Origin of the sequence: Salinivibrio sp. AR647, from assembly GCF_001995415.1 — a bacterium.
GTDB lineage: Bacteria > Pseudomonadota > Gammaproteobacteria > Enterobacterales > Vibrionaceae > Salinivibrio > Salinivibrio costicola.
Genome location: NZ_MUFE01000003.1, coordinates 57672 through 288357 on the forward strand (window position 1 = coordinate 57672; position 230686 = coordinate 288357).

Below are 230686 nucleotides of genomic sequence, written 5' to 3' on the forward strand. Positions count from 1 at the left end.
AATGGACAATGCTAAATGGCTGGCGCAAGGCACCATCTACCCAGACGTGATCGAATCGGCGGCTTCGAAAACCGGTAAAGCGCATGTGATCAAATCACACCACAACGTCGGTGGCTTACCGGAAGAGATGGAAATGGGTCTGGTTGAGCCACTCAAAGAGCTGTTCAAAGACGAAGTGCGTAAAATCGGCCTTGAGCTAGGCTTACCGTACCACATGCTTTACCGCCATCCCTTCCCAGGGCCAGGCTTAGGCGTGCGCGTGCTAGGCGAGATTCAAAAAGAATATTGCGATCTGCTACGTCGCGCTGACGCGATTTTTATCGAAGAGCTGCGCAATGCTGACCTCTACGAGAAAGTCTCGCAAGCCTTCGCGGTGTTCCTGCCGGTTCGCTCGGTAGGTGTGATGGGCGATGGCCGTAAATACGATTGGATCATTGCGTTGCGTGCCGTCGAAACCATCGACTTTATGACCGCGCACTGGGCACACCTGCCATACGATTTCCTTGGCAAAGTGTCGAACCGCATCATCAACGAAGTCGACGGCATCTCCCGCGTGGTTTACGACGTCTCCGGCAAACCGCCTGCGACGATTGAGTGGGAATAAGCGTTTGAGAAAGTAAAACGCTAGTTTAACGACATAAAGCCCATGCCTAGCGTGGGCTTTTTTGTTTCTAAATGTTTCATTGCTGTCTGTAAGCATCCGTTTTTTGTGCTGCTTTTCTAACTTTAAAGGAATTTAACATTGGGTTAACTGGCTTACTTATGGCTAACTATGCTGATTTTTGCTTTACTGACGATAATTTGTCATTTTATTGTCATTAAAGCCTGCTGGATCAGGTAAGCCAAAACACAACATCGAAAATAATGGAGTTCCCAGTGAGTCAACACATTAATCCAGCAACCGATACAGGCCGACCGCGCGGCATGGATCGGTTTTTAAATATGATAGAGCGTGCGGGTAACCGGATCCCAGATCCTGCCTTATTGTTTTTCTGGGGCCTGGTGACGGTTTGGGTGCTCTCCGCTCTTTTGTCACAAATCACGTTTAATTCTGTTCACCCATTGACCGGGGACACCGTCCAAGTCAAAAACCTGCTCACCGGTGATGCGCTCGCCCACTTTTTAGCCAATATGGTTGACACTTTTACAGGTTTTGCGCCGCTTGGGATTGTATTGGTTGCGATGTTAGGGGTGGGTGTGGCTGATCAGTCAGGCTTTATCACCACCGGTTTGAAGAAAATGCTGAGTGTGACGCCGAAGCAAGCACTCACACCCATGCTAATTTTGGTGGCGATCGTGTCACACACGGCGGCGGATGCAGGCTATGTACTGGTGATCCCACTCGGCGGGATTATCTTCCACGCGGCGGGGCGTCATCCGCTAGCGGGGATTGCCGCCGCTTTTGCTGGGGTGTCGGGAGGCTTCTCGGCCAACTTTATTCCGTCTGGCATTGATCCTTTGCTGGCAGGCTTTACCGAGTCGGCCGCACACGTGTTGGATGACAGCTACCAAGTTAATCCCCTCGCTAACATCTACTTTACGGGCTTGTCGTCGATTTTAATCGTGGCGCTGGGCTGGTTTGTGACTGAGAAAATTGTCGAGCCACGCTTAAATCGCACTCCGATTGATGAGGATGCCGAAGAGGCGCCTGATCTGGGCTCATTCACCACCATTGAAGGGAAGGCCTTTAATCGTGCAGGTTTGGCGATGCTGGCCGGGATTGCCGCGCTGGTGGCGGCCTCATGGCCGGAAGCCTCGCCGCTTCGTTCACCGGCGGGCGAGCTCACCGCCTTTGATGCACCGATTATGCAATCGATCGTGCCGCTCATTTTTGTGCTGTTTATTATTCCAGGCATTGTGTACGGCAAAACCGCAGGCACCTTTAAAACCAGCCAAGATGTGATTAAATCCATGTCTGACACCATGGCGACCATGGGCGCTTATATGGTGATGGCATTTTTCTGTGCGCAATTCTTAGCCGCATTCACCCAATCAAATATTGGTACCTTGTTAGCGCTGAATGGCGCGGAGCTATTGCAGTCAATGAACCTGCCAGGTGAGATGACGATTGTGGGGATGATTTTGCTCACCGCACTCGTGAACCTGTTAATCGGTTCTGCGTCAGCGAAATGGGGTCTGATTGGACCGATTTTGGTGCCAATGCTGATGGTTGTCGGTATTTCCCCTGAATTGTCACAAGCGGCCTATCGTGTCGGGGATTCCGTTTCGAACATTATCTCGCCATTAATGGTGTTCTTCCCACTCGTTGTGGTGTATTGCCAGCGCTATGTTAAAGCAACAGGCATTGGCACCGTGGCGTCAATGATGATCCCTTATTCATTGACCATGCTGGTGGGCTGGACCTTGTTCTTGCTAGCGTACTGGGCATTCGGATTGCCACTGGGTATTCAAGCAAGCTATCAGTACCTGGTGCAATAACGATCACATAGAGCGCGTATCGTCTATCATGACGTTGCAGACACAAGCCGGCCTTCGAGCCGGCTTATTTGTGTCGTATACTAGCGATGAATGACATAGCCAATAAATCGAGGTTGGAATGAACGAGTCACAAACGTCGGATACGATTCACGACGTTTATATGCGCCAGGCGATCACACTGGCCGACAATGCTGAGCAAGAAGGTGAAGTGCCTGTCGGCGCCGTGGTGGTGTATCAAGGTGAGGTTGTGGGCACAGGGTGGAACCGAACCATTACCCAGCATGATGCCACTGCCCATGCCGAAGTGATGGCCTTACGCCAAGCCGGCCAAGTGCTGGGTAATTATCGCCTATTAGACGCGGATCTTTATGTGACACTCGAACCGTGCCCGATGTGTGCGGCGGCGATGGTGCATGGCCGTGTCAGAAAGGTGTATTTTGGCGCGCCGGATCCCAAAACCGGCGCGGCTGGCTCGGTGATGAACCTACTCAGTTATGAAGAGGTAAATCATCATGTGCAAAGCGAGGGTGGGGTATTAGAGGCTGAGTGCCGTGCGCAACTGCAAGCGTTTTTCCGCCGTCGTCGTGCTGAAAAAAAGGCTGCAAAAAAGACAGCCCGTGGTGAGGCCTCTATTGTGTCGTCTGATTCAGACCAAGCGTCTTAAAACGCCTCATCAAACGCGGCAAACTCACGAATTGCAAACGCGCGTTGGCGCCATAGTACTTTCTTGTGCATATTTTGGCGCATGCGCTTGCGACGGTTGGCCGATGAAATATTGTTTTTACGAAAGCTTTGTTTCACCAGCCGTTTTTTTGGCACCATAGGATCCTCATTGCGGTTGCTTTTCTGATTGCGATATTGGGTTTTGTTCAGAGCCCTCTGGCGTAGTATCCGGCGCTGGTTCAGCAACTTGCTCGGAGGATGGCTCGGGCGCAATGATGGTTTGCAGCCCACCGAGCGATTCGACTTGCTGACTGTCCAGCGACTCTATATGTGCTTTTTCATAGCCTAGAATACTCTGATAATAACGGCGAATATTCTCAACATAGCTTAGCGCTTCATAGCCACGTGCATAGCCGTATCGTGTTTGCGTGTAATATTGGCGCTTAGCGAGCAAGGGAAGGCGCTGTTTCACATCACTCCACGAGTTAGGATTGGCGCCTTGCGCTTCAGTGAGTCGCCGCGCATCCATCATATGACCAAAGCCAATGTTATAAGAGGCGAAAGCAAACCAAATCCGCTCGTGTGGGTTAACACTGTCGGGAATCCGGTCGAGCATACGCTGCAGGTAGAGTGAGCCGCCTTTGATGCTTTGTTCTGGATCCAGACGGTTGCGCACGCCGACGGATTTAGCGGTCGGTAACGTCAGCATCATCATCCCACGTACCCCTGTGGGAGATATGGCGCGTGGATTCCAGTGTGATTCTTGATACGACAAGGCAGCAAGCAGGCGCCAATCAAAATCGTTTGCATGCTTTTTGAAAAGGTGCTCCCACTGCGGGAGTTTGCTTTCTATGGCGCGCAAAAATGCGCGGGTATCAACGTAATCAAATTGATTCACGTGGCCAAAATACTTTTCTTCTAAAATTGCCAAGTCACCGGTTTGGTTCAGCTCACCAAAAAAATTCACCATCAGGGCATAGGCGCTGCTGTCGCCCTGTTTTTTCATAAACCAGGCGACGGGCTCATCTTCACTCAGAGCCATGGCGACGGCAATATCAGGTTGGGTGCGTTGCATTAAGGCAATATCGACGGAGTCGGCAATGGTAAAATCGATATCACCGTCTGCAACCTGTTTAAGCAGTTCATCGTCGTCGGCGTCTTGCACAACTTTCCAGCTTAAATCGGGGTGATCGTTTTTAAGCGATTGTAAGGTGAGATCGTGACTCGAACCTTCCACTACCGCCATTACCGCGTTCTCGCGGTTAAAATCGCCAACATCGCGAGGGCGCCAATGTCCCTTTTTATACACCACTTGTTGGCTGACAAAATAGTAGGCGGGGCCGGGGCGAAATTGGGCCWAGCGTTGGTCGGTAATGGTGAGTCCTGCAGCAATTAAATCGACATCACCGCGCTCTAATGCAGGAAAGAGGCCGGATAACGTATAGGTCGGCACCATTTCCAGCTTTACGCCAAGCTTGTCAGCAAAACGTGATGCAAGTTCGTAATCCAGCCCGGTCGGGCCATCGGGACCAATATAATAAGAAAGTTCGTTATTGAGTGTTCCGACTCTTAGCACGCCGCGGTCGCGGATTTTTTCCAGTACGGTGCGATCGTCGAAGTGCCAATCACACCCCGTTAATACCAGGCTAACTACCAGCACGACAAGGCTAGTCATCCATGATTTCAGAGAAAAGTCACGCTGTATCAAAGGCTGTCGCTCGCAGTTGCTGGCTAGCGTGGTAGTGCTAGCGATGATCGATAGACGCCACATTCTACGTGAATAGGTTGGATACGGATAGAGGGAAAATTTTTTGCGCAAACGGTTGCGTCAGGTGTGTTGTCGCTAAGGATTTTGCCCTATAATGGCCGCCGTCTGCTTAAAAGGCCAGCGAAAACGCATTTTTGCGTGTTCAAACCACTGCGGTCAAGAGCGTGGTGATACCCAAGTTATCGTGCCAGGATGCGTCAATTTGGGTATACCCTTTCATTTACCGCTAACGAGAGACGTACGCACATGGATATTTTGCGTGGTTCCCCCGCACTGTCTGAGTTTCGTGTCAATAAACTACTGGCCAGCTGCCAAGCGCATCAGTTACCGGTCACGGCACTGTATGCTGAGTTTATTCATTTCGCTGATTTGCATCACCCTTTGGATAGCGCGAGTCGCGAGAAGCTCGAAAAGCTGCTGACTTACGGACCCACTTTACCGCCGCACGCACCTGAAGGGACGCTGTTTCTCGTTACGCCTCGTCCCGGCACCTTGTCGCCGTGGTCATCCAAAGCAACCGATATTGCCCATAACTGTGGCTTGGACGCGGTGAAACGCTTGGAGCGCGGTACCGCGTACTATATTCAGTTATCTGCTCCTTTGACCAGTGAGCAACATGCAACCTTAATCGGGTTGTTGCACGATCGGATGATGGAAACGGTATTTAGTGAGCTTGAGGCCGCTGAGGTGCTGTTTGAACAAGCGGAACCTGCGCCGATGCACAGCGTGGACATTCTCGTGGGTGGTCGAGCCGCTTTGACTGAGGCGAACCAAGTCTTAGGATTGGCTCTGGCAGAAGACGAAATTGACTATCTGGTTGAGAACTTTACCCAGCTGGGGCGTAACCCCAACGACATCGAACTGATGATGTTTGCGCAAGCCAACTCAGAGCACTGCCGCCACAAAATCTTTAACGCCGACTGGACCATTGATGGTGAAAAGCAGCCTAAATCGCTGTTTAAGATGATCAAAAACACCTATGAGCAAACCCCAGATAACGTGCTGTCGGCGTATAAAGACAACGCGGCCGTAATGACGGGCTCAAACGTCGGACGCTTTTTCCCGACGCCAGAGAGCTACAGCTATCAGTATCACCATGAACCCGCCCATATTTTGATGAAGGTGGAAACCCACAACCACCCCACCGCGATTTCACCGTGGCCAGGGGCCGCGACCGGCTCTGGCGGTGAGATTCGTGACGAGGGTGCGACCGGTGTCGGCGGTAAACCCAAAGCAGGGTTGGTCGGTTTTTCCGTCTCTAATCTGAAAATCCCGGGCTTTATTCAGCCGTGGGAGCGAGACTATGGCAAGCCTGAGCGCATTGCCACTGCGCTCGATATTATGCTGGAAGGCCCGCTAGGCGGTGCGGCGTTTAATAACGAATTTGGCCGTCCTAACTTGCTGGGCTACTTCCGTACCTATGAGCAATCAGTGACCTCGCATGCCGGTGAGGAAGTGCGCGGCTACCACAAGCCGATCATGCTCGCAGGCGGAATGGGCAACATCCGCGACGGCCATGTGCAAAAAAGTGAGATTGACGTGGGGGCCAAACTGATTGTGTTAGGTGGCCCGGCGATGAACATCGGTCTTGGTGGCGGAGCAGCATCGTCGATGGCATCCGGCCAGTCGGCGGAAGACTTGGACTTTGCCTCGGTACAACGTGAGAATCCAGAAATGGAACGCCGTTGCCAAGAGGTGATTGATCGCTGCTGGCAGCTTGGCGAGGATAACCCAATTGCCTTTATCCACGATGTGGGCGCGGGTGGCCTTTCAAATGCGATGCCAGAGCTAGTTGATGATGGCGGCCGCGGCGGGTGTTTTAACTTACGTGATATTCCGAATGATGAGCCGGGAATGAGCCCGCTCGCCATTTGGTGTAACGAGTCACAAGAGCGTTACGTCTTGGCGGTCAAACCCGAAAACCTGGCGCTTTTCGAAGCCTTGTGCGAGCGTGAACGCGCCCCGTACGCGGTGATTGGTGATGCCACCGACGCGCGTCACCTGTCGCTTGAAGATAGCCACTTCGGTAATATCCCTATCGATATGCCGATGGATATTCTGCTGGGTAAAGCGCCCAAAATGCACCGTGACGTTACACGCCAACAAGTGACTGGGACCGCACTAAACACCCAAGGCATTGAACTGGCACAAGCCTGCGAGCGTGTTTTACGCTTGCCAGCAGTGGCCGAAAAAACCTTCTTGATCACCATCGGCGACCGCTCGGTGACCGGACTGGTCGCGCGTGACCAAATGGTTGGCCCATGGCAAGTGCCGGTGGCGAACTGTGCGGTGACTGCAGCCAGTTATGACAGTTATCACGGCGAAGCGATGGCGATGGGCGAACGTACCCCGGCCGCCTTGCTCGATTTTGCTGCCTCTGCTCGCATGGCAGTGGGTGAAGCGCTGACCAATATCGCCTGTGCCGATATTGGCAGTCTGACCAACATTAAACTGTCTGCCAACTGGATGTCCGCGGCGGGTCACCCGGGCGAAGATGCTGGTTTGTACGAAGCGGTCAAAGCCGTGGGTGAGGAGCTGTGTCCTGAGCTATCACTGACCATTCCGGTGGGTAAAGATTCGATGTCTATGAAAACCCAGTGGCAGCAAGACGGTGAAAACAAAACGGTGACGGCACCGATGTCGCTGATCATCACCGCCTTTGGCCGCGTGGAAGATGTGCGTCGTACCGTGACCCCACAATTGCGTAGCGATAAAGGTGACAGCCACCTGATTGCGATTGATCTTGGTGAAGGCGCACAGCGTCTGGGCGCAACCGCGTTGGCTCAGGTGTATCATCAATTGGGCGATAAGCCTGCCGATGTCACCAGCAGCGCCCGCCTAAAAGGCTTTTTCAATGCGATGCAAACCTTGGTGGCAGAGCAAAAACTGCTGGCGTATCRCGACCGAGCCGATGGCGGACTATTCGTTACCTTAGCTGAAATGGCCTTTGCCGGTCACACCGGTATTGACGTGGACATCGCCCGTTTAGGCGACGATGCCTTGTCGGTGTTGTTTAACGAAGAGCTGGGCGCGGTGATCCAAGTGGCAGCGTCAGATCTCGAGCGTGTTAATGCGGTGTTGGATGAACTTCAATTAACCGCATGCAGTCACCTGATTGGCGGCCTAAGTGATAGCGATGAGATTATCGTGCGTCACAGTGAGGTACCTATCTATCACGCCAGTCGCCAGCACCTGCGCAAGATTTGGGCTGAAACCACCTATCAAATGCAAGCGCGGCGCGATAATCCGGACTGCGCTCGTCAAGAGTTTGACGCCAAGCAGGCGGCCGATCCTGGGTTGCACGCCAGCCTGAACTTTGATGTGCACGAAGATATTGCTGCGCCATATATCGCGACCGGTCAACAACCGACCATGGCTATTTTGCGTGAGCAAGGCGTGAACTCGCATGTGGAAATGGCCGCCGCCTTCGATCGCGCTGGATTTAACGCTGTGGACGTTCATATGAGTGACATTCTCTCAGGACGCGTTAGTTTGGACGGTTTCCAAGGGCTGGTGGCCTGTGGCGGTTTCTCTTACGGTGACGTGTTAGGCGCTGGTGAAGGTTGGGCGAAATCCATTCTGTTTAATAGCCGTGCGCGCGACCAATTTAGTGCCTTCTTTGGCCGTGAAGACACGCTAGCACTTGGGGTGTGTAATGGCTGCCAGATGCTATCGAACCTGCATGAACTGATCCCAGGGGCTGCACACTGGCCACGATTTGTTCGCAATGAGTCCGAGCGCTTTGAAGCCCGCTTTAGCATGGTGGAAGTGCAATCAAGCCCATCCGCCTTTTTTGCCGGGATGGCAGGGTCACGGATGCCCATTGCGGTATCGCATGGTGAAGGACGGGTAGAAGTGCGCGATGCTGAGCACTTGGCGGCGATTGAGGCGTCAGGCACGATAGCGCTGCGTTACACCGATAATCACGGCCAGCCAACACAAGCGTATCCTGCCAACCCGAATGGCTCACCAAATGGCATTACCGCGCTGACTACCGAGTCGGGCCGTGTGACCATTATGATGCCGCACCCTGAGCGGGTATTCCGTACTGTCGCTAACTCTTGGCACCCAGATGATTGGGGTGAAGATAGTGCGTGGATGCGGATGTTCCGCAACGCGCGGGTTACTCTAGGGTAAGCACCGTACCAATAAAGCCGCCACACTTTGGCGGCTTTTTGGTGATATGCGAGAATCGATGGATGATTTTTTATCCTGCTGCGATACAATTTCAGCTAAACAACTGATCCATCAGGACCGGCTGCGGCCAACGAGAAGGATAACGGAATGAAAAAAATTGAAGCCATCATCAAGCCATTCAAACTCGATGACGTACGCGAAGCGCTGGCAGACGTCGGGATTACAGGGATGACCGTCTCAGAGGTAAAGGGTTTTGGTCGTCAAAAAGGCCACACTGAACTATATCGTGGTGCCGAATACATGGTGGACTTTCTGCCTAAGGTGAAATTGGAGGTAGTGGTGTCTAACGATGTTGCTGAGCAATGTGTCGATACCATTATTGAGACCGCGCAAACCGGCAAAATTGGTGATGGTAAAATCTTTGTCTTTGACGTTGAGCGTGTGGTGCGTATCCGTACCGGCGAAGAAGACGAAGAAGCGATTTAATTTCACGGGTTAGACCAATACGGCAAGCAATAAAAAGCCAAGCGTAATGCTTGGCTTTATTGTATTTACGGTGTAGATACTGTATTTACGGTGTAGATACTGTATTAACGGTGTAGATAGCGTATGCTCGGTGTAGATACTGTCTACGCGCCACGATTGGCCGGATGCGCTTGATAGCGTCCCGGTTTGTGGTTCATCGCTAACACTAAATTGAGTACAATCGCACCGGCCACAGACCACATCAGCAGGTTCAGATCGATAAGGAAGAAAGATAACGCGAGAATGGTGCAGTCGATGCCCATTTGTAGCTTTCCTGCCGAGATCCCAAACTTGTCCTGACAATAGAGCACCAGTACGTTAAAACCGCCTAAGCTGGCATTATGGCGGAAAATCATCAACATACCGACGCCCATCAATAGTCCACCAATCACCGCACAGTAGGCGGGGGCCAGCCAAGTGATTTGAAAAAAGTAGGCAATATGATCAGCCATCACCGATACGGCGCCACCGGCAAGTAAACTGCGTAATGCAAATCGCGGACTCATACGAAACCAAGCCATTACATAAAACGGGCAATTGCAAAGAAAATACAAAGTACCGAACGATAGGTCGGTAAATTGGCTGACTAATAACGCCAGGCCTGTGGTCCCCCCGGTTAAGAGTCCGGCCTGTTGCAAGAAAAATACCCCCTGGGCGACTAAAAACGCGCCCGAGGCGATAGCAATAATGTCTTCTTTAAAGCTGTGTTGATACTGGCTCACACGGCTTCTCCCTACTTAATTAGCGTGATAAAAACAAAAACGTGTTAGCAACAAAAGCCCCGCCAAAACCCAATAGGCTGGCGGTTAAAAAAAGGTTAATGGGCACTGGCGACGAGTGCCTGCGGGTGCGGGCGCGCATTCTATCGCCAATGAGGCTTGGGAAACAGTCGACAACGTAAATAACCTGCGTCTTGATTGTCATTATTATGATACTCCGCTGTAAAGTGTTTACAGTGGATAGCGTGCTGCTGCGCCGTGATACAAGCCAAAACAGCCAGGTTTTAAATAAAAAAATCATCCCCCAGGCTACCTGATTGAAGGGAATTTTTGTAGAATAGCAAACGCAGTCATGGCGGTAACGAAAACGTTTGCGTAAGTGAGTCAAACGTTTGATGTTGCCTTGGCTTAATCGCTTTGATTCGAAGGTGAAAGCGATTAAGCCAGGGCGTGATCTAAAACATCACACCGAGACTAATTGTTGCTAGGTGGCCTATCGGATCCTAGCGTTCGCTTTATGGGTGATTGCCCGCCAATGTTAAGTCAGGAGAGACCAATGCTAAAGCGTGACATGAATATCGCGGATTATGACCCAGCGCTGTTTGCGGCGATGGAAGAAGAAAGTACGCGTCAAGAAGAACACATTGAACTGATTGCGTCAGAAAACTATACCAGCCCGCGCGTGATGGAAGCGCAAGGCTCTCAACTGACCAATAAATACGCGGAAGGCTACCCTGGTAAACGGTATTACGGCGGCTGTGAATACGTGGATAAAGCCGAAGCCTTGGCGATTGAGCGTGCTTGTCAACTCTTTGGCTGTGAGTATGCCAATGTTCAGCCGCACTCTGGCTCACAGGCGAATAGCGCGGTCTACATGGCGCTGCTAAACCCTGGTGATACGGTACTGGGTATGAGCTTGGCGCATGGTGGTCACTTAACCCATGGTTCGCCAGTTAACTTTTCCGGCAAGCATTATCATGTGATCCCTTACGGTATCGATGAAGCCGGTAAAATCGATTACGAGCAAATGGAGCAGCTTGCACTCGAGCATAAGCCAAAAATGATCATTGGCGGGTTTTCTGCATACTCACAAGTGGTTGATTGGAAACGCATGCGTGAGATTGCAGATAAAGTCGGGGCTTGGTTCTTGGTGGATATGGCACACGTGGCTGGCTTAATTGCCGCTGGTGTTTATCCCGATCCACTGCCTTACGCACATGTGGTCACGACGACGACGCACAAAACCCTTGCAGGTCCGCGTGGTGGTTTGATCTTATCAAACGCCGGTGAAGACATTTATAAAAAGCTTAACTCTGCGGTGTTCCCTGGCGGCCAAGGCGGCCCATTGATGCACGTGATTGCGGGTAAAGCCGTCGCGTTTAAAGAGGCGATGGAGCCAGAGTTCAAAGCCTATCAAGCGCGCGTGATTGATAACGCACGTGCGATGGTGAAAGGGTTCCAAGCTCGCGGTTATAAAATCGTATCGGATTCCACTGACAACCACCTGTTGTTGGTGGATTTAATTGATAAAGACATTACTGGGAAAGAAGCCGATGCCGCGTTAGGTGCCGCTAACATCACAGTAAACAAAAACAGTGTACCGAACGATCCACGTAGCCCGTTTGTCACCTCCGGCATTCGTGTGGGGACGCCAGCGATTACACGTCGTGGCTTTACCGAGCAAGACGCCGAACAACTCGCGCATTGGATGTGTGATGTGCTTGATAACATCAACAATGAGCAAGTGATTGCAGAGACCAAAGAGAAGGTCCAAGCCATCTGCCGTCGTTTGCCGGTATATGCTTAATAAAGCAATACAGATTATCTAAAAAGATGGGCGCCTATGGGCGCCTTTTTTATATTTATCTGAGAACGAAGTCTAGTTGAGACACAAAACCCGTACTCCGTCTCCTTAGAGAGGCTTTTTCATCCTCGCAAATCGGTTACACTAGCAGGACAATATTGAGGAGACGACGCGCATGCACTGTCCATTCTGTGGTGCTACCGACACCAAAGTGATCGATTCTCGACTCGTGGCTGATGGCCATCAAGTTCGCCGTCGTCGCCAGTGTTTGGCGTGCGCTGAGCGATATACGACGTTTGAAACAGCGGAATTAGTCATGCCACGGGTGATCAAAACCAACGGTAATCGAGAGCCCTTTGACGAAGATAAATTGCGGGGCGGTATTCAACGTGCGTTGGAGAAGCGTCCTGTCAGTACGGATGATATCGAAAAGTCGATAAATAGCATTAAGTCGCGTTTGCGAGCGACGGGTGAGCGAGAAATAGGATCAGCCATGGTTGGCAACTTGGTCATGGAAGCACTGAAGGAGCTTGATAAGGTGGCTTATATCCGTTTTGCCTCTGTTTACCATAGCTTTGAAGATATTCGCGAATTTGGTGAAGAGATTGCACGGTTACAAAAATGACAACTAGCCACCAAGATCAAACGATGATGGCGCGCGCATTAGCGCTTGCGGCCCAAGGTCGCTTTACCACCACGCCTAACCCCAATGTCGGCTGTGTGATTGCTCACGGTGATGACATTGTGGGCGAGGGGTTTCACATTGCTCCAGGTGGTCCACACGCCGAAGTTCACGCCTTAAAAGCAGCGGGGGAGCGCGCGGTGGGCGCGACGGCTTATGTCACCTTAGAGCCTTGCTCTCATTATGGTCGCACGCCGCCGTGTTGTGATGCGTTGGTTGCCGCCAAGGTCACGCGTGTTGTCTGTGCGATGCAAGACCCTAATCCTAAAGTGGCAGGGCGCGGTCTCGCGCGGTTACAACAAGCCGGTATTGAGGTCGTAGTTGGTGTGATGGCTGAGCAGGCCAAAGCGCTGAATCCTGGTTTTATTAAACGTATGCAAACCCAGATGCCCTATGTTCAGCTCAAACTGGCGGGCAGTCTTGATGGGCGCACCGCCTTGGCAAATGGGCAAAGTAAATGGATCACGGGTGAACCAGCGCGCGCCGATGTGCAGACATTTCGCGCCCAAGCGAGCGCTATTTTATCGACCAGCGCCACGGTATTAGCCGATAACCCCAGCCTAAATATACGTCGTAGCCAGCTTGCAACTGAGATCCTCGACCATTACCCGCAATCAGTACTGCGCCAGCCGACGCGCGTGATCTTGGATAAACATAACAAAACGTCTCCTGAAGCGACCGTCTATCAGCTTGAGGGCGAGGTGATCCGAATTGTCGATATGCCAAGTAGTCAGATATGGCCGGATAACGTCCACGAATGGGTCATGCCCGACGCTTCGCTCAGCGCTATCCTTCACGCATTGGCACAACATGATATCGATAAGGTTTGGGTAGAAGCAGGCGCGAGGCTGGCGAATCAGTTATTAACTGAGTCGTTAGTGGATGAGCTGATTGTTTATCAAGCGCCGGTATTGCTGGGGGCAGATAGCCGCCCGCTGATTGCTTTAGACGGATTGCAACGTATGGATGACGCACCGCGTTTTCATTTTAATCACGTGACGCCTATCGGTGACGATGTTCGCCTAATCGCAATGCTCTCGGAGCATGCGGTCATCACGCAAGAGTATTAATACGATGTTTACTGGAATTATTGAAGCGGTGGGCCGAATTCAAAAGCTGACTCGCCGTGGCCAAGACATGACCCTCACCATAGAGAGTGGTGCCCTCGACCTCTCGGATGTCAAACTGGGCGACAGCATCGCCACCAATGGGGTGTGTTTAACCGTGGTTGCATTGACCGCAACCGGTTATAGCGCCGATGTGTCGTCAGAAACGCTGGCGCGTTCATCACTCGGGATCTTGTCTGTTGGCGATAACGTCAACCTGGAAAAGGCGATGTTGCCGACTACGCGTTTTGGCGGACACATGGTCTCTGGGCATGTGGATGGCCTAGGGGAAGTGACGTCAGTGAGTCAAACGGGACGTGCATGGGAGTACTGGATTGCATTACCGCCTGAACTTGCCAAGTATGTGGCGTTGAAAGGATCGATTACGGTGGATGGGATTAGCCTGACGGTGAACGACGTCAATGGCAGTGCGTTTAAGCTCACTATCGTACCGCATACGGCTGAACAAACGACAATTCAGCACTTTGCTTCGGGGCGTAAGGTGAACATTGAAGTCGATGTCATCGCCCGTTACCTTGAGCGATTGATGCTCGGAGACAAAGCGGCTGAACCGACACAATTAACGGGCGTGAGTCTTGAAACGCTCGCCCGTTCCGGTTTTTTGAAATAAGGAATCCAAGATGGCAATTAGTAGCGCCCAAGAAATCATTGATGATATCCGCCAAGGTAAGATGGTGGTATTGATGGATGACGAAGATCGCGAAAATGAAGGCGACTTGATCATTGCAGCAGAAGCCATTACGCCAGAAGCGATCAATTTTATGGCGACCCACGGGCGTGGTTTGATTTGTTTAACGCTGACTCAACAGCGCTGTCTGCAACTTGGATTGCCCTTGATGGTGTCAGATAACAATGCGCAGTTTTCCACCGCCTTTACGGTCTCGATTGAAGCGGCCGAAGGCGTGACCACTGGCATTTCGGCGGCCGACCGCGCGCGCACCGTGCAAGCGGCGGTGGCGTCAGATGCCAAAGCCGCCGACTTAGTACAGCCTGGGCATGTTTTTCCGCTCATGGCGCAAGAGGGCGGTGTACTGACTCGCGCAGGTCATACAGAAGCGGGCTGTGATCTGGCGCGCCTAGGCGGTTTTAACCCTTCCTCGGTGATTGTTGAGATCTTAAATGAAGACGGCACCATGGCGCGTCGTCCTGACTTAGAAGTGTTTTGTGACAAGCATGGTATTAAACTTGGCACCATTGCCGATCTGATTGAGTATCGTAATTTAAACGAAACGACCATCGAGCGAGTTGCCGCCTGTACCCTGCCGACCGAATTTGGTGAGTTTGATCTGGTAACCTACCGGGATACCATTGATAACCAAATTCATTACGCGATGCGTAAAGGCGAGATTAGCACCGATCCGACATTGGTAAGGGTTCATCTGCAAGATACGTTTACCGATTTACTTCGCTCCGATCGTACTGCTGAGCGCAGCTGGGGGCTGACTCGTGCGATGAAGCGCATCAGTGAAGAAGGCGGTGTGTTGGTTATTTTGGGGAAAGAAGAGACGCCTGATTCCATTATCAGTAAAGTCAAAGCGTTTGAAGCGCAAGATAAAGGTGAGAAACCAGCAGGTGCCAAATGGCAGGGCACGTCACGCCGAGTCGGAATTGGATCACAGATATTAGCCGATCTGGGCGTGAAACAAATGCGTTTGCTCTCTTCATCGACAAAGCGTTATCACGCCCTGTCAGGCTTTGGCCTGAACGTGGTTGAATACGTGACCGAATAAATACTGAGAGAAGCGATGAGGCTCGGGCGCTTTTCCCAAGACACTGAGCATGGTGTCAATGGTAAAAAGTATGCTAGAATCGCGCGGTTTCTCATTCCGGAAAGCAAGTCACAGGAAGGCTCATGAACGTAATCGAAGGTGCATTTGCCGCGCCCAATGCGCAGGTTGCTATTGTTATCTCTCGCTTTAATAGCTTTATTAATGAGAGTTTGCTAGATGGTGCGGTTGACGCACTGAAGCGCCAAGGCCAAGTCAACGACGATAATATTACCGTGGTCCGTTGTCCCGGTGCTTACGAGTTGCCTGTGGTGACCCAAAAGTTGGCGAAAAGCGGTCGTTATGATGCGATTGTCGCGCTAGGCTCAGTGATCCGCGGCGGCACACCGCATTTTGACTATGTTGCCGGAGAATGTAACAAAGGGTTGGCACAAGTAGCTCTGGAGTATGAAACCCCAGTTGCTTTTGGTGTGCTGACGGTAGACACCATTGAGCAAGCGATCGAACGCGCAGGTACCAAGGCTGGTAATAAAGGGGCAGAGGCTGCACTGAGCGCGCTTGAAATGGTGAATGTTCTGTCCCAGATTGAATCCTAATGGGGGTTAAAGTGAAACCAGCCGCACGGCGTAATGCTCGCCAATTTGCATTGCAAGCCATTTACACATGGCAAATCGCAAAAGGGAATGTCGCTGATATTGAAGCGCAGTTTTTGGCCGCAGATAAATACGAAGAAGAAGATGAGCACCAGAAAACAGAGCCACTTCTTCGCGATCCTGAAACAGATGTTGCGTATTTTCGTACGCTGTTCAGTGGTGTTGCGCTCAGCCATCAAGAACTTGATAGTAAGATGCGTCCGTATTTGTCTCGTCCATTACAGGATCTTGACGACATGGAGCACGCCTTATTGCGCCTTGCGATGTATGAGCTGATCAAATGCGATGATGTCCCTTATAAAGTGGTCATCAATGAAGCCATTGAGTTGGCTAAACGCTTTGGTGCGGAAGACAGCCATAAATTTGTTAATGGTGTCTTGGATAAAGCGTATCCTCGGTTACGTTAATCCCTCCTTACTAGGCCAGCCATGCTGGCCTTTTTATTGATCTAATCCGATAAATAGTTTTTATGACGCGCAACGAATTTGATTTGATTCGCGATTATTTCGCACGTCAACCGGTTAACCGTCGAGATGTCGCCTTAGGTATTGGCGATGATTGTGCGATCACTGAGGTGCCAGACGGCTGCCAACTCGTGGTCACCACAGATACGTTAGTCGAGGGCACGCATTTTCTTCCTTCCGCCAAGGCATCCGACGTTGCTCACAAAGCCTTAGCCTCTAACTTAAGTGATCTTGCCGCAATGGGTGCGATGCCAGCTTGGTGCTCGCTCGCTCTAACCTTGCCCGATTCTGATGAAGCCTGGGTGGCCGGTTTTTGTCAGGGATTTTCTGCTTTGGCTGAACACTTTCAGGTTCAGTTAATCGGGGGCGATACCACGCGAGGTCCAAGAAGCATTACCATGACGTTGCATGGCCATGTGCCTAAAGGGCAGGCACTGACGCGTTCAGGCGCCAAACCTGGCGACTGGATCTATGTCACGGGATCGCTAGGTGAAAGCCAGGCAGGGCTTGCTTATGTGCTTGGCAAACCCATCGTTGATGAGGCGCGTGCTAATCGCTTGATTAACCATCATTATCGCGCTCAACCGCGCGTAGCTGCCGGGCAGGCACTGCGGGGCATTGCTTCGGCTGCTATCGATATCTCTGATGGTTTGTATGCAGATTTAACCCATATTCTCCAAGCCAGTGATGTCGGGGCGCAAATTGAGGTCACACGGCTGCCGATTTCTGAACGTTTACTCGCAGAGGTTGATAGCGAAACAGCCGCACAAAAAATGGCCCTGACGAGTGGCGAGGAATATGAACTTTGCTTTACTGTCCCAGAAATGCATCGTGGCACACTTGATACAGCATTAAAACACAGTGGCACTAAGGTGCAGCGTATTGGCCAAATTAATGGCCACCGTGCGCTTGAGTTAGTTTCACAAGGTCAGCCACTTGATTGGACGCTGACAGGTTGGGATCATTTTAAGGAGTCAAATTGTGACGGATCCTAAATACCGTTTATCGTTGTCTAATCCTATCCACTTATTGGCGCTCGGGTTTGGCGGTGGCTTATCGCCGATAATGCCCGGCACAGTCGGTACGTTAGTTGCGATTCCGTTTTATTGGGCGCTGGTCACTTTTGGTGGGGTTGTTGGGCTTTGGATCGCCATTATTGTTGGCGGCATCGCAGGGATTGCCATCTGTGGGCGTGCGTCTAAAGACATGCAAGTCCATGATCATGGTGCGATTGTTTGGGATGAGTTTGTCGGCTTCTGGTTGACGATGGCGCTTGTCCCCACAACAGATTGGAAAACGGTATTGGCTGGTTTTATTTTATTCCGCCTGTTCGATATGGCAAAGCCTTGGCCAATTAGCTGGTTAGACAAACATGTTCATGGCGGTATCGGCATCATGGTGGATGATATTCTCGCCGGAGTGATGGCGATGCTAAGCTTGTGGCTCTTAACGACCTACATGCCTACGCTTTTTTAGCATGACTCATTCAGTATTAATCATGCAGTAAGGATGGCGCTCCCACAGGGACTCGAACCCCGATCGATCGCTTAGGAGGCGACTGCTCTATCCTGTTGAGCTATGAGAGCGTGCGGCCATTATACGTAAAAACAGGCGCGATTTAAGCGCCTGTTTTCATTTAGTTAAGCCCTTTGGTCACTATGTCGCCAATTTGAATGCTGCCGGTTAAGGTTTGAGGCTGAATCACAGCTTCAGCACTACTCTCATACACGCGAGCCACGGTCAGGGTGATACCGCTTTTGCGGCGCTGAGTGCGTACAATCCCTAAATCATCAGTGAAAGAAGCGACATGCCATAGGTTTAATTGATCACCTTGCTGTACACCATTCACACGGCCTACATTAATTTGCGCAATATTGTCTTTTAATGACACTATTTTAGGCTTACTGGCACGGCAAGCCAGTGAAGACTCGAGATCCAACAAAATATTTCGGCTCATCCGGCGCGCCATCTGCCCATAGGGTGATTGCCAAAACCGTGCCGTTTGCGTATCGACTTGGCTGTGTCGCTCAAACGGCCATTGCGCGATATCACGATAGCGGCGTTGGAAGATCACTTCCCCGCTCTCACTGTCCATCGCTTGTACATTGACCGCTAATTGTCGATTATTTTTAGCTTTGCCGAAGCCACTATCATCCGTGGTGGCAGATAAGTCGGTGATCGCACCTGTCACAACAAACTGCGCGTCTTTGTCGTCCGCCAGCATGGTAATCGCGTTTGGCATATTGGGTGATACATCAACATTGGCGATCCCGCGTCCCACAAAACTTTGTGCATGCTGTTTAACTTCACGGCTCAACAGAACTGAAAAGTCATCACCGAATTGATAGATCCCACCTAACGCTGCCTGCTGTGGCGACATAATGGGGAAACGGGTTAACACTATGCCTTTTTTATACTGGGTTTTGTGGCAAGCGTTTGCCGAGGGGTAGATATCTAGCCGCAGGTTAACCACATAATTGCCACCTTGCGTGCCTTCCTCCAGCACTTGCACCTCGCGCACCGCGTTACCGCTAAATAGATAGTCAGGTTTTACTTGTGTATAAAAACGTTTGAGCTGCTGAAGGCTCCCCACATCGGCACCCGCAAAACGAATGGCGTCAAAAGTTGCCGCTTCGAGTGCGCGCACGCGCGCCGCTTGCTGGCTTTCGAGTATAGGGGAACTGGCGGATACCTCATACCAGGCAGCGTGCGTGAACGGAGTGACAACAAAGCTAACAACCAGTGTTAACCGCGCCAAAAGGGTTTTCATAGTCAAGATCTCACTTAGTGGGTACGGAAATTGCTTTAACTTTATTAACGCGTAGGGTAACGGCCTACCAATAAGATGACGCAAAGACGCTGATGCAAGTTGTGTTCCTAAATGAGAATGAGCAATCTAAGGTAAAGGTTTGACGACATTGACCGATACACTAGATAACACACTTGTCTCACATCGATGACTGAGCGCGGAGCATGATACGATGAAAAAGTGGATAGTGGCGATAGTAGCGCTATTGGTAACGGGCTGTGCTTATACGCCTATTTATAACGGTAAAGAGCCGTATTCAGGCAGTGAGTTTTTTCTTAAGCAGCGGCCACGCCACACACTCGACTATTTTTTAAATAGCATGGCGGATGAACTTTTAGCGACGAATGCTTATTTGACGGCACGCACACCGCTGGCCGTGACTTCGTTTGTCGATCTGCAAAATATGGGCGAAACAAACTGGTTAGGGAACACTGTCACCGAAGGGTTGATTTACCAGATGCAAAGACGTGGTTTTACGGTGGTAGACTTTAAGTCAACGGGCGCTATTCGGGTCACAGAAGAAGGTGATTTCACCATCAGCCGTGATTGGAAGGAGCTCGATCCTGAGCAGCAAATCGACTATGTATTAACAGGCACCATGCTGCGTCAAGGCGGTGGGGTGCTCGTCAATGCGCGTGTTATCGGTATGGAGTCGCGTGTGGTTGTCGCCTCAGCGCAAGGGTTTTTACCCGCGGACCGGATTGGCCGTGATATCGATAGCTTGTACAAGGTGCGTAAACGTGATGGTGTGATCATTCGCGACGATCAAAACCGCATGAAACGTGAAACCGTCGTACTAAAGCCTTAGCACAGGAAAAGAGTAAGGTAGATAAATGTTTAAAAGACATGGATTACTTTTCGCCGCATTATTGATGCTCTCTGCATGTCAGCCTCTTACCAGAATGAAAGAAGAAAGCATTATTTCGGCGGTTGGCATGGCCTCGATCAGCGCCCAACAAGGTGCGACCCAAGAAGACAAAGAAACACGGGCAATGCGCGCGTCTAAAGTGGACGCCTACAAAGAGTTGAGCGAGCAAGTTTATGGATTGCAGATAAGCAGCCGTGCGAGCGTTAACGATCAAAGTTTAGGTCGTGACAGCACACAAGGCGCCGTCGATGGCATTATTCGCGGCGCCGAAGTGGTGGCGAGTTACAAAGTTGGTGATAGTTACGTCACAGAGCTCGAACTGAACCTAGATACAATGCAAAAAATGAAACGCTATGGTGAGTCACAGCAGGTGCCAACCAACAACTCTATTATCTTCTAATGGCGTTGTCTGATTTTTCAATAATATGTGCGTGAACCACGACAATAAGGCGGGCCAAGTGCTCGCTTTTTTAGTTGGCTGATTGATTGTGATTAAAAACGACCGTTGCTTAATCTGTTTTTCGCGTTGGGACGGTTGAAGCTTTAATCGATGACAAATATTTGACGCGCAGGCTTAGAGAGGGGGCGAGGGGAAGATAGACAACGCTTTTTAGGCTTTGATGTTAGTGCCGAGTGTTTTTCTCCCTGATGCATTGCCGTCTTGGTTGTAAGTCAGCTCTGATTTGCCACCGCTTTCTTGGAACAAGTTGCGCAGACGATGAATGCTTAAGCTGGCTCGTTGCAATGCAACGCCGTTGGTTTCGTTTTGCTGTTTACAGGTGGACAAACACGTTTGGATCGCGCTGATGTGCTCACGCATGGTTTCGTCATGATGGAGTGAATCACGTTCAGAGTGACGACTGATTTGCGCATCATTTCGCTGGATTTCATTGATTAACGCCTGTTTTTCTTTCGCGATGGCTTCGATATCATCCGATACACGGCTCGCGATGATACTGGCTTCTTGTTCAAGGAGCGTTTGCAGCGCTTGAACACACTCACGCTGTTGCTCGACAAGCGTCATTAAAGGCGCAGTAGGACTCATAACCACTCCGTCAGCTTAGCTTTCGTTTAGATCATTCTCAAAGCGCATCATGTTGGCAGCCAGCTTGTCAGCATCCACTCTATACGAACCGTTAGCAATCGCTTGCTTGATTTGCTCAACCTTCGCACTATCAAAGTGGGGCTCGGCGGCCATTTCTTGATTCATTTTGTCGATCTTCTGGCTTTGTTGGCTTAATGAAACAGCATCGTCTTGAGATTTCACTCCCTGCTGTTCACGGACCGCGCCGCCTTGTGTCTCTTGTGTTTTGGTCTGGTTACTGGTGTTTCGTGTGGTGGTCAGCGCTTGCTGGTTACCACGTAGTTGATCAATACTCGCCATAACATTGCCTTACTGTCAGTCGCTTTTGAGTCCGTCGCTCAGCATATCGGCACATTTTGCAGTTACTTTAGCATTGAGACGTAAAAAGTCAGAAATTAACCGTTACTTCGCCGACCGCTGAGATTGTAGCATCGACGAGACGTTTAGATTTGTTGTTCTTGACTTTTATTTGCTCACCTAGCGCTCCATCACTTAATGCCGTGCCTTTTGCAACAATATTGAGTCCGTTTCCTTGTGCAGTGATTAAAACGTCATCATTTCGACACACCGCACAGACATCACTACTGCTGATCGGTTCGCCCATGCCCACCGTCCGTTTGACTTTGGAACCAATCAAGCGGGCGGGCTGAGTATAGGTTCTACCGCGTTGAAACCGACTATTTACCATTTGAATGGCAAGATCATTTGAAGCAATAGTCATGCCACGATTAAGAGGCCGCTTCGCCACGACCGAGGGTGTCATCAGCTCAATCTTAACCGGAATGTACACTTGCCAGTTGTCTTGATCACAAGACACCATCACAGTAACCGACGTATTAAGCTGCTGTCGTCCAGGCACATCGGTATCCAAAGGAACAGGGCAGTCTGTTAGACGCATGCGAGAATCCAGATTACCTGCTGTAATATCGATTTTGCCGTTTTTGGGCACAGAAATAATGTCTGCAACATGTTTTTCTGCTGCATCTTGTACCGCTTCAATTTGACTTACTGTTGCAGCGGCTATACTTAGGCTAAAGCTTGCGAGCAAAGTGACGCTAAATAAGCGTAATATCTTGGACATAGTTCCAAACCATCGGTAGCGGACAAAGAAGAAATTTCCCTTCTTTCTCGAGAGTCATGTGATTACCCACTATGATTACCATGCTACTCTACAAAAAAAATGGGGCAATATGGAGTTTATCTTATGACAGGTGGTGTTCTTGATTCGGTCAACCAACGTACGCAGTTGGTGGGGCAGAACCGCTTAGAGTTGTTGACTTTCCGCCTGATGAGAAACCAACGCTTTGGCATTAATGTCTTTAAAGTCAAAGAGGTCTTGCAGTGTCCGCGATTGACGGCGATGGCGAATTTGCATCCTCTTGTCAAAGGCGTGGCCCATATTCGAGGTCAAACGATCTCTGTCATTGATATGAGCCTTGCAACGGGTGGGCCAGCTATTCCCGATCCTGAAAATCGATTTGTGATCATTTCAGAGTTCAACCGATCCATGCAAGGATTTTTGGTGGGTTCTGTTGAGCGCATTGTTAATATGAATTGGGAAAAAATACTGCCCCCGCCACAGGGAACGGGCCGCTCGCATTATCTGACAGCCGTCACTGAAATCGATAATGAGCTGGTTGAAGTGCTTGATGTCGAAAAAATCCTCAACGAAATCGCCCCAGTGAATGAGGAAATCAGTGAAGAAGTCTTGTCAAAACGTGAAGAGCGAGAGGAAAGCGCGCCTAGTCAAGTTTTGGTAGCGGATGATTCCAGTGTCGCGCGTCGACAAGTGAAACGTGCTGTAGAAAGTGTCGGCTATGACGTTATCCTCGTGCAAGATGGCAAAGAAGCGCTCGATAAGCTGAAAGAAATGGCTGCAGAGGGGAGTATCTATAGCCAGTTAGCCTTGGTGATATCCGATATCGAAATGCCTGAAATGGATGGGTACACGCTCACAACTGAGATTAGAAAAGATTCGAGTCTTAAAGATCTTCATGTAGTATTGCACTCATCACTAAGTGGGGTTTTTAACGAGGCGATGGTTCAGCGCGTCGGAGCCAACTCGTTTATCGCTAAGTTCGATCCAGATGAGCTGGGATCTACCGTCCTTGAAGCGGTTAAGTCGTAACGTAACCAGAGCGATTGAGTGAATTAATGACAAATGTAGCAATCAGTGATCAAGAATATCGAGACTTCTGTAGGCATCTCGAGTCCAAGTGTGGGATCGTACTCGGAGACAGTAAACAGTATCTGGTGCGTAGCCGCCTGAGCCCACTTGTGAATAAATTTGGCTTGGCGTCACTGTCGGAGCTGGTCAAGTCGGTCATCACTGGACGAAATCGTGAATTAGCTGTCGCGGCCATTGATGCGATGACGACCAACGAGACGTTATGGTTTCGTGATACCTATCCGTATGAAGTCTTGGCACATCGTTTACTTCCAGAGCTGGCGAAAGCACGTAAACCAATCAAAATTTGGTCGTCAGCCAGTTCATCGGGGCAAGAGCCTTATTCGATTGCCATGACGGTCGCAGAAACACAGCAGCGAAAACCTGGGATGCTGAGCAGTGTCAGTATTACCGCGACAGATATTTCCACGTCGATGTTAGAGGCGTGTCGGCAGGGCATCTACGACAACTTAGCGTTGGGCCGCGGTTTATCTCCAGAGCGTCGCCGCACTTTTTTTGAAGATGTGGGTGACGGCAAAATGCGGATCAAAGACAATATCAAGCGAATGGTGACTTTCCGTCCGCAAAACCTGATGGAAAGCTACAGTTTGCTGGGCAAGTTCGACATTATTTTCTGTCGTAATGTCTTGATTTACTTTTCTCCGGATATGAAAGCCAAGGTGCTTAATCAAATGGCAGGGGCGCTTAACCCCGGTGGGTATCTTATTCTCGGGGCGTCGGAGTCACTCACTGGTTTAACCGATAAGTTTGAGATGATCCGTTGTAATCCAGGCATCATCTACAAGTTAAAATAGTATTTTAAAAAGCGGCACAGTGTTTGCCGCTTTTTTGTTTAACACCTGCCTCCTCGCTGCATTATGTCGAAGTATGAGTGCTTCGAACCCGCGTCCTACCTAGTGTTCACTTTAAAAAACAGTGCTAAATCGAAACTTGGCACTTTGTTTGCTTTATTCTATTCAGTAAGAATTCGGAGGTTGTCCATGGCGATTACATTTGACAATGCATTGGGTGTGCACCAGCACACCGTTGGCGTAAGAGGAAAGCGGGCAGAGACCTTGTCTAGCAATATCGCTAATGCCAACACGCCAGGCTACAAAGCGCAAGATATTGACTTTCAACGCGCGCTCAAGGCGGCAAGCTCCGAGGCAAGTATTGGCCTAAGTCGCACCAATGAGCGGCACATCGCTGCCTCTAGCCGGGTGACCGGAGAGAAAAAGTACCGTGTCCCATCACAGCCGGATACGGGCGATGGTAATACGGTTGATGCGCAGCTAGAAAAGAATTTGTTCATGCAGAACGCACTGGAATACCAGGCCTCACTCGATTTTCTTGGCTCTAAGTTCAAGAATATGAAGAAGGCATTGAATGGGAAATAATCGATGAGTTTGTTTAATATTTTTAACGTGTCGGGATCGGCCATGAGCGCCGAATCAGTACGATTGAACACCACATCAAGCAACCTGGCCAATGCCAATTCGGTGAGTAGCTCTGCTGAAGAGACATACCGAGCACGGCATCCGATTTTCTCTGCGGAGCTTAATCGCTTTAAGCAGCAGGGCGAAAGTGTGCCGGTCAACATTGATGGTATTGTCGAGAGCCAGAAACCATTACGCGCGGAATATAACCCCAACCATCCGATGTCGAATGACGAGGGGTATATTTTTAAACCGAACGTGAATGTGATGGAAGAGATGGCGAACATGATTTCTGCGTCGCGATCTTACCAAACCAATGTTCAGGTGGCCGATGCGAGTAAACAAATGCTGATGCGTACGCTTCAGATGGGTCAGTAATGTAGGAGGCGAAGATGGCCGGAATTGACGGTACAGGTTCAAGTAACGGACTGTCCTACATTGACCAGCTAAAGGCGCAGCAAGAGAAAAAACTGCAAGAGAAGCAAGACTCGACCACGGGTAAGCAAGCACTCGAACAGGAAGACTTTCTCAAATTGCTCACCAAGCAGCTGTCACAGCAGGATCCGTCCAAACCTGTCGATAACGACAAGATGATCTCGCAGATGGCGTCGTTTGCCACGGTAGAGGGCATCGGCAAAATGAACAAGCAGTTTGATACGTTCAATGAGTCGATTACGTCCAACCAGGCATTACAAGCGTCATCGTTAGTAGGGCGTGACGTGCTAGTTCCCGGCTCCACCGGTGTGAAAGGTGAAACGGGCGGTGTCGCGGGCATGGTGAAGCTGCCTCAAGCGCTAGATAATGTCAGTGTTCGAATTGAGAACGAACAAGGACAACTATTGAGAACGTTCAGTATGGGTGCCAAACCACCAGGTGATCATCGCGTCGAATGGGATGGGATGGATGACAACGGCAATCCTATGCCGGAGGGCACTTACAAGCTCAAGGTGAGTGGCATGGTTGATGGACAGACACAAGAGTTTGATGTGTCCACCTATGCCAATGTGAACAGTGTTTTGCTGGGGAATGGTGGTGGCAATGTGATGTTAAATATTGCTGGCTTTTCCTCACCGATGAAACTGGCTGAAGTGCTAGAGGTCGGTAATGCCGACGTCGGTAATGTGACGAAAGGCTGACCGATTTATTAGGAGTGAAAAGCAATGGGTTTTAATATTGCGTTAAGTGGCCTTGGTGCGGCCCAGAAAGACATGAACACCACCAGTAACAACATTTCTAATGCCAATACCTATGGCTTTAAGGAATCTCGCGCAGAGTTTGGTGATGTGTATTCGACGTCGATCTTCTCAAACTCGAAGACTACCAACGGCACAGGTGTTCAAACATCGACCGTGGCGCAGCAATTCCACGAAGGCTCGAGTATTTATACCAATAATCCGCTCGATTTGCGGATTAGCGGCAATGGTTTCTTCGGTGTGTCAAATGACAAGCTGCAAAACAATGATTACCATTTAACCCGCAACGGTGCTTTCCACCTTGATAAAAATAACGACATTATCAATTCCGAAGGTCAGTACTTGCTCGGTTACAATGTCGATCCTGATACCCAGCAGGTCTCTTCTTATGAGCCTCAGTCTCTTAATGTACCGGATCAGTTTGGTCAGCCTCGTGCGTCACAAAATGTTGATATTGGTTTGAACTTACCAGCTGGCGGTGCGCAAAAAGATCCGACCCAGTTTAATTTTGAAGACCCTGAAACCTACAACAAGCAAACCTCTGCAACGGTTTATGATTCGCTTGGTCAGCCGTATAAGTTGTCGACGTATTATGTGAAAGGTAACGATCCGGCCAATCCCAATAGCTGGTCTGTGTATTACACCATGACGGATCCTGAAGGTGAAAAGCCGGTGAATATCCAAGGTGGCAATTCAACCAATGCCACTGGACAGGTTGGTCACACCATCGACTTTAACTCAGATGGTTCAGTGAACAATATTAATGGCGGTAATCCGATCGTGACCGATGCCTTGGGCCCAACAGGCGCTGGATTAGAGATGAACGGTGCCAACGGTGATCAGCAGCTCACGCTCAACTTTGATAACCCGACTCAGTATGCCGCGCCGTTTGAGATGCGCAAATTTTCTGATGATGGGGCGACGACAGGCTATTTGACCAAGGTCGATATTGATCCGAAAGGGACCATTATGGCGACCTACAGTAATGGTGAAAACATCGCATTAGGCCGGGTTGGCATGGTGCGTGTTGCCAACCAGCAAGGCTTAGCACAGGTGGGTAACACCCAGTGGGATATCACCCAAGACTCGGGCGATCCCATTTTTGGTGAGGCGATGCAAGGCGCATTTGGTCAAGTGAAAAGCGGGACCATTGAGCAATCTAATATCGATATGACTCAAGAGCTGGTCGATTTGATCACCGCGCAACGTAATTTCCAAGCGAACTCGCGAGCGCTGGAAGTGAGTAACCAGATGCAACAGAATATCTTGCAAATCCGTTAAGCTCGCTTTTATTGCCGCCTGCCCGTCAGGCGGCAAGTCCTCGCCTTCGTTTGCTTCTTTTATCTCCCCTTTTTTGATTTTCTCTTTCTATCTTTCTGAAAAAAACATGCATTTAATTAATGGCACGCTCCTTGCTTTGTTACCTACAGAACGATTGTGGAGGCAACCAATATGGATCGCGCGTTATACCTCGCCATGAGTGGCGCTAAGCAAGATATGCAGGCAATGCAGTTGCGCGCCAACAACCTAGCCAATGTCAGTACCACGGGATTCCGAGCTGATCTTGAGCAGTCACGCTCTATGCAAGCTTACGGTGAGGGATTACCAAGCCGAGTTTTTAATATGACTGAGCGACCTGGTTATAGCTTCGAGCAAGGCTCCACCATCACAACCGGCCGTAATCTTGATGTGGCCGTTCAAGGTGAAGGCTGGATGTCGGTATTAGACAGCCAAGGCCAAGAAGGCTACACCCGTGCCGGTCACTTGAAAGTGGATCAAACTGGGTTACTTCAGAACAGTAACGGCAATCTCATTTTGGGTGAAAATGGCGGGCCGATCTTTATTCCTTTGCCGGCGGCAAGAATTGAAGTCGGAAAAGAGGGGGGCGTCTCGGTATTGCCCCAGGGGGCGCCGCCTGATGCTATGGAAGTGGTGGATAGAATTAAACTCGTTCGCCCAGATAACCAAGACCTTTTCAAAGATAAAAATGGGGTATTTAAGCCCAAAGAGCCTGGCACCGTATTTCCAGCGGATGCAGGTGTGACGTTACAAACGGGAGCTTTAGAGGGCAGTAACGTTAACGCAGTGGGTGAAATGACGGGGCTGATTGACTTGCAACGTCACTTTGAAATGCAAGTGAAGTTAATGAAAACCACAGAAAAAATGGACGAGTCGTCTTCATCGTTATTGCGGCTTGGCTAAGGTTTATTAAGAGGAAGTAATTATGCATCCAGCATTATGGGTCAGCAAAACCGGACTTGATGCGCAGCAAACTAATATTTCGACGATTTCGAATAACCTAGCCAACGCATCAACGGTCGGTTTTAAAAAGTCACGCGCGGTATTTGAAGATCTTTTTTATCAAAACATTAATCAACCGGGCGGCCAATCATCTCAGAACACAGAGCTGCCGAGTGGTTTGATGTTGGGGGCAGGGTCAAAGGTCGTTGCCACTCAGCGTGTCCATACCAATGGTAATGTACAAACAACAGACAATGCGCTCGACATGATGATCGAAGGCGATGGCTTTTTCCAAGTGTTGCTCCCCGACGGCAACATGGGTTACCAACGCAATGGTCAGTTCACCCTCAACGATGAGGGGACTATCGTTACCTCAGGGTCGGGCTATACACTGGAGCCTGAAATCACGATACCGGATGATGCTGTACAGGTGACTGTCGGCACGGATGGCGAAGTCTCTGTCCGTTTGCGCGGTCAGCAAGAAAACCAAGTCTTGGGTCAAATCACGACGGTGGATTTTATTAACCCAGGTGGTTTGGAGCCGGTTGGTCAGAATATCTACCTACCCACAGGCGCCAGTGGTGATCCGCAAGAAGGCGTACCAGGCCTGAATGGGTTTGGCGAAGTAAAACAATCGATGCTCGAAACTTCAAACGTCAATGTGACCGAAGAACTGGTCAATATGATCGAAGCCCAACGTGTTTATGAGATGAACTCTAAAGTTATCTCATCCGTTGACCAGATGCTCAGTTACGTAAATCAACAGTTATAAGCATGGTGAAGGTATAAGGGGGCAATGATGACGGTGCAACGTGGATTAATATCGGGCCTTTTCTTTGCCACGCTCCTAGGGATGGGCGGTTGTTCATTGCCGGGGCAGCAAGATACAGGCAGTGATCTCGACCAAGCCACCTCGACCACGGATGCGGTTGAAGGCGATACAACACCGGAAGGTGAGGGCTTGATTGGTTTGTTACGTCAGCGTGAAGATCCCAAAGCTGACGATCCGTCTTGGTCTCCGATTCGCCCGCAACAGCCTCCGGAGCACTATGCAACGGCGACAGGATCTTTGTTTAATACCAGCCAACAGCGTGATTTATATAATGGCTCAAAACCCAGTGGACTTGGGGATATCGTGACGGTCATGCTTGAGGAAAACACTCAGGCTCAAAAAAGTGCGAGCTCCGATTTGGCCAAGTCAAACGACTTGAGCATGGATCCTCTGTCCTTAGGAGGGGAAGAAATCACCATTGGCGAGCGCACCTTGTCGTATGAAGTGAGCAATGATAATTCATCAACGGGTTCTTCATCGGCAGATCAAAGTAATAGTCTGCAAGGCTCTATTTCGGTACAAGTGATTAATGTGTTGGCCAATGGCAACTTAATGGTGCGCGGCGAAAAATGGTTAACGCTGAACTCAGGCGATGAATACATTCGCTTGAGCGGTACCATTCGACCCGCCGATATTGGTCCGGATAACACCATTGCTTCAACCCGTATATCCAATGCCAGAATTCAATATTCCGGTACCGGCGAGCGACAAGATACCCAAGAACAAGGCTGGTTGGCACGATTCTTTAATGTCACCTTGTAGCCCTATATTGTGACGGAGAGTTGACGTGAAAAAGTGGTTGTTATCGATAGTCTTGCTGGTTGTAGCCACACCAAGTCTTGCGGCTCGAATAAAAGACGTTGCCGAGGTTGCTGGGGTCAGGAGTAACACGTTGACGGGCTATGGTTTAGTGGTCGGTTTGCCGGGGACAGGTGAAAGCACTGATTTTACTGACCAAAGTTTTAAGTCGATGCTAAATAACTTTGGTATCGAACTTCCTACTGATACAACCCCTCAATCAGACAATATCGCCGCAGTCGCAGTGACCGCAGACCTCCCTGCGTTTGCCAAACAGGGTCAAAAACTTGACGTGACTGTGTCATCGATTGGCTCGGCGGAAAGTTTAAGAGGGGGAACCTTGCTCCAAACCTTTCTGAAAGGGCTGGATGGCAACGTCTATGCCACCGCACAAGGCAACTTAATTGTCGGTGGGTTTAGTGCCACGGGGGCCGATGGCTCACAACTGGTGGGGAATACCCCTACTGTGGGGCGAATCACGAACGGAGCCTCGGTCGAGCGCGAAGTGCCGAATCCATTTGGTCGAGGTGATCACCTTACCTTTAATCTTTTTCAATCCGACTTTACCACCGCTCAACGTATGGCGGATGCGATTAACCGCTTTCTAGGACCATCAACAGCGTCTGCGATGGATGCTACGTCGGTGCGTGTCAGAGCGCCACGTGATGTGAGCCAGCGGGTCGCGTTTTTATCTACCTTAGAAAATATTGAATTTCAACCTGGAGATGGTGCGGCTAAAATCATCGTCAATTCTCGTACGGGCACCATTGTGGTGGGACAAAATGTGCGCCTTCGTCCAGCTGCAATTACGCATGGCGGCATGACCGTCTCGATTCAAGAAGACTTTAATGTCGATCAGCCCAACCCACTCGGTGGTGGGGAAGCGGTAGTCACACCGGATACCGAGATCAATGTCGAAGAAGAAGAAGGGCGAATGTTCCACTTTAAACCAGGCGTGACCTTGGACGATTTAGTTCGCGCAGTCAATGGCGTGGGGGCAGCCCCCTCAGACTTGATGGCCATCTTGCAAGCGCTAAAGCAAGCGGGTGCCATCGATGGCCAGTTGATAGTCATATAAGGGACAGCAATGAAATCTCCTGTTGATAGTCAATTTGTACACGATATTAGCCAGCTTGATTCGTTGCGCCGTCAAGCGACTAAGAATGGCGATGGCGATAAAAGTGCCGCATTACGCTCTGCGGCAGAGCAATTTGAAGCCTTGTTCACCCAGATGCTGTTTAAATCAATGCGTGATGCCAATGAAGCGTTCGAGTCCGATCTCATCGACGATCGCACCTCTAAGTTTTATGAGCAAATGGCAGACGAACAAATGGCAAGTGAACTCAGCCGAGAGGGATCGCTGGGGCTGGCTGATATGATTGTGGAACAACTGGGCCAGGCTCTGGGCGATAGTGAACCTGACTTGGAAGATGCGGCGCGCACATCGGCGCAATCTTTGCCTTTGGATCAAAATCGAAGTCGAGAGGCGGCAGAAAAAGCGATTGCCGCGCTGGATAGCCAGTCGATTGCCCCACCGGCAGCGGGAAGTGAGGCGGGACAACGTAATGAAGGCTTTGATTCGCCTGCCGCATTTGTTGATAGATTAGCGCCTCATGCACGACGCGCGGCGCGGGCACTTGGCACCGATCCAGCAATCATTTTAGCACAAGCTGCCTTGGAAACCGGCTGGGGTAAAAAAGTGATCGCCAATGCCCGTGATAACAGCCATAACTTGTTCAATATTAAAGCGGATCCACGCTGGAGCGGAGACAAAGTCGCGACGCAAACACTCGAAGTGTATGATGGGATCCCGGTGAAAGAAACGGCGAGTTTCCGCGCGTATCCATCCTATCAAGAGAGTTTTGATGATTTTGTTTCGTTTTTACGAGAAAACCCCCGTTACGAGCAAGCCCTGTCTCAATCTGCGCAACCTGAACAGTTTATTCGCGAACTCCACCAAGCGGGCTATGCTACTGATCCTGAGTATGCCGACAAAGTTATCCGTGTGCTCGATCAAGTCCGTGGCATGATGGAATAATTGAGCGGCAGGCAAAGGCTTGCCGTTTTTTATTTTAGCTTGATTTTTTATGCCTTTAAATCAGTTAATATCTTGTTTTACATCGCTTTAAAACCCCTCTACCTTCTCTGGCCTGATTTTTGCTTTACTTTGATTATCTCGTTTTAATTGCCGGGTTACTTGGAGGCACAATGGGCTTGGACCTGCTTTCCCTTGGATCGCAAGGCGTACTGACTGCGCAGCGACAGCTGAATACAACAGGTCACAATATCTCTAACGTGAATACGGAGGGGTATAGCCGTCAATCCGTTGAGCAACAAACCAATGATCCGCAATTTTGGGGTGGCAACAATTACGGTACCGGTGTTCACGCTGCTGCGGTACGCCGTAACTATGATAAGTTCGCGGTTAATGAACTGAATGTGGCGACCTCGAACTTGTCTCACGCCGCCGCGCGCAACGATCAACTCGGTCGACTCGACGATATGATGGCGCATTCAGCCAAAAAAATTCCTGAAAACATGAATGAATTCTATGGCGCGGTTAAAGGGTTAACTGACAGCCCCAGTGATATGGGGGCGCGAAAAGTCGTGCTCGAAAAAGCGCGAATGGTCGCTGCCGGTATGAACGACGTCTATGGCGTGTTACAGCAGCAATCAATTGATACCTCGTCACAAATTGATGCCACGGTAAAGCGAATGAACGACATCGGCCAAGAGCTGGTGGATGTGCACAAAGCAATACTTAAAACCCCCGCCGAAGCTAATGATCTATTGGACCGTCATGACAAATTGATCCGAGAGCTGTCTGAGTACACCCAGGTAAGCGTGAATGCACGCGAAGATGGTCTTTTCAATGTCATCATTGGCAGTGGCCATATGCTGGTATCCGGGATGAATAGCAGTGAGTTAACTACCTTGCCGGGTGAGCCGGATCATCAAGAGCGCCGTTTAGCCCTCGTTGAAGGTAAGAGTGTGAAAGCCATTTCGAATAGCGATATTCGCGGTAAACTTGGTGCATTATTTGAGTACCGTGATGACACACTCAGCCAAGCGCGTGACGAGTTAGGCCGAATGTCGATTGGGTTTTCTCAGGCGTTGAATGATTTGCAGGGACAAGGCTTCGATCTTAATGGTGAAGTGGGCAAAAATATCTTTACCGATTTTAACAGTGATCGCATCGCCCGTTCTCGCGTGGTTCAAAACGGTGACTCCACCGCGGACCTTAAAGTTTATATCGATGATTTGCAAAAGCTTAAACCGGGTGACTATCAACTTAAGTTCGATGGCACACAATATACGCTGACCGCCCCAGACGGCAAACAAGCCGCCGTTACCCCTAGTGGTACGCCTCCCAGCTTCAATGTGGACGGAATGCGTGTTCAAATTGATGCAGGATTGGCGGCCAATGAGCGAGTACTAATTCGCCCGGCACGGTCAGCGGCAGGGCAAATGCGGGTGGCGATGGAAGATCCTGCTGATATTGCCGCACAAAGCTATATTAGTGGTAGCTCGGTGAGTAAAGGTGAGGGCGACGTCCGTGTACTGCAAAGTGGCGGACAAAAAGAATTTCAAGTTCGAATCTCACCGGATGGCAGCCAATTTGCGGTGACAGACACCAAAGGTCAAATCTTGGTTGCGCCTCAAGCTTATCCACCTGGTGGGCCGATAGACGTGAATGGGACCGTGATTGATCTTAATGATAAAGCGGTGCCTGACGATGTCTTGGCCGTAAGCTTGATCCCGGCGGATGGCGACAACAGTAACTTAATTCGCATGCAAGAGTTGCAAACGCAAAAGTTGATGGATAATGGCCGCTCCACCGTGCTTGATGTCTATGAAGGGCTGAGTACCGATTTAGGGGTGCAAAAAGCGTCGTATGAGCGTTTGCAGGATGTGAGTATGGTTGAACATGATGCGGCAGAAGGACGTGTCGCCCAAGTGTCTGGGGTTAACCTTGATGAAGAGGCGGCGAATATGATGAAGTTTCAACGCGCTTATATGGCGGCGTCACGCATCATGACTGCGGCCAATGAAACCTTTGATTCTCTGCTCAATGCAACGCGATAAGGGTCGATCAGTATGATTAGTCGTATTGCTAGTTTTCATAATTACCAATCTGTCTCCAACGACATTATGCGCCAAAATGTGAAGGTGCAAGATAATCAGGAGCAAATGGCGACCGGAAAACGTGTGATCACATCCGGCGATGATCCCGTCTCATCAATCTATATTCAGAACTTTCGCCAGCAAGATGAGCAGATTGATCAGTTTATTGATTCGATCACCTTGGCGAGAAATCGTCAAACACGTGAAGAGATCGCTATTGATGAATCAGAGCAAATCATGGATGGCGCCAAGCGTAAAGTGATGGCGATGATTAATGGTTCGTTATCGGTGGAAGACCGCACTGCGCACCGCCAAGATCTGCAAGGAATGTTTGATAACTTTATGGACTTGGTGAACACCAAGGACGAGTCAGGCAACTTCTTGTTCTCCGGCACCCAAACCAGTACCCAGCCTTTTTATCGTGATACCCAAGGCAATGTCCGTTATGCCGGCGACAGTTACTTTCGTACGGCTCAAGTAGCGCCTGCAGTAGAAGTGCCGACCTCCGATCCCGGCGATAAGATGTTTATGGAAATTGATAACCCTTTTGGCGATTACCAACCGGAATATGATCTTGAAGACGGATCACTGCTTTTACTGGCGAAAGCAGAAAATAGCAATGATGCCGATACGGCGAACTATTCGGTGTCGTTTGATGTTAATGCTAGCGGCGATACCACGTACTCTCTGATGCAAGATGGCACCGAAGTCAGTGCTGGCCTTTACGATCCGCAAACCGGCATTGAGTGGAACACGCTCAAAATGACCTTTGAAGGCGAGATGGGGCCGGGTGATACTATCAACTTAGAAAGACAAGATAGCTTCAATATCTTCGATGCGTTTAAAAATGGTGCGGCTTTATCGTATGCGGATATCGATGATGCCTCGGCAACGGCAGAGCTCCATCAAGTCACTGAGCAGTTTTCAGCCGCCTTTAAACACTTGAACAAAGCACGCTCAGAAGTGGGAACGCGGTTGACCACGCTCGATCGACAAGAAAGCATGCATAAAGATTTTAAATTAGTGTTGAATCGCTCTTTGGGTACCATGGAAGATTTAGATTATACCCAAGCCGCCATTGATATGAACGAAGATATGCTGGCACTGCAAGCGTCCCAGCAGGCCTTTGCTAAGACTAAAGATCTTTCGTTGTTTAATTATATCTAACCCAAGGTTGAAGCCTTAGATTACCGCAAGGTACCAGGGGTGAATAAAAAACGGGGCCGTCTCAGCAGCCCCGTTTTTATTGGTAGAGGGTAATTCCCCCCTTTTTACCGACCGAGATCGTCAACCATACGGCGTGCTATCGCATCAAGCAGTGGCTGTTTGTCTTTGATCATTGGCGGATAACTAAACGCATACTCTGCGTAGCCTGGCATCGACTCTGGCGTTTGTATATCGCTCTCTTTATGGCCGGCAAAAAACACATAGCAAGGTGTGCCGACGGCAACCGTCAGCCGATGCACCGCTGTCCCCGCAGTAAATACCCCCGAGAGCTGTTTGATCGCATGCGCGGTCCCCATAAAATCATTTTTAAGATCCAATCCGGGCAGTGACACGATCTCAACGCCCGTTTGTTTTTTGATTTTACTCAGCTCTTTTTCACACTCACCATATTGTAAATTGACAAATTGGGCGCTAGGACAAAGCTGGCGAACGGCTTTTATCCAGCCTGCTAATTCTTCAGCCACCAAGTAGTGAATGTTACGGGTGGCAGCCGCAAGACCACTGCGCCAGCATAGCCCAAACACAGGCCCTTTCTGATGCAATTTAGCTAACGGTGCTATCCAAGACGCATGGGGTGCGACATCAGGAACAATATAGGTTTGCTGATAAAGATGACGGTCAAAGTGGTGATAGCACAACCCTGCCAGTGATCCACCGGCCACCCAACTATCAATGTCAGCGAGAACATGCTCAGGGACGAAAATATCTTTTCCATCTTTGCGAGAAATCGGCACAATTTCTGTACTTGGAAATGCTTGACTCAGTAAGGGCTCTAGACGCGGATCGCAGCCAACGTACACTTTTCGAGCACGCTCAACCACCATTGCCACGTTATGAAAATAGGCGAGTTCATCCCCGACACCTTGCTCAGGCATAATGAGTACGGCATCGGTTTGTGGTCGCGACAAATCCCAACGGGGTAAATCACCGTGGTATTTGAGTCGACGGCCGCAATCAAGTCCTGCTTCATTCGCCGAGTAAAACTTATCCCACGCCATTTGGGTACGATAGACAAAGGCAAGGTTAAACCGCAGCGCATGATCATCGGGTTGCGCCGCTAATAACGTTTCTAGGCGATGTTGGGCTTGATCGATATTTCCCATATACCAATCGAGTTCGCCTAATTGTGCATTTAAGGTATTCGCTTGTTTATCGCTGACATGAACGAGAGCCTTCTCGTGGATCTGGTAGCAATCGGTCAATTTATCTTGCGTAAACTGATGATGCTGCTTGAGTCGCTCGAAGGTAGCACGGGCATAGGCATAGTGTAATTCTCCGCGCTCGGGGTCATCACGCAAACATTGCTTGGCCAGTTTACTCGCTTCCAACCAATTGGCTTCCTTGAGATACACCACCAACAGTTGGTGCAAAAAGGCTGGATCTTGAGTTTGCTTATGGGCTTGCAAGCAGCGTTGGCGAGCGCTTGTATACGTACCGAGCCCTGACTCTGCTCTTACCAAAAGCAGTTGCCACACTTGATGAGATTGCGCCTTGTCATTACCGCGTAATAAGAGCTGCTGGGCCTTACCGTATTCTTGTTCATCAAGCGCATGCTGAGCCAACGCCATCAATGCAGGAGGGTAGTCGGGCTCAAGCGTTAGTATCGTTTGATAAAGTTGTTCGCTTTGTGCCGTGTGGCCATCCTTCATCAAATTAGCGGCCAACGCCATGGTTTTGTTGATTTCCTCAGCCAGACCTTGATTTTTAATTTGATGCAATTCATCACGCAAAGCATGTGTACGACGGCTCTCACCTTGCAAGCCAAGTTTTGCGGTTAACTGTTCACGTAAACTAAGGATATCTTGGTTGGTGGGAGCGGCGGCAAACAAAGCGTCGACAATGTCTAAGGCCGCTTTGTTGTGGCCTTGCTGAGTGAGCAGTTGCGCTTTGTCGAACAACAGAGAACGATCATCAGGCGCGAGCGTAAGGGCATGTTCAAGATGTGTCATCGCTTGGCGATATTGCCCTTGTTCCGCATCTAATACGGCGAGAACCTGCCGCACGGGAACGGTATCTGGCGCATGGCTCAGTATCTGTTCAAAAACTTGCCGTGCATCGACTTTATTGCCGTCTTGATAGAGGCGAATACCGAGCTGGAACGCGTCATCCAGCGTCATATTCGTTTGACCGTCGTTTTCTTGCGTCATCAGTGACTTCGTCCTGTTATTTATGATTGCCTCGACTTAGTGTCAAGACGCTGGTGGGATGATGAGTGTTATCTATCTGCAAAAAATATTTGCAAAAAATATGCCTTCTAGCTCAGTCGTTACCGGAGTTGGCCGCTTATTTGCAAGCGTACATCGACAAGCGATAGACCGGTCATGCCGGCAACCGAAGGCGAGGCGTTGCCGCTATATTGCCGCTGGTACAGAAAATCGGCAGATTCCGCTGTCATTATTGCGCTCTATTATACAACAAAAATCTAGTAATATACTGATTTAGATAGATTTTAAAAAGTTGGCATATATATTGTATTTAATCAACCAAGCGGCCAGTTTTTGAACGGGCTGAGACTAAAACTGATTAACAAGCTGTTCCCGCAGCACCGCCATTACACAGTGCAACACGTCGCGGGTAGGCTGTTTCGCAAAGCAAGCGAAAGWCAAAGGAGAGCAAAATGGGTGTAACAGTTAACACCAACGTGTCTGCGATGACTGCGCAGCGTTACCTGAATAAAGCGACCGATGAGTTGAACAATTCAATGGAACGTCTGTCGTCAGGTAGCCGAATCAACAGTGCTAAAGACGACGCGGCGGGTTTGCAGATATCTAACCGATTAGTGGCCCAAACTCGAGGGCTTGATGTGGCAATGCGGAACGCCAATGATGGTATCTCGATTGCCCAGACTGCCGAAGGGGCTATGCAAGAGTCTACCAATATTTTGCAGCGTATGCGGGACCTTTCCTTGCAATCTGCTAACGGTGCTAATGGTAAATCTGAACGTGTGGCTATCCAAGAAGAGGTCGAGGCACTGAAAGATGAGCTGAACCGAATTGCAGAAACGACAGCCTTTGGTGGACGTCGATTACTGAATGGTTCGTTTGGTGAAGCCTCGTTCCAAATTGGTGCGGATGCCGGTGAAGCGATCATTATGGGACTCTCGAGCATTCGTGCAGATGATTTCCGCATGGGTGGCGTAGAATTTGTCGGCAGTCAACCCAAATCAGCTGGCTGGGAAGTGGATGGTGCAGCCTCGACATTACAGCTGCAATTTACCACGAAAGAGGGTGAAAACGTCAGCTTAAGTATCGGCGCGAAAGCAGGCGATGATGTGGAAGAGCTGGCAAGCTATATCAACGGTCAGTCAGATGAAATGCTCACCGCCTCCGTTGACGAAGAAGGACAGCTGCAAATCTTTATTGAAGAGAATAAAGTCGCAGGCGCGGTCAATTTTAGTGGTGGACTCGCCGCCTCTCTGGGAATGGTTTCGGGTAATGGTGACTTAGTGACAGCGGCAGACCTCGATGTGTCCGATGTCGGTGGTGCTCAAATGGCCGTTGGCGTTGTCGATGCGGCGATGCGTTATATCGACAGTCAGCGGGCGGATTTGGGTGCGAAGCAAAATCGACTCAGCCACACCATTAGCAACTTGTCGAATATCCAGGAAAATGTGTCGGCTTCAAACAGTCGTATTCGAGACACAGACTTTGCGCGTGAAACGACGGCAATGACCAAAGGTCAAATCCTACAGCAGGCGGGTACCTCGATGCTGGCTCAGGCCAAACAGATGCCACAAGCAGCATTGAACCTTCTGCAATAACCTCTCGTTTTTACAGGTAAAAAAAAGCGGCAAGCGGTTGCCGCTTTTTTTATGCCAATTTTTATCAAAATCCCACTAAAGATATCTCTCCTTTGGGCGTTAACCTTCATAGCGCCATACGGCATCGGTATTAATACCGACACGCACAACAAAAAAGCTAAAGCTTTCTCAACGTGCGCCGCTACATGGGTTGTGAACAATTTTACACTGGTTTTCCCTGGTCAGCTGGGCGAAGCCGGACCTAGAACCTAAGGAGAATAGTTATGGCTATTACTGTTAACACTAACGTCCCTGCGATGACAGCTCAGCGATTTTTGAATAATTCGACCGATGCGCTGAACAACTCAATGGAGCGTTTGTCATCCGGCTCTCGTATCAACAGTGCCAAAGATGATGCGGCAGGTCTTCAGATTTCTAACCGCTTGATGGCACAAAGCAGTGGCTTGGGTGTGGCTGTTCGAAATGCCAATGACGGTATCTCAATGGCGCAAACCGCTGAAGGGGCGATGGAAGAGTCAAGCAACATCTTGCAACGTATGCGTGACTTGTCACTGCAATCCGCTAACGGTGCTAACGGTGACTCTGAACGTAGCGCAATTCAAGAAGAAGTGGTCGCGCTGAAAGACGAGCTAAACCGTATCGCAGAAACCACCTCGTTCGGTGGTGCCAAGCTCCTCAACGGCACATTTGGTACGCGTTCATTCCAAGTGGGTGCTGATGCTGGTGAAGCGGTGATGATGGAGTTCAAAAACATCCGCGCTGACCACAGTGAAATGGGTGGCGCTAGCTTTACGGCTGCGAATGGTAAGTCAGCAGGGTGGACAGCTACTGCCGGTGCAACCATGGCAATCAATATCACCAATGCGGATGGCACCTCAACGTCGATCAATGTAACGGCGAAAGGCGGTGATGACATTGAAGAAATCGCGACCTACATTAATGGTCAGGCTGACGATAAACTCAGTGCATCGGTGACGGAAGACGGTGAGCTGCAAATTGTCACTGGGGCAGGTTCGGATGCAACCTTCTCAGGGGCACTGGCTACGTCGCTCTCCATGGGAACCAAAGTGGATGAAACCATCAAAGATGTGGATGTTTCGTCTATGGGTGGCGCACAAAAAGCGGTCGGTATGATCGATAATGCGATGCAATTTATCGACTCTCACCGTGCTGAATTGGGTGCGAAGCAAAACCGTTTGAGCCATACAATTGCGAACTTGGATAACGTCAATGAAAACGTATCGGCCTCGAACAGCCGAATCCGTGATGTTGATTTCGCGAAAGAAACAACGAACTTGACCAAATCGCAAATTCTGCAGCAGTCTGGTACCTCGATTTTGGCGCAAGCCAAGCAGGCGCCACAAGCGGCACTGAGCTTGCTCGGTTAACCATTCACGAGCGGCGGCCTAATCGCCGCCGCTACGTTTTTGGAGGTGAATAGCAATGGACATTTCATCCGTTTCCAATTCATCCCTGCTGCACTCAAAACCCTCTGATGGCACAAAGATTGCAAAAGATGTAAGAGTTGGAAAAACGCAGTCTGATCCGGTGAATCAGCATCAGCAAGCTGAACGCCGAGAAGCGCGAGAATCAATGCAGCAACGGCGTGTTGAACAGTCGCAGCGCATTGAAGAAAACCGTCAGCTACAACGACAACAGCTTGAAAAGCTGGTCGCCCGGCTAGATGAGTTTATGTCTGACTTTAACAAAGGGCTCGCATTCCGACTGGATGAAGACACAGGACGTAGCATTGTCACCGTGTATGAAATGAACAGTGGCGATATCATCCGTCAAATTCCAGAAAAAGAAATGTTAGAGCTTGCTAAGCAATTGTCGCAACACGCGCGAGGGCTGGTCACAGAGAAGGTGTAACGAGGTGAGAGAGTCGTTATGAGTGTAAAAGCAGCAGGCATGGGCGGTGGCATGGATATTAATGCCATGGTCACTAAAATCGTGGATGCTGAACGTGCACCCAAGCAAGAGCGGATTATCAAACGCACTAATGACGTTGAAACCGACATTAGTGCGTTTGGTCGCTTAAAAGATTCTCTCGCGACACTTAAAACCCAGATGTATGATTTTCGTCGTAACGAAGGTTTTTCGGCGAGAACCACATCGGTGAGCAACCCCGACGCGCTCGGTGCTACGGCAACACCGGACGCCATCCCTGGACGTTATCAGGTTGATGTACAGCAACTTGCGGGGGCTCATAAGCTTGTCTCGCCAGGCGTCGATCCTGATGCCTCGTTGGGTACGGGTAAACTTACGATCACCATGGGTAATCGCACCAGTGTGATCGATGTGCCGCAAGGCAAAGACAGCTTGGCTGACGTTGTGCGGGCGATTAACAACGATCCTAAAAACCCCGGGATCCAGGCGTCGCTTATCCAAGACGATAGTGGCACACGTATGGTGCTAAACGGTAATAAAACCGGGGAAACGAATCGGATCGAAGTGAATGTTGATGCTCAGATAGGCAGTGCACTCCACCAGTTAGGCTTTCAAGCTGGACAAGCTAATAATGGCATGACGCAAATGCAGGCAGCACAAGATGCCAAGATACTGATTGATGGTATCGCCTCGGTGTCCAGTACAACCAATACATTTGATAATGCTATCGAGGGTGTCTCGTTAGAAGTTGACCAAACCAGTGATAAGCCACTTTCACTGGCGGTAGAGCATGACCGAGAATCGGTACGATCAACGATTACGTCTTTTGTTGATAACTACAATGCGTTCTTCCGTGTCTCTCAAGCCGTTAGCCAATATGATCCCGAAACGCAACAAGGCGGTCCGTTGGCGGGTGAAAGTGTGATACGTACGGCGACCAGTCGGTTACGTAACTTATTTTCATCCCCGATAGAGAAAGCGCCTGAAGGGATGAAAACATTGAGTGAACTTGGGGTGACGACCACCATGGATGGCCGTTTAGAAATCGACAATAAAGTGTTAGACCGCCAGCTGCGTCAAAACTTTAACGCTTTAGAAGGTTTTTTCGGTGGCAATGATGGCTTTGCGCGTCAATTAGAGCAGGTGATCAATGGGTTCACCGGCGCGGGTGGGGCGATCAGTAACCGTGAAAGCACGCTTTCAGAGCAAAAGCTGAGATTACGTGATGATCAGCGTGAGTTAGATAGACGCATGGAAAGCTTAGAGTCACGAACCATGCAGCGCTTTTCTGCGATGGAAGAAGCAACGAGTCAAATGCGTTCTCAATTGCAAGCAATGCAAAACATCATGCCAGGTTAGCCATGACAGAGATTGCGGATTGGCTCGTCACGTTAGAGGTAATGGATGCAGACATTGCTCAGCACTTAACCTTAAGTGACATTGATCCAGAAAAGCTGGCTCAACAATTGCATGATAGAAAAACGCTGCTCGATAAGATTGCAGCGTCAACACAGGCGCCGAGTCATCCACAATGGTCCGAGGCGTTGGCAAGAACAAAAACGCTCATTGATACGCTCGAAGAGCACAAAGCAGAATCTGCCAAGCGCTTGTTACAGCAGCGCAAGGGGAAGCAGTCTGTGCAGCTGTATAAGAAATTTCAATAGGTGAGGAAGACTATGAGAGGCTCACTACAGGCCTATAAGAAGGTCTCGGTTGACAGTCAGTTAAGCGCCGCGTCGCCTCATAAGGTTATCCAGATGCTGATGGCCGGGGCTATTGAGCGTTTAATTCAAGGCAAGGCGGCGATGGCACAAGGCGATTTATCCGTCAAAGGTGAGCGCCTAGGTAAGGCATTGGATATTATTATCAATCTACGGGCTTGTTTATCTATGGATGAGGGCGGTGATATCGCGGATAATTTGGATGCCATTTATGACTTTATGATTCGACAAGTCAGTGCCGCCAACTTAGACAATACGCCAGAACCCATTGACGATGTGATTGAACTATTGCGAGAGATAAAATCAGCTTGGGACCAGATTCCCTCTGAATACCATAATATGACTCAAGCGACCAGTTAAACCGCCTACCAAAAGACGGACATGGCACTGGAGTCACAGGTTTACTGTGTCTCCGGTTGCCTTATGCGCGTTCTCTATTACAATGTCTTGATTAAAATTGAGATTGTTGTTGCTTACGAGCGGCACAATAATAATAAGTTATCAGGGCAGACGTATCTCACACATGCAAGATTTAGCAAAGATCCTTGTTATCGATGACGATGACCAGTTTCGTCACGATCTCGGCGTGATACTCGATTTTATCGGCGAGCGTTACGCGCTTCACTCGACCACAGATGTCAGTGATGCACTCTGGGAGCAAAACTGGGGCGCATGTTTTCTTGGTCACGTCCGCTCGACATCGCTGTTAGAGAAAGTGCTTGACCAACTTGCAACCTATCACCATGTTCCAGTGATTGCGATTCGACGTCATGATCGTGAACTTTCCGGGTTGCCTAATTATGTCGGCGAACTGGGCTTACCGTTAAATTACCCACAATTGTTTGACGCCTTACACCATTGCCGTGAGTTTGCTGGAAAACAAGCGTTTAGTATTCCACAACTCGCAGGTGACAATACCGCCTTTCATAATATGGTTGGCAAGAGCGATGTGATTGAACAGGTTCGTCATTTAATTGATCAGGTTGCTTCAACCGAGGCAAGTGTGTTGATTCTAGGTGAGTCTGGCACCGGTAAAGAAGTGGTTGCACGCCATATTCATCATTCATCCTCACGCGCGACCGGTCCTTTTGTGCCGGTGAACTGTGGTGCGATTCCCGGAGAGCTCCTCGAAAGTGAACTCTTTGGCCATGAAAAAGGGGCTTTTACCGGCGCAATTTCAGCACGCAAAGGACGTTTTGAACTTGCGGAGGGTGGAACGCTCTTTTTGGATGAAATCGGCGATATGCCGATGCCAATGCAAGTGAAGTTGTTACGCGTCCTTCAAGAGCGTACGTTTGAGCGAGTGGGAGGAAATAAAAGTATTCGCGCCAATGTTAGAGTGGTTGCTGCCACTCACCGCACACTGGAAACGATGATCCAAGAAGGCGAATTTCGCGAAGATCTCTATTACCGACTCAACGTATTCCCGATTGAGATGCCTGCATTGCGAGATCGTATTGACGATATTCCCTTGCTTATCCACGAACTGATGTCTCGTCTAGATGGTGAAGGAAATGGACGTATTCATATTTCACCGCGAGCGATTAATTCGCTAATGGAACATCAGTGGCCAGGGAACGTGCGTGAATTGGCCAACCTTATCGAACGCTTGGTGATTTTATATCCGGGGCAAATGGTGGATGTAAATCACCTTCCCGCGAAATATCGCTACAGTGATATTCCTGAATTTCAGCCAGAAGCGTATTCGGTAGAAGACACCGAAATGGCAGAGCGAGAGGCACTCACTGCGATGTTTTGTGAGCCAGATATTCCCGCGTTTGACGATGAGATGCCAGGCTTTTCTGACAGTCCAGGTTTTACTAGTTTGCCTCCCGAGGGCGTTAATCTTAAAGAGACCCTGGCTGAGGTAGAAGTTGATCTGATCAAGCAGGCACTTGAGGCGCAGTCAGGCGTCGTCGCCAGAGCCGCGGACATGTTGAGTATGCGGCGAACCACCTTGGTGGAAAAAATGCGTAAGTACGGACTCAACAAAGAAGAGTTAATATAAATCGGTAATGTGTCAAAAAGCGGAGTCAAAAAAATGACTTCGCTTTTTTGTCTTCAACAAGCTGATATTATTGACTATTTTTATGGCATAATCCCTGCTTAAATGAGTAAAACCTTGATTGAAATGTGTATTGCTTAAATGGAAACCCAATCGTCGCCACTTGGATCAGTGGATCAACAAGTTACTCGATATAAGCAAGTTCTGGATGTTATGCCTGCGGGGGTTATCTTGCTGGACGCCAATGGACGTGTTGCTGAAGCCAATCCAGAGGCGCATCGACTACTGGGTGAGCCATTGACTCAGCAGCGTTGGTTTGAGGTGATACAACGGGCTTTTTCCCCACGTGACGATGATGGGCACGAGGTATCACTAAAAGATGGTCGGCGAGTAAAGCTGGCCATCTCAGCGTCCGATTCGGGGCAGCTCATTTTAATTACCGATATGACCGAAACCCGTTTATTGCAATCGCGTGTCAGTGATCTACAACGCTTATCATCGTTAGGTAAAATGGTGGCATCATTAGCGCATCAGGTGCGTACGCCACTATCGAGTGCCATTTTGTATGCGTCCAACCTAGGTGCCCCAAACCTGAATAATGCGACCAGGCAGCGTTTTCAATTCAAGTTGTTAGACCGTTTGCATGATCTGGAAAAGCAAGTCAATGACATGTTGCTATTTGCCAAAGGCGGCGACAATAACGTGGTCAAGGTATTCAGTGTCGAACAGCTATTTAATGAATTTGAGCCCATGGTGGATGCGGTCGTTCAAGGACATGATGTTGATTTTGCAATTAACAGTGACGACGAAAGTGTAAAGGTGTTGGGCAACCCCAATGCGTTAGCCAGTGCCTTAAGTAATCTTGTGATTAATGCTGTCCAGGTGGCGGGCAAAGGCTGCCAAGTCGTTGTCGATTCACGGCTGCAGGGCGATAACCTTTTACTTTCGGTGGCGGATAACGGGCCAGGCATCGCGCCGGAGTTACATGCCAAAGTCCTTGAGCCTTTTTTTACCACGCGACAACAGGGGACAGGTCTTGGCCTCGCCGTTGTGCAAATGGTGTGTCATGCCCATGATGGCAAGCTCACCTTACAATCTGAGCCTGAAAAAGGGGCCTGTTTTACATTGTGTTTGCCGCTTGCCAAAGGGGCGGTGGCAGATCATGGTGAGAGCGTAGGAGAAACACAATGAGCCAAACAACCGTGCTAATCGTGGAAGATGATGAAGGGTTGCGCGAAGCGCTTGTCGATACATTGGCGCTGGCAGGGTATCACTGGCGAGAAGCGGACAGTGCCGAGCAAGCCTTAGTGACCCTGAAATCAGAGGCCATTGATATTGTCGTCTCTGACGTGCAAATGGCAGGAATGGATGGCCTTGCACTTTTGCGCTCGATTAAAACACACATGCCGAATTTACCGGTTTTGCTAATGACGGCCTATGCCAACATCGAAGATGCCGTGGCGGCGATGAAAGAGGGCGCGATCGATTACATGGCTAAACCGTTTGCCCCCGAAGTGCTGTTAAATATGGTGAGCCGCTATGCCCCTGTCAAAACCGATGACTCCGATGCGATTGCTGAAGATCCAAAAAGCGTCGCCTTACTGGCGTTGGCAGACAAAGTAGCAAATACCGATGCGAATGTGATGATCTTAGGGCCTTCAGGCTCAGGAAAAGAAGTCATGGCGCGCTATATTCACGATCATTCAGCACGTGCCAGTGCCGCTTTTGTCGCCATTAACTGTGCCGCGATTCCAGAAAACATGTTAGAAGCCACGTTATTTGGCTACGAAAAAGGGGCCTTTACTGGCGCGGTTCAGGCTTGCCCGGGCAAGTTTGAACAGGCACAAGGCGGAACCATTTTACTGGATGAAATCAGTGAGATGGAGCTTGGGTTGCAAGCGAAATTACTACGCGTGTTGCAAGAGCGTGAGGTTGAGCGTTTAGGTGGACGAAAAAGTATCCAGCTTGATTTGCGGGTGCTTGCCACCAGTAACCGCGACTTAAAAGAATACGTAGCGCAAGGCCACTTTCGAGAAGATCTTTACTATCGCTTGAATGTCTTTCCCATCACTTGGCCGGCGCTCAGTGATCGGCTCGGCGATATTATTCCACTGGCGCATTATTTACTGTCACGCCACTGCCAAAAACAAGGCTTACCTTGCCCAAGTTTGCATCCAGATGCCGAACAGAAACTGCTCGCGTACCCGTGGCCTGGTAATGTCAGAGAGCTCGATAACGTTATGCAACGCGCATTAATCTTGGCCACGCAGTCGCACATTCAAGCCTCTGATATTCTACTGGAGGGGCAAGATTGGCAAGATGCGTCTAGCTTACAAAATCAAGTAATGAATACGCGCTTTAACCACCAAGCACAAGCGCCGGCTTCTCCTCCAACGGCCACTGAGCATGTTGAGCAGCCCCCCAATGGCGTAGGATTGGGCAATGAGTTACGCGATCAGGAATTTTCTATTATTTTAGAAACGATCCGCGCTTGTGAAGGACGCCGCAAAGATGTTGCAGAACGCCTTGGGATTAGCCCGAGAACCTTACGCTACAAATTAGCCAAAATGCGTGATGCTGGCATCGATATTCCCCAATAATCGCGCGGTGTTGCGGCTTTTTGCTAAAGTGGTCTCAAAGTTGCAAACACACAGATATCTGATAGAAATCTGACTCATTTGACAAAAAATTGACACAGGAAGGATCGACGATGAAAGCCAATGCCCTGACGCAAGAAATGCAAGCCATGGCGGTAGCCGCGAAAAATGTGTCTCAGCCTGCCACGGGACAGCAAGTTAGCCAAGAGTTTGGCGATATGCTCTCCAGTGCCATTAATCATGTCAATGGACTGCAAAAAACATCCGGTGAACTCGCTACTCGGTTTGATGAAGGCGATCGTAATGTGAGCTTATCGGATGTCATGATCGCTCGGAACAAATCCAGTGTGGCCTTTGACGCAACAGTGCAAACGCGCAACAAACTGGTTGAAGCGTATAAAGAATTAATGAACATGCCTGTTTAATGTAGGAATTAATCAGTGGCTGAAGAGAATCAAAATACCGATCTCGCGGTGTCAGATGGTGCAGCAGCATTACCATCGACCGATGCAACGCTAGACGCGGAGCAAAGCGCGCAAGATCCGGATGCACTCGAACAATCGGCGTCGTCAAATTCGATATTTGGCGATCTCGACATGGTGCGTCAACTGATCTTGGTGCTCGCGGTCGCGATCTGCGTGGCCCTGATCATGATGCTTTTTTTCTGGGTACAAGAGCCAGAGATGCGGCCACTGGGTACGTACGAAACGGAAGAGCTTATTCCGGTTCTCGATCACCTGGATCAAAGCAAAGTCGATTATCAACTCGATGGAAACACCATCCGCGTTCCCTCTAGCGATTACTCGTCCATTCGTCTTGGGCTCACCCGAGCGGGCTTAAATACAGCCACGGCAGAGGGCGACGATATTTTGCTCAATGATATGGGCTTTGGTGTATCGCAAAAGCTTGAAACAGAACGCTTAAAACTGAGTCGTGAACGTCAACTGGCGGCAGCGATCGAAGAAGTGCGTCAAGTGCGAAACGCGAGAGTACTGTTGGCGCTGCCCAAACAGAGTGTTTTTGTGCGTCACAACCAAGAAGCGTCCGCAACGGTCTTTTTGACTCTTGGCGGGCGTAATACCCTAGGCCAGGAAGAAGTCGACTCGATTGTTGATATGGTGGCCTCCGCAGTGCCTTCTCTGAAACCCACGCGCGTAACCGTCACTGATCAGCATGGACGTTTGCTCAACTCAGGCAGTGAAGATCCAGCGTCGGCGGCGCGGCGAAAAGAGTACGAATTAGAACGTAAACAAGAGCGCCAGTTACGGGAAAAAATTGATTCCATTCTCATCCCTGTTTTGGGCTTAGGGAATTATACCTCTCAAGTCGATGTTGCCCTGGATTTTAGCTCGTTGGAAGAAACGCAACGGCAATATAACCCCAATACGCCAGCGACGCGCAGTGAATACACACGTGAAGATTATAACGGCTCCGACCGTGTGGCTGGTATCCCTGGGGCATTAAGCAATCAACCACCAGCGGACGCCTCTATTCCAGAGGATGTGCGAGATTTAAAAAATGGCGCAGGCGGAAATGGTTCGGTCAGTCGAGAAGCGACGCGTAATTTTGAATTAGATACGACAATTCGTCATCGGCGCGCGCAATCAGGCGTGATCGACCGCCAAACTGTTTCAGTGGCGGTGAATTTTAAGCAAAGTGTCGATCCGGACACCGGTGATGTGGTTAAAGAGCCTTTAACGGATGATGAACTGGCAAAAATCCGCCGCTTATTAATGGGCGGGGTAGGATTTAGTGAGCAGCGCGGTGATGTGCTTGAAGTGATCGCCGTACCATTTGTTGAACCTGAGCAAGCTGCCGAACAAGATGTTGCTATCTGGGATCATCCAAACTTTAATGATTGGGTACGCTGGTTGGCGGCTGCTTTAGTCATTATCGTGATTATTGTGGTGTTGGTTCGCCCAGCGATGAAAAAGCTGTTGTACCCCAATATCGACGAAGATGGCAATACTGTCGGGCCTAATGGCGAAATCTTGGGTCCGGATGGCCTACCCATTACCCCAGATGGCGATGACGTTGGTTTGATTGGTTCAGAGCTCGATGGCTCGAGTAATTTTGCCATGTCAGCGTCAGATGTTGAGCTGCCAAACTTACATAAAGACGAAGACTTGCTAAAAGCGGTCCGAGCGCTGGTCGCCAATGAGCCAGACTTGGCCGCACAAGCGGTAAAAAACTGGGTGACCGAAGATGGCAAATGAAGTCGCAAACACGGGTGAAGAGCAAGCCGGCTCAAGTTTCGATATCAGCTCTTTAAGTGGGATTGAGAAAGCCGCCATCTTACTGTTAAGTTTAAGTGAGCAAGATGCAGCAAGCATCATTCGACACCTCGAACCTAAACAAGTGCAGCGAGTCGGTTCGGCGATGACATCAATGACCGATCTTAACTCGGACAAGGTCGCGGCGGTGCATCGTGCGTTTTTGGAAGAAATCCAAAAATACACATCGATTGGGATGGGAAGCGAAGACTTCGTGCGTAACGCACTGGTGGCGGCGCTGGGTGAAGACAAAGCTAATAACTTGGTTGACCAAATCTTGCTTGGCAGTGGCTCCAAAGGCTTAGACTCACTCAAATGGATGGATCCGCGTCAAGTCGCCAGCATCATCATCAACGAGCACCCGCAGATTCAAACTATCGTGCTGTCATACTTAGATCCTGAACATTCAGCAGAAATTCTCTCCCAGTTTGTTGAGCGTGACCGGCTCGATCTGATGATGCGGATCGCCAACTTAGAAGAAGTCCAGCCAGCGGCATTACACGAACTAAACGAAATCATGGAGAAGCAGTTTGCTGGCCAAGCGGGTGCTCAAGCCGCCAAAATTGGTGGCTTAAAAGCGGCTGCCGAAATCATGAACTACATGGACAACAGTGTAGAAGGTGTCTTAATGGACTCCATTCGTGATCAGGACGAAGAGATGGCATCACAAATCCAAGACTTGATGTTTGTCTTTGACAACTTAATTGATGTGGATGACCGCGGTATACAGACCCTATTGCGCGATGTGCCGCAAGAAGTGCTGCAAAAAGCACTTAAGGGAGCGGAAGATAATTTACGCGAGAAAATCTATCGCAACATGTCTAAACGTGCGGCCGAAATGCTGCAAGATGATATCGAAGCCATGGGGCCAATTCGTGTCTCCGATGTTGAAGGGGCACAAAAAGAAATCCTTTCCGTTGCGCGTCGCCTTGCCGATGCCGGTGAGCTGATGCTCACTGGTGGCGGCGGTGATGAGTTTGTATAAGTTGCTTTTCTTTCGCGTAGAGGTTGTCGATGAGTTTAGATAAACGCCGTGGCTATATTCGTGCCAACGAAGCTGACGCCGAAACGATCGATCGTTGGACACTGCCGCCTTATGGCGATCGAGATAATCTGCCCAAAGATACTGCGCTCAATTATGATCCGAGCTGGGAGCCAGAAGCGGATACTGACGTTGAAGAAAGTGAGCCGGCCCCAGAGCCATTAACGGCCGATGCCCTAGAAGCGATTCGGCAACAAGGTTATGACGAAGGCTATGAAGAAGGCAAACAACTCGGGCATCAAGAAGGGCTAGAGGGTGGCCTAGAAGAAGGGCACGAAAAAGGGTTCGAAGAAGGCAAAAAGGCAGGGTATGAGCAGGGTGTTGAAGAGGGAAAAGCATTAATTGAGACGCGCTGTCAGCATCTTGACACCATTCTTAATCAGCTCAGTCATCCATTGGAGAAGCTTGATATAGACGTCGAACAGCAGCTTTTGGTAATGGTCCAAGCATTGACTAAGTCGCTGACCGGCGTGGAGTTAGAAACCAATCCGCAGGTCATTTTACAGACATTACGCGCATCGATAGCTGCACTCCCCGTGGCGGATCATCCCGTCACAGCCGCGTTACATCCTGATGATTATGCCGTGGTCACCGAAGCCTACGACGACGCCATGTTAGCCTCACGGGATTGGACGTTACAATCAGAGCCCGCGTTAGCGCGTGGTGATGTACATGTGAAATCGAAAGATTCTGTGGTTGATTATCAATACAGTGAACGGGTGGACGCGTTGCTCCGCGAGTTTCAAGGGAAAAACCAGTCACGGCAATCAGTGCCATCCCAGTCTTCCACGTCTGGCGCTGACGATCCCAGTGTTAATACGTCCAATACTAAAGCCGATACGCTCAAGTCGTCGGCGCAACCGTCGTCAGACGCAGCGACACAAGCGCAAGCGCAAGCAAAACCTCATGCTTCATCCTCCTCATCCAGCGATGATGACGGCGTGTCGTCATGAGTCAGCTGGCTGAGCGCTTAAAGCGGTGTCAATTAGATAACCTTGCGCCAAAACCCGTGGCATCCGGCAAATTGGTACGAATGGTCGGCTTAACCCTCGAAGCGATCGGCTGCCGGGCGCCTATCGGTTCTGTTTGTGCGGTCGAGACCTTAAATGGCACCATCGAAGCGGAAGTGGTGGGGTTTGCCGGAGAGTTGTTGTACTTGATGCCAAACGAACAAGTCTCTGGGGTACTCCCGGGCGCACGCGTGACGCCTTTATCTGAACGTAGCCAACTTTCCGTAGGCATGGAGCTGCTTGGCCGTGTTATCGACGGTATGGGAAACCCACTGGATGGCAAAGGGGATATCTACACTGATAAGCAGGCCAGTTTAGAAGGTACTCCCATCAACCCATTAGCGAGACAGCCAATTAGAGAACCCCTCGATGTGGGGATTAAAGCGATTAACGGTCTGCTTACTGTCGGTAAAGGGCAGCGAATTGGGTTGTTTGCCGGCTCTGGTGTGGGTAAATCCGTAACGCTTGGGATGATGACACGTGGCACCACCGCACAAGTTGTGGTTGTGGGGCTGATTGGCGAACGTGGCCGAGAAGTAAAAGAATTTATCGATGATATCTTAGGGGAGGAGGGCCGGGCCCGTTCCGTCGTTATCGCCGCCCCTGCTGATTCATCGCCGCTTGTGCGCTTAAAAGGCTGCCAAACGGCACTGACGATCGCTGAGTATTTTCGCGATCTTGGGTTGGATGTGCTTTTGCTGATGGACTCATTAACACGTTTTGCTCAGGCACAACGTGAGATCGCATTATCCGTGGGTGAACCTCCTGCGACCAAAGGCTACCCACCCTCGGTATTTGCCCGTTTACCCTCATTAGTCGAGCGTGCAGGAAATGGTGCTGTCGGGCAGGGCTCGATCACGGCATTTTTTACTGTATTGACCGAAGGTGATGACTTACAAGATCCAATTGCCGACGCTGCACGTGCCATTCTTGATGGTCACATCGTGTTATCTCGCGAATTGGCGGATGGCGGGCATTATCCGGCGATTGATGTCGAACGGTCGGTAAGCCGTGTGATGCCGAATATTACCAGTGACGAGCAAATCTTGATGTCGAAAGCGGTGCGGCAAGTGTTGTCCGTTTGCCGCAAAAACCAAGACTTGGTCTCAATTGGCGCGTACAAGCCAGGCAGTGATGCAGCCGTTGACCAAGCCTTTCACCTGAAGCCAAAACTGGATAATTATTTGCAACAAGGGATGAAAGAGGTGGTCCCTTTCGATATGTGCGTCAATATGTTGCGCTCAACCTTGCAAGGATAATTTATGGCTGATCATGCACTGCATTTATTGTTAGAAAAGGCCCAAGAAGATGAAAAGCAGGCGCAACTTAGCGTCAGTGAAGCCCAGCAAGCATTAGATGGCTATTATCACCAGCTCGAGCAAATTGAGCAGTATCGTCTGGAATATTGCCGACAAATGTCAGACCGGGGTCAGTCAGGGCTCTCTGCCAGCGCTTTTGGCCACCTTAATAAATTTATCGTCCAGCTTGATGAAACCTTGGCAAAGCAACGAGGTGCTGAGCATCAGTTTAAGGATCATTTAGAACAGTGCCGTCAAGCATGGCAACAAACACGCCAACACCGGCAGTCTCTCGAGTGGTTAATCGAAAAGCGAGCGCGAGAAGAAGCGGAACGTGCTCATTATCAAGAACAGCGTCAAATGGATGAAATGGCAGCAATTATTGCACGCCGACGTCCCTCTCCCTTTTCCTAAGAATAAAATGGCGCGATAATTGCTTTATCATTACCGACATGCCAGCACATTGAGGCTCGGTTTAAAGGATAACCATAAGGTAATGACGAGAAACTTATGACGCAGTCTACGCTGACGCTTTCCAATCTCTCACCTAAAACCCCTCTCGCGACCAGTGACGGTGCGACAGGCGAGGTAAAAGGTGATAAAAATACCGGCTTTTTAGCGGCGTTGCGCCAGTCCATTGATGGCAAGGGTGAGCAAGGCGACATACCGATTAAACTGACCCAAGATGGCAAGACTTTACTGGTTGATGGTCAGGCAATTGATGCCGAGGCGATGCTTGCTGATGGCATGTTTAGCGAAGCGGAAATGGCCGAAATTGCCGATATGACAGCCATGGAAGAGAGCCAAGCACTGCTGATGCGACTGAATCAAGCGGCAGCCATGCTTAATGGCAAATCTTTGCCTACTGCCGACGCTGATCCCTTATCTGCCAGTGCGGATGCGTTATCAGCACAGACGCTAAACGTGACGCAATCTGATGACGATGAAAGTGTGCAGATAGACGGTGATAACACAGAAGGGGTGATCGACAGACAAGCGTTATTGACTGAGCTGGCCAAAAACTTGCCGGAGGGTGTGTCACCCGAAAAAGTACTCGATCAGTTATCGCCGGATCAGTTGGCGGCGTTGGCAAGTCAAGTAAGAGCGACGCAATCACTTGACGCTGAGAGTGCTGCACATCGCAAAGATAACGCGCTTGAATCGGATGGAAGCGCGATAAAATGGTCAACTGCCAAAGCGCAACAAGAGACAGATAATCCAGCATCTCTAAGCAAAGAGAAGGAAACGCTGGCGAAAGAAGGCCAGCTGAAAGAGGGCGTCACAAAAGAAGGCGCGACACTATTAAAGAGTAGCGAGCTGACCGATAAACCGCGCCATGATGCAAAATCAGCAACGACCCCCAATGCCAATCCAGCGTCGTTATTATCAGGAAAAATGGGCCAGTCGGATGACCTCAGCAAAGCCGCATTAAAAGCGATGGCAGAGCAAGCGGGTCAAGCGGACAGCGCATTGACAAGTGGCAGTGCTTCTAGCGCAGCAGAGGGAGCCACACGCCCTGAAAACTTAGCGCAACAATTGGCCAGTGGTTTAGGGTTGTCGTCGGCCCAGTCCGCCACGGCACGACAAGATATGCAAGCAGCGCAGAGTGCACAGGCGCCCCTCCCGCTCGGACAAACGCCCACAGAAGCTGGTACTGCCTTGACGGAGCGTATTAACATCATGCTGTCAAAAAACCTCAAGCAGGTTGATATTCGGCTTGATCCTCCTGAGCTAGGGCGAATGCAAATTAAGTTGGGAATGAACAACGATCAAGCGACGGTTCACATTACAGTCGCCAACCAGCAAGCGCGAGACGCGGTTGAACAAGCAATGCCGCGGCTTCGTGATATGCTACAGCAACAAGGCTTACAGTTGGCTCAAGGATCCGTTCAGCAGCAAGACAGTGGCGCGCAGCAAATGGCTTCAGGACAACAAAATCATGCTGGGGCAGGGGCGTCAGGCGGCTCACCTCTTGGATTAACGACCGGTGAGGACAATGATGACGCGATGTTAGCAGGGCACGCGTTAAACGTTTCACACAATGATCGCGCTGTCGATTACTATGCTTGATAAAAACAACGCTGGATCAAAACAACGCTGGATCAAAACTGCGTTTAATCCAGAACGTTGCTAGAGCAACACGCATCAATAATGAGGAGCATGAATAGCCATGGCAAATGACAACGCAACCTCGGAACAAGGCGGGGGCAAGAAAAAGCTCATCATTATCATTGTTGCTGCTGTGGTGTTATTGGCGGCCGTAGGCGGTGGGGCTTTTTTCTTTTTATCGGGTGACGATAAAAGCCAAGACGATATTGTCTTGGAGGAAGAAAATAACACGCTTCCGGCCATTTATGTCACTCTACCTCAGCCGTTTGTCTTTAACGTGACCGGTGATGAACAACAGCGGCTGGTGCAAGTGAATGCACAATTATTGGTGCGTGGTAGCGAGAGAGAAGCGCTAGCGAAGGAAAATTTGCCGCTGGTAGAACACGCGTTACTCAATACCTTTGGTGCTGCCACAGTTGAGCAACTGCGGACCCCTCAAGGTCAGCTAGAAGTCCGACGCCAATCCGCCGAGAATGTGCGCGCGGCTTTAATTAAAGTAACGGGTGAGCCGGTGGTAGAGCGGGTTCTCTTCACTGGGTTTGTGATGCAATAGGTGATGACGTGACTGACTTACTCAGCCAAGACGAGATTGACGCGCTCCTTCACGGCGTTGACGACGTCGATGACGACGATAATGAGCCCGAGGTTGGAGAAGATGGGACGGTCTCCTTCGACTTCTCGTCACAAGATAGAATTGTGCGCGGGCGCATGCCGACGCTCGAGCTTATCAATGAGCGTTTTGCGCGTCACATGCGTATCAGCTTGTTCAATATGCTGCGGAAAACCGCCGAAGTTTCGATAAACGGCGTGCAGATGATGAAGTTTGGCGAGTACCAAAACACGTTATACGTTCCGACCAGTTTAAACATGGTACGGTTTCGTCCACTAAAAGGGACGAGCTTAATCACCATGGAGGCCCGACTGGTCTTTATTTTGGTTGAAAACTTCTTTGGTGGCGATGGCCGATTTCATGCCCGGATCGAAGGGCGCGAATTTACCCCAACCGAACGACGCGTCATACAGATGCTGCTGAAGCTGATGTTTGAGGATTATAAAGACGCGTGGGCCCCTGTTATGGAAGTGGCCTTTGAGTATCTTGATTCGGAAGTCAACCCAGCGATGGCAAACATTGTCAGTCCATCGGAAGTGATTGTGGTCAGTTCATTCCACATCGAACTGGATGGCGGGGGCGGTGACATTCATATGGTCATGCCTTATTCGATGCTGGAGCCAATCCGCGAGCTCCTCGACGCCGGGGTACAAAGTGACAAGATGGATACCGACGTGCGCTGGAGTAAAGCGCTACGTGATGAAATCTTGGACGTAAATGTGGAACTCAGTGCAAAACTACTCGATGTGACCTTATCGTTGCGCGATTTGATGGAGTTACAAAAAGGGGATGTGATCCCAGTTGATATGCCAGATGCGTGTACGGTTTTTGTGGAAGATTTGCCAACCTATCGAGCGAAAATGGGCCAGTCTAACGATAAACTGGCACTGAAAATTGTTGAAAAACTAAAACGACCTGATATGGCGAAGTCTGATATTTCGCTATTACAGGATAAACCTGAGCTACTCGATGATCTCGAGGAAGATTTACCGATTGATGATAAACAAGGTAAAACTCAGTGAATAAGACCAGTAAACAGGGGTAAGACGTCATGGATCAAAATGATGTAGATGATGATTGGGCTGCTGCCCTGGCTGAGCAGTCTGATTCGGAAGGATCAGACGACGTACAAGCGGCACCATTGGATGAGCTCACTGACGACAGTGAGAAGCAACTGGGCGCGGATGAACAACGTAAGCTCGATGCGATTCTCGATATTCCGGTGACCATTTCGATGGAAGTGGGACACACCCAGATTAATATTCGGAATCTTCTCCAGCTTAACCAAGGCTCGGTGGTTGAACTCGACCGTCTTGCAGGTGAATCGCTCGATGTTCTGGTGAACGGTACCTTGATCGCCCACGGTGAAGTGGTGGTGGTTAACGATAAATTTGGTATTCGTCTTACCGATGTCATCAGTCAAACTGAGCGAATTAAGAAGCTACGATAAGATGATCGTGAACCGACGCGTTTGGGCAATATTGTTGGTGCCGATGCCCGCTTGGGCAGCGGCGCCAGACGTAAGCATAGTGACAATGCTGTTGTCTCTCGGGCTGGTGTTGGCATTAATCTTTGGCTTAGCGTGGCTACTACGTCGGCTTAAGCTCCCTGGCTTGGCGCAGCAAAGCAATGGGATCAAAATTGTCAGTCAATTAGCTATTGGCCAAAAAGAGCGGATATTAGTTGTGGACGTACATGGAGAGCAACTTGTCATCGGTGTCACAGCTTCTCAGGTGCAGCTATTAAAAGCGCTAGATAATCCGGTGCCCACAACAGCGCCGACTTCGCCAGACTCTCACTCTCGCTTTGCAAATCAGCTTAGCCAACTATTGAATCGAAAATGACGATACGCACGCTATTGGCAGTCTGGGTTTTGGTGGTGGCCACTTTGATGACACCGTTTGCTTTCGCCGAGCAAGAAGCCACGCCCGCCCAGGAAAGCATCACAACCGAGTCACTGAATGATAGCGGTGAAGCGGTTCGCCTGGAAACGCAGCGCAATACCGGAGGCGGGATCCCTGCGGTGACCATGCGAGTCAATCCGGATGGTAGCGAAGACTACTCCGTGACCTTACAAATTTTAGCGCTGATGACCGCGTTGGGGTTTTTGCCAGCGGTCGTCATTTTAATGACGTCATTTACCCGCATTGTGGTGGTGATGGCGATCCTTCGCCAAGCGATGGGATTACAGCAAACGCCGTCCAATCAAGTCATTATTGGCATCGCCATGTTTTTGACCTTGTTCATCATGTCGCCGGTGATCGATAAAATGAATACAGAGGCGGTACAGCCGTATATCAATGAGCAGATGACAGCGCGTGAGGCCTTCACTCGGGTGCAAGTGCCACTACGAGAGTTTATGCTTAGGCAAACCCGTGTCAAAGATTTGGAAACCTTTGTCAATATGTCGGGCGCTCAAGTTGACGAGCCAGAGCAGGTGCCAATGACCGTACTGATCCCCGCATTTGTGACATCAGAACTGAAAACTGCGTTCCAAATTGGATTCATGCTGTTCTTACCGTTTTTGGTGATTGACTTGGTGGTAGCGTCGGTATTGATGGCGATGGGTATGATGATGTTGTCGCCCATGATAGTGTCATTACCGTTTAAATTAATGCTCTTCGTGTTGGTTGATGGGTGGAATTTGATCCTTTCTACCCTCGCCGCCAGTTTTGGCTAAAGGAGGCAGCAATGGCCCCGGAAGCGTTTGTTGAACTGTTCCAGGATGCGCTTTACCTGGTACTACTGTTAGTGTCTGCGATTGTCGTGCCGGGTTTGTTAGTCGGTTTGATCGTCGCTGTATTCCAAGCGGCAACCTCGATCAACGAGCAGACACTCAGTTTTCTTCCCCGTTTAATTGCGACGTTTATTGCGCTGATGTTTTTTGGTCATTGGATGACACGGATGTTGATGGAATATTTTTATCGTTTGATTGATCACATCCCAACCATTCTGTACTGACGGAAAGGCATATGGAATATCCGGCCTCGGTGATTTTATCTTGGATGGCTAACTACTTTTGGCCGTTTACACGCATCTCATCGATGATGATGGCGATGACGTTTTTTGGTGCCCGTTTCGTGCCTACCCGGATCCGTTTATACCTTTCTCTTGCGATTACCTTTGCGGTCATGCCTGCACTTCCTGCGGTGCCAGAGGACATCGAGTTAGTGTCATTTGCCGGATTTATGGTGCTCGCGCAGCAAGTCGTGATTGGCGTTGCGATGGGGCTAGTCACGCAGTTCATTACCCAAACCTTCGTCATCCTCGGCCAGATCTTGGGGATGCAATCAAGTTTGGGTTTTGCGTCAATGGTGGATCCAGCCAACGGTCAAAACACGCCACTATTGGGTCAGTTTTATCTCTTCTTGGCCGTTATGTTATTTCTTTCCACCGATGGCCACTTGAAAATGCTTAACCTAGTGGTAATGAGCTTTGAGACGCTCCCCATTGGCGAGATGATAGGGGCCGCAGATTATCGCAGCCTCGCATCATGGTTTGGGATCATGTTCGAGGTCGCATTGAGTATGTCGCTGGCGGGTGTCATTGCTTTGTTGGTGGTCAATTTGTCTTTTGGTGTGATGACCCGAGCGGCGCCACAACTTAATATTTTTTCACTTGGCTTTGCATTTGCATTGTTGATGGGGTTGTTGATCAGTTGGTACTTACTGTCCGGTATGTTGACGCACTACAACAACCATTGGCAAACCGGGCTCAATCAAATTTGCTCCCTTATCCGGCTGAATTGCGAGTTTAACTAATGGCAGAGAGTGACGGTCAGGAAAGAACAGAAGACGCCACACCCCGAAGGCAGGAGCAGGCGCGGGAAAAGGGCCAAGTACCGCGTTCAAGAGAACTAGCGTCAGTGGCTGTTCTGGTGGTGGGTGCCGTCAGTTTAATGTGGTTTGGACAAGCGTTGGGCGAAGCGTTAATGGCGCTGATGACGCGCTTGTTTTCACTTTCGCGTGCTGAAATCTTCGATAGCTCAGAGCTGATGCTGGTGGTCGTTGGTGAGCTACTGCATCTAATATTGCCCTTAGGCTTGATCCTCGTGGTGTTATTTATCTCCGGCCTCGTCGGCGCAGCAGGTTTGGGAGGTGTCAGCTTCTCTTGGGAAGCAGCGCGACCCAAATTATCAAAAATGAGCCCGATTTCTGGCTTCAAGCGTATGTTTGGTACCCAAGGGCTCGTCGAGCTATTGAAGTCAGTGTTGAAAGTCTTACTCGTCGCCGGCGTTGCGACCTATTTGGTCTATATCAACTTAGAAGAGTTTTTTGAGCTGACGATCGACACCTTTCCCAGCAATCTTTTTCACGCGTTAAATATTTTGTTGGACTTTGTGTTGTTGGTCTGTTGTTCACTGCTGGTGGTGGTGGTGATTGATGTGCCATTCCAAATTTGGCAACACAATGAGCAGCTGAAAATGACTAAACAAGAGGTCAAAGACGAGCACAAAGAGACCGAAGGTAGCCCTGAAGTTAAAGGGCGTATTCGCATGCTGCAACGGGAAATGGCGCAACGCCGGATGATGGCCGATGTGCCTCAAGCTGATGTTGTGGTCACTAACCCTGAGCACTATTCGGTGGCGTTACGCTACAACAGCGACATGGACAGTGCACCGGTTGTGATAGCTAAAGGCTCTGATTTTACCGCACTGAAGATTCGTGAAATTGCAGCAGAATATGATGTTGCTATTGTACCTGCACCACCGCTGGCACGCGCGCTGTATTTCAGTACCGAGCTAGAGCAGCAGATCCCAGACGGTTTGTTTACTGCCGTTGCTCAGGTGTTAGCGTATGTCTTCCAGCTCAAGCAATACAAAAAAGGTCGAGGCCGGCGGCCCACGCGCCCAGATGATACCTACTTACCCATCCCTACCGATTTGAAACACGATTAACCATGGTGTCATCGTACGCGTGAACGAAGTCCCGCTATCGGGTTGCTTGTCGGTGTTTTTTGGCTGGTAGACGCGCCAAAAAGCTGACACATTATCCGCTTTTTCTGGCGTAAAAATTGCTTGCCTTGCACTCTCGTTTTATTTCCGCGTGGCAACTGGCCCACGTTCACCAATCATGGACTTAAACGCCTGACATGTTAAAAGCCAAGTGGCGATTGCCATTTTCTGACAAGGTACCTTACCACCGCTTGGGTGCGATGCCGGCGATCGGCGCACCGGTACTGGTATTGGCCACCTTAGCGATGGTGGTGCTGCCTGTACCGCCGATGCTGCTCGACTTAATGTTTTCTTTCAACATTGCCTTGTCGTTGATTGTATTGCTGGTCACCATTTATACCCGCCGCCCTCTTGAATTTGCTGCCTTCCCCGCGGTGTTGTTAATTGCAACCTTGATGAGACTAGCACTTAATGTTGCCTCTACCCGGGTGGTTTTGCTTTATGGTCACGAGGGCCCCGATGCAGCCGGTCAGGTTATTGGTGCATTTGGGTCAGTCGTGATTGGTGGCAACTACGCTGTCGGTTTGGTCGTCTTCCTGATTTTGATGATCATTAACTTTATGGTTGTCACCAAAGGCGCAGGCCGGATTTCCGAGGTCACGGCGCGTTTTACCTTGGATGCGTTGCCCGGTAAGCAAATGGCCATTGATGCCGACTTGAACGCAGGGTTAATCGATCAAGAGCAAGCGCGTGCTCGGCGCCAAGAAGTGACGCAAGAGGCTGACTTCTATGGCTCGATGGATGGTGCGTCCAAATTTGTTAAAGGCGATGCGATTGCCGGGATCTTGATTCTTTTCATCAACATCGTTGGTGGGCTGTCTATCGGTATGGGCCAACATGATTTAGGATTTTCAGACGCGATAGAAGTGTATACCTTGCTCACCATTGGTGACGGTCTTGTCGCGCAAATCCCTTCATTGCTGTTATCCATTGGTGCCGCCATTATGGTGACGCGTCAAAATACCGATGAGGATATGGGACAGCAGGTGGTGTTCCAGCTGTTTGATAATCCACGTGCCCTCATGATTGCCACCGGTATTCTGACGATCATGGGCGTGGTGCCTGGTATGCCACACCTGCCTTTTCTATTTTTGGCGTTGGCTTGCGGTGGGCTGGCATATTGGAAATACCAGCAGTATCAAAAAGCACAACAAGCGCCAGAGCAGTCTGATGTCCCTGATGCAGCCCCTCCGGCACCAAAAGAACTGTCCTGGGATGATGTTCAACCGGTTGATGTCATTGGCCTCGAAGTGGGCTATCGGCTCATCGCTATGGTCGACCGAGACCAAGGCGGCGAATTGTTAGATCGAGTGAAAGGGGTGCGTAAAAAACTCTCGCAAGACTTTGGCTTTTTAATCCCGCCCGTACACATTCGCGATAACCTAGAGTTACCACCGCATAACTACCGCATTACGTTAATGGGCGTCGCGGTCGGTGAAGCAGAGGTACACCCCCAACATGAATTAGCAATTAATCCAGGCCAAGTGTTCGGACCCATTGACGGTGAACCGACTCAAGACCCGGCGTTTGGCTTAGAGGCCGTCTGGATAGAGCCGAGCCAGCGCGAGCACGCGCAAGCCTTAGGCTACACAGTGGTTGATTCAGCAACGGTACTGGCGACACACCTAAGCCAAATGCTCACCAATAATGCCGAGCGACTACTCGGCCATGAAGAAGCGCAGAACTTGATAGATATGCTGGGTAAACAAGTTCCTCGTTTGGTGGAAGGGCTTATTCCCGATCAGATCCCACTGAGCGTGTTAGTCAAAGTGCTCCAGAACTTGCTCAGTGAAGCGATTCCTATCCGTGATATCCGCACCATTGTGCAGACCATGGCGGAGTACACGGGAAAGAGTCAAGATCCCGACATCCTAACGGCAGCAGTGCGGATTGCTCTGCGTCGCTTGATTGTCCAAGAAATCAATGGCAGCGCGCCTGAGCTACCGGTTATCACCCTTGTTCCTGAACTGGAACAGATGTTGCATAAAACAATGCAGGCGTCCGGTGGGGAGTCAACAGGCATAGAACCTGGTCTTGCTGAGCGGTTACAGTCTTCACTGGCTGAAGCAACTCAGCAGCAAGAACTACAAGGTGAGCCTGCGGTATTGCTGACATCGGGTGTGTTGAGAGCCACGCTCGCAAAATTTGTCAAGAATACGATTCCGACGTTACGTGTGTTGTCTTACCAGGAAGTACCGGACGAAAAACAAATTCGTATCGTTAATGCGGTTGGCAACAATTAACCTCGTTTATGAGTAGGGCCGTGCTTTGAAAATAAAACGTTTTTTTGCAAAAGATATGAGAGCTGCGCTGAGCCAAGTGAAAGAAGAGCTGGGCGCGGATGCCGTTATCATGTCTAACAAAAAAGTGACAGGTGGCGTAGAGATTGTCGCGGCTGTGGATGCAGACACTGAGCCGATGACGGATAAGCCTGCTCCTAAGGCGCAGCAGCAGTCGGCAAACGCCTATTCACAGGCACATCGGCAATTGGCTGATGATCAAGTTCAATTGCGCCAGCGTCAGCAAAGCCACGCGCGTCAAAATGGGCAAAGCAAGCGACCGCCTCGCTTTTCTGCGATGCTTGATGAGTATCGGGAACAATCACAGCCAACTGAACCCGAAACCGAAGCTGACTCGCTCACTGCCTTGCTACAGCGTCAGCAAAAGCAATCAGGTCACGGTTCGCGCTCCCAACCTCCAACTGACGCGCGTCAGTCGGCACTGGGTCGTGGCTATGAGCCTCGTCGCCAGTTAAAGAGCAATGGTCGCTCAGGTTGGCAAGATGCATCACCAGCGCCCCGTTCATCGCCCGCTAAACCGCAGCTCGATCCGTCCCGGTTTGAAGGACGGCAATCGCAAGCCTCGGATAAAGAAATTGATGCCATGCGTCAAGAAATGGCCTCGATTCGAAGCTTACTTGAACACCAGTTATCGGGGTTGATGTGGCAAGAGGTGGAACGTCGAGAGCCATTAAGAGCGATGCTAATCAAACGCTTAGAGCGGATGGGGCTATCCTCTGAACTGGCCGATCAACTGGCGTGTTATATCCCAGAAGAAACGCCGCCGAATGAGGCGTGGCAAGCGCTGTTAGATTTGGTGGCTGATCAAGTGATTACGGTTGATGAGAACATGCTAGAAACCGGGGGCGTGATTGCCTTGCTTGGTCCTACAGGAGTGGGGAAAACGACCACCATTGCTAAGTTAGCTGCGCGCGCCGCGATGGAATTTGGCCCTGAGGATATTGCCTTAGTCACCACGGACACCTTCCGTATCGGTGCCCATGAGCAACTCGCCACGTATGGGCGAATCCTTGGCTGTCCCGTTAAAGTCGCTAAAGATGCGGATGAGCTTGCCGATATCCTCTATCAACTGCGTCATAGACGCTTGATATTGCTAGATACCGCTGGAATGGGACAGCGTGATCTTCGGTTGTCGGAGCAACTGGATACCCTGATGCAAAACAGTGGCTCACATATCCGTAGCTTGCTGGTGTTGCCTGCGACATCGCAGCGCCGTGTATTGCAAGAAACCATCGAACACTTTCGCCGTATCCCTTTATCGGGATGTGTACTGACCAAGCTAGATGAGTCGCTCAGCCTCGGTGAATTATTGTGTGTCACCATCGAAAATGCCTTGCCTGTGGCCTACTTGGCCGATGGGCAACGTGTGCCGGAAGATATCCGCCAAGCCACGGGACAATTTCTGGTGGTAAAAGCCAGTGAAATGTTGGAGTCAGGCACGGATCAGCACAATCACTTCTGGAGCAGCGATGTCCCAGAGTCGAATGGGGCGGACTTTTATGATTGAGACAACCATGCAAGATCAAGCAAGCGGCCTTCGCCGTTTAACCAATCCGTCACGTACCAAGGTTATTACCGTAACCGGGGGGAAAGGTGGCGTAGGAAAAACTAACGTTACGTTAGGGATGGCCGCGTCCATGGCTCGTCAGGGCAAAAAAGTGATGGTGCTTGACGCCGACCTTGGCCTCGCCAATGTAGACGTATTACTTGGATTGCGGGCGGGTAAAAACCTATCGCATGTTCTCCAAGGTGCCTGTGACCTCAAAGATATTATTCTGGAAGGGCCGCATGGTATGAAAATCGTCCCCGCTTCGTCTGGCCTTCAAGGCATGACAGAGCTGACACCCGCCCAACATGCTGGTTTAATTCGTGCTTTTGGTACACTCGAAGAAGAGGTTGATGTACTCTTAGTGGATACGGCGGCGGGTATTTCTGATATGGTATTGAGCTTCTCGCGCGCGGCACAAGATGTCGTCATTGTGGTCTGTGATGAGCCCACGTCGATTACTGATGCGTATGCGTTGATTAAACTATTAAGCCGAGAACACGGGGTGACGCGCTTCAAAGTTGTCGCAAATATGGTCAGAAGCTACCGTGAAGGGCGAGACTTGTTCACAAAATTAACGCGAGTCACTGAACGTTTTCTCAATGCTAATCTAGAATTAGTAGCATGTATTCCCGTGGACGAAAGGGTGAGGCAAGCCGTGAGAAAACAAAAAGTTGTCATTGACGCATTTCCTCGCTCCCCCGCATCATTAGCCATGAATGCGCTCGCAAATAAAGCGCTGACATGGCCGGTACCACGTAATCCGGGAGGCCATCTGGAGTTTTTCGTTGAGCGATTGCTGATCAAAAATGATGACGCAGGAGAGTTAGTTCGTGAATAAAGCGCTCACGTATAGCCGCGTAGGGGTAGATCGCCAAGCGGTACTTGAGCGTTATTCGAGTTTGGTTAAGCGCATCGCGCATCATTTGATGGGGCGCTTACCACCGAGCGTTCAAGTAGAAGATTTAATCCAAGCTGGCATGGTGGGTCTTCTTGAGGCGCAGCAAAATTATGACCCGTCAAAGGGCGCAAGTTTTGAAACTTATGCTGGTATTCGTATTCGCGGTGCTATGCTGGATGATATGCGCCGCGGTGATTGGGTTCCACGGTCTGTCCACAAGGCGAGTCGAACGATCAGTGATGGCATTGCATCGTTAGAGAAAACCTTAGGGCGAGACCCAACTGATGTGGAGGTGGCAGAAAAGCTCGATATGAGTTTGGATCAATACCATCAGGCGCTTAACGACGTAAGCTGTGGGCGTTTAATCGGTATGGATGATCTAGGTGTCTCTGAAGATGCATTCACAACGGAGAGTCACCGTAACGACAACACTCCCTTTCAGGGCGTTGCGGAAGATAGTTTCAAGGCCGCATTAGCGGGCGCGATCAAAAGTCTTCCTGAAAGAGAGGCACTGGTTCTATCTCTCTATTATGATGAGGAATTAAACCTTAAAGAGATAGGCGCTGTGATAGGGGTCAGCGAATCCCGGGTCTGTCAGATTCAAAGTCAGGCTACGCAACGTTTGAGAGCCAAGCTAACCGCTTGGCATAGTGAGTAACTGTTTCGACAATAAAACGAGACCTCACCGGAGGCAACCTTGGATAAAAACATGAAAATTCTCGTTGTTGATGATTTTTCAACAATGCGCCGTATCGTAAAGAATCTTCTTCGTGACTTGGGTTTCAACAATACCGTTGAAGCAGATGACGGCTTAACCGCGCTGCCAATCCTTAAAAAAGGCGGTATTGATTTTGTCGTGACCGATTGGAATATGCCGGGCATGCAAGGGATTGACCTGCTTAAAGAGATCCGCAAAGACGATGAACTTAAGCACCTTCCTATATTGATGATCACCGCCGAAGCGAAACGCGAGCAGATTGTAGAAGCCGCGCAAGCTGGCGTGAACGGTTATATTGTAAAACCTTTTACTGCCGCAACGTTGAAAGAGAAGCTCGATAAGATCTTCGAGCGCATGTAATCAGTAACGCGCACAGTTAAAAGGAACCGTCATGATCAACCTGGACCAAGCGAAACAATTGGTCGCGTATCTTGAGAGTGGAGAGCAAGATAACGCTAACACGCTTCTGACTGAGATAGCGAAAGAAGCACGTGACCCGCTGTTTAATGAAGTGGGTAAGTTGACCCGCCAATTACATGATTCTATTACTGACTTTCGCTTGGATCCCAGAGTAAGTGATTTGGCGAATGTCGATATACCTGATGCTCGCGATCGGCTTACGTATGTGATGCAGAAAACCGAATTAGCGGCAAACAAAACCATGGACGCGGTCGAGCGTACCATGCCGATTGCCAGTGATTTGCAAGACAATCTGCAAGCGGTACGGCCTAATTGGAACAGCTTGATGCGGGGCGACATTGCTTTGGATGAGTTTAAGCCATTGTGTCACAGCATTGAGGGTCTATTGACTCAGGTTGAGGGGGGGGCAACAGAACTGCATGCTCACCTTACTGAAATATTAATGGCACAAGATTTTCAGGACTTAACGGGGCAGGTAATTCGACGTGTTATTGAATTAGTGCAGGAAGTGGAACAGCAACTGGTTGAAATACTGACTGCGTTTGGCATGGATAGCGCTGCAATCGAAGCAGCATCGGCAACACAAGCAGATGATACCACCAGTAAATCAGCCCCTGAGGGTCCTGTGATTCATCCCGAAGAGCGTGATGACGTGGTTCACAACCAAGATGATGTTGACGACTTATTATCGAGTTTGGGTTTTTAGAGGTGCGCTATGAGCTTTGAGATGGATGAAGAAATCCTTCAGGACTTTTTGATTGAAGCGGGGGAAATCCTCGAACAAATGTCTGAGCAATTGGTCGATTTGGAGCGTGCCCCTGATGACGCAGACTTATTGAACAGTATCTTCCGAGGGTTCCATACCGTAAAAGGTGGGGCAGGCTTTCTTGGCCTCAATGCCTTAGTTGACACTTGCCATGGTGCCGAAAACGTTTTTGATAATTTGCGTAATCGTGGTCGTGAGTTGACGTCCGACGTGATGGACACCATTTTGCAGGCATTGGATACCGTTAATGACCAATTTTCTGCCGTGCAAAATCGTGAAGAGCCTGTTATCGCAGATCCCACACTGTTGGAAGCGCTTCACCGTTATGCCAAACCGGCAAGCGAAGACGAGGAAGTACCCGCAGAGCCAGAGCCAGAGCCAGAGCCGGAACCTGAGCCAGCACCGACTGCTGAACCAGAGCCGCAAAACGATGCGACACCGGCACAAGACGAAGGTGCGATAAGCGGTGATTCCGTCGATGAAATTACCGAAGATGAATTCGATAAATTGCTCGATCAGCTTCATGGCGAAGGCAAAGCACCGACATCTTCAAATGAATCATCGCCCGCTAAGCCAGAAGTGGTGGAAAGCACCGAAGCGGATAGCGGTGATATCACCGACGATGAATTCGAAAAGTTACTTGACGATCTGCATGGCTCTGGTAAAGGCCCAGCCGCACCGCAGCCAGGCGATGATGCAGCTAAAAACAGTGCTTCAGCACCGAGCCAACCCGCCTCATCGGGTGGTGATGATTTTATTGACGATGATGAATTCGAAAAGCTGCTAGATGATTTGCATGGTAGAGGTAAGGGGCCAGCGGCAGATGCTGAAAAAGCGAAAGCCGATGCAGATAAAGTCGACGCTAAGCCTGAGCCTAAACCGGATCCTGCGCCGGCTAAAAAAGCGAGCAAGCCAGAACCCGCCAAAGAAGCAGCACCTAAAAGTGCGGGGGCAGGAGCAAAAGCGCCTGCCGCTGTAGAGAAAGCACCTGAGAAAAAACCGCCTGCAGCACCACAGCAAGAGCAGACCGTTCGGGTGAATACCTCCACGCTCGACGGCATTATGAATATGGTCGGCGAGCTTGTGTTAGTGCGCAATCGACTCGTCAGCCTGGGTCAAAGCAGCAATGATGAGAGCATGGCCAAAGCGGTTACCAACTTGGATGTGGTCACGGCGGACCTGCAAGGCGCGGTGATGAAAACGCGGATGCAACCGATCAAAAAGGTCTTTGGTCGTTTCCCTCGTGTTGTCCGCGATCTTTCTCGCAGCTTGAAAAAAGAAATTGTCTTGGAAATGCAGGGCGAAGAGACCGATCTCGACAAAAACCTTGTCGAAGCCTTGGCGGATCCTATGGTCCACTTGGTGCGTAACTCGGTTGACCATGGCATTGAAATGCCTGATGAGCGTGAAAAAGCAGGCAAACCACGTGTGGGTACCATTACCTTAAAAGCCTCCCAGGAAGGGGATCATATCTTGCTGACCATCGCCGATGATGGTGGCGGTATGGATGCAGAAAAGCTGAAAAGCATCGCGGTTAACCGTGGGGTGATGGATGCTGAAGCCGCCGCTCGCTTGAGCAACAGTGAGGCATATAATCTTATTTTTGCCCCAGGCTTTTCGACCAAAACAGAAGTGTCCGACATTTCCGGCCGTGGGGTTGGGATGGATGTAGTTAAAACGGGCATCACTAAGCTGAATGGCTCGATCAATATCGACTCTGAGCTGGGCCGAGGCACAGTGCTGGAAATCAAGGTACCGCTCACCCTTGCGATTCTTCCAACCCTCATGGTTGGTGTGGGAGACAACCCGTTTGCTTTCCCACTGTCCAACGTGAGTGAGATCATCAGTTTAGATATGTCCCGAACTAACACGGTTGATGGTCAGCTCACGCTTATTGTTCGAGATAAAGCGATCCCGATTTTCTTCTTGCAAGATTGGTTGTGTAAACGTGCAACGGAGATTGATAAAACCAAAGGGCATGTGGTGATTGTACAAATTGCTCACCAACGTATTGCCTTTGTTGTAGATACCCTATTTGGGCAAGAGGAAGTGGTGATTAAACCGCTTGATGAATTGCTGCAAGGTACACCGGGTATGGCGGGTGCAACCATCACCAGTGATGGTCATATCGCCCTGATTCTGGATGTGCCCAACCTGTTGAAACATTACGCAGGTTAATGAGAGAAAAGGACGCCCATGGCAGTAAAAGTATTGGTGGTAGATGATTCAAGTTTCTTCCGTCGCCGCGTGAGTGAAATAATCAACGCTGATCCAAGAATGGAGGTGATTGATAGTGCGGTGAATGGCAAAGAAGCGGTTGAAAAAACCGCGCAACTTAAGCCAGACGTGATCACTATGGATGTCGAAATGCCGGTGTTAGACGGGATTTCAGCGGTGCGCCAAATCATGGCGCAAACGCCAACACCTATCTTGATGTTCTCATCGCTAACACACGATGGCGCAAAAGCGACGTTAGATGCACTCGAAGCAGGTGCACTCGATTTTCTTCCCAAAAAGTTTGAGGATATCGCGCGTAATCGAGATGAGGCAACGAACTTACTCCAGCAGCGCGTGCTTGAGATCGCGCGTAAGCGCCCGGTCATGCGTCGCGCTACACGTCCGTCACCTGCTTCCGGCTCTGAGCAAACCGTACCACCGACGGGTGGGGTGCGAGCGCCTGCACGTCCGGTGTCTAGACCCACCGCGGGTACGGCGTCTTCAGCAAAAGCGCCGGCAAAATTTGCCGCTTCGGGTAAGCGCTATCAATTAATGGCAATTGGTACCTCAACGGGGGGACCGGTTGCGCTACAAAAGGTACTGACTAAACTGCCAGCGAACTTTCCACTGCCCATTATCTTAATTCAGCATATGCCAGCGACATTTACCGCCGCATTTGCTCAGCGTTTAAATGGCCTGAGTAAGGTAACCGTGGCCGAGGCAAAAGATGGCGATATGCTCAAACCGGGTCATGCTTATCTTGCGCCTGGTGGCATGCAAATGATGGTAGATGGTCGGCCGGGTGCTGCACGTTTAAAAATTCTCGATGGCGGCGAGCGGATGAATTACAAACCCTGTGTGGATGTGACATTTGGCTCGGCGGCAAAAATCTATGGCGATAAAGTCCTATCTATGGTGCTAACAGGCATGGGAGCGGACGGTCGAGAAGGTGCACGCATGCTCAAAAATGCGGGATCGACGATCTGGGCGCAAGATGAAGACAGTTGTGTTGTTTATGGCATGCCGCAAGCGGTCGCCAAAGCGGGCATCTCATCGGAAGACTTGCCACTTGACCGGATTGCCGAGCGCATACTGGTTGAGTTGAATTTAAAATAAGGAGTGGGGCTTGATAGTCTGGAGTATCGCCAACCAAAAGGGCGGTGTTGGTAAGACAACCACCACAGTGACATTAGCAGGATTGATTAGCGAGCGTAAGAAACGTGTCCTGCTGGTGGACACCGACCCGCACGCCTCACTATCGACGTATTTGAATTTTGATTCGGAGCAGCTTCCGGCAAGTTTGTTTGATTTATTCCAATTACAGACCGTGAATAAAGACACGGTCAAACCGATTATTTTAAAGACCCAGTATGAAAACATAGATTTGATCCCCGCTCATATGTCACTGGCAACGTTGGATCGTGTCATGGGTAACCGTGGTGGCATGGGGCTGGTACTAAAGAAGGCGTTGAGCGCACTCTCGGATGACTACGACTATGTATTAATTGATTGCCCGCCCATACTAGGTGTGATGATGGTTAATGCGTTAGCGGCGAGTCATCGAATTTTAATTCCTGTACAAACTGAATTTTTGGCCATGAAAGGGCTGGAGCGAATGATGCGGACGTTACAGATCATGCAAAAATCTCGTAGCTCCAACTTTAATCTCACCATCATTCCTACCATGTACGACAAGCGAACACGCGCCTCGTTAGAAACATTGCAAGAGTTAAAGATTCGCTACAGTGATCAAGTGTGGGCGTCAGCCGTTCCTATTGATACCAAGTTTCGAGATGCGAGCCTCAAACATATGCCAGCGTCTTTCTATGCCAAAAACTGCCGCGGTGTCTTTGCTTACAAAACGCTATTAACCTATTTGGAGCGACTGGAACAGGATGAACAAGCATAACACCCTCTCCAGTGGTCAGGCGCTCGATGACTATTTTGAAGCCCTACTGGATGACTTAGGTGACAGCTCGGAAAGCGATTCCCAATCCGTCACACCCGATTTGGGCGTGACACGGGTGTCGTCTGCCTCACTGATCGAGGATAATGATCCGACACAGCCGCGCTTGCAGCCCAAGCCACAACCTAGTGCAGCACCGCTGAAGCCCGATCCGGTTGCGTATGCCGAGCCAGAGCGCGATCTGGCAGAAGTTGAGCGTTTGTTAGCTCAGCTTAGAATTGATGAAGAAGCTGAAGTCGACGCGCAAGCGGAAACCTCAACGCAAACGGAGACTGAACGCGCCCAAGACACTGCGACTGAAACAACAGAACCCTTGGTTGAAGAAGCGTCTGAGTCAGTGGTAGACACTTACACCATGGCTGATTGGGGCCTACAAGAAAAAGACGCGATTACGGTAGACGAGTCTGTGCCTGAGGTAGAGACTGCATTCGAGACCGAGACCGAGACCGAGACCGAGACCGAGACCGAGACCGAGACCGAGACCGAGACCGAGACCGAGACGGACGAAGGTGTCTCCATCGAGTCCGAAGCAACGGTATCTACGTCCGACCAAGAAGAAGTGCGTGTTGATGAGGCGTTCAGGACGGAGCAAGCACAACAGGCGGACGTTGACGTCGAGGTTGACACTCAAGCCGGTGAAGAGATTCCTCCCACACAGTGGGAAAATGCTGAAACTGAAGCGGAGTTTCAGGTATTATTTTTTGAGAGTATGGGCGTTACCTATGCCGTGCCACTTGCAGAATTAGGTGGTATTCATCAACTCGGAGACTGTAATCGTTTGATCGGGCGACCAGATTGGTATCTAGGATTGCAGACAGAGAAGCAGCAACAGCTTGATGTCGTTGATACTGCTCGTTGGGTGATGCCAGAAAAACTGGCAGATAATCAGCACAGGGACGACTATAATTATATTGTGATACTGGGGGACAGTAAGTGGGGGTTGGCGTGTGATCAACTCCTAGGCACACAAGCTCTCAGTGGAAAAGCCATTCGCTGGCGAAAACAAGCCGGAAAAAGGCCTTGGCTAGCGGGCATGGTCAAAGAGAAAATGTGTGCTTTGATCCATGTCCCAGCATTTATTGCTATGTTAAATCAGGGGATTGACGCCAAAGCGATGGCGTAATAACTAGTTACACAGCGCGTAAAGAGGAAAATTAATGTCTCAGGTAGCTGAAATTCAAAAAGAAGGCGTCAATGACGAAGTATTGCAGTGGGTTACTTTTCAGCTTGAAGAAGAGACCTACGGCATCAACGTAATGCAGGTGCGTGAGGTATTACGGTATACCGAAATTGCACCGGTCCCTGGCGCCCCTGACTATGTATTGGGTATCATTAATCTGCGTGGTAACGTCGTGACAGTGATCGACACACGCTCTCGCTTTGGTTTAGCCTCTGCCGAGGTCACAGACAATACGCGTGTGATTGTTATTGAAGCAGAAACCCAAGTCATTGGTATTATGGTCGACAGCGTGGCCGAAGTGGTATATCTGAAAACATCAGAAATTGATACCACGCCGAGCGTCGGTACAGAAGAAAGCGCCAAGTTTATTCAAGGCGTAAGTAACCGTAATGGTGAACTACTTATCTTGGTCGATCTCAACAAGCTATTGACCGATGAAGAGTGGAATGAAATGGCCATGCTGTAATGGTTGAGCTGCTGCTTACTTGGTTGCCGGTCGTGGTGACGGTGGTGTTTGCCATCGTCACTTTGTGGCGCTTGGGCGCGGAAAAGCGCGCTCGGGAGCGATTAGAGAACAAGTTGCAGGCGATGGAAACCGTGCTAAAAAGTGCGCGTCAACGCCATGACAGTCTTGCTAAGCAGTTTAATGAATTGCGTGCCGGTAGTATGGGTATGGGTAAAAAGTTGGCGGATTTATCTGCCAATGTCGACGATCTACTGGAAAAGCACGTCGAGCTGGAGATGCACGATTCAGGTAGCCGCTTATATAGCCGTGCGAGCAAAATGGTCGACCTCGGTGCCGATGTGGATGAACTGATGCAAGAATGTGATCTCCCTAAAGCCGAGGCTGAGCTTTTACTGAGTTTACGTAAGCGTCAAGCGGCCAATCAGCAACGCTAGTCTTTATACCTGCGTATTGATTGGCTTATGCTCGTGCCAGCCTGGTGGGGTTTTTCCTTCCAACACCCACGCATAAGCAATCAACTCTGCTATCACTTGGTAAAGAATCGGCGGGATTTCATCCCCCTTTTCAAGCTTTTCTAGCCACGCGAGCAGGTGAGCATCTTCGTGAATTAGGCAGCCTTGTTCATTAAGTGCTTCAATGAGTTCATGCGCGAGTTGGTTAGACGCTTTGGCTTGAACCGTCGGCGCGTTATAACCATCATATCCAAGCGCGATAGCACGTTTTTCACCTTTCTTACCTTTGCCACCTTTCTCACTTTTCATCATTATACCCTCACTGAAATGCCGGCCCCTGGTGGCACTTCGGCTGTATTCGGTGTGACGGTTTCTACTTTATCACTAACATCGACCTTCATCGTAATGGCTTGCTGAGCGAGTCGGTCATTAAGCCAATCAATCGTTTGATAAATTCGCTGCTGGAGTGCGTGTGTCGGGGCGGTTAGCGTTATTTTATTCTCGACATCTGAGACGTCGACATCCGCACGAATAAATTGGCGGCCAACGGGAAGATAAAGTCGAATTTGCCAGCTTAGGTTTGGTGCCGACTCCGATGAATCTTGAGCCCCGCATCGACGCGCGTTTACCCGAATAGGGGGTTGCTGGGGGTCGGAAAAGGGCAGCACCCATTGCCACTCTCCCGGGCGAGCCGATTCAGCGACCCGCTGTTCGGCCATTAATCGCAATACGCCCTTCATACCGTCGCCTTCAGATTGTGGTGTCAGCCATTGGCGCAGTAACGTCGCCATTAATTTATCTGCGGGGCGTTGTGACAGCCATTCGGCGATTTTATCCGGGTTCAGGTCGTGTGAGCGACTCGGTAACGTCCACAATGATAGTAACGATTGCATCAGCGTTTGTGTCGCGGCAGGCTGTTGCTGGATAGTGGCGGTCAGCGCGGGCAATAGGTGTAACTGAGCCAGCACTCCGGAGAGAGAGGCCTGGGACTGACCGGTTAGCAACGTAAATTGCGCCTGCGTCAGTGCACGACTGTCTATCTGACGAGTCATTGGTCTTGCAAGCGCTGCTGGTTTTTCCACCCATTGTTGTGGATTCGTTGGCCCAATCTTCATGGTTTCTCACAATTATTTACGCGAGTCACACTTTGCAACCCTATGGTAACTAACAGTCATTTTGACCATTGTGATACTATGCGTCCACTTTTGTAACACAAAGCAGGATGCAACATTTGTCATGTTGGAAGTGAAACAGCTGTGCTGTGTTCGTGATGATCGAGTGTTGTTTGATGCGCTGACATTCTCTCTGTCTCCGGGTGATCTTGTTCAAGTTGAGGGACCAAACGGGGCAGGCAAAACCACGCTATTACGTATTATCGCGGGTCTAGGCTTAGCGGATAGCGGAGAGGTCTGTTGGCAGCAGCAGACGATTACCCAACAGCGCGACGTGTTTTATCGTAATCTTCTCTTTTTAGGGCATACCCCCGGGGTGAAACGCGAACTAACCGCCTTTGAGAATCTCTCTCATGCGATGCAAATGCATGGCAGCTATGACAGTGATGCGATTTGGCAAGCCTTGGCTAAAGTCGGCCTGGCTGGGCGCGAAGATATTCCCGCTGGACAGCTATCAGCGGGTCAAAATCGACGCGTAGCATTGGCGCGTTTGTGGCTTACCGACCGTCGATTGTGGATTCTCGATGAGCCGTTAACTGCGATTGATAAACAGGGCGTGAATGTGCTTGAAGCTGTGTTCGAGCGGCATGTGAACCAAGGTGGCATTGTATTGTTCACCACGCATCAAGATATGTTTGTCGACCACCCTTTGCTGCGTCGTATTCGTTTGGGGGCCCAATGATCCAAGCCATGTGGTTGACCATTCGCCGAGAGCTAAAAGTGGCCTTCCGTCAGCCTGCTGACAGTCTCAATCCATTATGGTTTTTCATTATCGTGATTACCTTATTTCCATTAGGGGTAGGGCCTGGCCCGCAATTACTGCAGAAAATTGCTCCTGGTGTGATCTGGGTCGCGGCCTTGCTCTCTGCATTATTATCCTTAGAGCGGCTTTTTCGCGACGATTATCTGGACGGCTCATTAGAGCAGATGATGCTGATGCCTGTCCCTTTACCTGTGTTAGTGATCGCCAAAGTGATTGCACACTGGTTGTTAACGGGGTTGCCTTTGCTGCTTGTGAGCCCGGTACTGGCGTTGTTGCTGTCATTAGATAGCACTAGTTACCAAGCGGTGGTCTTAACCTTGTTATTGGGGACTCCAACACTGAGTTTTGTTGGCGCTATTGGCGTGGCGCTAACCGTTGGGTTACGTAAAGGCGGCGTCTTGTTGAGCCTATTGATCCTCCCTCTTTATATCCCTGTACTGATTTTTGCGACCTCAGCGATTGATATGGCCGCATTAGGGGCAGACATCAGTGGGCAACTGGCTATTCTTGGCGCCATGTTGGTGGGATCGGTCACCTTGGCGCCATTTGCTATCGCCGCCGCGTTGCGTGTGAGCGTGAATTAATTATTAATCAGGAAGTAGAGCAATTGTCATGTGGAAGTGGCTTCACCCTTACGCAAAACCTGAAGTGAGTTATCGGCTCTGTGGGACTTTGCTCCCTTGGTTTGCCGTGCTGGCTGGGCTGAGCTTAATGATCGGAAATATATGGGGGCTGGCGTTCGCGCCCGCAGATTATCAACAAGGCGATAGTTTTCGCATTATCTATATCCACGTGCCGGCCGCAATCTGGTCGATGGGTGCATATATGTCAATGGCGATAGCCGCTTTTATCGGTCGAGTCTGGCAGATTAAAATGGCCGATTGGGCTGTGGGTGCCATTGCGCCTGTCGGGGCCGTTTTTACCTTTATAGCGTTGGTGACCGGCGCAATTTGGGGTAAGCCGATGTGGGGCGCCTGGTGGGTCTGGGATGCCCGACTCACGTCTGAGTTGATTTTGCTGTTCCTTTATATCGGTGTGATGGCGCTTTACAACGCGTTCGACGATGCGCGTACCGCCTCACAAGCCGCCGGTATTTTAGCCATGGTCGGCGTGATTAATCTTCCTATTATTCACTTCTCGGTAGAGTGGTGGAACACCTTACATCAAGGCGCCACCATCACTAAGTTCGCTCGGCCGTCTATCGATCCTGGCATGCTATGGCCGCTATTGGTTTGCCTGCTGGGTTTCGCTTGTTTTTTTATCGCCCTGACCTTGATGGGGCTGCGTAATCAAATTTTGTTACGTGAGTCTCATCGACCGTGGGTCCGTGCGCTGGCGGAGGACCACTAATGCATTTTGATAGTATCAGTGCGTTTTTATCCATGGGGGGCTATGCCGCCTATGTGTGGAGTGCGTTTGGTATCACCGCGGGTGCGATGATTGCGCTGATTATCGGTTATCACCGTACTCACAACAAACGCCTGCAAGCCGTTAAACAACAAATCGCACGAGAGCAGCGAATAAAAGACGCTCAATCACTGGAGAACACCTTATGACGCCCCGACGTAAGAAACGATTGTGGATTACCCTTGCTTTGGTTCTTGGCGCCTCGACCACGATTGGGCTCGTTGTTTACGCCTTGAATCAGAATATGGACTTGTTCTATACCCCCACTGAAATCGTGCAAGGCAAACCCGATGGGACCAAGCCAACAGTCGGTCAGCGTCTTCGTATCGGCGGTATGGTGGTAGAAGGCTCGGTGAAACGCGATCAGGAGTCTTTGCAAATTCAGTTTGATGTCGCCGATGTAGGCCCTGCCGTCACTGTGACCTATGAGGGGATCTTGCCGGACTTATTTCGAGAAGGACAAGGCATTGTCGCGCAAGGGGTACTTGTTGATTCGCGTACGGTGAAAGCGAGTGAAGTACTGGCTAAGCACGATGAAGAATATATGCCGCCAGAAATCGCGGAGGCGATGGAGAAAAACCATCAGCCACTTGAATACACCGAGGAGCAAAAACAAGGTAGTCAGTTATGATTGTTGAGCTCGGGCATTATGCGTTAATCCTCGCCCTGGGGCTGGCGCTACTTTTAAGTTTTTATCCCCTCTATGGGGCGAGTAAAGGGCATGAAGGCATGATGAAAATGGCACGACCACTGTCTGTGGGAATGTTTGCCATGTTGCTGTTTTCTTTTATCGCCTTGAGTTGGGCCTTTTACACCAATGACTTTACGGTAGCTTATGTCGCCAGTAACTCCAACAGTGCACTGCCTTGGTACTATCGCCTCACTGCGGTATGGGGCGCTCACGAGGGCTCATTATTACTTTGGGTGTTGGTGCAAGCACTGTGGACGGTAGCGGTGGCTGTGTTTAGTCGCGGCATGCCGCTGTCCTCTGTCGCGCGCGTTTTAGCCGTCATGGGGATGATTTCGGTTGGCTTTTTACTCTTTATTATTCTAACGTCCAATCCCTTTGATCGCACCTTACCTTACTTTCCTGTCGACGGGCGTGATTTAAACCCATTGCTGCAAGACCCAGGACTTATTGTCCACCCACCGATTTTGTATATGGGTTATGTGGGCTTCTCGGTTGCGTTTGCTTTTGCGATTGGCTCATTGTTGGCCGGTCGCTTAGATACCGCCTGGGCGCGTTGGTCACGACCTTGGACTACGGCCGCTTGGCTATTTCTTACCCTTGGGATCGCACTTGGCTCCTGGTGGGCGTATTACGAACTGGGCTGGGGAGGCTGGTGGTTTTGGGATCCGGTCGAAAACGCGTCGTTTATGCCGTGGCTTGCTGGGACGGCATTAATGCACTCGCTGGCAGTGACCGAAAAACGGGGCACCTTTAAAGCCTGGACCGTATTATTGGCGATATCCGCATTCTCATTAAGCTTGTTAGGTACTTTCCTAGTGCGCTCAGGCGTCTTGGTCTCGGTACATTCTTTTGCGTCCGACCCGGCGCGAGGGCTATTTATTCTTGGCTTCTTGGTGGTGGTGATTGGTGGTTCATTGTTGCTCTATGCGTTGCGCGCCTCAGAAATTCGAGGGAACACCAAGGTGTCGCTCATTTCACGCGAGAACGCTTTGTTGGTTAACAATACCTTGTTGATGACCGCGTTGGTGATAGTCTTAATCGGCACCTTGCTTCCCTTGGTGCACAAACAAATTGGGTTAGGATCGGTCTCCATTGGCGAACCTTTCTTTAACTTTTTGTTTGCATGGCTAATGCTGCCTTTTGCCTTTTTCTTAGGGATTGGTCCCTTAATCCGTTGGAAGCGCGATAAGCTTTCCACCCTCGCCAAACCCATGCTCGCAAGCGGGATCGCGGCGGTCGCTTTGGGGATTGGGTCCATTGCCTTATTGGCTGATAGCTTTAAAGCGATGGCGGCCATGGGGGTCACCATGGCGCTGTGGATTACCTTCTTGCATGGCTATGAGCTGCATTTACGCGCCACGCATCGGCATCCATTCCGTGTCGGGATCAAAAAGTTAGGGCGCAGTCATTGGGCGATGGTGCTGGGACACATTGGCTTAGCCATTACCATTATCGGTGTGGCCATGGTGGAAAATTATGATATTGAACGTGACGTTAAAATGGCGCCAGGAAGCAGTGTCACGCTGCAAGGGTATACCTTTAACTTCACTGACTTGTCGGAAAAACAAGGACCGAACTATCAAGGCTATGTAGCCTCTTTTGATGTGTACCACGGCGATCGCTTTATCAATCACTTAGAAGCAGAAAAGCGTTTTTATTCGGTTCAGCGTTCGATGATGACAGAAGCAACCATCGATCGCGGGTTAACTCGAGATCTCTACATTGCCATGGGTGAAGAATTGCCGGATGGCGCTTGGGCGATGCGGCTTTATTACAAACCTTTTGTCCGTTGGATCTGGTTTGGTGCCATCGTGATGGCACTCGGCGGCGCGTTAGCGATCAGTGATAAGCGCTACCGCTTTCGTCGTAAATCGATCTCATCAACTGCGACATCGGAGGCGAAAGGATGAAGAAGTTACTGTGGTTTCTCCCGTTACTCGCCTTTGTTGCTCTCGCTGGCTTTTTTGTCGCCCAGCTCGATAAAAATGCGCAAGGAGACGATCCYACCAAGCTTGAATCGGTATTAGTGGGCAAGCCGGTGCCCGCTTTTCATCTCGAAGATTTGCAAACGCCAGGCAAGGTGTATGACCAGGCTATTTTTAATGGTGAGCCTTTACTGTTAAACGTATGGGCGACTTGGTGCCCTACCTGTTATGCCGAGCATCAGTTTCTCAATAAACTGGCGTCGCAAGGGGTCAAAATCATTGGACTCAACTACAAAGATGATCGCGGCAAAGCGGTAAAATGGCTGAATAATCTTGGCAATCCTTACCAGATCAGTCTGTACGATGGCGATGGCATGCTAGGGCTTGATTTAGGGGTATATGGCGCGCCAGAAACCTTTTTGATCGATGCCAACGGTATCATTCAATACCGGCACGTGGGGGATGTTAACGCACGTAATTGGCAAGAAACCTTAAAGCCTAAATTTGACGCATTGCAGGAGGAGGGATCGTGAAAAAAGTGATCATGATTATCCTATTGTGGGCCGGTGCGACCTTAGCATTTGCCAATGCGATTGATGTCTATCAGTTTGATTCAGCCAAACAAGAGGCGCGTTTTCGCGCCCTCACCAGTGAGTTGCGGTGTCCTAAATGTCAGAACAATAGCATTGCTGATTCCAATGCCGAATTGGCGCAAGACTTACGGCAAAAAGTCCATCAAATGCTGCAGCAAGGGCGTACTGACGATGAAATTCGCAGCTTTATGATTGCACGCTATGGCAATTTTGTGACCTATAATCCGCCATTGACTGCCTCCACCATAGTTTTATGGCTTGCGCCTGCACTGGTCATGTTCACTGGGCTTGGGTTGATGGTTGTGCGCAGTCGCCGAGCCAAGCAAACGCTGAATGAGGCGTTCAGTGACGAAGAACAACAACGGCTTGATGCGTTATTAGCTTCAGAAAAAGCGACCGACGCAGAGCCTAAAGTATCCGCTGAGCATGGATCAACCGAACAGAAAAAGGAGCCAAAATGATTGAGTTTTGGGGCGCCACCTTGGTGTTTTTTGTACTTGGCGCGGTGATGTTTCTCTGGCCCCTTTGGCAAAAAAGCGAACACGACCATCAAGCCAGCCGGGATGCACTTAACAAAGCCTTTTATTATGACCGGGTTGAAGAAATCCAGTCTGAGGGTGCCGAAGGGCTGATTGATAATGAGCAGGACCTAACGCAGGATTTGCAACAATCCTTGTTGGACGATATCCCTGAAAAAGAAAAAGCCAAGCAGGCTCGTCATTTGCGCTTAACGCCAATGCAATGGGTGCCGGGGCTTATTGTGCTTGCGATAGTGAGTTTTGGGTTATATGGCATTGAAGGGAGTGCGAATCAGGTTGCGCAGTGGCAGCAAACCGCCAAACAGTTGCCCGAGCTATCAAAGCGGTTACTCGAGGGCGAGAAGCCATTAACTCAGCAAGAGATGCAAGATCTTACCTTGGCGTTGCGGACCCGCTTGCAGCACGAGCCGCAAGACAGCACCGGTTGGTTGTTGCTCGGACGCATTGGCTTGGCCAATCGGGATGGCGAAACCGCCAAAGGGGCGATGGAAAAAGCTTATGCCTTGGCACCCTCGCAATCCGATATTCAAGTGGGGTTGGCGCAAGCCTTGCTGTTTGCAGGTGATGAGGCAGACAGTGCCCGAGCGCAGAATTTATTAAAAGCTGTGGTGAAAAAAGATCCCTTTAATCTACAGGCGATGTCGTTACTGGCCTACCAGGCGTTCGAGCAAGGCCGTTATCAAGATGCCATCGCGACTTGGAATGCGATGAAAACCTTGATTGGCAAAGACGATCCGCGTAACCAAACCCTTGATCAGTCGATTGCCCGTGCCCAGCTAGCCCTCAACAGTGCCGCAGGAGCCAAGATAGCGATCACGGTGAAACTGGGGGAGCAGGTTGAATTACCCGAGGATGGCGTGCTGATCATTTCCGCGCATGCATCGGCTGAGGCAGCGATGCCGATTGCCGCTAAGCGTCTCCCACTGTCTAAGTTTCCGGTTTCACTGGCCTTGGCTGATAGCGATAGTTTGAACCCGGTGCAGGCACTTTCCTCGCTTGATAGCGTGGTGATCAAAGCGCGTATTGACCGAGATGGCAATGTCGCGACTAAGCAAGGCGACTGGGTGGGTGTCAGTGATCCGGTGGTCTTAAGCGAAGGGGTTGAACTGGTTATCGACAAACAGCAGTAACCAAGACAAAATAGACAGATTGTTACTAAGGCTGGGCATTCCCAGCCTTTCATTTTATAGAGGAATCCCATTTGATGTGGAAACGTCTGTGTTTAATGGCGCTTATATTAGGTCTTGTCGCAGGGTGTGCGTCACGCCCACCGGGTGCCGAGCCGCACCCCGATGATCCATTAGAAGGATTTAACCGTGCGATGTGGACGGTAAATTACGATTACCTTGATCCCTATGTTGCGCGTCCGGTTTCGATCGCCTACGTCGATTATGTGCCGAGCCCAATGCGCACCGGGATTTCCAATTTTTTGGGTAACCTAGAAGAGCCAGCCAGTTTTTTAAATAGCGTGCTGATGCTAGAGGGCGAAAAAGCGGTCACCCATTTTAATCGCTTTTGGATTAACACCTTGTTTGGCTTGGGTGGCTTAATTGATATCGCCTCTGCAGCCGATATTCAGCAATACGACCAACGTGAGTTTGGCGATGCGATGGGGCACTATGATGTCGGTACGGGCGCCTATATTATGCTGCCGGGTTATGGTCCTACGTCGGTCAGAGAAGGTGCCGGTGAAGTGGTCGATGGCTTATATCCGCCACTGGCATTACTGACGTTGCCGCAGTCGGCGTTAAAGTGGATGTTTGATGGCATGGAATCACGAGCGGCCTTGGTATCGCAAGAATCACAGCTGGACAACTCGCCAGACCCTTATGCGTTTGCGCGTGAGGCTTATCTACAAAATCGTCGCTATCGTGCCAAAGGGGACGAGGCGTTAGAGCAACAACCGGCCTTGAATGATGAGTTTCTCGATGACTTTATCGATGATATCGACGCTGCACCGTAAGTTAACGTGAACTCGTTGAGGACAAGCGTGATCAAAAAACACCACGGCGACACCGTGGTGTTTTTATTTAATCACTCGCATCGACTGGCGAGCGTTTATTGGTCTAGCACTTAAAAACGATAGCTGGCCTGCACGCCGACTAACCACACATTACCGGTGGTCTCACCCTCAAAGTCACCACCGAACGCAGAACCGCCTTTATCCGACGTGATCCCGTCACGCGGCTCTTTTACCGAGGCATCTTTGGCAAAGACATAGGTAAAGGCCGCGTCTAGGGTGAGCTGTGGCGTCATCTCATAGCCAGCACCCAGGCTTAACCAGGTACGATCGGTTTCTGGGATGGTCAAGGTACGGTTTTGATCACTGACTGCCGAGGTGTCATAGGCAATGCCTGAGCGCAGTGTTAGCTGTTGATCCCACTGATACGTGGTGCCGATCGCAAAGCGGTAGTTATCTTCCCAGTTTTCGACTTTGACCATTTGTGGGTCACTAGACAGCGATGGAATATCTGCCTCTAACTTGTCAAAGCTGCTCCATTCGGTCCAGTTGATGCTGGTGTGTAACGCCCACTGCTCAGTCAGCTGATGCAGGGATGATAGCTCGGCGGTGGCGGGGAGAGTCAGATCCATACTGCCTGAATAGTGGTTGCCACTTAAATAGTCTGTTCCAGCAACTTGCTCTTTTTTAATTGCTACTAGGTTGTAATTTAGTCCTTCTGCATGCCCATCCAGCGTGAGGTTCACTTCGGAGCGATAGTTAACGCCAATGCGGTGCTTGTCATTGATGTCGTACACGGCACCGAGCTGCCACCCCCAAGCACGGTCATCGCCCTCCATGTATTTTAGAGTGCTATGTGCAGGAACTGTTCTACCAGCAAGTGGGCCTGCTTGGGGAGGGAGTTGAGAGTCTCTACTGCTTTTCGCCCCAATACTGCCTTCCCCCAGCACATAACGGATACCAGCGCCAATACGCAACTGGTCGGTGGCTTTCCAGGCAAGGTTTGGGTTGATTTCAAAAGTAGTGACTGCCGCTTCGTTACCAAACTGGGTGCCGGTAAAGTCGTTGCCTAAATCGGTTTCCATGCCAAAGTTGGTGGCCAGCGCGATGCCCGCGGTCAAGCGGTCGTCGAGTTGATGCGAAAAGTAAAAGTTAGGGATCACGGCATCATGAGCGACATCATCGGTTGATGTCGTAGTCTTTTTACCAGTTAAAGTATTTGTATTCGTGCCATCAATATCGACATTGGGATTGACGTAGATGCCACCGGCTGATACTTGCGTATCAGCAAGGTAGCTTAATAGTGCAGGGTTGCGAAATTGCGCACTGGCGTTATCGGCCATTGCGGCTTCACCGGCAAAGGCACGGCCAAGGCCGGTTGCTGAGGTTTCTGCTAACTGAAAACCCGCGCTGTGGGCGGTGGTGGAAAGCGAGCCGAGTGCGGTGGCAACGGCGAGATAAACGATCTTATTATTTTTCATCTGCTTACTTGTTCGCGGTTTAAAGGGAGGCCTAGAGTAAAAGCTCGTGCGCGCAAATCAATTTAGCGCTGCCAAAATGGATTAAAATAAAATAATAATTTGTAATTTTTTATTTTTTAGTTGAATAATCTAATAAATTGATGGGATTCGCATCAGGTGAAAGGAAACTCAGCGAACAGCTGTAACGAAAGAGAGGGGAGTTAGCGGGTTGGCTAACGTCGATGATGGGAATCGTCGCTAAAAACAGGCACCTGGTTGTCCAGGAGCCTGTCTGTTAACAGCGTAAGCTGTCGCTGATTAATCCGCAGCTTGATACTAGATTGCAGTGGGCGTGAGTTGTTGCTGTAGCTGCTCAGCCAGTGGAGCGGCCTGGCCGCTGGTCTTGCCCACCACAATGACATTGGCCGATTGTACCGGCAGGCTGACCGAGTGCATTGTGCCATCGCTTTTCTCGGCTGGCGCTTGGCTGGCCGATGGCACCACAAACACCGTATAGGTCTGCCCGCTGGCTCGCATCACCATATGCAGTGCGTGTTGGCCACCAAAGCTGCAATGATTAATATAGGTGATCTCGCCTGGCAACTTACTGAAGGCTTTTCCAAAAGGTTGCAATTTGGCGTTCACTTGCTCAACCGTCGCGGCTTCGTTGATGCCCGCAATAAATGTCTGTTCATGATAGTAGTGATCCAGTGCAGTACGATTTAGATCCGGCGTCGTAATGCCCCAATTTAACTGGCCGAGTGTCAGTCCAAACACAAACGCAATGGATGCTGCCATAGCAAGGTACCCGCGAGTTCGGCGCTGGGGTTGCTCGGTATCGTTGGTTTGTGAAAATAGAATTTTATCGGCTAAGTCCTCAGGCACATCAACGCGAAGCGCTTGGTCTATTTTGCTATCGAGATTGGCGACATCCTCGGCATAGCGTTGATGACGGGGAGAGGCCGCCTTCGATGCCTGTAGCTCGGGATCAGACGGGTCGGCCAAAAGACGGCGTCGAAATTCAAGATCGTCCATACTGTTGCCCTCCTGCCGTTGGATTATCAAGCGCTTCTTTGAGTTGTGCACGGGCCCTAAATAAGCGTGTCATCACGGTGTTTTTATTTAAATCTAACAGTTGCGCAATTTCCTCACCGCTAAAGCCGACAATCACTTGGAGCACCAATGGTTCGCGATATTCCGGGGCGAGGGCGGCAATTTGTCGATGTAACCAGCGCTGCTCCATTGAAGCTTCTTGGCTGGGACGGGTTTTATCTTCCCATTCTCCGTCTTGTATATCGATATGATCGTGCTGTTTGCGCTCAAAACGTCGTGCGTTTTCTCGGCGCAAAATAGTGATCAACCAGGCTTTCGCTGCCTTCTCGTCGTGCAAACTGTCCAAGGATCGCCAGGCACGCAGGCACGTCTCTTGAACTAAGTCTTCGGCGATATGTGGATCTTTGGCCAACCAATAGGCATACCGGTAGAGATCACGGTGCCAAGCGCGTACCAATGCCTCGTAGCGGGCTTGTCGAGTCATGCAGGATGAACCTTTTTTATCGATGCGTCCGTCTATAGACCGAGTGATTTGTCATTTAATTTCAGCTTAGGTGAAAAATCGGCACAAGTTTGATCTGTTTCAATATTGAATCCCTGCAAATCGGTAAAGTTAACCCTGTCGTTATCGGCCATGTGTCGACACTCGTGAGGTTGAGTGAACGGCGTTTCCTTTTTGAATGATATGACTTTCTGTTCGGATCTGGGTGCGGGAAAAGCACTGCACACTTCCCAGATTATCGTTTTGCTTTCCAATCTTTTTTGGGGCTCACGCTAGCGTGTAGCCCCTTTTTTTTATGCCGTAGTTTCTTTTCAATCTGCTGTTATTAAATCACTCTCGGTACAGGGTACACGGAACTGTGCGCTTGTTGGCAATCTTACCAATCAATTAAAACGGGTGTTTTAAGCTAGTAACAATTTGGTTACAATCCTGGTCAGACCTGTAGAACATCCTAAGGAGCAGTGATGACGTCTCAGCAACATCTTAAAACCGGCAATGGTGATCGTATTGCCATTGTGTCTGGGCTGCGTACGCCATTTGCGCGCCAATCAACCGCTTTCACTGATGTGCCAGCGGTTGATTTGGGCAAAATGGTGGTACAAGAACTGCTGAACCGCAGCAGTATTTCCCCAAAAGACATTGATCAAGTGGTGTTTGGGCAGGTAGTGCAAATGCCTGAAGCCCCCAACATTGCGCGAGAAATTGTATTGGGTACGGGGATGGACATTCACACCGATGCCTACAGTGTCACCCGTGCCTGTGCGACTAGCTTTCAAGCCGTTGCCAATGTGGCAGAAAGCATGATTGCAGGCAATATCCAAGTGGGAATTGCCGGGGGCGCGGATTCGTCATCGGTCTTGCCGATTGGCGTAAGCAAAAAGCTCGCCCGTACCTTGTTAGATTTAAGCAAAGCGAAAACCATGAGTCAGCGCTTAAAGCTGCTCAGTAAGCTATCGGTTAAAGATTTAGCCCCTGTACCACCGGCCGTCGCCGAATACTCAACCGGCCTCAGCATGGGGCAGACCGCTGAACAAATGGCGAAGTCACATCAAATTTCACGAGGCGATCAAGACGCACTCGCGCTTCGCTCTCATCAGCTTGCCAGTAAAGCGTGGGATGAAGGCTTGCTTAGTGATGAAGTCATGACGGCGTACCCTGAACCATACAAAGCGTGGATTGGACAAGATAATAACTTGCGTCCCCATTCCACCCTGGAAGATTATGCCAAATTACGCCCTGCATTTGACCGTAAACATGGCTCTGTGACCGCGGCAAACAGTACGCCGCTCACTGATGGTGCGGCGGCAGTATTAATGATGCCAGAAAGCCGTGCTAAAGCGCTTGGACTCGAGGTCTTAGGTTATATACGCTCCTACGCGTTTTCGGCGATTGGCGTACAAAAAGATATGTTGATGGGCCCTTCGTATGCGACCCCGATGGCGTTAGACCGCGCGGGGATCACGTTGGCGGATCTCACCTTAATTGATATGCACGAAGCGTTTGCCGCGCAAACCCTATCGAATGTGAAAATGTTTGCCTCTGATACCTTTGCCCGTGAGCACCTCAATCGTGATCGCGCCATTGGTGAAATTGATATGGACAAATTCAACGTGCTGGGGGGCTCGCTTGCTTACGGCCACCCCTTTGCCGCTACAGGCGCGCGCATGATCACTCAAACACTGCGTGAGCTGAAACGTCGTGGTGGAGGATTAGCGCTTAATACCGCGTGTGCGGCCGGTGGGCTAGGTGCTGCAATGATCTTGGAGGCAGAATAATGACAACCGATAATACGCAAGCCTTTACGCTAACGATTGCTGATAATCACATTGCTTGGCTGACCATTGATGTGCCTGGCGAGAGCATGAACACCTTGCAAGCGAGTTTTGTCGAGGGCGTTTCAGCGGTGCTGGATCAACTCGAGGGCAATAAATCGGTTACAGGACTGGTGATTCACTCTGGCAAACCGGACAATTTTGTCGCAGGCGCTGACGTGCGCATGCTAGAGGCGTGTGAAAGTGCCGAACAAGCGAGTGAGATAGCGGGACAAGGACAAGCCTTATTCTCACGCATTGAAAAACTGCCTTTTCATGTGGTGGCTGCGATTCATGGTCCTTGTTTAGGCGGTGGGTTAGAGTTAGCTCTTGCCTGTCACAGTCGGGTTGCTACTGATTGGGATAAAACGCGACTGGGCTTGCCGGAGGTGCAACTTGGTCTGCTTCCCGGATCGGGCGGTACGCAGCGTTTACCGCGCTTAATAGGCGTCCCCGATGCATTGGACATGATGCTAACCGGTAAGCAGCTTCGGGCGAAGAAAGCGAAAAAACTCGGCGTGATTGATGATTGTGTTCCGAATACGGTTCTACTTGATGTCGCCGAAGCGTTGGCGCAAAAGTCCAAGCCGAAACGGAGCCGGACATGGCAAAGCTGGATGTTAAGCGGAAATTCGGTAGGGCGTAACCTCGTCTTTGATCAAGCGGGTAAAAAAGCGCGTGCCAAAACGCGGGGTAATTATCCGGCAGCGGATGCTATCTTAGCGGTGGTCAAAAAAGGCCTGGATAAAGGACTAAAAACAGGTTTCGCGGAAGAAGCTCGACAGTTTGGCGAGCTGGTGATGACGCCTGAATCAAAGTCATTACGCAGTCTCTTCTTTGCAACGACCGCGATGAAAAAAGAAAATGGCGCGGACGCCGAGCCAGGTCAGGTTGAACGAGTCGGTGTTCTCGGTGGTGGCTTGATGGGGGCGGGCATCGCCCATGTCTCCGTTGCCAAAGCCGGTTACCCCGTGCGAGTGAAAGATGTCAGTGAAGACGGCATTTTAAACGCGCTTCGCTACAGTTACGCGTTGCTCAACAAAAAGCGGAAGCGTAAACAAATCAGCAAGGCTGAGTTGCAAGCGACCATGATGCAACTGTCTGGTGACACACAAGCCACGACCTTGTCGAATGCCGACGTGGTGGTTGAAGCGGTGTTTGAAGATTTATCGCTAAAACACCGCATGGTGCAAGAGATGGAGTCGATAACAAGCAAAGACGCTATTTTTGCCACCAATACCTCTTCATTGCCTATCCACCAAATTGCCGAAGGCAGCCAGCGGCCAGAGAAGGTTGTTGGCTTGCATTACTTCAGCCCGGTGGAAAAAATGCCTTTAGTCGAGGTAATTCCACACCAAGGGACCAGTGATAAGACGATATCTACCGCGGTCGAGCTTGCTCGCAAACAGGGGAAAACACCGATTGTGGTGGGGGATAGCGCTGGATTCTATGTGAACCGGATTCTTGCCCCGTATATGAACGAGGCGGCGCGTGTGTTATTGGCTGGCGAAACGATTGAGCATATCGATAATGCGTTGCTCGACTTTGGTTTCCCAGTCGGTCCTATTACGTTGCTTGACGAAGTGGGGATTGATATTGGGGCTAAAATTGCGCCAATTCTCACCCAGGAGCTGGGTAAGCGCTTTGAAGCGCCAGATGTCTTTGATGTGCTGTTAAATGATGACCGTAAAGGGCGTAAAACCGGTAAAGGCTTTTATCGCTACGATGCCAGTAAAAAAGGCAGTAAAGGTAAGCAGGTTGATAAAAAGATCTATAGCTTATTGAATATTAAACTCAATGCGAGTTTATCTGGTCATGAAGTGGCTCAGCGTTGTGCGCTGATGATGCTGAATGAGGCGGCACGTTGCCTCGACGAGGGCGTCATTCGCTCGGCACGAGATGGCGATATTGGTGCAATCTTTGGCATTGGCTTCCCGCCATTTTTGGGCGGACCGTTCCGCTACATGGATCATATTGGTATCGAACGTGTGGTGAGCTTGCTCCAAGCGCATCAAAATCGTTACGGTGAACGGTTTGCGCCTTGTGAACGCCTGTTGGCAATGGCGAAAGAAGGCGATGTCTTCTATCCCGATACCGAATAAGCGCGTCGCTTAAAAAAGAGCGAGCGCCAAGCAAAAAAACAGGGCCACAAAGCGCGGCCCTGTTTTTTTATATTTTAACGGTAGGTTAGTCTTCACTGCGCCGACATCGTGCGCGGAAAGCCTCAATATCGGTAATCGGGTAAGCGCCGTCTAAGGTGGCATCGTCTTGGTGGTCAATGCCACAGCTGTGCATCACTAGTCTATCGGCGGTTCTTGGTTTTAAGGTATTGACCACAAAGCGTACCATATCAGCGCGTGTGAGCTCAGCCATGGCGTCGGCCACTTGCTCGCGACGTTGATAGTGATAATCTTTGTTGCCAATACTGATCCAGTAACGTTGCGCACGCGCGCGTAAATTATTATCTGGCTCTCGCACCTGGGCGAGTAGGCTCTGTTTGCTGCTCTGCCAACGCGATTCGCTCATCTCCAAGAGCACCATAAAAAACGCATTCAAAAAATCGTCAATCGCTCCCATTAATAACTCAGGGCCTGCCAACGGCGATTGCACGTAAAAAATCAATCCAGGGTGACGATTGAGGGGTAAATTGTTCGCGCCAACCATATAACCAAGTTGTTGTTTAGTCCGTAATTCGTTAAAAAAAGCGGACGACATGAGATGGTTCGCGAGGGTATAGGTCGCCACCGCCTCCGGGTCGGTAGATGCGCTTTGATAATACACCAAGAGCGCGGACTCTGCGTGTCCAAGAGTGCGCTCATAACTCACGGTGCCAACACCGTCGAGCAAGGTCAGCGGTCGCACCGATTCTTGATAGACTTGCCCTTCTACGCGTAGCGCATCTTTCACGGTGTTGGCCAGTGCTTGCGTATGGTTAAGGTACCAATTGCCATAGACAAACATATCGACATGGAGGGTGGCGAGCATGGCCTCGACAAACTCAGGTAGATCGCGTAATGTCACCGTCTCTAATGCACTTAAAAGGGCATGATATGGTGGGTTATTGGGTTGCAATAAGCCGGTCATACTGTTGTACAGCTGACTGAGTGGTTTATTTTTCTCGGCATTTTCCCAGCTTCGTTTCAGCTGCGCTTTGATCGTTTCAAAGCGTTCGGGATTAAAACTGCGCTGAGAAAATCGTTGTAAAATCAGCTTGAGTAATAAAGGTTGCTTATCGTTAAAGCCACTGAGGGTTAAGGTCACGCCGCCTTGGTGCGCATACAAATTGTAATTCATGCCCGCAATTTCGGCCTGATACGCTTGCTCATTCAGTGCTTCTAATAACATCTCAACGCTAAGCCGGGTCATGACAATATTTTTAACCGTCGCGACCGCATGTGGGCTATCAATGGCAATATAGACATGCCCTTTCGGCACGCGGAAGTGTGGCTCTTGGCCATGCCAGAGACGAAAGCCTGGCAACGTCTCGATTAAGTGCGGGGTGTCACTTTGATCGGGCTCAACGGGGAGCGGGTGCAGTGCATCGGCAATGTAGGGGTTTGGATCCGGTAGGGCGAGCGCTGGCGATATCGAGTCTGTTTTCCATTGTGCGATTTGCTTAGCAGAAAACCGTTTGATGGAATAAGGCGTTTGATACCATTCTGCTTGCTGATCATGGCTAAAGCCTTTTGCCACCAGCATCACTCGAACGTTATCGACGCTCATATGCTGCAACATGGTTTGAATTTGAGTGTGATCGAAGCCGGCCATCATATAATCCCCATACAAGAGATCGGCCGGGGCGTAATGGTGCATATTCATCACTAACTGACTCACGGTATCAATAGGGCGAAGTGCGTCTTGATAGTGAAAAGCTAACTCTTGCACTTGCCGCTTTTCCTGATAGCGCCAAGCTTGGACACCGTTCTGTCGAATCAATGCGATCGCTTCAAAAACATGGGTGATGATATCGTCGATGTGGCTTAAGCCCAATTCGGTGAGCGCAAAGCCAAGTGTAAACTCGCGAAAGTCTCGCCCACTGATCCCACCGCCTGCTGAGAGTGTGTTGATATAGCCTTTATTTTTTAATAAAGACATCAGGCTACCCGGGCCTTCATAACCGAGCAGATGGGCAATGTAAGATAAAGGCTTGGTACGATATTGATCAGGACTTTCTGGCACGGAGAAGGCAAGGGTGAGTTTGCGCACCTCTTTAAGCGGCGCAATGGTGACCCATTGATGGCGCTCGGCCTTGGTCACTAGCGGTGCGTCAACGGTAAGCACGGGATAATCATGATTAGCAATCGCGGCAAAATATTGCTGGGCCAGCGCCTCAAGATCATCGAGCGATTGTGGTCCGGTGAGCGCAACCGTCATCAAATTCGCGCTGTAATTGGCGTGATAAAATGCGATCAAATCATCGCGCACTGATTGATCCGGACGGTCAGCCAATGTTTCTACACTACCGACGGAGAATTTGGCGAACGGATGCTGAGGATTAATGGTTTCTTTGTGAACTTGATAGATACGTCGCACATCATCATTGAGCTTCATGCGATATTCAGCGTCAACTGATTGACGTTCTTTATCCACGGCATCTGCGTCGAAACGCGGTGAAATAAAGAAAGCGCTGAAGCGATCTAAGGCGGGGGCGAACTGATTGGGACGAATATCGAAAAAGAAGGTGGTATTTTCTGTCCCCGTCCAGGCGTTGTTATGGCCACCATGTTGGCTGATAAATCGCTGAAAATCGCCAATCACTGGGTAAGACTCAGTGCCTAAAAATAGCATGTGCTCGAGAAAGTGAGCGAGCCCTTGTCGGTCTACCGGATCATGAAAGTGTCCCACATTGACCGACAAGGCCGCGGCGCTGCGATGCGCCTGTGGATCGTTGATCAGTAAAACACGCAATGCATTAGGCAGCGTGATATAACGGTAGTGTTTGTTGTCGTTTGGGCTGACGTACACAAGCAACTCACTTTTAAAGTAAATAAGTTAAGGTTAAGTATGACTACCACTGACCAGAGTCGCAAACCACTTATTTGGTCTTTGGTGTTTTACCTTGGTAGCATGCAGCAAATCTCAGTATAGAAGTGTGGGTATTAACGCGATGAAATTGATCATAATGCGTCATGGCGAAGCACAAGCTTTCGCGGCCAGTGATAGTGAACGCGGATTGACCGCGCATGGCGAGCAACAAAGCCAACAAATGGCAACCTGGCTCCAGCAGCAGCTTAACGGGCAGGCCATTGATAAAGTACTCGTCAGTCCGTATTTACGCGCGCAACAGACATGGCAAGCATGTGCGCCTCTATTGCCTGCCGCTGGCGAAGTACTCACTGAAGAGGGTATTACGCCGTATGGAAACAGCGATCAGGTCCATACGTATCTAAGCGCAATGATAGAGGTAGATAATCCCGGTGTGATTTTGTTGATCTCTCATTTGCCGCTGGTTGGCTACTTGACCAATGAATGGGTAAAAGAGGGCCAACCGCCAATGTTTGCCACCTCGGCAATAGCGATCATTGACGTTGACACAGCGACGCAACAGGCGTCACTGGCTACCCTGATGTCGCCACGTCAGCTCGGACGCTAACGCTCAGGCACTTCGATTAATACCAAAAGGGCAGCATCGCCACCAAACTCGCGTGGCGCTTGATGAAACGCCATCACGCTGGGATGCTGGGCGAGCCAGAGGGGGATTTTTTCTTTGAGGATGCCTTTACCAATACCGTGCATCACGCTGGCACAGCCGGTCCCCTCTTTGACGCACTCGGCGAGCATCGCCCCGAGCTCTCTCTTTGCCTCGGTTTGGGTCATGCCATGTAAATCTAAATAGATATCGGGCACATAGACGCCACGACGAAGCCGTTTGACTTCGTACTTTGAGACGTCTTGCCGCGCATAGTGCATGGGCCCTGACTCCGTTAAAAGTGGCTCAAACTGATCGGAGAAATAAAAGGCATGGTCGCTACTTTGCCGCTCAAACTGGCGTTGTTTACGTGGTTTGCTCATCTGGCGTTGTGGCGGGTTTATGGTATCCTGCTCCAACTTTTTTGCGCCTTTGACGGCATCACGGAATAGCGCTAACTCCTCTTCCGTCATCGATGGTTTTTTGCTCATAAAAAAACTGTCTCCGAGGTAATAGGCTCATTGTACAATCAGCCAGCTCAAAATGCTGCTTATTGTACTGACCTGGCGTCAAAGGGCGACCCCAAATTGCATGAAGCCGATGGAGGCCAATGTGGATACGATTTTTACTGAAGAAGTGGTCAGTGAGTTACATACGCTGCAAGACATGCTGCGCTGGACAGTCAGTCGTTTCAATGCGGCAGGGTTATTTTACGGCCATGGCACTGACAATGCTTGGGATGAAGCGGTTCAGCTGGTACTCCCGACCTTATATCTTCCTATTGATGTCCCGTCTGAAACCCGTTTTTCTCGCCTAACAACCAGTGAAAAGCATCGTATTGTTGAGCGCGTGATTGCGCGTATTAACGATAAAACGCCGGTCGCGTATTTGACCAATAAGGCCTATTTCTGTGGCTTAGAGTTCTTCGTCGACGAACGGGTATTGGTGCCTCGCTCTCCGATAGGTGAGCTCATCCAACAAGAGTTTGCCGGTATTTTGCCGCACGCACCGAACCGAATAATGGATCTGTGTACCGGCAGTGGCTGTATTGCGATTGCCTGTGCTTACGCCTTCCCAGATGCCGAGATAGACGCGGTTGATATTTCCACCGATGCGCTCGATGTTGCCGAAATCAATATTCAGGATCACGGCTTGGAAGAGCAAGTGATCCCAATCCGTTCCGATTTGCTTAAAGAAGTGCCACAAGACAAATACGACTTAATTGTGAGCAACCCGCCTTATGTCGATGCAGAAGACATGGACGATTTACCGGATGAGTTCCGTCATGAGCCAGAACTGGGCCTCGCCGCGGGGACGGATGGATTGAAGTTAGTGCGTCGAATGCTTGCCAATGCGCCGGATTATCTTAGCGAAGACGGTGTGTTGATCTGTGAAGTGGGCAACTCCATGGTGCATATGCAAGAGCAGTATGGTCATTTGCCCTTGCATTGGCTTGAATTCGAGCAGGGAGGCCATGGTGTCTTTATGATCACGCGTCGCGATTTAGTCGCCTGTGCCGATGAATTTGCCCTTTATCGCGATTAATGCGTGCCTTTGCTCGTGTTACTTAGCCAGCCCTTGTGCTGGCTTTTTTCTATTTAGGGGGCGAGTCTGCGGATTTTTTTGCGTCTTTGGTTGCTTTATGGTTAATTGCTAACAAAGTATGCAAAAACACAACAATGCCCATCAGGCAAACAGAGGAAGGCATGGCAGGCAATACGATTGGACAAATTTTTCGCGTCACCACCTTTGGAGAAAGTCATGGCGTGGCGTTGGGCGCTATTATTGATGGCTGCCCACCGGGGTTAGCGCTGACGGAAGCAGACATGCAACAGGATCTGGATCGTCGCCGGCCGGGCACGTCTAAGTACACCACGCAGCGCCGTGAGCCCGATGCGGTCAAAATTCTCTCTGGTGTGTTTGAGGGCCAAACCACCGGCACATCGATTGGGTTGATGATTGAAAACACGGATCAACGCTCAAAAGATTATTCCAAAATCAAAGATGTGTTTCGTCCAGGCCATGCTGATTTCACCTATCACCATAAATATGGCGTCCGTGATTATCGTGGCGGCGGTCGTTCGTCGGCGCGTGAGACAGCCATGCGCGTGGCAGCCGGTGCGGTGGCTAAAAAGTACCTTGCGCAAGAGCACGGCATTCAAGTGCGCGCTTATCTGGCGCAAATGGGCGAGGTCACCATCGATACCGTCGACTGGGCGCAAGTTGAGCAAAACCCTTTCTTTTGCCCAGATGTGAATAAACTTGAGGAATTGGATGCGTTGATCCGTCAACTGAAAAAAGACGGAGATTCAATCGGTGCCAAGCTCACCGTGGTGGCAGAAAACCTTCCTGTCGGCCTTGGCGAACCGGTGTTTGACCGTTTAGATGCCGATATTGCCCATGCATTGATGGGGATTAACGCGGTGAAAGGGGTCGAAATCGGAGATGGGTTTGACGTGGTGAATCAGCGTGGCAGTGAGCATCGTGATGAAATCCACCCAGACGGGTTTGCCTCGAACCATGCCGGTGGCATTCTTGGCGGTATCTCTTCAGGGCAGCCACTGGTCGCGCACTTGGCATTAAAGCCTACCTCTAGCATCACAGTGCCGGGTAAGAGTATTGATGTTCATGGTGACGCTGCCGATGTGGTGACGCGAGGCCGTCACGATCCTTGTGTGGGGATCCGCGCGGTGCCGATTGCCGAAGCCATGGTGGCAATCGTACTGATGGACCATTTACTCCGTCATCGTGGGCAAGTTGGCCGTTAAAAGCCGGCCCGCCAATTCACACACGCCTCATGTATCTTGTTATTTGTTGACGCTCCCCCCGTCATTCGTTGGCGGGGCATGTTTGTAACTTTCCCCTATGACTCATAACTATCACGATTTAATTCAACTGTTTAACCAAACCTTTCTCGCGACTTTTAACACCGAGCTGTTACTGGGCGGCGATGAGCCTATTTATCTGCCGGCGAATTCAAATCATCCGCATCACCGCGTGATCTTTGCGCGTGGTTTTTTTGCCTCAGCGCTACACGAAATCGCACACTGGACCATTGCCGGTGAGAAACGCCGTCAACTGGAAGATTATGGCTATTGGTATCACCCCGATGGCCGCGATGCTGACACGCAAGCCGCGTTTGAAGCGGTAGAAGTGAAGCCTCAAGCGATTGAGTGGATCCTTGCGGCAAGCTGTGGCTTTCGTTTTCAAGTCAGCTGCGACAACTTAAGTGGTGTAGAGCCCGATCGCCATGCCTTTGCGGGCAAAGTCCGTCATCAAGTCATTGATTATTTATCTGACGCGGAGGCAAGCCCGGCTTTGCCCGTGCGCGCTAAGCAGTTTTCTGATACCTTGCGAGACTTTTACGGTGTCTCTGCTCTGGGGCCCGATGACTTTACGTTGCCCAGCTAAGGTTAATAAGATGAAAGTTCAAGATTATGAAGCACGCATTTTGGCATTAATCGATGAGATGGTAGACACTGCCTCAGACGATGAATTATTTGCGAGTGGCTATTTACGCGGCCACGTCTCGCTGGCGGCTGCGGATTGTGAGTTAGAGGGCATGGATGAAGTGGCGTCATTAAAAGCGCGCGTGGACACTAGCTTGTCGAAAAATGCGAGTGAACTCTCACCGGGCGATCAACGCTTGGTCGGGGCGCTTTGGGATCTGCTTCAGCAACAAGTCGAAAAATCGGCTTAATACTGCAATACCGCGCTTCTTAATAACTGCGCTTTTCAACTCCTGTTCTGCGGTATCCAGTGATTATCAAGCCATCGCCTCGACGATGGCTTGGTTGTTTTTACCCACACTTGCTTGTTTTTACCGGTATATAACTAACCATTCGCTACACCGCTTTACCTTTTAGCAGTTTGCGGACCCACATGCGTCCCGGGTGCAGGGTATCGAGTACTGACTGTGGCAAAGGCAAGGGCTCATCACATAACTGAGCGACGAGGATTTCTGCGGCGAGAGGCGCGGAGGTAAGACCGCGAGAACCAAGCCCCAGAAGGCAATATAGCCCAGGGTAAACAGGGACGGAACCGGCTTTTTCCTTGTCTTTTTGCAGGGTTTGGTAGGCCAAAAGCAGTGCGTCGTAATCACACACATTGCCGATAAATGGCAGGTGGTCGCGACTGGCACAGCGCACACCAACGCGTCCTGTTTCGGCAACAGGCACATGATGCGCCCAATCAGTGTCAATACAGTCGGTTAAGCGCTGCTGGTTTTCAACCTGATCGGCCGATTGAAATTCAAGGTCGGCATTGTTGCGTGCATAGCTTGCGCCTAAGCAATGTTCACCAGCCTGATTCGCCGGTGTTAAATAGCCCTCAAAACATAACACCGTGTTCAGTGCGCGGAGGTCAGCATTGGTGGGTACATGGCTCACTTGGCCGCGCACGGGGTAAACCGGAATGGGTGCCGTTTGATCAAAGTTATCCGCTTGGTGCCCATTGGCGATAATCACGTTCTGGTGACACAGCTCACCGTTGGCGGTACTCAGGGTCCAACCATTGTCCGTTTGTGTTAACGCATTGATGTGACAATCAAAATGCGCGCTTAGCTGTCCGCGGGTGATAGCGGCACCAATCACGCCTGCGGTAAACTGTTGCGGACTGAGCCAGCCGCCCAGCGGGTAAAACACACCGGCATGCCCAGTTTCTACCCCCACTTTTTCTGTCACTGCGTCTTGGCTTACGCGCATGACCAGTGCCTCAGGAAATGCGGCATGAAGCATTTTTTCGAGCTTAGAGGCGCTTTTCTCGTCATAGCCTAGTTGGGTAACACCACACCAGTCATGTTCAAAGGCAATGCCTTGTTCAGCCTGTTGGCGAATAAACTGCCGAGCAAATAAAAAAGCGGGCGCAAAAAACTGACTCAAGTTGTCGTTGTTACCATTAAGGAGTGGATAAACCGCTCCTTGCTGATTTCCGGATGCGCCTGCCGCTGGCTGCGGGTCTTGGCAATAAAGCGTGACTTGCTTGCCTCGCTGAAGTAATGCGCTAATCAAGGCTGCACTGGCAATACCACCGCCAATAATGGCAATGTCATCCGCTGTTGCGGCGGATGTGCGCGCATACCAAGGTGGATGGCTGGCAGTGGCTTGGCGAGCAGGTAAAGCGCCCGCTAACATTTCTCGCTTGTGACCAAAGCCTTTTACCTTTTTCATGTCAAAGCCGGCGTCAATCAGTCCACGGCGGACAAAGCCGGCCGCGGTGAAAGTCGCGCAGGTACACTGCTCTCGCGCAAGTCTTGCCATGCCATTAAATAAATCCTGGTTCCACATTTCAGGGTTTTTGCTTGGGGCAAAACCATCTAAATACCAGGCATCAACAATCCCTTTCTGGCCTGTTGGTACTTGTGGTAACCAATCTTTAATATCCCCAAACCACAAATCGAGTGTAATCTGACCATCAGCTAATACAATACGTTGACAACCCGCTAACGGTACGGGGTAATGGGCGCGAAGTTGTTCAGCATAGTTTGCAAGCTCGGGCCAAGCTTGATGGGCACGCGCGAGATCTTCTACGGTCAAAGGGTACTTTTCAAAACTGATAAAGTGGAGGTGCGTGACGGTGCTATCAAGGTTAACATGACGGAATTGGTTAAAGGCATGCCAGGTGGCGAGAAAGTTTAGCCCGGTCCCAAATCCGGTTTCTGCAATCACAAAGCGTGACTGGGTTGCCGTATGCCAACGTTCGGGTAACTGATTTTGCCCCAGGAACACGTAGCGCGTCTCAGCTAAGCCGTCGTGATTGGAAAAGTAGACGTCGTCGAACTGATCAGCAACAGGCGTACCTGTATCATTCCAGCTGATTTTTGCATGGTCGATTGAGGGAGTGCTCACAAATGCCTCATACACAGGAAAGAGAAGATGGAAATTGTACTGATAGAAAGGAAAGCTGACCACTTATCAGCTTTAAAAACGCTATCATCCACTGCGAAATTAACGTCTAGGAAAGAATCATGAAACGAGCTGTCATTACAGGCATGGGGATTGTTTCCAGTATTGGTAACAACGTCAAAGAAGTGCTGGAGTCGCTCAAAGCGGGGAAATCTGGCATTAACTTCTCTCAGCAGTTTGCAGATATGAAGCTGCGCAGCAACGTTTGGGGGGATCTCAAACTTAACCCAGCCGACCACATTGATCGTAAAAAAATGCGCTTTATGGGGGACGCGGCTGGCTTCGCCTATTTAGCCATGGAGCAGGCGATTGAAGACTCAGGCTTAGCCCCTGAGCAAGTTTCTAATCCGAGAACGGGCCTAGTTGCCGGTTCTGGGGGCGCATCATCGGTCAACCAAGTCACGGCGGTTGATACCTTACGCGAGAAAGGTGTAAAACGCGTCGGCCCTTATATGGTGCCACGTACTATGTCATCCACGGTCTCAGCGTGCTTGGCGACCCCGTTTCAAATTAAAGGGGTCAACTACACCATGAGCTCGGCCTGTGCGACATCGGCACACTGTATTGGCCATGCGCTTGAGCTGATTCAATTGGGTAAACAAGACGTCGTGTTTGCTGGTGGCGGCGAAGAGCTTGATTGGTCACTCACCATGATGTTTGACGCCATGGGCGCACTCTCAACCAAATACAATGATGATCCACAAAAAGCGTCACGTACCTATGATGCCGATCGCGATGGTTTCGTGATTTCTGGCGGCGGCGGTATGCTGGTGGTTGAAGAGCTTGAGCATGCGCTGGCGCGTGGTGCCACCATTTATGGTGAAATTGTCGGCTATGGGGCAACGTCTGACGGCTATGATATGGTCGCGCCATCCGGCGAAGGGGCGGTGCGCTGTATGAACATGGCGATGCAAGATGTTGATGGCGAGGTGGATTATATCAACACCCATGGCACGTCAACGCCAGTGGGTGATGTCAAAGAGCTTGGTGCCATCCAAGAAGTCTTTGGTGGTAAGAGCCCTGCTATTTCCGCGACCAAGTCGATGACAGGCCATGCACTCGGTGCTGCCGGGGCGCATGAAGCCATTTACTCGACGCTAATGCTGGCGCACGGCTTTGTCGCCCCGAGTATCAATGTTGATAACTTGGATCCGGCCGCTGATGGGCTAGATATTGTGACACAACCACGTGAGCAAGCACTCACTCGTGTTATGTCAAACAGCTTCGGATTTGGCGGAACGAACGCCACCTTGGTGATTGAAAAGTATCGCGGCTAATATCGCGCCTATTTTCAGGTTCTCAATGGACCCGGCCACGGCCGGGTTTTTTATTATTGGCCCGACGTGGGGGCATGCTTTTTGGCGGATGTTTTCTTGCAGGTAGGGCGATACAATGGGCGTTATTTTTCAGCGCTCRTACGCGACGTTAAAAACAGGATGCTGACCGTGAAAATAGTTGTAGATGAAAACATGCCCTATGCCCAGGCATTGTTTAGCCAATTAGGTGAAGTCGTTGCCTTACCTGGCCGGGCGATCGGTGCGGAAGATATCCAAGATGCCGACGCTTTGTTGGTGCGCAGTGTCACGCATGTTAACCACGCGTTGATTAAAGATGCCAAGCAATTACGCTTTGTCGGCTCGGCCACCGCGGGAGAAGATCACCTTGATTTTGATGCACTGCAAGCACAAGGCGTATATGCCACGGCAGCGCCGGGCTGCAACAAAGTTGGGGTCGCGGAATATGTGATCAGTGCCTTATTGGTGTTGGCGCAACAGCAAGCATTTAAATTGACCGACCGAACCGTCGGTATTGTCGGTGTCGGTCACGTTGGGAGTTACTTAGCTGATCGTTTAGCTGCACTGGGCATTAAAACCTTGCTCTGCGATCCGCCGCGTCAGGCGCGTGAGAATCGCGCGGATATGGTGGATATTGATACGCTGATTGCACAATCGGATGTGGTGACCTTTCATACGCCTCTGACGTCGACTGGTGAGCACCCTACTCATCATTTGATGAATCACGCTCGTTTAAATGCACTCGCATCTGGAAGCATTTTGATTAATGCCGCACGCGGCCCCATTGTTGATAATCAAGCGCTTAAGACACGGCTGGCACGAGGCGATATGGATGCAGTTTTGGACGTGTACGAGCATGAGCCTGAGGTCGATCTTGCTTTGGTCGAACGGCTAACCTTTGCAACGCCACATATCGCTGGCTATGGATTGGAAGGAAAAGCGCGCGGTACCACCATGGTGTTTAATGCCTTATGCCAACATTTATCGTTACCACAGCGCGCTGACGCCGCCGATCTATTGCCGACAGCGCCCATTCCTTCTGTGCAACTAGCCGCGCCTTGGCAGCAGACTGATCTTATGGCGTTAACCCAACTTGTTTATGATATCCGTCGCGACGATAGTGATTTTCGCCGAGCGATGACACAAGCAGGGGAGAACAAACCGGCACAGCGTACAGCCTTTGACCAATTACGAAAAAATTACTGGGATCGACGTGAGTACAGTGCGATCACGGTAGCCGGACACGCTGATTTCGGGTTACAGTCGCTGGCTAAGCTGGGCTTTAGTATTGAGGAGCACGCATGACACAAGCATTTGATGTTGCGGTTTTGGGCGCAACAGGTGCGGTAGGCCGTACCATTATCGACATTTTAGAAGAGCGCGATTTTCCTATTGGCACTCTCCACCTGCTTGCCAGCGAGCGCAGTGCCGGTGAAACCATTACCTTCAAAGGCGAAAGTTTGCGTGTGCAAAACGTCGACACCTTTGATTGGACCCAAGTTCAAATTGGCTTGTTTTCGGCAGGCGCGCAAACCTCCGCACATTGGGCGCCTATTGCCGCAGAAGCAGGAGTGGTGGTGATCGATAATACCTCACAATTCCGCTATGATTTCGATGTGCCCTTGGTGGTGCCGGAAGTTAATCCAGCCGCGATTGGTGATTTTCGTAACCGCAATATTATTGCAAATCCCAATTGCTCAACGATTCAGATGCTGGTCGCATTAAAACCCATTTACGATGCCGTGGGGATCGAACGTATTAACGTCTCTACCTATCAATCGGTGTCAGGATCTGGAAAGTCGGGTGTCGACGAACTCGCAGGCCAAACGGTGAAACTGCTCAATAGCCAAGATGCCGAACCTTCGCTCTATAGCAAACAAATTGCTTTCAATTGCTTGCCTCAGATCGATCAATTTATGGATAACGGCTACACCAAAGAAGAAATGAAGATGGTGTGGGAAACGCAAAAGATTTTCGCTGATGAGATGATTGGGGTTAACCCTACTTGTGTGCGTGTGCCTGTTTTTTATGGCCATGCAGAAGCGGTGCATATCGAATGCCGTCAACCCATTGACGCAACAGAGGCGATGGCAATCCTTAGCCAGCACGAGCATATTGAAGTCTTTGAAGGCGAAGAGTATCCAACCCAAGTCAAAGAAGGGACGGGATCAGACAAGGTGCTTGTGGGACGGGTCCGTAACGACATTAGCCATCCAAATGGTTTAAACCTCTGGGTGGTTGCTGACAATGTGCGTAAGGGTGCCGCGACCAACACGGTTCAAATTGCTGAAGTCTTAGTGCGCGATTATCTTTAATCGACAGCGTGTGACGATGACAAGAGCGTGATGGTCCACGCATCACCATGTCAGTTTGATTGATACCCCATCCGTTGATGGGGTATTTTTTTAGGCATTAAATTTGCACAGATGACGATACGCGAAGTGTGGGCATGCTATCATCGAGGCAAAACTGAGGCAGAGCGCCCACAGTTTGATCGCACAACACACTTTTATATCATCAAACTACAGTTTTTCGCATGGCTTCCGATATAGTTAGATATTTAGTGAGGCCATTTCTGCCATAGGGAGTGCGGGTGTGTCCAACGCACAGCAAAGTGAACAGTCTTCTTCTCAAACGCGATTGACGATAATCTCGCACATAGTGAGGCGGCATCTTCTTGCCGTCGTGGGGTTATTGGCGATCAGTCTCGTCAGTGTGTCTACCTTACCGGTCGAGGCGGCCATTCGTATTCTGGGCCCGCAAGACGAAATGACGACTGAGTCGTCATCCGCACAACAACCGCCTACGGTGCAATCCGCGCAGCAATATGGCCCAACAGGTGCAAACGAAACCTTGTGGTCGATTGCGACGCAAATGCGTCCCAATACACAAGTCAGTGTTTACCAAACATTGGGCGCGATTTTCCGTCTCAATACCGACGCGTTTGCCAATAATAATATCCATCGCTTGCAGCCAGGTAGCACATTAGTGATGCCAACCTTGGAGCAAATCGAACGAGAAAGTACGCAAGATGTCGTAAATCGTCTTGAAATTGATGACGCACGTAAGCAAGCACAAACGACGACACCATTGAGTGATCAAGTCACCCAGCCTGACGCTCAAGCATCAGAGCAAGTCGAACCCGAGCAAGCTGAACCAGAATCGCAACAAAGCGCCTCAGAAACAGAGCAGGCACAGGACGCTGACGCGAGTGAGCCTGAGACACCACAACCTGAAGTGGTAGAAACGTTGCAATCGCAGCTACAAAACTCAGATCAAGAAATGACCCGCTTGGTTGAGAGTAATCATGTGCTCAAAGTGCGCTTATCCGAAGTTCAGTACGAACTGAATGCGCTGAAAGAAAAAATGAGCAGTGATGACGAGTTGAATCAGGAAATACGTGCTTTCCTAGAACAACAACGTCAGCAGCAGGCGAAACAAGAGACGCAGCCTCCCTCTGCGGTCGACTCTTTATTGGATAATCCACTCCTGCTCGCCATGTTCGCGATCATTCCTGGCGCGTTAATTGCCGGTGGGGTTTTCTTCTTCTTGGCGCGTCGTAAGAAACAAAACGAAGAGCATGACGAGCCCGCCTCACTCGACCATGATGAGCTAGATGATATGCCGGTTATCATGGTGCCCGATCCTGAAGATGAGCAGGAAGGGGAGAGTCACCAAGATCAATCTGACGATGAGTTAGAGATCACTGAGGATGGTCGTAGTGATGAAGACGTGGCATTTGGTGATGACACGGTATTCGGTGATGACACGGACCTTGATGATCTCAATCTTGACGATGAACTGGACGACATGTCTGGTAACGAATCGAGCGTTGCGCCAACCAGTGACGATGCCATTGGACTCGAGGACATGGAGCGTGCGTTAGATGAATTGGCGGATACACCGCCTGCCGATACCGAAACGTCGACCGGCAGCGAAAGTGAAACCGACGACGCAGCCCTCCCTGAAGAGGAAATGAGTGCAGACGAGGCGCTTGCAGCAGAGTGGGCGAAAGCGCTAGAAGAAGGTAACGACAGTGATGTAGATGACATTGATGCCTTGCTCGCCGGGGAATCGGGCACTGAATCTGCGCCGGAGGACCCCTCTGAGTCCACGCGTGAATCAGAAGCAGACGTAGAGAGTGATACTGAGGCGACATCGGATGATAATCCTGAATCAAGCGAAGAGTCGGAAGAGCAAGCACCGAATGATGCATTATTTGACTCAGCCCTTGCCGATGAGCCAGCGTTAGATCTCAGCCAAGAAATTGATTTATCAGATGATGACGACGAAGACAGCGTTTCGCTCGACAACACGACCGAGCTTCTTGATGAGCTTGTCGGTGATGATGATGACGATGATGATAGCTGGTTGAATGATCAAGATGATACGGAGACTGAGTTTGATGAAAGCAGTGATGCTTTACTGGATGAAGTATTAGACAACGATGATCCGCACCTTGAAGACTCTGACGCCTTGTTGGAGGAAGTGTTAGGTGACGACGACGAATCCGATCCACTTGCGGAGGAAGATGATCCTGCACTATGGGAAGAAGCTGAAGACAGCGATCCTAATGAAGCGGAACTCGAAAAACTGCTTTATGAATCAGAGGGTGAACCAGAGCCTGATCCCCGTAAAGCAGAACAGCCCGCAGAGCCCGAGACTGACGACGACGCACAGGATGACACGGATGAAGCGCCAGCCGATGACACTGCAGAGCCCGAGGCCGAAGCTCAGGATGATACGGATGGAATGTCAGCCGAGGATACCGCGGAACCCGAGGCCGAGGCTCAGAACGATACAGATGAAGCACCCGTCGCCGACGAGTCGCCAGCAGACCAACAGCCGGAACAACCGGAACAAACGGCTGAGCCGGATGACACCGTCGAAGCTGACGCTCCGGACGATACAGATGAAGCACCCGTCGCCGACGAGTCGCTAGCAGACCAACAACCCGAACAAACGGCTGAATCGGATGACGCCGCTGAGGTTGAAGACACACCCGACACTGCACCTGAAGAGTCAGTCGATGACACTGCAGAGCCCGAGACTGAGGACGACGCACAGGATGACGTGGACGAAGCGCCAATCGCGAATGATCAGCCAGAAGACGCTCAACCCGAAGAAACGGCTGAATCGGATGACGCCGCGGAAGTTGAAGACACACTCGACGCTGAGCCTGAAGAGCCAGCCGATGACACTGCAGAGCCCGAGACTGACGATGACGTACAGGATGACACGGACGAAGATCCAATCGCGAATGATCAGCCAGTAGACGCTCAACCCGAAGAAACGGCTGAGCCGGATGACGCCGCCGAGGTTGAAGACACATCCGGCACTGTGCCCGAAGAGCCAGTCGATGACGCTGCAGAGCCCGAGACTGAGGACGATGCACAGGATGACGTGGACGAAGAGCCAATCGCGAATGATCAGCCAGAAGACGCTCAACCCGAAGAAACGGCTGAGCCGGATGACGCCGCCAAGATTGAAGACACATCCGACACTGCATCTGAAGAGCCAGCCGATGACACTGCAGAGCCCGATACTGACGACGATGCACAGGATGACGCGGAAGAAGCGCCAGGCGATGACACCGCTGAATCCGATGCACAGGATGACGTGGACGAAGAGCCAATCGCGAATGATCAGCCAGTAGACGCTCATCCCGAAGAAACGGCTGAATCGGATGACGCCGCCAAGGTTGAAGACACACCCGACACTGCACCTGAAGAGTCAGTCGATGACACTGCGGAATCTGAGACTGAGGACGACGCACAGGATGACGTGGACGAAGAGCCAATCGCGAATGATCAGCCAGAAGATGCTCAACCCGAAGAAACGGCTGAATCGGATGACTCCGCCGAGGTTGAAGACACACCCGACGCTGAGCCTGAAGAGTCAGTCGATGACACTGCAGAGCCCGAGACTGAGGACGATGCACAGGATGACACGGACGAAGCGCCAGCCGATGACACTGCAGAGCCCGATACTGACGACGATGCACAGGATGACGCGCCAGCCGCCAACGAGCAGCCTGATCAAGGCGAAAACCTCGATGATACTAAAGAGGAAGATTTACTCGATCTAACCAATCTGCCTGAATATGACGAAGAAGCCGCACTGGCAGATGCAGAACCGGTTGACGAAGAAGAACAAGCTGCACTTGATAGCCTGCCAGAGCCAGAGCCAGAGCCAGAGCCAGAGCCAGAGCCAGAGCCAGAGCCAGAGTCAGAGCCAGACACGTTTGATTCTCTGTCGTTAGACGATTTGGGTGAGTTTGATGAAAACGATGCGCTAGGGGCGGCACTCGATGAACAACGAGAGCTCGAGTCTTATCTCAATGAGCAGCAAGACAACGCGCCAACCTCTGAGGCGCCCGAGCGCGATACACGCAATATCAGTGATCTGGATGACGATGATCACCAGGTCGGTGGTCTGAATATGGAGGCCTTGCTATCGGAATCCGATGACGATGAGCCTCTCGATCTTTCCGCTTTATCCGACGAAGAAGCAGCGGTTTGGCAAGCCGACAATGAGCCAGAGCCAGAAGCCGAAAGTGAAGATTGGAGCCAACAACCCGCCATTGATCCGGCCTCGCTTGAAACCTTTGAACTGGAACAGGCCTTGGATGATGATCTGCTCGGTGAGGGTGAAGCTGAAAGTGAGCTTATCGGCGAAGAGCAGGAAGGTGACGACTACATTAGTATCGAAGAGCTTATGCGCGATGACGGCTCGACGCCAGATATTGATCCCGACAAGGCGGAGATGAACCTTGACGTAGGGTTGGATGAATTCCCTGATGTGTTAGAAGACATTAGTGCGATTGATGTTGATGGCGACACCGCCAGCACAGAGGCATCGACCAATCTCGACTTGGCGAAAGCTTACTTGGAAATGAATGATATGGATGGCGCGATTTCCTTATTAGAAAAAGTGATGCAGTCAGGCAATAAGGCCTTGCAGCAAGAGGCTCGGCAACTGCTTGAACAACTTAGGTAACACCACAATCAGGTAGCACAGGCTACCTGATTGCTTATTAGGCCTCAGAATAGACAGTCGATGTTAAGACCTGCAACAGGCCGGCTTTATGGGTATAATGCTGCGCCTTGTTGAGCAGTAACTAAAAAGGCACAGGCATGAGATTCGCGTTAGGCATTGAATATGACGGCGCCCAGTTTTACGGTTGGCAAAGGCAACGAGAAGTCACCAGTGTCCAAGAACACTTGGAAAAGGCCTTGTCGACCGTCGCTAATCACCCTGTGGCAGTACAATGTGCGGGGCGTACCGATTCGGGAGTCCACGGCACCGGACAGGTGGTGCATTTTGATAGCGATAGCCAACGGCCATTAAAAGCCTGGACGATGGGAGTGAATGCAAACTTGCCTGATGCGATTGCCGTACGTTGGGCCACGCCTGTTCCAGACGATTTTCATGCGCGATTCAGTGCGACAGCACGCCGCTATCGCTATGTGATATACAACCACTCTTTGCGCCCAGCGATACTGGGTAAAGGTGTCAGTCACTATCATAGCGAGTTGGATGAAACCTTAATGGCGCGAGCGGGTCAGTACTTACTAGGTGAGAATGATTTCTCGTCATTTCGTGCGGCACAATGTCAATCTCACTCGCCATGGCGGAATGTGATGCATTTATCTGTCACGCGTCAGGGGCGGTTTATCGTGATCGATATAAAAGCGAATGCCTTTGTGCATCACATGGTGCGCAATATCGCGGGCAGCCTCATGGCTGTCGGTCGTAAAGAACAGCCGCCAGAGTGGATCGCATGGCTACTGGCACAGAAAGATCGCACCTTGGCGGCCGCGACGGCCAAAGCGGAAGGTTTGTATTTGGTCGAGGTGGATTATCCGGATCAATATGGCTTACCACGCCCGCCGATAGGGCCTTTGTTTTTGCCCGATCAGGTGATGGAATCCGAGAGCATACTCGGCGCAAAGCGTACGGAGACAGAATAGGTAGTACCAGTTTTTTATCCCAAGTCTGGCAGACTTGTGATTTAATTCGGTCTAATTTGTTACGAATCCAAGATGGTTGTCTAATTGTGATAGCCATGACTAAGTAAAGGTTGTCCATGAGCTGGCTAGAGAAAATATTAACCAAAAGTAATATTGGTTCATCACGCAAGGCGTCGATCCCTGAAGGGGTTTGGACCAAGTGTACGTCGTGTGATCAAGTACTTTATCACGCTGATGTCGAACGTAATTTGGAAGTTTGTCCCAAGTGTGACCACCATATGCGTATGCCAGCACGCCGTCGTCTGGATGTTTTTTTGGATCCTGAAGGACGTGAAGAGATTGCCGGTGAACTGGAGCCTAAAGACGTATTAAAATTTCGTGATTCGAAAAAGTATAAAGATCGCCTGTCAGCCGCGCAAAAGTCCAGTGGGGAAAAAGATGCACTCGTGGTCATGAAAGGCAGTGTGCTAGATGTGCCCGTGATTGCTTGTGCGTTTGAATTTAAGTTCATGGGCGGTTCGATGGGCGCAGTCGTCGGCGCTCGGTTTGTTAAAGCGGTCGAGCACGCGATCGCAAACCATTGTGGCCTGGTGTGTTTTTCGGCCAGTGGTGGGGCGCGCATGCAAGAAGCCTTGATGTCATTGATGCAAATGGCGAAAACCAGTGCGGCACTTGAGCGTTTATCGCGTCACAACTTGCCATTCATCTCGGTACTCACTGATCCAACTTACGGTGGGGTGACCGCGAGCTTTGCTATGCTCGGAGACATTAATGTCGCAGAGCCAAAAGCGATTATCGGTTTTGCTGGCCGTCGTGTCATTGAGCAAACCGTACGCGAGAATCTGCCAGACGATTTCCAAACCAGTGAGTTCTTGCTTGAACATGGTGCGATCGACATGATTGTTGATCGTCGTGAGATGCGCCAGCGTTTGGCGGGCCTATTGGCGAAGCTGGGTAACATTAAGTCGCCATTGGTCGTCGATGTTGAGCAAGATAAACCTCAACCTCCAGAAGAGCCTGAAGTGGCACCTTCCTCTCAAGAGCAATAATTGACCGTGTTCCATGGCGTTATCCTTGGTATCATTTGCCCATCATCGAGTAACTGACCAAGTCAATGTCTGAACTACAGCATCCAACAGCCACATCCTCAATGGATACGTGGCTGTCTTATCTAGAAAATATCCATACCAGTGCCATCGATCTTGGCCTTGAACGCGTCGCGGCAGTTGCGGAGCACGCCCAATTGACCAAGCCTGCGCCTAAAGTGATTACCGTTGCAGGGACCAATGGCAAGGGGACCACCTGCGCCTTATTAGAGGCAATATTACAGCACGCGGGTTACCGTACGGGGGTTTACAGCTCACCACATCTTATTCATTACAATGAGCGGGTCCGTGTCAATGGCGACGTGCTGGCCGATAGTGAGCATACTCAAGCGTTTGAGGTAATTAACCAGGCACGTGGCCAAACCAGTCTGAGCTTTTTTGAATTTGGTACCTTAGCCGCGTTACAGCTATTTAAACAGCATGCGCTTGATGTCGTGATCCTCGAAGTGGGTCTCGGTGGCCGTTTAGATGCCACCAATGTGGTGGATCATGACGTATCAGTGATCACCAGTCTCGCGCTCGATCATTGTGATTGGCTGGGCAATGACATTAATCAGATTGGCTATGAAAAAGCAGGCATATTCCGGAAAGATAAACCGGCGATATGTGGTCAGCCTGCGCCACCTGCGAGTGTTGCCGCGCATGCTGATGCGATTGGCGCGCAATTAAATCAGTTAGGCTATCAGTACCACTATGCCATGACAGGCGATACGTGGCGTTGGGCGGCCGGTGCTTTTGAACTGACAGATCTACCTATTCCGGCTATTCCGCTACAAAATGCGGCAACGGCTTTAATGGCGCTGGGCGTCGCTGACCTCGACATTGCTGATACACACATTACCGAGGGATTAGCGTCTGTCGCGGTTACCGGTCGGATGCAAGTTATTGCTGACGCCCCTTACACGATTTTTGACGTCGCCCATAATCCGCATGCTGCCGCTTACCTAGCAAAGAAACTCACTGAGCAAAAAGCGAAATTGACAGGACGCGTGCATGCTGTGGTGGCGATGTTAGCAGACAAAGATATAGAGGGTACCTTAGCCTGTTTTGATGGCATTGTGGATTGCTGGTACCCCGCTTCTTTAGCCGTACCTCGTGGCGCGTCAGCAGATAAATTGCCGGTGGTGGCATCAATGCAATTCAGCTCACCGAGTGACGCCTATCAACATGCGTTGAGTCAGGCTGAACCTGAGCGAGACTGTGTGGTCGTATTTGGGTCGTTCCATACCGTTGGGCAGGTGATGGAAACGCTTAATTAAAACGGAGTCATTGTGGCCAGTAAGTTACAAAAAAGAGTGGTCGGCACCCTAGTGTTAGTCTCTATCGGTGTGATAGTGCTACCTGATGTGCTCGATGGCAAAAAAGAGCATTACCAAGAAAGCTATCAAAGCATCCCCCTGCGGGATGACTTTGATGGCACAGTGAGCCAAATGCCGGTTGAAGAACCCGAGGTGATTGAGGTAACAGCGCCCGATACCCAGGTAAACGATACCCGTTCAGCTGACACAAATGCGCAGGCTGAGACGGAAAAAAGTGACCCAACGCCCACGGCATCCAGTACAGCGTCAGTCAACGACGGAGACAGCGCATGGATGATCCGTTTGGGGACCTTCCGTAACCAAGAGAATGCCCGTCGCTTGGTTAAGCAATTACGTGACAAAGGGTATCAAGCACATATCTTACCCAGAGACATTCAACCCGGTGACTTAGCAAAAGTGGTCGTCGGGCCACATGTTTCTAAAACCACACTCGAATCGCAACTGACTGATCTGCAATCGCTGACAGGATTGAAAGGACAGTTGCGCAAATTTGACCCACTTACCCAATAAGAAAACGTTTGCGTGAGCATTTTTTCTGTTAGAATGCGCACGTCTCGAGCAAGTGAATACGATGAATTGGATTGATTATCTTATTATTGGCGTCATTGGTTTTTCGGCGTTAGTGAGTGTGATTCGAGGCTTTGTAAAAGAAGCCTTGTCATTAGTGATTTGGTTTGGGGCGTTTTTTATTGCCAGCCAATTCTACACGCAGCTAGCGGTGTATTTGACCAATATCCAAGATGCGGTTATCCGTAATGGTAGTGCTATCGCCTTGTTGTTTATTGCCACCTTATTGGTCGGCGCAGTAGTCAATTATGTGATTGCCCAGTTAGTAGAAAAAACGGGATTGTCTGGCACGGATAGAGTGCTTGGTATGGTGTTTGGCAGTGTGCGCGGCGTGTTAATCATCGCGGCGGTGCTTTTCTTCCTCGATGCCTTTACATCGGTCGCCAACAACCAAGCGTGGGGACAATCGCAACTTATTCCTAACTTTGCGGTAGTGATCGAATGGTTCTTCCACTATCTCGAGAACAGTTCCAGTTTCTTACCTGAGATCGCAGGATCTTAGGCTGATATTCGCGTAACAAGGAATCGCTGACATGTGTGGTATTGTTGGAATCGTTGGTAACACTCCGGTCAATCAGTCCATTTACGATGCACTGACTGTGCTTCAACATCGAGGACAAGATGCAGCCGGCATTGTCACTATCGATGACAATCGTTTCCGGCTTCGAAAAGCCAATGGGTTAGTCCAGGATGTGTTCCAACTGAAGCATATGCAGCGCTTGCAAGGCCAGGTTGGAATAGGGCATGTAAGGTATCCAACAGCGGGCAGCTCTAGTGCATCAGAAGCGCAGCCTTTCTATGTCAACTCGCCGTATGGGATTACTCTCGCCCACAATGGTAACTTGACCAATGCTGAGGCGTTGCGCCAATCTTTATTTGAAAAAGATCGTCGTCACCTTAATACAACGTCTGACTCTGAAATTCTCCTCAATGTCCTTGCCCATCAACTGTCGACTGCGACTTCTCATCCTCTTACTGTTGATGATATGTTTACCGCGGTGAAAGCGGTCCATCGACAAGTCTCCGGTGCTTATGCCGTTGTGGCAATGGTGATTGGGCATGGTGTTATCGCTTTTCGTGATCCTAAAGGCATCCGCCCGCTTTGTTTAGGGAAGCGCGATACGCAAACAGGTACCGAGTATATGGTTGCGTCTGAAACCGTTGCATTGGATGCCGTGGGTTTCGATTTCGTGCGTGATGTCTCACCCGGAGAGGCGGTTTATATCACCTTAGAGGGACAACTTCATACCTATCAGTGTGCGGACTCACCGAGTCTTAACCCTTGCATCTTTGAGTTCGTTTACTTTTCTCGTCCCGACTCATTTATCGATAAAGTATCCGTTTATGGGGCCCGTATTCGTATGGGTCAAAAGCTTGGCGCTAAAATTCAGCGCGAGTGGGAAGACGTGGATATTGATGTCGTCATTCCTATCCCTGAGACATCTTGTGATATCGCGTTAGAAATTGCGCAAGTGCTAGGTAAACCCTACCGCCAAGGCTTTGTTAAAAATCGCTACGTAGGTCGTACGTTTATTATGCCGGGGCAGCAGATGCGTCGAAAATCCGTACGTCGTAAACTCAATGCCATCCGTTCAGAGTTTAAAGACAAGCGCGTACTCTTGGTCGATGATTCGATCGTGCGAGGCACAACCTCAGAGCAGATCATCGAGATGGCACGTGAAGCAGGCGCCAAAGAAGTTTATATGGCCTCCGCGGCCCCCGAAGTGCGCTTCCCCAATGTCTATGGCATTGATATGCCGAGCGCCAACGAGTTGATTGCTCATGGTCGCGAAGTGGATGAAATTGGCCAATTAATTGGTGCCGATGGCTTGGTTTATCAAGATCTGCCTGATCTCGTCGCCGCTGTTGGTGAGGCCAACCCAGCGATTGAGCGCTTCGAAACATCGGTGTTTAGTGGCGAATATGTCACCCAAGATGTGGATCAGGCGTACCTCGAGTATTTACAAAGCTTACGTAGTGATGATGCTAAAACTGTACGAGAGCAGCAACAAGAGCTTGCGAACTTAGAGATACATAACGAAGATTAAACAAATACGCCGCGAGATTATCGCGGCGTATTTGTCTTTTTAGCGAGAGAAGGTCTTAGTGTGTGAAAACAGGCCCCATGCCGACATTCCACAGAATCACGGAGGCGGCAAGGATAGCGACCAACAGGACTAAGCCGCAGGTGACGACGGAGCTTGCATAAATAAAACCGCGCTCTTCAGGGATCTCCATGAGTATCGGCACGCCGGTATACAGCAGATAAACGGAATAAGCGACACCGATCAAGCCGACAATCATGACAAACCATACCACCGGATAGAGCGTTGCAAGCCCGACCATAAAAATCGGCGTCGCCGTGTAAGCGGCCAGCTCAAGGCATTGCGTATAGTTAGGCGCAGAGCCAAATGTTCGACTCATCCACAAGGTTAGGTAGGCAAGGGCAGCAACCCCACCGAGTAACGCTAAATACATAGCACTGGCAATAAAAAGCGCGCTTTGTGGCGTCATGAAAATGGGCTCTCCCGCGCCGATTTGCCAGCCGATATTGACACTCGCGTAGTAGGCACACACAGGTGGGATCAACGCTAACAATAGCGCATGTCCGATGCTACTTGAAACGCCCTCGTGTCGTTCGCCAATTGTTTTCCATTCTTTTTTGGGATGGGTATATAACCCGACTAAGTGACCTAAAATCATAGTAACCCCGCTCGTTATTCCCTAAATATAAACAAAGGTGCAATGGTCGGCGCACGACAGCTGGGTAACGGCTAGCTCGGCTGTGCGAAGACAGATGCCCAAATCTTCTTTCCTTACCTAACGAATAGCTCTTGACATCATAATTGGCAAGTTTTGTGCGCTATAACAACCTTCCTCACGAGGCAAAGGGCGAAGTCGCTCGGAAATAAAGCTAGGAAAATATGCATTATGTGATGATTGTCATGTATTAATTGTTGAACATCTCACTTTTAATACAGAGTGGCGTACTCTGGAGTGTTGCTGATTTTTAAGTGTTTTTTATCGTACTCCTTGTTGTACGTTAAGATGCATGTGAGTTTATATTGATAAAATTGTTATTTTAAACAGCTGTTTATTGTTCGCTATCAAATTAAATATCATAAGCAGGCACGGGGTGTCTGAGTTCAGCTACGATTAGTACAGAGCGATTTAAAACAGCCGCTGCTTTGCAGTCCGGGAGGAGAGCGTCGTGTTGCACAGTAAAGATATTTTAATTGTTGAAGATGATCCCGTCTTTAGTCGAATGATTGCCTCGTTTCTTGAAAGAGAAGGTGCGACGGTCCGTGAAGTAGAAAATGGGCTAGAAGGGCTACAAGCATTGAGGCAATCCATCCCTGATTTACTGATCAGCGATCTTTCCATGCCGGTCATGACGGGGCTTGAGTTCGTTGAGGAAGTGAGCCTCGAATACCCGATGCTGCCCATGATTGTGATTTCAGGTACCGGAGGCATGGCCGACGTTGCCCAGGCGCTTCGCTTTGGAGTAAAGGATTTTTTACTCAAGCCCATTGAAGACATCAAATCGGTTAAAAAAGCCATTGAAGCGGTGATTGATGATGCCAACGATGATGTGCATGCCAGTGATGACTTTAGTCAACAGTGGTTTAAAGTGAGTGAAGATGCGGACAAAGGCGCCTCAGAAAGCGAACTAAAATGGCACCTTGATGCGCTACGTCATAATCCTGGCAGTGCGCGAGAGTTGCTGATAGGGTTGATGCCTGAGCCAGACTCACAACAAGGCGCGTGGCGTTTGTCATATCACTCGCTGCAATCGGCAGACGCCAACCCTATTGTGCTCGATTATGCTTGGCTGCTCGGCGGGAAAATGGCGTTCTATGTGGTTGACTCAGCGTCAGCTGAAGAAGATGGGACGGCAACGACTTTGATGATTCGGGCCTTTTTTAATGATTTTGTCCGCTCAAGTGATGTGAATGAACGCGGATTCCTGACGCTGGTAAAACGGATTGAAGATGCGATTCGTGCATCGGCTTATACATCACCGGTCCGTGCCATGTTTGGTGTCTTAAACATGGTTGATAGCCAACTTGATATTCTGCCAGCAGGTTTAAAAGCCACGATTGATAGTAGCGGAACCACGAAATTAGTTCGTAGTGAGCATTGGCTAGGTCGCGATGCCTTTAGCAGTGAATTCCAAACTGTGGATATGCAATCAGGCGATGCGCGTGTGTCTTTAAACGAAGTCGGCCTGAATAGCTTTAGCGTTGATATTCAAAAGATTGCCTAATATAGGCCATCAATGATTGTGGTGTCCCGTCATCTCCATATCACCAGTTCAAGCGATGCACGTCCCGCTCTGCTTGCTGGTGATGATTTACATCCGTATACTCACGTCGCTCTGGATGGGTTGTTACCTTACCTTCGATAGATATCAGGGACAGATCGGCATGAAACATTGGTATTTACTTTATTGTAAACGCACGGAACAACAACGTGCGGAACAAAACTTGAAGCGGCAAGGCGTGGACTGTTACTACCCGATAGTCACAGTCGAAAAGTTGCGTCGAGGCAAATACCGGCAAGTTGAAGAACCGCTCTTTCCGAATTACATCTTTGCTTGTTTTGATCCTGAATGGGTTCAATACACGTCTGTTCGCTCTACACGTGGCGTTGTTGATTTTGTTCGCCAAGGTGCGAAGCCAATCCACGTCGATATTCAATTAATTCAACACTTGATGATGATGGAAGACAGTGATGAGCAACGAGAATTACTGTATCAAGGCTTCAAGCCTGGTCAAAAAGTAACCGTTGAGAGTGGCCAGTTTGCCGGGGCTGAAGCGATTTTTAAAGAAAAAGACGGCGAAAAACGCTGTATCCTTTTAATCAAAATACTCAACCAACAAACAGAATTACGGATCAATAACTCAGATATAAAAGCGTCATGCTAAGCGACTTACGCGTCGTAGAACGTGCCGATAGGTCGTTGTATCAGGCCAAAAAAGATGGGCGAAATCAATGTGTGAAAGCTAATCAAATTGACTTCGCCACCTTGTGATGCTAGCCAACGTCGTGATACTGCTCGCACGCCATGAGTGTGTTTTCAATCAAGGTGGCGACTGTCATAGGGCCGACCCCGCCAGGTACAGGGGTGATATGACTGGCTCTTTCATACGCGACATCGTACTCAATATCCCCGATTAATTTACCGTCATCCATGCGGTTGATGCCCACATCAATCACGATTGCCCCGGGTTTTATCCAATCGCCAGGGATGAACTTAGGTTTACCGACCGCAACCACGAGCACATCGGCTTGTCGAACATGCGTTTCTAAATCTTGGGTAAATCGATGGCAGGTGGTGGTGGTGCAGCCGGCGAGCAACAGCTCCAACGTCATCGGGCGACCGACAATATTGGATGCTCCCACAACCACAGCATGTTTACCACGTAGCGGTACATTATAACGATCGAGAAGAGTAATAATTCCTTTCGGCGTGCACGAGCGTAGTGTCGGCATACGTTGGCACAAGCGGCCCACATTAAAAGGATGAAAACCATCTACATCTTTATCTGGGCGGATTCGTTCCAATACGGACGTGGCATCAATCCCCGCCGGCAACGGCAGTTGAACGAGAATACCATCAATGCAGTCATCGTCATTCAAAGTGTCAATCAACGAGAGTAGCTCATGCTGTGAGCAAGAGGCTGGGAGGTCATAGGAGCGTGATACAAATCCGACTTCGTCACAGACTCGGCGTTTACTCCCCACGTAAACTTGTGATGCAGGATCCGATCCGACCAAAATAACGGCTAAACCAGGTGCGCGGCGACCTGCCTCTGTGCGGGCGGCGACGCGTGCAGCGACCTCACGACGCACCGTTTGCGCGATCAGCTTTCCATCAATCAATTGTGCGGCCATAACTATCCTTTGGCTAAAGCAATATTCGTCAGTATTGTGACAAAAATCGTGGCTAAAAGCTATTGCGCAAACGTTTGCCTTGGCTTTGATAACGGAATATGCCAGATATCCTATTGAGAGAGAATATCACGTCATTGTCTAGCCCTTCGCTTCATTAGGTTGGCAAAGTGGCCCAAAAAAAGCGATAGGCGGTGACTGACAATAAAATGGCGCGGTTTTGAGCAACTAGGTCAACATTTTAGGGAAAAGCGTTGACGGGACCTGACGTCGCTTTATAATCCACGCTGCATATCGTTATTGCGCCCTTAGCTCAGTTGGATAGAGCAACGGCCTTCTAAGCCGTGGGTCACAGGTTCGAATCCTGTAGGGCGCGCCATTTTTATGCGTCTCCCCGTATTTGCCTTGTCTGAGTGCTCTGAAAATAATCAATCGCGCATAAAACAGTAAAATCTGTGATCTTACGCGGTTGAATTGTGAGATATCACCCCAATTTCGATATTGAAACGCCATCGGTTGCCCCTTGTCTCGACTCAGTTGACGGGTGCCGCTATAATAGCGCGTCTTAATTTTCAGTCTCGGATGAGATAGCTCGATACGCCAATTGCGTGTATCCGGATTCGCAGGGGCTATGACGGACTCATAGCTCGGATGATGCCACCAGTCAAACTGGTAAACATCACTCAGTACCCCTGAGTAAATTTGAGGTTAAATTTATAATGCAAGTTACCGTTGAAACCACCGAAGGCCTTAAGCGCCAAATGACCATCACAGTGCCTGCTGCCAATATCGATGATGCAGTCACTAAAGAGCTACGCAATATCGCTAAGAATCGTCGTTTTGATGGTTTCCGTAAAGGTAAAGCGCCATTGAAAATGGTGTCACGTATGTACGGTGATACCGTGCGTCAAGACGTGCTGGGCGAAGTGATGCAGCGTCACTTTATTGAAGCGATGATCCAGGAAAAAGTGAACCCAGCGGGCGCACCAACCTTTACCCCTGTAGAGAACGAAGCAGGAAAAGATCTGGTATTTAAAGCTGACTTTGAAGTGTATCCAGAGGTTGAGCTACAAGGCCTAGACGCGATCAGCGTCGAAAAGCCAAAAGCCGACGTACAAGAAAGCGACGTTGAAGAAATGCTCACCACCTTGCGCAAGCAACAAGCGAGCTGGGTAGAAGCAGAAGGCGAAGCGAAAGATAACAGCCGTGTGACGCTGGACTTCGTCGGCACCATCGACGGTGAAGAATTTGAGGGCGGCAAAGCCGAAGGCTTCCAGCTAGAAATGGGTCAGGGTCGCATGATCCCAGGCTTTGAAGACGGTCTTGTCGGCAAAAAAGCGGGCGAAGAATTCACCATCGACGTGAACTTCCCTGAAGACTACCATGCTGAAAACTTGAAAGGCAAAGCGGCTCAGTTCGCGATTAAACTGCATCAAGTAGAAGAGCAAGAGCTACCCGAGCTAACAGAAGAATTCGTTCAGCGCTTCGGCATTGCAGACGGCAGTGTTGAAGGCCTGAAAGCGGAAGTACGCAAAAACATGGATCGCGAACTCAAGCAAGCGATCAAAAACAAGGTAAAAGAACAAGTACTGGACGGTCTGGTTGAGCAAAACCAAATCGACGTACCGTCAGCCTTGATTGACCAAGAAATTGGCACATTGCGTCAGCAAGCGGCACAACGTTTTGGTGGCAACATGGATAGCGCTTCTCAGCTACCGCGTGAGCTATTTGAAGAGCAAGCGAAGCGTCGTGTTAGCGTCGGCCTGCTGCTTGGCGAAGTGATCAAGTCTGAAGAGCTTAAAGCCGATGATGAGCGCGTTAAAGCACTGATCGAAGAAATGGCGTCTGCGTATGAAGACCCATCAGAAGTTGTCGCTTACTATGAAAAGGACGAGAAGCTGATGGAAAATATGCGTAACGTTGCGCTTGAAGAGCAAGCGATCGATGCGTTATTAGCAAAAGCAACCGTTACTGAAGCTGAAGTCGGTTTCAGTGATCTAATGAACGCTTCTCAGCAAGCGTAATTCGGATTAAAAAACGTCTGTGTTTTATTGACACTGCGTAAACGTATCTGCTTACAATGGCCCTAATGACTTGTCATTCGGGCCATTTTTTCCATCTATTGGTCGCAATGGTGATGAAACCAATCGACGTTAGAGAGCCTTGTTTTTAAGTAAAAACTCTCGATGGATCATCAAGCTGCATACACCGATATAAGATTTTAGTGACCTGTTACAGCATTTTGTGCTAAACCTTGGTTAAGGCAAGAGTGATAACAAATTCGATTAGGGATATTACGTTATGAGCCATCAAGATAGAAATGCCATGCCACCCATTACGGACGCCCTTGTCCCTATGGTGGTGGAACAAACCTCGCGCGGTGAGCGCTCTTACGATATTTACTCTCGCCTACTCAAAGAACGCATTATCTTCCTGACAGGGCAAGTGGAAGACCAAATGGCGAACTTGATTGTGGCGCAGATGCTGTTCTTGGAATCTGAGAACCCAGAAAAAGACATTTATCTGTATATTAACTCACCAGGCGGCGTGGTGACTGCGGGGATGGCGATTTATGACACCATGCAGTTTATTAAACCGGACGTGAGCACCTTATGTACAGGCCAAGCCTGTTCGATGGGCTCTTTCCTGCTTGCGGGTGGCGCCAAAGGTAAGCGTTATTGTTTACCAAACTCGCGCGTGATGATTCACCAGCCGCTAGGGGGCTTCCAAGGCCAGGCGTCTGATATTGAAATTCATGCGCAGGAAATGATCAAAACGAAGCACCGTCTCAACACTATATTGGCTGAACATACTGGCCAGCCGATGGAAGTGATCGAGCGCGATACTGACCGTGATAATTTCATGGCGGCGCAAGAAGCGGTGGACTATGGCTTAGTTGACGCCGTATTGAGTCAACGAGACTAAACCCAATTCGCCGCAGAGCGTTGAAATGAGACAAACTTCGCTCATTAGCCAAGGCTTGATGGTTGTTGGGTCGGAAAAAGTGGCCGATTTGTTGTAAACTCAACATAAGGCAACGACGGGCAAGTGCCCCAAAGAGGTTAGCGAATGACAGACAAGCGAAAAGACGGTGGAAGCGGAAAGCTGCTTTACTGCTCATTCTGTGGTAAGAGCCAACACGAAGTTCGCAAGTTAATTGCTGGGCCATCGGTCTACATTTGTGACGAATGTGTTGACCTATGTAATGACATTATCCGTGAAGAGATCAAAGAAGTGATGCCGAAGCGTGAAGGCGATTCTTTGCCTGCGCCAAGCGAAATTCGCGAGCATCTGGACGATTATGTCATTGGCCAAGAGCAAGCCAAAAAAGTGCTTTCGGTTGCGGTATACAACCACTACAAACGCTTGCGAAACGGCGATAAAAGCGCCGAGGGCGTGGAGCTAGGTAAGAGTAATATCCTGCTGATTGGCCCCACAGGGAGTGGTAAAACACTGCTGGCTGAAACCCTCGCCCGCTTCTTGGATGTGCCATTTACGATGGCTGATGCAACGACATTAACCGAAGCCGGTTATGTGGGTGAAGACGTCGAAAATATCATCCAAAAGCTGCTGCAAAAGTGTGACTACGACGTCGCTAAAGCAGAGCGCGGCATCGTGTATATCGATGAAATCGACAAGGTGTCACGTAAATCGGATAATCCATCGATTACCCGTGATGTTTCTGGCGAAGGCGTACAGCAAGCCCTGCTTAAACTGGTCGAGGGAACGGTTGCATCGATCCCGCCACAAGGTGGGCGTAAACATCCACAACAAGAGTTTCTCCAGGTTGATACCTCGAAAATTCTATTTATTTGTGGTGGTGCGTTTGCAGGACTAGACAAAGTGGTGGAGCAGCGTGTTGATACCGGCTCTGGCATTGGTTTTGGCGCGCAAGTAAAAGGCGCGACTGATCGGTCAGTCGACGAGTTCTTCGGCAAAGTAGAACCAGAAGATATGGTTAAATATGGCCTGATCCCTGAGTTCATCGGCCGTTTGCCAGTGACCGCTGTGCTTAGAGAGCTTGATGAAGACGCACTCGTACAGATTTTGCGTGAGCCAAAAAATGCCATCACCAAACAATACAGTGCGCTGCTTGAGCTAGATGGTGTCGAGCTTGAGTTCCGTGATGACGCCCTACGTGCGATCGCCAAAAAAGCGATGACCCGCAAAACAGGTGCACGAGGTTTGCGTTCGATTGTGGAATCTGTGCTGCTAGATACTATGTATGATCTGCCATCCATGAAAGGGGTGACCAAGGTCGTCATTGATGACTCAGTGATCCGAGGCGAATCCGCACCTCTATTGATGTATGAGCACACTGAGAATCAAGCCGCAGGCGGTGAATAACGCTTTCACTTGTTTTATCAGCGATAAATAAAAAAGGGAGTTATCACTCCCTTTTTTATTTTCTGACGGTTGAGCCGTTGAAACCTGTCCAACAGACCCCATATACTCTTAATCAGATTGAACGGAAGAGAGAAGCATATGAACTTGGAGCGTTCCGAGCGCATTGACATTCCGGTGCTGCCACTTCGGGATGTGGTGGTTTATCCTCACATGGTGATCCCGCTCTTTGTGGGAAGGGAAAAGTCGATACGCTGCCTTGAAGCGGCGATGGACAACGATAAGCAGATTCTATTGGTGGCGCAAAAAGATGCGGCAACCGATGACCCAAGTATCTCAGATTTATATACCGTTGGTACGGTAGCAACCATCCTACAGCTTCTTAAACTTCCAGACGGAACGGTAAAAGTTCTGGTCGAAGGGATGCAGCGTGCAAGTATTGACCAGTTTAGTGAAGACGATTTCTTCACCGCGCAAGCTGATTATCTAACCACGCCAAGTTTGGATGAGCGCGAGCAAGAAGTTCTGGTACGGACGGCGATCAGCCAGTTTGAAGGCTTTATTAAGCTCAATAAAAAGATTCCGCCGGAAGTGCTGACGTCGCTAAATGGGATTGAAGAGGCGGCCCGTCTCGCTGATACCATTGCGGCCCATATGCCGCTTAAGCTTGAAGATAAGCAACAAGTTCTTGAGCTTGTTGATATTTCCGAGCGTCTAGAATATCTGATGACGATGATGGAATCTGAGATTGACTTGCTGCAAGTCGAAAAGCGGATCCGTGGTCGCGTCAAAAAACAGATGGAAAAAAGCCAGCGCGAGTATTATCTCAACGAGCAAATGAAGGCCATCCAGAAAGAACTGGGTGAGCTAGACGATGCGCCGGATGAGTTTGAAACGCTGAAGCAGAAAATCGAAGAATCAAAAATGCCGCAGGAAGCACGGGAAAAAACCGAGCAAGAACTGCAAAAGCTTAAAATGATGTCGCCGATGTCTGCCGAAGCCACAGTGGTGCGCAGTTATATTGACTGGATGATCAGCGTACCTTGGGCGAAACGCTCGAAAGTGAAGAAAGATTTAGCGCGCGCTGAAGAAGTATTGAATGCCGATCATTACGGCCTTGAGCGTGTCAAAGACCGGATTTTGGAGTATCTTGCGGTTCAAAATCGGATGAAAAAACTAAAAGGTCCGATTCTTTGTTTAGTCGGTCCTCCGGGGGTCGGTAAAACGTCTTTGGGGCAATCTATCGCTCGGGCGACGGGACGTAAATATACCCGTATGGCACTGGGCGGGGTTCGCGATGAAGCGGAAATCCGAGGTCACCGTCGTACCTACATCGGTTCGTTGCCCGGTAAATTGATCCAGAAAATGTCAAAAGTTGGCGTGCGTAACCCACTATTTTTGTTGGATGAGATCGATAAGGTCTCCTCTGACATGCGTGGCGACCCTTCCTCTGCGTTGTTAGAAGTGTTGGATCCCGAACAAAATAACGCCTTCAACGATCATTACTTAGAAGTGGACTATGACCTTTCTGATGTAATGTTTGTAGCAACATCGAACTCGATGAATATCCCTGGCCCATTGTTGGATCGGATGGAAGTGATTCGTCTATCGGGTTACACCGAAGATGAAAAATTGAATATTGCCAAGCGTCATTTAGTGGATAAACAAGTTTCACGGAATGGTTTGAAGCCGCACGAGATCACTATCGAAGACTCGGCGATTATCGGCATTATTCGTTACTACACTCGTGAAGCGGGCGTGCGTAATCTAGAGCGTGAAATTTCTAAGCTGTGCCGTAAAACGGTTAAAGAAATTTTGCTCGATAAAGACCTAACGCAAGTCACGGTAACCAATGACAATCTATCCGACTATTTGGGTGTGCGTCGCTTCGATTATGGTAAAGCCGATGAGCAAAATCGTATCGGTCAAGTTACCGGTCTCGCTTGGACCGAAGTGGGCGGTGATCTGTTAACGATTGAAACCGAGTCCATGCCTGGTAAAGGTAAACTGACACATACCGGCTCATTGGGTGATGTGATGCAAGAATCGGTGCAAGCGGCCATGACAGTGGTGCGTAGCCGAGCCGATAAGTTGGGGATTAATAGCGACTTCTATGAAAAGCGTGACATCCATGTGCACGTTCCAGAAGGTGCGACACCGAAAGACGGCCCCAGCGCGGGCATCGCGATGTGTACAGCTTTGGTCTCAAGCCTCACGGGTAACTCAGTGCGCTCCGACGTAGCGATGACTGGCGAAATCACGCTGCGCGGCGAAGTGCTTCCGATTGGTGGATTGAAAGAGAAGCTGCTAGCGGCACGGCGCGGTGGGATCAAAACGGTGGTGATTCCAAAAGAAAATGAGCGTGACTTGGAAGACATTCCAGCCAATGTGAAAGAAGAATTATCGATTCATCCAGTACGATGGATTGATGACGTGTTAACCATTGCATTAGTGAATAATCCGCTTGGGATTGAGCTGGTTGACGCTGAAAAGAGTGACATGCAGCAAAATTAAGCAACGTAAAACGCTGACAGACCGCAAAAGGCTTGTCAGCGTTTTTTTTGCTCGCTAACGTTGCTCTGGCGTACTGTCTGCATGGGGCAGGCAGTTGCTTACAACGTCTTGCGTCGACAAAGCGTCTGTTATTGAAACCGCAATGCGCATAGGATTTGCGGAGAAGTTATTTAAGGGGATGAAAAAGTGAATAAGTCGGAACTGATTGATCATATTGCAGAGAGTGCTGATATTTCTAAAGCCTCGGCGGGGCGAGCACTGGATGCGTTCGTAGACTCTGTCTCTGACACACTCAAGTCAGGTGATCAAGTCGCACTCGTCGGTTTTGGTACCTTCTCAGTGCGCGAACGTGCCGCACGTAAGGGACGTAACCCGCAAACCGGTGCTGAAATTGATATCGCCGCTGCAAAAGTACCGGGCTTTAAAGCCGGTAAAGCGTTAAAAGACGCGGTAAACGAGTAATTATCACGTGAGGTCGTGCCGAATTATTCGCGTTTGACAGGGTGTTGGAGCTGCAAAGCCACTAACAACCGCGTATAATTCGGTGCACAAGAGCGTAAAGGCGCATCAAAAGATGCGCCTTTTTAGTTGAAAAACAACCAGTCCAAACCAGTTGGAGTACCGGCCCGTTATGATGGAACGTATACGCGAAGGCACCAATAGTCTTCCGGTTAAGATCATTTTAAGCCTTATTATCTTTTCCTTTGCTTTTGCCGGTGTCGGTAGTTATCTGGCCGGTGGATCTACACCGCCTGCTGCAACCGTCGGTGATAAAGAAATTAGCCGAGCGGAACTGGATCGCGCGTATCAAAATGAGCGTGCACGTATGCAGCAACAAGCGGGCGAGCAATTCAATCAGCTTCTCGGTAACCCCGAATACGTAAAACGTTTTCGCCAAAATATTCTTGATCGTATGGTGAATGACTTGCTTTTAGAGCACGAAGCCAGTGAATTAGGATTACGCGTCAGTGACGCACAAGTGAAAGCGGCGATCCGTGCCATGCCTCAATTCCGTCAGGCGGGTCAGTTTAATAACGAGCGTTATCAAGCGGCATTGCGTCAAACCGGTATGAGTGCAGATGAATTTGCTAACTATATGCGCACGGATTTAATGCGCCAGCAGTTGGTCAATGGCTTACAAACAACTGCATTCGTATTACCTAGCGAACTGGAAAACTTATACCGTCTCGAAGCACAGAGCCGTGAAGTGCGCACTTTAACCTTGCCAGTTGAGGACTTTGCCAACCAGGTGTCGTTAACGGATGAGGAGCTGGAAGCCTATTACCAAGCGAATCGTGATGATTATATTCAGCCACGTATGGTGAAAGTTGCGTATGTGGAATTAACCGGTGAAGGGCTAGCCAGTGACATTCAAGTCACGGATGAAGACATCGCCACTTACTACCAAGACAACCAGTCTCAGTATGGCTCACAAGAGCGCCGTAAGGTTAGCCACATCTTAATTGAAGGAACAGGAGACGACGCCAAAGCTCGTGCTCAACAAGCGTTAGATCGCCTCAATCAAGGTGAAGCGTTTGCGACCTTGGTCAAGGAAGCCTCTGATGACACCTTTAGTGCCGAGCAAAACGGATCATTGGATTGGATTGAACCCGGTGCGATGGATCCTGCGTTTGAAAAAGCCGCTTACGCACTGGCGCAAAAAGGCGATATTAGTGGCTTAGTTAAATCTGATTTCGGCTATCATATCATTCGCTTAGATGATATTGACCCAGCCGATGTTACGCCATTGTCTGACGTAAAAGACGACATTCGTCTTGCTCTGCAACAAGAGCAAGCGGCGGATCGTTTCTATGCGCAGTCAACGCAACTGGCTGAAGTGGCGTTTGAAGAGGCGAATGGCCTTGAGCCAGCCGCAGAGGCGGTGAATACGAAGGTGCAGTTTACGGATTACTTTGCGCTCGATAATGCCCAAGGCTTAATGGCGCGCCCTCAAATCCAGCAAGCGCTTGATAGCTATGATGTGCGTGAAAATGGCCTTAACTCTGAGCTGATTGAGCTGTCAGGTGAGCACGCGATTGTGGTGCGTCTCGACGACGTGAAGCCTGAAAAGCAATTGAGTTTTGCCGAAGTAAAAAACCAGGTGCAGGCGACGCTCGCGGCAGAAAAAGGCCGTCAGCAGGCGCAAGAAAAAGCGGACCAATTGGTCGCGCAACTTGAGCAGACCGGTACGCTAGATCAGGGTGATTATGTGTTCAGTGATGCGCAAGTGATCAATCGTGTTTCTCAGCAGCAAGCGGTGTCGGAGCTCGCTTTCTCGTTGCCTCAGCCTAACGAAACAGGCGCAAGTTATGGGGTGACGCAGAACCGTCAGGGCGATATTGTGGTGGTTGCGCTGGATAACGTGATTAACCCTGCGATGCCAGACATTAGCCCACAAAGCCAAATGGCCGATCGCGTTGCACGTGCGATGAGCAATATGTCTTTGTCTGCCACACTCGAAGCGCTGCGTGAGCAAGTGGATGTGACTTATGCAGAGGTTGACGCACAACAATAAGCGAGTGCAGTGAGCGTTTAAACGCGAGAAAGCGCTCAGCGTGAGCGCTTAACAGGATCGCAGAGAGTTAGACGTCTCTCGCATTCGTTTGTGTGAAAATAGAAAAACGACGCTAGGATTTTGTCCTGCGTCGTTTTTCTGTTTGCGGGGACATGAAAAGGCGCAAACAGTGATTTACCGTGTCGGCGATATTGATGACATGGAGATCAAAAATGAAACACCTACTATCCAGTATTCTATTTGTGTTGGCACTAGTGACTGCGCCCACTGTGCTAAGCGCCAGTCAAGATGCGTCTCAGTCCTCTGAACAGGTTGAGACGCGCTCGGTGGATATTAACACTGCCAGTGTACAAATCCTCTCAGAGCAGCTCCGCGGTATTGGCCCTGCCAAAGCGAAAGCCATCGTCGACTATCGCCAGAAACACGGAAAGTTCGCCTCACCAGACGATTTAGTCGAAGTAAAAGGCATTGGCGCATCGACACTGGAGAAAAACCGCGACCGAATTAACGTGTCGTCATAGTGATGGAGAGTTCAGCGCAAAGGCGTCACCGTCTTTGCGCGAATAATCCTTGTGTCTGCCGGCCGGAATGCACACAATGAAATCTGGTTGTAGGAAAGTAGCAGGACGCAATGACTCACAAACAAAGTCACTTTTTTGCTCATCTTGCCCGGATGAAGCTGATTTACCGTTGGCCTTTGATGCGCAATGTTTCCGTCGAAAATATCTCTGAACACAGTTTACAAGTCGCGTTTGTCGCCCACGCCTTAGCGCTTATTCACAATAAACGTTTTGAAGGGCAGTACCAGCCAGAACGTATTGCGGTACTGGCGATGTTTCATGACTGTAGCGAAGTCATCACAGGCGATTTACCCACCCCGGTCAAATACTTTAATCCGTCGATTGCCGCTGAATATAAAAAAATCGAGAAAATGGCGGAGAAAAAGTTGATCGCCATGCTGCCGCCAGAGCTGCAGGATGAATACAGCGGGTTAATTGATTCAGACCATATTGATCCAGATGATTATTTGTTGGTGAAACAAGCGGATATTTTATGTGCTTACTTAAAGTGTTTGGAAGAAATCGCCGCCGGTAACCATGAATTTGAGCAAGCCAAGAAGCGACTTGAAGCATCACTAGAAAAGCGTCGTTCTCCAGCCACCGATTATTTTATGGCCACCTTCGTGGATAGCTTCACCTTATCGCTGGATGAGATCAGTGACGATGGATTTTGAACTACCAGATACCTGGCAAACACGCCAGATGAGCAATGAGAACAAGAAGCGCCGTCATGATAAGCGTACCGTTTATCAGCGTGACCGTGCGCGTATTTTACATTCAGCCGCATTTCGCCGCTTACAAGCCAAAACACAGGTGTTGGGGGCTGAGCATAGCGACTTTTATCGCACCCGTTTAACCCACTCGCTCGAGGTGTCACAAATTGGCACCGGCATTGTTGCGCAGCTTAAAGAAAGACAGCCTGAGTTTCGGCCACTTTTACCGTCCACTGGGCTGATGGAAAGCTTATGTCTTGCCCATGACATTGGCCACCCGCCATACGGGCACGGTGGTGAAGTGGCATTAAATTATATGATGCGAAACGACGGTGGCTTCGAAGGCAATGCCCAGACATTTCGGATCGTGACGCTGCTTGAACCTTATACCCAACATCATGGCATGAACTTGGCGCGTCGCACTTTGCTGGGCGTAATGAAATACCCCGCGTTTATCAGCGCCGCACACAATGGTTCACAGCCAACGCCTGTCAGCGATTTTCGTCATCTCAAAGCGCGTGATTGGCAACCTGCTAAAGGTATTTATGATCATGACAGTGTACGCCGAAACTGGGTGCTTGAGCCGTTCAGTGCCGCCGATCGGGCGTTATTTTTGACGTTCAGAGATAACACGCCTGCTGACCAGCATCGCAAGACGCGTTATAAGTCGTTGGATTGCTCCATTATGGAGTTAGCGGATGACATCGCTTATGGTGTCCATGATCTGGAAGATGCAATTGTAATGGGATTGGTCACCCGTGAGCAGTGGCAAGAGGCCGTGGCAAGTTATATCGCTGAATGCGGCGATCCTTGGTTAGAAGCCAATATTGGTGAACTGAGCGAACAAATGTTCGGTCCTCCGTATGAGCGCAAAGATGCGATCGGGGCCTTGGTCAACACCTTATTAACCTCCGTCGAGGTGGCCCCGACGGTTCAAGATGGTACCTACCGCTTTACGTCTCCTTTGTTAGCCTGGAACGCCTATCTAACCGAGGTGATGGCTGGCGTACTGGAGGTACTGAAGCGATTTGTCAGTGAATTTGTAGTGAAGCAGCCTGAGCTTCAGGTGGTTGAGTATAAAGGTCAGCAATTGGTGATGGAGTTGTTTGACGCCTTTGCCTCTGATCCCGAGCGCCTGTTGCCTAAAGACTATCGACAAGATTGGTTAACAGCACAAACCGCAGGGGAGTCGGGCATGCGCGTGATTGCCGATTACTTATCGTCGATGACAGACAGTTTTGCTCAGAAGCTACACAGCACCATGTTTACCGCCGCGAGCAACGGTCCTTTGTACGCTATTCGCTAGGACGGGGATGATTGGATGATGCCGGCATAAAGGCAAGCTGGCGTTCGATCATCGCCTCAAAGCTTGTGAGTAAGGGCTGATAATGTTCACGATCACCACTTAACTCACTCAGTGCAGCAAATCCGGCCTCTAGGGTCGAAAGGGCCCCTGGCTTACTACTTTTGCGGATGGTGTATTGGCTCGGTGGCATGGTGGTAATCTTGACTGTGGGTAAATCATGGAGATTCTTTGATAACTGATACAGTTTGTAAGCTTTTTTCCATGTTCCGTCGAGTAATATGATCCCCCATGGTATCTCGCGGTCGCTTTCTTTGGCTGATGCTAATGGCTTGGTCAGCGATGATAGAGCGATAGCATGCTCGCCCGGATATAACACTGCATAGCGGCGCTGGGACCGTGCGAGCTTTTCATTCAGCGCGCGGTGCTCGCTAAAATCTTCTCCTATCCAGCGCTCACAATGCTCTAATGCTAACGCGAGTAAACAAGCACTGTTTTTCGGGTGCGCGACTTCATCGGGATGCTGCAAGATAATCACCGGGATTGTATTGGTGATTGGTGTAATGGCATCGCATACGCAAATGGCTTTCGCTTTATGGCAAGATGAGCAGTATCGAGACATGATGGTCACTGTTTAATAACGGAATCAAGCAGCGTTTTACCGCTGCTTGATAATAAACGCAAGGTCGATTAAGCCGTTAGGTGGCTTGGCTATAACCGCAGAGAAAACGCTCAAAACGACTGATTGCCATTTCCAAATCATCCACCCGCGGGAGCGTGACTAACCGGAAATGGTCCGGCTGTTGCCAGTTAAAGCCGGTGCCGTGCACCATGAGGACTTTTTCTTGCAACAAAAAGTCGAGCATCAGCTTTTCGTCGTTATGGATGCTGTAGCGCTTGGTGTCGATTTTAGGAAACAAATACAATGCTCCCTTGGGTTTTTTACAACTGACACCAGGGATCTGATTGATCAGCTCATAGGCTTTGTCGCGCTGCTCCAGTAATCGACCGCCCGGCAGGATCAATTCGTTAATGCTTTGATAGCCGCCGAGCGCAGTTTGAATCGCATGCTGCATCGGTACGTTGGCACACAGGCGCATCGACGCCAGCATTTCAAGCCCATCGATATAACCGCGCGCATGCTGTTTGGGCCCGGTCACGAGCATCCAACCGGCACGAAAACCACAGACTCGATAGGCTTTAGACAAACCGTTAAAGGTCAAACAAAGCACATCGGGAGCCAGGGTAGCGATAGAATAATGCTGCGCCCCGTCATAGAGAATTTTATCGTAAATCTCGTCGGCAAAAATGATCAAATTATGCTGGCGGGCCAGCTCGACAACCTGCAACAAAAAGTCACGGCTATAGACGGCGCCGGTCGGGTTATTGGGGTTAATCAGCACCAGTCCGCGAGTCTTTGGCGTAATTTTGCGCTTGATATCGTCTAAATCTGGATACCAATCAGACTCCTCATCACACAGATAGTGGACCGGATTACCGCCTGATAACGATGCTGCGGCTGTCCAAAGTGGATAATCCGGCGAGGGCACGAGTAGCTCATCACCATTATTCAGTAACGCTTGCATGGCCATGACGATCAGTTCGGAGGCGCCATTGCCCAGGTAGACATCTTCGACATCCAGATCCATCAAGCCGCGCTTTTGGTAGTGCTGTACAACGGCTTTTCGGGCTGAATAAAGGCCTTTCGAATCACAATATCCTTGCGAGGTCGGCAAATTCCGGATCACATCGACCAGGATTTCGTCTGGGGCATCAAAACCAAACGGCGCAGGATTGCCGATATTGAGCTTTAAAATCCGGTGGCCTTCCTCTTCTAGCCGTTTGGCTTCTTTCATCACTGGGCCGCGAATGTCATAACAGACATTATCCAGCTTGGCGGACATACCGATTGGTTGCATTACCCTTCCTGTCAATCAAAGGTGAAAATGGTTATTAGGCTTTTTAAGTAACTTACACTATTTCTCACCCTCTTCGAAAGATGGTTGATCGATTTGATAAGCATTGGTTGAATCGAGTGCTGTTTCGCTTGTGTCGGCAAAAAATCAGCCAATTTTAACCGAAGACTGATCTAGCGCATATTTGTCTTATGCCCTGACAGGTTAGACTGACAAGCAAGAATAACGTGCTACATAAATAGCAGCAGGTACAGACTTGCGAATAGGACTGCCGCCTAGGCGGTTGGAGGATGTCGTGACTACCTTGATTCAAGCGGCCAATCACTTGCAAAGCCAGTTGGCGATCAGTCAAGCGCCAACACAGTTGCAAACCGATTTTACTTGGCCAGGAGATTTATCACCGATTGCGTGGCTAGACGCCCAGCCTGTCTACCCGAAAAGCTATTGGCAGTCGCGTGATGGCCGGGAAGAGGTGCTAGTACTGGGCGCTTGTCGTCAGTTTACGCAAATTCAGCAGGCGCAGGCTAGCTTATTACCCGAGCAGCGAATCTGGGGATGCGTTGCGTTTGATGATACACCAGGCAGTGGTGATTTCTTTCTTCCCGTGGTGGAGCTTATTCGTCGCGATAAGCAGTGGCAGCTTTGTGTCAATCTTATCGCTGAAACCGACAGCCAAGCTATTCTCAGCCAAATTATCTGGCAAGGCCGACCCCTCGCGCCGATGGCTGGACGGATCCGTCAAGAAGTACATACCCCAAACCATCATCAATGGTGTCACTCGGTGACGCGTGCATTGTCAAACATGGCCCACACTGAGCTGAAAAAAGTGGTGCTTGCGCGGCAAACCCGTTTAACCTTGGACGGGGCGGTGAGCGGTGGACAGCTTCTTAGCCACAGCCAACAACATAACAGCGAGAGTTTCCATTTTCTGTTCGCAACGGGACCTGAAGATGCTTTTGTCGGATCGACCCCAGAGCGACTCTATCGGCGTCGAGATTGTCGCGTGACCACAGAAGCGGTCGCGGGCACCGTACGTCGCGGCGCGAGCTTTAGTGAAGATCATCATCTCGGTGAGTGGTTGCTAAACGACAGTAAAAACGTTCATGAGAATCAGTTGGTCGTTGATGATATTTTTGCCGGCTTACGGCGTCATTCGTTAACGATTACCGTTGATCCTGAACCCCATTTGATTGTGCTCCGTCATCTTCAGCATTTGCGTCGTCGTATTAGTGCCATCGTTGGTCCTGGTGTCGATGACAGTGTGATCTTGGGCGCGCTTCAACCGACTGCTGCGGTGGCGGGACTTCCTCGTGATACGGCCCGCGCGTTTCTCGCCGAACAAGGGATCACACGCGGTCGTTACAGTGGAGCCGTGGGCTATATTTCACAACGTGAAAGCCAATTTTGTGTGGCGATCCGAAGCGCGCAATTGACCGATAATACGGTGGATTTATTTGCGGGGGCAGGAATTGTTCCCGGCTCTGATCCTGAGGCTGAGTGGCAAGAGTTAGATAACAAACTGACGACCATGCGTCAGTGTCTCCCTTATCGTCATGCCCACGAGCACGACGACGCCATTGTTGGAGTGTGTTAATGTCGCTGACACTCACGCATATATGGGCCGAAACCCTTATCGACGAGTTATCGCGCTTGGGCGTCAAACATATTTGTATTGCCCCAGGATCGCGATCGACGCCGCTCACACTGGCCGCCGTGAAACAAAGTCAGCATCCCCAGCGTCCGGTGACCTTACATTGTCACTTTGATGAACGTGGTCTTGGTTATCTTGCCTTAGGCCTAGCCAAAGCCGGACAGGCACCGGTGGCGGTGATTGTCACTTCTGGAACCGCGGTGGCGAATTGTTTGCCTGCGGTAGTCGAGAGCGGGTTAACCGGTGAGCCATTAATTATTCTGTCTGCAGATCGTCCGTTTGAATTGGTCGATTGCGGGGCGAACCAAGCGATTGTGCAGCGCGATCTGTTTTCGTCCCATGTTACTGCCCAACTGGATTTACCTACGCCAGACGCGGGGATGCCACTGAGTGCTTTATTGACCAAGGTGGATCAGGTGCTTGCCCATCAAGCGGCACGTGGTGGCAGTGTGCATATTAATTGCCCGTTTCGAGAGCCATTCTATGGCGAACGAGATGCAGCGCTTGAGGCTGAGATCCGTGCGCCGATTGCTAACTGGTATCAAAGCCAACAAAGCTATACGCGCCATCATGGACGGTTTTCTACGCCGATAGAGCGAGATAGCCTCCCGCCCAGTTTGCCATCCGAGCGCCGCGTAAAAACGGTGATTGTGGCGGGTGCGCTGCCGCACGGATTATCAGCATCGGTTAACCGCTTAGCCACAGCGCTGAATGCGGTGGTATTAGCCGACCCGCAATCGGGCATCACGAGCACGGCACCTGGCTACGATCTTTGGTTAAACCATCCCAGCTTGCAGGCGCAGTTGTCTCAGGCGCAATGGGTGATCCAGCTCGGCGGGCGTTTAGTGTCAAAACGCTTGGGACAATGGTTGGCGCAAACCTCGGCGCAATATTGGTTGGTGACGGATAACGCGCAGCCACTTGACCCTCATCATCGGGCGGTTGAACAGTGTGTTGTCGACAAGCGCCACTGGTCGTTATGGCTTGATGCACTGACTGACCAGGTGAGTGCGGCGTGCTCAACGTCTGAAGAGCTCACTGCGTCGGCGGACTCGCCCCTTGTTTGGCAACAAACATTGACGAATGAGGCGCTAGCACAGATGGAGAAAGCGACTGACAGGCTCTCTCCCTCATTGCTGTCAGAGCACCGCTTATTTCAACAATTACCCACGATGCTTCCCGAGCACATCGATATTTTTATCGGCAACAGCCTAGCGATTCGTTTGGCGGATATTTGGTCGCAACTTGGCGCCTATCCGGTGTTTGCCAATCGCGGTGCGTCAGGCATTGACGGGCTATTTGCCTGCGCTGCAGGCGTTCAGCGATGCCGACGTCAGCCGATGCTGGTGGTGCTTGGCGACACGAGCGCGCTTTACGATCTTAATAGTCTTGCGCTATGGCGCGAGACGGCTGCCCCGGCAGCCATGCTTATCCTCAATAACAATGGCGGCGGCATTTTTGATTCCTTGCCAGTCGATCCGCAGCTTTGTGACGCCTATTATCGCATGCCGCACGGTCTGCGCTTTGAGCAGGTTGCCGCGCAGTTTTCCTTGAACTATCAACAACCAACCTGCGAATCTGATCTCGCTGCTGCGCTCGTCCAAGCGTTTAATACACCAGGGACTGATGTGATTGAAGTGGTGACGCCCGCGGGTGAAGCGGGGAAAATCTTAACAGAGCAACTTGCCAATATGGCAGCGCAGGAGGGGTGATGTTGGGGTATCAGCAGGGGGGCAAGGTGGACGGTCCCAAGGTGGTTTTTTTGCACGGTTTGCTGGGGAGTCAACAAGATTGGCAAGGTGTTACCTCGCGCTTAAAAGCCTGTCACTGGCTCTGTCTTGATTTACCCGGCCATGGTGACAGTGTTGATTGTCCAAGCGTTGATTTTACCACTACTGTCGACGCGGTGCGCCAGACCTGTGACCAGGTGTGGGGGAATCAGCCAGTGTATTTAGTGGGGTATTCGCTTGGTGCACGCATCGCGATGCATTTAGCCACCGCGTATCCAGCTCGTTGGCAGGGTGTATTCCTCGAAGCGGGACACCCTGGTTTACTGCATCGCCATGAACGTCATCAACGGTTGGCCCACGATCAAGCCTGGGCTCAGCGCTTTACGCATGAGCCGCTCTCGATGGTATTAAACGATTGGTATCAGCAATCGGTGTTTCAATCCCTTGATGCGACGCAGCGCGCCAAACTGATGACAGTGCGTGGTGACAACCATGGGCCCGCGATTGCCGCTATGCTCGATGCCACATCGCTCGGTCGGCAAGCTGATCTGCGTCCCGCATTAGGTGATGCGTTGCGACAAGGGTTGTCGATTGACTACCTTTGTGGGGAGCAAGATCCTAAGTTTATCTCGTTGGCCCACTCGCTACAGCGCACAACCGGGATCCCCTTCACTTTGATAAAAGGGGCGGGACATAATTGTCATTGGGCCAATCCGTCGTCGTTTGTGCAGGTGCTATCAGATAACGATCGGTTATCAGCGTGACGATTTTTATCTTCCAATTTTCGGGGCCTTGTACCCCATCAACCAATTAAGGGGAAAGCCATGGCTGTAACGCCGGGAATGACCGAACAAGAACTGTATGCACCCATTGACTGGATGCCGACTGAGCTAATGTTTAGCGATATTTTGTATCACAAATCTGCCGATGGTATTGCGCGTATCACCATTAACCGCCCTCAGGTTCGTAATGCGTTTCGTCCGCAAACCGTTAAAGAAATGATGCAAGCGCTCGCCGATGCGCGCTATGACAGCCGAGTAGGCGTGATCATTCTGACCGGTTTAGGCGAAAAAGCATTTTGCTCTGGGGGCGATCAATCGGTACGTGGTGATTATGGCGGCTATCAAGACGACGAAGGCACTCATCACCTGAATGTGCTCGACTTTCAGCGTCAGATCCGTACCTGTCCCAAACCTGTGATTGCCGCGGTTGCCGGTTATGCTGTCGGTGGTGGTCATGTTCTGCATATGATGTGTGATCTAACCATTGCGGCCGATAACGCCCAATTTGGTCAAACAGGCCCCAAAGTAGGCAGTTTCGACGGCGGCTGGGGTGCCTCTTATATGGCGCGGATTGTGGGGCAGAAAAAAGCGCGTGAAATCTGGTTCCTTTGCCGTTTTTACAATGCGCAAGAAGCGTTGGACATGGGACTGGTCAACACAGTGGTGCCCTTGGACGAGCTCGAGCGAGAGACCGTACGCTGGTGTCGCGAGGTGCTGCAGCATAGCCCAATGGCATTGCGGTGTTTAAAAGCGGCACTCAATGCCGATTGCGATGGTCAAGCCGGGCTTCAAGAATTAGCCGGCAACGCCACCATGATGTTTTACATGACCGACGAAGGGCAAGAAGGGCGAAATGCCTTTAACGAGAAACGTCGGCCAGAGTTTGATCGTTTCCCACGCAATCCATAGAGGTCTTTATGAGACAGGCTCGGATATATCAATACACCTTGCCGGTCACTGCCGGTCTATTTTTACGTGACCAGCGTTTAACCCAGCGTGAAGGCTTGGTGGTGGAATTAAGCGAAGGCGCACAACGCGGGTGGGGCGAAATTGCCCCTTTGCCTGGGTTTAGTCAGGAAACCTTCGCCGAAGCACGGCACGCTCTGATTGCCGCGACTGCTGTTTGGTGTGATCACCGTAATATCGCCATGCCCCAATTGCCACCTTCGGTTGCATGGGGGTTAAGCATTGCCCAAGCGGAATTGGATCAACGCTTGCCGACCCCGTCCTCGTTTCAGACGGTGCCCGTGTGTACCGGGGATCCGGACGCGCTATTCGCCGCACTGGGACATGTGTCGGATGGCCCGCATTCGGGTGGCCCGCACTCGGATGATCCATCCGATGAAGCCAAAGTTAAAGTGGGTGAGTATGAAGTGGCGCGTGATCGCTTAATGGTGACCACGTTGCTCGATGCCATTCCTCACCTTAGGTTGCGTCTTGATGCCAATCGTCGTTGGCGGCCTGAACAACTTGCGGCCTTTTGGTGTGGTCTGAGTCAGGCGCATCAAGCGCGAATAAGCTGGATTGAAGAGCCCTGTTGTGATCCTTATCAGTCTCTTGCTCAAGCAGAGGCATTAGGGGTGCCATTAGCATGGGATGAAACCTTGCGAGATAGCGACGACACAGGGTTAAAAGAAAGTGATCATGTAAGGACTTGGGTGATCAAACCAACAATGATGGGTGATTTCGCGCAGGTGAATCAATCCGTTACACGCGCACACGCACTCGGTAAAATAGCCGTTATTAGCTCATCACTTGAAACCAGCTTGGGACTGACGCAATTATCGCGCGTTGCCAGCTCGCTCACCCCGAATGTTATGCCTGGGCTCGATACCTTGGGCGTGTTTGAACAACAGCTGGATCGAACCTGGCCTGGCGCCAATCAGCCTTTGATTCCTCTCGATGACCAGCCGTTAATTTGGGTCAATACCTTGTGACGTCGCCATGCTTTGCTTTTAACACCTGGCCGTGGCGTTACTGGGCGGCTGACGCGCCTGATGCCATCGCGATAGATAGCGAGACCCCCCTCACATGGCAGGCGTTGCGTGCTTTAGTCGATGCCCAGCATCGGACGTTCAATGATGCGCCAGTGGTGGTATTAAATAGCCACGATGCCCTGCAGTCTTTGGTGGTCACCTTGTTGGCTGCTTGGCAAGCCGGTAAACAAACCTTGGTGTTAAATCAGGCATTAAGTGCGGATGTACAAACGGCAGTGCTCGATAATCTAGGTCCTTTTCGATGGGCCCACACTCACCAATCGGTGCCTGACGCGCAATCGGCACGCAATATGGCGCCTTGGCATATCGACATGCCGTTAACCCTTACCTTGACGTCAGGATCGACTGGCGCGCCCAAAGCGGTGGTACACGGCGCGCGTCAGCATCTTGCCAGTGCTGCCGGTCTGATCAAGCGGCTACCGTTTACAGGCGTCCGTGCCTCTCAAGCGCCGGATCGTTGGTTGCTTTCTTTACCGCTTTATCACGTCTCTGGTCTTGCCATTGTGTGGCGTTGGTTGTTAGCCGGGGGGGAGCTTGGCATTTATCCGTGTCGAGGCGAGCAATTAGTCAATGCGTTAAAACGGGTGACCCATGCATCACTGGTCCCAACCCAGCTCTATCGTGTCTTGCCCGCATTGAAGGACGAGGCCGAACCACGGCGTTTGGCCCATGTATTATTAGGCGGTGCGGCGATCCCTACCGCTTTAACCCAAGACGCCGAAGCGATGGGCATTGCCTGCTGGTGCGGCTATGGTATGACGGAAACGGCATCAACCGTGACGTTAAAGCGTGCCGATGGTCAAGATGATGTCGGCGCGCCGCTGCCTTATCGTGATGTGCAGATACGTGACGATGGTGAGATTATCCATCGTGGTGAGACGTTAGCTTTGGGATATTGGCAAGCGGGCCAGCTACACCCCTTAGATGCCGAGCAAGGCCTTGCGTCGCGGGATCTCGGTCGTTGGCAGACCCAGCAGGCGGTGTCGGTACTACGCGTTGTCGGACGTCTAGATAATCAATTTATTTGCGGCGGCGAGAATGTTCAACCTGAAGCGATCGAAGCGCATTTACAGCGTTTGAAAGGCGTGACGCAAGCGATGGTTGTCCCGATTGTCGATCGCGAATTCGGTCATCGCCCACTAGCCATTGTGCAGAGCGCGAGCCCTTTTTCGCCCCGAGTGTTGGCCGAGCATTGTGCCTCACTGGCGCCGTATCAGCGCCCGGCACATTACCTTTGTTGGCCTGAGACGCAACAAGACGGCCAAATCAAACCGTCTCGTCACGCTTTGGCCCAATGGGCGCAAGCTTATATGAAGAGTTAAGCGTTATCTTCTTGGAGGCGAATCACTTCGTCACGCAAATAGTCAGCATTTGCTTGCTCAGGTTCAACCGCTGGCCCGGCGGCAACCGTCACCTTAGACCAAAACCGTTTTGGAAGCTTTAACATCGCTTTGCCGCCATGGCGGCTAAAGTAACTGCCCCACAATCCTTGCAATGCAAGGGGCACAACGGGGACCGGTGAGCGTTGCAATATCATGTCCATACCCCGGCGGAACTGATCAACCTCCCCATCATAAGTAAGGTGTCCTTCAGGGAAAATGAGCACGACTTCGCCATTATCCAGCGCACGTTGGATCTCATTCATCGCGGTACGAATTGTGCGGCCACGATGACTAATGGGGATCACTTTTGAGGTGCGGAAAAACCAATGGAGAACCGGGATCTTGTATAAGTCTTCAAACATCACAAAGCGTATAGGGCGATGACAGGCGCCCGCGAGTAAAGGGGCATCCATGTAACTGACATGATTACAAATCAGCAGTGCGCCCCCTTTGTCGGGAATATGGTGCAGATCTTTGTGCGTCACACGGTATAAGGTGTGCGTGATCATCCAGGTAAAAAAGCGTAGAGCAAAAATAGGCACGAGCTTACTGACGTAAAGTGCGACCACCAGATTGAGTGAAGTGAGCAACAGGAAAAATTCCGCAATCGAGAGCTCAACGACCACCAACATGGTGATCCCCAGTATGGCACTGGCCACCATAAACAAGGCATTAAAGATATTGTTCGCGGCAATCACACGCGCACGTGCGGCTTTATCGGCGCGTTGTTGCATCAAGCTATACAGGGGCACAATAAATATGCCACCAAAAACGCCGATCATCAGCAGATCAATAAACACCCAAGTTAACGCCGGGTCGGTGACAAAAGCGAGCAAATCGGCGTGAGGTGTTGGGTTGGCCGGAGTAGCAAAAAATAGATGCAGTCCAAACACCGTTAAACCGATGCTGCCCAATGGCACAATCCCAGGTTCGATACGATGGCCAGAGAGTTTGTCGCACAATAATGCGCCGACCGCGATCCCAATCGAAAATAGCGTCAATAAAAACGAGACACCTGTTTCACCACCCCCGAGCAGTGCCGTGTATTTCGGAAATTGTGTGAGATAACTTGCGCCTAAAAACCAAAACCAGCTTATGCCTAGTATCGCTTGCAGGGTTACCTTATCTTTACGCGCAAAGCGCAAGGTTTGCCGCATCAGTGATACGGGTTTGTAGCGTAAGTTGAGTCCGGGGTTACCTGCTGGCGCGGGGGGGATAGCATGAGCGGAGAGCACCCCCAGTAAAGCAAAGACGAGTACCGCAATCCCCGCAATAAGATTGGAATCAGGATGATGGGCGATAAAGCCCGCTAATAATGTCCCTAGCAGAATGGATAAAAATGTCCCCGTTTCCACCAACGCATTGCCAGAGACCAGCTCTTTATCACTCAAGGTTTGCGGTAACAGCGCATATTTCACCGGACCGAAAAAGGCCGATTGAGTGCCCATTAAAAACAAGAGAGCCAAGAGGACGATCCATGCTTGGACATACAGTGCGACGGCTGCACAAGACATAATCAGCACTTCCAGCCACTTTACTCGTCGCATAATCCACGCTTTATCGTGTTTATCGGCAAGCTCACCGGCAAACGCTGAAAACAAGAAAAAGGGAAGAATAAACAGCCCGGCAGCCGCATTGATAAATAAGGTGGCATCCATAGGGAGCTGATCTGCGGAGGCAAACGCGACCATGATCACCAATACGTTTTTATAAACGTTGTCGTTAAAGGCGCCCAGTGCCTGAGTAATAAAATAAGGCAAAAAGCGTCGCTCGCGCAAAAGTTGAAACTGTTGGCTCATGAGTGCATTGGTCCATTTTAGCAAGGCGGTCAGCGCGTTATACTAGCAATGCGAGGCGAGGGCGCAACCCATTAAAGATTGCGCCGTCATAACGGTAGCGGGGGATTAGCGATGATTACGAAAAGGTTTGCATGTTTTTAATCGAGACTTGCTCGTTCAAGGTCCAAAAGTCGTAGAGAATACCGACTAAGAAAAAGCCCCCCGTAAACAAGTAGATAATCCCCGTGATCCACTTTCCCATATACATACGGTGAATGCCTAAGACCCCTAGAAAAGTCAGCAAAAGCCAAGCAATGGTAAAGTCAGTCGAACCGCTACGAAAACGAAGGTCGGCTTCTTTATCCATGGCCGGAATTAAGAACAAATCGACAATCCAACCAATTAAAAACAGCCCTAGAGTAAAAAACCAAATAGTGCCGGTCACCGGTTTACCGTAATAAAAGCGGTGTGAACCAAGAAAACCAAAGATCCAGAGTAGGTAACCGACGACTTTGCTGTGTGTATCATTCATGGTTCGGGCCTGTATGTGTCTTTAAGTTAGATAATGGCTTGGAGTGCAGTGGCGTCAAATGGTTCCTCAACGCGCAAAAACAACGGCGAAGAGGTGATGTTTGGTAACAATTTCTTTACCCCCTTTAATTGACTTCATCGATAAAGACTCTAGCATGAGAAGCGTCTTAAACCACAGATGATGCGATCATGAAAAAATTACTCTCTGTTGCAGCTTTGATGTTTGTCTTTGTTGTCACAGCGCCTTATGCAGAAGCGAAGCGCTTTGGCGGCGGCAAGTCCTTCGGTAAAAGCTTCAAAACGGCGCCAGCGCCAAAAAATAACACCACAAACACTAACACGCTCAAGCAAAATACCACCAAAAGCGGCAAAAAAGGGCTCGCGGGTGGTCTGCTGGGTGGCTTGCTTGCTGGTGGCCTGCTCGCGGCCTTCTTTGGCGGCGCCTTTGAGGGGATCCAGTTTATGGACATCCTGATCATGGGTCTGATTGCCTACTTTGCACTGAAGTTTTTACGCGGATTGACGCAAGCGAAGGCGGGGGCCCAAGCACAAGGGCCAGCCTATGCGGGTGAGAGTAAAGGTTATTATCATCAGCAACCTAATGCCTTTCGAAACCATGCGGCTGATGGCTCAAGCGGGGCTGCGACAGGTGGTTTTGGTGCCGACACGCAAAATGATGTGCCGTTTAACTTTCCGCCACAGTTCGATATGCAAAGTTTTTTAAGTGGTGCGCGTGAGCACTATCGTATTTTGCAAGGTGCATGGAACCACAATGAATTAGAAAAGATCCAAGAATACGTCACCCCTGAGTTATACAACGACTTAGCGGCAGAACGCGCGCGCTTAGGTACTGAGCAACATACCGAAGTGATGTACGTCGATGCAGAGATTGTCCGTGCTGATCACGACAGCCGTCGCGCACAGTTAAGCTTAAAATTCACCGGCCGTTATTGTGACCGTGTGGAGGGTGTCGAAGAAGATATTACTGATATCTGGCATCTTGAGCGTGACTTGTCCCAAGCCAATGCGCCTTGGCTGATTGTGGGTATCCAAAGCTAATTCTGCAGAAAAGCGCCAATAATACAGAAAGGCTGGTACTGCGGTAAAAACAAACCAATATGATGAAAGCGCTAGCTTGTAGTGAGGTAGCGCTTTTTTATGTCGCCGCTTCCAGATATATCAAGTTGTCGAGCGCTTGTTGGTAATGATCGCCACAGACATCCGGGTCGGCGTCAAATGCGGCGCAAACGGCAGGGCGGTCGGGCGTACCGAAAAGCTGGCATAAATTGTTGTCATCGAGCTGCACACAGCGAGTGCCTGCAGGTTTACCATAAGGCATACCTGGAATGGGAGATGAAATACTAGGCGCGATGCAGCAGGCGCCACAGCCTAGACGGCACGAAAATGTCGATGCAGTGGGCATATTGTCGGCTTCCTCAATGTGCAGGGGCGGGCACTTTATCATTCGGCTGCACACTCTCCAACCCATCCCAATGCCTGCTTGCACTTTATCGCTATGATGGTTATAACAGCGGCGCAATGTCTTGCCGCTCCGCGCGGTTTTATTATAAAAAGAGAGCCAGCATCATGAGCACGCCCTTTTGGCAACAAAAAACCTTAGCGCAAATGAGCGATGAGGAGTGGGAGTCGTTATGCGACGGTTGTGGCCGTTGTTGTTTGCATAAGTTGATCGATGAAGAAACTGATGAACTCTACTATACCAACGTTGCCTGCAGTTTGTTGGATGATAAAACCTGCTCATGCAAAGACTATCCTAATCGTTTCTCGTATGAAGAGTCCTGTTTGAAGCTTACCCGCGACAAAATCGACGAGTTTTACTGGCTGCCAGAAACTTGTGCCTATCGTTTGTTGGCAGAAGATAAACCGCTACCTGATTGGCACCCGCTGATCACCGGATCWAAAGCGGCAATGCACAAAGCGGGGATTTCGGTCAAAGACAGCGTGGTGTATGAAATTGATGTGATTGACTGGGAAGATCATATTCAGCTCACCACGCGGCCAACATAGGGGTGCGAACCGTTAGCCTCCCGTTTGCCTGGCATCAAGGCTAACCCATTGTTTATTTTCGAGCGTGGGGCATAATGAGTGCCAACTCGACAGGAGGTGGAATGCAAAGGTACACGCGTCGTTCTAAAGCTGGCTGGGCCCTCGCGATAGCGTTATGGGTTCTGGCAGTGTGTGCCTTGCAAAATCAGCTTAGCCTGCAATCAGGGGCGCAAGCTGCCTGCCAAGTTGGCAACTTGGGAGAGCATGGTGATGAGGTCAATACAGTGGGCAAGAAATGTTCGCTGTCTGAGCAATTGATGCATCCTTCTGTTCTGACCCTAGATTGGCTGCCTTCTCCACTTTGGTGGTTGATTGTGTTGCTTGCCGTTATGGCAACCGTCAGCCTCGCGGTGGTATTACCCACGCATGACCCACCCACGTATCGACGGCGGCATCTTTGCTTTTGTGTGTTCCGAGAATAAAGCGCCTTTTCTTTCCATGGCGTATTTATTTTCAACAAGGAACAGATTTATGACTCGACTCAATCACTATTGGCGCAGCGTAACACTAAGTAGCGTATGGCAAGCTTTGGTTTTACTACCGCTTTGGTCTTTATGTTTACTGTTACTCAGCCCTTCTGTACTGGCAAATACGCCCGATACAGGTTGGCTGTCTAACCCTGATCACCCCCCCGTTGAGGCACGTTTAGCGCTCACTGGTCAAGTTAATTCAGAGACTCACCACCTCGATGGCTTGCTTTCCGTCCGTTTACAAGGCGATTGGAAAACCTATTGGCGCTCGCCAGGCGAGGGCGGGGTCGCCCCAGAGCTTATCATTAACGATAGCCAAAACTTGGATGATATTATCTGGCATTGGCCGGCACCTGAGCGCCATGAGTTACTTGGCTTGACCATGTTGGGCTACAAAGGGCAAGTGACTTTCCCACTGACCTTCAAGGTTGAAACCTGGCAACAGCCGGTTTCGTTGGATGCTACCTTGCGCTTGTCCTCGTGCACCAGTGTGTGCGTGATCACTGACTACCCCATCTCGCTCGACGTGACGCCCAGCGCACTGAAGGCTGATGGTGAGCGGATGTATCAGTTCAACCAAGCGATGAGTCAGGTGCCTAAGCCGCTACCCAGTGTGCAGGTTGAGTCTGCGGTCTGGGATGCTAACAAGCAGCAGCTCGCCGTCACTGTCACCGGTAACCAAGCTTGGCAACAGCCAGATATGCTGGTAGATGGCGAGGCGGTTATTGATGACACCTTTGGTGTACCCAGTCTCTACCGTGATGGCGACACCCTGACCGCGACCTTTGATGTCACCAATTGGATAGAAACCCCCAAGCTGACCGGTAAACCGATTCAAGTCACTGTTATTGATGAGCAGCTTCTGGCTGAGCATAGCACCACAGTGCATGCCGGAAGTGTCGCGTCGCAAGCCGGATTATCTGTTTGGGTGATTGGTAGCATTGCCCTCTTGGGGGGGCTGATTTTGAACGTGATGCCCTGTGTGCTCCCTGTACTTGGACTCAAACTTAACAGCATTGTCGCCAACCCGAATGCCACCCGTCGGGCGGTTCGTAGCCAGTTCCTGGCCTCTGCTGCCGGTWTTCTGGTGTCGTTTTGGGCGATAGCTGGGCTGCTGATGACATTAAAGCTAACGGGGCAAGCCGTGGGTTGGGGCGTCCAGTTTCAAAGTCCAATCTTTATCGGCGTCATGACGCTGGTCATTTGGCTATTCGCGCTGAGCTTGTTTGATGTGCTGCGTATTGATTTGCCATCAAGCTGGCAAACTTGGCTTGCGACACGCGGTGGCCACACAACAAGCGGTCACTTTGTTCAAGGGGTATTTGCCACCTTACTAGCCACACCATGCTCGGCACCTTTTTTAGGCACTGCGGTGGCATATGCACTGGGGGGATCCTTGACCGCGCTCTGGCTGATTTTTACCGCGCTGGCGGTCGGGATGGCGCTGCCGTGGTTGCTTGTGGCGGTTTTCCCTGGATTAACTCGCACGCTGCCTAAACCGGGTCCGTGGATGAATCACGTGAAACGGGTATTTGCGCTCTTGCTGGTTGCTACCACGGTGTGGCTATTCTGGCTGTGGATGCCTTATCTGGGCGTTGTTGGCGCTATCGCAGTGGGGGCACTGTTGCTTGCTACCAGTGTGTGGCTGACATATCGTACCCTTGGTAAGCTTGCCGCGATTAAAGGCGCAGCTGGACTATTGGCCGTTATGGTATTAGCGATTGTTGGCGCCTCCTTGACGGCAGAGCGTTGGGCAGCGCCGATGAACTCGGATCCGGATTGGGTGGCGTTGGATGAAGCTGTGATCGCTCAAGCGGTGGACCAGGGTAAGCTGGTGTTTGTCGATGTCACCGCGGATTGGTGTATTACCTGTCATGCCAACAAAGTGGGTGTGATATTGCAATCGCCCGTTTATGATGCCATTACCGCGCCCAATGTGGTAGTAATGCAAGGTGACTGGACCCGACCCAGTGAACGTGTGACGCAATATTTACAAAAGCACCAGCGCTATGGTGTGCCGTTTAATATTGTTTATGGTCCAGGTGCACCAAACGGCATTGCACTGCCGGTAATTTTGACCGATAAGGCCGTCATGAGCGCGCTTGAGCAGGCAAAAACACCATGACGAGCAGTAAAATGAAACGGTCGTGGCGTGAGCGGATCAAACGTGGTGCGCGTGACGTGTGCTGGCTCATCGTGTTTGTGCTGATATCTAGCACTGCCGTCGATTGGTGGCGAAGCCGTGATATCGACACCAGTCAGTTTCCTGTGGACACGGTCCGCTTGCTGGATGGCCGCCAACAGGATTTGCTCGCCATGTCGCAGCACGAACCCGTGCTTATCTATGTATGGGCGAGTTGGTGCGGTGTATGCCGTTTTGTGACTCCCTCGGTAGATTGGTTGAGTGATCATGCGCAGGTGGTCTCGATCGCGTTACGCTCGGGCTCAGCGAAAAAAGTAAATGGATACCTTGCTCATCATGGTTACGATTTTTCGGTCGTCAATGATCCAGATGGACAACTCTCACGTCGATTGTCAGTGAAAGTGACGCCGACGGTAATGGTGGTTGAGCAAGGAAAAATTACCGCGATAACAACAGGCCTTACCTCACCGGTTGGCCTATGGTTAAGAATGTTGTGATGACGACAAACGTTAAAAAAGGAAACCGAATGTCCCTATCTCGTTTTTTTGCACCTTGGCTGGTGCTTCTTATGCTGGCTTTTCCGGTGAGTGCTAATACGCTATCTGATACGGAGCAAACACAGCTGGATGAAATCGTCGATTTGCTCGAAGCGAATCCTGCGCTGATTGCGAATCTTAACCAAAGCTTGCAAAAATATGTTGAGCAGCAAAAGACATTAAAACAAAACCTCGCCGCGCGCCGAGACTGGTTTGAGTCTGAGACCCATAGCTGGATTGGCGCGGAGGATCCGACGGTCACCGTGATTAACTTTATGGACTACAACTGTCCATACTGTAAAAAGCTTGAAGACGAGCTACAGAAACTGGTTGCCGCCCACGACGATGTGAAGGTGATTAATATTGCCGTGCCGCTAAAACAACAGAATATCGAATCGCTTGATACCAACTCTGCCGTGTATGCGATGAATGTGTGGCTGGAAAAACCTGAGGCCTTTGCGCAGGTTCATGAATTATTGATGAAAAAGCGCGGTATGCATGATGCACGTTCTTTAGAGAAAATTGCGCAAAAAACCGATACCGAATCACTGCTTGCGGGCAAAGAGCGAACCGGAGAAGCGGTAGCTGACAACTACCGCGCCTTCATGGAGCTTGGGTTGCGTGGTACACCAGCGATGATTATTGGCGATCAAGTTGCACCTGGCTATCTACCCTATCCACAGCTAGAAGCCATGGTTAAGGCGGCCAAACAAGAAGGCTAAGCGTGAGTGATACTCGCTAACTATTTGAAAGCCAGTCAAAAGATGACTGGCTTTTTTTGTGTGCTGCGATTTGGAGGAAAAGCTGGCAAAATAGCGCGCCTTAACGGTAAAGGTACGGCATGAGTCAAACGAATTATCAATCACCACGCATTGTATTAGGCCCCATGGAAGGCGTACTTGATCCCTTAATGCGCAAGCTACTGACTGAGGTTAATCACTATGATCTCTGCGTGACTGAGTTTGTGCGTGTGGTGGATCAGCGTTTACCGGAAAAAGTCTTTTATCGCTTCTGCCCTGAGTTACATCAAGGTGGCTTCACCGATGCGGGGACGCCGGTTCGGGTCCAACTACTGGGGCAAGATGTTGATGCGATGGCCAGTAACGCGCAGCACGCGATTCAGTTAGGGTCGCAGGGGATCGACATTAACTTTGGTTGTCCCTCTAAAACGGTGAATGGCAACCGCGGCGGCGCAGCGTTATTAAAGACGCCTGAGCATATCTACGAGGTGGTGAAAGCGGTGCGTGAAAGCGTCGCGCCTGAACATACGGTGAGTGCAAAAGTGCGTTTAGGATTCAATGATCTGGATGACTATTTAGACATTGCCCAAGCGGTTAATGATGCGGGAGCCGACGAGCTGGTGGTCCATGGCCGTACCAAGCGCGACGGTTACAAGGCAGGGACGATTCGTTGGGATTTAATTGCGGAGATTAACCAACAGTTTGCGATCCCTGTAACGGCAAACGGTGATATTTGGGGACGGGATGACGCGCTTAAGTGCCAAGCACTTACAGGCTGTGACACATTAATGGTCTGCCGTGGCGCGCTAAATATGCCCAACTTGGGTCAACATATTCGTGACAATGTTGAGCCCATGGATTGGCCTGCGGTGTTGGCCTTGTTAGTGCGCTATAGCGCACAGGAGCGCCAAGGAGACAAGGCGGTGTATTTCCCTAACCGCATTAAGCAATGGTTTAAGTATTTGCGTCAGTATTATCCGCAGGCTGACGCGTGCTTTAAGGTTATTCGCGTCCTTAATCGCGCTGATGAGATAGCCAGAGCGCTCGATAACGCGCGTGCGCAAACAGAATTCATAAAATAGGAAACCTTATGTCAACACTTATGACACTCTCTGATGACTGGGACGGCATGCCGGCCAGTTTTGTTGAAGGGGCGCTGCTGGCTGCCAACATTTGTCCTGTGCCGATGGACCCAGATACTTGGTTGTCGGTGTTATTGACCGCCGGGGTTGAAGACGATGAAGTCGTGGCGCTTAATGACAAGGACAAGCAGGCCATACTCGCGCACCTGGAGCAGCAATATCATGCGTTGATGCGTAATGATTACACCTTGCCTGACGCGTTAATGATTGCGATGCGCGGCGAGCTCGCACAAGCCTTTTCGGAAGGGTTTCTTGCCGTATGGCCCCATATTGAGCCGCATTGGCATGATGTCACACTCAATGATGGTAGCCGCCGTATGCTTTCCGCATTAGTGACCACTATGCTGCTACTGCATGACGAGGCCGGCACCTTAGCGCAAATGAAAGAGGTAGGGATTGATGTTGAGCCTGGCCAATATGTAGAGCAATTAGATCTTATGATCCAAGAAGTCGCGAAAGCGGCCGATGAAGCACAACAAGGAACGCACGGTGCGCATCAGGTGAATCCGTTCAAATCGGTTGGTCGTAATGATGCCTGCCCGTGCGGTAGTGGCGCTAAGTTCAAAAAATGCTGCGGGCGTTAATCGGATGATATCAGCAGCGCAGACGACTGCAATTCGCGTAGTGGCCGGTGTGGCCACGCACAGTCACCACGTTTTAGTGGCGCAACGACAGCCAGATTCGCATTTTATCAGCTGGTGGGAATTTCCTGGCGGCAAAGTCGAGCAAGGCGAGACCGACCAGCAGGCACTTAAGCGTGAATGGCTTGAAGAGTTCGGCGTTGAAATCAACGTCGGCGCAGCCATCGTCGAAACCGAATACGATTATGGTGACAAGGTGATTTTACTGTGCAGCTATTGGTGCGAGATCCTGGATACGCCATTAACGTTGAAACAGCATCAGGCCGTGTACTGGAGCGACCCCCAGCGGCTTGACCCCGGGGTATTTAGCGCCGCAGATCGGCCGTTAATACGTCAGTTGTGTCATTCAGTAAGCGACCATCAACTCATGCAAAGCGCCGAGTAAATCGGCGTTTTCTTTTTTTATCCGGTTATCTTGGTGCCTAGTGCCTAGTGCTTAGCGTATAGCCGCGTGTTATTAAGAAAAAATCCGACGCGGTGGGCGACCGATAAACTGGGCGATAACCACCAGCCCCCAGATCACGAGCATGGCTGAGAAGATGCCCACCAGCCATTGTGGCATGGACCAACCTAACCATTGCCAGACCACTTTACTGCAATCGCCAGACGCTTCAAACACCTGAGGCAGCCACTGATTTAAAGGGGCCCAAGAAGGGAAGTTTACCGCCACATCACAGGTGGGGCCAAAGAGTTGGTTAGGATCGGGGAATTGATAACTGACATGCTCTAATGAAAGCTTTAGCCCCCAAGCGGCGGTGATGCCATAGGCCAGCAACCCTAGGGTGCGCCAAAAGGGCTCCTCGGGAGCAATCAGTCCGAGTAACGCTGCCGTGCCCACACCAAATAAGGCGACACGTTCATAAATACACATCACACAGGGCGCAAGTCCTTGGCCATGTTGGAAATACAGCGCGGTTGCTTCGAGGCCAACCACACAGAGAAGCAACAACAGCCAGGACGCTCGGCTGCGAGAAAATTGATTTAAGGCGCGCCACATAACTCACTCCTGATAAAAAACAAGGCTCTACACTGAGAGCCTTGCTATTCAATCGTTTGTTGAGACGAAGGTCAATGATAGAAATGCGTTAGTGCGCACTGGGTATCGCTTGTTGGGTCATATGGATGGTTTCAGATATCCAGCCTTGGTGTAGCATCCACTCGGTTGCTGGCACCAAAAAGAACTCGATACCCATCACGCCCAATAAGCCCATCACAATGGTATAGGGCAGTGCCATATAAACCATGCGCCCGTATGACAGGCGTAGCAAGGGAGCCAGCGTCGAAGTAAGCAAGAACAAAAACGCAGCTTGACCATTAGGGGTCGCAACGGACGGCAAGTTAGTCCCTGTATTGATAGCGACCGCCAACATATCAAACTGCTCGCGATCAATGACCCCATTGAGGAGCGCTGTTTTCACCTCATTGATGTAGACGGTCCCCACAAAGACATTATCAGACACCATGGACAGCAAGCCGTTTGCTACATAAAACATGGTAAGTTGCAAATGGCCTTCCAATGACAGCACCAGATCAATCACCGGTGCAAACAAGTGCTGGTCAATAATCACCGCGACTATTGAGAAAAAGACCGCCAATAGCGCAGTGAAAGGGAGTGCCTCTTCAAACGCCTTGCCGATATGGTGTTCATCGATTACCCCGGTAAACGAGGTGGCCAAGATAATAATACTGAGACCAATCAAGCCGACTGCGGCTAAGTGAAGGGCAAGGGCGGCAATCAACCAAACGGCGATCAACGCTTGAACCACGAGTTTGGCCACATCTTGTGGCGTGCGTTTGGCGCGTTGTACTTTATCGTACTCGACCAATATGTTTAGCACGTTATTCGGCAATTTTGCCCCGTATCCAAACCAGCCAAACTTTTCAACGATTATGCAGGTTAACAAACCAGCAAAGAAAACGGGCAGGGTCACCGGTGCCATGCGTAGGATAAATTCACCAAAATGCCAGCCAGCTTGATCGGCAATAATCAGGTTTTGCGGCTCACCGACCATCGTCATCACGCCCCCGAGTGCAGTTCCCACCCCGGCATGCATCAATAGACTACGTAAGAAGGCACGATAATTCTCCAGATCGTTGCGGCTAAGCTCATCACTTAAGCTGTCATCTGAGGTGTGGTCATGGGCGGCACCAAGCTCCTTCCCCGAGGCAACGCGGTGATAAATAGAGTAAAAGCCGACGGCGACACTGATCACCACCGCGATCACGGTTAAGGCATCAAGGAAGGCCGAAAGCGCTGCTGCCGCGCTGCAAAATGCTAATGAAAGGGCAATTTTAGAGCGAATGCCCAGTAGTATTTTGGTGAAAATAAAAAGCAACAACTGCTTCATGAAGTAAATGCCGGCGACCATAAAAACAAGCAGCAGCAGAACTTCTACGTTGGCTACCAGCTCGTGCTTAACTTGATCTGGGCTGGTCATCCCTATCGCGACCGCTTCAATCGCCAATAGCCCGCCAGGCTGAAGTGGGTAGCATTTTAACGCCATGGCCAGAGTAAAAATAAACTCGACCACCAGTAGCCAACCGGCCATGAAAGGGTTAATCGAGAAAACGATCGGATTAATAATTAAAAAGCCAACAATGGCCAGCTTGTACCAATCAGGGGCTTTGCCGAGAAAGTTCTTTAAAAACGCGGTGCTGAGCGTAATGGTCTTAGCCATAATGATAGTCTCATTGTTATCTATGTCTCTTAACGCGCACGGATGGGCGAGTTACGTGCTACATCGCTTAGTGTGGTGAGCCCATAAAGCTCGCACGCGAGAGGGTGACAGTTAAAAGTGACGGTACGACTATCGGTATGAGTTACCCGTTCAGAGCAACGAAGGATAGCCTTGTCAGACAGTAAGTGTGCGCCAGTTTGCCTTAGACATATTTTGTTACATCTTGTATGACGTAGTTTTGCGAGTTATGCCCAAATTTTCATTGATCTGGTACAAAAAGATAGCAGATGTCACGCGATTGGTGGCGATATCACAGAGCTGTTTCTGCAGCTCATGACTAGTGGTATGATGACTTATTAATCAGAGCAAGAAGCAAATTGGAATTTAGATTCAATGGTTATAAAGGCGGATAGCCCAGCAACATTTRCTGAAAAATATATAATTGAAAGTATTTGGAACAATCACTTCCCAAAGGGCTCTATTTTACCCGCAGAGCGTGAATTGTCTGAACTCATTGGCGTGACGCGCACCACGTTGCGGGAGGTGCTTCAACGCCTCGCCCGCGATGGTTGGTTAACCATTCAACATGGCAAACCTACTCGGGTCAATGATTACATGCGAACCTCGGGGCTCAGTATTCTTGATACGCTGGTGACCCTGGAAGGGCAGGACGTGCATGGGGTTCTCGAGGATTTACTTGCGGCGCGGACAGATATCAGCGGTGTCTATATGCGTTATGCAGCTAAAAATCGCCCGCAAGACTGCTTGGACCTAATTGATTTGGTTATTAAGCGCTGCCAACAAGTGCTTGAGTGCGAGCGCTTTGAACCGTTCTTAGATCTGATTGATGAGAAAAGCGAAGTTCTGAAAGACGTCAAAAAAATTCAGGACAAATATGGTAAGCAGGATCCTGAGCTGTGTGAGCGTATTTGTATGGGCCGTGCTTTTAATCATTTCGATTATCGCTTGTTCCAAGGCATGGCGCACTTCTCTGGCAATAAAGTCTATGTGTTGACGATTAATGGTATGCGCCAAATTTATTCACGCGTGGGGGGCTATTACTTTATGGACCGCCGTGCCTGTGAAAATGCGCTGAGCTTTTATAGTGATCTACGCGAAATGGTGGCCAATAACCAACATCCAGCCATCGGTGACCGGGTAAAACAATACGGACGTGAGTGCGGGGGCTTATGGTTTAGTAACCGTGAGACCATTGCCTCTCACATGGCTGAAGAAGAAGCATAGGTCTTGGCGTAAAGACGCATAAACCTGAGCGTAAAGGCACATAAACCTGAGCGTGCATAATAAAAGCCGCCGTGATGAAAGCATCAGGGCGGCTTTTTTAATGGCGCTGGATGTCCCCTTAGGCTGGGGGCTGTTCCTAATGGCTACCCATTAACATATCAGGATCAAACTGGGGACGCTTGGGACAACTGCTAAGAATTTTTCCACGTCCTTCGCTGGTTTCTTCTTCTAAAACCACTTCAAACCCCCAGAGTCGATGGACATGCTTTAACACTTCTTCATGAGAGTTGGCGAGCGGAATACGATTATGCGGCACATACCTCAGTGTGAGTGAACGATTACCGCGCAAATCCACATCAAAGACTTGAATGTTTGGCTCGCGATTACTCAGGTTATATTGTGCTGATAAGTCTTCACGTAGTTGACGATACCCTTGTTCATTATGAATGCTGGTGACTTCAATATAGCTTTGTCGATCGTCGTCATTGACCGCAAAAAACTTCATATCCCGCATCACCTTGGGGGACAAGAACTGACTAATAAAGCTCTCATCTTTAAAGTTTGCCATCGCAAAATGGACCGTCTCAAGCCAGTCTTTGCCGGCAATGTCAGGGAACCAGTATTTATCCTCATCGGTTGGCTCTTCGCACATGCGGCGAATGTCCTGAAACATGGCAAACCCGAGCGCGTAGGGATTAATGCCGGAATAAAACTGACTATTGTAGGGCGGCTGCGCGACCACATTTGTATGGCTATGTAAAAACTCCATAATAAAGCTATCCGTGACCAAGCCTTCATCATAAAGGTGGTTAAGAATAGTGTAATGCCAGAAGGTCGCCCAACCTTCGTTCATCACTTGCGTTTGTTTTTGCGGATAAAAATATTGGCTTACTTTACGGACGATCCGCACAATCTCACGCTGCCAAGGCTCTAGGAGTGGGGAATGTTTCTCAAAAAAGTACAGCAGGTTTTCTTGTGGCTCTGATGGAAAACGGCGCGTTTCTGCCTCCTGCTCTTTTTTCCCGCCTGGGATGGTCCGCCACAGTTCGTTAACTTGGGTTTGCAGATAATCTTCTCGTGCTTTCTGGCGTGCTTTTTCTTCGGCAAGTGAGATCTTTTGCGGACGTTTATACCTGTCGACGCCATAGTTCATCAGCGCGTGGCAGGAGTCGATCAGGTTTTCGACTTCCGCGAGGCCGTACTTTTCTTCACACTCGCTAATGTAGTGTTTGGCGAACAGCAGGTAATCAATGATCGAGCCGGCATCGGTCCAGGTTTGGAACAGATAGTTGCCTTTAAAGAAAGAGTTATGACCATAACAGGCATGCGCCATGACTAGCGCTTGCATGGTGATGGTGTTTTCTTCCATAAGGTAGGCAATACACGGGTCCGAGTTGATCACAATCTCGTACGCCAACCCCATGTACCCATGCTTATAGTTGCGCTCGGTTTCAATAAATTTTTTGCCGAATGACCAGTGGTTATAGTTGATGGGCATTCCCACACTGGAGTAAGCATCCATCATCTGCTCGGCGGCGATGATTTCGATTTGATTGGGATAGGTGTCGAGCTTGTAGTGTTCGGCAACCCGTTTAATTTCCTTGTGATACTGCTCAAGCAGGTCAAAGGTCCAATCCGGCCCATCGTGGAGTGGAGTCTTGTGTTTACCTTTGGTGACAGCCATACCATGCCTCCCTGATAAAATGCGTCTATGCCGGTATGGCGTCAGGCTTCGACCTGACGCTTAAACAATTCGCGAAATACGGGGAAAATCTCTTCCGCGGAGCGAATGTTCTGCATAGCAAAATTGTCATGGCTTTCGGCGAGTGACTGATACTCACGCCACAGTGTTTGGTGCGCACGACGTGTTATTTCAATATAGGCGTAATAGCGGCTCACCGGTAACAGCGTTTTTTGCAACAACTCGCGACAGCCCGGTGAGTCGTCAGCCCAGTTATCGCCATCTGAGGCTTGAGCGGCGTAAACATTCCATTCTGTCGGGTTGTACCTGTCTTTGATGATGTCATCCATCAGTCGCAGGGCGCTAGACACAATGGTGCCGCCGGTTTCTTGCGAATAAAAGAACTCATGTTCGTCGACTTCTTTCGCCTGCGTGTGATGGCGAATAAATACCACCTCGACATTTTTGTAAGTCCGTGAGAGAAACAGATACAGCAGAATATAAAAACGCTTAGCAATGTCTTTGGTGGCTTGGTCCATCGAACCAGACACATCCATTAAGCAAAACATCACCGCCCGACTGTTTGGCTGAGGTCGCTTCTCGTAGTTTTTGTAGCGTAAATCGAAGGTGTCGATAAACGGCACGGCAGCAAGTTTGTTTTTGAGTGCCGCGATCTCTTCTTCGAGGCGTTTTTCTTCTAACGGTTGAGCAGGCTCAGCACGTTGAATCTGTCCGAGTGCTTGTTCAAGCTCAGCGAGCTCGCGGCGTTTTCCGGCTGACATCGCCGTTCGTCTCGCAAGCGAATTTTGTAAAGAACGGACGATAGCGATATTGGAAGGCACGCCGTTTGAGGTATACCCAGAGCGGTGTGTTTTGTACTCCACCATTTTCGCCATCTGGTTCTTTTTTAGATTCGGTAGTTCGAGATCTTCGAACAACAGATCCAAGTATTCGTCTTTCGAAATTTGGAAAACAAACTCGTCTTGTCCCTCACCATCTGGACTTGCTTGCCCTTCACCGGCGCCGCCGCCTTCGCCACCCGGTGGGCGAGCGATACGATCGCCAGGACTAAATTGGTCATTACCCGGGTGGACAGCCTCCCGCTGTCCCCCTTTGCCTTGGTGAAACGTGGGTTCACGGATGTCGCGTGATGGAATCGAAATGTCCTCACCACTTTCGATATCGGTGATCGAGCGATTGTTGACGGCGTCGGCAATGGACTCTTTTATCTGCCGCTTGTGGCGGCGTAGAAAGCGCTGCCGGTTGACAGTGCTTTTGTTTTTGCCATTGAGACGACGATCAATAAAATGCGCCATAACTTTCTCCCGTCATCTGCGTCAACCCGTAGGCTACGACGATTTACGCACGCGCAAATACCATTCGGCGAGCAAGCGAACTTGCTTGCGGGTATAGCCTTTTTCCATCATTCGGGCGACAAAGTCGTCGTGTTTTTTCTGCTCGTCGCTTGAGGTCTTAGTATTGAACGAAATCACCGGCAGCAGATCTTCCGTATTGGAGAACATCTTTTTCTCAATCACGGTTTTCAGCTTCTCATAACTGGTCCACGCCGGATTCTTGCCTTCATTATTCGCTCGAGCACGGAGCACAAAGTTAACGATTTCGTTACGGAAATCTTTCGGGTTACTGATACCCGCTGGCTTTTCGATTTTCTCCAACTCGCCATTAAGCGCTGAACGATCAAACAGCTGACCAGTATCTGGGTCGCGGAATTCTTGATCTTGAATCCAGAAATCGGCATACGTGACATAGCGGTCAAAAATATTCTGGCCGTACTCAGAGTAAGACTCGAGATAGGCGGTTTGGATCTCTTTGCCAATAAACTCGATATATTTAGGAATTAAGTAGCCCTTCAAGTGCTCTAAATAGCGCTCGGCGACCTCTTGTGGGAATTGCTCCCGCTCGATTTGCTGCTCAAGGACATAGAACAAATGCACAGGGTTAGCCGCGACCTCGGCGTGATCAAAGTTGAAAACACGTGACAAAATCTTGAAGGCAAAACGGGTTGATAGTCCATCCATACCCTCATCGACCCCAGCAAAATCTCGGTATTCTTGGTAAGACTTGGCTTTTGGATCGGTATCTTTGAGTGTTTCCCCATCATACACACGCATCTTCGAATAAATGCTTGAGTTTTCAGGATCTTTTAAGCGCGACAACACCGTAAAGCGCGCCAGAATATCGAGTGTGCTTGGCGAGCAAGGCGCATGGCGTAATTCACTGGTCGCCAACAATTTGTCGTAAATATGGATTTCATCCGAAATTCGCAAACAATAGGGTACTTTGACAATGTAAACCCGGTCGAGGAAGGCCTCGTTATTTTTGTTATTGCGGAATGACTGCCATTCGGATTCATTTGAGTGGGCCAAAATGATGCCGTCAAATGGCAATGCCGAAAGCCCTTCCGTACCGTTGTAGTTACCTTCTTGCGTTGCCGTGAGTAGGGGATGAAGCACTTTAATCGGTGCTTTAAACATCTCGACAAACTCCATCATGCCTTGGTTAGCCCGGCAAAGCGCACCGGAGTAGGAATAGGCATCAGGATCATCTTGTGAATAATGTTCAAGTTGGCGAATATCCACTTTACCAACCAAGGCAGAGATATCCTGGTTGTTTTCATCGCCTGGCTCCGTTTTGGCAACGCCAACTTGATTGAGAATAGAGGGACGGAGCTTAACCACTTTAAATTGGCTGATATCGCCCCCAAATTCTTTTAATCGCTTAGCGGCCCAAGGCGACATAATATGTTGAACGTAGCGCTGTGGAATGCCATATTCTTGTTCGAGTAGGTGGCCATCTTCAGTCGCATCAAACAGGCAAAATGGGTGATCATTCACTGGGCTACGTTCGCCATTGGCGGTTAGTACATAAATCGGCATCTGCTGCATCAAGCTTTTTAGCTTCTCGGCCAATGACGATTTCCCCCCACCGACAGGGCCCAGTAAGTAAAGAATTTGTTTGCGCTCTTCTAAGCCTTGAGCGGCATGTTTAAGGTATGAGACGATTTGCTCGATCGAATCTTCCATACCATAAAAGTCTTTGAACGTTGGGTAACGTGAAATGACACGGTTAGAGAAAAGTCGGCTGAGCCGAGGGTCGAGCGAAGTATCAACCTTTTCCGGTTCGCCAATCGCCATCAGCAAACGTTCCGCGGCATTGGCATACGCGCCGCGATCATCTCGGCATAGATCCAAGAATGCTTGAAGGCTCATTTCTTCGTCTTTCGCTTCTTCGTAGCGCTGACGATAGTGATCAAAAATAGTCATGGTCTTGCCCCCTAAATCGTCTGATAACTCGAAAAGAAAAGGCGCAAAGTTGGCTGGATGTTCCCTTTCCTTTTTATAAGGTTAGACCGCATTGCTCGATCTTGCGTGAAAGAATTGTTTGTTTTTTCGATAATTTTTGTTGAGTGATTTGTATGCCTGTCTTGCCAATATATTGACAGCGGGTGTTCAAGCTAGTGAGATATGCTGGTGGTGATCATTTTGCCAGCTAGGGGGACTGGGCTTACATTGGCCAGCCGTTAAACAATAAAGGAAAGGATGATGAATATAGCAAGAGAAACGGCTTGGGTAGCGTGTGCGTTGGCACTGACTTCCGGCAATGTTTATGCAGACACGCGGGTATCAGCAGGGGTGATCGGCGCGTTTTCACCCCAGGTGTACAAAGACACGGATACCGACCCACTTGTGGTACCGACAGTCAACCTTGATACCGACCACTTTTACTTTCGTGGTCTCACTGCCGGCGCACGTCTGGCACCGAAAGACTCGACACACAATCTCGTCGTATCAGCGACCTATGACCCTCGTCGTTTCGATCCTGCCGATACCGACGATCCGCAATTGAGCCAGCTCGACAAGCGCGATGCATCGATTGTGGCAGCGCTTGCCTACCAATACCATTCACCTATCGGACGTTTTCAGGCGGCTGTTGGCGAAGGCGTGACCCATGATAGGGACGGGGTATATGGCGAAGTGAGTTGGAAATATGGATTTAATCACCCGCGTTGGGGCGTTTCTCCGGAAGTAGGGTATGCCTACAACAGTCATGAGTTAAATAAGCACCTTTATGGGGTCAGCGCCACTGAAGCATCGCGTGTTTCAGGTATTGAGGCGTATGAGCCAGGCTCTGCGGGCCATTATTTTGTTGGCGCCAGTGGCTATTTTATGCTGACCGAGCGCATCCAGCTGCTTGGTGGCGTGCGCTATACCAACCTCAATGATGAAATAGCGAACAGCCCGATGGTGGACCAATCTACCGCCGCTTCCGGCTATCTCGGTGTTAATTATGTCTTTATGTAGCCAAGTGTTTATGTAGCCAAGTCTTTATGTAACCAAGTCTCTATATAAAAAAGTCTCTATGTAACAAAGCGGCCACCTTATACCAAGGTGGCCGCTTTGTTTAGCGTCGCGCTTTTTCATCATATAACGTTGTGGCCAGGGTATAGGTTTGCCCTGGCGATACCAGGGTATCTGGTTGCTCAAGCGCGGCCTCAATGCAAACAAAATGTTGATAGCCATCGTCATCCATGTCTGCCATTTGTACTGAGGCAGCTTGTCCAGGGTTCCATATCACCGCGCTGGTCGCGCCTTGGTTGGTGACATAAACGCGACGGTTACCGGCCGGATCGGTGAGTGACAGTGTATCGCGCGCCTCGGTATAAATGCGATCAACGGGGCTTTCAAACGTGACCTTTCCCGGAGCAGGTTGAGCCGCACCGGCACTGAAATTATCGAGGTACTGATTACCAACCCCGTCTACATAAGCCTGCTCGCTGTCCGCGACGGTCAGATAGCTGTGTAATGCGCCGCCCATCGTCCAATCATGCTGATCGGTATTGGTGACGGCGAGGGAAATCGTGGCTTTTTGTGTCAGGGTGAAAGTGACGGTTGCTTCAAAACGATGGGGCCAGAGTGCCATTGACTGGGCAGATTCAGACAGCTTCAGTTGCACAATCACGCCATCCGGTTGCTCGTCAACCTGCGCCAATTGCCACATCTGTCGACGCGCAAAGCCATGCGAAGGCGAGCCCGATTGTCCAAACCAAGGCCAACAAATAGGGACGCCGCCTCGTAATGGTGTTTGCGCATCGTAGACGGCGTTGCGACTCATCCAAACCAGTGAGGATTCACCTGTAGGCGCAAAGGAGAGTAAGTGGCCGCCGAAAAGACTGATGGTGGCGGCGCACGATGGGTGACTCACGCGAAGAATCGGGACCGATTGCCGATAGCATAAATCGACCGAGGCGGAGAGTTGACGTTCAAAAAGCAAAGACATGGACATAGCTTAAACCTCTTCGGGGAGTGTCTACGAACAAAAACCGGCTCATTGGATAGGCGCCAGATACACAAAAGGCGGCTCTAGGCCGCCTTTATCGATACTATTGTAATTGCTACTTACTTAGAGATGTGTGCAACTAGGTCAAGTACTTTGTTTGAGTAGCCGATTTCGTTGTCGTACCAAGAAACGACTTTCACGAAGTTGTCAGTCAGCGCGATACCTGCTTTAGCATCGAATACTGAAGTTTGTACTTCGCCGATGAAGTCTTGAGAAACAACTGCATCTTCAGTGTAACCAAGTACACCTTTCAGCTCGCCTTCAGACGCTTCTTTCATTGCCGCACAGATTTGGTCATAAGACGCTGCTTTTTCTAGGTTAACAGTCAAGTCAACCACTGAAACGTTGGCAGTTGGCACGCGGAACGCCATACCAGTCAGTTTACCATTAAGCTCTGGCAGTACTTTACCAACCGCTTTGGCTGCACCTGTTGAAGATGGGATGATGTTCTGAGATGCACCACGGCCGCCGCGCCAGTCTTTCGCAGAAGGACCGTCAACGGTTTTCTGAGTCGCAGTGGTTGCGTGAACAGTGGTCATCAGGCCAGATACGATACCGAACTTGTCGTTCAGTACTTTCGCGACAGGCGCTAGGCAGTTTGTGGTGCAAGATGCGTTAGAAACGATATCTTGACCCGCGTAATCGCTGTGGTTAACACCCATAACGAACATTGGCGTTGCGTCTTTTGATGGACCAGTTAGAACAACTTTCTTCGCACCCGCTTGGATGTGTTGACGTGCTGTTTCGTCAGTTAGGAAGATACCGGTCGCTTCAGCAACAACGTCAACACCCACTTCGTCCCACTTAAGGTCTGTTGGGTTACGTTCTGCTGTTACGCGTACGGTTTTGCCGTTAACGATCAGGTTACCACCTTCAACTTCTACGGTGCCGTTGAAACGGCCGTGAGTTGAATCGTATTTCAGCATATAAGCCATGTATTCAACGTCGATAAGATCGTTGATTGCTACCACGTCGATGTCGTTACGTTCTACAGACGCACGAAATACGAAACGGCCGATACGGCCAAAACCGTTAATACCTACTTTGATAGTCATTATGTTGCTCCACAACTTAATTTCTAGTGAGATTAAACTGGTAGTAAAATTACAGAATAGGACCCCGCCATGCAAGGGTAATCGCAGCCAAAATTGTCTAAAATCAAAAAAAAGTACGGATTTTTTTTACATCGCCTAAACATTTGGCGCCCTTACGGCCATGCCTGTGTTGTCTTTAATCAACCGTGGATAAAGAACAATCAGGCTTGGCGCAACAACTGGTACTTGATAGCGTAGAAGCAGAAGGACAATTACGAAAGGCAAACTGGTACGACAAGTTTGACGTGACCGGTTTACCTTTGATTGAGCGTTGCCTTTTACTGGGTGGTTACCTTTACTGAGTAATGGATGCGAGTAATGACGCTTGAAAGTTGCCATCGTCGATCGCGGCTGATATTTCAAATGCCAATCGCTGCAGTGACGTCTCTTGTTGTTCGCTTAGTGTGTAAAGTCGAGACAAACGATCACTGTTGGCAATGGGGAGATTGTAACTTTGCCCCACTTTCGCCCACAAATACGCATGTTCAAAGCGTTTAAGCGCATGATTGGTGGTGGCGAGTGATTTAATCACCTCTGGAATCACGTCTTGTTTTACGGTGAGGTCGCGGCCGTCATACAGCTCCAACGCGTGCAATAAAATCTTCACGGTTTTAGCTTTATCCCGTGAGACATAATAGGTCGCCAGACCAAGTTGTAACTGGGGCGTTTCCAGGTGGGGAGTGCCTTCAAGCTTTAAAAACTGGGGTAGGGCACTATTGTCACCCTGAGACCAACGGTAGTAAATCACCGGTGGTTGATAAGAGGCTTCCAGTTCATCTTCCAAACGAGCAATCGCATCATAAGCATGGTAGACCGCCTCCGTACGCTTGGTTTTGCGTTGTTTGAGTGTGGTAGGCTCAATTTCAGCTACCAGCTCCATACAGCGCAAATAAGCCTTTGTTTGCTTGAGCTCGGTGAGTTTATTGAGATCGGTTGGTTTTTGGTCAACCGCCAAACGATCGAAAATCAGATCCGAGCGCTCAAATCGGCATTGTCCGTCACCAATGTTTAGCCCTTCGCATAATTCGGGGTGCGTTTCGCACACTTGATTGGTGGTCGGTTGTCCATCGCAGCCGACGAGTAGCAGTAAACTCGTGACAAGACCGAGACGATAAACGTAGCGAGTAAGTAATCGTAAATTCATTATTTGTCGTACCCTGAGTCAACTGCGTCGAGTATACGTTATCTTTGAGTGTAGTTGATGCGTAAAAGCGTGATAAAGCGCACTGTGCTAAACATGCCGTCTACCGACCAAGATCAGGCATAATAGTCGGACCCGGACCACACAGAGGTAATCATGGATATAGAACAAGTCTTAAAAGCAATGACGCCTGAAATATACGATCGTTTGTGTTACGCGGTAGAAACCGGTAAATGGCCTGATGGTACCAGCCTTAATCAAGCACAACGCGATCAAGCCTTGCAAGCCGTTATGCTTTACCAATCACGTCATAACAGCCAGCCTCAGCATATGACGGTCGCGAAAGGGGGTCAGGTGACTTGGAAATCAAAAGCCGAGCTCAAGCGTGAATTTGCCGGTCAAGATGGGCAGCGCATCGATATTGAGACCAAGCACTAGTGCTAACCCAATCAGCACCAATGCTGATCGAATAGATTGGGCGGCACGCCTTGTGGGATATGGTTTGCTGAACGTGTCCTCGCTAAAGCGTAAACGCCGGCGTTCGGCCGGCGTAATCGTCACAATAGCGTTCACTGTCACTTCTGTTCACACGCTAATATCTGTTCGCATGCTAATAATAGCTGAGCTCACCACGTAAATCTTTTTGCACCCAAGTTCGCAAGGTTTCAAAGGGTAATGACTGACTGAGCAAGAAGTGAAGCTTGGCTAACGCCGCTTCGGGTGTCATGTCATAGCCACTCAGTACACCCGCATCGGCCAGCGCACAGCCGGTCGCATAGCCACCCATATTGACCCGTCCTGCCAAGCATTGAGTGAGATTCAACACCAGCACACCGCGATCCGTAGCCTGTTTGAGTAAATCGAGTAACTCGGGATTTTGTGGTGCGTTGCCGACCCCAAAGGTTAATAAGATCATCGCATTGACGGGCTGTTTAAGCGCATTTCTGACAACGTCTGGCGAAATGCCCGGATACATCATGATCACGGCAACCGGTTGATCGCTAATAGTATGGACTTTAAACGGCCCTTGCGAAGGTTGATTGATCTTGTCCGCTTTTACCTCAATATGAATCCCAGCTTCAAGCAACGCTGGCAAGTTGGGTGAGGTAAACGCGTTAAACCCGTCAGCATGCGACTTAGTGCTCCGATTGCCGCGCAGAAGTTGGTTGTTAAAAAACAGCGTCACTTCGTTCACCGGATAATTCGATGCAATATGCAGTGCGTTGAGCAGGTTGGCTTGCCCGTCGGAACGCAACTCAGCAATCGGGATCTGTGAGCCGGTGACAATGACCGGCTTTTCTAAATTTTCTAACATAAATGACAGCGCCGATGCTGTGTATGCCATGGTATCTGTGCCATGCAATATCACAAAGCCGTCATATGCGTGGTAATTTTCGCCAATATCGTCCGCAATCCGTTGCCAATCCGTTGGCGTCATGTCCGATGAATCAATGAGTGGTTCGTACTCATGGATAGTAAAAAGCGGCATTTCTGGACGATGGAATTCAGGCATGTTTTCCAACTGTTGCTGGAGAAAGCCGGACACTGGGACATAACCATGATCAGATTTTTGCATCCCGATCGTGCCACCAGTGTAAGCAATATAAATATGTTTACGTTCCATCATGTCAAATCTGCATTTAATGAGCGTGAGCACAGTATACATGTAACGATTACATCGGTAATACCGAGCGACACACAGAATAGAAGAAAAACAGAGAAGAGGCCCTGACCGAACGGCCAGGGCGAGTGGTTCCTACTGATACTCACAGTTTAAGCAGAATAAGTAACGACCTTGCGGATCGTTAAACTTTTCCAGCAAGGTTAACGACTGCCACTGGGGCGATGCCGTCAACTGGCGCGCAATCGATGGCATTGTCGCTTGCACCGCTTCACCGAGCACGTTGGCGCTTTGCCCCAGCACTTCGTTGATAAATTGCTCAAACGGCGTCAGTGGCTGTTGCATCCAATCTAGTTGATAGTTTTCGAGGTTAGCCAGTTCAGCGGCGGCAGACACGGCGTCGTCAAAGTCACCCAAGCTGTCAACTAATCCCAAACTCAAGGCATCTTGTCCCGTCCATACCCGACCTTGAGCGACTTGGTTTGCCTTTTCCATCGACATATCGCGATGGTTGCTGACCAATGACAAGAAGCGATGGTAACCATGCTCAATGCCTAACTGCATGATATCTCCTACCTCGTCTGGCAGTGCCCGCGTTACGCCAACCCCTGCAAACGGTGTGGTGCCGACACCATCAGACTGCACGCCGAGATCACCCAGCGTGTTCTCAAAGGTGGTGAACAAGCTAAAAATACCGATTGAGCCGGTAATCGTGGTGGGCTGAGCGATAATACGATCGGCGCTGGCAGATAACCAATAACCGCCAGAGGCGGCGACACTCGACATCGAGACCACCACAGGTTTACCCGCTTCGCGTAGCGCATCCACTTCATTACGGATAATTTCAGAGGCGAATGCACTGCCCCCTGGACTATCGACGCGAAGCACGACCGCTTTCACACCGCTGTCAAGGCGGGCATCGCGTAGCATAGCGGCAGTGGTATCGCCACCCACGGTCCCTGGGCGCTGACGTCCATCCATGATCGGACCACTGGCGACCACGACGGCGATATTATCACTGCCTGGCAGGCTAAAGCCGCTTTGTATTTTTGCCAGATAATCGTAATAGCCGGTGTATTCGAAGCTGTCTTCACCGTCACTGCCAAATTTATCGGCCAAATAGCGACGWATTTGCTGACGCGTCATGCGCTTATCGACAATGCCAAGATGCTCAGAGAGGGCGGCAAAATCGYCATCAAAGTCACGCAATGAGGCCAGTAATTGCTTCGCGCTCGGGGACAGTACACTCGGCTCGATGCCACGATTGTTCGCCACATCGCTGACATAGGCATCCCACAGCTGAGATAACCAAGCTTGATTGGCTTCTCGGGCAGCGTCTGACATATTGTTGCGTGTGTATGGCTCCACAAATGACTTATAAGTACCGACTCGGAACACGTGTGTGCTCACATCGAGCTTATCGAGTAGGTCCTTCCAATATAAGTTGTAACTGCCGTAACCTTGCAACATCACCATACCATTGGGCGACATCAGGACTTCATCGGCATAACTGGCCAAGTAATACTGGCTTTGACTGTAGGTGCCGCCAATTGCAATCACAGGTTTACCGCTGTCTTTGAAGTCCTCGATGGCTTTGGCGATATATCGTAGCTTGGTCAGACTAGTAGAAGGCATATCGCCTAGGCTTAAAACTAAGCCATTAATCTGTTCATCCGTCGCGGCATGGCGCACGGTATCAACAATATCAAACAACACGTTCTCGGTTTCTACCGGTTGTCCGAGCGCATTGCGAGATAAGGTATCAACAGGACTTAAGCGCTGTTGTTGTTCAACAATAGGGCCGTCAATATTGAGTAGGAGCGCCCGTGGCTCTGGCTCACTTTGCGCCACTTTTGCGGTAGCGGGGTCCTTTGAGGTCAGCGGCGTATCGGCAGTAAAAGCAAAGTAGATTGCCACGATCACGCCTATGAAAAGGACGTTTAACAAAAGTTGGCGGGCGAAACTGAGAATACGCCACAACCATCGGAATAGGGATGCAATAAAGCGAAACAGTTTTTTCATACGTGAGTCCATCGGTGCATGTCGCTGATATCCTAGCTGATCAGAGCTCAGATCGATAGGCTATCAACCGCGTCATTGTTCTATAATACCGAGCGAAAGTCCTACCCAGATCAATAATTCACGATTTCATGTTGCCAGCTTGTAAACGAATGTTTGAAATCACGTGTCCGTCAGCGCTATAGTCTGGTCAGACCACAACAATAAGTGAGCAAGCGATGGAACAGCACCCTTATCCCCACATGCTAGCCCCGCTCGATCTTGGGTTTACTACCCTGAAAAATCGTGTCTTGATGGGATCGATGCATACCGGGCTTGAAGAAGCAAACGATGGTTTTAAAAAATTGGCGGCCTTTTATGCTGAGCGAGCCAAAGGTGAGGTGGGGCTCATTGTAACAGGCGGATTTTCGCCTAATTTTCGTGGCCGTCTAACCCCATTTAGTGCCCAGTTTAGCTCTGGACGCGCGGCGCGTGCACATCGCGCGATCACCGAAGCCGTTCATGAAAATGGCGGCAAAATCGCGCTGCAATTACTTCATGCCGGTCGTTATGCCTTTCATCCGTTTGCCCAAAGTGCGTCAGCGATTCGCGCGCCAATCAGTAAGTTCACCCCGTTTGAAATGAGCGAGCGGGCGATTTGGCGTACGATTAAAGCCTTTGGCCGCAGTGCCGCGCTTGCTCGCGAAGCTGGCTATGACGGGGTCGAGATCATGGGCTCTGAAGGCTACCTGATCAATCAGTTTTTCTGCCACCGCGCCAACCGCCGTTATGACCAATGGGGCGGGCCAGTCGACAATCGTATGCGGTTTGCGGTTGAAGTGATGCGAGCGGTGCGTCAAGCCGCCGGTGATGACTTTATTGTTATTTTTCGTCTATCGATGCTGGATTTGGTCGAGCAAGGCAATACCTTTGAAGACGTGGTCACGCTCGCGAAAGGCCTAGAAAAAGCAGGCGTCACTATTATTAACACCGGTATTGGCTGGCATGAAGCGCGAGTGCCTACTATCGCGACCCAGGTGCCACGAGGCGCATTTAGCTGGGTCACTGAAAAACTAAAAGGCGAGGTATCGGTGCCGTTAGTCACCTGTAACCGTATTAATACCCCAGAGGTTGCCGAGTCGATTCTCGCCAAGGGGCAAGCGGATATGGTCTCCATGGCGCGCCCATTCTTAGCCGATGCTGAATTCGTTGCGAAGGCCAAAGCCGACCAGTCGAATGACATTAATACGTGTATTGCCTGCAACCAAGCCTGTCTGGACCATGTCTTTAAAGGCAAGCGTGCCAGTTGTTTGGTTAACCCTAAAGCTTGTTATGAAACCGAGCTCGTGGCAACGCCTGTACGCCAAGTGAAACAAGTGGCGGTAATTGGTGGCGGAATGGCCGGGATAAGCTGTGCCACTGAAGCGGCTGAACGCGGACATGACGTGACCTTGTTCGAAAAAGCGGATCGGCTCGGCGGCCAGTTTAATTTAGCGATGACGATTCCGGGAAAAGAAGAATTTAAAGAAACCATTCGCTACTACCTTAGACGATTGGAAAAAGCAGGCGTGACGGTCAAGCTTAATCAAGCCACTGATGTCGATACATTGCGTGCGTTTGACGATATTGTTGTCGCCACGGGTGTGAAGCCACGCCGTCCCGCCATTGAAGGCATTGATCACCCGAGCGTTATTGATTATCAAACCTTTATTCGTGAACAGCCTGAGCTGGGGAGCCATGTCGCCATTATCGGTGCTGGTGGGATCGGCGTTGATGTCGCGACCATGATTACCGAACCCAGAAATCAAAGTTTGGACGCTTGGCTCAATGAGTGGGGAATCGATAAGACTATTACCCACGAAGGCGGACTCTACCCTGGGCACGATACGCTTAGCGACAAGCAGGTGTGGGTATTGCAGCGTCGCGAAGGACGAGTCGGAAAAGGTCCGGGCAAAACCACCGGTTGGATCCATCGAAAAACGTTACAAAAGCGTGGTGTGAATCTTGTCGGTGGCGTGAGCTACCATAAAATTGATGATGAAGGCCTGCATATCAGTGTTAAAGGAGAAGCACACCTGATCCCTGCCACCCAGATCATCTTGTGTGCGGGGCAAGAATCTGTGAATACGTTGGCCGAGCAGCTTGATGATGCCAATGTCTCTTACCATTTAATTGGTGGTGCCGAGCATGCGGGAGAGCTCGATGCGAAGCGAGCCATTCGCCAGGGGATTGAGACAGCCTTGGCGCTTTAGCGGCGGGAGTCTGTGCTAATATGCTGATATCCGCTCATGCAGTGAGCACTAAACGGTTAAAAAGGATAAACCATGGACGCACTTGATTTGCTATTAAAGCGCCGCTCTGTGCCACGATTAGCAGCGCCAGCGCCGAGCGGTGAAGCACTAGAAAACATTATTCAAGCAGGATTACGAGCCCCTGATCATGGCGCACTAACGCCGTGGCAGTTTGTGATTTGCGAGGGCGATGGGCTGACGCGGCTTTCAACCATTTTAGCCGAGGCAGCACAGGCCAACGGCGCGGATGAAACGGCAGTGAAAAATGCCAAAAACGCACCCTTTCGGGCCCCGATGGTGGTGGCCGTGATTGCGCGTACACGTGTGCATGACAAAGTACCGACCATTGAGCAGCATATTTCTGCGGGATGTGCGACGCATGCGATGCAAATGGCAGCGGTCGCACAAGGGTATCAGGGCTTTTGGCGCACTGGCGCATTTGCATACCACCCCGCTGTGAGAGAGGCGTTAGCCGTTGAAGGCGATGATCATATCGTGGGTTTTTTGTACTTAGGAACGCCTGATTGTGCGGCGGCTAATGCGCCTAAACGCGATACTAGCCAGTTTGTCTCTTATCTTTAAGCCACGAGAAGGGCTTGGTTAATCGAGTAAACCTGTGCATATGTACAGGTTTTTTATTGCGCCTCGATCGTGCTTTGCATACCATGCGGACAGCGACTGATAAAGAGACTCTGTCATGGCACGATTATTTATTGCGGAAAAACCGAGTTTAGGGCGCGCAATTGCCGCAGGCCTGCCTAAGCCTCATAAAAATCAGAAAGGATACATTGAAACAGGGCAAGGCGATGTGGTCACCTGGTGTATTGGTCACTTACTCGAACAAGTCGAGCCCGAGGCTTATGACAGCCGCTATAAAAAATGGCATCTGGCTGACCTTCCTATTGTGCCTCAACAATGGCAATTGCGCCCACGCAAAGCCGCCTCGGGCCAGCTGTCCGTGGTTAAAAAACTGATTAAGCAATTTGATCAGCTGGTTCATGCCGGCGACCCAGACCGCGAAGGGCAGCTGCTGGTGGATGAAGTGATTGACTATGCGAAGGTCAGTCAGAGCAAAAAAGCCAATATAAAACGCCTTTTGATCAGTGATTTAAACCTCTCTGCGGTGAAAAAATCACTCAGCAACATGCAAGACAATAAAGGTTACATGCCCTTATCTGTTTCCGCGTTAGCTCGGTCACGTGCCGATTGGGTCTATGGGATGAACCTAACGCGCGCTTATACCCTGCTAGGACAACAGGCCGGTTATCAAGGCGTATTGTCGGTCGGGCGGGTACAAACGCCGGTGCTTGGCCTGGTGGTGCGACGCGATCAAGCAATCAAACATTTTATTCCCCATCCGTATTATCAGCTCGACGCCATCATTGCTCATCAAGGGAGTGAAATACGCGCGCGATGGCAGCCCAGTGACGCCTGCGCCAAATGGCAAGACGAGCAAGGGCGCGTACTTTCTCGGTCACTCGCCGACAATGTCGCCAATCGAATTGCGGGGCAGCCAGCCACGGTCACTGACGCGGAACGTCAGCAGCGAAAGCAAGCGGCGCCACTGCCTTATAACTTGTCAGCCTTGCAAATAGACGCATCAAAGCGATTTGGTTTTAGCGCCCAAAAAGCCCTGGATGTGTGCCAACAACTGTATGAGCGCCACAAAATCATTACCTATCCGCGATCGGATTGTCGTTACTTACCTAAAGGGCACTTCGCTGAGGCGCCCAAGGTATTGGCAGCGATTAAAAAGGGGTGTCAGACACTGATCCAGGCTTGTGACAGTGCGGATCCAAAACGCAAAGGCAAGGCATGGAACGATGCCAAAGTCGGTGCGCACCATGCGATTATTCCAACCGCGAAAGCCGCGCCTGCGAGCTTGTCGGGCGATGAAGCGAAAATTTATCAGCTGGTGGCGCGCCAATATGTGATGCAGTTTTATCCGCCTGCCGAGTATGCAGAAGGAAAACTGGTGTTTGATATTGCCGGTGGCTGTTTTATTGCCAAAGGCAAGGTGCTCACTCAAGCGGGCTGGCGCGCGCTATTGCCCTCCACGCAAACCGCAGACAGTGACGCCACGCCTTTGCCCTTAATGGAGAAAGGTGAGCAAGCGCAGTGTGAGCGTGGCGACATTAAAGACTGCATGACCGAGCCACCGGCTGCGTTTACCGAATCCAGTTTGTTACAAGCGATGACCGGCATTGGCCGCTATGTGCAAAACAAAGCACTGAAAGAGATACTACGAGAAACCGATGGGCTCGGGACCGAAGCCACTCGGGCTGGGATTATTGAGCTGTTGGTAAAACGTGGTCTTTTGAATCGACAAGGAAAAACACTTCACGCGACAGCCAGTGGAACGGGATTAATTGATGCCTTACCCGACAGTGCGACCTACCCGGATATGACCGCTGATTGGGAGCGGCAGCTGCAAGATATGGCGGACCGACAATGCGCGTATCACCCCTTTATGCAAGCGTTAACCGACAAGGTCGCGGGCTTGATTGAAAGTGTAAAAACCTCACCACCGCCTGCCTCTTTGCAAGGTTTACCGGCTGCGCCGGCAAAAACATTTAAACGTAAAACACGGCGCACCAGCACTCGTCGTAAAGGAGCGGCGAAATCAACGGGTAAGACCGCGACACAATAACCGCACCAGTATACTCGAGCAAAAAATGCAGTGATCGCCCGACAACAGACTCGCGGCCACTAAAATAAATAGGCGGCGAGACAACCGACCAACGTCATCACAAATAAAAAGAGTTTTAATAGCTTGGGGTTCGCGGAGATAGCAAATCGTACCGCAATCCGTGCCCCGACCATGGTCCCTATCGCCAGGATCAGCCCTGGCGCCCAACGGACCAGATCATCAGCAATAAATACCAACAGTGAAAGAGAGGTGAAAGCTAAGGTGCATGCCAGTTTGAGCGCATTACCACGGACCAAGTCGTAGTGTAAGGTGCCACATAGCGCGGCGAGCAAAACAAATCCGACCCCTGCTTGTACGAATCCGCCATAAAAGCCTGCGAGCATAAGACCAAACCATGCGGTGGGTGTGTCAGCCACCTTTTTGACTGGCGTACCGGCGGGGGGGCCAAAAGTGGCTGGCTTAACCAGCATCACTACCGTCATGGTCAGCAAGGTACCGAGTAGCAACGGTTTGACCCAACTGGTTGGCAACCATGCAGCGGCCAATGCGCCGCACAAGCCCCCGATTAAATTCGGTATCAATACCGGAATGATATCCTGAGTATCGAGCTTGTCATGTTGACGAAACCCGCTCATCCCTGACGCACACTGTAGCCATACCGCCACCCGGTTGGTGGCGTTGGCGACATCGGCAGGCATGCCCATCACCATCAATGCAGGTAATGTTAGGTTAGAGCCACCACCCGCGAGGGTATTGATAATCCCGGCGATCACGCCCAAGCTCACCAAGATAAAACTGTATTCGAGACTGATCGCCATACACGCTCCTTGTTTGCAATCTCTTGTGTTTTTTGGATAAAGGCGGTTCGATTGTATCGCCAATGTGTGTATGTAACCGTTTGATCTTACGCATACTGAGCCTGTGTAATGCGGTGAAACTGACCGGTAACACTGGCGATTCTCTCTATGCCCTTTATAATCACGTGCTACACCTGAGGTTTTTGGTTAATGTTCGCTCCATAAGCAGGGCGAGATAAGGTTGTACCAGGTCATGCAGCAAGCTGTTCCATCGGCACTTGATAAAGTCGCCCGCCGCTCGGCGCGAGTCGGATTCATTTATAATGTGGTTATCTCCGTGATGGTCTTCATGTTTGCGGTGGTTTCCGTGGAGTTTTGGCTATATCAACAAGCCCATGACCAAGAAGTAAAAGACGTTCGTAACGCCTTGTTGGCCTACCGCTCCCGGATTGAGCTTAAAGTGACGCAGAATGTCGATTTAAGTCATGGACTGACCACCTATATCAGCTTAAATCCAGATCTGACGCAAGACCAATTTTCTCGCTTTGCCAGCCAGTTAAAAGCCAAATCTGCTCATATCCTCAATTTTGGTGCCGCGCGTAATTGGGTGATCAGCCATGTGTATCCTGAGAACCTAAAATCATCGTTAGTCGGGACGCGTTACCATGATGTGCCTGAGCAATTAGCCAGTGTACGTGCGGCGTATGCCTCCAGTGAGCCCGTGATTTCAGGGCCGGTCGATCTTCTTCAAGGCGGAACCGCCTTAATTGCACGCCAATCGATCATCAATCAAAACACAGGGTTACCCTGGGGCGTGTTATCCACGGTGCTCGATATTGATAGCCTTTTCTCCGCAAGCTTTGCCGAAGGCGAGGCGTATCCAGTGCGTGTGGTGTTGCAAGAAAAATCGACCGCCGAGGGGAGGTTTACCCCCATTTACGGTGAGCCTTCGATCTTAACGCAGTCCCCTGAATCCGTCGCAGTGAGCTTGCCTTCCGGCCACTGGCGCTTATTGGGGATCCCGCAAGACGGTTGGAAAAGTTTGCATCCTCACCCCACGGTATGGGGGGTTGGCTTGATTATCCTAGGGTTTTGGCTCGGCGGGTTATATGCTCGATTAAATGCTGGACGCAGCTTTGCGCAGTCGATTGGTCGCATGGTTGATGATAGTTACCGCTTTAGGAGTATCTTTAAACGCCATGATGCGGTGATGATGTTACTGGATGCCAAAAGTGGCGAAATTTTAGATGCTAATGACAGTGCCCAACGTTTTTATGGCTATGACCATGCAACGCTCACAGCGATGAGTATCAGCGAGATTAATACACAAGTCGACAGCACCCTCAAACAAAGCCTTTCACAGGCGAGACAGCGCGAGAAAAACTGCTTTATTTTTGAACATCGGCTAAAAAACGGTGAGAGTCGCCAGGTCGAGGTTCATTCATCCCCGATCACCGTTGGTAACGCCCGCCTGCTGTTCTCGGTTATCCACGATGTATCTGAACGGTTAGAGGTTGAACGTAAGTTGATGCTCAATGCGAAAATCTTTGAGCAATCGAGCGAAGGGGTGCTGATCACGGATGCGCAAGGTGCTATCGTCGCCGTCAATGGTGGCTTCAGTGCGATCACCGGGTATCAAGAAGAAGATGTCGTCGGCGCAATGCCATCCATCCTGAATTCGGGCCGTCATGACGCACATTTTTTCGCCGAAATGTGGCAGCAGATACATCAAGAGGGACATTGGAAAGGCGAAATCTGGAATCGCCGTAAAGATGGTATCGTGTATCCACAGCTTCTCTCGATCAGTGTGGTAAAAGATGACGCCGGTGACGTGGTGAATTATATCGGTGTTTTCTCTGATATCACCCAGCTTAAAGACTCAGAAAAAAAACTGATTGATTTGGCCCACTATGACTCGCTAACCGGATTACCGAATCGCCTGCTGCTTACGTCGCGCATTCGTCAAGCGATGAATAGGCAATCGGTCCAGCGTAACCAGCTGGCGTTGATGTTTCTCGATCTTGACCAGTTTAAGTTCGTCAATGATAGCCATGGCCATACCGTCGGTGATGAGCTCCTTAAATTAGTCAGTCAGCGCTTAGAGGGTCTGTTAGAGGAGGGCGATACCTTAGCCCGCCTCGGTGGCGATGAATTTGTGATCCTACGGGTGATTCATGCTGATGATAATGCCTGTATTCGCTTATCTGAAGATGTGATCCATGCCATGAATCGCCTGTTTATGCTCAAAGGTGGGATCGACGCTCAAATCGGTGTCAGTATCGGCATTGCCCAATATCCAGAGAATACCGCGAGTACCGATGATCTGCTGACCTTTGCCGATTCGGCGATGTATCACGCGAAAAAATCGGGGCGAAACACCTATGCGTTTTACAATGATGCGTTGACGGTAGAAGCGAATCACAAGTTACGTTTGGCGGTCGAGCTACGTCAGTGTGTGCAAAATGAAGAGTTAGAATTATATTACCAACCCCAGGTCGATCTGGTGACCGGCGATATTATTGGCGTCGAGGCGTTATTGCGTTGGCATCACCCAGAGCGGGGGCTGTTATCACCGTTTCACTTTATTGATGTCGCCGAAGAGCGCTCGATTATCCACAATATCACGCAGTGGGTGGTTGAGACTGGATGTCAGCAATTAAAAGCCTGGCAGGATGCGGGCCTCAACGTGTCTATGGCGGTGAATATCTCGCCGCGCAACCTTGCCGACGTGGCCTTTACGCAAGTGGTGTTTGAGGCCTTGGACCGCACCGGCGCCGATCCGCGCTTTTTAGAGTTAGAAATTACCGAAAATACCTTGATAGAAAACCAAGCCAACGCGTTAAAAGTGCTGGAGCAATTACGTGATAAAGGGGTTGGGATTGCGATCGACGATTTCGGCACTGGCTATTCATCGATGGCTTATCTCAAGCGCTACCCCATTTCAAAATTAAAAATTGATCGTCATTTCATTAAAGACATACAAAGCCAATCACCCGATGAACAAGAAGTGGCAATTGTGTCGGCTATGATTGCCATGGCCGATAGCCTTGGGATGGGGGTCGTTGCTGAGGGCATTGAGACCTTGCATCAACAGGCGATTTTGCATGAATTGGGCTGCACCTTTGGTCAAGGGTTTCTCTATCGCCGTCCTATTCCCGCCGTGGAGATGAGCGAATTGTTAGGTCTGGGTCCAGAGGGAGAGTGCGGCGCGTAATCGGCTCCTCCTCTAACTGTCATTGCTCACAGTTTTAGGGCGCAGAGGCAGGAATGATGTCAATGCCTTGCTGTTTTTTTACTCTGATAGAAAATGGCAAGGAGCACAATCATGACTTTTTTCTTTCCTCGACAGCGGCTGGCCATCGCGGTAGCGGCCTCGTTGACTATGGCAGCGTCGTTTTCCACTGCGGCGGCCCCGCATATCACGGTAACCACAGCAACGACACAGTCTGATCGACCGCTTGATCCCAACGCCCCAGCGGTCTTCTCGTTAGGTAAGAACATCTACCAAATCAGTGTGGAAGGGATAGCAGGTGACTGTCAGGCCGCGTCTCCCGAGAACGCGAAATTTAATACGCCTATCCCGCTTTCTTGCCAAGACAAGACAAACTTTGAACTTACCGTGCGTTTTGCTGGGGATTATGGGTTTTATTATCAGCCAGAGACGCAAACAATCCGCGTTAAACGTGAACCGAAAAAGACCGCATCAAGGTTTAAACGCCCGTTGCCCGATGTCCAGTGTCACCGCTATCAAGGTGGGCCGGTCACCCTTTCTTTGGGAGAGAGTTTTGCCGATGGCACGCAATTAAAAGAGGCGCTCAGTGGCCAGGTTGTCACGGTGAAAAATCACAGCGTGACGCTCACCCCAGCCTCTGAAAGTGGCGGGTTGGTGTTGCTCGCCCCAATTACAGCACCAGAGCCAGATTTTACCTATCGCAATGCAAACATTTATTTTGTCATGGTGGACCGATTCAGCAATGGCGATCCGAGTAACGATCACAGCTATGGGCGGCGTCAGGATAAAGCGCAAAACATTGGCACTTTTCATGGCGGAGATCTACAAGGCGTGATCGACAAATTGGATTATATCCAAGCGCTCGGCACCGATGTAATCTGGTTATCGCCGATCGTAGAGCAGGTTCACGGGTTTGTCGGTGGTGGCAGTCAAGGGGACTTTCCGTTTTATGCCTACCACGGCTATTGGTCGCGTGACTTTACCCAAGTAGACAACAACTTTGGTGATGATGCCACACTAAAAAAATTGGTCGACGAAGCGCATCAACGCGGACTAAAGGTGTTTCTGGACGCAGTCGTCAATCACCCAGGTTACGCAACGCTCGCGGATTTACAGCAAGACGGGATTGAGGTAGTCAATGACACTGAATTACCGGCGCAATGGCAAAATTGGCAGCCCGGTGACGGACAAAGCTGGCATGACTTTCATGATGCGATTGATTATAAGAGCACGAATTGGCAGCAGTGGTGGGGAAAAGACTGGGTACGCGCAGGATTACCGGGGTACGATGAGCCTGGCAGTAGTGATAAAACGCTGACCTTAGCCGGATTGCCTGACTTTAAAACTGAATCTTCGCAACCGGTGACCCCGCCACAATGGTTGCTCAACAATCCCGGCACGCGAGTAAAGGTGCGAGACAATTACACAGTGAGTGATTACTTACTTGAATGGCAAACCCAGTGGGTTGCGCGTTTTGGTATTGATGGTTTTCGTGTTGATACCGTCAAGCATGTTGATGGTGAGGTTTGGCGAGCGTTAAAAGCACACGCCTCAGAGGCATTGAAAAGCTGGCGCGCCGCTAATAATCAAACGGGCGAGCCCTTTTGGATGATGGGAGAAGTATGGGGGCACAATGCCTACCGGAGCCCTTATTTTGACCAAGGCTTTGATGCACTGATTAACTTTGATCTGCAAAAGCGGATGGACAAAGGGGCGTATTGTTTAAGTGAAATGGAAACCACGTATCACGCGTACGCTGAGACCATGCAAACAGAAGCGGATTTCATTCCGGTTAGCTATATGTCGTCTCATGATACCGAGCTCTTTTTTAGCCGTTTTAAAGATGCCAGCATGCAACGCGGTGCTGCCAACGCATTACTTCTGGCGCCCGGTGCGGTGCAAGTCTATTACGGTGATGAAGTTGGACGTGATTTAGGCCCTTACGGCGATGACTTTCACCAAGGAACACGCTCGGATATGGTGTGGAAGCGTAACGCCATGCAGGCGGGGTTATTAAACCATTGGCGAAAAGTGGGGCAGTTTAGGCAACGCCACCCTGCGGTAGGTGCGGGCGCGCACCAAGTGATCCCTCAACCAGGCGCGTATGTCTTTTCCCGGCAATATGGAGAAGACACCATTGTTGCCGCGTTTGTCGGGCGTCAAGCCGAATAAGTGACCGCCGCGAACAGGATGTTTATCCTTGTTGAACGTACCATACGAAAAAGCCCGTCACTCATTGAGTGACGGGCTTATATGTATTGGTCGGTCTGACTGGATTTGAACCAGCGACCCCTGACACCCCATGACAGTGCGCTACCAGGCTGCGCTACAGACCGACTAAGCGCTATATTACGAATCGACCTAATGGCTGTCAATTGCTAAACGCGGTTGTTTCCCGGTTTTTCAATTGTTTGGCTACTTATGCGCCACTTATTGGCCATTATTGCGGCTCGTGATCCTCAGGATAATAGAAACGCTTTAATTCGTGCATCACTTGCATCAATAGTGACAACTGGGGCTTACCTTCGGGAAGTGGGGTATAGTGGCGATCATAGACTTTATAATTGCCAAATTTATCCACCACCGTGGTTTTTTGTGGCTGTATCACCACAATATCGCGACTGTCACCGGCCAACACCCATTTGCGTGATTGGCTCTCGAGTTCAAACAGATTCACACCGCTACTGTAACTGTTGGCGGGTGAGCTCACCGATAGCATCGACTCCATCAATGTTGGTGCCACATCAAGGTGGCTACTGTAATGATTGATCTGCTCGGCCGGTTGATTAGGCCAGTGCATCACCATCGGTACTTGAAGCTGATAACGGCTGTAGTTTGAGTTCGAACCCCAGCTATTCATCCCGGTTTCATTAAATTCCATGCCGTGGTTTGCCGTAATCATCACTACGGTATTGGCTAGCTTTCCCGAAGCCTCAAGCTGTTGAATCAGTTCGCCCAATTGCTCATCCAGATAGTGAGCGGCATTGTTATAGCTATTTTTGAGGACCAAGCCTGTTTGCTGGTCGACACCGGCCATTCCACTGTTAAGCGCTGGTTGGAAAGGTTGCGCATAGTCGCCGCCTTGCTCATATTCATTCACCGTGGCGAGCTCTAAATAACCAAACCAAGGTGTATTTGCTTGGCGCCCTTGTAGCCAGCTTTGCATCGAGGTGATCGCACTGGCATCGGCCTGCCAAGCCGGTGCCTCTGACTGTGTATCACGGTCGAGTGCGCGACTAAAAATACTTTGATAGTAAATGGGATTAGAAAAGTTATCGCCACTGAACAGCCCGAGTTGATAGCGACGTTGATTGAGTGTATCCATCAATACAGGACGCAAACCCTCAGTTCGCGCGCTTTGCGCATAGCTGCCCGGCAGTCCATAAAAGAAACCAAACAAACCGGCCATATCATCGTTGCTGCTACTGAAGTGATTCTTAAACCACAGGTTATCGGTAGCGAAACGATGCAGGTGAGGCATGGTGACTGGGTTAAGCATATCGGCACGCAACCCTTCAACCATCACCACCAATAAGTTTGGGCGGTATTTGTTGGCATCTGGCGCAAACGACAGTGGCTCCAACGGATAACGAATCACCTCGCTGGTTTCTTGGCCGCGCTGCTCGCGTAGGCGTTGATACTCTTGTCGATCGAGCAAGCCATACTTTTCCATAAAGGTTTTTGCTGTCATCGGGTACGAGACAGGAAAGGTCGAACGCTGCGCCGTGACCGGGCTATAAATGAACGCATCGGCCCAGATATGGATTAAATGGCTGGCAATAAAGCAAAGAGCAAACACGCTGGCAACCGGAACACCAACGCGTTTACGGGTTAATTTACGCAGCTTACGCCACACCCACTCGGCCATGATCAGCTCTAAGATAAAGATCACCGGCCCAGCAATAAATAAATACTGCCAGTGGGCATTCATATCGGTTTTTTCGCCGCTTAAAAGCAGCTCCCACACCAAGGGATTAAGATGTAGGTGTAAGGTTTGATAGGCGTAAATATCTAGCAGCAATACCATCATTCCGACAGTCGCGACTATTACCGCAAAAAGCCGCATAAGACGCTGAGACGGGATGATAAAACTGGCTGGAAAAATGATCAGAATATAAAGCGCAAAAACCAGGAAACCGAAGTGGCCGACCCAGTTAAAGATCAAGTAGCTTTGCCCTAATAGGGTGTCTGGCCACCCAGATTGGCTGATATAGCGGGTGCCCAGCAACATAGCGGCAATGATGTTGAAAAAGCTAAACCAATGCCCCCAACTGATCAGCTGGGATACTTTGTCGCGATACGATGTTCCGCTATCAACCATACAAATTTATTCTTCTCTGATTAGATACTGCTGCAAGCGTTATTGGTTATCGATGGATGCCATTAATGCTTGGGCGAACTTCTCGGCAAATGCCTGACGTTGTGCGGCAGGAATATTGTGGTTAAGGATATTGGTGGCGACATTCCCAATCACCATCAGTGATAAATCCGTCGATGCATCGTGTTGCTCTAACACATTGACAACATCACTGATAATACGTTCCACTTGCTTATCATCATATTTTGAGGTTACAGGCATAAAATCGTCTTGTCTTCTTAAAACCAAAGCAGCGTATAATAACCCACACTTTAGTCTTACTGAAAATCTTTTCAATCATGACCCTCACGCTTTCTAACGTAATATTACATCAAATTGTCAAACAAGCTGATGATTCGCTTAATGTTCAGCTTCGCGACGGACCATTACCGCTCAACGAACAAACCGAAAATCTGATGGCCGATGTACATCGGGTTTATCATGCAAAAGCAGGCAAAGGGTTTGCGTTGTTCGACACCGAGAGTGAATTCCAGCAATGGTTAAAGGCTTACCGCGCTGACGAACTGGACTTTCGAGCCTTTTCTGAACGTGCCGTTGAACGTCTGCGCGCTGAGCTCGCGAAATACCCATTTGCCGATAGTGGCACCTTGGTGATGGCGCATTATCGTGCCTTAGCCACTGACTACGTATTTATTGGTGTGGTGGAATCAAAGCACAGTTTACGTGTCACGGACGAGCTTGACGTTAACGCCACCGAATACCTAGATGTCAGCAAAATGGATATCGCGGCACGGATTGATTTGTCTACCTGGGAGACGGATCCGGCATCAAATCGTTACTTGTCGTTTATCAAAGGGCGAGTTGGGCGCAAAGTTGCAGACTTCTTCCTTGATTTTTTGCAAGCGGAAGTGGGCATGGACAGTAAACAGCAAAACCAAGTGCTGATGCAGGCGGTTGAGGATTACTGTGATGATGCCCGTTTGGATAAAGAAGAGAAGAACAACTACCGCAAGCAGGTGTATGACTACTGTAACGATCAGCTTAAAGCGGGTGATGAAGTGGTGGTCAAAGAGCTCGCGGAGGAATTGCCAGCGACCCCCGAAGGAACGGACTTTTATCAATACACCAACCAGCAAGGCTATGAACTGGAAGCGCAGTTTCCTGCCGACCGCACCACCATGCGCAAGTTAACTAAATTTGTCGGATCGGGGGGTGGCTTATCGGTCAACTTTGATGCCATGTTGATGGGGGAGCGCGTGTTCTACGATCCAGACACAGACACCCTTACCATAAAAGGGACGCCCCCAAATTTGCGTGACCAACTACAACGCCGTTTATCCAGTCGAGACGATGAATAAAAAAAGCGGGACACGGCTAACGTGTCCCGCTTTTTTTTAAGCGCTTTTATTGCTCGTTAGGCACGCTCTGGCGCAGACGCTATTGCGGTTGTATCTTCTTGCGCTTGCGCGGCCTGGTTTGGCTCAACCTTATCGACAAACCAACCGAAGTAGCTGGTCACGATGGTGACGGCAATACACACAAAGCTTAACCACATGAAAGGTGCATAAGACAAGGTGGCGACACCAAGAATACTGGCCATATAAATACCGTTATCACTCCATGGCACCATGCCTGAGGTTAACGTGCCACCAAATTCAGCGTTACGAGACAAGTTTTTACGTTGATAACCCAGTCTGTCGTAGTTTTTGGCACAGATTTTAGGGGTTAAGATCAGCGACACATACATGGCCGAGCCGAATACGTTCCCCATAAAGGCGGTGCCGATGGTGGAGGTTGCCAAGCTACCTGCACTGTTAACGCGACGCTCAAACAAGCTGGCAATGGTATGCAAGACCCCGACTTTTTCGAGCAAGCCACCAAAACCCAGACCAAACACAATCACAGCCACGGAACCGAGCATTGAAGACATGCCACCGCGGTTGAGAATGGCATCGATAAAGTCGACACCCGATGAGATAGAAAACGGCGCCCACGCGGTATTAATGGCGTTCACGGGGGTCATATCTTGCAGCATTACAGCCCAAACCACACCCAGTAATGAACCAAAACTAATGACCGGGAAAGATGGTAATCGCATTGCCAGCAGCGCGAGGACAATCAGCACCGGCACAAAGGATAGTGGTGAAATCACAAACTGATCCTGCATCGCTTGCTTCACCATCTCTACTTGGCTCATATCCACATTGCCTGCGTAGTGCCAGCCAATCAGAGTAAACAGAATACCGGTAATGATGTAACTGATCAGTGCAATCGGCAGCATGCCTTTAATGTGCTCAACGATTTCGACGCCAGACATTGACGAGGCAAGGATCACTGAATCAGACAATGGCGACATTTTATCACCAAAGTAGCACCCTGAAAGAACGGCACCTGCCGTCATTGGGGCAGGGATCCCAAGGCCTTGACCAATCCCCATCATGGCAATACCCGCGGTTCCGGCAGCCCCCCAAGAGGTGCCCGTCGCTAAAGCGGTTAACGAGCAAATCAACATGGTCGCTAAAAGGAAGATAGAAGGGTGGATAGCTTTAAGACCATAGTAAATAATAGTGGGGACGATCCCGCCTGCAATCCAGGTACCTACCAATGCGCCAACCGATAGAAGTATTAAAACGGCGCCTAAGCCGTTAGAAATTCCTTTCGTGGCAGCACTTTCAAGATCTTTGTATTGATGGCCAAGTTTTAACCCCAGTCCCATAATCACAAACCAGCCGATAAATAAGGCCAGTTGAATGGGGAGGTCTAATTTGGCGGTAAACGAAAACGCGAGCGCCAAAAAGGCGCCAAGTGCTAATACCACCTGAATGATGGAGGGTAATCGAGCTTGCTGTGTTGTCATAACTTAACCTTCTTCACGTCGCTTGCTGGGTAACCGGTCGCTTGCGGGTTACCGATAGCGTTGAGCGAGTCAATATCATTATCGGAAGGTGGATCGTCTGTGATTGCGCGACTACTCCCTGCGCGATTTAGCGATGCCTTAAGCAACAACCAAACTCACATCACTGTCCTTGTTTCAGTATCCTTTGTTCCATTTGTGAGGGGCCCTACTCTAGCTAACAGAGTAAAGTGATGGGAAACATTTTTGTCGCTTATGTGAGTCGCGCGCGAATTAAGTTACATCCTGACATAATTAGTTAATATATGGTTATTTTAAGGGTGTTTAAATGTTTCAATATTTTGTTTTGTCTGTGTTTTTCAGTTTGTTTTTTAGACGCCTGTACGTTAAATCAAGTTAGACATAGGTGACGGAAACTTGAAAATGAGGTCATTTAATAAGCAGGCAGAGGCGTTAACCTGACGACCGTGATAAGACGTGTTAGTATCAAAAACGTTTTTTCACTGACTGTCAGGCAACCATATGCTGTTGTTAACGGCGGTCACACAACATGGAGTGTGAAAATTATGATGCGAGTAGGTTTAGTTGGCTGGCGCGGCATGGTGGGATCGGTGCTGATGCAGCGCATGGTAGAAGAAAAAGACTTCGACCATATCGAACCTGTGTTTTTTAGCACCTCACAAGTCGGGATTGCAGCGCCGAATTACGGCAAAGATGCAGGCATGTTACAAGATGCCTATGACATTGAAACGCTCAAAACCCTCGATGCTATTATCACCTGCCAAGGCGGCGATTACACCAACGATGTTTACGCAAAACTGCGTGAATCAGGTTGGAAAGGCTATTGGATTGATGCAGCGTCATCATTACGAATGGCAGATGATAGTATCATCACCTTGGATCCGATTAACTTCAAACACATCCAAGCGGGGATCCATAACGACACGCGCACGTTTGTCGGCGGTAACTGTACGGTTAGCTTGATGCTGATGGGCTTAGGCGGTTTGTATCAAAACGGTCTGGTTGAGTGGATGACCGCGCAAACGTACCAAGCGGCGTCTGGCTCAGGCGCAAAACACATGCGCGAGCTGATCAGCCAAATGGGTGTCATCAATGATTCAGTGAACACTGACTTGGCAAGCCCTGCAACATCTATTCTAGATATTGACCGCAAAGTGGCTCAAACCCTACGCTCGAGCGATTTTCCTAGCGAGCAGTTTGGTGCGCCACTCGCAGGCTCATTGATCCCTTGGATTGACGTCAAGCGTGACAACGGCCAAAGCAAGGAAGAGTGGAAAGCTTCGGTTGAAACCAACAAGATCCTAGGGTTACAAAACAATCCGATTCCTATCGACGGGACTTGTGTCCGTGTAGGAGCCATGCGCTGTCACAGTCAGGCGCTGACCATCAAGCTGAAAAAAGCGGTGCCGATGGATGAGATTGAAGACATGATTGCGTCGCACAATGACTGGGTGAGCGTGGTGCCTAACGAGCGTGACGTGACCATGACGGATCTGAGCCCAGCAAAAGTGACAGGCACCATGTCTGTGCCAGTGGGTCGTCTCCGTAAACTGGCGATGGGGGATGATTTCCTTAATGCCTTTACTGTGGGTGATCAGCTGTTATGGGGAGCGGCAGAACCGCTACGCCGCACGCTGCGGATTATCTTGTCAGAAAAAGAACAAGATTAATTCTCTTGGACTTATCAAGTTCCGTTAAGCCGTCAACCTAGTTGGCGGTTTTTTTTTGCCTAAAATGCGAGTTTGCAAAGCGTATCAGGCATAAAAAAGGAGGCGATAAACGCCTCCTAGTGATTGGTAAGCCTGGGTTTACAAGAGCCTAGGTTTGCAAGAGCCAGGGCTTGCAACAGACCTTTTTCGCGCTCGGTCTGTTGGCGATGGGTTTAGCCTGCGAAGTTTTTCGCGACGAAGTCCCAGTTAACCAGTTTCCAGAATGCAGCGAGGTAATCTGGACGCACGTTACGATAATCGATGTAGTATGCGTGTTCCCAAACGTCGACAGTCAACAATGGCGTTTCACCATCGTGAGTCACGGGCGTTTCGGCATTCGAGGTGTTGACGATTGCAACCGACCCGTCTGCTTTTTTCACCAACCAAGTCCAGCCTGAGCCGAAGTTAGTCACAGCAGCATTGGTGAACTGAGTTTTAAACTCGTCAAACGAACCAAATGCTTTGGTGATCGCGTCTGCAACGTCACCTGTTGGCTCACCGCCGCCATTTGGGCTTAGGCAGTGCCAGTAGAAGGTGTGGTTCCACACTTGGGCCGCATTATTGAACACGCCACCTGACGAGGTCTTGATAATGTCTTCGAGTGATTTACCTTCGAAATCTGTGCCTTCGATCAAACCGTTCAACTTCACCACATAAGTGTTGTGGTGCTTGTCGTAGTGGTAGTCGAGTGTTTCTTTTGAGATATGTGGTTCTAGTGCGTCTTTTGCGAAAGGTAATTCAGGTAGTTGGAATGACATTGCTATATATCTCCGTTTTTATCGTGAGAGTGCTTCCTGTAGTCGATCACTGACAGTGCAGGGGCAAATACGAATGACTGACAACGGATGATCACTGACTACCCATTGCCGTTATCGCCACCTAACCATCGAGTGTGACTACTATTTTCGTTTTGCTAAGTCTAGTTTAGCAAGTTTTTACTTTATTAAAAGGATCGCAGCAAAATTTTTACGCTTAATCCCACAAAACATTTAGGCATTTTTTTCCAGCCTGTTAACCAGTAGAATCAAAATAAGATTCACAGACAGTGTTCGAGGAAGCAATGGAAACAATGGACAAAATTAAGCAGCAAATCGAAGAAAACGCGATTCTGCTATACATGAAAGGGTCGCCGAAACTACCAAGCTGTGGTTTTTCGTCACAAGCCTCTCAAGCGCTGATGTCGTGTGGCGAGAAGTTTGCTTACGTGGATGTGTTGCAAAACCCAGAGATCCGCGCAGAGCTACCTGTTTACGCACAGTGGCCAACATTCCCACAGTTGTGGGTTGACGGAGAGCTGGTTGGCGGGTGTGACATCATCTTGGAAATGTTCCAAAAAGGTGAGTTACAGCCACTGGTCAAAGAAGCGGCCGCGCGTCGTGATGCGAGTGAAAACGAGTAATTGTTCGCGTTTATCCGGCTCTCGCCGTATCACTGAAACGAACCGTATCAGGTAAAAAGCCACGTTATAAAACGTGGCTTTTTTCTTGTCTATACCGCCTTTTTACTTACATAGCGCGTTTACGCCCTAGAGCATCATCGCGGCTAACCAGCCGAAGGCAATTAATGGCAGGTTATAGTGGATAAAGGTGGGGACCACGGTATCCCAAATGTGTTCATGTTGGCCATCGGCGTTCAGGCCCGACGTTGGACCCAAAGTAGAATCCGAAGCGGGTGAGCCAGCATCGCCCAGGGCGGCGGCCGTTCCCACCAAGGCAATGGTTGCCATCGGCGAGAAGCCAAACGCCAGTGAGAGTGGCACATAAATGGTAGCGATAATCGGAATGGTCGAGAACGACGAGCCGATCCCCATGGTCACTAGCAAACCGACAATCAACATCAAAAACGCCGCGAGCGGTTTGTTATCGCCAATCGAGCCTGACAAAGAGGCGACTAAGGACTCCACACCACCCGTTGCTTTCATTACCGCGGCAAACCCAGCGGCGGTGATCATAATAAAGCCGATCATCGCCATCATGTGTACCCCTTTGGTAAACACATCCTGGGTGTCTTTCCAACGGATCACGCCGCCAAAGGTAAACACCATAAAGCCGGCCAATGCGCCGACAATCATCGACCCTGCCATCAGCTGCACGCTTAACGCCGCGACAATCGCAATGCCTGCAACCCACAGGTTACGGGGGCTAATGGCGTGGTTTTCCGGCTCAGCAGTGAGGACGTTCCCTTCACTGTATTGGCGTGGCTGGCGATAGCTGATAAAGGTCGCGATCAGCAAGCCGACTACCATCCCGGCTGCCGGTAATAACATTGCCGTCGGCACCTGGCTGGCGACCACGTTTAGGCCATTGTCATTGAGGTTTTTCAGCAAAATATTATTCAAAAAGATGCCGCCAAAGCCGACCGGCAACACCATATATGGCATGATCAAACCAAAGGTCAGCACACAGGCGACCAGGCGACGATCGAGCTTTAAGCGTTGGAACACATGCAATAAAGGTGGGATCACAATAGGAATAAAAGCGATGTGGACCGGAATCGCGTTTTGCGACGAAATAGCCAAAAGGCCTAATAAGACCAAGACCACATATTTAAAGGTGGCGGTATTGGCATCGGTTGGGCGCGCGTTAAGCTTGCGGATCACCGAGTGCGCGAGAACATCGGTGATCCCTGAACGGCTAATTGCGACCGCAAAGGTACCGAGCATCGCATAACTGAGCGCAATAGTGGCACCACCGCCAAGGCCACCTTCAAAGGCACTGATGGTCTCGGAAATACTGAGCCCACCGACCAGCCCACCAAGGACCGCACTAAAGGTGAGTGCGACGACGACATTGACGCGCATAAGGGCCAGTGCCAGCATGACACAGACTGAAATGACTACCGGGTTCATGGAAACGTTCCTGTTATAGGGGTTATCACTGCAGCGTTGCCGCAGGGGTTATCTATGATTTTGTAATTAAGCTACCCAGTTTGCGCAAAATTTTGTCTGTGTCGAGGGGTAATCGGTTTTTTTGGTTACTTTCTTTCATGCTTGTCAGCGTTGCTGAAATTCGCGACCAGTAAAGTAGGCAAATAGGGCGCGGCGCCGCCCCCAGGGATGGATTCACGGCATGTCTGTGTGCGAGGCTTGGTCGCGTTATTCCATCATAGCGGCCAATCATCACTTCTAATGTCATTCAAGGCGGGATACTAGATCGAAAAAAGCCGGCCTATGTAGGCCGACTTGTTGAGTGATGGCGAAGTCGCAGGGCTTAGAACAAGTAGTTCAGCTGCAAACCGTAGATGTAAGCATCGCCACCGGCACTAAAATCGGTCGCCGTTGCGGCGTTACCAGATACTAGTTCCTCGGTACCACCGACTTGATCACCATCGAGGAAGGCAAAGCCGGCATCAATCGAGAGGTTTTCATTGGCAGTATAGGTGGCACCCAGGCTCCACCAGTGACGGTCAGAATCTGGAATACTTAGCGTGCGTTTTTCTGCTGACACCGGGCTTTCATCATAGGCATAGCCCGCACGGAAAGCCCAATGATCGTCCATGGTGTAAGTCGCACCCAGCGCATAACGCCAGCTGTTATCCCAACCTTCTTCTTTTCTCAAGCACTGGCCTGACGTTCCATCATTACATTGTGCACTGGTTGCTTTCAGCTCTTTAAAGGTATCCCAACCGACATACATCGCACTATAGTGCATTGCAATTTGTTGATTCAGTTGGTGGAAACCAGAGAATTCAATAACCTCAGGAAGGCTGAGCTCTAGTTCACCATCGACCTTTTGGTTGGATGAAGATAACCCCTGATAATCACCTTCAAGGGTTACATCGGTTTGTGAGCGATAGGTGAGACCAAAGCGGTTATTTTCATCAAGCTCCCAAAGGGTACCGAGGTTCCAGCCAAAGCCCCAGCCATCACCTTTTAAGTGAGCTATTCTGCTTTGAGGCGTAGTGCCAGGTATCGTCGGAGGCAGCGGTCCGGGTCCGGCTGCTACCCCTGCAAATCGGTTCAACTCCGCATCGGCATAAATGGCACTAATCCCTGCGCCAATACTCCATTGGTCATTCAATTTATAAGCAATATTGGGATTAAAGTTCATGGTGACTAATGATGTATCACCCGCCGCGGGTCCTGCTGCGAAATCTTTAGAATATTCGGTTGATAAACCGAAGTTAGAAAAGGCTGAGAAGCCAACGGCGAGTCGATCATCAATCGGCTGAATTAAATGGAAGTTCGGGACATACTCAGTAGGAGCCAGATCTTTTTCATTTGTCGATAGCCCTGCTTGTTGCAAAGTAGCGGCATTAGCAGGCCCTACATTATCCACATCTGCATGCACATCGGGATCAATAATGGTCAAGCCGCCCGAGAATGCGGTGGTGTTAAAACGGGTTAGGGCAGCCGCGTTGCGTGCGCCGACGGCGGCATTGTCTGCGATAGCGGCTTCACCGGCAAAAGCACGCCCCAAACCGGATACCGAGGTTTCTGATACTTGGAAGCCGGCACTGTGTGCTTGTACGGCTAACAAAGATAAACTGGTTGCCACTAGCGATTTCTTAAATAGTGATGACATAACGCGCCTCACTCCTATGTTAATTAAGCTTCTTGTTCTTTGGGGCCGCCGCTTCAAAGCCCATCTTACGTGGGCGAGAGAAGTGGTCGGATGTTCTACAGGTTCAATACTGGCACCAATTTCGCGTTTGTTAAAGGTTGGTTTCAAAACGGATACCGCACGATGTCACCTGGTTGGGCTGATAATGTTTCTATCGATTGTTTTAAGTAAATACTCTAAAGCGTTTATTACTCATCTCAGCCCGTGTTTGGCGTAATATGGATAAATTAATTCTGTCGCTCACTCCTTATGTGCCTGTTTAATCGTGGTTAATATGCTGGCTAAATAGAGGCCAAAATAAGATCACAAAAATGTGACAACAAACAAGTTGTTAACAATTAAAGCATACATTTATTGCTGCAACGGATAACCGTGGGTCGGCTCACGCGCTGGGGCTTTATTCGGGCGTCTCTTCCTGCGCGTCAGGCGCAGAGGGCAAAGGCCAGCCGCCTAGGCGCTTCCAACGATTAACAATTTCACAAAATAGCTCGGCCGTACGCTCGGTATCGTAAAGGGCGCTATGGGCTTCTTTGTTATCAAAAGCAATATCAGCGGTTTTACAGGCTTTAGCCAGCACGGTTTGCCCGAGAGCCAAGCCGCTTAAAGCCGCCGTATCAAAGGTGGCAAAAGGGTGGAAGGGGTTACGCTTTAGCTTCGCGCGCTCGGCGGCGGCCATCACAAAGCTGTGATCAAAATTGGCATTGTGGGCGACCATAATGGTGCGCTGGCACTCTGCCGCTTTTTGCTCTTTACGGATCAGCTTAAAAATCTCTTTTAAGGCCTCGCCTTCATCAACCGCGCCGCGCAAGGGGCTGTAGGGATCACGAATGCCGGTAAATTCAAGGGCCGCTGGCTCTAAGTTGGCGCCTTCAAAAGGCGTGACATTAAAATGCAATGTTTTATCCGGAGCGAGCCAGCCTTGCTCATCCATTTTTAAGGTTACCGCGCAAATTTCGAGTAATGCATCGGTGTTGGCGTTAAACCCGGCTGTCTCCACATCAACAACAACGGGAAAGTAACCACGGAATCGGGCCTTAAGGCTGTTTAGATCGCTTTCTTGGCTCATGCAATGTCACTTTACTTACAATAATCAGAGCGTGATTATCGCAAATCCGGACGATAAGCTAAAGTCACCATCTTGCCGGTCGATATCTTTATCGTTACTCTTGTTGGTTAAACCGTCTCTCACTGCTGGGTGCATCCTCTTTAGGTGTGCAAATATGCCACTCCAAGGATCATAAAGCCTGTACAGAGCCTCATGCGAAGTTCGGAGTCCAGAATGGCGTCTCGCCTTTTTAAGCCATGCCTGATTAATAATGTGTTGCCGGGCGCGCTGGCCCTCACCGTGGGTCTATTGAGTGCGGGTAATGTTTATGCAAACAAGCAATATGTCGCATCGCTTGGCGAGTCGAACTGGGCGGTGACCATAGATACACCGATCGAGTGCCGCCTGCAGCATAATATCCCTGGATACGGGCTCGCGTCGTTTACCTCGCGCGCCAGCAAAGACATGAATGTAGATTTCGAGTTGGAGATGCAGCGTCCTATGGGTGAGACAGCGCCGGTATCTTTGCTATCCATGCCTGCCGATTGGATGCCCGGTGAACCGGCCCGATATATGGACCAGCTTAAGTTTTTCCAACAGTTTGATGGCTATGTCGGCGGCCAAACGGCCTGGTCGATGTTGAGCGAATTGGAAGAAGGTCGCTTTCCTACCTTTAGTTTTCAAGATTGGCGGCGCCAACAGCGTCAAATCGATGTTGCCCTGTCTGCGGTGGCGTTTGGGGCACCGTACCAAGAATTTAGCCAATGCTTAAACACCTTATTGCCTTACGCGTTTGAGGACATTTCCTTTACCGTGTTGCGCTATCAAGAAAACAGCGATGAGCTCACCAAAGCGAGCCGCCAACGCTTAACCCAAATTGCCGAATTTGTCCGCTATAGCGATGATATTGATTTGGTCCTGGTCGCCACTTATTCCGATGCACGAGGCACACGCGCCGCCAATCAACAAATGTCGGAGCGGCGGGCGAAGAAATTACGTGACTACTTTACCTCTTTGGGCTTGCCTGAGGACAGGATCACCGTTGAAGCCTATGGCGAGCGCCGGCCGGTCGCCGATAACGAGGATCCCATTGGCCGAAGTAAAAACCGTCGTGTGGTGATCTCTCTGGGTAGGACCTTGTTATAAGGCACAGTCAACGTTCAGCGAGTAGGCGGACGTTCAGCCGAGGTGGGATGACAAACCAAAAGCGAACCTTAGTTCCGAGCGACAGAAATAACAAAGCCCTGCGGTTGAAGCAGGGCTTTGTTGTCTTGGCTATGTAGCTATCACTAAGACTCACTCTGTTAAGCGTGTGAGCTTCATGAGAGCAGGTGTCAGTTAACCGTTTAGGCCAGCAGACGCGCTCTTGTTTTGAATAAGCTCGAGCTTATAACCATCAGGGTCAGTGACAAAAGCGATTTCAGTGCTGCCACCTTTTACTGGGCCTGGCTCGCGAGTGATATTGCCGCCGGCTTGGCGAATTTGATCACAGGTGGCGTAAACATCGTCGACACCGATCGCAATATGACCAAAGGCGTTGCCGTGATCGTATTCCGATTCGCCCCAGTTATAGGTCAATTCGATCACTGCACCGTCAGACTCATCGCTGTAACCGACAAACGCCAAGCTATATTTATACTGCTCGTTTTCATTGGTGCGTAACAAACGCATACCCATTACGTCGGTGTAAAATTTCACTGCGCGATCCAGATCACCGACGCGGATCATGGTGTGTAGAATTCTGCCGTTAGACATGACGTTGCTCCTTTATTACTTGCCAGTGCTCGCCTGAAATAGCGTTAGCTGTCTGGATAGACTTTATCTTTATATTCACATAAATCTTCAATGATGCAACTGCCACAGCGGGGTTTGCGTGCCAGGCAGGTATAGCGTCCGTGCAAAATAAGCCAATGGTGCACATCAACCTTAAACGCTTTGGGCACCACCTTGTTCAGTTTCTCTTCCACGTCATTGACGTTTTTACCCATCGCAAACTTGGTGCGATTAGAGACCCGAAAAATATGGGTGTCGACCGCAATAGTGGGCCAACCAAATGCGGTATTAAGCACGACATTGGCTGTTTTTCGCCCGACACCGGGTAAGGCCTCTAGCGCCTCGCGGTTTTCTGGCACCTCACCACCGTGCTGTTCGATCAGCGCACGACAGGTCTTAATCACGTTCTCGGCTTTGGAATTAAACAGGCCGATGTTTTTGATATAGGACTTCACCCCATCCACACCTAGTGCCAATAAGCCCTCTGGTGTGTTGGCCACCGGATAGAGTTTATCGGTAGCTTTATTGACACTCACATCGGTAGCCTGGGCAGACAGTAACACTGCAATCAACAACTCGAAAGGGGTAGACCAATGCAGCTCTGTTTGCGGTGTTGGATTGTTGTCTCGCAGCCGCTCCAAAATCTGTTGTCGTTTTTCTTTATTCATTTCCCTATCCCGTCACTGATTGCCGGTGATCCGCGCACGTTCAATCACTGGTTTCTGCTCGGATTCTGTCTTACTGGCAAGATGGGTATCAATGATGTTTTTCAGAGCGATCAAAAAGCCCACCGCTAAAAATGCACCGGGTGGCAATATCGCCAATAAGAATTTGGTATCGAATTGGAAAATTTCAATCCGTAGTACCGAGGCCCAATCACCGAGTAACAGATCGGCGCCATCAAACAAGGTGCCGTTACCAATAATCTCTCGAATCGCGCCGAGTATCACCAGCGCTGCAGTCATGCCCGTTCCCATCCAAAACCCATCACTAACCGATAAGCCAACCGGGTTTTTTGAGGCAAAGGCTTCAGCGCGGCCGATAATAATACAGTTGGTGACAATTAAGGGGATAAAGATCCCGAGTGACTGATAAAGGCCGTAAGCATAGGCATTCATCACCAATTGCACACAGGTGACCAACGAGGCAATCACCATCACGAAAATTGGAATACGCACTTCTTTAGGCACCCATTCTCGGATCACCGACACGATTAAGTTGGAACCCACTAGCACAGCCAGTGTTGCAATGCCGAGGCCCAGCGCATTGGTGACGGTGGCAGAGACTGCCAGCAGTGGACACAACCCCAGCAGCTGCACAAAGGCGGGGTTGTTGCTCCATAAGCCATTTTTCATCAGCGCTTTGTGGTCACTGTTCACGACGCACCTCCGCAATTGACTGGTTGGTTAAGCAAGGTAGCTTGTTGCTGGCTGACAAACCAGGCCGCTTTTTTTACCGCGGAAACCACCGCCCGGGGGGTAATGGTCGCACCGGTAAACTGATCGAACTGACCGCCATCTTTTTTGACCGCCCAGCGTTTATCGTCTTCACTGGTCACTGTCTTGCCGCTAAAGCTCTGTACCCAGTCCGACACACGTAAGCTCACTTTGTCTCCCAGGCCTGGGGTTTCATTGTGCTCGAGGACCCGTACGCCCAAAACTTGATGACTGGTCGCATCCATCCCGATCAGCACTTTTATCGCGCCATTGTAGCCATTGGGGGCGATGGTTTGAATGGCGACCGTGGTCACCTCATCGTTCAAGGTGCCGACATAAAAAGGTTGCGCCTCGTCAGTGCCGAGTGCGTCCGAGTTTGTCACCAGGCGGCAGCTTTGGTGAAGCGGATTATCATGGCGCGCCTTTGGGACCACTTGATTGAGCGCTTTGGATAACTGAATTTGTTGTTGCTCTTTTATCGTGTCTTCAGTCAGCGCATTGGTAACCGCCACTAATGCGGTGGATAAGAGGGCTGCGATCGCCAAGATGCCCCCATGTTTTCGTATTGTTTCAATCATGACTGTGACTTCTTCTCTGCCCGCTTATTCGCATGGCCGTAAGTTCTCGGTTTGGTGTAGTAATCAATCAAAGGCACGCATAAGTTAGCGATAATCACTGCAAACGCGACACCGTCGGGGTAGCCACCCCAAGTACGGATCAAGTACACCAACACCCCAATGAGGCCGCCGAACCACAAGCGCCCTTTGTCCGTCGTAGATGCGGAAACCGGATCGGTGGCGATGAAAAATGCCCCCAGCATGGTCGCACCAGACAACAAATGAATCAGCGGCGACGCTAACTGATCGGGCGCAATCAAGTGGCCCAACAGTGAGCTTGATAATAAGGCGGTGAGTACCGCAACCGGAATATGCCAGTTGATCACACCGCGTTGAATCAATACCAAACCACCGAGCAGATACAGCGTATTCACCCAGGCCCAGCCTTTGCCACCAACGGCAGAAAATATAGGCTGTTGCAAGGCCTCACTGACGGTTTGTCCGCCGGCTAATGCGGTTTTTATGGTGTCCAGTGGCGTGGCCATGGTCGCACCATCGACGGTCATACGGAGTTGGTTAACACTAAAACCGTCCAACGTATAGCCACTGAAAATAGCGGCTAGGGTATCACCGAACGTTAACGCATGGGTGGCAAGGCTTTCGGGTGGTAGCCAGGTGGTCATTTGTACTGGAAATGCGATCAACAACACTACATAGCCAACCATGGCGGGATTAAACAGGTTTTGACCCAGCCCGCCATAAATATGCTTGGCAACGATGATAGAAAACGCGGTACCAATTACGATCACCCACCAAGGTGCCATCGGGGGGATCGCGACGGCCAAAAGAAATGCAGTGAGCAGCGCGCTATTGTCACGTAAATAGGCCATCACCGGGCGGCGACGTAACCGCATCACCAGTGCTTCTGTTGTCCAGGCGGTTAACACGGCGAGCGTTAGCTGGATTAATACTCCCCATCCAAAGAAATACCACTGTGCCGCGAGTCCTGGTAATGCGCACAGGAGAACGGTCAGCATAATATGGCTGGTGGAGCGCTTATTGTGGGCGTGTGGTGAACTTGCAATGAAAAACGCCACGTTGATTATTCCTTATTATCTTGTTTTTGTTGAGCGGCTTTACGCGCTTTGGCACGAGCAACGGCAGCGGCGACAGCGGCTTTTTTATCGCTGGCTTCGCCAGTGTCTGACGTTTTGTTGGTTGTTGCGGTTTGGCTTTCAGTTGAAGCCGATGTATCAGCACTTGATTCGCCTTGTTGCGCCGCTTTTCGCGCTTTGGCACGGGCAACGGCAGCGGCGACAGCGGCTTTTTTATCGCTGGCYTCGCCAGTGTCTGACGTTTTGTTGGCTGTTGCGGYTTGGCTTTCAGTTGAAGCCGACGAATCAGCGCTTGATTCACTTTGCTGAGCGGCTTTTCGGGYCTTAGCACGGGCAACGGCAGCGGCGACAGCGGCTTTTTTATCGCTGGCTTCGCCAGTGTCTGACGTKTTGTTGGCTGTTGCGGTTTGGCTTTCAGYYGARGCCGACGAATCAGCGCTTGATTCRCYTTGYTGMGCSGCTTTTCGGGCCTTAGCACGGGCAACGGCAGCCGCTACGGCGTCTTTTTTACCATCTTGGTTGTCAGTGTTTTCTGATCCTGCCTGCGACGCTATGGCTTGCGCGGGTTTTTGCGTCTCTTTCGCCGCCTTACGCGCTCGGGCTTGCCGTTTGCGCTCCTCGCGCAACTTCATCATTTCACTGTTATCTGGCTCATCACTGCCGGATTTCGCTGCCTCGGCTTGCTTGGCTTTTGCGCGTGCAATCGCAGCGGCGACTGCAGGTTTCACGTCGTTATCGGCCGATTGCGCCGCTTTTTTCGCCTTCACCCGTTCAACTGCAGCGTTTAAGGCATCGCCAGAGCCGGCATTTTGCTGTGCAGCTTGTTTGCGACGTTCCGCTGCTTTGCGGTGTTTTTCTTCTCGCTCTTGCTTTTCTCGTTCCATCCGCGCTTTTTTGGCTTCAAAGCGTTGGCGCGCCCGTTCGGCCGCCTCTTTTTCTGCTTCAATCTCGCGGATTTCGGCTTTGGCTTGGCGATAATATTGCACCAGCGGAATCTCACTAGGACAGACGTAGGCACACGCGCCACATTCAATACAATCAAATAGATCGTAGTCTTGGCATTTGTCATAGTCTTRATCTTTCGCGTACCACTGCAGCTGCTGCGGGAGAAGATGCGCGGGGCACACATCGGCACAGGCACTGCACCGAATACAGGCCATTTCTTGTTTGGCTGGTGCTATTTCTTTGCGGGTTGGCACCAACACACAGTTAGTCGTTTTGGTGATGGGCACCTTAGCGTGAGGCACCGTAAAGCCCATCATCGGGCCGCCAATAATCACCCGTGGCTGTTTTTTATCCGCTTTATAGCCGTGCTGAGCTAATAGTTCGCCAATCGGCGTGCCCAATAGTGCCCAGCGGTTTTGCTGGGTTTTGAGCGTTTTCCCGGTCAGGGTTACCACGCGCTTGATAAGCGGCTCACCGTCTAGCACGGCGCGCTTAATCGCGTATGTGGTGCCAATATTTTGCATCAACACGCCGATGCTGGCCGGAAAGGCTTTGGCCGGTACCTCTTTTCCTGTGATCAGTTGGATGAGCTGTTTTTCACCCCCTGATGGGTATTTGGTCGGCACAACTTGAATGAGGATGTCGTCCTCAACCGCGTCGACAGCGGCATTTAACGCAGCAATCGCCTCGGGCTTGTTATCTTCAATACCAATCACCGCCAGTTTTGGCTTCACAATGTGGTTGAGAATTTGGATGCCCGCGACGATTTCATCGGCGCAATCTTGCATCAAGCGATCGTCGGCGGTGATATAGGGCTCACACTCGGCGGCGTTGATGATCAGTATCTCGGTTCGTGCGAGGCCGGTTTGTAGTTTACGGGCGGTAGGGAAACCCGCTCCCCCCATTCCCGCAATGCCCATAGCGCGAATATGGTCAATCAGGCGTTCAGGTGTTTGGGTGTGATACTCAGCAAAAGCGGGTTTTGCGCCCCATGTATTGTTACCGTCCGGTTGAATCACAACACAGCGATCGGATAACCCAGAAGGGTGGGCGATGGTTCTATCTTCAATTGCAATTACGGTGCCTGAGGTTGGAGCATGCACCGGCACACATTGCTGAATGTCGGTTTCGGTGAGAGCTTGTCCAGCGAGGACCTGATCGCCTTGGCTAACGAGTAGTTTGCCTTTACTGCCAATATGTTGTTTTAACGGAATAACCAGTTCAGATGGCAGTATGTGCTCAAGAATCGCGTTTTGGTTAGATTGGGTTTTGTGCTCGGGTGGATGAATACCGCCGTGAAAATCCCAGATCTGACCGTGTTTAATTTGTTCAATGAGACTTTCCATCAGGCGCGTGCCCCCTGATTGTCGGTTATGTTTACTACCGGAATTTGGTCGAGCTGCCACTTCCAGGTTTCTGGTGTGTCCTGGACGGGGATCATTTCAATGCAATCGGTCGGACAGGGTGCTACACAGAGATCGCACCCAGTGCAATCTTGTTCAATCACGGTATGCATGGCTTTGGTGCTACCGACAATCGCATCAACAGGACACGCTTGAATACACTTAGTGCAGCCAATGCAGTCTTCTTCGTGGATAAAGGCAACGGTTTTGATGCTTTTTTCTTCATCATGCGCCAATTCTGTCGCCTCAACGCCCATCAGGTTGGCGAGGTTCTCGATGGTTTGTTGCCCGCCAGGGGGACATTTATTGATTTCATCGCCATTAGCAATCGCTTCGGCATAGGGTCGACAACCAGGATAACCACATTGGCCACATTGCGTTTGTGGCAGGATGGCATCAATTTGATCGACAATGGGATCGGCCTCGACTTTAAAGCGGATCGAGGCAAAACCAAGAATTGCGCCGAAAATAGCGGCGAGGGCAGCGATAACAATCACTGCGATCACGATTCCACTCATGATAAGGTCACCAATCCAGTAAAGCCCATAAAGGCGAGCGACATCAGACCTGCGGTGATCATAGCAACAGACGCGCCCCGGAAGGGAGCCGGCACATCAGCCGCGGCAATACGCTCACGCATCGCGGCAAATAGAATCAACACCAGCGAGAAACCACAAGCCGCACCAAAACCATAAATGATGGATTCAATAAAGCTGTGCTGCTGTTTTACGTTGAGCAAAGCAACACCCAACACCGCACAGTTTGAGGTGATCAGTGGTAAGAAAACGCCCAATAACCGGTGTAACGTGGGGCTGGTTTTGTGTACCACCATCTCAGTGAACTGCACGACCACGGCAATGACGAGGATAAAGCTCAGTGTGCGCAAGTAGCCAAGATCTAACGGAATGAGGATATAGGTTTCAACCAGGTACGAGCTCACCGATGCCAGGGTCAGCACAAAGGTTGTGGCTAAGCCCATGCCAATCGCTGTCTCTAGTTTTTTTGATACGCCCATAAATGGACACAGGCCCAAAAACTCCACCAGAACGAAGTTATTGACCAAGACAGTGCCCACTAATAGCAACAAATACTCAACCATGCTATTTAATCATTTAGTGTTTTTGTGATCTGCCTATTATCGACCTTTGAAGCGGCTATAACAACCGCCATCAAGCAGGGTTTTTGCCTGACCTGCTGTAAGCTATCAGTGACGCTTGATTTGCGACCGGCTTAGTAAAGGGTAGTGGTAGAACAGAAGGGGCGATCAATATGAGAATGCTGTTTCGAGGGAGAGAATAGTCAAGTCTAAGCAGACCGCTCAGTCAACGTTGGTTAAATAGCGTTTGGTTGAATAGCGACATAATCTGCGAAGCAGATCAGACAGTGACTTGGAAAGAGTAGAATTAAAACGAAGGAAGTGGCTCCCCCTGCGGGACTCGAACCTGCGACATACGGATTAACAGTCCGCCGTTCTACCAACTGAACTAAGGGGGAATCGATTTACTGATGTATTCTTTTTGATTTCAAGGTTGGCTCCCCCAACTGGACTCGAACCAGTGACATACGGATTAACAGTCCGCCGTTCTACCAACTGAACTATGGGGGAATTGCCTTGAGAACGGGGCGAATCTTAGCGAGCCCCTGAAAAAGTGTCAACTCATCAACCCTAAGAAAATCCATCTTTTCAACTGACTGCTGAAAAGCTAGCCGTTGGCGTTGATAAAAGCACCACAATGGCGATCGATTAAGCATTGATGCGAACTTGGACTTGACTTTTATTCACCCCAGTAAGGCAAGGGCTTTCAGTGGTTACCCACAGATTCTGTGGATAACCATGTGTGTGAATCTTGATAAACTCGCTACATGGTTGATTTTATGCAAAACATCGATAATCACGAAATTGTTTTGTGTTTTTATGGTTATGATTTTATTGATTTTTTATGGGTAAGTGCGCACGAGTATGACGAAGGCGGAATGTCAATATTATGCACAGATTATTTTTTCGTCAGTCATTGAGTATCGGGGATAAATACAGTGATGATCATTGAATGTTGCGATTTTTTTGCGGGAAGGAGGGGTAAGGGTTCCAAAAGAGGACCGATAGGTTACCTAGGTCCGATTTTCAGATCAAGAACTCTACGCGAAAAAGATCGCATTTTACACGCAACCAGTAAGCAGTCAGAGTCGTTGACTCCGTCAGGTGAGTCAGGACAATAAGATGACTTGGTCAGACGACCCAACAGGACAGCCTCATGAGTAAAACGTTTTCGCTGCATTCTGCTTTTCAACCATCGGGCGATCAGCCTGAAGCCATTCACCGATTATGTGAGGGGCTCGATGCGGGCCTCGCGCATCAAACATTATTGGGGGTAACGGGCTCAGGTAAAACATTCACGATGGCCAATGTGATTGCGGAACTGAATCGACCCACGATGATACTGGCGCCCAATAAAACCCTAGCGGCTCAGTTATATGGTGAAATGCGTGAGTTTTTCCCGGATAACGCGGTGGAGTATTTCGTTTCTTACTACGACTACTATCAACCAGAGGCCTATGTGCCTTCAACCGACACCTTTATCGAAAAAGACGCGTCAATCAATGATCAGGTTGAACAAATGCGGCTTTCGGCAACTAAAGCCTTAATGGAGCGGCGTGATGTCGTCATTGTGGCGTCGGTATCGGCCATTTACGGCTTGGGGGATCCCGACGCGTATCTGAAAATGATGTTACATATCCGGCGCGGTGATATTCTGGATCAGCGCACTATTTTACAGCGTCTCGCGGAACTCCAATATACCCGTAATGATCTGGCATTTGAGCGCGGCACATTCCGAGTTCGCGGTGAAGTGATTGATATTTTCCCCGCCGAATCAGACAAAGACGCGATCCGAGTTGAGCTTTTCGATGACGAAGTTGAAACCATTAGCGTTTTTGACCCATTGACCGGTCAAGTCAGCGTCAAAGATATGCCACGCTGTACCATTTACCCCAAAACGCATTATGTCACCCCGCGAGAGCGTATCTTGGAAGCGGTTGAGCAGATAAAAGTGGAACTCGCTGATCGCAAAAAAACGCTGCTTGAAAATAACAAGTTGTTGGAAGAGCAGCGGATAACTCAGCGCACGCAGTTTGATATCGAGATGATGAACGAGCTGGGGTATTGTTCCGGGATTGAAAACTACTCACGTTACCTGAGTGGCCGGACTCAAGGCGAGCCGCCGCCGACGCTATTTGATTATTTGCCGGCTGATGGCTTGCTGATTATCGACGAATCTCACGTGACTGTGTCTCAGATTGGTGCCATGTACAAAGGTGATCGATCACGTAAAGAAACACTGGTCGATTATGGGTTTCGCTTACCGTCGGCGCTGGATAACCGGCCACTTAAGTTTGATGAGTTTGAAGCACTCGCCCCACAGACAGTTTATGTCTCGGCGACACCGGGCAATTATGAGCAAGAGAAATCAGGGTCAGACATCATCGATCAAGTGGTGCGACCGACGGGGCTTATTGATCCTGAAATTGAAGTGCGCCCGGTCGCCACTCAGGTCGATGATTTACTCTCAGAAGTACGTGCCCGGCGCGAACTGAATGAACGGGTGCTTGTGACCACATTAACCAAGCGTATGGCCGAAGACCTAACCGAATATATGCAAGAGCACGATGTGCGCGTGCGCTATCTGCACTCTGATATTGATACGGTTGAACGCATGGAGATCATTCGCGATTTACGGCTTGGCGAGTTTGATGTCTTGGTGGGGATCAACCTGCTACGAGAGGGGTTAGATATGCCAGAAGTCTCTTTGGTTGCCATTTTGGATGCCGATAAAGAAGGTTTCTTGCGCTCTGAACGCTCGCTGATTCAAACCATAGGCCGTGCTGCGCGTAACCTACGCGGTAAAGCCATTTTATATGGTGATCGGATCACCAAATCGATGAAGCGTGCGATTGATGAAACCGAGCGGCGTCGCGTCAAGCAAGTGGCTTACAATGAGGAACATGGCATCACACCGCAGAAATTGAACAAAAAAGTGATGGACGTGATGGAAATCGGCACCGGTAAGCGAAGCAAGGCGAATAAATCGTCCGCGAAGTCGTTACGTGCTGTTGCCGAGCCAGATGCAGATTATGCACTGAAATCCCCGCAAGCGATTGATGCGGAAATTAAAAAGCTTGAAAGCCAAATGTTAGAAGCGGCACAAAACCTTGAGTTTGAAACGGCAGCTCAATTGCGCGATCGGCTCCAGGGGCTGCGCGAGCAGTTTATCGCCAACAGTTAGATAAGAGCTAGATAAAAAAAAGCCAACCTAAGAGTCAGGTTGGCTACAGTGTTTCAGTGAGTAATAACTCACAAACAACGTCAGTTGGCTAGGTGACCCCTTAGGGTCACACAATAGGATGCATTTGGCGTGCCAAAAATTAAAAAGGCGATTACATCGACAAAACGTGTGGTTTTAAGCCATAAGCAAAGATATAATGTGGGAAATTTTGCATAATGCAACGCATTTCGCATACGCTCGTGCAATTGAGCCAATGAATATTACAGGCTCTATGAAGGCTATGGGCTCAATGAAGACTGTATGCTTTATGAAGACCCCAGGCAGCGATGTGATTCTTGGAGGATAAATGCCAGCACTGTCACCCAATAAACGAATATTGATGGTGGAAGATACAGCGTCGGTCGCGGCGTTATACAAATCGTATTTAAATCCCTTGGATGTCGATGTCACCATTGTGGGCAAAGGGCAGGATGCGCTGACTTTCTTTGAACAAGAAGGCGACCAACTTGCGTTGATCATCCTGGATCTTCGCCTGCCCGATATGTCAGGGATTGATGTGCTGGCAAAAGTCCGTGCTGTCGAGCCAGACTTGCCGGTGATCATCATGACCGCTCATGGCTCGATTGACGCGGCAGTCGACGCGATGCGCCATGGCGCCAATGATTTCTTAATTAAGCCTTGTGAAGCGGATCAATTGCGCGTCACGGTGAATAAGTCGCTCAAGCCTAAATCCAGCCATCAATCCAACACCAGCAAGCCCGAAAGCGAATATCATGGCTTCATCGGCAGTAGCTTACCGATGCAAGCGGTTTACCGCGTGATTGAATCCGCCGCCCCAAGCAAAGCGACTGTTTTTATTACAGGTGAAAGTGGCACCGGGAAAGAAGTCTGTGCCGAGGCCATTCATGCAGCCAGCACCCGCAGTAATAAGCCTATTGTTGCATTAAATTGTGCCGCTATTCCCAAAGATCTGATTGAAAGTGAGCTGTTTGGCCATGTCAAAGGCGCGYTTACCGGGGCGGCGGCTGAGCGTGAAGGGGCGGCAGAAATGGCGCATGGCGGCACTCTCTTTTTAGATGAAATTTGCGAAATGGATATGGATTTGCAATCCAAATTGCTACGTTTCATTCAAACGGGTAGCTTTCAAAAAGTCGGTTCTTCGCATGTCAAAAACGTGGATGTTCGATTTGTTTGTGCAACCAACCAAGATCCTTGGCTTCAGGTTCAGCAAGGAAAGTTTCGTGAAGACCTCTATTATCGTCTGCACGTGATTCCACTTGAACTGCCGCCTTTAAGCGCACGCGGTGACGATGTACTCGCGATTGCCAATGCCTTGCTCGCTGTATTTTCTGCAGAAGAGGGTAAAGATTTTTGTCGCTTCAGTGATGAGGTAGCCGATCTCCTGCTGCGTTATGACTGGCCGGGTAACGTTCGTCAATTGCAAAATGTGATTCGCAACATTGTTGTGCTGCATAATGGTGAAGAAGTCAGCAAAGAAATGCTTCCTCCTCCGGTGAATCGCGTTTCTGGTGCCGAAATTGCATCACCGCAGCATAACGCAGGGTCTGACGTCACGACGAGTGCCTTTTCGCCGAATCACCTGGTGACGCGAGAGTCACCAGATTCAACGCCATCGTCGTTGAGTAAAGCGGATATCGAGCCTTTATGGAAAATTGAAAAGCGCGCCATTGAAGCGGCGATTGATGTGTGTAATGGCAATATCCCGCAAGCGGCCGGGTTACTCGAAGTGAGTCCTTCAACCTTGTACCGAAAACTGCAAGCCTGGCAAAAAACTGCGGCGAATGAATGATAGGAACGGATGTATGGCCACCACAGTAAATACTGAAACATTGCGTCGATTGGCATTAGAAGTGGGAGAGGATACGGTGACCGTTTTGCTCACTGTATTTAGTGATGAATTATCTCAGTATCACTCTCAACTGGCTGGCTCGCCATCAATTGAGCAAATCCGTGAAATCAGCCATGCGATTAAAAGCAGTGCCGCCAGTTTTGGTGCCGATGATTTAGCCGAAATGGCGCGCGAGTGCGAATCGCGTGTTAAGCAAGGCCAGCGCGAGTGGATGTCACATCACCTGGATGAGCTTACCGAAATGCTGCAAGGGACGGCGTCAACATACCGGGAGATGGCAGTCGAGCAGGACTTCATCAATAGCTTGACGTAGCTTATCCCGGTCGTGACGCCAATGATGATTTGAAGAGGCCAGCTCGGCCTCTTTTTGTTGATAGTCTGGGTCAAGCTGTGTCGCGCTTTTCTCTCCGAGTATAACATCAACCTTTTTGCCTCCCATCGCACGTTCGCACCACGTCAACATGGTATCGAGAGACATCTCGCCCGCCGGACCGATTTCTTTGCCTAAATTACGGATAAAAACAATTTTTGCCTGCGTATGCTTGAGCGCTCGTCCCAATTCGGGAACCAGTAAAGGTGGCATGACACTGGTTAAAAAACTGCCGGGGCCGAGCAGTATCATGTCTGCCTGTGCAATTGCATCCATGGCTTCACGTGTGGCCGGTACGGTTGGCGAGAGAAATAAACGTGTGGGGGGCGCAGAGAGCTCATCAATGTGTGTTTCCCCCGCGACGGTTTCGCCGTCGGCCGTTAATGCGGCTAATTCTGCTGGGTGTTCAGACATCGGCAGAAGATGCGGACGTACATCTAATAGATCGCGAATCAGCTGAATCGCTTCTAAGGGGCGAACGGATAAATTATCGAGCGCCGTCAGGATTAAATTGCCTAAATTATGCCCATTCAGTTCGCCTTTGCCTTTAAATCGGTATTCGAACAGCATAGAGCCCACTGATGGTTCGGTAATTAATTGATTCAAGCAATTACGAATATCACCCCAGGCTATTCCTCCCTGGCAGGCGCGAATACGGCCCGTTGATCCGCCGTTATCTGTCGTAGTGACAATGCCGGTCACGCGATTTCCATGCTCACTTAATGCAGATAATACTCGCCCTAAGCCATGTCCACCGCCAAGGGCGACAATACGTGTTGAAGACGTGACGTTTGCTTGGTGAGATGAACTTTGGGCTGATCGATCTTGATCAGACACGGTTTGGTGGGAAATCGCTGGATCAGAAAGCGTTGGATGGCGCATTGCCGAGAGACCTAAACAGACAGAAAAATTACACTAATGTTACCTTAATCGTCCGAATTAAGAAGAAACGCTTGGTGCGAAAATGTGAGCAGGAGAAGAAAAGTACGATAAAAAGTGAAAAAACGGGATAACGCAGCGCATTATCCCTCACCCTAAAAAGACAGAAAAATGGGCGTAATTGGCAAGGCAGCACAGAAAGCATCGTCCTCTATCTAGTGAGGATCCTGCATCATACTCAGTAGGTAATCGCGTGTAGCGACACAAGAGTTATTGGCCATTAATGCTTGTTTTTCATCGGTTGGCAGCGGTAACAGCTCTAACCAGCGTTGACATAACCAAGTTAAATTGGAGAACTCTGCCTCACGATGCATGCTTTGTAGCTCTGGGTGGCGCTCAAACATGGATTGTAAGCGCTCAACTAGTGGTTCGCTTTGCTTATCGACGTGGCAGTCAGGCCAGCGAGGGAGTGGACTCACGGTCGCGAATAACATCTCATCATGCTGGTGGTTTAACGCTCGAATCGCAAAACGCGCAATGCCGCGGGCAGTAACAACCAAACATCCATCTTCCTGACTGCGGGTGTAATCTTCAATCTCGATAAAGGTACCAATATTGACATGCTGACGCTGAGCCTGGCTTTCTGCCATACATACTCCCAAAGGCAGACCGTGTTTTAAGGCAAAGACCAGTGTTTGCAACGCTTCCCCGGTTGGGATCCGGAGTGGAATGCGTCCACCCGGTAATATATGGCGATCGTTGAACAGAATGGGTGTTGATTGTCCCATGGTACACCTCCTGGTGAGCAATGGTTTGGTCTAATAATCTAGATACTGCAAAAGGGGTGCCTACTTTTTAAAACTCAACTGTATCGGGGGGTTGGCACGTTTCTAGCGGCTTAAGCCATAATCGACGGTTGAATAAATCGCAATTTGCAATGCAAATCCGCTTCATGGCCTGCATTGTGCAATCGCGTATTGTGCAATTAAAAAAATAGCCTCCAACATGGGAGGCTATTAGATTGACGCATCGTCACTTCAACACCGCGTTAGCGATTAACCTGAGGTTTTTTTCCTTTGTATGGATTGTAACCATGGCGAACGCGTGCGCACAGGGGGCGCGAGGTTGAACTTTGTGGTCTCATAGTCTTGCTTGTCACTCTTTTGTCGGAAGAAAAATAAGGTGGTGATAGGGAACGTCTCACCACTTGTACAAGGATGGGGGAGATAGCAATGAATAACAAGATAATCTGGTTAAAAAGTGGTCGATATTGGTATTTCTTCTAAAAAGCGAATTATTATCAGTTAATCTTCTTAAATTTGGTTGATAAAACGCCGATAACCGCGTGGCTGTTGAGATGACCATCATCAGGCTCGTGTCGATGCAATCGCTAACATGATCATCTTTTGCTTTCTTGGAGACAAGGGTGTAGCTTAAAAATTGCACAAGCGGTTTATACCAAAGTAATAAAAACGCAATCGAGGTTGTGATTGCCTAGTTTGTGATTACCTAGTTTATGATTACTTTGTGTGACTGTGCCAAACACTGATCCGTTCAGGAGGACACAATGAAACACAAGCGCTATAGCAATAAGAAAATGAAAGAGATGTTGAACAATGTGATGCCGGAGATGGAGAAGGCCCGCGAGGAACACCATGCCCTCAACGATCAGGCGCATGATCACTCGCCTGATGAAAGTCCGACATTTACCCCGGATGAGGCCAAAAAGTAACAGGCATCACTTATAGCCAGCGTTTTGACGCTGGCTATACAGAGATAATGACACCGCAAATACCCTCCCGCAGCGGTCACCTGAAATACCATCGATTTTGTGACCTTGATACCTGTCTGACATCACACGTGCGCTTTTATGTTGAGTTTTTTTGACAAATAGCGTTTATTATCGTCGTTACAATTGATTAACATTGATGTGGTTTGCCAGTTAAAGTCACTGAGGTGAAAGTGTTCGGTAGAGGCTTGTGTGCTTTCTAAACGGTAAGCCAGTGAAGTCTTAGCCTCAAAGTCCTCAGATTCAGTATAAACAGCAATTTGTACCGTTTTTTGTTACTGGTGATGAATAAAGCGCTAAATTTGCCTTGTCTTACCAGCTGAACGTTTTTTTATGTGACTTAAGTGTAGTGAAAGATAAGTTTTTAATCTCATTTTATGGCAAAATACTTCAGGTTTATGGCAAAACACAGTATTGATTGGTAATGTTTTGCCTTTAGTCGCGCAGCACGGCGTAGTACAACTTCTAGAGTTGTGCAAATGGATGCTCCCGCTGGCTGCGACGATTGTCATGGATGCAATAGCGATTGTTATGGAGTTACACGATGAAGCTAAACACGATCACCCGAACCCTTTTTATGGGCGCTAGCCTTTCTCTGGCTCTCGCAGGATGCAGTGAGCCTGAGCAAAAACAAACCTCCCAAACAGCCCCTGAACAAAAAACTGAAACCGCCGCCGGTGAACCCCAACTTGCTGATGTACAAGAGCTCGTTCGTGGTAATGGGGCGGAAGTGGCTTCTCTCGATCCACATAAAACCCAAGGCGTGCCAGAGTCACATGTTATTCGTGACTTACTCGAAGGTCTGGTTAACCAAGACGCCGACGGTAATGTGATTCCTGGTGTGGCTGAGCGCTGGGAAAACAAAGATAACAAAGTCTTTACCTTCTACCTGCGCGATGAAGCCAAATGGTCAAACGGCGATCCCGTCACTGCACAAGATTTTGAATACAGCTTTAAACGTGTCGCTGACCCAATGACGGCGTCGCCTTACTCATGGTATCTGGGTTATACCCACATGGAGAATGCCAAAGCCATCATCAAAGGTGAAAAAGATAAAGACACCTTAGGGGTTAAAGCACTCGACGATCACACGTTACAGATCACGCTTGACTCAGCGGTTCCGTACTTGGTGAAAATGATGGGTCACACCACCATGAAGCCAGTCCATAAAGAGACTGTAGAAAAGCATGGTGATCAGTGGACCAAACCAGAAAACTTCGTTGGTAATGGCGCGTTTGTGGTCGATAACTGGGTAATCAACGAGCGTATCGAATTAACGCGTAATGAGCAGTACTGGGATAACGACAATACCACACTCGACAAAGTCACTTTCTTGCCGATTGAAAACCAAGTCGCAGAAATGAACCGCTACTTGGCCGGTGAAATTGATATGACTTACGAGATCCCCAATGAGCATTTCCGTCGTTTGAAAAGCGAGCATCCAGACGATCTCTCTATCGTGGGTAACCTGTGTAGCTATTACTACATCTTTAACACCAAGCGTGAACCTTTTGATGACGTCCGCATCCGTAAAGCATTGTCTTATGCCATTGATCGCAATGTAATCACTGACGCTTTACTGGGTCAGGGCCAAAAACCGGCGTATTTCTTAACACCAGAGATCACCGCCGGATTTGAGCCTGAATTGCCAGAATACGCCAAAATGACCCAAGAAGAGCGTGATGCAGAAGCTAAGCGTTTGCTTAAAGAGGCAGGATTTGGTGAAAATAATCCGCTTGATTTCTCACTGCTGTATAACACCAGTGAAAACCACAAAAAACTGGCCGTTGCGATTGGTCAAATGTGGAAAGACAAGCTCGGCGTGTCTGTCGATCTGAACAACCAAGAGTGGAAAACCTACCTAAGCACCAAAGACGAGGGTAACTTTGACGTGGCCCGTGCCGGCTGGTGTGGTGATTACAACGAGGCGTCGACCTTCCTCAGCTTAATGCGAAGCACCAATACCTCAGGTGGTGTGCACTACGATAGCCAAGCTTATGACGCTATCATGCAAAAAGCGATGACCACGACAGACGAGGCGGAACGTAGCAAACTATACCTTGATGCAGAAGCACAAATGGCGAAAGACATGCCGATTGCGCCAATCTATCAGTATGTAAAAGCGCGTCTGCTTAGCCCCCAAGTCGGTGGCTTCCCAGCCAATAACGCGGAAGAAAAGATCTTCTCCAAAGATCTTTACATCAAAGCGGAGTAATCCCTGATTCACGGCTAAGTAAGGGAGTCGTTTATTACGACTCCCTTGATGGTTTCGCTGTTTGTGGAAATGCCCAAGGCAGCGTTTGCTGTGATGCTTAACTAACATGGAACAGCTCGTATTTATGCAAGAGCTAATGTTGACGGTAGAGCTATGTTGAAATTTATCGCGAAGCGAATATTGGAAGCGATCCCAACGCTGTTGGTCTTAATCACTGTTTCCTTCTTCTTGATGCGGTTTGCGCCTGGCAACCCTTTTTCAAGTGAACGTCCATTGCCCCCGGCGGTGATGGAAAATATTAATGCCAAATACGGCTTAGATAAGCCCGTGTTTGAGCAATACACCACCTATTTAGGCAATATCTTACAAGGGGATTTTGGTCCCTCGTTTAAATATATTGACTATAGCGTTAATGAATTGATTGCTGGCTCTCTCCCTGTTTCGGCGCAAATCGGCGCGATAGCATTTGTGTTCACCCTGCTGTTTGGGGTCACGATCGGTACCATTGCCGCGCTGAAACAAAACACCTGGATTGACTACACCATTATGTCGACCGCGATGCTCGGGGTGGTCATGCCATCGTTCGTGCTCGCGCCTGTGCTTATTTATATTTTCGCCATTAATTTGGGCTGGTTACCGGCCGGTGGCTGGCAAGGGGGAGGTTGGCACTTTATGGTGCTCCCCGTGATTGGCATGTCGTTACTCTACGTTGCCACGTTTGCGCGTGTGACCCGTGGCAGCATGATTGAAACCCTGAACAGTAATTTTATTCGTACTGCACGCGCCAAAGGGTTGAGTTACCCGACCATTATTGTCAAGCACGCGCTTAAGCCAGCGATGTTGCCGGTGGTGTCTTATATGGGGCCAGCCTTTGTTGGGATTATTACCGGCTCGGTGGTGATCGAGACCATCTTTGGGCTACCTGGCATCGGTAAGCTATTTGTTAACGCTGCGTTTAACCGTGACTATTCACTGGTACTGGGTTGTACGATTTTAATCGGGACGCTGACCATTCTTTTCAACGCCATTGTCGATATCCTACTTGCGTATATCGATCCTAAGATCCGTTACTAGGGGTGACATGATGCTGACGAAAAAAGAAAACATTGACGCCCTAGAAAACTTCGCAGAAGAAGTGGATGTAAAAGGGCGAAGCCTTTGGCAGGATGCAGCGATACGCTTTAAACGTAACCGAGCCGCGATGGCCAGCTTGGTGATCCTTGTCATTATTGGTTTGAGTGTTCTATTGGGTCCGTCCCTGAGTGCTTATGCTTATGATGCGACCGACTGGTACGCCATCCATGCGGCCCCGACATTGGGTCTTGATGGCCACTGGTTTGGCACTGACGCCCTTGGGCGAGATCTGTTTACGCGTACCATGATGGGCGGGCGTATATCGATCATGGTTGGTGTCATGGGGGCCTTTGTCGCCGTCCTGATTGGTACACTATATGGTGCAACTTCTGGCTTTATTGGCGGCCGTACCGATGCGGTGATGATGCGCTTGGTTGAGATCTTACAATCGATTCCATTCATGTTCTTCGTGATTGTGTTGGTGACCTTCTTTGGTCGGAATATCGTACTGATCTTTGTGGCGATTGGTTGTATTGCCTGGCTGGATATGGCCCGTATCGTTCGTGGTCAAACGCTCAGCTTACGCAGTAAAGAATTTGTTGAGGCGGCGCATGTTTCAGGGGTGAGCACACGTCATATTATTACCCGCCACATCGTGCCGAACGTATTAGGGATTGTCGCTGTGTATTCGACCTTGTTGGTGCCGAACATGATTTTGTTCGAATCCTTCCTCAGTTTCTTGGGTCTGGGCGTGCAAGAGCCAATGACCAGCTGGGGTGCTTTGCTACAAGAAGGGGCACAAACGATGGAAATAGCAATCTGGCAGCTGCTGTTCCCAGCGACCTTTATGGTGCTGACGCTATTCTGTTTTAACTATGTCGGTGATGGTTTGCGTGATGCGCTGGATCCAAAAGATAGATAATCGACAGCTTTTGGCGTCGTAAAAAACGTAATAAGAAAAAAAGCGCAGATTTATTTTCTGCGCTTTTTTGTTACTGTTAAATGCGTGTTTCAAGGATGAGAATCGATAGCAGTGGTGGCTATCGATAGAGTGACAAAGGAGCTGTCATGCGATCCCTCTCAATTCAATGGAAGGTCACCCTGGTGGCCAGTGTGTGTGTTGCCGTAACCGCGGTGACATTATTAACCTTCTCAACATACGTTAATAACCAGTTTCAGCAAACGGTCGGGCAAGCGAGTACCCAAACGCTGCGCAGTGCCGCCCAGCGCCTCGCGACCAGCCAAGCCCAAGTGCAAGCGACGCATGTTCAACGCTCGTTGGATGAAGCGGTGTACCGTGCGCAAATGTTGGCGCAAAGTGTGGTTTACCTACAATATAACGCTGAGCAAAATTTTACCGACAGTGGTGAGCTTCGCGGCTCAATCAATGAGCTGGTGCGGCGCTCAGTGGAGAACTTCGATACGGTGCAAGCCGCGTTCGTGGTGTTTAAGCCCAACGCGCTCGATCAAGAAGATGACTTTTATCAGCTCGATACAGAACGGGGCGCCAATGCCGCAGGGCGTTTTGCCAGCCGCTGGCAAAAGCGGGATACCGAGCTGCAAGGTACCGTACTCAGTGAGAAACAAATTAACAACGGCGATAAAAAGGACAACGGGCAAGCAGCGAATCATTGGTATCAGTGCCCATTGAGCCAAGGCGCCGCTTGTGTATCTGCGCCCAAACAAGCGGGCAGCAGTATGAGTGTCACCATTTCCTCACCGCTGATGCGTGATGGACAAGTGCTGGGGGTACTAGGCATTGATATTGCGCTTGGCGGCTTACAGTCAGTGATCTCAGAGGCAGATAAAGCCCTGTTCGATGGTGCGGGCAATGTCAGTGTACTAAGCCAAGGTGGGCGAGTAGTCGCGTCGGATAACTCGCAAGCAACGGGAGGGAAGGTCGATGATTTGCCGTCGGCGCCCGATAACATGGGTGGGTGGCTGACCGAAGGTCAACCACAGACCGTGTGGCAAAAAAGCCAGTTGATGACCTATGTGCCGATTGCTTTGCCAGGCACCACGTGGGGAGCTCTGATCACCTTGCCGGAAGAGGTCTTATTCTCTGAGGCAAACCAATTAAGCCAACAAATTACCGCGCAACGCAGTCAAGCCGCGTGGACAGAACGTAGCTTAGGGGTTGTGGCAACCCTGCTTGCCTTGGTTATCGCCGGATTCGCGGCGCGCCAAATCGTTAAACCCTTGAAGCTACTGGCAGAACGTTTGGCAGAGATTGCCGACGGCGATGGCGATCTCACGCAGCGTATCCAGCTTAAAAATCGTGATGAAATTGGGGTACTGGCGGGGCGCTTTAATCGCTTCCTCGATAAGCTGCAGCCTATTATGGCGAATGTGATTAATAGCGTTGAAGAAGCGGAACATACGGCCAAAGAAGCCGCCCGTGTGGCCGCGCAAACCCGAGATGGTAGCCGTGAGCAAGTATCAAGCTTGGATGCAGTGGCGACAGCATCAGAAGAGATGACGCAAACTGCCTCACAGGTTGCCAGCCATACTGAATCGGCGTTGACTGCGGCCACCGCGGTCAACACCGCTACTGAGAAGGGTGAAGCCATCGTCACGGGATCGTCGCAAGCCATGGCGCGTTTAGTCGAGACGCTTAATGGCGCCACCGAGGATGCACAAGCCCTGAAAAAGAGTAGTCAGGACATTACTGAAATCTTAACCGTGATTGATACCATGTCTGAACAAACTAATCTGCTGGCGTTAAATGCGGCGATTGAAGCGGCGCGTGCGGGTGAGCAAGGGCGCGGGTTTGCGGTAGTCGCTGACGAAGTGCGTGAACTGTCACAGCGTACTAACCAATCAATCACCCAGATCCGTACCGTGATTGATTCGTTGCAGTCCGGCGCGCAATCAGTGGTAGCAGCGATTCATGATGGGAACCAGTTAGCGGATGATACCGCTGAAAAGGTACAAGAGACGGTGGCGAGCTTGGACCAAATTCGTACTGCGATGCAAGACATGATGGGGCTTAACAGTGAAATTAGCGCGGCGGCGGAACAACAAAGTGCGGTGTCAGGCGACGTGACGCAAAACGTGACCCATATTCGTGAGCGCAGTGATGAACTCTTGTCGCATGCGGAATCGGCGGCGAGTATAGCCAGTCAATTGGAGGCTCTGGCTGGCCGTCAGCGTGCGCTAACGGCCCAGTTTAAAGTCTAACCTTGGTGATCCGCGGTTATTCTGGTGCCTCGTCTAAAGGATACCAGTAGCCGCGGTTGACCCACAGCGTGAGCATCGGCCAAAATAGGCTATTTTCAGCGGCTTCACCGAGCATTTCCCAATCGATAAAACGCTGATTGCACAGCTTAGGCGTCAGTGACTCACAGCCTTCCGGTAAGTCAAAGCTTTCACCGAGCATAAAAATTATTTCTGACTGATCAGCGTGATAAAAAGCACGTAAGCCACTGAGTTTTTCTAAACACAGACCCTCTTGCATGGCGGCTTTGAGGCTATCAGGCTGCCACTGCGGATCGGGGCTGAGCAAATCGAGCTCGTGTCGAGCCTGAGAGAGAAACTCGCCAACCCAGCGCTTTTTACGGGTTTCGTCCTGCATTAATGCCATCATCATCTCATCCATTTGGGCGAGATGTTGTGGGTCGAGTGCCGCTGGCGCATCGGGTTGCGCTGGCATGGCGGGCCAATGGAAGTGGTTATCGCCCGCTTCATCAACAATCACTTGATCCGCGTAGCTACTGAGTAGCTCGCGCGCTTTTGGCGATCGATAACCAATCGAGTAACTGAGCGAAGGTTCTAGGGTATCACCCTCGTGCGGGAAACCGGGTGGAATATAAAGAATATCGCCAGGGGCTAGTTCGACATCGATAATGGCATCAAAGCCAGTAATTTGCTTGAGACCGGTCTCGAGATTGGCATCTTGATAATCGCCTTTCGGCCCAACGCGCCAGCGACGACGCCCTTGCCCTTGAACAATAAAGACATCGTATTGATCGATATGGGGTCCCACGCCACCTTGCGGCTGGGAATAGCACACCATAAGATCGTCGAATAACCACTGAGGCAGTGTCGAAAAGGCACTGGCTAACTCGCGGGCGCCTGGGTGCCAGTGGTTGGCTGCCTGAACAATCAGTTGCGCGTGAGTATCAGGAAAGTTGCTAAAATCCTCAAACGGTCCGTGGGCAACCTGCCATTGACCATTCGCGTGTGTCACCATGCGAGAATCAATATCGGCTTCCATCGCCAAGCCTGCGACTTCCTCTGGGTCGATGGGATCCTCGAAGTCTATAAAGCCTTGACGGATAACGGTAGGCGCTTGGTGCCAATAGGTGGACATAAAGTCGGCAATGGAAAATTGAAACTGATACATAGCATCACAGGTTAAGAAATTTGCGGCAGTATAACGCGCTGAGCGGGGCGGTGCGAGGGGGATAAAAAACGGCCCCCAATGGAGGCCGTGAGGTATGAGAACGTTTTGCTTAAAGTTTGTCAGTGAGCTTGACCGCATCACCAATATAATTGGCAGGAGTCATTTGCTTAAGACGCGCTTTTTCATGCTCAGGTAAGTCGAGGCCATCAACAAAAGCACGCATGCCTTCGCCATCCACCCGTTTACCGCGCGTGAGCTCTTTCAACTTCTCGTACGGCTTTTCAATGCCGTAGCGACGCATTACGGTTTGAATCGGTTCGGCAAGCACTTCCCAGTTCTTATCCAACTCGGCTTCTAGCGCGGCTTGGTTGACTTCTAGCTTGCTGATCCCTTTAAGGGTCGAGGCATAAGCAATCAAGGTATAGCCTACACCCACGCCCAAGTTGCGCAGCACGGTGGAGTCAGTCAGATCACGCTGCCAGCGAGAAATCGGCAACTTTTGCCCCAGGTGAGAGAAAATTGCATTCGCTAGGCCGAGGTTACCTTCCGAGTTTTCGAAATCAATCGGATTGACTTTATGTGGCATGGTCGACGAGCCAATTTCACCTTCAACCGTTTTTTGCTTGAAGTGACCCAGCGCGATATAGCCCCAGATATCACGATCAAAATCGATCAAAATGGTGTTAAAACGCGCCACGGCATCAAAGAGCTCAGCAATGTAGTCATGTGGCTCAATTTGAGTGGTGTACGGGTTCCAGTCGATACCGAGCGAAGTGACAAAAGCTTCACTGTAGGCGTGCCAATCAATCTCTGGGTAGGCCGACAAATGGGCGTTGTAGTTACCCACTGCACCATTGATTTTGCCGAGGATTTCAGTGCTTTCGACTTGCTTAATCTGACGCGCCATACGGTAGGCAACGTTCGCCATTTCTTTACCCATGGTCGACGGCGACGCCGGTTGGCCGTGGGTGCGAGAGAGCATCGGCACATCGCGGAACTGTTGTGACAAGTCTTTAACTGCATCGGCAAGCTGTTGCATTTCCGGTAAGATCACCGTATCACGCGCTTCTTTAAGCATCAGTGCGTGAGATAGGTTATTGATATCTTCCGAGGTACAGGCAAAGTGAATAAACTCGCTAACCGCATGAATCTCTGAGTGTTGAGCAATTTTTTCTTTTAAAAAGTACTCAACCGCTTTGACGTCGTGATTAGTGGTGCGCTCAATCTCTTTGATTCGGGCGGCGTCTTGCTCATCAAATTCAGCGGCAATCCGATCGAGGAGGGCGTTGGCGTCATCGCTAAATGCAGGCACTTCTTTGATGCTGTCAGTGGCTGCCAAGCTTTGCAGCCAGCGGATTTCAACGATGGTGCGATACTTTAGCAATCCAAATTCACTGAAAATCGATCGTAACGCAATCGTTTTCGTTCCATATCGGCCATCGACCGGGGAAACAGCAGTCAGCGCTGACAGTTCCATTTTATGTCTCCTGAGTTCAATCTGATTAGCTACGGGCTAGAATAGTTTTGGCCTGCTCAACCATTTGTTTACGACCAAAAATGAGATGTCGGCGTTTACCGCCTACTTGGCGCCATAGTACGGTACTACGGATACCAGATAACAAGAGGGCACGCACACGATGTTGCACGCCGGTTTGTTGTAGGTGTTGCGGGTCGCCAGAAACCTGAATACGCGGGCCCAGTGGGCTGATGACGTCGAGATAAATACTGGCAAGATTACTGATCATTTGCTCATCAAGCAGATCAAAGTGGCTCGATTGGCGCTCGATGGTTTCGATCCGATCGCCCAATTGCGCCATGGCATCACGACGGCTGGCAAGCTTGCGCTCTAAGGCGAGCAAATTGATCAGATAACGCATTAGCTCGCTACCGTTGCTGCTATTATCCAGCTGGCTGATCAGCGCTTCCAAGCCTAAATGGAGCCCTGACTCACCGCCGCCAGTGACATTACCGACCTCACCGCGAAACACATCGAGCGTCGAGGACGGGTTCGTCATCACGATGCTGCTTAAGCTGGTACTGAGCGCGTCTTGGTCACAATAGCCCTGACGGGACACATCTTGCACCAGTTTCGCTGCCTGACAAATGCTCGCAAAAGCGAGGGTGCGATCATAAATCGTCTCTGCCACTGATCACGGCTCCTTAAATACGTTGCTCGATAATACCACCACCTAAACACACGTCGCCGTCATAAAAAACAGCGGATTGGCCAGGGGTGACCGCAATTTGCGGCTCGTCGAATGTCACTTTTATGGTGTCATTATCAACAGGCGTGATAGTACATGATATATCGTGTTGACGATATCGGGTTTTGACTGTGCAACGGCGTGTCTCGGTCACATTCTCGCGATCGACCCAGTGTAATTGGGCTGCTATTAAGCCTGCAGAGAATAAGCGTGGATGATCATGGCCTTGACCTACAATCAGTACATTGCGCTCAACGTCTTTATCGACCACATACCAGGGCGCTTCGCTACCGTTACCGCCTTTTAATCCGCCAATCCCTAAACCTTTACGTTGGCCCAGGGTATGATACATCAGGCCTTGGTGGTCACCGATGTTCTCGCCATCGGTCGTTTCGATGGGCCCCGGTTGCGCGGGTAAGTACTGCGATAAAAAGTCAGTAAATTTGCGCTCACCAATAAAGCAGATCCCAGTGGAGTCTTTTTTCTTTGCGGTCACCAAGCCTTGTTCTTCGGCAATTTGGCGCACTTGTGGCTTTTCGAGATCGCCGACTGGGAATAAGCTACGTGCAATCTGATCGTGGCTGAGTGTATATAAGAAGTAGCTTTGGTCTTTATTGCTATCAAGGCCACGCAGCATCTGTGCTTTTTCACCATTGTCGGGGAAAGATCGACGCACATAATGGCCCATAGCAATATAATCGGCGTCTAGCACTTCGTCGGCAAACTCGAGAAATGCCTTAAATTTGATTTCTTTATTGCACAGAATATCTGGATTCGGCGTACGGCCTGCTTTGTACTCGGTCAAAAAATGCTCGAACACATTGTCCCAATACTCAGCGGCAAAATTAATGGTATGTAGCTCAATGCCCAACTTATCGCAGACATCTTGCGCATCGGCCAAGTCTTCTGCAGCAGAGCAGTATTCTTCGTTGTCATCTTCTTCCCAGTTTTTCATAAACAGGCCTTCGACCTGATAACCCTGTTGTTTCAACAAGTAGGCAGAAACGGACGAATCAACACCGCCGGACATTCCGACAATCACTTTTTTGCTGCTGTTATCTGACATGGTGATCACAAATGCTGCTATCAATAAACGGACGCTGAGTTTAACAGAATCAAATCGCCGGATACAGATGTGATAAGGCTCACACGTTAACCGTTATCTAAAGTAGATAGATGGTTGCGTTGACGGCGACCGATGCAGCTTATGTTGATGCGATTAAATATCAATGGCGGACATAGTCTGTGATTGGGTGCCGCGCAAAGACCCTCCGCGCCATGGATGGCGCGGCGGAGCCTCCAGGGATGGATTCACGGCGTGTTTATGCGTGGTATCCAATCTCAGAGCGATGACGACAGTTGCTGTGGAAGCTTGGCTTTATCGAGCCTTCTTCAACGGTGCGCGCTTGGACGAGCGAGTGCGCCCACACGGTGCTTTCCCTTTTGGCCCTTTGGGTTTAGGGATGAACTGCTCGAAGCCTTTCAGGGGCGCGACCTCACGCCATTGGCCCGGTTGCAAATCATCCAGCTGCCAGGCGCCGAGTTGGGCGCGAATCAAGCGCAGCGTCGGGTGGCCAATATGGGCAGTCATCCGGCGTACTTGTCGATTTCGCCCCTCGTTCAGCACCACCTTTAGCCAGGTAGTGGGAATGTTGGCGCGATAGCGTACCGGAGGATGGCGTTCCCACACGGCGGGTGACGCCATTTTTGATACCTCAGCGGGTAGCGTTAGACCATCTTTTAGCTCCACACCGTCGCAAAGCGCTTGAATCGCCTCATCGCTGGGATCACCTTCCACTTGGACCCAATAGGTTTTGGGAGATTTAGATGAAGGCTGGGTTAATCTGGCTTGTAAGGCACCGTTATTGGTGAGCACCAGCAAGCCTTCGCTGTCCTTGTCGAGTCGACCGGCCGGGTACACGTCTTTTACGGAGACGATGTCGGCTAATGTGCTGTCACCGGGCTCACCGCTAAACTGGGTCAACATGTTATAAGGTTTGTTAACAAGTATCACTTTAGTGGTCATCGCCGCCGCGCGTGAATCCTGTGCGTGTTGAGATGATTTGGCAGTGGTGTTTGAAACAGCCTTTGACGCTGGCTGAGAGCGGGATTTATATGGCATACGGGCTGTCAAATAGATTAAACGGCAAATGAGACTTTGGTATTATACACGTAATAATCTGTTTGGCGTGTTGTATGAATTCGAGTATCCTCGTTGCGCATCTTACACAAAGATAACAAATGGACGCTAGGAGATTAAAATGGAAAGTAAAGTAGTTGTACCGGCGGAAGGTGAAAAAATTACACTCGACGGCACAAAACTGGTAGTCCCTAACCACCCTGTGATCCCTTACATTGAAGGGGATGGCATCGGGATGGATGTTAGCCCTGCAATGATCAAAGTTGTTGATGCCGCAGTTGCTAAAGCCTACGACGGTGAGCGTAAGATTTCATGGATGGAAATCTACACCGGTGAAAAATCCACCAAGGTATACGGTGATGATCAATGGCTACCGGCTGAAACACTCGACTTTATTCGTGAATACAAAGTGGCGATTAAAGGCCCACTGACAACGCCTGTTGGCGGTGGTATTCGTTCTCTGAATGTGGCCCTTCGCCAAGAGCTCGATCTCTACATTTGTGCGCGTCCGGTACGTTACTTCACTGGCGTTCCTAGCCCTCTGAAAAAGCCAGAAGATACCGATATGGTGATCTTCCGTGAAAACTCAGAAGACATCTACGCGGGTGTCGAGTTTAAAGCGGGCACCGCAGAAGCCGATAAAGTGATTAAATTCCTGCGCGAAGAAATGGGTGCCAACAAAATCCGTTTCCCAGAGCAGTGCGGTATCGGTATCAAGCCGATTTCTGAAGAAGGTACCAAGCGCCTGGTTCGTGCGGCTATCGAGTACACCATCGATAACGATCGCGACTCACTGACCATCGTCCACAAAGGTAACATCATGAAGTTTACCGAAGGGGCGTTTAAAGATTGGGCATACGAAGTAGCCAATAAAGAGTTTGGTGCCGAGTTGCTTGATGGCGGTCCGTGGATGACGATGAAAAATCCAAAAACCGGTAAAGAAATCATTATCAAAGATTCCATCGCAGATGCTTTCTTGCAGCAAATCCTGTTGCGCCCTGCAGAGTATGATGTGATTGCCACCATGAACTTGAATGGTGATTACGTATCTGATGCGCTCGCAGCACAAGTGGGCGGTATTGGTATTGCCCCAGGTGCCAACATTGGTGACGGTGTGGCACTGTTTGAAGCCACCCACGGCACGGCGCCAAAATACGCGGGCCAAGACAAGGTAAACCCAGGATCGCTTATCCTGTCAGCAGAAATGATGCTGCGTCACATGGGCTGGTTTGAAGCCGCTGATTTGGTGATCAAATCAATGGAAAAAACCATCGCCAACAAAACTGTGACATATGACTTTGAGCGTCAAATGGAAGGTGCGAGCTTACGTAAGTGCTCTGAGTTTGCAGACGATATGATCGCGCAAATGTAATAATAGTATTATCGCACGATGATAAAACCCGGCTCATTCGCCGGGTTTTTTTGTTTGTGGTCTCTGGAATGATCCACTTAGACAATCAGTTTATATCCTCCCACGACAACGCGGTGCCTTTGGTTAACGCGCGTGTCGCTCGTTTTCCGAGCACCGCATCATAGTGTTTCGGCGCCAACCCAAAGCCAGGACGAATACTGCGCACATTATCCGCCGTTAGTTTCTCTCCGGGCGCGATATCCTGACATACATACAAAGAGCGCCTAAATTGACGGTTGCTTGCTTCGGCCTCTCGGGTGGTGAGGGCGCTTTCTCCTAACGCTTGCCACGCCGCGTGGGTTTGCTCGCAAAGCGCACTGAGTGCAGGTGGCGTAAGCGAGAAAGCGGCATCTGGCCCTCCCGAGTCTTCAGAGAGCATCACATGCTTTTCAATCACGCACGCGCCGAGTGCCACGGCTGCGATCGCGGCGGTATTGGTCAGCGAATGATCGGATAAACCTGCCAATGCTTGATAGCGGCTGGCTAAGGTTGGAATGGTTCGCAGATGGCTTTGTTCCATCGGCGCGGGGTAGGCGCTGATACAATGAAGCAACACTAGCTCACGACAGCCGTTATCTCGGGCGGTCGCCACCGCCTCGGCAATCTCTGTCTCGTCAGCCATGCCGGTTGAGATGATCATCGGTTTACCAGTTTGCGCGGCATAGCGAATCAAGGGCAAGTCAATCGCCTCGAACGAGGCGATTTTATAGGCGGGGGCGTTAAGATCTTCGAGCAAGTCAATCGCTGAGCAATCAAAAGGGGAGGAGAATAAGGTGACACCTTCTTTTCTGGCATGATCAAATAACGGCTTGTGCCACTCAAACGGGGTTTGTGCCCAGCGATATAGCTGGTGGAGACTATAACCATCCCACAGTCCGCCTTTGATTTGAAACGCATCGTGGTCGCAATCAAGGGTAATGGTATCGGCGGTATAGCTTTGCATTTTCACAGCATCGGCACCGCAGGCTTTGGCCATGGAGATGGTTTGCTTGGCAAGCTCAAGGCTACCATTATGGTTGGCCGACATTTCGGCAATGATATAGGGAGGATGCTGGGGACCGATAAAACGGCCTGCAATCTTAATGTCGTTGTTCATAAACCGCATCGATATTCAGTTTGGTTTGAAGGGCGCTGGCGCCTTGCTGCCACTCATCAGCGGACAAAGACAGGCACACAATCTCGACGGTTTTTCCCTCAGGCAGGGAAAAGGTGCGTTGCCGACTTTGCGGCGTTTCACGAAAGCCAAAGCGTTGATGTAGCCGAACCACCCCCTGATTATGACTGAGCACTTCACAGTTCAACTGGGTCACACCCAAGGTCTCAAACGCTAAGCTTAATGCGCCAAACTCCATGAGCGCACCGCTGCCACGTGGCACATCCGGCGCCGCATAAAAAGCCCAGGTCGCACTTGTCCTATTCTCGCTATCGAGGTCAAGGTTGACCACGCCAAGCGGGGTGTTTGGTTGGCTGTCTACGCGCTTGTAGACGATATAGAAATAACGGTGCGTGTTGGCAAGCATATGGCTGAACCATGCCTTGTGCTCATCATGGCTAATTTCATGCTGAGTGTACATAAACTGGCGAACAGCGGGACGATTGCGCCAATGCCATAAGGTATCACTGTCCGCGTGACTCACCGCTTTAAAAATTAGTTGCATAAGTCATGCTCCAAGGCCGCGACCACGCGCTCTGCGCCTTTTCCATCGGTGATCGCTGGCAGAGTAGGAAGCTGATACCAGTTTGCCGCAAGGTGCTGCAGTGCAGACGCGTAATCTTGCCAGCGGGTGTGCTCACCGCGTCCTAAGTATTGATAGCCCGGTTGTCCGGCGAGATACTCGGCCATGGCGTGTTGGTTTTCCGCCACACACACCAAGGTGCTCGGGACCCCCAAGCAGCTGCGCTCAATGGCGGTCACACCGGCCGCCCCAAACGCATAGCGTGCCCGTGCCATGTGGGCATCAAAGTCCGACAGTGCTTCCACCACGCTAACCCCATCGGGGACAGGCTCTTTACACAATGCATCGCGGTCTGGGTTACGCCGGCCGGTGACAATTAATAGCGAGAAAGGCAGCCTATCGAGCTTTTGCTCTTCTTCTAGGTGTTGAACGGCTTCTAGGTGTTTGACCGCGTCCACGAGCTTGCGGCTTTCACCGGTCGGGTCCGTGCCGGAGAAAAAGGCGATTACCTTATCTTCCCGCGGCGGCGGAGACTCATGTAAGGCGGCAAATGCTGGACGCAATAGTGCATAGTCTGGCCCCAATAAGCATCGGGTCTGTGGGTTTAAAAGCTGTGACGCGTAGCGCGTAGTTAAGTCAGGCCAAGGATTTTGATCGAGCAAAAACGCGCAATCGTGGGGCCGATTGGCTAAATCATCGACCACCATCACCGGACAGCCTAATTGGGTGTGAATTGATTGCTCCCAGCGGGCATCGAGGGCGTAATGATCCACCACCATCAAATCCACCGTCTGGTTAGCCACGCATGCGGTTGTCTCTTCGGCATCTTGCTGCTGGCTCACACCAAGCCAGTCGGTGTTGCTAAGCGAGTTTTTGGGAGCAGGCAACACCGCCAACGTTAAGCCTTGTTCATGGCTGACCGCTATCAAATTGCCGGGCAAGTCGCGACATACCAAGGTTACCTGATGACCCGACGTTTGTAGCATGCTAGCCAACACGTGCATGCGGCTGACGTGCCCGGTACCTATCGCTTGGGAGGCATCGACTCGAATGGCAATATGGCTCATAGCAAGGCTTGTTGTTTCAACAGTTGATACATTAGCTCAGCGCGTAGCCAGTCATCCGGCTCATCAATGTCTTGCACGCGGTAATGAGGGATCAACACGGCTTTCGAGTGGGGCGCAAAAACCGGCTCGCGCGCTAAAAACGCACTTGGCGTGCCCCAATAAAACATCCCCGCATCGTGGTACGCCGGTTGTAAGTCTTGGGAGCGTGTGGTGAAGTGCTCGGGCCACAACATGCTGACACTGCCATCGGCATCGACATGAATACTGCGCTGAATTGGAAAGGCGTAGCGGGTGGCGGCAAAACTGTATTTGACGGTGTCGCCGTCCAGTAACGCTAGGCCTTGGCGCAAGTCATCCGTGGTGACAAAGGGAGTGGTAGCATACAGGCAGCATATCGCTTGCAAAGGCGTTTGCTGTGGCGACGGGTTGAGCCACTGGATCGCATGCTCAAGCACATCCAAGGTCGTGGCGTGATCACCGGCAATCTCGGCGGGACGTACAAAAGGCACTTCAGCCCCTGCATCGCGCGCCACATTAGCAATGTCGTCGCAATCGGTGGAAACCAAGACGCGATCGAATAGCCCACTTTGACGCGCTGTCGCAATGGCATAAGTGATAATGGGCGCACCGTTAAACAGTTTGAGATTCTTGCCCGGAATGCGTTTGCTGCCACCACGGGCGGGAATAATACATACATTCATCGGTCACGCGTCCTCAATGACTTTTTGTAGCGCAGCAATCACTGTGTCTTGCTGTTGCTCGGTTAAATCGGGGTAAAGCGGCAAAGTGAGTGCGCCCGCGTAATACTGTTCGGCGAGCGGGAAGTCTCCGAGTTGGAAGCCCAGTGCCTGATAGTAAGGTTGCGTATGCACAGGAATATAGTGCACGTTCACGCCAATGCCTTGCGCACGCATTGCCTCAAAAACGGCGCGGCGTGTATCGGCGTGCTCAAGCTCAATCAAATACAAATGCCATGCCGACTCAGGATCTAAAACGGGCCGCTTGACGGGCAAATCCGCCAGCGCTTGATGGTAACGCTCGGCGAGTGCAAACCGTCTGGCGATAAAGGAACCAAGCTGGGTTAATTGTGAACGGCCAAGCGCGGCATGAATATCCGAGAGGCGATAGTTCATCCCCAATGCATGCTGCTCATAACCCCAAGGCGGCAAGGCTGCGTGGCTGTCTTCTGCGTCACGGGTGATCCCGTGGCTACGCAACTGGCGCAGCGCTTTCGCCAATGTGGCATTTTGGGTAGTGGCAACCCCTGCCTCTCCCGCGGTGACCACTTTGACTGGATGAAAACTAAACACGCTAATATCGCTGTACTGGCATCCACCCACCGGCGCTTGTTGATAGTAGGCGCCCATCGCATGTGATGCATCCTCAATAATGGCTACCTGATAACGTTTGGCGAGCGCGGCAATCTCGGCCATTGGCGCACTGGCACCGGCCATATGCACCACCACCAGCACTTTGGGCAAGCTGTGAGTAGCGGCCGCTTGCGCCAGTTTTTTCGCGAGCTGCTGGGAGCATAGGTTACGTGTGTGCGGGTCGATATCGACAAAGTCCACCTCAGCACCACAGTATCGGCCACAATTGGCTGACGCGACAAAGGTGATGGGAGAGGTCCATAAACGATCGCCTGGGCCCAGTCCTAACGCCAGACAAGCCAGATGCAGGGCAGATGTGGCGCTATTAACGGCGACCGCATGCGCAGCCTCGGTGAGTTCGGCGACGGCGGCTTCAAAAGCCGGAACTTGCGGGCCTTGCGTCAGATAATCACTTTTTAGCACCTCAAGCACAGCGGCATAGTCTTGCTCGCTAAGATGCTGCTTTCCGTATGGGATCAACGCCATACTCCTTTACTGCTCGGTGTCGAGTTGCAAAATGGCCTCGACGGTTAACACTTCTGGGTTAGTGCCTGATTGATACTCAAAGCCCTCTGGCACGGGCTGTCCTTTTTCGCCCAACGCATTTTCTCGGTAGTCATAATCGGCGTCGTAGAACTTAATGGTGGGACAAATCACGTAATGATCGGCAAATTCGAGCGTCAGATGCGCATCGTCAGCCGGACACATCACTTCATGCATTTTCTCGCCGGGACGAATGCCTATCACCTTGACGGGGGTGTTCGGGGCATAGGCGCTGGCGAGATCCGTCAGACGAACCGATGGGATCTTAGGGACAAATATTTCTCCGCCATACATGCGCGAAAAGTTTTTCAGCACAAAATCCACCCCTTGCTGCAAGGTAATCCAAAAACGGGTCATTTCAGGATGGGTAATGGGCAAGTGATCCGCGCCTTCCGCTGCCTTTTTCTTAAACAAAGGCACCACAGAGCCGCGCGAGCCGACCACATTGCCGTAGCGCACCACCGAAAAACGTGTCTTTTGGCCCCCGGTCATATTGTTAGCGGCGACAAACAATTTATCTGAACACAGTTTGGTGGCGCCATAGAGATTATTGGGGCTGGCGGCTTTATCGGTCGAGAGCGCAATCACCTTTTCCACCCCGTTGGCAATCGCGGCACGAATCACATTCTCTGCACCGTGAATGTTGGTCTTGATACATTCCATCGGGTTGTATTCGGCGGCAGGTACCTGCTTGAGTGCAGCAGCATGAATCACATAGTCAATGCCTTGCATCGCTTGCATTAAACGATCGCCATCACGCACATCGCCGATAAAATAGCGCATGCAAGGGGCGTTAAAGGTTTGCTGCATTTCATATTGCTTGAGCTCATCGCGAGAGAGCACCACGAGGCGACGTGGTTGATAGCGTTCAAGCAGGGTGCGGACGTACTTTTTACCAAAAGAACCAGTACCGCCGGTGATCAGAATGGATTTGCCGTTAAACATAGGACGCCTTGTCACTAACTGTCGGGAATACAGGCAGTTTAACTGATCTGAGCAGGATTTGGCGATCTGCTACGGCGTTCTGATGTGTGATTGGCAAAATCGAATTCCAAAAGAGTGGTACCAAACTAAGAGAATCGGAAAAGTCCTCTAAATAGCTATCTATAAACTTCACAGCCAGTTATATAGGTTAACAAGGTGACCCATTGCAATGTCGACAGCTTCTATACTTAGCAGGGCGACCACGCGAACGTTTTTGACCAAAACAGGTTCGGTTTGACGATCACCTCTGGCTGTTATCATATAGGCCGATTCTATAATAGTTCGAGATAGATACCGTGGATCGATACATTTAAACACTACTTCAGTGCCGTTGATGATAACCGTCAAAGTACCAAGATAATATATCCACTTTCGACCTTCTCTTTGCTTCATGTGCGCAGTCAAACATTACAAAAATGTATAGTTCGCGAAAAGTTGACGAAATCCCGATCGCTTAGAGTATCTACGTCGAGAGGGAAGTCCCTATCAAATCATACGAACAATGAGGATTACATCATGAAAAAAAATTTAGTGTTTTCGTCTACCGCCACTCTTACTGCTGTGCTGGGTCTAGGTGCTATGTTGGTTGTTGGTGCTGCCAACGCAGGTGAGAAGCCCAAGACTCTCCATAGCGATGCGGTAACATTGATCCAGGCAGTTGAGACAGCAAAGAAAACTGCTGACGGTATCGTGATAGAGGCTGAACGTGATGTGGTAATGAGCCAAGCGGTCTATGAGATTGAGATCATAAGCGATACGGGTGAAGAAATTAATACAGTAGTGAGCGCAGCAACAGGTGAAGTGATTCTAACTAATACTCATCGCAATCATGACAATGATGTTGAGGATGCTATCTGGTTAGCAGGTATTAGAAACGGAACGTTTCTTTCTCTTGAACAGGCATTGATGCAAGCAGAGACGCAAGTAGATGGAAAAGCGTGGCGAGTTGAACAGGATGATCATCTTGATCGGCCATACTACGAAGTAGACCTGCTAAATACTAGCGGCAATCATGTTGAAATTAAAATTGATGCGAGAGTATTAAAGTAAGACAGTAACAAACCAACCTGTATCGGATAATTTTATGGGCTAGTGCCCATGATTTGAGGTTTATATGAATGTAGAAAACAGAAACGCATCAAAATGGCAACGTACAAAAGAACAGGTTAAAAGTCTTGTTCAAAAGGCTCCTATGGCAATTTTAGGCGTATTGAGCTTCTCACTGTTTTTCATGTTTGGGCTGGTTATACTTGGGATGAGTTTGATGGCGGGTATTGTCGCTATTATCATGGCGAAATACCAACAACGCCAAGTTGTTAAAGACATTCCTCATCCACAAAGTACGACAAATCAAGGTGAATCGGTTGTAACGGCAGCTGAAATACAACCTTAATGCCTAAATAGAGGGGTGCCCAAATGCGCGTACTGTTGGTGGAAGACGATAATAGCCTCAGTCGTTTCGTAGAAAAAGGCCTGCGAGAAGCAGGCCATCAAGTTGAGGTGATTGATAACGGCAAGCATGCCCTCACGCTTTGCATGACAGAGAGTTACGATGTGGCGATTGTCGATCGCATGTTACCGGGCCTAGATGGTCTTTCTCTCGTTAAGGCCCTTCGTGCTGCGCAAGTTGGTATTCCTATCCTGTTTCTTACCACGCTGGGTGGTGTGGACGATCGAGTGGAAGGTTTAGAAGCAGGCGGTGATGACTATCTTACCAAGCCGTTTGCTTTCTCTGAACTTTTGGCACGTATCACTGCGCTCTCCCGTCGTACAATGTTGAAGAAAACCGAGTCCAGCCATGAACTTAGTTCTGGCGATTTAATACTGAATCTGTTTGCGCACTCAGCAACTCGCCAGGGCAAGGCATTGGATTTACAGCCAAAAGAATTTCGGATTCTTGAGCTTTTCTTACGCCATCCTGGACGCGTCATTACTCGGACCATGCTGCTTGAGCATGTGTGGGATATACACTTCGATCCGCAGACGAGTGTTGTAGAAACCCATATTAGTCGTCTTCGAAACAAGATCGAGAAACCCTTTGGCGATACACTCATTCATACGCTTCGTGGTGTTGGCTATAAGTTTGAACAGAAAAGCGGAAAACTAAAATGAGAGGGAGACTGGTGGACTTTATCCCTCGCTATTTTTCTAAGCGAAAATTGCTAGATATACTTCCTGCATGGATGAAAAGCTCTGCGACTCACCAAGGTTTAATGTTCGGTGGAGTGGCTCTAATCAGCTTAGTACTTATGGCCTTGGTAACCTTTTTCTATGTCGACCATGAACTGAAAGAACAAAACTACGATATCGTTAAAGCGTCCCTTGATCGCGCTAAGGGATTAGAAAGCGAACTCGATGACGAACCTATTGAAGACGAAGAAATTCTCGCTATGCTCGCGTCCGGCTTTGTGCTTGCGGGCATACTAGTGTCAGTGTTTTCAGTGGTACTAGTGACAGTAATGACTCGCATTAGCCAGAAGCGAATTAAACGGATTGAAACCGTCTTGAATGCCGTCGCCGAAGGAGATCTCTCAGCGCGAACCAATGTAAAATACACGTATAACGATCTGGCACGTATTTCGGTTTCACTTGATGATATGTTGTCACGGCTGGAAGGAACAGTAGCAGCAATGAGTGATATCTCCGTTAATATTGCTCATGAGCTTAAAACTCCAATCAGTCGTCTGCGCCATAATTTATTGGCATTGCGACAAGATGCTGTGAGTATTTCATCAACCCCCAATAACGCCTTTTTTGTTGAATTGGATAGAGCATTAGAAGATTCACAGCGGCTAGCGTCAATATTTGATGCTTTACTTCGTATTGCACAAATTGAATCCGGTGCGCGCCGAAGCCGCTTTGTGATGCTTGATCTGAATAACGTGGTCGATACAGTTTCGGAGATATACGCTGATGTCGCCGAAGATGCACAGATGTCATTGATATCAGAAAAGCACTTTTTGCCACTGATGATTCAGGGGGATCGTGAGCTTTTGATTCAGCAAGTGGCTAACTTGATAGAAAATGCGTTGCGTTATTGTCCGCCAGGTAGCCAGATTCATCTCCGTTGCGGAGAAAATCTGAAAACGTCTCAAGCCTGGTTAGAGGTTGAGGATACGGGGCTAGGTATTGCCGATGAACATAAAGAGCGAGTTTTTCAGCGGCTCTATCGGGTAGATAAGAGCCGAGCTGATGGGGGACTGGGTTTGGGGTTGTCGCTCGCTAAAGCCATTGCTGGCCTTCATTATGGCAGCATTACGTTGTCTGATGCGAATCCTGGCTTAAGAGTGGAAATTGCAATTCCGATATATCATTTATAACACCTCTTGTTATTGACGAAGAACCCTTGCTATCACTGAATACAAGCGCATATTATCAAAAAGCGCCGCAGTTGTGCGGCGCTTTGGAGAGAGCATGTTTAGGTTAACGCGCTTCGCTGTTAGCCTTGATGGCGAGAGGCGAGGACTTCGGTCACTTGATGGAGGCTAAGCTCTTGGTCTTGCAGCAGCACCAATAGGTGATAAAGCAAGTCGGCACTTTCGTTTAATAGCTCGGCCTTATCGCCTGCCGTGGCAGCGAGGGCGACTTCGACGCCTTCTTCCCCCACTTTTTGCGCGATACGCTTGGTGCCTTTGGCAAATAGACTTGCGGTGTAAGATTCATCAGGCGCGGCGTCTTTGCGGCTGGCAAGTACTTGCTCTAGGCTCGATAAAAAGCCGGGGCCGGTGTGTGGCGGTTTATTGTCACTGTCAAAGCAGGTGGTCGTGCCGAGGTGACAGGTGGGCCCGTGAGGCGTCGCCGTGACCAATAAGGTGTCTTGATCGCAATCGAGTGCAATGTGTTCCAGGCTCAACACATGACCGGAGCTTTCTCCTTTTACCCAAAGACGCGACTTGCTGCGCGACCAAAAGGTGACGCGACCGGTTTCGAGCGTCGCGTTCAGTGCATCGGCATTCATGTAGCCCAGCATCAATACTTGGCCGCTATCACTGTGTTGGATAATCGCAGGCACCAAGCCGGCGTTTTTCTCCCAATCGATACGTTCTACCCACGCTGCCGTCATACTCTTACCTCGATCCCTTGTTGTTTTAATGTTTGTTTTAATTCGCTTATCGCGATGATTTGCTTGTGAAACACCGAAGCGGCCAGCGCGCCATCGACATTCGCTCGTAAAAAGGCGTCGGCGAAGTGCGACATTTCACCGGCACCGCCGGAGGCAATCAGGGGCACCTGACAGCGCTCTCTTACCATTTTTAGTTGGGTTAAGTCATAGCCTTGGCGCACGCCATCGCGGTTCATCATATTGAGTACGATTTCGCCTGCGCCCCGCTGTTGGACTTCCTCAACCCACGCGGCGGTTTGCCAAGGCGTGGCCTGAGTGCGGCTTTCATCACCGGTAAATTGATAGACCTGATAGTGTCCGGTGGCTTCATCGAAGAAGGAATCAATCCCAACCACCACGCACTGCACGCCAAACTTATTGGCCAGTCGCGTGATTAAGCTCGGATCGGCCAATGCCGGTGAGTTGATTGAAATTTTATCCGCGCCAAATTCCAGGATTTGCTGGGCATCGGCTTCGGATTTAATCCCACCGGCGACGCAAAAGGGGATATCAATTACTTCCGCGACGCGACTAACCCAGCTTTTATCGACCACCCGGCTGTCACTGGAGGCGGTGATGTCATAAAACACCAGTTCATCAGCGCCTTCTTCGGCGTAGCGTTTGGCGAGCGGGACGATATCGCCGATGATTTCGTGATTGCGAAATTGCACGCCTTTTACTACTTGTCCGTCGCGGACGTCCAAACAAGGAATTATCCGTTTTGCCAGCATGCGATCGCCTCCTCTGCGCTAAAGTTGCCTTCCAGTAGGGCGCGGCCGACGATCACGCCTGCCACACCGGTGCCGCGCAAGGCGCGAATGTCTTCGAGACTGCCAATGCCGCCTGATGATTGAAACGCAATGCTCGGATAGCGCTGACACAAGTCGCGGTAAAGTGCCACATTGCTGCCTTGCAAGGTGCCATCGCGGGAGATATCGGTGCACAGCACATGTTTGAGCCCGACGGACAAATAATCGTCGAGTAGCGCTTCAATGGTGACGCCGGAGTCTTGTTGCCAGCCGGACACCGCCACGCGTCGCGTCCCGTCACTGTCAATGTGAATGTCGAGTGCCAATACAATCCGGTCAGGGCCGTAGGTTTGCATCCAGCCTTTAACCAAATCGGGGGATTTAACCGCGGTGGAGCCGATCACTACGCGCTGCGCGCCGGTGTTTAGCAGCTCAATCACGTCCATTTCGGTGCGCACGCCGCCGCCGATTTGGATATTGGCGGGCGTTGATTGCAAAATCTCGGTGATCAAATCGACCTGACGCGCGGTCGGATCTTTGGCACCGGTTAAATCCACGAGGTGCAACCAATCCGCGCCTGCTTGATGGTAACGTGCAAACTGCTCACGCGGGTCAAAACCGTAGTCGGTTTTTTGCTGATAATCCCCTTGATAAAGGCGCACCACTTGGCCATCTATCAAATCGAGTGCTGGTATAATCATCCTTGCTTACATCTCCAAAAAATTCTGAATCAAACGCGCGCCCACTTTGCCCGAACGCTCGGGGTGAAACTGAACCCCGAAGTAGTTACCTTGATTGATTGCTGCGCTGAACGCATGACCATAGTGACATTGTGCCAGGGTATAGTCACCGACCGGCATCGCGTAACTATGGACAAAATAGAAGTAGCTGCCAGCGGGAATGCCGTCGAATAAGGGATGGTCATTGACGGTGGCGACCCGATTCCAACCCATATGAGGTAAAGGCTGGCCATCGGTATCCATTAGCTTGGTCGGCGCGGGGATGTGGCCAAGGCACTCAACCGGGCTATCGCCTTCATCGGAGCGCGTGCCTAGCATTTGCATGCCAAGACAAATTCCCAGTAGCGGTTGCTCAACCTGTTTAACTAAATCCACTAAGCCGCGTTCGGTGAGATTTTTCATCGCTTCGCTGGCCGTGCCGACACCGGGCAAAAAAAGCTTGTCTGCCCCCAGCACTACGTCGGGATCGCGGCTCAATGTGGCTTGATAGCCCAGGCGTTCGACAGCAAAGCGTACCGAGGACACATTGGCGCAGCCGGTATCGATAATGACGGTGTGTTTGCGCATTATAAGACTCCTTTACTGCTTGGCAGAGCATCGCCCTCGACCTTGATGGCTTGACGCAAGGTGCGGCCAAAGGCTTTAAA

The 230686-nt window shown here is 50.1% G+C and carries 210 protein-coding genes, 5 tRNA genes and 1 pseudogene (2 of these 216 only partly in view); 145 read left to right on the forward strand and 71 right to left on the reverse strand.

Annotated features, from left to right (window positions below; translation table 11 throughout):
• The 3 genes from guaA to tadA form a co-directional block, all read left to right on the forward strand.
• Positions 1-604 carry the 3' end of a glutamine-hydrolyzing GMP synthase gene (gene guaA / locus BZG76_RS04215; protein ID WP_077460276.1) on the forward strand. 974 nt of this gene lie to the left of the window's left edge, so only the last 604 of its 1578 coding nucleotides appear in the window; its start codon lies off the left edge, out of view; it ends in the stop codon at positions 602-604.
• Between the two features lie 320 nt (positions 605-924).
• Positions 925-2439: an AbgT family transporter gene (locus BZG76_RS04220; RefSeq protein ID WP_241824048.1), complete on the forward strand. Its 1515-nt coding sequence runs from the start codon at positions 925-927 to the stop codon at positions 2437-2439.
• A 118-nt stretch (positions 2440-2557) separates the two neighbouring features.
• Complete coding sequence (gene tadA, locus BZG76_RS04225; protein WP_077460278.1) at positions 2558-3103, forward strand: tRNA adenosine(34) deaminase TadA; 546 nt, start codon at positions 2558-2560, stop codon at positions 3101-3103.
• Here tadA and BZG76_RS15405 read toward each other — a convergent pair.
• Entirely contained in the window at positions 3100-3261 is a 162-nt protein-coding gene (locus BZG76_RS15405; RefSeq protein ID WP_021023011.1) for a hypothetical protein, read from the reverse strand. The two genes, tadA and BZG76_RS15405, sit on opposite strands and share 4 nt — an antisense overlap.
• Before the next feature lie 7 nt (positions 3262-3268).
• Positions 3269-4777 (reverse strand): membrane-bound lytic murein transglycosylase MltF, encoded by a 1509-nt coding sequence (gene mltF / locus BZG76_RS04230; protein WP_077460279.1) that lies wholly within the window; start codon positions 4775-4777, stop codon positions 3269-3271.
• 339 nt (positions 4778-5116) lie between these two features.
• Here mltF and purL point away from each other — a divergent pair, with 339 nt between their 5' ends.
• The gene (gene purL, locus BZG76_RS04235) at positions 5117-9007 is read left to right on the forward strand and encodes a phosphoribosylformylglycinamidine synthase (protein ID WP_077460280.1); all 3891 of its coding nucleotides are present in this window, start codon (positions 5117-5119) and stop codon (positions 9005-9007) included.
• A gap of 147 nt (positions 9008-9154) precedes the next feature.
• A complete protein-coding gene (gene glnB, locus BZG76_RS04240) occupies positions 9155-9493 on the forward strand; it encodes a nitrogen regulatory protein P-II (protein WP_021023014.1) in 339 nt (112 codons plus the stop codon).
• 143 nt (positions 9494-9636) lie between these two features.
• Here the strand turns inward: glnB and BZG76_RS04245 are convergent, their stop codons facing one another.
• The gene (locus BZG76_RS04245) at positions 9637-10254 is read right to left on the reverse strand and encodes a YitT family protein (RefSeq protein ID WP_077460281.1); all 618 of its coding nucleotides are present in this window, start codon (positions 10252-10254) and stop codon (positions 9637-9639) included.
• Positions 10255-10807: 553 nt separating this feature from the next.
• On the opposite strand from BZG76_RS04245, the gene glyA reads away from it, so the two are divergent.
• From glyA to BZG76_RS04290, 9 genes are all read left to right on the forward strand, one after another.
• A complete protein-coding gene (gene glyA / locus BZG76_RS04250) occupies positions 10808-12058 on the forward strand; it encodes a serine hydroxymethyltransferase (protein WP_077460282.1) in 1251 nt (416 codons plus the stop codon).
• A 172-nt stretch (positions 12059-12230) separates the two neighbouring features.
• Positions 12231-12680 carry a transcriptional regulator NrdR gene (gene nrdR / locus BZG76_RS04255; RefSeq protein WP_021023017.1) on the forward strand — a complete coding sequence of 150 codons (450 nt, stop codon included), beginning with the start codon at positions 12231-12233 and terminating at the stop codon, positions 12678-12680.
• A complete protein-coding gene (ribD, locus tag BZG76_RS04260) occupies positions 12677-13807 on the forward strand; it encodes a bifunctional diaminohydroxyphosphoribosylaminopyrimidine deaminase/5-amino-6-(5-phosphoribosylamino)uracil reductase RibD (protein ID WP_077460283.1) in 1131 nt (376 codons plus the stop codon). The genes nrdR and ribD overlap by 4 nt, the downstream gene beginning before the upstream one ends.
• A gap of 4 nt (positions 13808-13811) precedes the next feature.
• Positions 13812-14474 carry a riboflavin synthase gene (locus BZG76_RS04265; protein ID WP_077460284.1) on the forward strand — a complete coding sequence of 221 codons (663 nt, stop codon included), beginning with the start codon at positions 13812-13814 and terminating at the stop codon, positions 14472-14474.
• 10 nt (positions 14475-14484) lie between these two features.
• The gene (ribBA, locus tag BZG76_RS04270; RefSeq protein WP_077460285.1) at positions 14485-15594 is read left to right on the forward strand and encodes a bifunctional 3,4-dihydroxy-2-butanone-4-phosphate synthase/GTP cyclohydrolase II; all 1110 of its coding nucleotides are present in this window, start codon (positions 14485-14487) and stop codon (positions 15592-15594) included.
• A 122-nt stretch (positions 15595-15716) separates the two neighbouring features.
• The gene (ribH, locus tag BZG76_RS04275; RefSeq protein WP_021023021.1) at positions 15717-16187 is read left to right on the forward strand and encodes a 6,7-dimethyl-8-ribityllumazine synthase; all 471 of its coding nucleotides are present in this window, start codon (positions 15717-15719) and stop codon (positions 16185-16187) included.
• Complete coding sequence (nusB, locus tag BZG76_RS04280; protein WP_021023022.1) at positions 16187-16651, forward strand: transcription antitermination factor NusB; 465 nt, start codon at positions 16187-16189, stop codon at positions 16649-16651. Before ribH ends, nusB begins: the two co-directional genes overlap by 1 nt.
• Positions 16652-16713: 62 nt before the next feature.
• Positions 16714-17703, forward strand: a complete 990-nt coding sequence (gene thiL / locus BZG76_RS04285) for a thiamine-phosphate kinase (RefSeq protein WP_021023023.1) — start codon at positions 16714-16716, stop codon at positions 17701-17703.
• Complete coding sequence (locus tag BZG76_RS04290) at positions 17690-18184, forward strand: phosphatidylglycerophosphatase A (protein ID WP_077460286.1); 495 nt, start codon at positions 17690-17692, stop codon at positions 18182-18184. Before thiL ends, BZG76_RS04290 begins: the two co-directional genes overlap by 14 nt.
• Positions 18185-18218: 34 nt before the next feature.
• Here the strand turns inward: BZG76_RS04290 and BZG76_RS04295 are convergent.
• Positions 18219-18294, reverse strand: a tRNA-Arg gene (locus tag BZG76_RS04295).
• A gap of 50 nt (positions 18295-18344) precedes the next feature.
• A complete protein-coding gene (locus BZG76_RS04300) occupies positions 18345-19478 on the reverse strand; it encodes a flagella assembly protein FlgT (RefSeq protein WP_077460287.1) in 1134 nt (377 codons plus the stop codon).
• A 211-nt stretch (positions 19479-19689) separates the two neighbouring features.
• Between BZG76_RS04300 and BZG76_RS04305 the strand changes: the two genes are divergently transcribed.
• The gene (locus tag BZG76_RS04305; protein ID WP_077460288.1) at positions 19690-20325 is read left to right on the forward strand and encodes a FlgO family outer membrane protein; all 636 of its coding nucleotides are present in this window, start codon (positions 19690-19692) and stop codon (positions 20323-20325) included.
• Between the two features lie 25 nt (positions 20326-20350).
• On the forward strand, positions 20351-20785 hold the full coding sequence (locus tag BZG76_RS04310) for an LPP20 family lipoprotein (protein ID WP_077460289.1): 435 nt from the start codon (positions 20351-20353) through the stop codon (positions 20783-20785).
• A gap of 210 nt (positions 20786-20995) precedes the next feature.
• On the opposite strand, the gene BZG76_RS04315 is transcribed toward BZG76_RS04310, so the two are convergent.
• The 3 genes from BZG76_RS04315 to flgA form a co-directional block, all read right to left on the reverse strand.
• Positions 20996-21430, reverse strand: a complete 435-nt coding sequence (locus BZG76_RS04315) for a flagella synthesis protein FlgN (protein ID WP_077460290.1) — start codon at positions 21428-21430, stop codon at positions 20996-20998.
• Positions 21431-21445: 15 nt separating this feature from the next.
• The gene (gene flgM / locus BZG76_RS04320) at positions 21446-21769 is read right to left on the reverse strand and encodes a flagellar biosynthesis anti-sigma factor FlgM (protein ID WP_021023029.1); all 324 of its coding nucleotides are present in this window, start codon (positions 21767-21769) and stop codon (positions 21446-21448) included.
• An 88-nt stretch (positions 21770-21857) separates the two neighbouring features.
• Positions 21858-22550 (reverse strand): flagellar basal body P-ring formation chaperone FlgA, encoded by a 693-nt coding sequence (gene flgA / locus BZG76_RS04325; RefSeq protein WP_077460291.1) that lies wholly within the window; start codon positions 22548-22550, stop codon positions 21858-21860.
• Between the two features lie 123 nt (positions 22551-22673).
• On the opposite strand from flgA, the gene BZG76_RS04330 reads away from it, so the two are divergent.
• From BZG76_RS04330 to flgL, 13 genes are all read left to right on the forward strand, one after another.
• Positions 22674-23597: a chemotaxis protein CheV gene (locus BZG76_RS04330; RefSeq protein ID WP_077460292.1), complete on the forward strand. Its 924-nt coding sequence runs from the start codon at positions 22674-22676 to the stop codon at positions 23595-23597.
• 26 nt (positions 23598-23623) lie between these two features.
• Complete coding sequence (locus BZG76_RS04335) at positions 23624-24451, forward strand: CheR family methyltransferase (protein ID WP_077460293.1); 828 nt, start codon at positions 23624-23626, stop codon at positions 24449-24451.
• 186 nt (positions 24452-24637) lie between these two features.
• Positions 24638-25033 (forward strand): flagellar basal body rod protein FlgB, encoded by a 396-nt coding sequence (gene flgB, locus BZG76_RS04340; protein WP_021023033.1) that lies wholly within the window; start codon positions 24638-24640, stop codon positions 25031-25033.
• A gap of 3 nt (positions 25034-25036) precedes the next feature.
• Positions 25037-25450, forward strand: a complete 414-nt coding sequence (gene flgC, locus BZG76_RS04345; protein WP_021023034.1) for a flagellar basal body rod protein FlgC — start codon at positions 25037-25039, stop codon at positions 25448-25450.
• Between the two features lie 14 nt (positions 25451-25464).
• Positions 25465-26208: a flagellar hook assembly protein FlgD gene (gene flgD / locus BZG76_RS04350; RefSeq protein WP_077460294.1), complete on the forward strand. Its 744-nt coding sequence runs from the start codon at positions 25465-25467 to the stop codon at positions 26206-26208.
• Between the two features lie 24 nt (positions 26209-26232).
• The gene (gene flgE, locus BZG76_RS04355; protein ID WP_077460295.1) at positions 26233-27546 is read left to right on the forward strand and encodes a flagellar hook protein FlgE; all 1314 of its coding nucleotides are present in this window, start codon (positions 26233-26235) and stop codon (positions 27544-27546) included.
• A gap of 171 nt (positions 27547-27717) precedes the next feature.
• The gene (locus BZG76_RS04360) at positions 27718-28467 is read left to right on the forward strand and encodes a flagellar basal body rod protein FlgF (protein ID WP_077460296.1); all 750 of its coding nucleotides are present in this window, start codon (positions 27718-27720) and stop codon (positions 28465-28467) included.
• 22 nt (positions 28468-28489) lie between these two features.
• A complete protein-coding gene (gene flgG / locus BZG76_RS04365) occupies positions 28490-29278 on the forward strand; it encodes a flagellar basal-body rod protein FlgG (protein ID WP_021023038.1) in 789 nt (262 codons plus the stop codon).
• A gap of 24 nt (positions 29279-29302) precedes the next feature.
• Positions 29303-30100 carry a flagellar basal body L-ring protein FlgH gene (locus BZG76_RS04370; protein WP_443216187.1) on the forward strand — a complete coding sequence of 266 codons (798 nt, stop codon included), beginning with the start codon at positions 29303-29305 and terminating at the stop codon, positions 30098-30100.
• 25 nt (positions 30101-30125) lie between these two features.
• The gene (locus tag BZG76_RS04375; RefSeq protein ID WP_021023040.1) at positions 30126-31214 is read left to right on the forward strand and encodes a flagellar basal body P-ring protein FlgI; all 1089 of its coding nucleotides are present in this window, start codon (positions 30126-30128) and stop codon (positions 31212-31214) included.
• Between the two features lie 9 nt (positions 31215-31223).
• A complete protein-coding gene (gene flgJ / locus BZG76_RS04380; RefSeq protein ID WP_077460297.1) occupies positions 31224-32174 on the forward strand; it encodes a flagellar assembly peptidoglycan hydrolase FlgJ in 951 nt (316 codons plus the stop codon).
• Positions 32175-32344: 170 nt separating this feature from the next.
• Positions 32345-34222 carry a flagellar hook-associated protein FlgK gene (gene flgK / locus BZG76_RS04385; protein ID WP_025744206.1) on the forward strand — a complete coding sequence of 626 codons (1878 nt, stop codon included), beginning with the start codon at positions 32345-32347 and terminating at the stop codon, positions 34220-34222.
• A gap of 12 nt (positions 34223-34234) precedes the next feature.
• Positions 34235-35428: a flagellar hook-associated protein FlgL gene (gene flgL / locus BZG76_RS04390; protein ID WP_077460298.1), complete on the forward strand. Its 1194-nt coding sequence runs from the start codon at positions 34235-34237 to the stop codon at positions 35426-35428.
• 104 nt (positions 35429-35532) lie between these two features.
• Here flgL and BZG76_RS04395 read toward each other — a convergent pair whose 3' ends face one another.
• Positions 35533-37635 carry a tetratricopeptide repeat protein gene (locus tag BZG76_RS04395; protein ID WP_077460299.1) on the reverse strand — a complete coding sequence of 701 codons (2103 nt, stop codon included), beginning with the start codon at positions 37633-37635 and terminating at the stop codon, positions 35533-35535.
• Positions 37636-38105: 470 nt separating this feature from the next.
• On the opposite strand from BZG76_RS04395, the gene BZG76_RS04400 reads away from it, so the two are divergent.
• From BZG76_RS04400 to BZG76_RS04580, 36 genes are all read left to right on the forward strand, one after another.
• Positions 38106-39248 carry a flagellin gene (locus BZG76_RS04400; RefSeq protein WP_077460300.1) on the forward strand — a complete coding sequence of 381 codons (1143 nt, stop codon included), beginning with the start codon at positions 38106-38108 and terminating at the stop codon, positions 39246-39248.
• A 263-nt stretch (positions 39249-39511) separates the two neighbouring features.
• Positions 39512-40636 (forward strand): flagellin, encoded by a 1125-nt coding sequence (locus BZG76_RS04410; RefSeq protein WP_077460301.1) that lies wholly within the window; start codon positions 39512-39514, stop codon positions 40634-40636.
• Between the two features lie 55 nt (positions 40637-40691).
• A complete protein-coding gene (locus BZG76_RS04415; RefSeq protein ID WP_021023049.1) occupies positions 40692-41120 on the forward strand; it encodes a flagellar protein FlaG in 429 nt (142 codons plus the stop codon).
• Between the two features lie 18 nt (positions 41121-41138).
• Positions 41139-42497 carry a flagellar filament capping protein FliD gene (gene fliD / locus BZG76_RS04420; RefSeq protein WP_077460302.1) on the forward strand — a complete coding sequence of 453 codons (1359 nt, stop codon included), beginning with the start codon at positions 41139-41141 and terminating at the stop codon, positions 42495-42497.
• Positions 42498-42499: 2 nt separating this feature from the next.
• Complete coding sequence (locus BZG76_RS04425; protein WP_021023051.1) at positions 42500-42802, forward strand: hypothetical protein; 303 nt, start codon at positions 42500-42502, stop codon at positions 42800-42802.
• Positions 42803-42814: 12 nt separating this feature from the next.
• The gene (fliS, locus tag BZG76_RS04430; RefSeq protein WP_021023052.1) at positions 42815-43219 is read left to right on the forward strand and encodes a flagellar export chaperone FliS; all 405 of its coding nucleotides are present in this window, start codon (positions 42815-42817) and stop codon (positions 43217-43219) included.
• A gap of 163 nt (positions 43220-43382) precedes the next feature.
• Complete coding sequence (locus BZG76_RS04435; RefSeq protein WP_077460303.1) at positions 43383-44867, forward strand: sigma-54 dependent transcriptional regulator; 1485 nt, start codon at positions 43383-43385, stop codon at positions 44865-44867.
• Positions 44868-45005: 138 nt separating this feature from the next.
• Positions 45006-46055 carry a sensor histidine kinase gene (locus tag BZG76_RS04440; protein ID WP_021023054.1) on the forward strand — a complete coding sequence of 350 codons (1050 nt, stop codon included), beginning with the start codon at positions 45006-45008 and terminating at the stop codon, positions 46053-46055.
• A complete protein-coding gene (locus BZG76_RS04445) occupies positions 46052-47464 on the forward strand; it encodes a sigma-54-dependent transcriptional regulator (protein WP_077460304.1) in 1413 nt (470 codons plus the stop codon). The genes BZG76_RS04440 and BZG76_RS04445 overlap by 4 nt, the downstream gene beginning before the upstream one ends.
• A gap of 110 nt (positions 47465-47574) precedes the next feature.
• Positions 47575-47886 (forward strand): flagellar hook-basal body complex protein FliE, encoded by a 312-nt coding sequence (fliE, locus tag BZG76_RS04450; protein ID WP_021023056.1) that lies wholly within the window; start codon positions 47575-47577, stop codon positions 47884-47886.
• Between the two features lie 15 nt (positions 47887-47901).
• Complete coding sequence (gene fliF, locus BZG76_RS04455) at positions 47902-49677, forward strand: flagellar basal-body MS-ring/collar protein FliF (protein WP_077460305.1); 1776 nt, start codon at positions 47902-47904, stop codon at positions 49675-49677.
• Entirely contained in the window at positions 49667-50719 is a 1053-nt protein-coding gene (gene fliG / locus BZG76_RS04460) for a flagellar motor switch protein FliG (RefSeq protein ID WP_021023058.1), read from the forward strand. The genes fliF and fliG overlap by 11 nt, the downstream gene beginning before the upstream one ends.
• A gap of 29 nt (positions 50720-50748) precedes the next feature.
• A complete protein-coding gene (locus BZG76_RS04465; RefSeq protein WP_077460306.1) occupies positions 50749-51729 on the forward strand; it encodes a flagellar assembly protein FliH in 981 nt (326 codons plus the stop codon).
• Positions 51726-53045: a flagellar protein export ATPase FliI gene (gene fliI, locus BZG76_RS04470; protein ID WP_077460307.1), complete on the forward strand. Its 1320-nt coding sequence runs from the start codon at positions 51726-51728 to the stop codon at positions 53043-53045. Before BZG76_RS04465 ends, fliI begins: the two co-directional genes overlap by 4 nt.
• A gap of 3 nt (positions 53046-53048) precedes the next feature.
• Positions 53049-53498, forward strand: coding sequence for a flagellar export protein FliJ (gene fliJ / locus BZG76_RS04475; protein WP_021023061.1), 450 nt, complete (start codon positions 53049-53051; stop codon positions 53496-53498).
• A 96-nt stretch (positions 53499-53594) separates the two neighbouring features.
• Positions 53595-55154, forward strand: a complete 1560-nt coding sequence (locus BZG76_RS04480) for a flagellar hook-length control protein FliK (RefSeq protein WP_077460308.1) — start codon at positions 53595-53597, stop codon at positions 55152-55154.
• Between the two features lie 100 nt (positions 55155-55254).
• Positions 55255-55746, forward strand: a complete 492-nt coding sequence (gene fliL / locus BZG76_RS04485) for a flagellar basal body-associated protein FliL (RefSeq protein WP_021023063.1) — start codon at positions 55255-55257, stop codon at positions 55744-55746.
• 8 nt (positions 55747-55754) lie between these two features.
• Positions 55755-56825, forward strand: a complete 1071-nt coding sequence (fliM, locus tag BZG76_RS04490; protein ID WP_077460309.1) for a flagellar motor switch protein FliM — start codon at positions 55755-55757, stop codon at positions 56823-56825.
• Between the two features lie 29 nt (positions 56826-56854).
• Positions 56855-57253, forward strand: a complete 399-nt coding sequence (gene fliN / locus BZG76_RS04495; RefSeq protein WP_021023065.1) for a flagellar motor switch protein FliN — start codon at positions 56855-56857, stop codon at positions 57251-57253.
• A 7-nt stretch (positions 57254-57260) separates the two neighbouring features.
• Positions 57261-57647, forward strand: a complete 387-nt coding sequence (gene fliO / locus BZG76_RS04500; protein WP_158011316.1) for a flagellar biosynthetic protein FliO — start codon at positions 57261-57263, stop codon at positions 57645-57647.
• Complete coding sequence (gene fliP / locus BZG76_RS04505; protein WP_077460311.1) at positions 57644-58483, forward strand: flagellar type III secretion system pore protein FliP; 840 nt, start codon at positions 57644-57646, stop codon at positions 58481-58483. Before fliO ends, fliP begins: the two co-directional genes overlap by 4 nt.
• Positions 58484-58494: 11 nt before the next feature.
• Positions 58495-58764 (forward strand): flagellar biosynthesis protein FliQ, encoded by a 270-nt coding sequence (gene fliQ / locus BZG76_RS04510; RefSeq protein WP_021023068.1) that lies wholly within the window; start codon positions 58495-58497, stop codon positions 58762-58764.
• 11 nt (positions 58765-58775) lie between these two features.
• A complete protein-coding gene (gene fliR, locus BZG76_RS04515) occupies positions 58776-59564 on the forward strand; it encodes a flagellar biosynthetic protein FliR (protein ID WP_077460312.1) in 789 nt (262 codons plus the stop codon).
• Entirely contained in the window at positions 59564-60700 is a 1137-nt protein-coding gene (gene flhB / locus BZG76_RS04520; protein WP_077460313.1) for a flagellar biosynthesis protein FlhB, read from the forward strand. Before fliR ends, flhB begins: the two co-directional genes overlap by 1 nt.
• Positions 60701-60894: 194 nt before the next feature.
• Positions 60895-63000 carry a flagellar biosynthesis protein FlhA gene (flhA, locus tag BZG76_RS04525; protein WP_021023071.1) on the forward strand — a complete coding sequence of 702 codons (2106 nt, stop codon included), beginning with the start codon at positions 60895-60897 and terminating at the stop codon, positions 62998-63000.
• A gap of 25 nt (positions 63001-63025) precedes the next feature.
• The gene (gene flhF, locus BZG76_RS04530; RefSeq protein ID WP_077460314.1) at positions 63026-64564 is read left to right on the forward strand and encodes a flagellar biosynthesis protein FlhF; all 1539 of its coding nucleotides are present in this window, start codon (positions 63026-63028) and stop codon (positions 64562-64564) included.
• Positions 64557-65444 (forward strand): MinD/ParA family protein, encoded by an 888-nt coding sequence (locus BZG76_RS04535; protein WP_021023073.1) that lies wholly within the window; start codon positions 64557-64559, stop codon positions 65442-65444. The genes flhF and BZG76_RS04535 overlap by 8 nt, the downstream gene beginning before the upstream one ends.
• Positions 65437-66162: an RNA polymerase sigma factor FliA gene (locus BZG76_RS04540; RefSeq protein WP_021023074.1), complete on the forward strand. Its 726-nt coding sequence runs from the start codon at positions 65437-65439 to the stop codon at positions 66160-66162. Before BZG76_RS04535 ends, BZG76_RS04540 begins: the two co-directional genes overlap by 8 nt.
• Positions 66163-66213: 51 nt before the next feature.
• The gene (cheY, locus tag BZG76_RS04545) at positions 66214-66582 is read left to right on the forward strand and encodes a chemotaxis response regulator CheY (RefSeq protein ID WP_037353866.1); all 369 of its coding nucleotides are present in this window, start codon (positions 66214-66216) and stop codon (positions 66580-66582) included.
• Between the two features lie 31 nt (positions 66583-66613).
• On the forward strand, positions 66614-67348 hold the full coding sequence (locus BZG76_RS04550) for a protein phosphatase CheZ (RefSeq protein ID WP_021023076.1): 735 nt from the start codon (positions 66614-66616) through the stop codon (positions 67346-67348).
• 9 nt (positions 67349-67357) lie between these two features.
• On the forward strand, positions 67358-69586 hold the full coding sequence (locus BZG76_RS04555; protein ID WP_077460315.1) for a chemotaxis protein CheA: 2229 nt from the start codon (positions 67358-67360) through the stop codon (positions 69584-69586).
• An 18-nt stretch (positions 69587-69604) separates the two neighbouring features.
• Positions 69605-70741 carry a protein-glutamate methylesterase/protein-glutamine glutaminase gene (locus BZG76_RS04560; protein ID WP_021023078.1) on the forward strand — a complete coding sequence of 379 codons (1137 nt, stop codon included), beginning with the start codon at positions 69605-69607 and terminating at the stop codon, positions 70739-70741.
• 10 nt (positions 70742-70751) lie between these two features.
• Positions 70752-71534, forward strand: coding sequence for a ParA family protein (locus tag BZG76_RS04565; RefSeq protein ID WP_077460316.1), 783 nt, complete (start codon positions 70752-70754; stop codon positions 71532-71534).
• The gene (locus BZG76_RS04570; RefSeq protein WP_077460317.1) at positions 71521-72714 is read left to right on the forward strand and encodes a chemotaxis protein CheW; all 1194 of its coding nucleotides are present in this window, start codon (positions 71521-71523) and stop codon (positions 72712-72714) included. Before BZG76_RS04565 ends, BZG76_RS04570 begins: the two co-directional genes overlap by 14 nt.
• 34 nt (positions 72715-72748) lie before the next feature.
• Positions 72749-73237: a chemotaxis protein CheW gene (locus tag BZG76_RS04575; RefSeq protein WP_021023081.1), complete on the forward strand. Its 489-nt coding sequence runs from the start codon at positions 72749-72751 to the stop codon at positions 73235-73237.
• Positions 73237-73671: a DUF2802 domain-containing protein gene (locus tag BZG76_RS04580; RefSeq protein WP_021023082.1), complete on the forward strand. Its 435-nt coding sequence runs from the start codon at positions 73237-73239 to the stop codon at positions 73669-73671. The genes BZG76_RS04575 and BZG76_RS04580 overlap by 1 nt, the downstream gene beginning before the upstream one ends.
• 3 nt (positions 73672-73674) lie before the next feature.
• On the opposite strand, the gene BZG76_RS04585 is transcribed toward BZG76_RS04580, so the two are convergent.
• Positions 73675-74001, reverse strand: a complete 327-nt coding sequence (locus tag BZG76_RS04585; protein ID WP_021023083.1) for an EscU/YscU/HrcU family type III secretion system export apparatus switch protein — start codon at positions 73999-74001, stop codon at positions 73675-73677.
• Entirely contained in the window at positions 74001-74804 is an 804-nt protein-coding gene (locus BZG76_RS04590; RefSeq protein WP_077460318.1) for a hypothetical protein, read from the reverse strand. Before BZG76_RS04590 ends, BZG76_RS04585 begins: the two co-directional genes overlap by 1 nt.
• 121 nt (positions 74805-74925) lie before the next feature.
• Here BZG76_RS04590 and ccmA point away from each other — a divergent pair, with 121 nt between their 5' ends.
• The 10 genes from ccmA to BZG76_RS04640 all read left to right on the forward strand — a co-directional run bounded on the left by ccmA (position 74926) and on the right by BZG76_RS04640 (position 82742).
• On the forward strand, positions 74926-75543 hold the full coding sequence (ccmA, locus tag BZG76_RS04595; RefSeq protein ID WP_077460319.1) for a cytochrome c biogenesis heme-transporting ATPase CcmA: 618 nt from the start codon (positions 74926-74928) through the stop codon (positions 75541-75543).
• Positions 75540-76208 carry a heme exporter protein CcmB gene (gene ccmB, locus BZG76_RS04600; protein WP_077460320.1) on the forward strand — a complete coding sequence of 223 codons (669 nt, stop codon included), beginning with the start codon at positions 75540-75542 and terminating at the stop codon, positions 76206-76208. The genes ccmA and ccmB overlap by 4 nt, the downstream gene beginning before the upstream one ends.
• Positions 76209-76236: 28 nt before the next feature.
• Positions 76237-76974, forward strand: a complete 738-nt coding sequence (locus BZG76_RS04605) for a heme ABC transporter permease (RefSeq protein ID WP_077460321.1) — start codon at positions 76237-76239, stop codon at positions 76972-76974.
• Positions 76974-77180, forward strand: coding sequence for a heme exporter protein CcmD (gene ccmD / locus BZG76_RS04610; RefSeq protein ID WP_021023088.1), 207 nt, complete (start codon positions 76974-76976; stop codon positions 77178-77180). Before BZG76_RS04605 ends, ccmD begins: the two co-directional genes overlap by 1 nt.
• Positions 77177-77662, forward strand: a complete 486-nt coding sequence (gene ccmE / locus BZG76_RS04615) for a cytochrome c maturation protein CcmE (protein WP_021023089.1) — start codon at positions 77177-77179, stop codon at positions 77660-77662. The genes ccmD and ccmE overlap by 4 nt, the downstream gene beginning before the upstream one ends.
• Positions 77659-79632, forward strand: coding sequence for a heme lyase CcmF/NrfE family subunit (locus BZG76_RS04620; RefSeq protein ID WP_077460322.1), 1974 nt, complete (start codon positions 77659-77661; stop codon positions 79630-79632). The genes ccmE and BZG76_RS04620 overlap by 4 nt, the downstream gene beginning before the upstream one ends.
• Positions 79629-80180 carry a DsbE family thiol:disulfide interchange protein gene (locus BZG76_RS04625; RefSeq protein ID WP_077460323.1) on the forward strand — a complete coding sequence of 184 codons (552 nt, stop codon included), beginning with the start codon at positions 79629-79631 and terminating at the stop codon, positions 80178-80180. Before BZG76_RS04620 ends, BZG76_RS04625 begins: the two co-directional genes overlap by 4 nt.
• Positions 80177-80701 (forward strand): cytochrome c-type biogenesis protein, encoded by a 525-nt coding sequence (locus BZG76_RS04630; protein WP_077460324.1) that lies wholly within the window; start codon positions 80177-80179, stop codon positions 80699-80701. Before BZG76_RS04625 ends, BZG76_RS04630 begins: the two co-directional genes overlap by 4 nt.
• Positions 80698-81909 (forward strand): c-type cytochrome biogenesis protein CcmI, encoded by a 1212-nt coding sequence (gene ccmI, locus BZG76_RS04635; RefSeq protein ID WP_077460325.1) that lies wholly within the window; start codon positions 80698-80700, stop codon positions 81907-81909. Before BZG76_RS04630 ends, ccmI begins: the two co-directional genes overlap by 4 nt.
• Positions 81910-81983: 74 nt before the next feature.
• Positions 81984-82742 (forward strand): MlaA family lipoprotein, encoded by a 759-nt coding sequence (locus BZG76_RS04640; RefSeq protein ID WP_021023094.1) that lies wholly within the window; start codon positions 81984-81986, stop codon positions 82740-82742.
• Between the two features lie 110 nt (positions 82743-82852).
• Here BZG76_RS04640 and BZG76_RS04645 read toward each other — a convergent pair whose 3' ends face one another.
• The 3 genes from BZG76_RS04645 to BZG76_RS04655 all read right to left on the reverse strand — a co-directional run bounded on the left by BZG76_RS04645 (position 82853) and on the right by BZG76_RS04655 (position 85736).
• Positions 82853-84220 carry an outer membrane protein transport protein gene (locus tag BZG76_RS04645; RefSeq protein ID WP_077460326.1) on the reverse strand — a complete coding sequence of 456 codons (1368 nt, stop codon included), beginning with the start codon at positions 84218-84220 and terminating at the stop codon, positions 82853-82855.
• Between the two features lie 315 nt (positions 84221-84535).
• The gene (locus BZG76_RS04650; protein ID WP_077460327.1) at positions 84536-85234 is read right to left on the reverse strand and encodes a DUF3379 family protein; all 699 of its coding nucleotides are present in this window, start codon (positions 85232-85234) and stop codon (positions 84536-84538) included.
• Complete coding sequence (locus BZG76_RS04655) at positions 85221-85736, reverse strand: sigma-70 family RNA polymerase sigma factor (protein ID WP_077460328.1); 516 nt, start codon at positions 85734-85736, stop codon at positions 85221-85223. The genes BZG76_RS04650 and BZG76_RS04655 overlap by 14 nt, the downstream gene beginning before the upstream one ends.
• Before the next feature lie 482 nt (positions 85737-86218).
• Between BZG76_RS04655 and fadI the strand changes: the two genes are divergently transcribed.
• Together fadI and fadJ are read left to right on the forward strand one after the other, a co-directional pair.
• The gene (gene fadI / locus BZG76_RS04660) at positions 86219-87529 is read left to right on the forward strand and encodes an acetyl-CoA C-acyltransferase FadI (protein WP_077460329.1); all 1311 of its coding nucleotides are present in this window, start codon (positions 86219-86221) and stop codon (positions 87527-87529) included.
• Complete coding sequence (gene fadJ / locus BZG76_RS04665) at positions 87529-89667, forward strand: fatty acid oxidation complex subunit alpha FadJ (protein WP_077460330.1); 2139 nt, start codon at positions 87529-87531, stop codon at positions 89665-89667. Before fadI ends, fadJ begins: the two co-directional genes overlap by 1 nt.
• 85 nt (positions 89668-89752) lie before the next feature.
• Here fadJ and BZG76_RS04670 read toward each other — a convergent pair whose 3' ends face one another.
• Entirely contained in the window at positions 89753-92530 is a 2778-nt protein-coding gene (locus BZG76_RS04670) for an insulinase family protein (protein ID WP_198532297.1), read from the reverse strand.
• Between the two features lie 142 nt (positions 92531-92672).
• Here BZG76_RS04670 and sixA point away from each other — a divergent pair, with 142 nt between their 5' ends.
• On the forward strand, positions 92673-93158 hold the full coding sequence (gene sixA / locus BZG76_RS04675) for a phosphohistidine phosphatase SixA (RefSeq protein ID WP_077460481.1): 486 nt from the start codon (positions 92673-92675) through the stop codon (positions 93156-93158).
• Here sixA and smrB read toward each other — a convergent pair.
• Positions 93155-93685, reverse strand: a complete 531-nt coding sequence (gene smrB, locus BZG76_RS04680) for an endonuclease SmrB (RefSeq protein WP_021023101.1) — start codon at positions 93683-93685, stop codon at positions 93155-93157. The two genes, sixA and smrB, sit on opposite strands and share 4 nt — an antisense overlap.
• Positions 93686-93806: 121 nt before the next feature.
• On the opposite strand from smrB, the gene prmB reads away from it, so the two are divergent.
• From prmB to BZG76_RS04700, 4 genes are all read left to right on the forward strand, one after another.
• A complete protein-coding gene (gene prmB, locus BZG76_RS04685; RefSeq protein WP_028569641.1) occupies positions 93807-94739 on the forward strand; it encodes a 50S ribosomal protein L3 N(5)-glutamine methyltransferase in 933 nt (310 codons plus the stop codon).
• A gap of 161 nt (positions 94740-94900) precedes the next feature.
• Entirely contained in the window at positions 94901-95962 is a 1062-nt protein-coding gene (aroC, locus tag BZG76_RS04690) for a chorismate synthase (protein WP_021023103.1), read from the forward strand.
• A gap of 97 nt (positions 95963-96059) precedes the next feature.
• Positions 96060-96605, forward strand: a complete 546-nt coding sequence (locus BZG76_RS04695; RefSeq protein ID WP_077460331.1) for an elongation factor P hydroxylase — start codon at positions 96060-96062, stop codon at positions 96603-96605.
• Between the two features lie 10 nt (positions 96606-96615).
• The gene (locus BZG76_RS04700; RefSeq protein WP_021023105.1) at positions 96616-96894 is read left to right on the forward strand and encodes a YfcL family protein; all 279 of its coding nucleotides are present in this window, start codon (positions 96616-96618) and stop codon (positions 96892-96894) included.
• Between the two features lie 145 nt (positions 96895-97039).
• Here the strand turns inward: BZG76_RS04700 and mnmC are convergent, their stop codons facing one another.
• Complete coding sequence (mnmC, locus tag BZG76_RS04705) at positions 97040-99040, reverse strand: bifunctional tRNA (5-methylaminomethyl-2-thiouridine)(34)-methyltransferase MnmD/FAD-dependent 5-carboxymethylaminomethyl-2-thiouridine(34) oxidoreductase MnmC (protein WP_077460332.1); 2001 nt, start codon at positions 99038-99040, stop codon at positions 97040-97042.
• 119 nt (positions 99041-99159) lie between these two features.
• On the opposite strand from mnmC, the gene fabB reads away from it, so the two are divergent.
• The 10 genes from fabB to purF all read left to right on the forward strand — a co-directional run bounded on the left by fabB (position 99160) and on the right by purF (position 113405).
• Positions 99160-100374 (forward strand): beta-ketoacyl-ACP synthase I, encoded by a 1215-nt coding sequence (gene fabB, locus BZG76_RS04710; RefSeq protein WP_021023107.1) that lies wholly within the window; start codon positions 99160-99162, stop codon positions 100372-100374.
• A 168-nt stretch (positions 100375-100542) separates the two neighbouring features.
• Positions 100543-101697: a 4-phosphoerythronate dehydrogenase gene (locus BZG76_RS04715; protein WP_077460333.1), complete on the forward strand. Its 1155-nt coding sequence runs from the start codon at positions 100543-100545 to the stop codon at positions 101695-101697.
• Positions 101694-102707: an aspartate-semialdehyde dehydrogenase gene (locus BZG76_RS04720; RefSeq protein WP_021023109.1), complete on the forward strand. Its 1014-nt coding sequence runs from the start codon at positions 101694-101696 to the stop codon at positions 102705-102707. The genes BZG76_RS04715 and BZG76_RS04720 overlap by 4 nt, the downstream gene beginning before the upstream one ends.
• Before the next feature lie 280 nt (positions 102708-102987).
• Positions 102988-107391, forward strand: coding sequence for a FimV/HubP family polar landmark protein (locus BZG76_RS04725; protein ID WP_131825310.1), 4404 nt, complete (start codon positions 102988-102990; stop codon positions 107389-107391).
• Between the two features lie 137 nt (positions 107392-107528).
• A complete protein-coding gene (gene truA / locus BZG76_RS04730; RefSeq protein WP_077460335.1) occupies positions 107529-108365 on the forward strand; it encodes a tRNA pseudouridine(38-40) synthase TruA in 837 nt (278 codons plus the stop codon).
• Positions 108366-108481: 116 nt separating this feature from the next.
• A complete protein-coding gene (accD, locus tag BZG76_RS04735; protein ID WP_077460336.1) occupies positions 108482-109414 on the forward strand; it encodes an acetyl-CoA carboxylase, carboxyltransferase subunit beta in 933 nt (310 codons plus the stop codon).
• Between the two features lie 65 nt (positions 109415-109479).
• Positions 109480-110730, forward strand: a complete 1251-nt coding sequence (gene folC / locus BZG76_RS04740; protein WP_077460337.1) for a bifunctional tetrahydrofolate synthase/dihydrofolate synthase — start codon at positions 109480-109482, stop codon at positions 110728-110730.
• Between the two features lie 12 nt (positions 110731-110742).
• Positions 110743-111300, forward strand: a complete 558-nt coding sequence (locus BZG76_RS04745; protein WP_077460338.1) for an SPOR domain-containing protein — start codon at positions 110743-110745, stop codon at positions 111298-111300.
• Positions 111301-111361: 61 nt separating this feature from the next.
• The gene (locus BZG76_RS04750) at positions 111362-111859 is read left to right on the forward strand and encodes a CvpA family protein (RefSeq protein ID WP_021022877.1); all 498 of its coding nucleotides are present in this window, start codon (positions 111362-111364) and stop codon (positions 111857-111859) included.
• A gap of 31 nt (positions 111860-111890) precedes the next feature.
• Positions 111891-113405 (forward strand): amidophosphoribosyltransferase, encoded by a 1515-nt coding sequence (gene purF / locus BZG76_RS04755; protein ID WP_077460339.1) that lies wholly within the window; start codon positions 111891-111893, stop codon positions 113403-113405.
• A gap of 55 nt (positions 113406-113460) precedes the next feature.
• On the opposite strand, the gene BZG76_RS04760 is transcribed toward purF, so the two are convergent.
• On the reverse strand, positions 113461-114060 hold the full coding sequence (locus BZG76_RS04760) for a Yip1 family protein (protein WP_077460340.1): 600 nt from the start codon (positions 114058-114060) through the stop codon (positions 113461-113463).
• Between the two features lie 508 nt (positions 114061-114568).
• Between BZG76_RS04760 and BZG76_RS04765 the strand changes: the two genes are divergently transcribed.
• Positions 114569-115624 (forward strand): response regulator, encoded by a 1056-nt coding sequence (locus BZG76_RS04765; RefSeq protein ID WP_077460341.1) that lies wholly within the window; start codon positions 114569-114571, stop codon positions 115622-115624.
• A 160-nt stretch (positions 115625-115784) separates the two neighbouring features.
• Positions 115785-116285 carry a transcription/translation regulatory transformer protein RfaH gene (gene rfaH, locus BZG76_RS04770; protein WP_077460342.1) on the forward strand — a complete coding sequence of 167 codons (501 nt, stop codon included), beginning with the start codon at positions 115785-115787 and terminating at the stop codon, positions 116283-116285.
• 109 nt (positions 116286-116394) lie between these two features.
• On the opposite strand, the gene folD is transcribed toward rfaH, so the two are convergent.
• A complete protein-coding gene (gene folD, locus BZG76_RS04775; RefSeq protein ID WP_077460343.1) occupies positions 116395-117255 on the reverse strand; it encodes a bifunctional methylenetetrahydrofolate dehydrogenase/methenyltetrahydrofolate cyclohydrolase FolD in 861 nt (286 codons plus the stop codon).
• 299 nt (positions 117256-117554) lie between these two features.
• Here folD and BZG76_RS04780 point away from each other — a divergent pair.
• The 10 genes from BZG76_RS04780 (at position 117555) to BZG76_RS04825 (ending at position 129204) form a co-directional block, all read left to right on the forward strand.
• Positions 117555-117631 (forward strand) — tRNA-Arg (locus tag BZG76_RS04780).
• Positions 117632-117971: 340 nt separating this feature from the next.
• Positions 117972-119276, forward strand: coding sequence for a trigger factor (tig, locus tag BZG76_RS04785; protein WP_077460344.1), 1305 nt, complete (start codon positions 117972-117974; stop codon positions 119274-119276).
• Between the two features lie 277 nt (positions 119277-119553).
• The gene (gene clpP, locus BZG76_RS04790; protein WP_021022248.1) at positions 119554-120177 is read left to right on the forward strand and encodes an ATP-dependent Clp endopeptidase proteolytic subunit ClpP; all 624 of its coding nucleotides are present in this window, start codon (positions 119554-119556) and stop codon (positions 120175-120177) included.
• Between the two features lie 144 nt (positions 120178-120321).
• Positions 120322-121599: an ATP-dependent protease ATP-binding subunit ClpX gene (clpX, locus tag BZG76_RS04795; protein WP_021022249.1), complete on the forward strand. Its 1278-nt coding sequence runs from the start codon at positions 120322-120324 to the stop codon at positions 121597-121599.
• Positions 121600-121737: 138 nt separating this feature from the next.
• On the forward strand, positions 121738-124110 hold the full coding sequence (gene lon, locus BZG76_RS04800) for an endopeptidase La (RefSeq protein WP_077460345.1): 2373 nt from the start codon (positions 121738-121740) through the stop codon (positions 124108-124110).
• A 186-nt stretch (positions 124111-124296) separates the two neighbouring features.
• Entirely contained in the window at positions 124297-124572 is a 276-nt protein-coding gene (gene hupB / locus BZG76_RS04805) for a nucleoid-associated protein HU-beta (protein ID WP_077460346.1), read from the forward strand.
• A gap of 169 nt (positions 124573-124741) precedes the next feature.
• A complete protein-coding gene (ppiD, locus tag BZG76_RS04810) occupies positions 124742-126625 on the forward strand; it encodes a peptidylprolyl isomerase (RefSeq protein ID WP_077460347.1) in 1884 nt (627 codons plus the stop codon).
• 212 nt (positions 126626-126837) lie between these two features.
• Complete coding sequence (locus BZG76_RS04815) at positions 126838-127146, forward strand: ComEA family DNA-binding protein (RefSeq protein ID WP_021022253.1); 309 nt, start codon at positions 126838-126840, stop codon at positions 127144-127146.
• A gap of 110 nt (positions 127147-127256) precedes the next feature.
• On the forward strand, positions 127257-127859 hold the full coding sequence (gene yfbR, locus BZG76_RS04820) for a 5'-deoxynucleotidase (protein WP_021022254.1): 603 nt from the start codon (positions 127257-127259) through the stop codon (positions 127857-127859).
• A complete protein-coding gene (locus BZG76_RS04825; protein ID WP_021022255.1) occupies positions 127849-129204 on the forward strand; it encodes an anti-phage deoxyguanosine triphosphatase in 1356 nt (451 codons plus the stop codon). Before yfbR ends, BZG76_RS04825 begins: the two co-directional genes overlap by 11 nt.
• Here BZG76_RS04825 and BZG76_RS04830 read toward each other — a convergent pair.
• Both BZG76_RS04830 and BZG76_RS04835 read right to left on the reverse strand, forming a co-directional pair.
• Positions 129194-129823 carry a tRNA-uridine aminocarboxypropyltransferase gene (locus BZG76_RS04830; RefSeq protein WP_077460348.1) on the reverse strand — a complete coding sequence of 210 codons (630 nt, stop codon included), beginning with the start codon at positions 129821-129823 and terminating at the stop codon, positions 129194-129196. The two genes, BZG76_RS04825 and BZG76_RS04830, sit on opposite strands and share 11 nt — an antisense overlap.
• A gap of 76 nt (positions 129824-129899) precedes the next feature.
• Positions 129900-131120 (reverse strand): pyridoxal phosphate-dependent aminotransferase, encoded by a 1221-nt coding sequence (locus BZG76_RS04835; protein WP_021022257.1) that lies wholly within the window; start codon positions 131118-131120, stop codon positions 129900-129902.
• 292 nt (positions 131121-131412) lie between these two features.
• Here BZG76_RS04835 and BZG76_RS04840 point away from each other — a divergent pair, with 292 nt between their 5' ends.
• From BZG76_RS04840 to BZG76_RS04865, 6 genes are read left to right on the forward strand one after another with little or no spacing between them, the layout of a single operon-like run.
• Positions 131413-132711, forward strand: a complete 1299-nt coding sequence (locus BZG76_RS04840) for an isochorismate synthase (RefSeq protein ID WP_158011317.1) — start codon at positions 131413-131415, stop codon at positions 132709-132711.
• Positions 132711-134480, forward strand: a complete 1770-nt coding sequence (gene menD, locus BZG76_RS04845) for a 2-succinyl-5-enolpyruvyl-6-hydroxy-3-cyclohexene-1-carboxylic-acid synthase (protein WP_077460349.1) — start codon at positions 132711-132713, stop codon at positions 134478-134480. The genes BZG76_RS04840 and menD overlap by 1 nt, the downstream gene beginning before the upstream one ends.
• Entirely contained in the window at positions 134480-135262 is a 783-nt protein-coding gene (gene menH, locus BZG76_RS04850) for a 2-succinyl-6-hydroxy-2,4-cyclohexadiene-1-carboxylate synthase (protein WP_077460350.1), read from the forward strand. The genes menD and menH overlap by 1 nt, the downstream gene beginning before the upstream one ends.
• Before the next feature lie 60 nt (positions 135263-135322).
• Entirely contained in the window at positions 135323-136189 is an 867-nt protein-coding gene (menB, locus tag BZG76_RS04855; protein WP_077460351.1) for a 1,4-dihydroxy-2-naphthoyl-CoA synthase, read from the forward strand.
• Positions 136190-136197: 8 nt separating this feature from the next.
• Positions 136198-137217, forward strand: coding sequence for an o-succinylbenzoate synthase (gene menC, locus BZG76_RS04860; protein WP_077460352.1), 1020 nt, complete (start codon positions 136198-136200; stop codon positions 137215-137217).
• Positions 137214-138599 carry an AMP-binding protein gene (locus BZG76_RS04865; RefSeq protein WP_158011318.1) on the forward strand — a complete coding sequence of 462 codons (1386 nt, stop codon included), beginning with the start codon at positions 137214-137216 and terminating at the stop codon, positions 138597-138599. The genes menC and BZG76_RS04865 overlap by 4 nt, the downstream gene beginning before the upstream one ends.
• On the opposite strand, the gene BZG76_RS04870 is transcribed toward BZG76_RS04865, so the two are convergent.
• Both BZG76_RS04870 and BZG76_RS04875 read right to left on the reverse strand, forming a co-directional pair.
• The gene (locus BZG76_RS04870; RefSeq protein WP_077460354.1) at positions 138596-140458 is read right to left on the reverse strand and encodes an MFS transporter; all 1863 of its coding nucleotides are present in this window, start codon (positions 140456-140458) and stop codon (positions 138596-138598) included. The genes BZG76_RS04865 and BZG76_RS04870 overlap by 4 nt on opposite strands.
• Before the next feature lie 115 nt (positions 140459-140573).
• Positions 140574-140969, reverse strand: coding sequence for an NINE protein (locus BZG76_RS04875; RefSeq protein WP_021022265.1), 396 nt, complete (start codon positions 140967-140969; stop codon positions 140574-140576).
• 188 nt (positions 140970-141157) lie between these two features.
• Between BZG76_RS04875 and BZG76_RS04880 the strand changes: the two genes are divergently transcribed.
• Complete coding sequence (locus BZG76_RS04880) at positions 141158-142027, forward strand: Tim44 domain-containing protein (protein WP_077460355.1); 870 nt, start codon at positions 141158-141160, stop codon at positions 142025-142027.
• A gap of 97 nt (positions 142028-142124) precedes the next feature.
• Here the strand turns inward: BZG76_RS04880 and BZG76_RS04885 are convergent, their stop codons facing one another.
• A complete protein-coding gene (locus BZG76_RS04885; RefSeq protein ID WP_077460356.1) occupies positions 142125-142391 on the reverse strand; it encodes a YkgJ family cysteine cluster protein in 267 nt (88 codons plus the stop codon).
• A 164-nt stretch (positions 142392-142555) separates the two neighbouring features.
• Between BZG76_RS04885 and BZG76_RS04890 the strand changes: the two genes are divergently transcribed.
• The 8 genes from BZG76_RS04890 (at position 142556) to BZG76_RS04925 (ending at position 149092) form a co-directional block, all read left to right on the forward strand.
• Complete coding sequence (locus BZG76_RS04890; protein WP_077460357.1) at positions 142556-142996, forward strand: YcgN family cysteine cluster protein; 441 nt, start codon at positions 142556-142558, stop codon at positions 142994-142996.
• Between the two features lie 101 nt (positions 142997-143097).
• The gene (locus BZG76_RS04895; protein WP_077460358.1) at positions 143098-143457 is read left to right on the forward strand and encodes a hypothetical protein; all 360 of its coding nucleotides are present in this window, start codon (positions 143098-143100) and stop codon (positions 143455-143457) included.
• A 49-nt stretch (positions 143458-143506) separates the two neighbouring features.
• Positions 143507-145630, forward strand: coding sequence for a protein-disulfide reductase DsbD family protein (locus tag BZG76_RS04900; protein ID WP_077460359.1), 2124 nt, complete (start codon positions 143507-143509; stop codon positions 145628-145630).
• Positions 145627-146145, forward strand: a complete 519-nt coding sequence (locus BZG76_RS04905; protein WP_077460360.1) for a protein disulfide oxidoreductase — start codon at positions 145627-145629, stop codon at positions 146143-146145. Before BZG76_RS04900 ends, BZG76_RS04905 begins: the two co-directional genes overlap by 4 nt.
• A gap of 29 nt (positions 146146-146174) precedes the next feature.
• Positions 146175-146906, forward strand: a complete 732-nt coding sequence (locus tag BZG76_RS04910) for a DsbA family protein (RefSeq protein ID WP_021022272.1) — start codon at positions 146175-146177, stop codon at positions 146904-146906.
• Positions 146907-147025: 119 nt separating this feature from the next.
• Complete coding sequence (gene dusC, locus BZG76_RS04915) at positions 147026-148006, forward strand: tRNA dihydrouridine(16) synthase DusC (RefSeq protein ID WP_077460361.1); 981 nt, start codon at positions 147026-147028, stop codon at positions 148004-148006.
• Between the two features lie 8 nt (positions 148007-148014).
• The gene (locus BZG76_RS04920) at positions 148015-148650 is read left to right on the forward strand and encodes a YecA family protein (protein WP_077460362.1); all 636 of its coding nucleotides are present in this window, start codon (positions 148015-148017) and stop codon (positions 148648-148650) included.
• A gap of 4 nt (positions 148651-148654) precedes the next feature.
• Positions 148655-149092 (forward strand): (deoxy)nucleoside triphosphate pyrophosphohydrolase, encoded by a 438-nt coding sequence (locus BZG76_RS04925; RefSeq protein WP_077460363.1) that lies wholly within the window; start codon positions 148655-148657, stop codon positions 149090-149092.
• Positions 149093-149164: 72 nt separating this feature from the next.
• Here BZG76_RS04925 and dsbB read toward each other — a convergent pair whose 3' ends face one another.
• Positions 149165-149704 carry a disulfide bond formation protein DsbB gene (gene dsbB, locus BZG76_RS04930; protein ID WP_077460364.1) on the reverse strand — a complete coding sequence of 180 codons (540 nt, stop codon included), beginning with the start codon at positions 149702-149704 and terminating at the stop codon, positions 149165-149167.
• A gap of 88 nt (positions 149705-149792) precedes the next feature.
• Positions 149793-151385 (reverse strand): Na(+)/H(+) antiporter NhaB, encoded by a 1593-nt coding sequence (nhaB, locus tag BZG76_RS04935; RefSeq protein ID WP_077460365.1) that lies wholly within the window; start codon positions 151383-151385, stop codon positions 149793-149795.
• Between the two features lie 393 nt (positions 151386-151778).
• Here nhaB and fadR point away from each other — a divergent pair, with 393 nt between their 5' ends.
• The gene (gene fadR, locus BZG76_RS04940; protein WP_077460366.1) at positions 151779-152630 is read left to right on the forward strand and encodes a fatty acid metabolism transcriptional regulator FadR; all 852 of its coding nucleotides are present in this window, start codon (positions 151779-151781) and stop codon (positions 152628-152630) included.
• Between the two features lie 136 nt (positions 152631-152766).
• On the opposite strand, the gene BZG76_RS04945 is transcribed toward fadR, so the two are convergent.
• Genes BZG76_RS04945 through BZG76_RS04955 form a run of 3 tightly spaced genes read right to left on the reverse strand, consistent with a single transcriptional unit; the run spans position 152767 to position 157595 of the window.
• Entirely contained in the window at positions 152767-154314 is a 1548-nt protein-coding gene (locus BZG76_RS04945; RefSeq protein ID WP_077460367.1) for a SpoVR family protein, read from the reverse strand.
• Positions 154315-154355: 41 nt separating this feature from the next.
• Positions 154356-155627, reverse strand: coding sequence for a YeaH/YhbH family protein (locus tag BZG76_RS04950; RefSeq protein ID WP_077460368.1), 1272 nt, complete (start codon positions 155625-155627; stop codon positions 154356-154358).
• A 33-nt stretch (positions 155628-155660) separates the two neighbouring features.
• Positions 155661-157595 (reverse strand): PrkA family serine protein kinase, encoded by a 1935-nt coding sequence (locus BZG76_RS04955; protein ID WP_021022282.1) that lies wholly within the window; start codon positions 157593-157595, stop codon positions 155661-155663.
• A gap of 279 nt (positions 157596-157874) precedes the next feature.
• Here BZG76_RS04955 and BZG76_RS04960 point away from each other — a divergent pair, with 279 nt between their 5' ends.
• Positions 157875-158633: a MipA/OmpV family protein gene (locus tag BZG76_RS04960; RefSeq protein WP_158011319.1), complete on the forward strand. Its 759-nt coding sequence runs from the start codon at positions 157875-157877 to the stop codon at positions 158631-158633.
• A gap of 100 nt (positions 158634-158733) precedes the next feature.
• On the opposite strand, the gene BZG76_RS04965 is transcribed toward BZG76_RS04960, so the two are convergent.
• The gene (locus tag BZG76_RS04965; RefSeq protein WP_077460370.1) at positions 158734-159615 is read right to left on the reverse strand and encodes a D-hexose-6-phosphate mutarotase; all 882 of its coding nucleotides are present in this window, start codon (positions 159613-159615) and stop codon (positions 158734-158736) included.
• Between the two features lie 113 nt (positions 159616-159728).
• On the reverse strand, positions 159729-160724 hold the full coding sequence (gene gap / locus BZG76_RS04970; RefSeq protein WP_021022285.1) for a type I glyceraldehyde-3-phosphate dehydrogenase: 996 nt from the start codon (positions 160722-160724) through the stop codon (positions 159729-159731).
• A 185-nt stretch (positions 160725-160909) separates the two neighbouring features.
• On the opposite strand from gap, the gene BZG76_RS15325 reads away from it, so the two are divergent.
• Entirely contained in the window at positions 160910-161065 is a 156-nt protein-coding gene (locus BZG76_RS15325) for a hypothetical protein (RefSeq protein WP_158011320.1), read from the forward strand.
• Here BZG76_RS15325 and BZG76_RS04975 read toward each other — a convergent pair.
• A complete protein-coding gene (locus BZG76_RS04975) occupies positions 161059-161907 on the reverse strand; it encodes a DUF2989 domain-containing protein (protein WP_077460371.1) in 849 nt (282 codons plus the stop codon). The genes BZG76_RS15325 and BZG76_RS04975 overlap by 7 nt on opposite strands.
• Positions 161908-162060: 153 nt before the next feature.
• Here BZG76_RS04975 and BZG76_RS04980 point away from each other — a divergent pair, with 153 nt between their 5' ends.
• Positions 162061-162342: a YeaC family protein gene (locus BZG76_RS04980; RefSeq protein ID WP_077460372.1), complete on the forward strand. Its 282-nt coding sequence runs from the start codon at positions 162061-162063 to the stop codon at positions 162340-162342.
• 172 nt (positions 162343-162514) lie between these two features.
• On the opposite strand, the gene ansA is transcribed toward BZG76_RS04980, so the two are convergent.
• Complete coding sequence (gene ansA / locus BZG76_RS04985) at positions 162515-163528, reverse strand: asparaginase (RefSeq protein ID WP_077460483.1); 1014 nt, start codon at positions 163526-163528, stop codon at positions 162515-162517.
• Positions 163529-163660: 132 nt separating this feature from the next.
• Positions 163661-165547 (reverse strand): signal peptide peptidase SppA, encoded by a 1887-nt coding sequence (gene sppA / locus BZG76_RS04990; protein WP_077460373.1) that lies wholly within the window; start codon positions 165545-165547, stop codon positions 163661-163663.
• A 215-nt stretch (positions 165548-165762) separates the two neighbouring features.
• Here sppA and BZG76_RS04995 point away from each other — a divergent pair, with 215 nt between their 5' ends.
• The 3 genes from BZG76_RS04995 to BZG76_RS05005 all read left to right on the forward strand — a co-directional run bounded on the left by BZG76_RS04995 (position 165763) and on the right by BZG76_RS05005 (position 170464).
• Positions 165763-167775 carry an NADPH-dependent 2,4-dienoyl-CoA reductase gene (locus BZG76_RS04995; protein ID WP_077460374.1) on the forward strand — a complete coding sequence of 671 codons (2013 nt, stop codon included), beginning with the start codon at positions 165763-165765 and terminating at the stop codon, positions 167773-167775.
• A 72-nt stretch (positions 167776-167847) separates the two neighbouring features.
• Complete coding sequence (locus BZG76_RS05000; RefSeq protein WP_021022292.1) at positions 167848-168396, forward strand: NAD(P)H nitroreductase; 549 nt, start codon at positions 167848-167850, stop codon at positions 168394-168396.
• Between the two features lie 115 nt (positions 168397-168511).
• A complete protein-coding gene (locus tag BZG76_RS05005; RefSeq protein WP_077460375.1) occupies positions 168512-170464 on the forward strand; it encodes a DNA topoisomerase III in 1953 nt (650 codons plus the stop codon).
• A 59-nt stretch (positions 170465-170523) separates the two neighbouring features.
• On the opposite strand, the gene BZG76_RS05010 is transcribed toward BZG76_RS05005, so the two are convergent.
• Positions 170524-171282, reverse strand: a complete 759-nt coding sequence (locus tag BZG76_RS05010; RefSeq protein WP_077460376.1) for a sulfite exporter TauE/SafE family protein — start codon at positions 171280-171282, stop codon at positions 170524-170526.
• A gap of 232 nt (positions 171283-171514) precedes the next feature.
• On the opposite strand from BZG76_RS05010, the gene BZG76_RS05015 reads away from it, so the two are divergent.
• Together BZG76_RS05015 and BZG76_RS05020 are read left to right on the forward strand one after the other, a co-directional pair.
• On the forward strand, positions 171515-174475 hold the full coding sequence (locus tag BZG76_RS05015) for a bifunctional diguanylate cyclase/phosphodiesterase (RefSeq protein ID WP_077460377.1): 2961 nt from the start codon (positions 171515-171517) through the stop codon (positions 174473-174475).
• A gap of 111 nt (positions 174476-174586) precedes the next feature.
• The gene (locus BZG76_RS05020; protein WP_077460378.1) at positions 174587-176665 is read left to right on the forward strand and encodes an alpha-amylase; all 2079 of its coding nucleotides are present in this window, start codon (positions 174587-174589) and stop codon (positions 176663-176665) included.
• Positions 176666-176752: 87 nt separating this feature from the next.
• Here BZG76_RS05020 and BZG76_RS05025 read toward each other — a convergent pair.
• From BZG76_RS05025 to BZG76_RS05035, 3 genes are all read right to left on the reverse strand, one after another.
• A tRNA-Pro gene (locus BZG76_RS05025) sits at positions 176753-176829 on the reverse strand.
• 104 nt (positions 176830-176933) lie between these two features.
• Positions 176934-178814 (reverse strand): DUF3413 domain-containing protein, encoded by a 1881-nt coding sequence (locus tag BZG76_RS05030; RefSeq protein WP_077460379.1) that lies wholly within the window; start codon positions 178812-178814, stop codon positions 176934-176936.
• 39 nt (positions 178815-178853) lie between these two features.
• Positions 178854-179072: a YejL family protein gene (locus BZG76_RS05035; RefSeq protein WP_021022298.1), complete on the reverse strand. Its 219-nt coding sequence runs from the start codon at positions 179070-179072 to the stop codon at positions 178854-178856.
• A gap of 77 nt (positions 179073-179149) precedes the next feature.
• Between BZG76_RS05035 and yejK the strand changes: the two genes are divergently transcribed.
• A complete protein-coding gene (gene yejK / locus BZG76_RS05040; protein ID WP_021022299.1) occupies positions 179150-180169 on the forward strand; it encodes a nucleoid-associated protein YejK in 1020 nt (339 codons plus the stop codon).
• A 56-nt stretch (positions 180170-180225) separates the two neighbouring features.
• On the opposite strand, the gene nhaC is transcribed toward yejK, so the two are convergent.
• Positions 180226-181668, reverse strand: a complete 1443-nt coding sequence (gene nhaC / locus BZG76_RS05045; RefSeq protein WP_021022300.1) for a Na+/H+ antiporter NhaC — start codon at positions 181666-181668, stop codon at positions 180226-180228.
• Positions 181669-182231: 563 nt separating this feature from the next.
• Between nhaC and asd the strand changes: the two genes are divergently transcribed.
• Complete coding sequence (asd, locus tag BZG76_RS05050; protein ID WP_021022301.1) at positions 182232-183356, forward strand: aspartate-semialdehyde dehydrogenase; 1125 nt, start codon at positions 182232-182234, stop codon at positions 183354-183356.
• 212 nt (positions 183357-183568) lie between these two features.
• Here asd and sodB read toward each other — a convergent pair whose 3' ends face one another.
• Complete coding sequence (sodB, locus tag BZG76_RS05055; protein ID WP_021022302.1) at positions 183569-184153, reverse strand: superoxide dismutase [Fe]; 585 nt, start codon at positions 184151-184153, stop codon at positions 183569-183571.
• Positions 184154-184455: 302 nt separating this feature from the next.
• On the opposite strand from sodB, the gene grxD reads away from it, so the two are divergent.
• Positions 184456-184794, forward strand: coding sequence for a Grx4 family monothiol glutaredoxin (grxD, locus tag BZG76_RS05060; protein ID WP_021022303.1), 339 nt, complete (start codon positions 184456-184458; stop codon positions 184792-184794).
• A 126-nt stretch (positions 184795-184920) separates the two neighbouring features.
• Here the strand turns inward: grxD and BZG76_RS05065 are convergent, their stop codons facing one another.
• From BZG76_RS05065 to rnt, 3 genes are all read right to left on the reverse strand, one after another.
• Complete coding sequence (locus BZG76_RS05065) at positions 184921-186243, reverse strand: Na+/H+ antiporter family protein (RefSeq protein WP_077460380.1); 1323 nt, start codon at positions 186241-186243, stop codon at positions 184921-184923.
• Between the two features lie 361 nt (positions 186244-186604).
• Positions 186605-187918 carry a porin gene (locus BZG76_RS05070; protein ID WP_077460381.1) on the reverse strand — a complete coding sequence of 438 codons (1314 nt, stop codon included), beginning with the start codon at positions 187916-187918 and terminating at the stop codon, positions 186605-186607.
• A gap of 436 nt (positions 187919-188354) precedes the next feature.
• Complete coding sequence (rnt, locus tag BZG76_RS05075) at positions 188355-189023, reverse strand: ribonuclease T (RefSeq protein WP_021022306.1); 669 nt, start codon at positions 189021-189023, stop codon at positions 188355-188357.
• 213 nt (positions 189024-189236) lie between these two features.
• Between rnt and motY the strand changes: the two genes are divergently transcribed.
• Complete coding sequence (gene motY / locus BZG76_RS05080; RefSeq protein ID WP_021022307.1) at positions 189237-190148, forward strand: flagellar protein MotY; 912 nt, start codon at positions 189237-189239, stop codon at positions 190146-190148.
• Positions 190149-190340: 192 nt separating this feature from the next.
• Here the strand turns inward: motY and gloA are convergent, their stop codons facing one another.
• The 10 genes from gloA to BZG76_RS05125 all read right to left on the reverse strand — a co-directional run bounded on the left by gloA (position 190341) and on the right by BZG76_RS05125 (position 197837).
• Positions 190341-190757 carry a lactoylglutathione lyase gene (gene gloA / locus BZG76_RS05085; protein WP_021022308.1) on the reverse strand — a complete coding sequence of 139 codons (417 nt, stop codon included), beginning with the start codon at positions 190755-190757 and terminating at the stop codon, positions 190341-190343.
• Positions 190758-190801: 44 nt separating this feature from the next.
• On the reverse strand, positions 190802-191443 hold the full coding sequence (nth, locus tag BZG76_RS15410) for an endonuclease III (protein WP_021022309.1): 642 nt from the start codon (positions 191441-191443) through the stop codon (positions 190802-190804).
• 12 nt (positions 191444-191455) lie between these two features.
• The gene (locus tag BZG76_RS15415; protein ID WP_021022310.1) at positions 191456-192154 is read right to left on the reverse strand and encodes an electron transport complex subunit E; all 699 of its coding nucleotides are present in this window, start codon (positions 192152-192154) and stop codon (positions 191456-191458) included.
• Complete coding sequence (gene rsxG / locus BZG76_RS05095; protein WP_077460382.1) at positions 192151-192789, reverse strand: electron transport complex subunit RsxG; 639 nt, start codon at positions 192787-192789, stop codon at positions 192151-192153. The genes BZG76_RS15415 and rsxG overlap by 4 nt, the downstream gene beginning before the upstream one ends.
• Positions 192786-193865, reverse strand: a complete 1080-nt coding sequence (gene rsxD, locus BZG76_RS05100) for an electron transport complex subunit RsxD (protein ID WP_077460383.1) — start codon at positions 193863-193865, stop codon at positions 192786-192788. Before rsxD ends, rsxG begins: the two co-directional genes overlap by 4 nt.
• A gap of 5 nt (positions 193866-193870) precedes the next feature.
• Positions 193871-196174 (reverse strand): electron transport complex subunit RsxC, encoded by a 2304-nt coding sequence (rsxC, locus tag BZG76_RS05105; RefSeq protein WP_077460384.1) that lies wholly within the window; start codon positions 196172-196174, stop codon positions 193871-193873.
• A complete protein-coding gene (rsxB, locus tag BZG76_RS05110) occupies positions 196174-196749 on the reverse strand; it encodes an electron transport complex subunit RsxB (RefSeq protein ID WP_021022314.1) in 576 nt (191 codons plus the stop codon). Before rsxB ends, rsxC begins: the two co-directional genes overlap by 1 nt.
• Complete coding sequence (gene rsxA, locus BZG76_RS05115; protein WP_021022315.1) at positions 196746-197330, reverse strand: electron transport complex subunit RsxA; 585 nt, start codon at positions 197328-197330, stop codon at positions 196746-196748. The genes rsxB and rsxA overlap by 4 nt, the downstream gene beginning before the upstream one ends.
• Positions 197331-197649: 319 nt before the next feature.
• Positions 197650-197725 (reverse strand) — tRNA-Asn (locus tag BZG76_RS05120).
• A 36-nt stretch (positions 197726-197761) separates the two neighbouring features.
• A tRNA-Asn gene (locus BZG76_RS05125) sits at positions 197762-197837 on the reverse strand.
• Between the two features lie 646 nt (positions 197838-198483).
• Between BZG76_RS05125 and uvrB the strand changes: the two genes are divergently transcribed.
• The 3 genes from uvrB (at position 198484) to BZG76_RS05140 (ending at position 202694) form a co-directional block, all read left to right on the forward strand.
• Positions 198484-200511, forward strand: a complete 2028-nt coding sequence (gene uvrB, locus BZG76_RS05130; RefSeq protein WP_077460385.1) for an excinuclease ABC subunit UvrB — start codon at positions 198484-198486, stop codon at positions 200509-200511.
• Positions 200512-200857: 346 nt separating this feature from the next.
• A complete protein-coding gene (luxO, locus tag BZG76_RS05135; protein ID WP_241824046.1) occupies positions 200858-202321 on the forward strand; it encodes a quorum-sensing sigma-54 dependent transcriptional regulator LuxO in 1464 nt (487 codons plus the stop codon).
• Positions 202322-202334: 13 nt separating this feature from the next.
• The gene (locus BZG76_RS05140) at positions 202335-202694 is read left to right on the forward strand and encodes an Hpt domain-containing protein (RefSeq protein WP_021022320.1); all 360 of its coding nucleotides are present in this window, start codon (positions 202335-202337) and stop codon (positions 202692-202694) included.
• Here BZG76_RS05140 and BZG76_RS05145 read toward each other — a convergent pair.
• Both BZG76_RS05145 and BZG76_RS05150 read right to left on the reverse strand, forming a co-directional pair.
• Entirely contained in the window at positions 202641-203633 is a 993-nt protein-coding gene (locus BZG76_RS05145) for a YvcK family protein (protein WP_077460386.1), read from the reverse strand. The two genes, BZG76_RS05140 and BZG76_RS05145, sit on opposite strands and share 54 nt — an antisense overlap.
• A 212-nt stretch (positions 203634-203845) precedes the next feature.
• Entirely contained in the window at positions 203846-204418 is a 573-nt protein-coding gene (locus BZG76_RS05150; RefSeq protein ID WP_077460387.1) for an LON peptidase substrate-binding domain-containing protein, read from the reverse strand.
• Between the two features lie 779 nt (positions 204419-205197).
• Between BZG76_RS05150 and BZG76_RS15330 the strand changes: the two genes are divergently transcribed.
• From BZG76_RS15330 to BZG76_RS05170, 5 genes are all read left to right on the forward strand, one after another.
• Positions 205198-205362, forward strand: a complete 165-nt coding sequence (locus tag BZG76_RS15330; protein ID WP_158009963.1) for a hypothetical protein — start codon at positions 205198-205200, stop codon at positions 205360-205362.
• A 601-nt stretch (positions 205363-205963) separates the two neighbouring features.
• Positions 205964-207634, forward strand: coding sequence for an ABC transporter substrate-binding protein (locus BZG76_RS05155; RefSeq protein ID WP_077460388.1), 1671 nt, complete (start codon positions 205964-205966; stop codon positions 207632-207634).
• Positions 207635-207787: 153 nt separating this feature from the next.
• A complete protein-coding gene (gene oppB, locus BZG76_RS05160) occupies positions 207788-208708 on the forward strand; it encodes an oligopeptide ABC transporter permease OppB (protein WP_021022324.1) in 921 nt (306 codons plus the stop codon).
• A gap of 10 nt (positions 208709-208718) precedes the next feature.
• Positions 208719-209630 (forward strand): oligopeptide ABC transporter permease OppC, encoded by a 912-nt coding sequence (oppC, locus tag BZG76_RS05165; RefSeq protein WP_077460389.1) that lies wholly within the window; start codon positions 208719-208721, stop codon positions 209628-209630.
• A 146-nt stretch (positions 209631-209776) separates the two neighbouring features.
• Entirely contained in the window at positions 209777-211888 is a 2112-nt protein-coding gene (locus tag BZG76_RS05170) for a methyl-accepting chemotaxis protein (RefSeq protein ID WP_077460390.1), read from the forward strand.
• 16 nt (positions 211889-211904) lie between these two features.
• On the opposite strand, the gene BZG76_RS05175 is transcribed toward BZG76_RS05170, so the two are convergent.
• The 5 genes and pseudogenes from BZG76_RS05175 to BZG76_RS05195 all read right to left on the reverse strand — a co-directional run.
• Positions 211905-213053: a ribosomal protein uL16 3-hydroxylase gene (locus BZG76_RS05175; RefSeq protein WP_077460485.1), complete on the reverse strand. Its 1149-nt coding sequence runs from the start codon at positions 213051-213053 to the stop codon at positions 211905-211907.
• Between the two features lie 109 nt (positions 213054-213162).
• Entirely contained in the window at positions 213163-214530 is a 1368-nt protein-coding gene (purB, locus tag BZG76_RS05180) for an adenylosuccinate lyase (RefSeq protein WP_077460391.1), read from the reverse strand.
• Between the two features lie 25 nt (positions 214531-214555).
• Positions 214556-215200: a high frequency lysogenization protein HflD gene (gene hflD / locus BZG76_RS05185; RefSeq protein WP_021022328.1), complete on the reverse strand. Its 645-nt coding sequence runs from the start codon at positions 215198-215200 to the stop codon at positions 214556-214558.
• 13 nt (positions 215201-215213) lie between these two features.
• Complete coding sequence (gene mnmA, locus BZG76_RS05190) at positions 215214-216323, reverse strand: tRNA 2-thiouridine(34) synthase MnmA (protein WP_077460486.1); 1110 nt, start codon at positions 216321-216323, stop codon at positions 215214-215216.
• A 423-nt stretch (positions 216324-216746) separates the two neighbouring features.
• Positions 216747-217379 (reverse strand): annotated as a pseudogene (locus BZG76_RS05195) (pseudouridine synthase); the annotation flags it as partial.
• Positions 217380-217518: 139 nt separating this feature from the next.
• Here BZG76_RS05195 and icd point away from each other — a divergent pair.
• Complete coding sequence (gene icd, locus BZG76_RS05200) at positions 217519-218769, forward strand: NADP-dependent isocitrate dehydrogenase (protein WP_077460393.1); 1251 nt, start codon at positions 217519-217521, stop codon at positions 218767-218769.
• A gap of 85 nt (positions 218770-218854) precedes the next feature.
• Here the strand turns inward: icd and pseI are convergent, their stop codons facing one another.
• The 6 genes from pseI to pseB are packed head-to-tail and all read right to left on the reverse strand — an operon-like array spanning position 218855 to position 224409.
• Positions 218855-219904, reverse strand: a complete 1050-nt coding sequence (pseI, locus tag BZG76_RS05205; RefSeq protein WP_077460487.1) for a pseudaminic acid synthase — start codon at positions 219902-219904, stop codon at positions 218855-218857.
• Complete coding sequence (gene pseH / locus BZG76_RS05210) at positions 219888-220466, reverse strand: UDP-4-amino-4,6-dideoxy-N-acetyl-beta-L-altrosamine N-acetyltransferase (protein ID WP_077460394.1); 579 nt, start codon at positions 220464-220466, stop codon at positions 219888-219890. Before pseH ends, pseI begins: the two co-directional genes overlap by 17 nt.
• Positions 220457-221551, reverse strand: coding sequence for a UDP-2,4-diacetamido-2,4,6-trideoxy-beta-L-altropyranose hydrolase (pseG, locus tag BZG76_RS05215; protein ID WP_077460395.1), 1095 nt, complete (start codon positions 221549-221551; stop codon positions 220457-220459). The genes pseH and pseG overlap by 10 nt, the downstream gene beginning before the upstream one ends.
• Positions 221548-222252 carry a pseudaminic acid cytidylyltransferase gene (gene pseF, locus BZG76_RS05220; protein WP_077460396.1) on the reverse strand — a complete coding sequence of 235 codons (705 nt, stop codon included), beginning with the start codon at positions 222250-222252 and terminating at the stop codon, positions 221548-221550. The genes pseG and pseF overlap by 4 nt, the downstream gene beginning before the upstream one ends.
• Positions 222253-222255: 3 nt before the next feature.
• Positions 222256-223401, reverse strand: coding sequence for a UDP-4-amino-4,6-dideoxy-N-acetyl-beta-L-altrosamine transaminase (pseC, locus tag BZG76_RS05225; protein WP_077460488.1), 1146 nt, complete (start codon positions 223399-223401; stop codon positions 222256-222258).
• Between the two features lie 12 nt (positions 223402-223413).
• Positions 223414-224409 (reverse strand): UDP-N-acetylglucosamine 4,6-dehydratase (inverting), encoded by a 996-nt coding sequence (gene pseB, locus BZG76_RS05230; protein WP_077460397.1) that lies wholly within the window; start codon positions 224407-224409, stop codon positions 223414-223416.
• A gap of 555 nt (positions 224410-224964) precedes the next feature.
• Between pseB and BZG76_RS05240 the strand changes: the two genes are divergently transcribed.
• From BZG76_RS05240 to BZG76_RS05255, 4 genes are all read left to right on the forward strand, one after another.
• On the forward strand, positions 224965-225498 hold the full coding sequence (locus BZG76_RS05240) for a PepSY domain-containing protein (RefSeq protein WP_077460399.1): 534 nt from the start codon (positions 224965-224967) through the stop codon (positions 225496-225498).
• A gap of 64 nt (positions 225499-225562) precedes the next feature.
• Positions 225563-225841, forward strand: a complete 279-nt coding sequence (locus BZG76_RS05245) for a hypothetical protein (RefSeq protein WP_077460400.1) — start codon at positions 225563-225565, stop codon at positions 225839-225841.
• A gap of 23 nt (positions 225842-225864) precedes the next feature.
• The gene (locus BZG76_RS05250) at positions 225865-226560 is read left to right on the forward strand and encodes a response regulator transcription factor (protein WP_077460401.1); all 696 of its coding nucleotides are present in this window, start codon (positions 225865-225867) and stop codon (positions 226558-226560) included.
• Between the two features lie 11 nt (positions 226561-226571).
• Positions 226572-227768, forward strand: a complete 1197-nt coding sequence (locus BZG76_RS05255; RefSeq protein ID WP_241824047.1) for a sensor histidine kinase — start codon at positions 226572-226574, stop codon at positions 227766-227768.
• A gap of 119 nt (positions 227769-227887) precedes the next feature.
• Here BZG76_RS05255 and hisIE read toward each other — a convergent pair whose 3' ends face one another.
• The 5 genes in view from hisIE to hisB are tightly spaced (at most 6 nt apart) and all read right to left on the reverse strand, a layout consistent with a single transcriptional unit that may run on beyond the window.
• Positions 227888-228511 (reverse strand): bifunctional phosphoribosyl-AMP cyclohydrolase/phosphoribosyl-ATP diphosphatase HisIE, encoded by a 624-nt coding sequence (gene hisIE, locus BZG76_RS05260; RefSeq protein ID WP_077460403.1) that lies wholly within the window; start codon positions 228509-228511, stop codon positions 227888-227890.
• The gene (gene hisF / locus BZG76_RS05265) at positions 228508-229281 is read right to left on the reverse strand and encodes an imidazole glycerol phosphate synthase subunit HisF (protein WP_077460404.1); all 774 of its coding nucleotides are present in this window, start codon (positions 229279-229281) and stop codon (positions 228508-228510) included. The genes hisIE and hisF overlap by 4 nt, the downstream gene beginning before the upstream one ends.
• Positions 229263-230000 carry a 1-(5-phosphoribosyl)-5-[(5-phosphoribosylamino)methylideneamino]imidazole-4-carboxamide isomerase gene (hisA, locus tag BZG76_RS05270; RefSeq protein WP_077460405.1) on the reverse strand — a complete coding sequence of 246 codons (738 nt, stop codon included), beginning with the start codon at positions 229998-230000 and terminating at the stop codon, positions 229263-229265. Before hisA ends, hisF begins: the two co-directional genes overlap by 19 nt.
• Before the next feature lie 6 nt (positions 230001-230006).
• Complete coding sequence (hisH, locus tag BZG76_RS05275) at positions 230007-230606, reverse strand: imidazole glycerol phosphate synthase subunit HisH (protein ID WP_077460406.1); 600 nt, start codon at positions 230604-230606, stop codon at positions 230007-230009.
• Positions 230606-230686 carry the final stretch of a bifunctional histidinol-phosphatase/imidazoleglycerol-phosphate dehydratase HisB gene (gene hisB, locus BZG76_RS05280; protein WP_077460407.1) on the reverse strand. 987 nt of this gene lie beyond the right edge of the window, so the window shows 81 of its 1068 coding nt (coding positions 988-1068); the start codon falls outside the window, past its right edge; its stop codon occupies positions 230606-230608. The genes hisH and hisB overlap by 1 nt, the downstream gene beginning before the upstream one ends.

What these genes read in the sequence shown, in the direction of transcription:
- BZG76_RS04220 (WP_241824048.1), top strand. Translation starts at nt 925, where the DNA reads ATGGATCGGTTTTTAAATATGATAGAGCGTGCGGGTAACCGGATCCCA.
- tadA (WP_077460278.1), top strand. Translation starts at nt 2,558, where the DNA reads ATGAACGAGTCACAAACGTCGGATACGATTCACGACGTTTATATGCGC.
- BZG76_RS15405 (WP_021023011.1), bottom strand. Translation starts at nt 3,261, where the DNA reads ATGGTGCCAAAAAAACGGCTGGTGAAACAAAGCTTTCGTAAAAACAAT.
- glnB (WP_021023014.1), top strand. Translation starts at nt 9,155, where the DNA reads ATGAAAAAAATTGAAGCCATCATCAAGCCATTCAAACTCGATGACGTA.
- glyA (WP_077460282.1), top strand. Translation starts at nt 10,808, where the DNA reads ATGCTAAAGCGTGACATGAATATCGCGGATTATGACCCAGCGCTGTTT.
- nrdR (WP_021023017.1), top strand. Translation starts at nt 12,231, where the DNA reads ATGCACTGTCCATTCTGTGGTGCTACCGACACCAAAGTGATCGATTCT.
- ribD (WP_077460283.1), top strand. Translation starts at nt 12,677, where the DNA reads ATGACAACTAGCCACCAAGATCAAACGATGATGGCGCGCGCATTAGCG.
- BZG76_RS04265 (WP_077460284.1), top strand. Translation starts at nt 13,812, where the DNA reads ATGTTTACTGGAATTATTGAAGCGGTGGGCCGAATTCAAAAGCTGACT.
- ribBA (WP_077460285.1), top strand. Translation starts at nt 14,485, where the DNA reads ATGGCAATTAGTAGCGCCCAAGAAATCATTGATGATATCCGCCAAGGT.
- ribH (WP_021023021.1), top strand. Translation starts at nt 15,717, where the DNA reads ATGAACGTAATCGAAGGTGCATTTGCCGCGCCCAATGCGCAGGTTGCT.
- nusB (WP_021023022.1), top strand. Translation starts at nt 16,187, where the DNA reads ATGGGGGTTAAAGTGAAACCAGCCGCACGGCGTAATGCTCGCCAATTT.
- thiL (WP_021023023.1), top strand. Translation starts at nt 16,714, where the DNA reads ATGACGCGCAACGAATTTGATTTGATTCGCGATTATTTCGCACGTCAA.
- BZG76_RS04300 (WP_077460287.1), bottom strand. Translation starts at nt 19,478, where the DNA reads ATGAAAACCCTTTTGGCGCGGTTAACACTGGTTGTTAGCTTTGTTGTC.
- BZG76_RS04305 (WP_077460288.1), top strand. Translation starts at nt 19,690, where the DNA reads ATGAAAAAGTGGATAGTGGCGATAGTAGCGCTATTGGTAACGGGCTGT.
- BZG76_RS04310 (WP_077460289.1), top strand. Translation starts at nt 20,351, where the DNA reads ATGTTTAAAAGACATGGATTACTTTTCGCCGCATTATTGATGCTCTCT.
- BZG76_RS04315 (WP_077460290.1), bottom strand. Translation starts at nt 21,430, where the DNA reads ATGAGTCCTACTGCGCCTTTAATGACGCTTGTCGAGCAACAGCGTGAG.
- flgM (WP_021023029.1), bottom strand. Translation starts at nt 21,769, where the DNA reads ATGGCGAGTATTGATCAACTACGTGGTAACCAGCAAGCGCTGACCACC.
- flgA (WP_077460291.1), bottom strand. Translation starts at nt 22,550, where the DNA reads ATGTCCAAGATATTACGCTTATTTAGCGTCACTTTGCTCGCAAGCTTT.
- BZG76_RS04330 (WP_077460292.1), top strand. Translation starts at nt 22,674, where the DNA reads ATGACAGGTGGTGTTCTTGATTCGGTCAACCAACGTACGCAGTTGGTG.
- BZG76_RS04335 (WP_077460293.1), top strand. Translation starts at nt 23,624, where the DNA reads ATGACAAATGTAGCAATCAGTGATCAAGAATATCGAGACTTCTGTAGG.
- flgB (WP_021023033.1), top strand. Translation starts at nt 24,638, where the DNA reads ATGGCGATTACATTTGACAATGCATTGGGTGTGCACCAGCACACCGTT.
- flgC (WP_021023034.1), top strand. Translation starts at nt 25,037, where the DNA reads ATGAGTTTGTTTAATATTTTTAACGTGTCGGGATCGGCCATGAGCGCC.
- flgD (WP_077460294.1), top strand. Translation starts at nt 25,465, where the DNA reads ATGGCCGGAATTGACGGTACAGGTTCAAGTAACGGACTGTCCTACATT.
- flgE (WP_077460295.1), top strand. Translation starts at nt 26,233, where the DNA reads ATGGGTTTTAATATTGCGTTAAGTGGCCTTGGTGCGGCCCAGAAAGAC.
- BZG76_RS04360 (WP_077460296.1), top strand. Translation starts at nt 27,718, where the DNA reads ATGGATCGCGCGTTATACCTCGCCATGAGTGGCGCTAAGCAAGATATG.
- flgG (WP_021023038.1), top strand. Translation starts at nt 28,490, where the DNA reads ATGCATCCAGCATTATGGGTCAGCAAAACCGGACTTGATGCGCAGCAA.
- BZG76_RS04370 (WP_443216187.1), top strand. Translation starts at nt 29,303, where the DNA reads ATGATGACGGTGCAACGTGGATTAATATCGGGCCTTTTCTTTGCCACG.
- flgJ (WP_077460297.1), top strand. Translation starts at nt 31,224, where the DNA reads ATGAAATCTCCTGTTGATAGTCAATTTGTACACGATATTAGCCAGCTT.
- flgK (WP_025744206.1), top strand. Translation starts at nt 32,345, where the DNA reads ATGGGCTTGGACCTGCTTTCCCTTGGATCGCAAGGCGTACTGACTGCG.
- flgL (WP_077460298.1), top strand. Translation starts at nt 34,235, where the DNA reads ATGATTAGTCGTATTGCTAGTTTTCATAATTACCAATCTGTCTCCAAC.
- BZG76_RS04395 (WP_077460299.1), bottom strand. Translation starts at nt 37,635, where the DNA reads ATGACGCAAGAAAACGACGGTCAAACGAATATGACGCTGGATGACGCG.
- BZG76_RS04400 (WP_077460300.1), top strand. Translation starts at nt 38,106, where the DNA reads ATGGGTGTAACAGTTAACACCAACGTGTCTGCGATGACTGCGCAGCGT.
- BZG76_RS04410 (WP_077460301.1), top strand. Translation starts at nt 39,512, where the DNA reads ATGGCTATTACTGTTAACACTAACGTCCCTGCGATGACAGCTCAGCGA.
- BZG76_RS04415 (WP_021023049.1), top strand. Translation starts at nt 40,692, where the DNA reads ATGGACATTTCATCCGTTTCCAATTCATCCCTGCTGCACTCAAAACCC.
- fliD (WP_077460302.1), top strand. Translation starts at nt 41,139, where the DNA reads ATGAGTGTAAAAGCAGCAGGCATGGGCGGTGGCATGGATATTAATGCC.
- BZG76_RS04425 (WP_021023051.1), top strand. Translation starts at nt 42,500, where the DNA reads ATGACAGAGATTGCGGATTGGCTCGTCACGTTAGAGGTAATGGATGCA.
- fliS (WP_021023052.1), top strand. Translation starts at nt 42,815, where the DNA reads ATGAGAGGCTCACTACAGGCCTATAAGAAGGTCTCGGTTGACAGTCAG.
- BZG76_RS04435 (WP_077460303.1), top strand. Translation starts at nt 43,383, where the DNA reads ATGCAAGATTTAGCAAAGATCCTTGTTATCGATGACGATGACCAGTTT.
- BZG76_RS04440 (WP_021023054.1), top strand. Translation starts at nt 45,006, where the DNA reads ATGGAAACCCAATCGTCGCCACTTGGATCAGTGGATCAACAAGTTACT.
- BZG76_RS04445 (WP_077460304.1), top strand. Translation starts at nt 46,052, where the DNA reads ATGAGCCAAACAACCGTGCTAATCGTGGAAGATGATGAAGGGTTGCGC.
- fliE (WP_021023056.1), top strand. Translation starts at nt 47,575, where the DNA reads ATGAAAGCCAATGCCCTGACGCAAGAAATGCAAGCCATGGCGGTAGCC.
- fliG (WP_021023058.1), top strand. Translation starts at nt 49,667, where the DNA reads ATGGCAAATGAAGTCGCAAACACGGGTGAAGAGCAAGCCGGCTCAAGT.
- BZG76_RS04465 (WP_077460306.1), top strand. Translation starts at nt 50,749, where the DNA reads ATGAGTTTAGATAAACGCCGTGGCTATATTCGTGCCAACGAAGCTGAC.
- fliI (WP_077460307.1), top strand. Translation starts at nt 51,726, where the DNA reads ATGAGTCAGCTGGCTGAGCGCTTAAAGCGGTGTCAATTAGATAACCTT.
- fliJ (WP_021023061.1), top strand. Translation starts at nt 53,049, where the DNA reads ATGGCTGATCATGCACTGCATTTATTGTTAGAAAAGGCCCAAGAAGAT.
- BZG76_RS04480 (WP_077460308.1), top strand. Translation starts at nt 53,595, where the DNA reads ATGACGCAGTCTACGCTGACGCTTTCCAATCTCTCACCTAAAACCCCT.
- fliL (WP_021023063.1), top strand. Translation starts at nt 55,255, where the DNA reads ATGGCAAATGACAACGCAACCTCGGAACAAGGCGGGGGCAAGAAAAAG.
- fliN (WP_021023065.1), top strand. Translation starts at nt 56,855, where the DNA reads ATGGATCAAAATGATGTAGATGATGATTGGGCTGCTGCCCTGGCTGAG.
- fliP (WP_077460311.1), top strand. Translation starts at nt 57,644, where the DNA reads ATGACGATACGCACGCTATTGGCAGTCTGGGTTTTGGTGGTGGCCACT.
- fliQ (WP_021023068.1), top strand. Translation starts at nt 58,495, where the DNA reads ATGGCCCCGGAAGCGTTTGTTGAACTGTTCCAGGATGCGCTTTACCTG.
- fliR (WP_077460312.1), top strand. Translation starts at nt 58,776, where the DNA reads ATGGAATATCCGGCCTCGGTGATTTTATCTTGGATGGCTAACTACTTT.
- flhB (WP_077460313.1), top strand. Translation starts at nt 59,564, where the DNA reads ATGGCAGAGAGTGACGGTCAGGAAAGAACAGAAGACGCCACACCCCGA.
- flhA (WP_021023071.1), top strand. Translation starts at nt 60,895, where the DNA reads ATGTTAAAAGCCAAGTGGCGATTGCCATTTTCTGACAAGGTACCTTAC.
- BZG76_RS04535 (WP_021023073.1), top strand. Translation starts at nt 64,557, where the DNA reads ATGATTGAGACAACCATGCAAGATCAAGCAAGCGGCCTTCGCCGTTTA.
- cheY (WP_037353866.1), top strand. Translation starts at nt 66,214, where the DNA reads ATGAAAATTCTCGTTGTTGATGATTTTTCAACAATGCGCCGTATCGTA.
- BZG76_RS04550 (WP_021023076.1), top strand. Translation starts at nt 66,614, where the DNA reads ATGATCAACCTGGACCAAGCGAAACAATTGGTCGCGTATCTTGAGAGT.
- BZG76_RS04555 (WP_077460315.1), top strand. Translation starts at nt 67,358, where the DNA reads ATGAGCTTTGAGATGGATGAAGAAATCCTTCAGGACTTTTTGATTGAA.
- BZG76_RS04560 (WP_021023078.1), top strand. Translation starts at nt 69,605, where the DNA reads ATGGCAGTAAAAGTATTGGTGGTAGATGATTCAAGTTTCTTCCGTCGC.
- BZG76_RS04570 (WP_077460317.1), top strand. Translation starts at nt 71,521, where the DNA reads ATGAACAAGCATAACACCCTCTCCAGTGGTCAGGCGCTCGATGACTAT.
- BZG76_RS04575 (WP_021023081.1), top strand. Translation starts at nt 72,749, where the DNA reads ATGTCTCAGGTAGCTGAAATTCAAAAAGAAGGCGTCAATGACGAAGTA.
- BZG76_RS04580 (WP_021023082.1), top strand. Translation starts at nt 73,237, where the DNA reads ATGGTTGAGCTGCTGCTTACTTGGTTGCCGGTCGTGGTGACGGTGGTG.
- BZG76_RS04585 (WP_021023083.1), bottom strand. Translation starts at nt 74,001, where the DNA reads ATGATGAAAAGTGAGAAAGGTGGCAAAGGTAAGAAAGGTGAAAAACGT.
- BZG76_RS04590 (WP_077460318.1), bottom strand. Translation starts at nt 74,804, where the DNA reads ATGAAGATTGGGCCAACGAATCCACAACAATGGGTGGAAAAACCAGCA.
- ccmA (WP_077460319.1), top strand. Translation starts at nt 74,926, where the DNA reads ATGTTGGAAGTGAAACAGCTGTGCTGTGTTCGTGATGATCGAGTGTTG.
- ccmB (WP_077460320.1), top strand. Translation starts at nt 75,540, where the DNA reads ATGATCCAAGCCATGTGGTTGACCATTCGCCGAGAGCTAAAAGTGGCC.
- BZG76_RS04605 (WP_077460321.1), top strand. Translation starts at nt 76,237, where the DNA reads ATGTGGAAGTGGCTTCACCCTTACGCAAAACCTGAAGTGAGTTATCGG.
- ccmD (WP_021023088.1), top strand. Translation starts at nt 76,974, where the DNA reads ATGCATTTTGATAGTATCAGTGCGTTTTTATCCATGGGGGGCTATGCC.
- ccmE (WP_021023089.1), top strand. Translation starts at nt 77,177, where the DNA reads ATGACGCCCCGACGTAAGAAACGATTGTGGATTACCCTTGCTTTGGTT.
- BZG76_RS04620 (WP_077460322.1), top strand. Translation starts at nt 77,659, where the DNA reads ATGATTGTTGAGCTCGGGCATTATGCGTTAATCCTCGCCCTGGGGCTG.
- ccmI (WP_077460325.1), top strand. Translation starts at nt 80,698, where the DNA reads ATGATTGAGTTTTGGGGCGCCACCTTGGTGTTTTTTGTACTTGGCGCG.
- BZG76_RS04640 (WP_021023094.1), top strand. Translation starts at nt 81,984, where the DNA reads ATGTGGAAACGTCTGTGTTTAATGGCGCTTATATTAGGTCTTGTCGCA.
- BZG76_RS04645 (WP_077460326.1), bottom strand. Translation starts at nt 84,220, where the DNA reads ATGAAAAATAATAAGATCGTTTATCTCGCCGTTGCCACCGCACTCGGC.
- BZG76_RS04650 (WP_077460327.1), bottom strand. Translation starts at nt 85,234, where the DNA reads ATGGACGATCTTGAATTTCGACGCCGTCTTTTGGCCGACCCGTCTGAT.
- BZG76_RS04655 (WP_077460328.1), bottom strand. Translation starts at nt 85,736, where the DNA reads ATGACTCGACAAGCCCGCTACGAGGCATTGGTACGCGCTTGGCACCGT.
- fadI (WP_077460329.1), top strand. Translation starts at nt 86,219, where the DNA reads ATGACGTCTCAGCAACATCTTAAAACCGGCAATGGTGATCGTATTGCC.
- fadJ (WP_077460330.1), top strand. Translation starts at nt 87,529, where the DNA reads ATGACAACCGATAATACGCAAGCCTTTACGCTAACGATTGCTGATAAT.
- sixA (WP_077460481.1), top strand. Translation starts at nt 92,673, where the DNA reads ATGAAATTGATCATAATGCGTCATGGCGAAGCACAAGCTTTCGCGGCC.
- smrB (WP_021023101.1), bottom strand. Translation starts at nt 93,685, where the DNA reads ATGAGCAAAAAACCATCGATGACGGAAGAGGAGTTAGCGCTATTCCGT.
- aroC (WP_021023103.1), top strand. Translation starts at nt 94,901, where the DNA reads ATGGCAGGCAATACGATTGGACAAATTTTTCGCGTCACCACCTTTGGA.
- BZG76_RS04695 (WP_077460331.1), top strand. Translation starts at nt 96,060, where the DNA reads ATGACTCATAACTATCACGATTTAATTCAACTGTTTAACCAAACCTTT.
- BZG76_RS04700 (WP_021023105.1), top strand. Translation starts at nt 96,616, where the DNA reads ATGAAAGTTCAAGATTATGAAGCACGCATTTTGGCATTAATCGATGAG.
- fabB (WP_021023107.1), top strand. Translation starts at nt 99,160, where the DNA reads ATGAAACGAGCTGTCATTACAGGCATGGGGATTGTTTCCAGTATTGGT.
- BZG76_RS04720 (WP_021023109.1), top strand. Translation starts at nt 101,694, where the DNA reads ATGACACAAGCATTTGATGTTGCGGTTTTGGGCGCAACAGGTGCGGTA.
- truA (WP_077460335.1), top strand. Translation starts at nt 107,529, where the DNA reads ATGAGATTCGCGTTAGGCATTGAATATGACGGCGCCCAGTTTTACGGT.
- accD (WP_077460336.1), top strand. Translation starts at nt 108,482, where the DNA reads ATGAGCTGGCTAGAGAAAATATTAACCAAAAGTAATATTGGTTCATCA.
- folC (WP_077460337.1), top strand. Translation starts at nt 109,480, where the DNA reads ATGTCTGAACTACAGCATCCAACAGCCACATCCTCAATGGATACGTGG.
- BZG76_RS04750 (WP_021022877.1), top strand. Translation starts at nt 111,362, where the DNA reads ATGAATTGGATTGATTATCTTATTATTGGCGTCATTGGTTTTTCGGCG.
- purF (WP_077460339.1), top strand. Translation starts at nt 111,891, where the DNA reads ATGTGTGGTATTGTTGGAATCGTTGGTAACACTCCGGTCAATCAGTCC.
- BZG76_RS04760 (WP_077460340.1), bottom strand. Translation starts at nt 114,060, where the DNA reads ATGATTTTAGGTCACTTAGTCGGGTTATATACCCATCCCAAAAAAGAA.
- rfaH (WP_077460342.1), top strand. Translation starts at nt 115,785, where the DNA reads ATGAAACATTGGTATTTACTTTATTGTAAACGCACGGAACAACAACGT.
- folD (WP_077460343.1), bottom strand. Translation starts at nt 117,255, where the DNA reads ATGGCCGCACAATTGATTGATGGAAAGCTGATCGCGCAAACGGTGCGT.
- tig (WP_077460344.1), top strand. Translation starts at nt 117,972, where the DNA reads ATGCAAGTTACCGTTGAAACCACCGAAGGCCTTAAGCGCCAAATGACC.
- clpP (WP_021022248.1), top strand. Translation starts at nt 119,554, where the DNA reads ATGAGCCATCAAGATAGAAATGCCATGCCACCCATTACGGACGCCCTT.
- clpX (WP_021022249.1), top strand. Translation starts at nt 120,322, where the DNA reads ATGACAGACAAGCGAAAAGACGGTGGAAGCGGAAAGCTGCTTTACTGC.
- lon (WP_077460345.1), top strand. Translation starts at nt 121,738, where the DNA reads ATGAACTTGGAGCGTTCCGAGCGCATTGACATTCCGGTGCTGCCACTT.
- ppiD (WP_077460347.1), top strand. Translation starts at nt 124,742, where the DNA reads ATGATGGAACGTATACGCGAAGGCACCAATAGTCTTCCGGTTAAGATC.
- BZG76_RS04815 (WP_021022253.1), top strand. Translation starts at nt 126,838, where the DNA reads ATGAAACACCTACTATCCAGTATTCTATTTGTGTTGGCACTAGTGACT.
- yfbR (WP_021022254.1), top strand. Translation starts at nt 127,257, where the DNA reads ATGACTCACAAACAAAGTCACTTTTTTGCTCATCTTGCCCGGATGAAG.
- BZG76_RS04825 (WP_021022255.1), top strand. Translation starts at nt 127,849, where the DNA reads ATGGATTTTGAACTACCAGATACCTGGCAAACACGCCAGATGAGCAAT.
- BZG76_RS04830 (WP_077460348.1), bottom strand. Translation starts at nt 129,823, where the DNA reads ATGTCTCGATACTGCTCATCTTGCCATAAAGCGAAAGCCATTTGCGTA.
- BZG76_RS04835 (WP_021022257.1), bottom strand. Translation starts at nt 131,120, where the DNA reads ATGCAACCAATCGGTATGTCCGCCAAGCTGGATAATGTCTGTTATGAC.
- menD (WP_077460349.1), top strand. Translation starts at nt 132,711, where the DNA reads ATGTCGCTGACACTCACGCATATATGGGCCGAAACCCTTATCGACGAG.
- menH (WP_077460350.1), top strand. Translation starts at nt 134,480, where the DNA reads ATGTTGGGGTATCAGCAGGGGGGCAAGGTGGACGGTCCCAAGGTGGTT.
- menB (WP_077460351.1), top strand. Translation starts at nt 135,323, where the DNA reads ATGGCTGTAACGCCGGGAATGACCGAACAAGAACTGTATGCACCCATT.
- menC (WP_077460352.1), top strand. Translation starts at nt 136,198, where the DNA reads ATGAGACAGGCTCGGATATATCAATACACCTTGCCGGTCACTGCCGGT.
- BZG76_RS04870 (WP_077460354.1), bottom strand. Translation starts at nt 140,458, where the DNA reads ATGAGCCAACAGTTTCAACTTTTGCGCGAGCGACGCTTTTTGCCTTAT.
- BZG76_RS04875 (WP_021022265.1), bottom strand. Translation starts at nt 140,969, where the DNA reads ATGAATGATACACACAGCAAAGTCGTCGGTTACCTACTCTGGATCTTT.
- BZG76_RS04880 (WP_077460355.1), top strand. Translation starts at nt 141,158, where the DNA reads ATGAAAAAATTACTCTCTGTTGCAGCTTTGATGTTTGTCTTTGTTGTC.
- BZG76_RS04885 (WP_077460356.1), bottom strand. Translation starts at nt 142,391, where the DNA reads ATGCCCACTGCATCGACATTTTCGTGCCGTCTAGGCTGTGGCGCCTGC.
- BZG76_RS04895 (WP_077460358.1), top strand. Translation starts at nt 143,098, where the DNA reads ATGCAAAGGTACACGCGTCGTTCTAAAGCTGGCTGGGCCCTCGCGATA.
- BZG76_RS04905 (WP_077460360.1), top strand. Translation starts at nt 145,627, where the DNA reads ATGACGAGCAGTAAAATGAAACGGTCGTGGCGTGAGCGGATCAAACGT.
- BZG76_RS04910 (WP_021022272.1), top strand. Translation starts at nt 146,175, where the DNA reads ATGTCCCTATCTCGTTTTTTTGCACCTTGGCTGGTGCTTCTTATGCTG.
- dusC (WP_077460361.1), top strand. Translation starts at nt 147,026, where the DNA reads ATGAGTCAAACGAATTATCAATCACCACGCATTGTATTAGGCCCCATG.
- BZG76_RS04920 (WP_077460362.1), top strand. Translation starts at nt 148,015, where the DNA reads ATGTCAACACTTATGACACTCTCTGATGACTGGGACGGCATGCCGGCC.
- BZG76_RS04925 (WP_077460363.1), top strand. Translation starts at nt 148,655, where the DNA reads ATGATATCAGCAGCGCAGACGACTGCAATTCGCGTAGTGGCCGGTGTG.
- dsbB (WP_077460364.1), bottom strand. Translation starts at nt 149,704, where the DNA reads ATGTGGCGCGCCTTAAATCAATTTTCTCGCAGCCGAGCGTCCTGGCTG.
- nhaB (WP_077460365.1), bottom strand. Translation starts at nt 151,385, where the DNA reads ATGGCTAAGACCATTACGCTCAGCACCGCGTTTTTAAAGAACTTTCTC.
- BZG76_RS04945 (WP_077460367.1), bottom strand. Translation starts at nt 154,314, where the DNA reads ATGGCTGTCACCAAAGGTAAACACAAGACTCCACTCCACGATGGGCCG.
- BZG76_RS04950 (WP_077460368.1), bottom strand. Translation starts at nt 155,627, where the DNA reads ATGGCGCATTTTATTGATCGTCGTCTCAATGGCAAAAACAAAAGCACT.
- BZG76_RS04955 (WP_021022282.1), bottom strand. Translation starts at nt 157,595, where the DNA reads ATGACTATTTTTGATCACTATCGTCAGCGCTACGAAGAAGCGAAAGAC.
- BZG76_RS04960 (WP_158011319.1), top strand. Translation starts at nt 157,875, where the DNA reads ATGAATATAGCAAGAGAAACGGCTTGGGTAGCGTGTGCGTTGGCACTG.
- BZG76_RS04965 (WP_077460370.1), bottom strand. Translation starts at nt 159,615, where the DNA reads ATGTCCATGTCTTTGCTTTTTGAACGTCAACTCTCCGCCTCGGTCGAT.
- gap (WP_021022285.1), bottom strand. Translation starts at nt 160,724, where the DNA reads ATGACTATCAAAGTAGGTATTAACGGTTTTGGCCGTATCGGCCGTTTC.
- BZG76_RS04975 (WP_077460371.1), bottom strand. Translation starts at nt 161,907, where the DNA reads ATGAATTTACGATTACTTACTCGCTACGTTTATCGTCTCGGTCTTGTC.
- BZG76_RS04980 (WP_077460372.1), top strand. Translation starts at nt 162,061, where the DNA reads ATGGATATAGAACAAGTCTTAAAAGCAATGACGCCTGAAATATACGAT.
- ansA (WP_077460483.1), bottom strand. Translation starts at nt 163,528, where the DNA reads ATGGAACGTAAACATATTTATATTGCTTACACTGGTGGCACGATCGGG.
- BZG76_RS04995 (WP_077460374.1), top strand. Translation starts at nt 165,763, where the DNA reads ATGGAACAGCACCCTTATCCCCACATGCTAGCCCCGCTCGATCTTGGG.
- BZG76_RS05000 (WP_021022292.1), top strand. Translation starts at nt 167,848, where the DNA reads ATGGACGCACTTGATTTGCTATTAAAGCGCCGCTCTGTGCCACGATTA.
- BZG76_RS05005 (WP_077460375.1), top strand. Translation starts at nt 168,512, where the DNA reads ATGGCACGATTATTTATTGCGGAAAAACCGAGTTTAGGGCGCGCAATT.
- BZG76_RS05010 (WP_077460376.1), bottom strand. Translation starts at nt 171,282, where the DNA reads ATGGCGATCAGTCTCGAATACAGTTTTATCTTGGTGAGCTTGGGCGTG.
- BZG76_RS05015 (WP_077460377.1), top strand. Translation starts at nt 171,515, where the DNA reads ATGCAGCAAGCTGTTCCATCGGCACTTGATAAAGTCGCCCGCCGCTCG.
- BZG76_RS05020 (WP_077460378.1), top strand. Translation starts at nt 174,587, where the DNA reads ATGACTTTTTTCTTTCCTCGACAGCGGCTGGCCATCGCGGTAGCGGCC.
- BZG76_RS05030 (WP_077460379.1), bottom strand. Translation starts at nt 178,814, where the DNA reads ATGGTTGATAGCGGAACATCGTATCGCGACAAAGTATCCCAGCTGATC.
- BZG76_RS05035 (WP_021022298.1), bottom strand. Translation starts at nt 179,072, where the DNA reads ATGCCTGTAACCTCAAAATATGATGATAAGCAAGTGGAACGTATTATC.
- yejK (WP_021022299.1), top strand. Translation starts at nt 179,150, where the DNA reads ATGACCCTCACGCTTTCTAACGTAATATTACATCAAATTGTCAAACAA.
- nhaC (WP_021022300.1), bottom strand. Translation starts at nt 181,668, where the DNA reads ATGACAACACAGCAAGCTCGATTACCCTCCATCATTCAGGTGGTATTA.
- asd (WP_021022301.1), top strand. Translation starts at nt 182,232, where the DNA reads ATGATGCGAGTAGGTTTAGTTGGCTGGCGCGGCATGGTGGGATCGGTG.
- sodB (WP_021022302.1), bottom strand. Translation starts at nt 184,153, where the DNA reads ATGTCATTCCAACTACCTGAATTACCTTTCGCAAAAGACGCACTAGAA.
- grxD (WP_021022303.1), top strand. Translation starts at nt 184,456, where the DNA reads ATGGAAACAATGGACAAAATTAAGCAGCAAATCGAAGAAAACGCGATT.
- BZG76_RS05065 (WP_077460380.1), bottom strand. Translation starts at nt 186,243, where the DNA reads ATGAACCCGGTAGTCATTTCAGTCTGTGTCATGCTGGCACTGGCCCTT.
- BZG76_RS05070 (WP_077460381.1), bottom strand. Translation starts at nt 187,918, where the DNA reads ATGTCATCACTATTTAAGAAATCGCTAGTGGCAACCAGTTTATCTTTG.
- rnt (WP_021022306.1), bottom strand. Translation starts at nt 189,023, where the DNA reads ATGAGCCAAGAAAGCGATCTAAACAGCCTTAAGGCCCGATTCCGTGGT.
- motY (WP_021022307.1), top strand. Translation starts at nt 189,237, where the DNA reads ATGGCGTCTCGCCTTTTTAAGCCATGCCTGATTAATAATGTGTTGCCG.
- gloA (WP_021022308.1), bottom strand. Translation starts at nt 190,757, where the DNA reads ATGTCTAACGGCAGAATTCTACACACCATGATCCGCGTCGGTGATCTG.
- nth (WP_021022309.1), bottom strand. Translation starts at nt 191,443, where the DNA reads ATGAATAAAGAAAAACGACAACAGATTTTGGAGCGGCTGCGAGACAAC.
- rsxG (WP_077460382.1), bottom strand. Translation starts at nt 192,789, where the DNA reads ATGATTGAAACAATACGAAAACATGGGGGCATCTTGGCGATCGCAGCC.
- rsxB (WP_021022314.1), bottom strand. Translation starts at nt 196,749, where the DNA reads ATGAGTGGAATCGTGATCGCAGTGATTGTTATCGCTGCCCTCGCCGCT.
- rsxA (WP_021022315.1), bottom strand. Translation starts at nt 197,330, where the DNA reads ATGGTTGAGTATTTGTTGCTATTAGTGGGCACTGTCTTGGTCAATAAC.
- uvrB (WP_077460385.1), top strand. Translation starts at nt 198,484, where the DNA reads ATGAGTAAAACGTTTTCGCTGCATTCTGCTTTTCAACCATCGGGCGAT.
- BZG76_RS05140 (WP_021022320.1), top strand. Translation starts at nt 202,335, where the DNA reads ATGGCCACCACAGTAAATACTGAAACATTGCGTCGATTGGCATTAGAA.
- BZG76_RS05145 (WP_077460386.1), bottom strand. Translation starts at nt 203,633, where the DNA reads ATGCGCCATCCAACGCTTTCTGATCCAGCGATTTCCCACCAAACCGTG.
- BZG76_RS05150 (WP_077460387.1), bottom strand. Translation starts at nt 204,418, where the DNA reads ATGGGACAATCAACACCCATTCTGTTCAACGATCGCCATATATTACCG.
- BZG76_RS15330 (WP_158009963.1), top strand. Translation starts at nt 205,198, where the DNA reads ATGAAACACAAGCGCTATAGCAATAAGAAAATGAAAGAGATGTTGAAC.
- BZG76_RS05155 (WP_077460388.1), top strand. Translation starts at nt 205,964, where the DNA reads ATGAAGCTAAACACGATCACCCGAACCCTTTTTATGGGCGCTAGCCTT.
- oppB (WP_021022324.1), top strand. Translation starts at nt 207,788, where the DNA reads ATGTTGAAATTTATCGCGAAGCGAATATTGGAAGCGATCCCAACGCTG.
- oppC (WP_077460389.1), top strand. Translation starts at nt 208,719, where the DNA reads ATGCTGACGAAAAAAGAAAACATTGACGCCCTAGAAAACTTCGCAGAA.
- BZG76_RS05170 (WP_077460390.1), top strand. Translation starts at nt 209,777, where the DNA reads ATGCGATCCCTCTCAATTCAATGGAAGGTCACCCTGGTGGCCAGTGTG.
- BZG76_RS05175 (WP_077460485.1), bottom strand. Translation starts at nt 213,053, where the DNA reads ATGTATCAGTTTCAATTTTCCATTGCCGACTTTATGTCCACCTATTGG.
- purB (WP_077460391.1), bottom strand. Translation starts at nt 214,530, where the DNA reads ATGGAACTGTCAGCGCTGACTGCTGTTTCCCCGGTCGATGGCCGATAT.
- mnmA (WP_077460486.1), bottom strand. Translation starts at nt 216,323, where the DNA reads ATGTCAGATAACAGCAGCAAAAAAGTGATTGTCGGAATGTCCGGCGGT.
- icd (WP_077460393.1), top strand. Translation starts at nt 217,519, where the DNA reads ATGGAAAGTAAAGTAGTTGTACCGGCGGAAGGTGAAAAAATTACACTC.
- pseI (WP_077460487.1), bottom strand. Translation starts at nt 219,904, where the DNA reads ATGAACAACGACATTAAGATTGCAGGCCGTTTTATCGGTCCCCAGCAT.
- pseH (WP_077460394.1), bottom strand. Translation starts at nt 220,466, where the DNA reads ATGCAACTAATTTTTAAAGCGGTGAGTCACGCGGACAGTGATACCTTA.
- pseG (WP_077460395.1), bottom strand. Translation starts at nt 221,551, where the DNA reads ATGAGCCATATTGCCATTCGAGTCGATGCCTCCCAAGCGATAGGTACC.
- pseF (WP_077460396.1), bottom strand. Translation starts at nt 222,252, where the DNA reads ATGAATGTATGTATTATTCCCGCCCGTGGTGGCAGCAAACGCATTCCG.
- pseB (WP_077460397.1), bottom strand. Translation starts at nt 224,409, where the DNA reads ATGTTTAACGGCAAATCCATTCTGATCACCGGCGGTACTGGTTCTTTT.
- BZG76_RS05240 (WP_077460399.1), top strand. Translation starts at nt 224,965, where the DNA reads ATGAAAAAAAATTTAGTGTTTTCGTCTACCGCCACTCTTACTGCTGTG.
- BZG76_RS05245 (WP_077460400.1), top strand. Translation starts at nt 225,563, where the DNA reads ATGAATGTAGAAAACAGAAACGCATCAAAATGGCAACGTACAAAAGAA.
- BZG76_RS05250 (WP_077460401.1), top strand. Translation starts at nt 225,865, where the DNA reads ATGCGCGTACTGTTGGTGGAAGACGATAATAGCCTCAGTCGTTTCGTA.
- hisIE (WP_077460403.1), bottom strand. Translation starts at nt 228,511, where the DNA reads ATGACGGCAGCGTGGGTAGAACGTATCGATTGGGAGAAAAACGCCGGC.
- hisF (WP_077460404.1), bottom strand. Translation starts at nt 229,281, where the DNA reads ATGCTGGCAAAACGGATAATTCCTTGTTTGGACGTCCGCGACGGACAA.
- hisA (WP_077460405.1), bottom strand. Translation starts at nt 230,000, where the DNA reads ATGATTATACCAGCACTCGATTTGATAGATGGCCAAGTGGTGCGCCTT.
- hisH (WP_077460406.1), bottom strand. Translation starts at nt 230,606, where the DNA reads ATGCGCAAACACACCGTCATTATCGATACCGGCTGCGCCAATGTGTCC.